We start from the raw sequence: 185,637 nt of genomic DNA, 5'->3' as shown, positions 1-185,637 counted from the left end.
GGTCTGCAACTCGACCCCATGAAGTCGGAATCGCTAGTAATCGCGTAACAGCATGACGCGGTGAATACGTTCCCGGGCCTTGTACACACCGCCCGTCACACCATGGGAGTTGGGTCTACCCGAAGGTGGTGCGCCAACCAGCAATGGAGGCAGCCAACCACGGTAGGCTCAGCGACTGGGGTGAAGTCGTAACAAGGTAGCCGTAGGGGAACCTGCGGCTGGATCACCTCCTTTCTAAGGATGTTCCTGGCTCTCGCGAATGCTTGCATTCGCTGGACGTGGAACACTTAGCAGCTGCAATCAAAGCAGCAAAACGGGCCAGGCCGTCCTCATATCTCTTCAGTTTGTCACAGACCTACCGGTCTGGTCTTGGGTCGGTAGCTCAGGTGGTTAGAGCGCACGCCTGATAAGCGTGAGGTCGGAGGTTCAAGTCCTCCTCGACCCACCACAAATTTTGCATGCAAAATTTGCGTGCGCGAAAGTATTTGCCCTTGCAAATACGCAGCGTCACCCGGCGCCGATCTGGCGCCGTGGCCTGGCAAAGACCTTGAGCGGGTGCCTGCGTATTTTGCGCGCAAAATACTTTCGCACTCGACCTTTTGGCCTTCGGCCAAAAGTCGTGGGGCCTTAGCTCAGCTGGGAGAGCATCTGCTTTGCAAGCAGAGGGTCATCGGTTCGATCCCGATAGGCTCCACCAAAGCACTTTCCCAGAAAGTGCGCATGGCGGCAGAACTTCGGCACGAAGTTCGAGAGCCGAATTCTGTGACACGAGGATCCGATCAACAAGCGCAGCGTGCTGCGTTTGTTCATCCGATCCGTCGGATGACGTTCGAACGCAAGCGTTCGAGCGGCTTGAACGAAGACGTTCGAGCTTTGACATCGTTCAGAGAGAAACATCAGCGCCACTGGCGGCCCCGAGTAAGGGGTGCGGCCGCGGCGGAACTCAGGTTCCGGCCGCAAAGGTGGCGTTGTCCAAGTCTAGTACACTAACCAACGTCCGTTTCCACGAACCAGGGAAACGGATGGGAAGAAGTGCGATGACGCTGGGGAAGGCGAGGCGCCGAGCCTTGCTTTTCCTGGATCAAATCAAGCGCGAAAAGGGCGTTTGGTGGATGCCTAGGCAGTAAGAGGCGATGAAGGACGTGGTACTCTGCGAAAAGCCATGGGGAGCTGAGAACGAGCTTTGATCCATGGATGTCCGAATGGGGAAACCCACCTGACATTCTGCTATTGTTACCTCTGGTATCAATAGTGGGGTGAAACAGGTACTTTTACCCTGAATACATAGGGGTTTAAGAGCGAACCCGGGGAACTGAAACATCTAAGTACCCGGAGGAAAGGAAATCAAGAGAGACTCCGCTAGTAGTGGCGAGCGAACGCGGACCAGCCGAGCCTTGAGAGTGACTGGAATGGCCTGGAAAGGTCAGCCATAGCGGGTGACAGCCCCGTACAGGAAGCTCGATGGGACGTATCAAGTAGGGCGGGACACGTGTAATCCTGTCTGAAGATCGGGGGACCACCCCCGAAGGCTAAGTACTCCTTACTGACCGATAGCGAACAAGTACCGTGAGGGAAAGGTGAAAAGCACCCCGACGAGGGGAGTGAAACAGTTCCTGAAACCGGACGCCTACAAGCAGTCGGAGCCGCAGCAGCGGTGACGGCGTACCTTTTGTATAATGGGTCAACGACTTGGTCTCAGTAGCAAGCTTAAGCCGCTAGGTGTAGGCGCAGGGAAACCGAGTCTTAAAAGGGCGAATGAGTTACTGGGATCAGACCCGAAACCAGATGATCTAGGCATGAGCAGGATGAAGGCACAGTAACATGTGCTGGAGGTCCGAACCCACACCTGTTGAAAAAGGTCGGGATGACTTGTGCCTAGGGGTGAAAGGCCAATCAAATCTGGAGATAGCTGGTTCTCCGCGAAAGCTATTTAGGTAGCGCCTCGGACGAATACCCACGGGGGTAGAGCACTGCATGGGTGATGGGGTCCCACAGACTTACTGAGCCTAAGCAAACTCCGAATACCGTGGAGTACTATCCGGGAGACAGACATCGGGTGCTAACGTCCGGTGTCAAGAGGGAAACAACCCTGACCTACAGCTAAGGCCCCTAATTCATGGCTAAGTGGGAAAGCATGTGGGACGGCCAAAACAACCAGGAGGTTGGCTTAGAAGCAGCCATCCTTTAAAGATAGCGTAACAGCTCACTGGTCTAGATAAGCTGTCCTGCGGCGAAGATGTAACGGGGCTCAAGCCATGAGCCGAAGCTTAGGATGTGGAGAAATCCACGTGGTAGCGGAGCGTTCCGTGATATAACACCTCGCCTTTCCAGCCGTGCAAGCGGTTGCGAAGGCACGGTGTTTTCTGTGAAGCCGGGCTGTAAGGCATCCGGTGGAGAGATCGGAAGTGAGAATGTTGACATGAGTAGCGATAAAGAGGGTGAGAGACCCTCTCGCCGAAAGTCCAAGGGTTCCTGCTTAAAGCTAATCTGAGCAGGGTAAGCCGGCCCCTAAGGCGAGGCCGAAAGGCGTAGTCGATGGGAACCAGGTTAATATTCCTGGGCCAGGAGATGGTGACGGATTGCAGAGGTAGTCAGGTCTTATCGGATTGACCGGGCTGCTGAGTGGTCCCTGGAAATAGCCCTCCGCAAGACCGTACCCTAAACCGACACAGGTGGACTGGTAGAGCATACCAAGGCGCTTGAGAGAACCACATCAAAGGAACTCGGCAAAATACCTCCGTAAGTTCGCGAGAAGGAGGCCCCGTTTGTACGCAAGTATGGGCGGGGGGCACAAACTAGGGGGTGGCGACTGTTTACTAAAAACACAGGGCTGTGCGAAGCCGTAAGGCGACGTATACAGTCTGACGCCTGCCCGGTGCTGGAAGGTTAAAGGGAGGGGTTCACGCTCCGAACTGAAGCCCCAGTAAACGGCGGCCGTAACTATAACGGTCCTAAGGTAGCGAAATTCCTTGTCGGGTAAGTTCCGACCTGCACGAATGGCGTAACGACTTCCCCGCTGTCTCTGATGTGGACTCAGCGAAATTGAACTGTCTGTCAAGATGCAGACTTCCCGCGGTTAGACGGAAAGACCCCATGCACCTTTACTCCAGCTTCGCACTGGCATCAGGCCAGGCATGTGCAGGATAGGTGGTAGGCATCGAAGCGGGGACGCTAGTCCTCGTGGAGCCTCCCTTGAGATACCACCCTTGCCTTGCTTGATGTCTAACCGCGGCCCGTTATCCGGGTCCGGGACCCTGCGTGGTGGGGAGTTTGACTGGGGCGGTCGCCTCCCAAAGTGTAACGGAGGCGCGCGAAGGTAGGCTCAGACCGGTCGGAAATCGGTCGTTGAGTGCAATGGCAGAAGCCTGCCTGACTGCAAGACTGACACGTCGAGCAGAGTCGAAAGACGGTCATAGTGATCCGGTGGTCCCAAGTGGGAGGGCCATCGCTCAACGGATAAAAGGTACGCTGGGGATAACAGGCTGATGGTGCCCAAGAGTCCATATCGACGGCACCGTTTGGCACCTCGATGTCGGCTCATCTCATCCTGGGGCTGGAGCAGGTCCCAAGGGTATGGCTGTTCGCCATTTAAAGAGGTACGTGAGCTGGGTTTAGAACGTCGTGAGACAGTTCGGTCCCTATCTTCCGTGGGTGTAGGATACTTGAGAGGAGTTGACCCTAGTACGAGAGGACCGGGTTGAACGATCCACTGGTGGACCAGTTGTCGTGCCAACGGCAGTGCTGGGTAGCTATGATCGGACAGGATAACCGCTGAAGGCATCTAAGCGGGAAGCCCCCCTCAAAACAAGGTATCCCTGAGGACCGTTGTAGACTACAACGTCGATAGGCCGGAGATGTAAGCGCGGTGACGCGTTCAGTTGACCGGTACTAATTGTCCGATAGGCTTGATTTGATCCAGTAGAAGCAAGACTGAGATCAGAAGCATACACGACCATGACGCGTGTATTTGACTTGGAAACGATGTTTCTTCCTTGGTCTGGTGGTCATAGCACGAGCAATACACCCGACCCCATTCCGAACTCGGCCGTTAAGTGCCGTTGCGCTGATGGTACTGCGTCTCAAGACGTGGGAGAGTAAGTCACTGCCAGACCTAGAAAGAAACATCCTTATCTCTCTTTTTCGATGTACCTCGCTTCTGTCTTACGCGAGGTGCGCATTGGCGCGGGATGGAGCAGCCCGGTAGCTCGTCAGGCTCATAACCTGAAGGTCGTAGGTTCAAATCCTACTCCCGCAACCAAACAAATCGACGGCTTACGGGCACATCGCCGTAGGCCGTTTTTTTGTGCCCGGCTGGTGTCCGCAAAGAGCCTAGCAGGCAATACTCTTGGACCAGTCTGGCTCGCCCCTTGCCACCCCTCAACTGGGGTTTATCTGAAAACGCCTCCGAAAGTTATGGGTGAGTAAATCATCACCGTCGCGGAAAGCTTGCGCTGGAGCCTCCTTCCCCTTCCACTTTACGCGTTAGGGTCAGCGCTGCCGTCGGGTGGCGCGGTAATCTGCGGTCAGAAATTCAACGCCTCGACGACCAGTCCTGCGATCATCCGGCGCGTGATGTCCTTGTCGCGTGCCAACCCCGGCATGGCTTTCATGACATCCCACCATGTTCCACCTGACCAGCGTCCGGTCAGACTTCCGCCAAAATGACCAAAGCAGGCAGATAATTCGGCTATCTGACTATCCGAAGGATATCCGCGACAATGTCCTTCGTTCAGTCGCCCAAAAAGTGACTCGCAGTTACGTTTTTTGGAAGGCTATGCGTTCTGAAAAAAGGCTTGGGACGGGTCCGTTTTACCTCCATCCCCGCTGATTGAGCAGACCGCGCCAATTGCGATTCTCGCGGCAGTTATCTGCGCTTTCCGGTGGGCAGAACGAGCGGTCCGTTCCCTCGCCGTAACCGAGAATGCAAGTGGCGCACTGCAGTGCTGCCGGGACCGGAGTAGCTGTTGATGAACACGACGCGAAAGAAAATCGGCTTCAGACCGTCGCTTGCCCGGCTTTGTCAGATCTGCCACGACACCATCCGCTTCGGCCGTCTGAGTCTCTTGGCTGTGCTTGCGCTTGGTTTGCTGAACGCAGTGGGCGGCCCTGCATGGGCGGCCCCGACGGCCCAATGTGGTGGGCAGGTCGAACTGTGGTTTCTCAACGACGAATCCACCAGCGTGGTCAGCGGCACCTCGGGCACGCCCAATAACGAATTCGAGGATTCCCAAACCTTTATCAGTTCGGTTGCCAATAGCTTTGCCTTCGATGCCACGGCAGGTTTCCGTGGTGCACTGGTGGCCTGGGCGACCAGTCCGACGCTGATCAGTGGCCTGACCGGATCCTTTCCTACCGTCGCCGCTGCCTATACCCGCAATGGTAATGGCTCCACCTATCCGGGCGCGGCGATGAGCTATGCCGCGAATGGCATCACGGCCTACGATACCAGTGCCTACAAGACCGACGGCGGCGCTCCAGTGCGCAGCAGCGTGCCTTCCATCGTGGTGATGCTGACCGACGCCAACGGTCTGACCTCGGGGCTTGGCAAGGTAAGTGACCAGGCAGCGCTGGAGGCCGGGGCCAAGACGCTCCGCGATGCAGGCCACCAGATTGTCATCATGTTGGCCGCCGAGGCGGCCCTGCGATACGACCCGGCCAATACCTACGATCCGCGCAATCCGGACACCACCTACGACGCGGCATTCAAGACGATGATGGATACCGTGGCCGGGGCCGCCTCGAATGTCATCGTCGGTTCGACCTACGCTGATATCGCCAATCCCACCAAGGGGTACATCGCGGCCCTCAGCGACCGTATCTGCGCCGTGGCAAAGCAAATTGCTTCGGCAGCCGAAACCCCGGCGATGACGGTGACAAAGACCGCAAATGCCACCGGCCTGTCGAACCCGCCACAGCCGGGCGACGTGCTGGACTACACGATCACTGTGAAGAACAGCGGCAATGTCTCGCTGACGAACGTCGTGCTGGACGACGCGCTGACGGCGGACGAGGTCTACGTCTCGGGCGACACCAACAGCAATGGCGTGCTCGACGTGGGCGAGACCTGGAGCTACGGGGCGAGCTACACCCTGACCCAGGCCGACCTCGATGCCGGCGGGGTGGAAAACGTGGCCAGCGCAACGGCGACCCCGCCCTCGGGCGCAGCGGACCGCTTCAGCGTCTACTCGGGCGCCGACGCCACTGCCTCCACCGCTACCAGCGCGCCCGCCACCGGAAACGGCGTGGTCACGCCGCTGACCGCCAAGGCCGAGCTGAGCGTGACCAAGACGGTGGACGAAACGGCGCTGGATGACGGGGTGCGGGTAGGCGATGTGCTGATCTACACGATACTCGTGAAAAATACCGGCAACGTCACGCTCTCCGATATCGGCCTGCAGGACGATTTCACCGATGTGAATGGCAAGCCCCTTACGCTGAGCACGGGCCCAGTCCGCATTGCGCCCGCGTCGGGCACCACGATGGCCCCGGGGGACAGCTGGACCTATCGGGCCACCTATGCGCTGGAGGCCGGGGCGATTGCCGCGGGCGGGGTCAAGAACCTTGCCACGATCACCGCATCGCCACCGGTGGGGGACCCGATCAGCGCGCAAAGCGCGGTCGGTGGCAACAGCTCGGCGGCAGGTAATGGCAGCCCCACCGGCACCGGCTTTCCCGGCGAGGTGAGTGGCCAGGTCCGGGCCTATCTTTCGGGCAAGGCGGGGGTGACGGTATGCCTGTTGCAGGCCACGGGTGCCGATTACGTGCCGGTCCTCGATACCGAGAACCAGCCGGTCTGCACCACGACCGACAGCGACGGCCGCTATCGGTTCGTCGGCCTGCCGGCCGGGACCTACGGCCTGCAATTCACCGATCCCGGCGCTGCGATCGACCCGACCGCCGCCAGCGCGGATGCGACCAATGCGGGCAACCGTATCGAGGCAATCCTGGTAGGGGCCGGCGCCGTTAAGGTGAATCAGGACGCCGTTTTCGTCGATCCCAGCGGGGTGGTCTACGACAGCGAAAGCTTTGCGCCGCTTCCCGGGGTGAAGGTGACCCTGACCTTCAACGGCACAGCCGTGCCTGACAGCTGGCTCGACGTGACCCTTGGGCAGGCAAACGGATCGCTGACTGATGCCGATGGCCGCTATACCTACATCCTGAACGCCGCGACCGCGCAATCGGGCACCTACACGCTGGTGGTCGAGAAGGCGGGCTATCAGGTCTCGGCGGCGGTGCCTCCGCAGGCCGGGCCCTATACGCCCGGGCTGGGGGGCGGGCTGGAAAAGATCGTTCCCGACGACACGCCTAACGCCGCGATGAGCCAGACCTATTACCTCGGCTTCGCGCTGACGTTCGATGGCGAGGCCGCGAGCGCGACGTCCAACGGCGTGGTCAACAACCATATCCCGCTTGACGGCAGGCTGCTGCCGCAGATCAAGGATGAGCTGACGCACATCCTCAGCAACGACATGGCCGCGACGATGACCCAGCAGGCGGGCCGGATGCAAAGCTATGCGTCGGGGGCCCTCGACCGGCTGAAATCGCGTCATACGGGGGACTACTGCATGGCGGCGGCAACGGCGCTTCTGGCCGGATCGCCTCTGCAATTCGCCTCGGCCAGTGCGGTGATCCCGGCAGAGAACGGCCCTGTGCTTGACCGTCTGGCTGCGCTGGTGAGTGGATGTCCCGATGTCCGCTTCGAGATTGCGGGCCATACCGACAGCGACGGTACCGCGGAGGCAAACCTCGCACTGAGCCGGGCCCGGGCGGCGGCAGTGGCTGAGGCGCTGGCCCAACGTGGCATCGCGCCTGCGCGGATGGAGCCGCGCGGCTATGGCGAGACCCGTCCGATTGCTGACAATGCAACCGCGGACGGCAAGAGCCGCAACCGCCGGGTGGTCTTTGAGGCGCTGGCCACCGAAACCCCGGCCGATCCCTGCGCACTGCCCAATCCGGGCGCGGGCGAGACTCATGCCTTCGCGGCTCATGCCGATGACACCGGCGCCTCGGTCGCTGGCAGCTTCCGGCACGAGACGCATGATTGCCAGCGCGACAGCTGGACAATCGTCTCGGGCGACCTGAGCTGGACGAAGCCAGCCAACGGGCTGTCGCAAGGCATGGTCGGCTTCAGCGCGCGGCGCGAGCGTTTCGCGACCCCCGACCGCGTCAGCGGCACCTTCTTCGGGCTTTACGGCACACGATCGGCCGTGACGGGGCTGGCAATGGGCCAGATCGACGGCGTGGGCCTCAATGCCGGGCTTTATGGCGCGGCCCGCGTCGATCATGCCCTGTTCGTCGACTGGTACCTTGGCATCGCGGGCGGCAAGCATCGTATCGATCTGACCTTTGACCGGGATGGCGGGACGATCGGCGCGACCGGGTCCTACACCTATGCTGCGGGCTTCGGCGGCGTCGCGGTGTCGGGCGAAACCCGCGCCTTGGGGCTGACTTTCAGCCCGCGTGTGGGGGCCGACCTCGCCTGGTCACCCGGTGGCAAGGCCGCGATCGTGGCCGCGCGCGGTGCACTGCGCGATACCGGCGCCCTGGACCTGCCTGCGCTTTCAGGCGCGCGCCTCTTCGCCGAGCTCAGGATGTCCGACCTGCTTCCGGGCGATGCCGACACACTATCGGTCGCGCCGCGGCTGGCCTATAGCCGGGCGATTGGCGCCGATGCCGCGTCCTTCGGGTTCGGCACCTCGATCGAATATGCCCACCCGCTGGATGCCCATGGCAGGTCGTGGAGCCTTGCCCTCGATGCTGAACAATCCGGCACGGCGACCAGTGGATCAGTCTCGTGGCGCTATGTCACCGAGATGGGACCGGGGCAGTTCGACAGTTCCGTGGGGATGGGTGGAACGGGTGCGGTCACGGTGGGGGGTACCTACTCGATGTCCTTCTAGGACAGGGCTGCCGGCGCTTGGCGACGAACATGTGCCCGAACCGGCACCACCAGAACCGCACCCTCTCGCGGCTGACGCCAACGCCGCTTTCGTGCAACAGGCTGTCGCCGTTCTCAGGCGACAGCGGAAAGCGTGCATACATCATCCCCGCCAGGCGGATGGTTTCGGGCGAATATTGACCTGACGGAAGGGGCTGCGTTGGGGCATAGCAGGACGCCAGCCCTCCGTCTGCCCCGCCACAGCCCGAGTTCGTTTGACGGCGCCCGCCCGCTCCGGCGCAACGCCCGAGTGGTGCCGTCAGTCGGCGGTTTCGGCGCCGCCCTTGTCCTTGTTGATGGTGGCGGTGACCGGGGCAAATCCGGGCGCTTTCAGCACAATCGAAAACGTCTTCGAGGCCGTGCTGGTGACGTAGATCGAGTTGGGGTTGGCGCGGAAATGGCCCGGCATGGTGCCGGCGTCGAAGTGGATGCGCGCCTCGCCCCCGGCCGGCACACTGAAGCCGTCAAGCTTGCGGAACGTGCCTTCAACCTTGCCGCTCTGCCCGTCGGTGATCGTGTAGTAAATCGACATGCCCGTCAGTGGCGAGGTGCCCTTGTTCACGACCAGCAATTCCAGGTGGTCGGGGGCGGTCTTGTTGGCGGCATAGTCGTAGTTGTTTTCCACCAACGCCTCCTTAATCACGAACGGCGCCGGCGCGCCGGTCATGTCGATGGGATTGGCCATGAATGTGGGGTCTTTGTCGGCGAGGTCATTCTGCCCGTCGCCATCGGTATCGGCCACCAGCGGATCGGTGCCCAGCAGCGCCTCGGCCGAGTCCGGAATGCCGTCGCCATCGGTGTCCTTGTTTTGCGCCATCACGCCGGTTGTCATGGTCAGGCCCAGCAGCGAGGCAAGCGCGAGGGTCGAAAGGTTTCTCTTCAGGGTCATGGTCGTCTTTCCTTTGAAATCAGGCTTTTGCAAGCCGGTCGGGGTTAAGAGGGAGGGCCAGTGCCAGCGCGCCAAGGCCGAGAACTGTCATCACGATCCAGATCAGGTTGCTGGTCATCTCGACGAGGACCGGCCAGAGCGCCATGCCGGTATAGGTGGATTTGATGCCCAGAACGGCGAAGGTGAACCGCTCGAAATGCTTGGTGACCGAGGCTTCCTCGATCCCGTTGCGCAGCGCCTCGAAGGTGGCGAACCCCTTCATGATCTGCGTCTGATCGGGCTTGCTGATCTGCAGTTGGGCAAAGACGCCACCGGCCACCTGGTTGTCGGGGTCGAGCGTGTCGCCGACCTGCGGCGCGATCAGCACCAGCGTCAGCCAGACTGCAAAGGCAGCCAGCAGCGCATGTGAGATCTGCCGCATGTGAAGCGTCAGGATGAAGGCCACGAGGAAGAAACAGGCGGAATAGGCGACGGCCACGCCCCAGACGATCGCGATCCGCAGCAGGTCATCGGGCACAAGGCCCACACCGGAACTCAGATGCAGCACCGCCGTGAGCATCCCCAGCACCAGCGCCAGACCACCGGCCAGCAGCGCGATCCCGGCCAGCGCCTTGCCAGCCACGAACTGCCACGGACGCATTGGCCGCGTCAGCATCAGCGCCAGTGTCTGGCGCCCGCGTTCGCTGGCCGCGGCGCGATAGCCGATCAGGATCGAGATGGCGGCACCGATGATCTCGATCTGCTCGATGGCCCCGCGCAGCAGGCGCAGCGGATAGAACTCGGGCGCCTTGATTTCGCCTGCCGATTTGCCCAGTGCCAACAGCGTCGCCTTGGCCGCGTCATAGGTGGCAACGTCATTGCGCAGCGCGATCGCGCCGGTCAGCAGCGCCACCACGGCGGCAATGCCCAGAAAAACGGTAACGATCAGGACAAAGCGGTCGCGCAGGGCATCGCGGATGTCCTTGGCCGCGATGGTGCGTATTGGGCTTGGGGCCACAGCGGCCGGGGTCATGATGGCATCAGACATTGTAGTCTCCTTGCGTCATGGCGAGGCCGGTCAGCGAGCGCCATGCCAGGGCCGTCGCCGCAACGAGGGCAAGCAGCAGATCGAGGAACGGGGGGATGAAAGAGGGTGGGGAAATGTCGGGCGGCAGGTAGTCCAGCAGGCGCGCAGAGGCGAACTTGAACGAATCTGCCAGCGAGAACGGCCCGAGGATTTGCGCGGTCCAGTGGAAGAAACCGATGTCAGGCGGTGCCGCCAGCGCAGAGATCGGGTTGATCGCAGCGGTCGGGTTCAGGTTTGCGGTCAGTTGTGGAAGGATGAAGGTTAGCGCCAGCCATGCGGTCACCGGCAACAGCAACCCCACGGTTTCCGAGCGGGACCACGCCCCCGTGGCCAGCCCTATCAACCCGAAAATGGCCATGTATACCGCCGAAACCACCATGAATCCGACAAGTTGCGCCCATTGCAGAAGGCTCAGCTGAATCGATGGCAAGACCAGAAAGGTGGCCGTCGCCGCGACGGCGGCAACAATGGACAGGCCCGCTATCAGCGCGCCCAATGCCGCGATCTTGCCGATGGCATAGTCGCCTTGGCTCAGCGGGCGGATGCCGATCAGGGGTAGGACGCCCGCCTTGCGATCAAGGCAGACCAACCGGTTACCGATCACGATGGCCGAAAGGGCCCCGATCAGCGCCACATAGACCGACATGTTGCGCATCAGGAACAGCGGCGACATGTCAAAAACCGGGTTGGGCGGCACCGTGCGGCCTGCGGCCTTCAGGAAAACGGTTGCCTGTTGATAGATGCCGTCGACAGTTGCCGTAGCCGACCATCCCAACCATGCCGAGATTAGCACCAGAACAATGAACATTGCCCCCAGCAGGGCCACCGTCCGCTCGCGCAGGACGAATAGGGCCGACTGGCGGGCGACCAACCAGCGCGGGCTCATCGCGGGGCTCATGCCGCGGCCCCGGCCAAGCGACCTACCGGGGTCAGCGACAGGTACAGCTCTTCAAGCGCCGCGTCGTCGCCGTAGCGGGCCGTGACGGCCTCGATGCGGTCATGAAACACCAGCTTGCCATGGCTCAGCACCGCGATGGATGTGCAGGTCTTGGCGATCTCGGAAATCAGGTGGGTGTTCATGAAGATCGTCATGCCGAACTCGATGTTCAGCCGGATGATCAGATCGCGCAGCATCTTGATACCCATCGGGTCAAGGCCCGACGTCGGCTCGTCCAGAAACAGCACGGACGGCCGGTGCAGAATTGCCTGCGCCAGCCCCACCCGCTGCCGCATCCCCTTGGAAAACCCGCCGACGCGCTGATGTGCCAGATAGGTGCAGTCCAGCAGGTCCAGCACCTCGGCCACCCGCGCTTGCGGCGCCTCGACGCCCGACAGCCGGGCAAAGAACAACAGGTTCTCTGTCGCCGTCTGGGTGTCGTAAAGTCGCACGTTTTCAGGGACGTAACCGATGGAGCGTCGCACCGAAAGGGGATCTGTCCGGATGTCATGTCCGGCGACCCGTGCGGTGCCCGAGGCCGGCTTGGCAAGGGTCGTCAGCATCTGGACCGTGGTTGTCTTGCCCGCGCCGTTATGGCCCAGAAAGCCAAAAACCTCGCCCTTGGCGATTTCCAAGGTCAGGCTGTCCACGGCCCTGACGCCGTCGAAGCTTTGGGTCAGTTTATCTGTCATGATGATCGGGTCGCTCATGGCTGGGCTCCTTGCTGTGGTGGCCGGGCATGCCGGGCTTTGCGCGCTGTCTGTCTGCCGCAGACCGCACCGGCCTTGCGGCGGATTTACAGTTTTGTGAGGTGGGGCCGCGGGCCCGAAAAGGCGGCGCCTCGGCCTGTCGGGCGCCGCCTTTGGTGTCAGGGAAGGGCGGCGTCAGTTATTGGCGTTTTCGCCGTCCTGCGCGCCGTTGTCGCCCCCGTTGTCGCTCCCGTCTTCGCCCCCGTTCTCACCGGCGTTTTCCCCCGCGTTTTCGCCGGCCTGCGGGTCGGCAGAGGCCATCTGGACAGACAACACCTTGCCGTCGGCGGGGTTGATCGCGACCATCTTCTCGGTGCCGTCGGACTGGACGACAGTGGCCATGATCATGTCCGGCATGCCGCTTTCGCCGGCCTGGTATTCGATGCTGGCGACCTTGCCGGAGGCAGCGTTTTCGGCCGTGGCAACGGCCTGTCCAAGGCTGGTGGGCGAGGCCAGAAACGGCTGCGCCTCGGCCATCGGCGCCTCGGTCGGGGCGACGGTGCCGGTCTGCGCCAATGCCGCCGTGCCGCCGACGGCCGTCAGCAGCAGGGCCGCGGCGAAAAGGGATGATTGATGTGTCATGTTTTATCTCCGTTTCTTATCCGGCCCGCAGGATGCGCGCCGATGAAACCGAGATGGGGAGCCCGACTTACAGGGTGCTGTCGCCCAGATTACAATGCTTGGCCCGAGCGTGCCGCAGGCGGGATCGCGCCGCCCGTCCGCTGAAACGTTAATGACACGCGCAGCCCCGGCCCGGCATCCGACAGGCGCAGGCAAGCGTCGTGCAGATCGGCCACCGCCTTGACCAGCGCCAGCCCAAGGCCGGACCCTTCGGTCGTGCGGCTTTTTTCCAGACGGTAAAGGCGGCGCAGCACCTTGTCGCGTTCTGCCTCGGGGATGCCCGGGCCAGTATCTGCGACAAAGGCCGTGATCATCGCGCCCTCGCTTCGAACCCCGCAAAGGATCGTTGCGCCGGGCGGGCAATGGCGGATGGCGTTCTCGATCAGGTTGACTACTGACTGGGTCAAGAGTTCCTTGTCGCCCAGCACCCAGGCCGGCGTCATGGCCTCGCAGCGCAGGCTGTGGCCGGCATCTTCGGCGACGTCGGCATAAACCTCGGCGGCGTTCGTCATTAGGGCGGCCAGATCGACGGGGGCGAATTTCTGTCGCCGCGCGCCCGCCTCGATCTGGGCGATCCGCAGGAGCGCTGAGAAGGTGCCGTCGATCGCCTCGCTCTGGGCGAGGGCGGCAGCAAGGTCTTCCGAGCTGTCGCTACCGGCCTCGGACTTGCGTGCGGCCTCTTCGATGTGGATGCGCAGCCGGTTCAGCGGTGTGCGCAAGTCATGCGCAATGTCGGCACTCACCTGCCGCATCGCTTCGACCAGCCCCTCCAGCCGCGCAAGACTGGCATTGATCGCCTGCGACATCCGGTCAAGGTCATCGCCGTGGCCCGAGACAGGCAATCGCGCGGTCAGATCGCCAAGGGCCACGCGGGCCACCGCCGCCTCGGCGCGCGCCAGCCGGCGCTGCACCCGCACCGCCAGCAGGCTGCCCACCACCAGCGTCGCCAGCAAGACGAACAGCGCTGCCCAGCCGAACGCGCTTTGGACAATCTCGCGCAGATCGTCCAGATCGGCATTGGTCAGCCCGATGGTCAGGCTGTAGGGGCCCACCTGGCCGGTGAAGACCCGAAAGGGGTAATCGGTCGGCACGCCCAGCCGGGCGGCCGGCACCGTGATCCAACCCTGCGGCAAGGCAATATCGGCGATGTTTCCCGCCAGCACCTTTCCCGCCCGATCGCGCAGCAGGTAGACGGCAGACCGCGACGGCGTGGCCTTGATGCGGATGCCGATCGCCTCGATCAGGTCGGACTGGCCGCCATTTGCCTGTGTCTGCTGGAAAACGTTGAATATCTCGCGCACGCGGGCGTCTTGCCGCGCGGCAAGTTGCGTTGTCATCGCGCCGAAGCCTGCTGCGCCGACAACGGCCAGCGTGGCAAGAATGAAAAAGGTGACGCCCAGCGCCAGCCGGAACGAGCTATGCCGCCAGAGTTCACCGGGGCGCATGCAGCGAATAGCCCATGTTCTTGACGGTGTGCAGCAGCGCCTCGTCGAACGGCTTGTCGATCTTGGCACGCAGCCGGCTTATGTGAGTTTCCACCACGGACGTCTTCGGGTCGAAGTGGAAATCCCATACCTGCTCGAGCAACATCGTGCGGGTGACAACCCGACCTTCGTTGCGCATCAGAACTTCCAGCAGGGTAAATTCCTTGGGCAGCAGGTCGATCCTCTGGCCCGCACGCGCCGCTTCCCGGCGCAGAAGGTCGAGTTCCAGATCGGAGACCTTCAAGAAGGTCTTGACCTCCTGCACCGGCGGGCGCCGGGCCAACGCATTCAGGCGGGCCAAGAGTTCGGCAAAGGCAAAAGGCTTTGTCAGGTAATCATCCGCGCCCGCCTCCAGCCCCTCGACCCGGTCATCTATGCCGCCCAATGCTGTCAGGAAGATCACCGGCATCTTGCGTCCCGCAGCCCGCAGCGCGCGCACCAGCGACAGACCGTCCAAACCGGGTATCATCCGGTCCACCACGACGGCATCATATTTCTCGCGTGTGGCTTGAAACAGGCCGTCCGTACCATCGGCAAGCACGTCGCAGACATGGCCATTCTCGGCCAGGCCGCGCACAACGTAGGTGGCTGCAGAGTTGTCATCCTCGATTAACAAGATACGCATGGCACGCTTTCGGCTGTCGGACAGGTCTGACGACCGCTAAGCGGACGGTCTGACACAAAGGTCTCTGCCAGCATACAATTCTGTAATCTGGGCGAAAGCCGGCGGCAATCAGGTCCGCTGGTGCATCAGGGGCGCAGTTCAGTCCGGACCCCAATGCCGGCGACGGATCAAGCTCGTTAAAACGAGGACCTGCGGGGGCGTCGGAGTTTGAATCGCGGCGTCAGGAGATGGCGATGACATCCATCAGAAATCTATAAAAATTATAAATGATTCAGCGGGTTGCGAAATCCTTGACGCAGACGAGGAGCTTCTCGCTGATTGGCACCATGTTTGCGAGGTCGCTTGTGGCATCGACCAACCGCCCGGATGGTTGGCTCAAGGATATGCCGAAGGCAGAATTTGCGTGATAACCTTCGGCCATGGACAAGCTTTCCGTCATGCATGCCTTCCGCCGCATCGTCGAGCGCGGCAGCTTCGCGCGGGCGGCGAAGGATTTGGGCGTTTCGCCCGCTCTGCTGAGCCGCGAGATCCGGCTGCTTGAAGAAAGCCTTGGCACCACGCTGCTGACCCGCACGACCCGGTCCATGTCGATTACCGATGCCGGACAGCTTTACTATGACGAGGCGACCGGCATCCTCGATGCCGTGGTCCAGGTCGAAACGCGCATTCGCGATGGGGCCGGCGCGGTGCGAGGCCATCTGAAGATCAACGCGTCGAGCTCGTTCGGGCAGACGGTGATCGCGCCGATCCTGCCGGGGTTTCTGGACAGCTATCCCGATCTGCGGGTCACGCTGTCGCTGGACGACAGGGTGGTCGACATGGTCGAGGGCGGCTTCGACGTTTCGATCCGCATCCGCGCGGCCATGCCGGATTCGGCGCTGGTTGCGCGCAAGATCGGAACGATGCGGCAACGCATCTTCGCAGCACCCGCCTATCTTGAAAGGGCCGGCGTTCCGCAGGTGCCGCAGGACATAGCGCAGCACCGGGTCATTGGCTTCCTGCTGGCTGCGCACCTGACCACCTGGGACCTGCACGGCCCCGCGGGTTCGATCACCATCGACCTCGACCCGCCGGTGCGGGTCGGCAACAGCCTGGTGCTGCGCGATCTTCTGATCGCCGGTCAGGGCATCGGCACCTTGCCGGATTTCGTGTCGAACGGCCCCGAGGCGCGTGGCGAACTGGTCCGCGTCCTGCCCGACTGGGAGCTTCCCGCGCCCGAGATCTTCGCCGTCACCGCCTCGCGGCTGGCCATGGACGCCAAAGTCACGGCTTTCCTCGACCACCTGCGCCGGGCGCTGCGGCCCTGACATTCTTCAACAGGCGTAAAGAATGAAGTGACAGCGGGCCGGTTATTCCGGCCGGCCGCATCCCCGATCTTTTCAGGCATCGAAACGACAGCCCGAGAGGATCCCATGACCCGCGTTCTTGTTCTTTACTATTCCAGCTACGGCCATGTCCGCGCCCTTGCGCAGGCCGAGGCCGAGGGGGCCTGCAGCGTGCCCGGCACCCATGTCGACCTGCGCCGCATTCCCGAGACCGTGCCCGAGGAGATCCGGCAAAAGGCCGGGTTCATCCGCGACGACACGCCCCTTGCCGCGCCGGCCGACCTTGAGGCCTACGACGCCATCATCTTCGGTACGCCGACGCTTTTCGGCATGATGGCCGGGCAGGTGAAGTCGTTCCTCGACCAGGCGGGCGGGCTTTGGGCGCGCAATGCGCTGGTGGGCAAGCTCGCCGCCGTCTTCGCCTCGACCGGCTCGCAGCATGGCGGGCACGAGGCGACGCTCCTGTCCACCCAGATCCCGCTTCAGCACTTCGGGATGCTCATCGTGGGCATGCCCTATACCTTCGCGGGCCAGACGACGGCCGAGGGCATTGTTGGCGGTGCGCCCTATGGGGCAGGCACGATCGCCGGCGCCGACGGGTCCCGCGCGCCCACCGAGACCGACCTTGCCGGTGCGCGTTTCCAGGGCGCGCACGTGGCGCGGCTGGCGGCGCGGCTTGCCGGGGCAGCCTTTGCCGAGGAGGCCGCGTGATGGCCCCGCTGACCATCGATTTCTTCCACGACGTGGTCTGTTGCTGGTGCTTCAACATCTCGTCGCGGATGCGCAGCCTGGTCGAAGAGTTCCGCCTCGACATCCGGCATCGCACGTTCGTGTTGCAGGACAGCCCGGCCGAGATGGCCGCGCGCTGGGGCACGCCCGAACAGGCCCGCGAGGCCATTCTGGGCCATTGGGCCGCCTGCCGGCAGGCCAGCGACCGGCCAGAGCGCGTCGATATCGAAGCCATGCGCACGGCCCCCTTCGATTACCCGCATGGCATGACCGCCGCGCTGGGGTGCAAGGCCGCCGAACGGCTTGGCGGGCAGGCCGCCCATTGGGACATGTTCGACCGCCTCCAGAAGGCGCACCTGACCGAGGCGCGCAACGTCGCCGATCCGGCCACGGTGCTTGACGCCGCGTGCGAGCTCGGCTTCGAGGCGGCCGCCTTCGCCGACCTGTTCGACGATCCGGCCACCGCGCGCGCCGTTCAGGCCGACCGTCGCCACGCCAGCGCGCACCAGGTCCGCTCCATCCCGACCCTCATCATCCGCGAGACAGGCACCCGCCTTGTCAACGGTCCGCGCGACGCCCTGGCCGCGCAACTGCGCGCCGTCCGTCGCCTCGTCACCTGAAAGGAGACCCGCATGATCTTCCCGTTCCCCCGCATCGGTGTCCGGCACCGCCGCCACATTCCCCGCGCCATCCCCCACGACCTGACGCCCCACCTGTTGCGCGATATCGGCCTCGAGCCCTGGCCGAAACACCCGCGCAATCCGTTCGATCCGCTCTGGTGAGCCACGACAGGAGAGCCAGCGATGTCACGCACCACCGATATTCTTCTCACCGCGCTCGCCCCGGCGGTCTGGGGCAGCACCTATCTTGTCACGACCCAGGCGCTGCCCGCGGGCCATCCGATCACGCTGGCGGCTCTCAGGGCGTTGCCGGCGGGGCTGCTGCTGCTGGCCGTCACCCGCATGCTGCCCCCGCGGGAATGGATCGGCCGCGTCTTCCTGCTTGGCGCGCTCAATTTCGCGATCTTCTGGTCGCTGTTGTTCGTCGCGGCCTACCGACTTCCGGGCGGTGTCGCGGCCACGCTGGGCGCGACGCAGACGTTGATGGTGCTGGGCCTGTCGCGGGTCCTGCTGGGGACCGGCATCCGCCCGGCCGCGGTCCTGGCCGCGCTTGCGGGCATCGGCGGGGTGGCGCTGCTGGTCCTTGGCCCCGGCGCAGCGCTTGATCCGGTCGGCATCGCGGCCGGCTTTGGCGGTGCGGTGTCGATGGCGCTGGGCACGGTGCTGTCTCGCAGATGGCAGCCCCCGGTTCCGGCGCTGACCTTTACCGCCTGGCAATTGACGGCAGGGGGCCTGCTGCTGTTGCCCGCGGCCCTCGTCTTCGAACCGGCACTGCCGGCCCTGACCGCTGTCAACCTGGCGGGACTTGCCTGGCTGGGACTGATCGGCGCGGCTGCGACCTACTGGCTCTGGTTTCGCGGTGTCGCCCGGATTGAGCCGGGTGCGGTCTCGATGCTGGGCCTGATGAGCCCGCTGACCGCGGTCCTGCTTGGCTGGCTCTGGCTGGATCAGGCCCTGACGCCACAACAGTCATTCGGCGCAGCCATTCTTCTCGCCTCGGTCTGGCTCGGCCAGGCCGCCAATTTCCCCCAACGTTTCAGAAACAGAAAGGTATTACCATGAAACCGATTTTCCTCCTTGCCGCCGCGGCGCTTTACGCCCTGCCGCTGACCACGCGCGCCGAAGACGGCATCATTGTCTCCGACGGCGTTGCGCTGCATTTCACCGACGAAGGGGCCGGGCCCACGGTCATCCTGCTGCACGCCTTCGCCGGGTCGTCGACGCTGTGGAAAAGCAGCGGGCTGATGCCGCTCGATGGCTTTCGCACCATCAGCTTCGATGCCCGCGGCCACGGTGCCAGCGGCAAGCCGCTGGATGCAGGGGCCTACGGCATGCCGCTGGTCGAGGACGTGATCCGCCTCATGGATGCGCGCGGTGTCGCGGCGGCGCATGTCGTCGGCTACTCGATGGGTGCCGAAACCGCGCTGAAACTGGCCGTGACGCATCCCGAGCGCGTCCGCTCGCTTGTCGTCGGCGGGTCCGGCTGGTCGAGCGAGGCCGAGGTGCAGACCTACGGCGCCATCTCCGCGGCTTTGGGCGATGCCGCGACCTTTGGCGATTTCATGGCGGCGATGGCCCCGGACCCGGCCGGAACAACCGAGGCCGACATGCTGGCTGGTTTCGCCATGTTGACCGATCATGGCATTTCGCCCGGCCAGGATGCCGCCCCGTTGGCGGCGGCAGCAGGCGGGATGCACGCGTTGATCGGGCTGACCGCCGCCGAGCTTTTCGCGATTGATGTTCCTGTGCTGGGGCTTGCGGGGGGCGACGATCCAGAGCGCGAAAACGTCGCGCGGCTGGGCACGGTCCTCGACGATTTCACGTTCGTCCCGATCCCCGGGGCCGATCACCTCGCCGCCCCGCTGACCCCGCTGTTCACCCAAACCGTCATCGCCTTCCTGCGCGACTGACCCGGCATTGCTGAAAGGACCAGGCCCATGCACCTGCAACGCAAGGATACCGAACGCACCGTCGCCCGCGCCGCCGGGCTGCTTTATCTCATCATCATCCTGTGCGGGATCAGCGCCGAAGTGGCGTTGCGCGGCCCGCTGATCAACCTCGGGGATGCCGCCGGCACGGCCGAGGCGATCCTGGCGTCGCTTGGACGGTTCCGGCTGTCCATCGCCTTCGATCTGGTCATGGCGCTGGCCGATGCCGGGCTTGCCGTCCTGCTGTTCGTGCTGTTCCGCCCGGTTGCTCCCACTTTGGCGCTGGCGGCCATGGTCTTTCGGCTTGTCCAGTCGGTGATCATCGCAGCCAGCCTGATTAACCTGCAGGCGGCGGTGCTCTTGCTGACCGGCGGGCAGGATATCGCGGCGTTTGCCTCCGGGCAGGCCGCGGCGATCAGCGCGCTGTTTCTCAACCTGCATGGTCATGGCTACGATCTTGGCCTGGTGTTCTTCGGCCTCAACAGCCTGATGACCGGCGCGCTGATCTGGCGTGCGCCGTTCATCAACAGGGCCTTCGGTGCCGGGATTGCCGCGGCGGGCGTCGTTTACCTTGTCGGCAGCGCGCTGCGGTTCTTCGCCCCGGATCTGCGGCCCGCCTTCGCCCCCGCCTATGGGTTGACTGCGACCACCGAAACCGCCTTTTGCCTGTGGCTGTTGTCCGCAGGTAAGATCGGCGGCGTGTTTGGCAGGTGGCGTCGTCGCCGGGCCTGACGGCACCGGACCCGATCCGACGGAATGCAAACGGGAGAATCATGATGGATCAACGTGGTTTCACTGTCCGCGCCCTTGGCGAAATCGCCATCCGGTGCATCAATCTTGACGCGATGGTCGCCTTCTATCGCGATGTCATCGGGCTTGAACCGCTCAACGATCCGGGTAACGGCCGCATCGTGTTCCTTCGCATCGCCGAGGGCTTTGGCGGCCATACCTCGGTGCTGGCGCTGTTTCGTTACGACATCGAGGCCGCGGGCCGGACGCGGGCAGGCGAGGTGCCGCCCGCGACCGGTCCGGGCTCGTCGTTGCATCACCTCGCGCTCAGCCTGCCCTGGGACGAGCAGGCGGCCGTCATCGCGTGGTATGAGACGCGCGGCCTGGAATACCATGTCGAGACATTCGATTGGGTGGGCTGGCGCGGTGTCTTCACCTTCGATCCCGACGGCAATACCGTCGAACTGGTTGCCAAGGATCCGGGCTGGGTCGCGCCAGCGGGGGTGGCACCTAAGGCGACAAGCGGTTGAGCCGGGGCGCGGCCTGCGTCGGGATGATCTGTCACGGCGCTGCTTGGGATCAGGTCCCGCCAGGCGCAAATCTTGCAAGCCTTCGATCCGCCATGAGGGAGCCAAAACGATGTTGTCCGAAACTCCGACTCAGCACCTGCTGTGCGGAAAGATCGCATAAGGGAAGTCCTCCTTGGCCGCCCGGCTTGGGGCCGGGCCCGGCAGGTCCCAACACGGAGGACGCCCCGCTCACTGCGCGCTTGGCAGATGTTCGAAGTTTCATCGCCGGTGCGTTCTGACATAGCGGTCGCGTCGATCTCAGCAGCCATCCGTTACAGGATGTCATGGCAGGTGACGGCCGGGATCATCTTCTTCCGATCCCGGGTGCGATCCGGCTCGATGTGAAGTCCATGCAGGAGCGCCTTACCCTCCGCGGCCGATCCCGCGGCGGTGTCCATCGAGATATCAGCCTGCCCATCACGCTGCAGGGCATTGACCCGATACCGAAGCCCGGATGGCGGAAATCGAGGGGTCTTTGTCCTAACGGTCAGCGGGCAGATCGGCGTAGTGTCTGACCATGGAACGCAAAACGACATATCGGACAGGGACCCGCGGGCGCAATGTCGTCATGGTCACCTACCCGGATGCCCATATCCTCGACGTGGTCGGCCCACTGGAGGTGCTGACCGGCGCGAAATACTTCCTGGCCGAAGGTCCCGCGCCCTACAACGTCAAGCTGGTTGCCGCAGAGGCCGGACCGGTGCCGACGACCTCCGGCCTTTGCCTGACGGCCAACACCGGTTTTGCCGACGCGATGCGCGACACCTCTCCCATCGACACGCTGATTGTCAGCGGCGGCCATGGAACGATGGCGGCGCTCGAGGACAGGGCCCTTCTGGACTTCGTGCGCGAGGCTGCGGCGCGGGCAGACCGCGTGGTCTCGATTTGTACGGGCGCGATGATCCTGGCCGAGATTGGTCTGCTCGACGGTCGGCGCGCCAGTACACACTGGTGGTGGTGCCCGATCCTCGAGAAGCGCTATCCGAAGGTCCGGGTAGAACGGGACGCCATCTTTGTGCGGGACGGCAACATCTGGACGTCCGCTGGCGTGACGGCGGGCATGGACCTGGCCCTTGCGCTGGTCGAGACAGACTGGGGCCATGACGTGGCGCTGCAGGTGGCGCGTTACAACGTGATGTACATGATGCGTCCGGGCGGGCAGTCGCAGTTCAGCGCGCACCTGGTGGCGCAGGCTGCCGACGACCCGGCGATCAATGCCACGCTCGAATTCATCCTCGCCAACCCGGGCGACGCGCTTACCGTCACAGCACTCGCCGCGCGGGCGGGTCTCTCCGAACGCACCTTCGCCCGCCGCTTCAAGGACGAAACCGGCATGACGCCCGCGTCCTATGTCGAGACCGCTCGGGTTCAGGCCGCACGGGTCGCTCTGGAAACAAGGCCGCAAGGCATCGAACAGGTTGCTCGCGACGCGGGCTTCCAGAACGCCGAGCGCATGCGCCGGGCCTTCCAGCGTCACCTCGGCATATCGGCGTCCGAATATCGCGACCGCTTCCGCGGCATTCATGAGAGGGCCGATCAGATCCGGGACGGCCCCTGCTAGGCCAAGCCCTTTCCTCCTTACCATACCCGCATCCCGTCCGGACCATGTCCGGTCGCTGGCTCTCTTTATTCAGATCGCAAGGAACCAGTGCAATGACTCCCCCGCTTTTCCTGCTCGGCGCGGCCGAAGACCTGACGACCTGCGCCGAGAGCGGCGCCGGCAACATTCCCATTCTCGATTGTGCCCTTGCCGGTGTTCTGGCCGCAGGCATCACCGGCGCCGTGAATGGACGTCAACGGCATGAAATTATCGTCACCGGGTGCCTGCACGAATGCGACCACCCGGTCGTCTGCTGAGAGGGATCGGCCATGAATGACATTCTGCATCAGCGCCGCCATCGCTTCGACGCGCTCTTTGGCCTGCTGACCGGGCGCGGCGCCGCGCCTTTGCCACCGACGGCGCACCTGCACCGCGATGTCGGTTTGCCTGAGGACAGCCCGCAGACACTGCCGTCGCGCATCACGCTTCACGCGCTGGCACATCGGTCATTCCGCTGAGACTGGAGGGAAACAGATGACAGCCGCGACGCTTGCCATTTGCTGTGCTGCCTTTGCTGTTCTGCAGACGGCACGGCAGATCGTGCTGGCCCGCGGCGCGCTGTTGGGGCGTTTCACAATCGGCTCTCCGCGTCACCCGTCAGGCAGACGGGCCGAGCTATTGCGACGTGGACTGCGGAACGCACCACCTTGCAGACCATTGCAAGGGGCTGGTCCGGCAATCGGCGACTTTTTCACAATCCAATGACCTGGGAGACCTCAAATGACCTTTACTCGTATCGGCGGCCTTGCCGCTCTGACTTGTGCCGGCACGTACCTGTTCGGCTTTGCCCTTCTGGTGACGCTGCTTGCCCCGCTGGGCTACGGCACCGCCGGGATCGACCCCGACGCCGTCACCGCGTTCATTGATGCACGCCCTGGGGTGATGATCGTATGGAATACGGTGATCTACGTGGTGAATGCGTTGGCGCTGAGCGTTCTCGTCGTCGTCTTTGCCGCACAATTGGTATCCCTGCCAAGCTGGGCGGCCGTCACCCAAGCAATCGGATTGATCTGGGCGGCATTGGTCCTCGGCGCGGGCATGATCGCCAATGTGGCGGTAGAGCAAGCGGCCCATATCTATCCGACCGATCCACAAGCGGCGGCCGACCTGTGGTTCATGCTGCACCACGTGGAACTGGGCCTCGGCGGCGGCAACGAGATCGCCGGTGGCGTCTGGATCGCTTGCGTCAGCGTTGCTACAGGAATTGCCGGTCGCTTGCCGCGCATCGTCAACGCACTTGGCCTGCTGACGGGCCTTGGCGGTTTGCTCACTGTCGTTCCGGCACTCGGCGAAACTGCGGGCTCTGTGTTCGGCCTAGGTGCGATTGTCTGGTTCCTCGCCGTGGGGGCAATTCTGCTCTTGGCCCGCGCTGAACCCGTGCCAGAAGGCTCTTGATCCGCCCCGTACTCAAGCGCATTCGCTCGGCCTGCCCTGCGCCGTCGGTCTTCGCCTTTTGTGCTTGCGCTGACCTGCTCGGCATCACGGACACAAGCTTTTGCGCCCCGGTGGGGCGCATTTTGCGTTCGTGGTGGCCTTGGCAGTCTCCAGCTTTCTCCATCATGGCCCCGGTCGCCCGCAGAGTCCGCGTTGCGCTTGTCAGTGCCGGGCAGTTGGCGTCTAAGGGGGCCATGTCGCGCGCATTTTCCCAGAACATTGCCTTTCTTGTCGAGAACGCGCGCTGGCTGGTCGCGGGCTTTCTGCTGACGCTGTTTTCGTCCTTCGGGCAGACGTTCTTCATTGGGCTGTCGGGCAATGCGCTGCGCGAGACGTATCACCTCTCGGGCGGCGCGTTCGGGGCGCTTTACATGCTGGCGACGCTGGCCAGCGCGGCCTCGTTGCCGTTCATGGGCCGCACGCTGGACCTGATGCCGGGTTGGAAGGTGGCGAGCTTTACCATGCCGCTGCTGGCAGCTGGCTGCGTGCTGATCACGCAGGCGCCCAATGTCGCGGTGCTTGCACTTGCGCTCTACATTCTGCGGCTGTTCGGGCAGGGCATGATGACCGAGATCGCCTATACAGAGATCGGCCGCTGGTTTGTTGCCAATCGCGGCCGGGCAATGGCGATCATCGTGCCGGGCCAGCCTGCGGGCACCGCCGTGCTGCCGATCATCGTTGTGCTGATCGACGCGGCCAGCGGTGACTGGCACCGGGCCTGGCAGTTGTCGGCGCTGGTGCTGGTCCTCGTGGGTCTGCCGCTGATCGTCACGCTGATGCGGGTCGAACGGTTGCCCAACACCGCTGATGTCACCGCCCGCGCCCGGCCCATGGTGCGAGACTGGACGCGGGCGGAGGTGCTGCGCGACCCGGTTCTCTACCTGTTGCTGGCGGGCCTGCTGGCGCCGCCGTTCATCGGGACCACGATCTTTTTCCACCAAGGCTATCTGACCGAGTTGCGTGGGTATTCGCCGCTGGCCTTCGCGGCCTCGTTCCCGGTTATGTCGGCGGCGACGGTGATATTCGGATTTGTCAGTGGCGGGCTGATCGACCGGTACGGGTCTTTGCGGCTGTTGCCCTTCATCCTGATCCCGCTTGGTCTGGCGGCGCTGACGCTCGCCTTGGTCACGCCGGTCTGGGGGGTCTATGTTTTCATGCTGCTGCTGGGTGTCAGCTCTGGATTCACCGGCACGTTGATGGGCGCGCTCTGGCCCGAGGTCTATGGGTTGGCCAACCTTGGCGGGATCCGGGCGATCATCGTGGCATCAATGGTGCTGTCGACGGCACTGGGGCCGGGAATTACCGGCGTGCTGATAGATCTTGGCATCGGCTTGCCAGTGCAGATGCTGGGGATGGCGGCGTGGTGCGCCATCGCCTCGCTGATCCTTGCCACAGTGGCGCGCCGTATCGCCGCGCGAGCCGGTGAGGGGCTGGCCTAGCCCAGGGCGGGCGGCGGCGCAATTGCCATTTCAGCCGTGACATCGGCGTCGATCGGCGTGTCGTAGGTCATCAGCAGGTAGCCCAGCACCGAGTAGAACCCGACCGTTGCGATGAGGTCGATCACCGCGTGCCGACCGATGGCCGCGGCCAGTTCGGCCTCCAGCGCTTCGGGCAGGCGGCGCAGGTCAAAGAGGGCGTCCACCGCCCCAGCGATCAGCCCGTCCTCGCCCGCCGGGTGCCCGGCCAAAGCGGCGATGCGCGCTTCGGCAAAGCCGAGTTTGCGGGCGCGGCCGACGTGATGGAGCCATTCGTATTCCGATCCCATGCGATAAGCCGCGCGCAGGATCACCACCTCGGACCGTTCAGGGCCGAGCGCGCTGTCCTTTACGATGTGCTGACGCAGCGGTGCCCATGCCCGCAACAGCGCAGGATGGTGCGCCATCGTGCGGTAGACATTCAGCGCCCCGGCAAATCTGTCACGCAGGTCGGCAATCTCGGTGGGCCAGTCGCTGTCGCCAAGCGGCAGGCAGGGGGATGCGGTCATGTTCGTCTCCTTTTGTGCCAGCAACCCGATGGTCCGCCGTGGTGCAAGCGGTTTGCGGCGCTTGTTGAGGTTGGACGCAGGGTTTTCACATTCGGGGGCTTGGCGAAGCGCGTCGTGCGGGCCAAGACTGCACGCGAAGGACTGCAGGGGAGGGCGCGATGCAGACGTTCGGGAAGTGGCTGGGCCGATTGTTGATGCTGATCGTCGTCGGCTTGGCGGCGGGGTATCTGTACCTAGTCATGTCGCCGCCCGAATTGCTGCGGGTCGGTGCCGGATACAGCGCCAAGATCACCTGTTCGGCAGCCCTGATCGCAGGGCGTGACCCGGCGCAGGTGTTGGAGCGTGACGTGCAGGCGCCCGGTAACCCGCTGCTCAAAGGGTATGCCCTGGCAACTGACAGGGCGCAGGGGCTGGTCCATTCAGGCTTTTTGCGGTTCATCGCTCCGGTTGATGCCGTGTTGCGTCCTGGCCTCGGCTGCGCGCTGGCCCCTGATGGCAAGGATGCCCGCGTGCGCGACCAGACCGCGCCGCCCGCGCCCGGCCCTTCGACCAGCACGGCGCTTTGGCCCGCGGGCGAGGGGGTGGACCTGAGCGGGCATGACGCGCTGGCAGCCATACTGGCCGACGACCAGCTGGCCGGGCCGGGGATGCGCGGGATCGTGGTGGTGCAGAACGGCCGGATCGTGGCGGAACGCTATGCACCGGGTTTCGACGCCAGCACGCCGCAGCTTGGCTGGTCGATGACCAAGACCGTCACCGCGGCGCTGGTTGGCACATTGGTCGACTCGGGTAAGCTGCAGATGGATCAGGATCATCTGTTGCCGCAGTGGGCGGCCGATGACAGGGCGAAGATCACCGTCGCAGACCTGATGTCGATGTCATCGGGCCTGCATTTCAACGAGGATTACGGCGACGTCTCGGATGTCACCCGGATGCTGTTTCTGGAACCTGACATGGCAGGCTTCGTGGCCAGTCAGGCGCTCGATCATCCGCCGGGGACGCATTACAGCTATTCGACCGGCACGGCCGTTCTGATGTCGCGGATCTGGCAGAACGCGCTGGGCGACACGGCGACCGCGCTGGCATGGCCGCGCAAGGCGCTGTTTGATCCGCTGGGCATGGGCAGCGCGGTACTGGAGACCGACGAGGCGGGCACCTTTGTGGGCGGGTCATATCTATACGCTACGCCGCGCGACTGGGCGCGTTTCGGCCTGATGCTGTTGCAGGACGGCGCGTGGGACGGGCAGCAGGTGCTGTCGCCGGAATTCGCGCGGCTGATGCACACGCCTTCGAAAGCCGAGCCGGGCTATGGGCAGGGGATGATGTGGATGGACGGCCCATCGAGCGGCTTTACCCCCGGCGCAGACGTGGCGGCGGGTATTCCTGACGATGCCTACTGGATGGAAGGGCATGACGGGCAGACCGTTACCATCATCCCCTCGGCCAACGCGGTGGTGGTGCGAATGGGGCTGACGCCCGGGCGCCTTGATTACAAGCCGCAGCCACTGGTGGCGGCCATCCTCAAGGCGCTAGCCCCTAGCTGACCTCCACGCCTACGCCCGTCTGCACCAGCGTTATCCCTGCGCTGGTGTCAAACCCGCCGCCCGCGTCCATGCGCGCGCCGGTGACCGCGGCAGTCAGCCCGGCCTCGTCCACCTCGAACCAGAGGTAGAGGGCGGTGGTGGTCATCGTCGTGCCGAGGGCCAGCGCGTTGCCGCTCCGGTCGATCGCCTGCGCGGCGACCGGGGTGCCGGGCGCGCCGGGGTCATTGGCGCCGACGAAGACAAGGTCGATCGCCTGACCGGCGCCGCGGGCATGGCCCAGCACCTCGACCCGGTAGACGGCATCCTGCGACAGGTCCAGCCCGTCGAGCCGGACGTTGAACCGCCGCACCCCGCCGCTGCCCGTTGTGGCCAGCGTGCCGATCAGTACCGGCACACCCTGCCGCGCCTCGTTGCGTGGCATCCGCACCAGGCCCGTCGCCGCCTCGATGCGCAACGCCTCGGCAAAACTGGCACCATCGGGCGAGACCTTGATGACATAGTCGTCGTCGGCCAGCAGCCCGGTCAGCGCGCGGGTGGAAAAGCCGCTTTGCAGAACCAGTGCCGCATCGTCGCCCGCCGCCCCCTTGTTGATCTTGAGCTGGTGGCCCCCGCCGAGGTGGTTGAACAGGCTGGCCTCGGCCGCGACGGTCAGGCGGTTGGTGGCGTCGGGCGTGGCGTTCACGCCAAGCTCGGCCGTGCTCAGCCGCCCGGCGTTGTCGGACCAGCCGGCAGCGCCGAAGGTCAGGGTAATCTGCTCGGACAGGACGCGGGCCTGCCAGCCGGGGCGCGGCGCCACGAACTGCCACGCGCCGGTCTCGAACCATGCGATGGCATCGTCCTGCCCCGCCCAGTCGCCCGTCGCGCCGGAGGCCACGATGTAGCGGTCGCCTTCGGTCGGCGTGGCAGGCGGGGTGGCCAGATCGCGCGCGCTGACGGCCATCTGCACAAGGATGTCCAGCAGCCGCAACGCCTCGTTATGCGTGACGTGCTTTTGCGCCTGTGCGGGCTGGATGTAGGGCAGCGAGAGGTTGGCAGAGGTCTGGCTCATTGGGCACTCCGGCGGCTGGGCGTTCGGGGCGGAAAACTAGGCGCGGCGCGTTAACCGGGCGGCAATGCGCCGTGCGGCGGCCCGCGCAACGGGTGATCGGCGGTTGACCGCGCGCGGCGTGGCATGGTCTGAGGAATGCGGTACGCCACCTGCCAAGAGAACGCCGCCGATGACATCGCTTTCCTGTTTTACCGCCTACGATATTCGCGGCCGTCTGGGCCACGACCTTGACGAAGGTATTGCCGGCCGGATCGGGCGGGCCTTCGCGCGCGGGCTGGAGGCGCGGCGCGTGGTTCTGGGTCGCGATTGCCGCGCCTCGTCGGTGGCGCTTAGCGATGCGGTGGCCGAGGGGCTGATGCGCGAAGGTGTCGAGGTGCTGGACCTTGGCCTGTGCGGTACCGAGGAGATGTATTTCGCCACGACCCATTTCGAGGCCGATGGCGGGATCGAGGTGACGGCCTCGCACAACCCAATGGATTACAACGGGATGAAGATGGTGCGGCAGGGGTCGGCCCCGCTGGATCCCGCCACGGGCATGGCGCAGGTGCGCGCGCTGGCCGAGGCGGACGATTTCGGCGCCTCCCGCCCCGGCGGGGTGCGGGCCCCGGCCGTGGGCGCGCGCGAGGCCTACGTCGCGCGGGTGATGTCCTTCGTCGATGTCGCGGCGTTGCGGCCGCTGACCGTGCTGGTCAATGCCGGCAATGGTGCCGCCGGCCCGACGTTCGATGCCATCGCCGAGGCGCTGGCCGCCACCGGTGCGCCGCTAAGCTTCGTGCGGATGCATCACGAGCCTGACGGCAGCTTTCCCAACGGCATTCCCAACCCGCTCTTGCCCGAGAACCAGCCGGCCACGGCCGAGGCGGTGCGCGCCGCCGGGGCGGACATCGGCATCGCCTGGGATGGCGATTTCGACAGGTGCTTCTTCTTCGACGCGGCCGGGCGGTTCATTCCGGGCGAATACGTCGTGGGCCTTCTGGCCGAGGCGTTTCTTGCCAAGGAGCCGGGGGCGAGCATCGTTCACGATCCGCGCATCATCTGGAACACGCAGGACGTGGTGGCGGCCGCCGGGGGCCGGGCCGTGCAGACGCGCACCGGCCATGCCTTCCTGAAACACGCGATGCGCGATACCGGGGCGATCTATGGCGGCGAGATGTCGGCGCATCACTATTTCCGCGATTTCATGGCCTGCGACAGCGGGATGATCCCCTGGCTTCTTATCGTCGAATTGATGGGGCGCAGCGGCGCAGCCCTTGCCGAGCTTGTCGAGGCGCGGATGGCGGCCTTCCCCTCTTCGGGCGAGATCAATTTCCGCCTGCCCGATCCGGGCGCGGCCGTGGACCGGGTGATTGCGGCGCTGGGACCAGAGGCGGTGGCGCGCGACGATACCGACGGCGTGGGGCTGAGCTTTGCCGATTGGCGGTTCAACCTGCGCCGGTCCAACACCGAACCGCTGCTGCGCCTGAACGTCGAGGCGCGGGGCGATGCCGCGCGGGTGGCCGAGGGCGTTGAGCGGATCAAGGCGCTGATCGGGGCCTGATCGGCGGGCCCGCGCCTAAACGCCCTGCGCCCCGTTCCGGGATAGGGCCGGGTTTGCTATCACGGGGGCTGGACATCCTTGCGGAGCTTGCCCGATGACTGCCCTCACCCGTCGAGCCATGCTGGCGCTGGTCCTTTCCGCCACCGCCGCCTGTGCCCGCCGGCCGGTCGAGGCGGCGCCAGATACCACCGCGCTTCATCCCGGCGAGACGCCGCAATTGCGGTTGTTGATCAACAGGTATGCCGATGCTTACGGCGTGCCGCGCAGCCTGTTTCACCGGGTGATCCAGCGCGAAAGCAGCTACAATCCGGCCGCGCGCAACGGGCCCTATTACGGGCTGATGCAGATCTTGCCGCAGACCGCGCGCACGATGGGCTACGAGGGCCCGCCCTCGGGACTGCTCGATGCCGAGACGAATCTGAAATATGCGGGCCGCTACCTTCGCGGTGCGTGGATCGTCGCCAACGGTGACGAATCGGCTGCTGTCGGCTGGTATGCACGTGGCTACTACTACGAAGCAAAGCGGCTTGGCCTGCTGGTTGAAACGGGCCTGCGCGCCGCTTGAAATGCCCCGCGCGCCAGGCCATTGGAATTTCACGAAAGTGTAACGCTTGATTTACACTTTGACTGGAGTAAGCTGAGCGAACCGCCAGAGTCGCGCCAGCATGGCACCCTGGGGTGGACCGGCCGCAAAGAGCCAGGACAGCTTTCGACAGAGCCGCGCCGGAGGGGGACACGGATCATGCCGTCACTGGATCGAAGTTCAGCGCAATTCGATTCCGAGGCTTTCGAGGAAGCCGATAACGGAATTCAGCAACTGCGTCAGAAACTGCCCGAGGATGCCGTTCGTCGCCTCGCTCTCGAGGTGGTCACGCGGCTGATCGAACGCACTGCCGCGCTGCCCGAAACACTGCCTTTGCCGTCCGATGGCGACATCGACCACCTGTGCGATCTGCTGATCGCGGTCGATGCCCGGTCCTCGGCGCGGCATATCGAGGACCTGCTTGACCGTGGTGCGCCGCCGGAACTGATCTATCTTGGCTATCTTGCGCGGTCGGCGCAGCGGCTGGGCACGTGGTGGGAAGAAGACCGGGTGTCCTTTCTCGACGTGACGCTGGCCGCCGGGCGCATCTACGCCATCATGCGCGGGCTGCGGCCGCATTTCGCCCCGGTCGCGGGCATTCGACAGCGGCGGGCCATCTTCTGCTCGGTCCCGGGTGAAGACCATTTGCTGGGTGTCAGCATGGCGGCCGACCTGTTCCGGCGGCAGGGCTGGGACATTTCGCTGAAGGTTGGACTGGGACATAATGCATTGCTGTCGGAACTGGCGGCCGATCCTGATGCCGTGGTGGGCCTGTCATGCAGTGGACAACATTCGGCGGTGCCGCTGGCGCAGCTGATGGTCGCGATGCGGATCGACAATCCGAAACGGCTGATCCTCGTCTCGGGACAAATCATTGAAACGTCACCGGACGTGGTGCGTACGCTGTCGCCCGATGCGCTGGCCCCCGATGTGCCGACCGCCCTTGCAGAACTGGCGCGGCTTGCGCAACTGGCCGCGCCCGACTGAGGCGACCTTTCCGTTCCTGGCCCCGGCCGTTATGCTGCGCAGGCAAAGCCTACGGACCGGAGACCACAATGACCGCTGCCCTTCTCGTCATCGACATGCAGGTGGATTTCTGCCCCGGCGGCGCGCTGGCGGTGGCCGAGGGTGACCAGATCGTGCAGGGGATCAACGCGCTGATGCCCGATTTCGGGGTGGTTCTGCTGACGCAGGATTGGCACCCGGCGCACCATTCCTCTTTCGCGTCCAGCCATCCCGGCGCGGTGCCCTTTTCCGAAATGCAGATGCCCTATGGCCCGCAGACGCTGTGGCCCGACCACTGCGTGCAGGGCAGCCCCGGCGCGGCCTTTCACCCCGGCCTGAACACCACCCGCGCCGATCTGATCATCCGCAAGGGTATGAACCCTGCGATCGACAGCTACTCGGCGTTCTTCGAGAATGATCGCACCACGCCCACCGGGCTGGAGGGCTACCTGCGCACGCGCGGGATCGACGCGCTGACGCTTGTCGGGCTGGCGACCGATTACTGCGTGAACTACTCGGCGCTCGATTCCGCGCGGCTGGGCTTTGCCACCACGCTGCGCACCGATCTGGCCCGCGCGATTGATCTTGACGGGTCGCTGGCCGCGGCGATGAAGGGGATGCAGGCGGCAGGCGTGCAGATGGCCTGAGGCCTTGCCAGCCCGGCGCGACCTTGCTCTAACCGCGGTTCTGGAAGGAGCCCGCCCATGGTCGATATCGCCACCCGCGTCTGGAACCACAAGTGGAAGATCGACCCGATCGTCCGGTCGCTGATCGACACCGATTTCTACAAGCTGCTGATGTGCCAGTCGGTCTTTCGCAACAAGCCCGACACGACCGTCACCTTCAGCCTGATCAACCGCGCCAGCCATGTCCGGCTGGCCGAGCTGATCGACGAGGGCGAACTGCGCGAGCAACTGGACCATATCCGCACCCTGTCGCTGACCCGCGGCGAAAGCACATGGCTGCGCGGCAACACCTTCTATGGCAAGCGGCAGATGTTCCGCCCCGATTTCATGGAGTGGTTCGAAAACCTGCGCCTGCCGCCCTACCAGCTGGAAAAACGCGACGGCCAGTACGAGCTGACGTTCGAGGGCAAGTGGCACGAGGTGATGCTGTGGGAAATCCCGGCGCTCGCCGTGCTGATGGAGCTGCGCAGCCGCGCGGTGCTGCGCGACATGCGGCGGTTCGAGCTGCAGGTCCTTTATGCCCGGGCGATGACGAAGCTATGGGAGAAGGTCGAACGGCTGCGCGCCGTGCCAGAGCTGAAGCTGGCCGATTTCGGCACCCGGCGGCGGCATTCGTTCCTCTGGCAGGACTGGTGCGTGCAGGCCCTGCACGAAGGGCTGGGCGCGGCCTTTACCGGCACCTCGAATTGCCTGATCGCCAAGAACCGCGACATGGAGGCGATCGGCACCAATGCGCATGAACTGCCGATGGTTTATGCCGCGCTGGCCAAGGATGACGCGGCGCTGCGGCAGGCGCCCTACACGGTGCTGCAGGACTGGCAGGAAGAGCATGAGGGCAACCTGCGCATCATCCTGCCCGATACCTACGGCACGCCGGGGTTTCTGGAACACGCGCCCGACTGGCTGGCCGCCTGGACCGGCATCCGCATCGACAGCGGTGACCCGGCCGAGGGCGCGGAAACCGCGATCCGCTGGTGGCGCGACCGGGGCGAGGACCCGCGGCAAAAGCTGGTCATCTTCTCCGACGGGCTGGATGTCGAGAAGATCGCCGAACTTTCGGCCCGCTTCGCCGGTCGGGTGAAGGTCAGCTTCGGCTGGGGCACGCTGCTGACCAACGACTTTACCGGCCTGACGCCGGGCGACACGCTGGCCCCCTTCAGCCTTGTCTGCAAGGCCGTGGCCGCCAACGGCCGCCCCACCGTGAAACTCAGCGACAACCCCAACAAGGCGATGGGACCGGTGGAGGAGATTGCACGTTACAAGCGCGTGTTCGGGGTGGGGCAGCAGGTGGCGCGGGAGGTTGTGGTTTAGTGCGGGCGGCTATTCGAGATAGCCGCCCGCGTGAACCGGCTTATTCGTCGATCAAGATCGGCCACGCACGTTTTCCATACGTGCGTGCGTACAGCCTCTGACCGGTTTTTGGACACGTCCGCCATGGGCGAAAGACGTACCTCTTACCGGGAGGTGCTGGCGGTACGGGGTGTTTACCCATAGGCCATCGCTCCTTTGGAAGGTTTACAGTTGAAGCGAACACCGGATTCTGGCATACGTCAGTTGTTCGGCTGGATTTTGCTATCAACCTAGTGTTCGCGGTTAAATCCTACCACGAAAGCCGATCCCTAAGGGGTCGGCTTTCTTTTTCTCCCTCGTCGGTCCGCACTTGCGGGGCAGGACTACCGAGAGGGCGATGCTATTATCTTCATAACGATCCTTTCTGTCTTCGCGCCGTGAACACGCCATGGTCAGTTATAGCGACGCATCATCATCTGAGTCGATATACCAGAGTCCGTTCCGCTCCGTGTAACGGCCATCTTCGAGGCCTTTGCGCAGTTCGCCCCGAATTGTAGAAACCTTAATCATCCTCTCGTAGTCCGTTTGAGCGGCTTCTAAGATGTCTTGGGGCGACGAGCCAACATCATTTCGTTCGCTAAGCACGCGATCTGTAAGAGCGCGCGGCAAACCTTTCGGCGCCCGTTTACGGCCACCGACGGTCTCGGATGTTTCGTCGTCGTCCTCGTCGTACTCATGCCCAGCAATAGTAGGAGCCGGAGACTCGGGTGACAAATCGTTGTGTGTCGTAGCGAGACCTGAGGTCCTGCCGGAGAGAAGTGCGAGCATCTCCGCCTTCGCATCTGACTGCCCAAGGAGATAGGCCTCCGTTAGGGCGGCTCTAAACTCGGCAACCCGCTTATCAATCATTTTGACCCAAGCCTCACGTTTCATGACAGTCTCCCCGAATCGCCTCGTCAGGATAACAGCGTTTGCGGCGAACGGCAAGGGGTCGCGCCGGATAGCATCGTTAGTGCTGCGGGACGTTCCCAGGCGGGGGCACTGACTTGTGGGTTGGCGCAGGGCAACTGAACCCCTGATCAACAGAGATCTATCGAAGCTGCGACAATAACCCCTTTAACCGTGATCTTTCTGAAGGGCGTTTACAGCCAAGATTATGCCGAAACTTGGCGATATTCCGCGAAGCGCTCGCACCACTCTTCACCACCCGTTAACGAAAAAGCCAAACAAAATCACCGACCCACCACCCTTCCCCACGGGGACGCCCCTCACTCCTCCCCCTCCACCTTCCCCCTCAGCGCCTTCACTTCCCCCCGCACCTTCTTGCCCGCCAGCCGGCGTTTGACCGATCCCCAGGTCGGTTTCGTGGCCACGCGGCGTTTCGGCGCCACGGTCGCCGCCCGCACCAGTTCGGCCAGCCTTTCGCGGGCGATCTCGCGGTTGCGGGCCTGGTGCCTTGTGTCCTGCACGAAGATCACCACCGCCCCGTCGGTGGTCCAGCGGCTGCCGGCCAGCCGTTTCAGCCGCCGCTTGACAGGGTCGGGCAGCGAGGGCGAGCGTTCGGCCTCGAACCGCAGTTCCACCGCCGTTGACACCTTGTTTACGTTCTGCCCGCCCGGCCCGCTGGCGCGCACGAACTGTTCGGTCAGTTCCCAGTCCTGAAGGGTGATATGATCGTTGATGCGCAACATGGCTCGCCTTTTACGCGAAAAGGGCCGCCCGAGAAATGGGCGGCCCTTGACGAGAATGCAGGAGGTGGCGTCGGTTAGATCGCGCCAACCCGGGATTTGAAGTCAGCCAAGGGCTGCCCTAGCTGATCATCCTCCAGGCTGTCCCGACACACTTCTCCAATACCTCTTTAGACACTGGATCACCTCCTTTCATGGGTTTCAGACACCCTGAGCGTCGCACATATCTGGTGCAGGTCAAGACAATTTCTACCAGCCCTCGATTTCACGCCGGGCGTTGCAGCAAACGCCCAACAATGATGCGGAACGGCACCAGCGCAAAGATCGCGATCGCCAGCTTGACCGAGAAGTCGGCCAGCGCCAGCGACAGCCAGAGCGGCGCATCGGGGCCGATGGTCATGAACGGCGCAGGGCCTTGCGCCCAGGCCACCGCGCCATCGGCCTGCGCGCCGAAGATGTTGAACGTGGCCGAGAAGGCGATGGAGAAGAAGGTGACGGTATCGAGTGTGGAGCTGACCAGTGTCGAGACCAGCGGCGCGCGCCACCACGAGCCTGCCCGCAGCCGGTTGAACACCGCCACATCCATCAGTTGTGCCACGAAGAACGCCGTGGCCGAGCCAAGCGCGACGCGCAGCACCACCGCCGGGCCAAAGTCCAGCATCACCTGCGTGCCGATCAGGCTGCAGATGATGCCGGTCAGCGTGCCGGCATAGACCACGCGGCGCGCGGCCTTCGCGCCATAGACGCGGTTCATGATGTCGGTGACGAGGAAGGCGAAGGGATAGGTGAAGGCGCCCCATGTCAGGATCCCGCCGAACAGCAGGAATTGCACGAGGATGTTGGAGGTCACGACGATCACGGCCATCGCGGCCACGCCGGGAAGAAGGGTTTTCATGTCAGTGTCCGTTTTGGCAAGGGTGCGGCGACTTGGCCCCGATAGGGCAGCGCGCCTTACCGCCGGGGCCGGCCCGCGTCAATCGCTGACGCGGTATTCCACCAGTTGCGTCTGTTGCAGGAACAGAAAGTTGTCGTCCGAGACCATCGTCAGCCGGATCGCCCCGGTGCCGTCGCGCCATACCGACAGCCCCTCCAGATTGTCGAACTCTCCCACCGGGGTTTGCAGCAGCGTCTCCTCGCCGCTGCCGTCAAGGTTGAAGCGACGCACGCGGGTACGAAAGCCAAGGCCGGCATAGTCGCGCTCCAGCACGTAAAGCTTGCCGTCGGGGCCGATATCGGCGCCGGAAATCAGGAAGGGCGGGCGGCGCGGGATGGCAAACGGCACGGTCCAGCGGCCATGCGCAAAGCGGTATAGGTTGAACGGTCTGTCCACGCGGCCCGAGCGTTCGGGGAAGGTATAAAGCGTGCCATCGGGCCCGATCGCCAGTCCTTCGAGCGAGGCATTCCTTTCCATCTTTGCGAAGTCGGGGTGATCGGGCAGCGGTGTCGCGGCACCTCCGGCATGGCGGTAATGCCAGACCCGCGCGCCCCCTTCGAAAGAAATGTAGAGGCTGCCATCAGGGGCCAGCGCCAGCCCCTCGCTGTCGGTCATGCCGGGGCCAAGGCGGCGGCCGTTGGCGTCAAGCAACGGGGCCTGGGTGATGTCGGACGCGCCAGTGATCACCCCGTTCGTCCGGATGAGTTTGCCGGCGAACAGCCAGCCCCGGTCACTGAGCGCGTAAAACGCGTTGCCGTCGGCGGTCAGTTCCAGCCCCGAAAGACCCCCGAAATGCACCGACGGTTCGTGCCACGGAAACACACCTACAAGCGTCGCTTGCAGTGCATGCGCTGGGCCGGCCCAGAGGGCCAGGGCTGTCAGCAAGGGTTTCAGCATGGTTCAGTTCGCCTGCGCCACTGCTTCGCATTGTCCGGGCAATTCCGCCATCTGCAGCGGGCCGCGCGGTGGCGGCGGTGGCGGCGCATTGGGGTCGCGCGGGCGCGGCGGCGGCGGATGCAGAATGTCGGCCACCCATTTCTCGGCGTCAGCGCAGCCATCGCCCGGCGGCGGCGGGGCCTGCGGCACGCAGTTGGTCGCGCCGGGGGGACACAGCAAACGGACATGGAAATGCGTGTTGTGCCCGTACCAGGGCCGGATCTTGTTCAGCCAGCTGCGGTCGCCGGTCGCGTCCTTGCACATCTGCACCTTGGCGCCGGGGAAGATGAAGATGCGCGCCACGCGCGGGTCCTCGGCGGCGTGCCGGAGCAGCGCCATCACCTCGGGTGTCCAGTTGGAATTGACGTAGGCGCCGCCCGCGCGTTGCAGGTTGATCGAAGAGATCGCCTCGCGCTCGGCCCGGGTCAGGTTGAGACGGTCCGGCGGCAGCAGCCAGACATCGGCGTCAAGGCCCACCTGGTGGCTGGCGTGGCCCGTCAGCATCGGGCCGCCACGCGGCTGCGACATGTCGCCGATATAAAGGCCGTTCCAGCCGGGCAGGGTGGCGGCATAGGCCGACAGGTCTTCGAGAAAGCTGATGGTTTCGGGCTGCGCCCAGTTGCGGTTGCGGCTTAGCCGCATCGCCTGCCACGTCGGCCCGGTTTCGGGCAGTTGCACGGCGCCGGCCTGACAGCCGCGCGCGTAGCTGCCGATGGGCGAGGGCGTGCCGGCGCTGGGCGTGGCAAGCGCACCGAAAACCTGCTTGGCGATCCGATGATCGTTGGCCGATTGAGTCGAGACGGCGGCGGCAGCAACGCCGCCTTCCTCGTCAGCCGTGGTCGCGGTCCCGTGGCACCCGGCCAGCAGGCCGAATACCGCCAAAACTACTGCAAAGCGCCCCATTCTGCCCGGTCCCCGTCCTTGTTGACCCAGCGTAGCATCCAAAGCCCGATCAGGAAAAGGAAGATGACCGGCAGGAAGCCCAACTGGTTGCTGGCGGTGACCCAGGTGAACAGCGTGATGAAGAAAGGGGCAAGAAAGGCCGTGGCCTTGCCCGTCAGCGCGAAAAGGCCGAACGCCTCGGTCGGACGGTCGGGATGCGTGTGACGCACCATCATCGTGCGGCTGGCGGCATAGACAGATCCGCCCGCCCCGCCGATTGCCGCACCGCAGATGTAGAAGATGATGTCGGGCAGCGATGAGCCCGCGGGCAGCGGCATCACGAAGAGATGGGTACGCGACATGCCGACAATGATGATGCTGACCAGCGTCAGGATCAGCACGCTGGCGGTGATGACCGGCTTGGGCCCCAGACGCTGATCCATCAGCCCGCCGGCCCATGTGAAGATGGCCGCTGCGATGGCCGCGACGATGCCGAAAACGCCGATCTGCACGATGCTCCATCCCAGCACGAGGCCGGCATAGACGCCGCCGAAGGCATAGACCGCGTTAAGCGCGTCGCGGTAAAGCATCGAGGAGATCAGGAACCAGAACAGGCTGCGCCGTTTGGTGACGCCGACCAGCGTCGCCTTCAGATCGCGCCATGCGGTGGCCGCGCCGACGCTGCCGCGCGCCTTGCGCGGGCCGTCCTTCACCCATGCGAAGAACGGCACCATGAAGACCACGTACCAGATCGCGATGAACGGCCCGACAGAGCGGGTGCCTTCGCGCGTCGCAGGGTCAAGGCCGAAGAGGGGTTTGATCCCCAACAGGGTCACGCCCTTGTCGTTCTCGGCCAGAAGCAGCAGCATGATGAAAAGCGACACCACCCCGCCCCAGTACCCGAAGGCCGAGCCCGAGCCGGAGATGCGCCCGATCTCGGTGTCGTCGCCCAGCGATGGCAGGATCGCGTTGGTGAAGTTCAGCGCCGATTCCGAGGCGATGAAGCCCACGTAGAACAGCACCAGCACCAGTGTCAGCGTGGCGCCGTCCGGCGTCAGCCCCCAAAGAAGCGAGGTGCAGATCACGTAGATGATCGAGAAGAAGGCGATCCACGGCATCTTGCGGCCCGAACTGTCGGCCCATGCCCCCAGAAACGGCGCCGACAGCGCGATGACCAGCCCCGCCACCGTCTGGCCCGAGGCCCAGAGGCTTTGCGCATGGGCATCGGCGACGTTCTGCGCGCTGCCATCGGCCACGAATTTCTGCGTGGCGACGGAGGTGAAGTAGGGGCCGAAGATGAAGGTCAGGCCCAGCGTGTAGAAGGGCTGTTGCGCCCAGTCGAAACACATCCAGCCCCAGATCCGCCTGGCCTTGGAAATTGCCATTCCCGTCCCCCCGTTTTGCGGCCGATAAGACAGGCAAGCCGGGCATCTGGCAAGCGATGCTTGCGCTAGTCCTGCATCGGTGGCCACGGCCGTTGCGCCTCTGCCGCCGACCACGCCTGCACGAAGGGCGGCAAGGCGGGAGAAGGGCCGTCATGGCCCATCTCGCGGGCCAGTTCAGCGGGCGGCACCATGCCATTCGGCCCCACGATGGCGGTGCGCAGCACGACGTGATTGGCGCAGACGCCGTCCGGTTCCCACATCGACTGTTCGTTGTAGAGAAACTTGTCATCCCATCCCAACAGGCGGCTTTTCATGGTCAGCCGGTCGAACACCTGAATCCGACGGCGATAGCGGACCGTCGATCCCGCCACGGTCAGCCGATAGCCCAACCGCCGGGTCGCGGCATAAACGCCGTTGCGATAGGCCAGTGGAATGCGCCCGAGGTCATAAAGCGTCAGGGTGAACCCGTTGTTGAGTTCCATCCACACATCCAGGTCCCAAGGCCAGCAGATGTGTTGGCTGACATGGGTGCCGAACGGACCGACCGGCGGGTCATTTCGATGACGAAACAGCTGCCAGAACATGCGAGGCGCTGGATACATGGTTGCCCCCTTTTGCGAGTGCTTTTCCCGTCTTGGGGATTGCCGCGCCGCGTTGCAGCGACTAGTTGCGTTGGTGGCAATAAAGAGGACCCCGCGCGCATGCAATCGCTGTTCCAGATCCTGATGCTGTTACTTGGCGTCGCCCGCTTTTTCATCTTCGCCCATTTCATCATGAGCTGGCTGATCAGCTTTCAGGTGCTTAACGTGCGCCAGCCTTTCGTGTCGCAGGTCTGGTACGGGCTGCAGCGGATGCTGGACCCGATCTACAACCCGATCCGCCGGGTGCTGCCCAACATGGGCGGGATCGACCTTAGCCCCATCGTGGCGCTGCTGGGGATCGAAGTGATCCGCATCGTGCTGATGAATAACATCGCCTTTTTCTACTGAATATGGGGGCTGAGGCCCCTTGTTCCCCAAGCGCTGGTATGGGATCGTCAACCACGATGATCCCCTTCATGCTTGATACCGCCCGATGAGTGCCGCCTCGCTTTTGCGCGATGTCTTTGGCTTTGACGCCTATCGCCCCGGACAGCAGGAGATTGTCGAGGCGGTTGTGGCCGGCCGCAATACGCTGGCGATCATGCCCACGGGCGGCGGCAAATCCCTTTGCTTCCAGCTGCCCGCGCTGGTTCGTGACGGCGTGACGGTGGTGATCTCGCCGCTGATCGCCCTGATGCGCGACCAGGTGCGTGGCCTGCGCGAGGCCGGGGTAGAGGCGGGTGCGCTGACATCGGGCAACACCGCCGAAGAGACGGATGCCGTCTGGGCCGGGCTGGAAGCAGGCACGCTGAAACTCCTCTACATGGCGCCCGAACGGCTGGCCGCGGGCGGTGTGCCGCAGATGCTCAAACGCGTGGGCGTCAGCCTGATCGCGGTGGACGAGGCGCATTGCGTCAGCCAATGGGGCCACGACTTCCGCCCCGATTATCTGCGTATTGGCGAGTTGCGGCGGTTCCTGAACGTGCCGCTGGCCGCCTTCACCGCCACGGCGGATGCCGAGACGCGCGATGAGATCGTGCAGAAGCTGTTCGACGGGGTGCCACCCGCGATCTTCCTGCGCGGCTTTGACCGGCCCAACATCCATCTGGCCTTCGCGGTAAAGGACAGCCCGCGCCAGCAGATCCTGTCCTTCGCCGCCGCCCGCAAGGGCCAGTCCGGCATCGTCTATTGCGGCACGCGCGCCAAGACTGAGACGCTGGCGCAGGCGCTGCGCGAGGCGGGCCATGCCGCGCTGCATTATCATGGTGGGATGGAGGCCGAGGCACGGCGCGAGGCAGAGGCGCGGTTCCAACAGGAAGACGGGCTGATCGTGGCGGCAACGGTCGCGTTCGGCATGGGGATCGACAAGCCCGATATCCGCTGGGTGGCCCATGCGGACCTGCCGAAATCCATCGAGGCCTACTACCAGGAGATTGGCCGCGCGGGGCGTGACGGCGCGCCGGCGGAAACCCTGACGCTCTATGGCCCCGATGACATCCGCTATCGCCGCCAGCAGATCGACGAGGGGCTGGCCCCGCCGGAACGCCGCGGGGCCGATCATGTCCGGCTGAACGCGCTGCTGGGTCTGGCCGAGGCGCTGGAATGCCGCCGGGTGACCTTGTTGCGCTATTTCGGGGAAGAGGCAGCACCTTGCGGCAATTGCGACCTTTGCGACCGCCCGGCCGAGGTGTTTGACGCGACCACGCCGGTGCGGATGGCTCTGTCAGCGGCGCTGCGGACCGAGGAATGGTTTGGTGCGGGCCACCTGACCGATATCCTGCTTGGGTCCATGACCGACAAGGTGCGCGAGCGCGGGCACGACAGCCTGCCGACCTTCGGCGTCGGCAAGGAGTATGACAAGCGGCAATGGGCCGCGATCTTTCGCCAGATGATGGGGCATGACCTGCTGCGCCCCGACCCGGCGCGCCACGGCGCGCTGCGCATGACCGACAAGGCGCTGCCGATCCTGAAGGGCGAGGCGCAGATAACGCTTCGGCGTGATACCGTGCGGCTTGCCAAGGCGGGCCCGGCCGTGCGCGCGATGGTCAGCGACGAGGATGCACCGCTTCTGTCGGCGCTGAAGGCCAAGCGGCGCGCCTTGGCCGAAGCTGCCCGCGTGCCTGCCTACATCATTTTCACCGACCGCACGCTGATCGAGATGGCCGAGGCGCGGCCCCGGAACCTGGACGAGATGGCGCGGATCGGCGGTGTTGGCGCGAAAAAGCTGGAAAGCTATGGCGCGGCGTTTCTCGAGGTCATCGCGGGCGAAGCGGCTGCGCCGATGCATCCCCATCGGCGCAAGCTGGCCGGGCGGGACGAGGGCGCGGTCTATGACCGGCTGCAAGAGGCGCAGGCGCGGCTGGCGCGCGGCCCCGACGGCACCGACAAGCCGATGAGTTGTTCGGCCAGCCAGTTGTCCAAGGTCGCGCAACTGCGTGTGCCCGATGCTGACGCGCTGGCGCGCCTGTTGGGCCCGCGCCATGCCGACCGTTTCGGCGCGGCCTTTCTGGACGTGCTGCGCGAGGGTTGAGGCCGCCGCGCGCGCCGCTAGGTTTGCCGCAAGTCCAAGGGAGCGTTGCCCATGCTGATCGTCATTTCGCCGGCCAAGTCATTGAACCTTGACCCGGTCAACATTGATGCAACCCGGCCCGAATGGCAGGCCGATGCCGCCCGGCTGGCCCGCACGGCGCGCGGGCTGACGCTGACGCAACTGCGCGGGTTGATGGATATTTCACCCGATCTTGCCCGGCTCAACCGCGACCGTTTTCGGGCCTTCGAAGACACCCCTTCGCCCGAGCGGGAAAAGCCGGCCGCGCTGGCCTTTAACGGTGACACCTATCAGGGGCTGGAGGCGCGGACGCTGTCGGCGGATGACATGCGCTGGGCGCAGGACCACCTGCGCATCCTGTCGGGGCTTTACGGGCTATTGCGGCCGCTTGACGCGATCCAGCCCTACCGGCTGGAAATGGGCAGCCGGTTGAAAACCCGGCGCGGGTCCTCGCTTTACGAGTATTGGGGCGACCAGATTGCCAAGGCGCTGCGCGCGCAGGCGGCCAGCCTTGGCACCGATACGCTGGTCAACTGCGCTAGCCAGGAATATTTCGCCGCCGCCGACCGGCCCGCGCTGAAGCTGCGGGTGATCACGCCGCAGTTTTTGGAGCTGAAGGACGGGCGTGCGCGGATGGTCAGCTTCTTTGCCAAGCGGGCGCGTGGCGCGATGGCCCGTTTCATCATCGAGAACCGGTTGACAGATCCTGCCGCGCTGACCGGGTTCCGCAGCGGCGGCTATGCCTATGACCCGGACCAGTCGACGCCCGAGCGTCCGGTTTTCCTGCGGGATTATCCCGCAGGTTGAACGGCGAATCGTTGCGTGCGCGGGTCTGCCCGTGGCACCCTGATCGCATTTCGGTGATCGGGAGGAATAGCCATGCGGTTCTGGATCGGACTTCTCTCGGCATTGATGATCGCGGGTACGGCGATGGCCGATCCGGCCGTCCCCGCCCGGCACATCGCCATTTCGCGCGATGTCGATTTTCCCGGTGGCGACCTGCGGTCGATCTTCGACACGACGCTGGATGCTTGTCAGGCGGCCTGCCTGAACGATAACGCCTGCACCGCGTTCACCTTCAACACCCGGTCCAATTCCTGTTTCCCCAAGGCCGACGCGGGCAAGGTTGCGCCCTACCAGGGGGCGATTTCGGCACGGGTCTACCAGACCGATCCGCGGGTGCTGCGCAACCTTGATGCGCGCACTGCCGACCTTTCGTTTCTTAGCGCGTCCGATCTGGACGCCGCGCGCAGCCTTGCGCTGCGGATGGGGCGGCTGCATTCGACCGATGAAAGCATGCCGGCCGACCTTCTGGCGCAGGCGCATATTCTGGAAGGGCAAGGCGATCTTGTGCGCGCGCTTGCCTATACCGGTGCCGCGCTTGCGGTCAGCGACCGAGCCGAGGTTTGGCTGGACTACGCCCGGCTGGCCCGCACCGCCCAGAATGCGAATGGCGATGCGCTTGACGCGATCCATGCCCGCGCGGTGCCGGCGGCGGTGGCTGGCTACCTTCGTGCGCTTGACCCGGCAACGCAGGTCAGCGCGCTGGCCGAACTTGCACAGGCGCTGGAGGTGGCGCGGCGCGGACATGACATGATTCCGGCGCTGAAACTGGCGCAGCAGATCCGCCCGAGGGCCGATGTGGCCGCGATGCTGGATGACGCGATCGGCAAGTACGGCTTTCGCGTCACCGACACGCAGGTGGAAAGCGACAGTGCCAGCCCGCGCATCTGCGCCGTCTTCAGCGAGACGCTGGTCAAGGCCGGGGTGGACTACGCGCCCTTCGTGCAACTGCCCGATCCGGGCCTGACGGTCGAGGTGAACGACAACCAGCTTTGCATCGACGGGGTCGAGCACGGCACGCGCTACCGCGTGGTGCTGCGGCAGGGCCTGCCCGCCGCCAATGGCGAGACGCTGACAAAGCCCGTCGAGTTGACGCAATACGTGCGCGACCGCAGCCCCTCGGTTCGGTTCACCAGCCGGGCCTACGTTCTGCCGCGCTTGGCCGATATCGCGATTCCGCTGGAAACGGTGAACCTGACCTCGGCCGACCTCGTGCTGCGCCGGATGAGCGACCGCAACCTGATCCGCACGATGCAGGACGGCACCTTTACCGGCCCGCTTTACCCCTGGGACCAGCGCAATTTCGACGATTCGCTGGGCGAGGTGATCTGGAAAGGGTCCGTCGATGTCGCGCGCGACCTCAACCGTGACGTGCTGACGCGGGTGCCGCTGTCGGAGGCGCTGAAAGGGGCCGCGCCGGGGGTCTACGTGCTGACCGCCTCGGTTCCCGGATCGGACGGCGGCGACAACGCGCCGCCCGCCTCGCAATGGTTCATCCTGTCGGATCTGGGCATCGCCACGATGAAAGGCACTGACGGGCTGACCGTGGCGGTCAAGGGGCTGGGCGATGCGCAGCCCGTCGCGGGTGCCGATGTGACGCTGCTGTCGGAGGGCAACGCGGTGCTGGGCACTACCACGACCGATGCCGAGGGTGTGGCCCGTTTCGCCGCGGGCCTTACCCGTGGCACCGGCGCCGCCGCGCCCGCGCTGGTCAGCGTCAAGACGGGCGACGACGCGGCGTTCCTGTCGCTGCGCGGCGCGGCCTTCGACTTGTCGGACCGGGGCGTCACGGGGCGCGAGGCCGCGGGGCCGATCGACATCTTTCTGGCGACCGACCGTGGCGCCTACCGCGCGGGCGAAGACGTGCACCTGACCGCCTTGATGCGCGACCCGCAGGCGCATGCCCTTCCCGGCGTGCCGCTGACGGCCATCCTCACGCGGCCCGATGGCGTGGAATACAGCCGCATCACCTCCACGGCAGATGTCGATGGCGGCCATGTCTTCGACCTGCCCATCGCGGCCAGCGCGCCCCGGGGCACGTGGAGCATTGCCGTCAAGGCCGATGTGAACGCGCCGCCGCTCGCCACGCGGAATGTGCTGGTCGAGGATTTCCTGCCCGAACGCATCGATTTTTCGCTGGCGCTACCGGCAACGATCCGCGCCACGGACCGGCCCGACCTGAAGATCGACGCGCATTATCTTTTCGGCGCCAAGGCGGGCGACCTTGCGATCGAGGGCGAGGCGCTGCTGCGTGCGACGACCTCGGTCGATGCCTTCCCCGGCTATGTCTTCGGCCGCTATGACGACCCGGTCCAGCCGGCCATCACCCCGCTGACCGCCGGGCGCACGGCGGCAGATGGCACCGCCACGGTGCCGGTCACGCTGCCCGACATCACCGCACCGGGCCAGCCGCTGTCCCTGCGGGTGACCGCCCGGCTCTCGGAGGGTGGCCGCCCGGTGGAACGGCAGGTGACGGCGCCCGTCCTGCCCGCGACCGCGATGATCGGCATTCGGCCTGCCAGCACCGACATCCTGCCACAGGGCGCGACGGCGAAGTTCAGCCTGATCGGCCTTGCGCCCGATCTGACGCCCACGCCGATGGCGGTGAAATGGACGCTGAACCGGGTCGAGACGCGCTATACTTGGTACCAGCAATACGGCTCGTGGAACTGGGAGCCGGTGACGACCCGCACCCGCATCGCCACCGGTACCGCGCAACTGGGCAAGGCCCCGGTCGAGGTTTCGGCCCCGGTCGACTGGGGCAAGTATGAACTGGTGGTGGAGCGCACGGACGACATCTACGTTGCCTCGTCCGTGCCGTTCACGGCCGGATGGTATGCCCCCGCCGATGCCGCCACCACGCCTGACCTGCTGGAGGCGGGGCTGGACAAGCCCGCCTACGCGCCCGGCGACACCGCCACGCTGCGGATCGTGCCGCGCTATGCCGGCACCGCGCTGGTCAGCGTGATGTCGGACCATCTTATCGCAATGAAGACGGTGCAGGTCAGCGAGGGCGAGAACCTGATCCAACTGCCGGTGACCGATGACTGGGGTGCGGGGGCCTATGTCACCGCCAGCGTCATCCGCCCGATGGACGTGGCGGCGAAACACAACCCGGCCCGGTCGCTGGGGTTGGCCTATGCGCAGGTGGCACCTGGCGACAAGGCGCTGGGCGTGACGCTGGACTCGCCCGACACCATGCTGCCGCGCGGGCCAATGGACGTGGGCATCCACATTGACGGCATCCGCGCGGGCGAAACGGCGCATTTCACGCTGGCCGCCGTCGACGTGGGCATCCTGAACCTGACAGCGTTCAAGGCGCCCGATCCGCAGGGCTACTACTTCGGCCAGCGCAAGCTGGGCATGGACCTGCGTGACATCTACGGCGACCTGATCGACGGGATGAACGGCGCGATGGGCACGGTCCGGTCGGGCGGTGACGCGATGGCGCAGATGCGGATGCAGGCCCCGCCGCCGACCGAAAAACTGGTCGCCTTCTTTCAAGGACCGGTGACGGTCGATGCCGATGGCAATGCGCGCGTCAGCTTCGACATGCCCGCCTTCAACGGCACGGTGCGGCTGATGGCCGTGGCGTGGTCGGCCACCGGCGTGGGGCAGGCCAGCCGCGACGTGGTGGTGCGCGACCCGGTCGTGGTGACGTCGACGGTGCCGCGTTTCCTCGCGCCGGGCGACCAGAGTCGCATCCTGATCGACGTGGTTCATGCCGACGGACCTGCGGGCACGATGGGCCTCAGCGTGACGGCCGATGGCCTTGCGCTGGCCAGCACGCTGCCGCGTAGCTTCACCCTGACCGAGGGCGGCAAGCAAAGCTTCAGCCTGCCGCTGGCCGCGCTCGACCCCGGCACGCACACGATTACCGTCACGGTCACCACGCCCGACGGCAAGGCGCTGAGCCGCACGGTGACGCTGCCGGTCGAGGTCAACGACCCCGCCATCAGCCGGCAGACCCGCCTCAGCCTTGCGCCGGGCCAGACCTTCAACTTCGACGACGGGGTGTTCACCGGGCTGGTCGCCGGCACCGGATCGGCCACGCTGTCGGTCGGGCCCTTGGCGCGGCTGGATGCGCCGGGGCTGCTGCGAGCGCTGGACCTTTACCCCTACGGCTGCACCGAGCAGCTGACATCGAAGGCGATGCCGCTGCTTTACTTCGATCAGGTCGCGCAGGCGATGGGCGAAGGCGCGCCGGACGACCTGCACAAGCGGGTGCAGGACGCGATCACCGCGGTCTTGGCCAATCAGGACAGCAACGGTGCCTTCGGCCTTTGGGGGCCGGATTCGGGCGATGGCTGGCTGGATGCCTATGTCACCGACTTCCTGTCGCGTGCCCGTGCGGCGGGCTACGACGTGCCCGCGCTCGCCTTTTCCAACGCGCTCGACAACCTGCGCAACGAGGTGAACTACGCCCCCGATTTCGACAGTGGCGGCGAGGCGCTGGCCTATCAACTGATGGTACTGGCGCGCGAAGGTGCCGCGGCGGTCGGCGATCTGCGCTATTACGCCGACCAGAAGGGCGATGCCTTCACCACGCCCACGGGGGCGGCGCAACTGGGTGCGGCGCTGGCCTATTATGGCGACCAGACACGGGCCGACGCGATGTTCGCCCGGGCTGCGTGGCAGATCAAAGGCTGGGGTAACCAGCCCGAAGACGCCTATTGGCGCGACGACTACGGCACCGACCGGCGCGATGCCGCGGCCGTGCTGGCGCTGGCCTCCGAGGCGGGCAGCACCACGGTGGATCGCGCCGCGCTGCTGTCGCGGCTGACGACATCCGCCGCGCCTTCGACGCAGGAAGCGGCGTGGAGCTTGCTGGCAGCGCACGCGATGATCGCTGACATGCGGGCAAGCGGTGTTACCCTGAACGGGCAGGTGCCCGACGGGCCGATGGTGCGATTGCGCGATGCGCAGACGGTGACCGGGCCGGTCGCGGTGGCCAATGGCGGCAGCCAGCCGGTGGACCTGACGGTGACGACCTTCGGCGTGCCGTCATCGCCCGAGCCGGCAGGCGGCAACGGCTACAAGATCGAGCGGCAGTGGTTCACTATGGACGGGCAGCCGGTGGACGTGGCCAGCGTGCCGGTGGGCACGCGGCTGGTCGCGGTGCTGACGGTCACGCCCTTTGGCCGGCAGGAGGCGCGGCTGATGGTGACCGATCCGCTGCCCGCGGGCTTCGAGATCGACAATCCCAACCTGATCCAGGCGGGCGAGATCTCGGCCCTGACATGGCTTGACCCGGCCCGGACGCGGACGGCGGAATTCCTGACTGACCGGTTCCTTGCCGCCGTCGACTGGGAATCGGACCAGTCGTTCCGGTTGGCCTACATCGTGCGGGCAGTGTCGCCGGGCAATTTCCACCTGCCCGCGGCCAGCGTCGAGGACATGTACCGCCCGCGGATGCGCGCGCGGTCTGACGAGGGCCGGGTGACCGTGACCGAATGAGGCACGCGGCCGCCGCGCTGTGGTGCTGCGCCGCGCTGCTCTGGGGTGCCGGGGCCGGGCGGGACGCGGTGGATGCCTGGGTCGATGCCACCGTCCTGCCACCGCTTGTCGCGCAAAGCGGGGCCGAGGTGCTGGACCGGGACGGCACGCTTTTGCGCGCCTACCAGGTGGCCGACGGACGCTGGCGGCTGGCGGTGGGCCTTGATGCCGTCGATCCGCGCTACGTGGCCATGCTGCTGGGCTACGAGGACCGGCGGTTCTACGACCATGGCGGGGTGGACCCTTGGGCGGTGCTGCGCGCGGCGGGGCAGGCGGTGCTGGCCGGGCATGTCGTTTCGGGTGCCTCGACGCTGACGATGCAGGTCGCCCGGATGATCGAGGACAGCGGGACTGGCACATGGGCTGGCAAGCTGCGGCAGGTGCGCGTGGCGCTGGCGCTGGAACGGCGGCTGGGCAAGGACCAGATCCTGACGCTCTACCTCAACCGCGCGCCCTTCGGCGGCAACCTGGAAGGCGTGCGCGCGGCGTCGCTGGCCTATTTCGGCAAGCCGCCGCGCCGCCTGACGCCGGCCGAGGCGGCGCTGCTGGTCGCCCTGCCGCAATCGCCCGAGGCGCGGCGGCCCGACCGCGATGCAGGCGCCGCGCGGGCGGCGCGCGACCGGGTGCTGGCGCGGCTGGCGGGGGCGGGCGTGATCGACCGTGCCACCCTGCACGCCGCGCTGCGCGAGGCGGTGCCGGACACGCGCCGCCCCTTTCCGCAGCTTGCCCCCCACCTGTCGGACCGGCTGGTGGCGGCCGACCCCACCGCCGGGATCTTCCGCACCACGCTGGAGGCCGGCCTTCAGGCCCGGCTGGAGGCGCTGGCGGCGCAATCGGTGGCCGGGCGCAGCGACGGGGTGCAGGTGGCGATCGTCGTGGCCGATCACCGCACCGGCGAAGTGCTGGCCGAGGTCGGATCGGCCGCCTATCGCGCAGACGGGCGGGCGGGATTTGTCGACATGAGCCAAGCCCTGCGCTCGCCCGGGTCCACGCTGAAGCCGCTGATCTACGGGCTGGCCTTCGAGGCCGGGCTGGCGCATCCCGAAACCCTGATCGCCGACCGCCCGACCGATTTCGGCGGCTACGCGCCGCAGAACTTCGACGGGCTTTTCCGCGGCGAAGTACGGGTGCGCACCGCGCTGCAGCTGTCGCTGAACATTCCCGCCGTTGCGGTCACGCAGGCGCTCGGCCCGCAGCGCCTGATTGCCGGGCTGCGCCGCGCGGGGGCGCGGCCGGTCGTGCCGGGGGGCAAGCCGGGGCTGGCCGTGGCGCTGGGCGGGGTGGGCCTGACGCTGGAAGACCTCGTGCGGGTCTATGCCGCGATTGCCGATGGCGGTGTGCAGGCGGACCTGCGGGTCACGCCCGGCCCGACGTCCGGATATGCGCCTGTGCGGGTGATGGGCGATGTCGCGTCATGGGAGGTGGCCGACATCCTGTTGCAGACGCCCCGGCCCATCGGTGTGCAGGGCACCGGCATCGCCTTCAAGACCGGCACCAGCTATGGCAACCGCGATGCCTGGGCCGTGGGGTTTGACGGCGCGCTGGTGGTAGGCGTCTGGATGGGCCGCGCCGATGGCACGCCCATTCCCGGCGCCTTCGGCGTGGACCTGGCCGCCCCGGTGATGTTCGCGGCCTTTGCGCGCGCCGAGGACAAGGTGGTGCCGATCCGCCCGCCGCCGCCCGCGACGCTGCTTCTGCCCACCGCGCAACTGCCGCTGCCCTTGCAGCGGTTCCGCCCGCCCGGCACCTCCGTGGCGCAAACGGGCCCGCGCATCGCCTTTCCGCCCGATGGCGCGGTGCTGGAGGAGGGGCCGCTGGTGGTGAAGGTGGCCGACGGGACGGCGCCCTTCACCTGGCTCGCCAATGGCGCGCCGGTGGCGGTGAGCCATGTGCGCGAGGCGCAACTGCCCGATCCCGGACCGGGGTTTTCCGCGCTGACGGTGATCGACGCCGAGGGCGCCGCGGCGCGGGTGCACATCGAGGTGAAATGATCGCCCTGTCGTGGCCGACAGGGCGAGGCCTCCGGCGGGAGTATTTGGAGCAAGATGAAGCGTCAGAGCCGCTCGATGGCAAGTGCGATGCCCTGTCCGCCGCCGATGCACATGGTGATCAGGGCGCGTTTGGCCATGGTGCGGTCAAGTTCGTACATCGCCTTGACGACGAGAATCGCGCCGGTTGCGCCCACCGGGTGACCCAGCGCGATGGCGCCACCGTTGGGGTTGACGCGCGCGGGATCGAGACCGAGGGCGCGGGTGACCGCGACGGCCTGCGCGGCAAAGGCCTCGTTCGATTCGATGACGTCGAAATCGTCCACTTTCAGCCCGGTCTTGTGCAGAAGCAGCTTGACCGCGGGGATCGGTCCTTCGCCCATCACCTCAGGCGCGACGCCGGCATGGGCATAGCCGAGGATGCGGAAGCGCGCATCAAGGCCCGCGGCCGCGGCCGCGTCGGCGCGGGCCAGAACGAGGGCGGCGGCCCCGTCATTGATGCCGCTGGCATTGCCCGCCGTCACGCTGCCGCCTTTCTGGAAGACCGGCTTCAGCGCGGCCAGCGCCTCGGCCGTGGTGGCCTTGGGGTGTTCGTCGGTGGCAAACGCAACGGTCTGGCGCTTTACCTGCACCTCGACCGGCACGATCTGGTCGGCGAACCGGCCCTCGGCGATGGCGGTGGCGGCGCGTTGCTGGCTGAGCAGGGCGAAGGCGTCCTGATCCTCGCGGCTGACGCCGTGATCGCGCGCGACGTTTTCCGCCGTCACCCCCATGTGCCCCGAGCCGAACGGGCAGTTGAGCGTGCCCAGCATCATGTCGAGCGCCGCGACATCGCCCATTTTCGCGCCCCAGCGCGCGGCGGGTATGATGAAGGGTGAACGGCTCATGCATTCGGCGCCGCCGGCCAGCGCGATATCGGCGTCGCCCAGCATCAGGCTCTGTGCCGCCGAGACGACCGCCTGCGCACCCGAGCCGCAGAGGCGGTTGACGTTCATCGCGGGGACCGTTTCGGGGATGCCGGCCTCGATTGCAGCGATGCGGGACAGGTACATGTCGCGCGGTTCGGTATTGATGACGTTGCCGAAGACGACATGGCCGATCTGGCCGGGATCGACCGCGGCGCGCGCCATCGCCGCGCGGGCGACGAGGGCACCCAGCGCGGTGGGGGGGGTGCCGGCCAGCGCGCCGCCGAAGCTGCCGATGGCGGTGCGGGCGCCGCCGAGGATCACGATGTCGGTCATGGACGTCTTCCTTCGCTGTTTGCCGGGCAGAATAACGGCTAGGCTGGATTTGCACAGGCGGACGTTCCGTCAGGAGAGGACGAGATGAGCGCGTTTCTGGACGACATCACCGCGCGGCTGGACGAGATACGGGCCGAGGGCCTGTGGAAGACCGAGCGCGAGATCACCTCGCCGCAGGGCGGGCATGTTGCAGTGGGCGGGCGCGAGGTGATCAACCTTTGCGCCAACAATTACCTGGGGCTGGCCGATCATCCCGCGCTGGTTCGCGCGGCGCAGGAGGCGCTGGAACGGCAGGGCTACGGCATGGCCTCGGTCCGGTTCATCTGCGGCACGCAAGAGATGCACCGCGTGCTGGAGCGGCGGCTGGCGGCCTACCTGGGGCACGACGATTCGATCCTGTTTGCCGCCTGTTTCGATGCCAATGGCGCCCTGTTCGAGCCGTTGCTGGGCGCCGAGGACGCGGTGATCTCGGACGCGCTGAACCATGCCTCGATCATCGACGGGATTCGCCTGTGCAAGGCGCGGCGCTATCGCTTTGCCAATGCCGACATGGACGATCTGGAGGCGCAGCTGAAACAGGCGCGGGCCGATGGCGCGCGGCACATCATGATCGCCACCGATGGCGTCTTTAGCATGGACGGCTACTTCGCGCCGCTGGCCGAGATCCGGGCGCTGGCCGACCGTTACGACGCGCTGGTGATGGTGGATGATTGCCATGCGACCGGGTTCATCGGGCCGAAGGGCGCGGGCACGCCGGCGCGGGCCGGGGTGCGGGCCGACGTGATGACCGGCACGCTGGGCAAGGCGCTGGGCGGGGCGATCGGCGGGTACATCGCCGGGCCGCAGGCGGTGGTGGACCTGTTGCGGCAACGCGCGCGGCCCTATCTTTTTTCCAACGCGCTGCCACCGGCGGTGGTTGCCGCCAGCCTGACGGCGCTGGATCTTGTCGAGGCGGGCGACGATCTGCGCGCGCGGCTTTTCGATAATGCCGCGCATTGGCGCGCGGGGCTGACGGCGGCGGGGTTCGACCTGTTGCCGGGCGAACATCCGATCATCCCGGTGATGCTTTACGAGGCGACCCGCGCGCAGGCGATGGCGGCGCGGCTGTTCGATCTTGGGGTTTACGTCTCGGGGTTCTTCTTTCCGGTGGTGCCCAAGGGGCGGGCCCGGATCAGGACGCAGATGAACACGGCGCTGACGCGCGCCGATCTGGATCAGGCATTGGCGGCCTTCGCACAGGCGGGCCGCGAAACGGGAGTTCTGGCATGAGCAACCAGATGAAGGCGCTGGAAAAGTCGCGGCCCGAGGAAGGGCTGTGGATGGTGCGCGCGCCGGTGCCCGAGATCGGGCCGGACGACGTGCTGATCAAGGTGCACAAGACCGGCATCTGCGGCACCGACATCCACATCTGGAACTGGGATGCCTGGGCCGCGCACACGGTGCCGGTGCCGATGATCACGGGGCATGAGTTTGCCGGCGAGATCGTGGAGCTGGGCCGCAATGTCGAGGGGCTGGAGATCGGTCAGCGTTGCAGCGGCGAGGGGCATCTGATTGGCCGCAAGAGCCGGCAAAGCCGGGCGGGCAAGTTCCACCTTGACCCCGGCACGCGCGGCATCGGCGTGAACGAGCAGGGGGCCTTTGCCGAATTCCTGCGCCTGCCCGCCTTCAACGTCGTTCCGCTGCCCGATGCCATCGATGACGAGATCGGGGCAATCCTCGATCCGTTGGGCAATGCCGTGCATACCGCGCTGTCGTTCGATCTGGTGGGCGAGGATGTGCTGATCACCGGGGCGGGGCCGATCGGCATCATGGCGGGTGCGGTGGCGCGGCACGTGGGCGCGCGTCATGTGGTGATCACCGACATCAACCAGGACCGGCTGGATTTGGCCGCGCGGGTGGCCGACGTGGTGCCGGTGAACGTGGGCACGCAAGACCTGCGTGAGGTGATGGACGGGCTGAAGATGAAGGAAGGTTTCGACGTGGGGCTGGAAATGTCGGGCAACCAGCGCGCGCTCGACCAGATGGTCGAAAGCCTGGTGATGGGCGGGCGCATCGCGCTTCTTGGTATCCCGCCGGGGCAAAGCCCGGTGGACTGGAGCCGGATCGTGTTCAAGGCGATCACGATCAAGGGCGTCTATGGCCGCGAGATTTTCGAGACCTGGTACAAGATGATCGCGATGCTGGAAAACGGCCTCGACGTGAGAAAGGTCATCACCCATCGGTTCAAGGTGGATGCGTTCCGCGACGGGTTCGCGGCCATGTTGTCGGGGTCCTCGGGCAAGGTGGTGCTGGACTGGACATGAGCGCCGCGCCAAACCCCGCCCGCCTGTTCGTCGCGGGCACGCTGAGCTTTGCCCTGATCGGTGCCGTCCAGCCGCTGTTCGGGCTGGCGCTGCCGGTCTACGGGCGCGCCTTCGGGCTGAGCGCGCCAGAGGCGGGGCAACTGCTAAGCGCCTTTGGCGTGGGGGCCTTCGTGGCGGTGATGCTGGGCGTGCTGGGGCTGTGGCAGTTCACCGCGCGCACGGCATTGGCTTTCCTCGCGGTGGGCGCGGGGGTGCTGGCGCTGCAGGCCAGTTGGCTGGCGAACCTGGCAGGCGGGGTGGCGCTGGGCGCGGGGTTCGGCCTGACCTCGGCCATCATCAACCGCCGTTTTTTGGCCGAGTTCGGGCCGCGCGGCCCCGGTATGGTGGGGCTGGTCAACGCGGTTTTTGGCCTTGGCGCCATCATCGCACCATGGGGCGTGTTGCTGGCCGCGGGGCAGCCCGGCCCGGCCTGGGCGGTGCTGGCGGTGCTGGCGGCGGCGACGATCCCGGTGGTGCAGCCCAACCCGCAGGCGGCGCGGGCCACGGGCGGGTTGCGCGCGCTGATGCGGCCGCGCGCGGCGATGCTGGCGCTGACCTTCCTGTCGGTGCTGATGGAGATCGGGCTGTTCGGTTACGGCCCCTCGGCGCTGATCGCGCGGGGGCATCTGGCCGCGCAGGTGGCGGGCGTGACCTCGGCCTTCTTCGTGGCCTTCCTGCTGTCGCGGGTGGCGATGTACTGGCTGACGCGCTGGGTCGCGCCCGCATGGCTGTTCTTCGCAGGCATCGTGGGCACGGCGGGCTGTGCCGGGCTGGCCGCGCTGGGCTGGGACGTGACAGCCTACATCGCGGCGGGCGGAATGGTCAGCGTGACGTTTCCGGCCTTCTTCATCTGGGCGACCGAACGGCTGGGACCGGGGCCGCAAACCGCCTCGGCGATACAGGCCGCAGCGCTGAGCTGTGCCGCCCTCGGGCCGCTGGCGCTGTCGGCGGTGCTGGTGCCGCTGGGGGTCACGTCGCTTTTCGCGGTGCTGGCCGTACTGGGGGCGGCGACGGCGCTGCTTCTCGTCGCGGTCTTTGCGGCGACGGGCGAAGGGCCGCGCCCGCGCGTGACCGCCTGATGTCACAGGTCCTGCGGTTCGTCCGCGTTGCGGCGATCAGCTATTGCCTTGCCAGTATCGCTCCGATCATCCTGATGATGGTTCTGGGAGGGGCGCGATGAGCGGACAGGCACAAACGCTGATGCTGGTGCAGGTGGTGCTGTTTTTCGGCTGGGCCTTCAGCGCCTTTCGCATTCTTTTTCACCTGCGCCGCCGTGCACAGGACAAGACGGGGCAGTTCCTGAACGGGCCGTTCGCCTTTCGCGATGCGCTGGGCGACTGGCTGGCCGATCCCGCGCAGACGCGGCCACGCCGGCAGTTCTGGGTTCTGACGGCGGCGATGATGGCCGCTTCGGTGGCCTCGGCGGTGATGGCGCCCAACCTCTGAGCGTGACATTCGCGCGCCGCGCCCTTGGCCTTGGACGTCGCGCGGCCTAGGTCCGGGCTGGGGGTGACGATGCTTCTGGACGTCAGCGATCTGCAGAAATCTTTTGCCTCGGCTGAAGGCGCGGTGCCTGTTCTGCGGGGTATCGACCTGCGGCTGGATGCGGGCGAGACATTGGCGCTGACCGGCGAGTCTGGCAGCGGCAAAAGCACGCTGCTGCACCTTGTTGCGGGCCTTGATGTGCCTGATGCGGGTCGCATCGTTCTGAACGGCACCGACGTGGGGCGGCTGGGTGACAAGGGGCGCGCGGCTTTGCGGCGGGGCACGGTGGGCGTCGTGTTCCAGCAGTTCAACCTGGTTCCCTCGCTGAAGGTGGCGGACAACATCGCGTTGCAGGCCCGGCTGGCCGGGAGGCACGATGCCGCCTTTTCCGCGGGGCTGGCCGAACGGCTGGGCCTGACCTCACAACTGGGCAAATACCCCGAACAGCTGTCGGGCGGCCAGCAACAGCGTGTCGCCATCGCGCGCACGCTGGCGGCGCGGCCGCAACTGGTACTGGCCGATGAGCCCACCGGCAACCTTGACGAGGCGACGGCCGACGCGGTGCTGGCGGTGATGCTGGAACTGGTGCGCGATACCGGCGCGGCGCTGCTGATGGTCACCCATTCCGAGCGGTTGGCGGCGCGGTTGGACCGGCGCGCGCATCTCAGCCATGGGCGGATCGAATGAGGCGGGCTGTCCTGCGCGTCTTCTGGTCGACATGGGCGCGCGCGCCCTTGCAATTGTTCACGCTGGTGGCGGGGCTTGCGATGGCCACCGCGCTTTGGTCGGGGGTGCAGGCGATCAACGCGCAGGCCCGCGCCAGTTACGATGCCGCCGCGCGCACGCTGGGCGAGGGGCAATTCTACCAGATCGTCCGCGCTGATGGCACCGGGATCTCCCGCGAGACATATGTCGCGCTGCGCCGTGCGGGCTGGCTGGTCAGCCCGGTGGCAGAAGGCCGGATCGAGGGCGTGCGGATCGTCGGGCTGGACCCGCTGACCGCGCCCGGCGGTCTGGGCCCGGTGCACCTGGGCGGTGGAGACATCGGTGCTTTCCTGACCGGCAAAGGACAGGTCTTTGCCGGGCCCGAGGCCTTGGCGGCGTTGCAGGGCCATGTCGACGCCGCGCTGGTGCCTTCGGCCGATGTGGCGCCCGGCACGGCGGTGACAGACATCGGCGTGGCGCTGCGGCTTCTGGGGCCATCGGGGCGGATCACCCGGCTGATCGTTGCCCCAGTCCAGCCGCTGGGGCAGGTTCCACTGGCCAAGGTCGCGCCGGGGCTGGTGCTGCGCCCGCCGCAGGCCGAATCCGACCTCGCGCGCCTGACCGACAGCTTTCACCTGAACCTGACGGCCTTTGGCCTGCTGGCCTTCGCGGTGGGCATCTTCATCGTGCATGGGGCGATTGGCCTTGCCTTCGAACAGCGCCGTCCGCTGTTGCGCACGCTGCGCGCGCTTGGCCTGCCGCTGGGCACGGCCCTTTGGCTGATCGCGGCGGAAATGGCGGCGCTGGCGCTTGCCGCGGGCGCGCTGGGCGTTGTGCTGGGCTATGTCATCGCCGCGGCGCTGCTGCCTGATGTCGCGGCCACGCTGCGTGGGCTTTACGGGGCCGACGTGCCGGGCAGCCTGCATTTGCAGGCCACCTGGTGGCTGTCGAGCCTTGCCATCGCGCTGGGCGGGGCGGCGCTGGCCGGGGGCGGCGGGTTATGGCGGCTGGCAAGGATGCCGCTGCTCGCCTCGGCCCAGCCGCGAGCCTGGGCGATGGCGGCAGGGCGCGGCCGCGTCTTGCAGGCGGGTGCGGCGCTGCTGTTGCTGGCGGCGGCGGCGGTTCTGGCGCAGGTGGCCAACAGCATTCTGACCGGCTTTGCCCTGCTGGGCGCACTGCTGATCGGCGCGGCGCTGGCGCTGCCGCCGGTGCTGGCAGGGCTGCTGGCGCTGGGCCAGCGCGCCGCGCGCGGGCCGGTGGCGCAATGGTTCTGGGCCGATACGCGGCAGCAGTTGCCGGGCCTGTCGCTGGCGCTGATGGCGCTGCTTCTGGCGATGGCGGCGAATGTCGGCGTCTCGACGATGGTGTCGTCCTTCCGGCTGACCTTCCTCGGTTTTCTCGACCAGCGCCTCGCGTCAGAGCTTTACGTGACGGCCGACACGCCCGATCAGGCCGCCGCGTTGCAGGCTTGGCTGGCCCCCCGCGTGCAGGCAGTGCTGCCGATCCAGTCGGCGCGGGTCACGCTGGCGGGGCAGCCTACGGATGTCTACGGCGCGCGCGACCACGAGACCTATCGGCAGAACTGGCGGTTCCTCGCCTCGGCGCCCGGCGCGTGGGACGCGGTGGCGGCCGGGACGGCGGTGCTGGTGAACGAACAGCTGGCCCGCCGCGCGCACCTGGCCGTCGGACAGGAAGTGACGGTGGCGGGGCGGACGTTCCGCATCGTCGGTATCTACGGCGACTATGGCAACCCCATCGGCCAGGCCATCGTGACCGAGGGCGTCTTTCATACGCTCTTTCCCGCGGTCGTCGCGCAGCGGTTCGGCCTGCGACTGCCGTCGACGGACGTGCCGGCAGTAAGCCGCGCATTGCAGGATGATTTCGGCCTGCCCGCGGCGAACATCATCGACCAGGCGGGGATCAAGGCTTTCTCGCTGGGCGTCTTCGACAGGACCTTCACCGTAACCGGCGCGCTCAACGTGCTGACACTGGCCGTCGCCGGTTTCGCCATGCTGATGAGCCTGCTGACACTGGCGGGCCAGAGGGTGCCGCAACTGGCTCCTCTCTGGGCGCTGGGCCTGACGCGGGCACGACTGGGCGCGCTGGAACTGGCGCGGGCAGTGATGCTGGCCGCTCTTGTGGCGGTCCTCGCGCTGCCGCTAGGGTTGGTGCTGGCATGGGCGCTGCTGGCGGTCGTCAACGTGGCGGCCTTCGGCTGGCGACTGCCAATGTACATGTTCCCGTGGGACTACGCGCGACTGGGACTTTTCGCACTGGGGGCGGCGGTTCTTGCCGCCGCGTGGCCGGCCCAAAAGCTGGGACGGACCCCGCCGACCGACTTGCTAAAGGTGTTTTCCGGTGAAAGGTAAATCTGGCATACTATCAAACGTCCTGACTATCGGATTTATCACGATATCTGCCAATCTTGCCACGGCACAGGGTTTCGCCGGGCTGGGTACAAGCGCAGATGGCTTCGCCCTGCCGCAGCCGGGCCATACCTTCAGCTTTCCGGACGACTACGGTACGCATCCCGATTTCCGAATCGAATGGTGGTATGTCACCGCCAACCTGATCGGTCCCGACGGCACCCCCTACGGCGTGCAATGGACCTTGTTTCGTTCGGCCCTCACGCCGCGACAGACGGATGGCTGGGACAGTCCGCAACTGTGGATGGGCCATGCGGCCATCACCACGCCGGATCACCAGTTCGTCACCGAACGACTGGCGCGCGGCGGCATCGGGCAGGCCGGGGTAACGGCCAGCCCCTTTGCCGCATGGATCGATGACTGGCACCTTTCGGGGGGCATGGATGCGCCCGAAATGGCCGCGAGTGGGCCCGATTTCGCCTATAACTTGCATTTGCAGGCGACGGGGCCATTGGTGCTGCAAGGCGATCACGGCTATTCTGTCAAGTCATCAGAAAATCGTAGCAGCTATTACTATTCACAGCCTTTCTATACCATCTCGGGTAAGCTGACGTTGCCGTCGGGCGACGTGCCTGTCACTGGCAGCGCATGGCTGGATCGAGAGTGGTCCAGCCAGCCGCTGAGTGCCGACCAGACCGGGTGGGACTGGTTCGCTTTGAACTTCGACGATGGTGCAAAGTTGATGGCCTATCGCCTGCGCAACAAGAACGGCAGCACGTTCGGCACCGCGACATGGATCAGCGAAGACGGCACGACGACGCTGCTGCACGGGCCGGATTTCACGGCCACACCGCTCGAAAGTCATGCGGTTGCGGGCCACCACGTGCCGGTTCATTGGCGGCTTCAAGTGCCGCGTTTTGGTGTGGATGTAACGATCGCAGCGATCAACCCGGATGCATGGATGCCCACCTCCGTGCCTTACTGGGAAGGGCCGGTGACAATTGAGGGAAGCCATGCCGGACACGGCTATCTGGAGATGACGGGCCATGACTGACACGCTTGCAGACCTGCTGGACCTTGCGTGGCAGCGGTTGGCGCTGGGCGTGGCTGACAGGAACGCGCCAGCGCGCTACCCGGTTTTGGCAACCTTGGGCGCGGATGGATGGCCCGCTGCGCGTACGGTGGTGTTGCGCGCCGCGCAAAGGATAGCCGGCGTGCTGGAGATCCACACCGATACCCGGTCCGCCAAGGTCGCTTCACTTCATGCCGATCCGCGCGCCGAGATTGTGATCTGGGACCCGGCAGTTGCGCTGCAGATGCGGCTGCGGGCCGAGGTCGCGGTGCTGACCGGCAGCGCGGCCGCCCCGGCCTGGGCAGACGTGCCGGATGTGGCGCGGGGCAATTATGGCAGTTTGCCCGCGCCCGGCACGCCGATACCGACGCCCCTCGCCTATGAAAAGGCGGGCGAGGCCGGGCGCTTTGCCGTGCTGCGCGCGCAGATCGTCGCGATTGACCTGTTGCATATCGGCCCAGCACATCGCCGCGCGCGGTTCCGGCGCGCCGATGGCTGGACCGGAGAATGGCTGGCGCCCTGACGCCCGAACGGCTATCTGCACGACATGCAAAGCCAGCTTCCCCTGACCCGAGACCTCGTGCTGATCGGCGGTGGTCATACCCATGCGCTGGTCCTGCGCATGTGGGGGATGAATCCGCTGCCCGGCGCGCGGCTGACGGTGATCAATCCCGGTCCCACCGCGCCCTATTCCGGCATGTTGCCCGGTTTCGTCGCCGGGCATTACGGGCGCGATGACCTTGATATCGACCTTGTGAAACTGGCGCGGTTCGCGGGCGCACGGGTGGTGCTGGGCGCGGTCAGCGCGCTGGACCCTGTCGCGCGCACCATCACCGTGCCGGGCCGTCCGCCGATCGACTATGACGTCGCCTCGATCGACATCGGCATCACGTCGGACATGCCGGCGCTGCCCGGTTTCGCCGCGCATGGGACGCCGGCGAAACCGTTGGGCCCCTTTGCCGCGCGGTGGGAGGACTATCGCGAAACGGCGACTGACCCGCAGGTCGCGGTGATCGGTGGCGGAGTGGCAGGGGCAGAACTGGCCATGGCGATGGCGCATGCGCTGCGCACGCGCGGCAAACCGGCGCAGGTTTCGCTGATCGACCGGGGCATCGTTCTGGAAGAGTTCAATCTGACCGCGCGGCGAATGCTTCTTCAGTCGCTGGCAGAGCAAGGCGTGGAGGTGGTGGAAAACGCCGGCGTCGCCGAGGTTACTGCCAATGCCGTTGTGCTGGACGACGGCCGGCGCCTGCAAGCCACGTTCGTCACCGGGGCAGCCGGGGCGGTGCCACAGGGCTGGCTGGCCGAGACGGGGCTTGTGCTGCACGAGGGCTTCGTTGCGGTGGACGAGACCCTGCGCAGTTCTGATCCGGCGGTTTTCGCCGCGGGCGATTGCGCGCACCTGGCCCATGCGCCGCGGCCCAAGGCGGGCGTTTTCGCGGTGCGCGAGGCGCCGGTGCTGTTCGACAACCTGCGCGCTGCGCTGTCGGGCGACGCGATGCGTCCCTACCGGCCGCAGCGCGATTACCTCAAGTTGATCTCGCTCGGCGAGCAGCGGGCGCTGGCCGAGAAACTGGGCACGGCGCGGCAGGGCCGGCTGTTGTGGCGGTGGAAGGACCGGATCGACCGGACCTTCATGGCGAAATTCCATGATTTTCCGGTCATGGGCCTGCCCGATGTGCCGCTGACCGTGGCGCAAGGGGTGCGCGAGGCGCTGGGCGACGCGCCGCTATGCGGCGGTTGCGGGGCCAAGGTCGGGCGCGGCGCGCTGCGCGAGGTATTAGCGGACCTTCCCATGGCGTCCCGCGATGATGTGCAGGCGGTGGCGGGCGACGATGCGGCAGTGCTGCTGACCGGTGGTGCGCGGCAGGTCATCAGCACCGATCACCTGCGCGCCTTCACCGCCGATCCGGTGGTTCTGGCCCGCGTCGCGGCAGTTCACGCGCTGGGCGATGTCTGGGCGATGGGGGCGAAACCGCAGGCCGCTACGGCCAGCGTGATCCTGCCGCGTCTCTCGCCGGAATTGCAGCGCCGGACCCTGGCCGAGATCATGCAGGCCGCGACTGAAGTCATGGAGGCGGCGGGTGCGGCCATCGTCGGCGGGCACAGCTCGACCGGCGACGAGGCGACAGTGGGCTTCACCGTGACCGGCCTGTGCGATGGCGCGCCGATCACGCTGCAAGGCGCGCGGCCGGGCGATGCGCTGATCCTGACCAAACCGCTGGGATCGGGCGTGATCATGGCGGCCGAGATGCGCGGAGTGGCGCCGGGCGCGGATGTCGCCACGGCGCTGGGGCTGATGCAGCAGGGTCAGGGCGCTGCCGCCCAGCTGTTGGCCGGAGCCCACGCGATGACAGACGTGACGGGGTTCGGCCTTGCCGGGCACCTGGCGGGCCTTTGCGAGGCGTCGGGCGTGGCTGCCGATTTGGACCTGCACGCAGTGCCGCTCATGCCGGGCGCGCTGGCGCTGGCCGAAGCGGGTGTGCGCTCGACCCTTTTCGCCGAGAACCGCGCCGGGGCAGGCGCCGTGCTGGGCGCGGCGGGCGCACGGGGCGATCTTCTGTTCGATCCGCAGACAGCAGGCGGGTTGCTGGCCGCAGTCCAGTCAGAGGATGCCGAGGCGCTGGTCGCCAATCTGGTCGCGGCAGGCTATGACGCCGCAATCATCGGGCGGATCGTCGCGGGCGATCCGGTGATTACTGTGCGGGCATAAGTTTGGCGATCTGCGAGGCGAGTGACCGCTGGCCTTGCTCATCGAGGCTTTGTGCCGTGGCGGTGCCCAGCACGGTGCGCTCTTCGATCCGCCGCGAATTGGCATAGGCCGGATCGTAGTGCTCGGCCATCAGGGCCGCGGCCAGCCCGTTGAAATGGCCCGCATCAAGCAGTTTCAGCCAGCCATCCACCGTGGCATGGCCGCGAATGTGGCGCAGCGGGGCAAGGCGGCGGGCAAGCTCTTCTCGGTCGGCGATGACATCGGCATAGGCGCGGGTGAGGTAGGCCGCGCGCGCCTCCAGCGGCGCGTCGATCACGATGCGCGGGGCCGCGACCATCGCCTTCCACAGCACCGGCGGCACGATCAGCCGGCCGATCTTGCTGCTTTCGGCCTCGACCAGCACGGGGCGCGACGGGTCAAGCTGCATCAGCGCGACGGCCAGCGCGGTCTCGAACGCCTTCTGCCCCGGCTGCCCGCCGGCAATGCCGCCCAGAAGTGAGCCGCGATGCCGGGCGAGACCTTCGAGGTCCAAAACCTGCACGCCTTCGCCTGCCATCAGGCCCAGCACATCTGTCTTTGCCGTGCCGGTGAAGCCGTCGAGCAGGACCACACGGAACGGCAACTCGGCATCGTAAAGCGCGCCATGGACCAGCCGCCGGAAGCTTTGATAGCCGCCCTTGATCGTGTCGGTGCGCCAGCCGATCTGCGCGAGGATCGACGAGAAACTGCCCGAGCGCTGCCCGCCGCGCCAGCAATAGACCAGCGGCCGCCAGCCGCCATCCTTGTCCTTGAGCGGCCCGTCGAGGTGGTCGGCCACGTTGCGCGCCACCATCGCCGCGCCGACCTTGCGGGCCAGAAAGGGGCTGACCTGCTTGTAGATCGTGCCGACCTCGGCGCGCTGGGCGTTGGTTAGTGCGGGCAGGTTGATGGCGCCAGGGATGTGATCCTCGGCATATTCGGCGGGCGAACGCACGTCGATCAGCGTGTCGAAGCCGTGATCAAGCAGGGCGGCAAGACTGTCGAAGGCGATTGCCATGACGTCAGCCCCAATGTCCCACAACATGCAGCGGGTGATCCGGCGGGACCAGCGGTTGGCGCCCCTCCTCGGTCAGCAGCCAGCAGTCACGCCCTTCGAAGACCGCGGGGATCAGCGGACGACCATAGCCCGCGCCGCCGTCGAGATCGATCCTGTTGCCGAAATGCGCCGGGTAGTAGAGCGCGGTATGGCCATGCACGATCAGCGCGCCGTGGTCTCGGTCATCCTCGAGAAACTCGCCCCGGATCCAGATCAGGTCGTCCTCGGTCTGCTCTTCCAGCGGCACACCGGGGCGGATGCCGGCATGGACGAAGAGAAGCGGCCCCTCGCGGTGCCAGAGCGGCAGGTTCTCGAGAAAGGCCAGATGCGCCTCTGGCACAGCGGCGCGGGCCGCCGCGACAAGGGCCGGCAGATCGTCCGTTTCGGGGTCAACGCCGTAAGAGCGCAGCGTCGCAGGGCCGCCCAGCGCATCGTGCAGCCATCCCTTGCCGGAGAGGATCCGGCCGTCATGCTGGTTGCCGTCGCGCACGAAACGGCAGAACATCCTGTCGTGATTGCCGCGCACGGCGGCCCAGTTGCGCCCTGCCTCAAAGCCATCCACCAGCGTCTGCACCACGTCGCGGCTGTGGGGCCCGCGATCGGTATAGTCGCCAAGAAAGACGACGCGCGAGTCCGGTCCGCCATCGGCGGCGATCAGCGCCAGTGCGTGATCGAGGGCCCCCTTGTGGCCGTGAATGTCGCCAATGGCATAGATGGGTTGCGTCATGAGGCGCGACCTAGCACGTGGCGCAGCGATTGTTGAGGGAGGTTCGCATTTTCCATTTGGCAAAAGGCGATGCGGATGGCCGGAAACTTCGGGCGCAACAGAAGGGGGGCGGCGGAGTGCGCCGCCCCGCCGGTGTCAGTCCACGTCGAAAGCCAGCGGCTTGACCTGCTGGAACATGCCAGTCGCTTCCAGCTTCTTGATGACCTTGGGATCGACGGGATCATCCACGTAAAGCAGCGCAATCGCCTCGCCACCGCGCAGCGACCGGCCAAGAGTGAAGTTGGCGATGTTCACGCCGTTTTCCCCCATCGTGTTGCCCAGGGTGCCGATGATGCCCGGTATGTCCTCGTTGGTGGTGTAGAGCATATGGGCGCCGATCTCGGCATCGATGTTGATGCCCTTGATCTGGATGAAGCGCGGCTTGCCATCAGAGAATACCGTGCCGGCGACCGAACGTTCGCGTTTATCGGTGACGACGGTGGCCTTGATGTAGCCGTCGAAGGCGCCCGACTGGTCCTGCCGGGTTGTCGAGATCTGGATGCCGCGCTCTTTGGCGATGACCGGGGCCGAGACCATGTTCACGTCCGGGTTGACGCGTTTCATGATACCCGCGACCAGCGACGAATTGAGCGCGGCGGTGTTCATCTCGGACACCGAGCCGTCGTAGAGGATGTTGATGGCCTTGATCGGCTCGTCGGTCATCTGGCCGATGAAGTTGCCCAGATGGCCTGCCAGCTTGATCCACGGGCCCATCACCTTGGCCTCTTCGGCGGTGATCGAGGGCATGTTGATGGCATTGGTGACGGCGCCGGTCAGCAGGTAGTCCGACATCTGTTCGGCCACCTGCAGGGCAACGTTTTCCTGCGCCTCGGTGGTGGCGGCGCCAAGATGCGGTGTGCAGACCACGTTGGGCAGGTTGAAAAGCGGGCTTTCCGTTGCGGGCTCCACCGCGAAAACATCAAACGCCGCACCGGCGACGTGCCCCGATTTCAGCGCCTCGGCCAGTGCCGCCTCGTCCACAAGGCCGCCACGCGCGCAGTTGACGATGCGCACGCCGGGCTTGGTCCGGGCGAGGGCTTCGGCCGACAGGATGTTGCGGGTCTGGTCTGTCAGCGGCACGTGGAGGGTGATGAAATCGGCCCGGGCGAGCAACTCGTCCAGTTCCAGCTTTTCCACGCCAAGCTGGTCGGCGCGTTCCTGGCCGAGGAAGGGATCGAAGGCCACGACCTTCATCTTCAGGCCGCGCGCGCGGTCGATCACGATCGAGCCGATGTTGCCTGCGCCGATGACGCCCAGTGTCTTGCCGGTCAGCTCGACGCCCATGAAGCGTGACTTTTCCCATTTGCCGGCATGGGTCGAGGCGTTGGCCTCGGGGATTTGTCGGGCGACCGCCATCATCAGCGAGATCGCGTGTTCGGCGGTGGTGATCGAGTTGCCGAAGGGGGTGTTCATCACGATGATCCCCTTCTTCGAGGCGGCGGGAATGTCGACGTTGTCGACGCCGATCCCGGCGCGGCCGATCACTTTCAGGCGCGTGGCCTTCTCGATCAGCTTTTCTGTCGCCTTGGTGGCCGAGCGAATGGCGAGGCCGTCATACTGGTCGATGATCGCGGCCAGCGCCTCTTTGTCCTTGCCCAGCTTGGGCTGGAAATCGACGTCGATGCCGCGGTCGCGGAAGATCTGCACGGCGGCATCGGAGAGGGCATCGGAAATAAGAACTTTGGGGGCCATGGTGGGCTCCTGTCATGAGGGGAGGGCCGGGACGCACATTGCGCCCCGGTATCTGGGAATGGTGAGGGGTCAGGCGGCCTGCGTCAGTTCCGCAATCTGGGCGTGATAGGCCCAGTCGAGCCATGGCAGCATCGCCTCGATGTCGGCCGTCTCGACGGTGGCGCCGCACCAGATGCGCAGGCCCGGCGGCGCGTCGCGATAGGCGCCCACGTCTAGCGCGATGCCCTCGGCCTCGAGCCGCTTGGCCACGGCCTTGGCAAAGGCCGCGCCATCGGTGATGCGCGGGTCGGTGAACTTCAGGCAGACGCTGGTGTTCGACCGCGTCGCGGGTTCCTCGGCAAGGTTGGAGATCCAGTCGCGGCTGTCGCAGAAATCCCAGACGGCCTGCGCGTTGGCGTTGGCCCGCGCCCTCAGTGCATCAAGCCCGCCGATGGATTTGCCCCATTTCAGCGCGAAAAGATAATCTTCCACACAAAGCATCGAAGGCGTGTTGATCGTCTCGCCGACAAAGATCCCTTCGATCAGCTTGCCGCCCTTGGTCAGGCGAAAGATCTTTGGCAGTGGCCATGCGGGGGCGTAGCGTTCCAGCCGTTCGACGGCGCGGGGGCTGAGGATCAGCATCCCGTGTGCGCCTTCGCCGCCCATCACCTTCTGCCACGAGAAGGTGACGACATCGAGTTTCGGCCAGTCCAGATCCTGCGCGAAGGCGGCGCTGGTGGCGTCGCAGATCGTCAGGCCCTTGCGGTTGGCGGGGATCATGTCAGCATTGGGCACGCGCACGCCCGAGGTGGTGCCGTTCCAGGTGAAGACGACATCATTGTCGTAGTTCAGCGCGGCCATGTCGACGATCTTGCCGTAATCGGCCTTGTGCACTGTCGCGTCGATTTTCAGTTGTTTGACGACATCCGTCACCCAGCCCTCGCCGAAGCTTTCCCAGGCCACCATTTCGGCCGGGCGTTCGCCCAAGAGCGACCACAGCGCCATTTCCACGGCGCCGGTATCAGAGGCGGGCACGATGCCGATGCGGTAGTCTGCCGGCACGCGTAACACCTCGCGTGTCAGGTCGATCGCCTCTTTCAGCTTCGCTTTGCCGATGGCGGCGCGGTGCGAGCGCCCAAGCGGGGCGTCGGCCAGCGCGTTCAATGTCCATGTAGGGGGCTTGGCACAGGGGCCAGAAGAAAACCGCGGATTCGCGGGCCGCAAGGCGGGCTTGGTCGTAACCATTGCTGGTATCCTCTCAGATATGCGCCCTTCGTTGGGGAAGGGTGTCCCGCCGCCGGAGATACGGGGGTGCCCGGCGGCCCACAATGGGCAAAATCGCCCTCGGGCGGCACTTTGACGTGAAATTCCGACGCGCTTGACGCCGATCGGAAACCGCCGGGCTTGCCGGAGGACCGGCGCCCCTATACATTACGAAATATAAATGTATGGAGCATGGCGATGCTGCTGGAGCATGAAGGCGCGTTGCGGCTGGGGGTCTTCCTTGGGCTGCTGGTGGTAATGGCGGCATGGGAAATGGCGGCGCCGCAGCGTCGGGCCACGTTGCCGCGCCTTCTGCGGTGGAGCAACAACCTCGCGTTGGTCGCGCTCGACACGGTCGTATTGCGGCTGGCCCTGCCGGTGCTGGCGGTAGGCTTAGCGGCCTGGGCGCAGGTGCAGGGCTGGGGCCTGTTCAACCTGTTGGCGGTGCCCGGCTGGCTGGCGATCCTGGCAAGCCTCGTGCTGCTGGATCTTGCGATCTGGGCGCAGCACCTCGTCTTTCACAAGGTGCCGGTGCTGTGGCGGCTGCACCGGATGCACCATGCCGATCCCGATTTCGACGTGACCACGGCGCTGCGCTTTCACCCGATCGAGATCTTACTGTCGATGCTCGTCAAGATGGCGGTCGTGCTGGCGCTGGGCGTGCCGCCCGAGGCGGTGCTGCTGTTCGAGGTGATCCTGAACGGCATGGCGATCTTCAACCATGCCAACGTCAGGCTGCCACGGGGCCTTGATGCCGGGCTGCGGCTGGCCGTGGTCACGCCCGACATGCACCGGGTTCACCATTCCGACATCCGGGCCGAGACCGACAGCAACTACGGCTTCAACCTGTCGCTCTGGGACAGGCTGTTCGGCACCTATGTCGCCGCGCCAGCAAAAGGGCAGGTCGGGATGACGATCGGGCTCGACAGGTTTCGCACCGCGCGAGACCAGTGGCTGGACCGGTTGCTGCTGCAGCCCTTCAGCGCCGGCGCCCCCGGTTATGACGCTGGCCAAGACGCGGGCTTTGTGATTTCTGCGCGCCGGAAACCTGCCGGAGCGTTCAATGTTCGCAGCCAGCCTGATTGCCCCGCCAGCCAGCGGAAAACTTGACCCGGCCCTCGTCACCGCGCTGCGCAACGCATGGGGCGGGGACGAGGTGCGCTGGCTATGCCCCGACGAGGCGGCCGAGTTCACCCTGCCCGCGCTGCCCGGCAACCGCTGGGAGGTCTGGCAGGACCTGCAGGCGCAGGGCGTGGACATGGTGCTGCAACCGGCCGCGGGGCGGCGCAAGGCGATGCTGCTGGCCGACATGGACAGCACCATGATCCGGCAGGAATGCATCGACGAATTGGCCGACGAGGCCGGGGTGGGCGCGCATGTCGCCGCCATTACCGCCCGCGCGATGAATGGCGAGCTGGATTTCGAAGGCGCGCTGATCGAACGTGTGGGCCTTCTGAAAGGGCTGGACGAGGCGGTGATTGCCCGCGTGCTGGAACGGCGCATCACGATGATGCCGGGCGGCGCCACGCTGGTCGCCACGATGAAGACGCATGGGGCGCATGCGGTGCTGGTCTCGGGCGGGTTCACCGCCTTTGCCGGGCCGGTGGCGGCGCGGCTGGGCTTTGACGAGATGCGCGCCAATACCCTGCTGGCCGAGGGTGGACGCCTGACCGGCGACGTGGCGCGGCCCATCCTTGGCCGGGCCGCGAAGGTGCAGGCGCTGGACGAAATCACCGCGCGGCTGGGCCTTGCGCCCGCGCAGGTGCTGGCGGTGGGCGACGGCGCGAACGACCTTGGGATGCTGGGCCGCGCGGGCACGGGTGTGGCGCTGCATGCCAAGCCCACGGTGCAGGCCCAGTGCGACGTGCGGATCAACCACGGTGACCTGACCGCGCTGCTTTACCTGCAGGGCTACGCCCGCGACGACTTCGCCGCCTGAGATGATCGAGGTCGCGCCGCAGGTCCTTGCGCTGCTGACGGGGGCCGCTTTCGTCGCGGGCTTCGTCGATTCCATCGCCGGCGGCGGGGGCCTGATCACGCTGCCCGCGCTGATCCTTGCCGGCGCGCCGCCGGTCACGGCGCTGGCCACCAACAAGGTGCAGGGCGTGTTCGGTGCCGCGATGGCGGCGTTCTCCTACGGTCGCGCGGGCCATGTGAACCTGCGCGGGCAGATCACGCCCGCGCTCATCGCCTTCTGGGCGGCGATCTGCGGCGCGGCGCTGGCCAGTCACCTGCCCACCGGGGTGATCCGCGCGGGCCTGCCGGTGCTGCTGATCGGGATTGCGCTGTTCTTTGCCTTCAAGCCGGGGCTGAACGACATCGACCGCGCCCAGCGGCTGCGCCCGGCCGATTTCATGGTGACGGTGGTGCCGCTGGTGGCCTTCTACGACGGGCTGGTGGGGCCCGGCACGGGGTCTTTCTACATGCTTGGTTTCGTGGCGCTGGCGGGTTTCGGCGTGCTGAAGGCCACGGCGCATACCAAGCTGCTGAACTTCGCGTCGAACCTTGGCGGGCTGGTGGCCTTCGCGCTGCTGGCCGGGCCGTGGTGGGTGACCGGGCTTTGCATGGGCGCGGGCCAGCTGGCCGGCGCGGCGCTGGGCAGCCGGCTGGCGATGCACGCGGGCGCGCGCCTGATCAAGCCGCTTCTGGTGGTCACGGCGACGGCGCTGGCGCTGCGCTTGCTGATGGGCTGATCAGACGAAGCCCGGCGCGGTCGCGACCCGGCCCACCGGAATGCGGCGGCGGTTCAGGATCGGTCCGCCCAGGCGGCGCAGCACGGCGGGATGGTCTGCGGCGACCGCGCCCAGGTGCACCAGCAGCGCGGCAATGGCCGATTCCTTGGCCTCCTCGCCCCCGTCGACGATCTTGAGCGCGATGCCCAGCTGCCGCGCCGGCCAGATCGCGACATAGACACCATCGGCCCCGCCCTTGATCGCCACGGCGCCGCCGGTCGCGCGCATCAGCTCGGTACAGGCACGGCCCTCGCCGCTGACCAGTTCAGGATGCTGGGTCATGGCCGCCACGAGGCGGGCCTGCGCCGAGGCGCGCGCGCCGCTGCGGTCGCCGGCGGTGGCGAAGCTGGCCATCGCGCGGGCAAGGCCGTGCACGCTGGTGGCGAAGTTTGGCGCCGAGCAGCCGTCGATGCCGTAGCCGGGGCTGTCCTCGCCCGTGACCTCCTCGAAGGCCGCCCTGACGGCGACCTGCACGGGGTGTGCCGGGTCCACGTATTCGGGCCCGCCGCGCAGGTGGCGGTTGAGTGTCAGAAAGCCCGAATGCTTGCCCGAACAGTTGTTGTGGATCTGGCAGGGAGCCTGCCCGGCGCGGATCAGCGCATCGCGCGCCGCGCGGTCGCTGGGTTCCTGCGTGCCACAGCGGAAGTCGTCGTCGCCAAGGCCGAGGTCGGCCAGCCAGGCCGCCACCCTGTCGGTATGGTAGGCGGCGCCGATATGGCTGGCGCAGGACAGCGCCAGCTGGTCGGTCCGCAGGCCCGCGGAATCGGCGGCGCCGCTTTCGACCAAAGGCAATGCCTGCAGCATCTTGCACGACGATCGCGGATAGATCAGCGTCGTCGGATCGCCCCATGCGGTCACGATCTCGCCCGCGCCATCGCAGATCACCGCATGGCCGCGATGGGTGCACTCCACCATGTCGCCGCGCCAGACCTCTATCATGTTCACTGCGTCGGCCATGGCGTTCCTCCTTTTATACCGGGCAAATTCATGCCCGCCCCGGTCCTTGGGGGTTTCCCCGATGGGCGAAATCTTGCTATTGCTTGGCTTATCGAGTTGAGTTTGTTCCGACCAGTCGAAAAGGTGCCGCAAAGATGCATCTCGGGGTCGGGACGGCCGGGGGCAAGCAAGAGTTGGAGATTGCAGGCATGATTTCATCCTTTTCGCGCGCAGTGGCCTTTTCGGTGATCCTCGCGACGGCGGGGCTGACGGCCGGCATCGCGCAGGCGCAAAGTGGCGACCAGTCGACCGGACAGTCCAGCAACCGCGTTGCCGCCGATACCGATTGGAGCGTTTTCGTCGACCAGAACCCGACCGAATGCTGGGCGGTCTCGGCGCCCAAGCAGACCGTCAACACCAAGGACGGCAAACCGGTTTCGGTCCGACGCGGCGACATTCGGCTCTTCGTCTTCTATCGCCCGTCCGAGAATGTGTCCGGGCAGGTGGCGTTTACCGGTGGCTATCCCTTCGCCAGCGGTTCGACCGTGACGGTTGATGTCGGCGGGACCAAGTTCCAGCTGTTCACGCAAGGTGAATGGGCATGGCCTGCCACGCCGCAAGATGACGCCACAATCGCGACGGCGATGAAATCGGGCGCGACGGCGGTTGTTACGGGTCTCTCCGGGCGCGGCACCCAGACCGAGGATACATTCTCGCTTCTGGGCTTTACCGCGGCGATCGAGGAAGCGGCCAAGCGCTGCGCCAACTGATCCGGGCCTTCCTGCGGAACGCCCGGATGCCTCCGGCGGGAGTATTTGCCTGCCAGAAGAAGCCCGCGTGCGGATGTTGGAAAGCCGCGTGGTCTGGTATATGTGCAGCGCTCTGACCGCGTGAGAGTTGCCGATGCCCACCGATGCCATCACCCCTGATGTCCTGACCGTGCCCCGCAAGCGGCCCGAGGGGCCAGTCAACCTTGTCGGGTTGACGCGCGAGGCGATGCGCCAGGCGCTGATCGCGGCCGGCACGCCCGAACGGCAGGCGCGGATGCGCGTGGGCCAGATCTGGCAGTGGATCTATCATTGGGGTCTGCGCGATTTCGCCGCGATGACCAACCTTGCCAAGGACTATCGTGCCCTTCTGGCCGAAAACTTCGTGATTGCCTTGCCCGAGGTGGTGACGCGGCAGGTCAGCGGCGACGGCACGCGGAAATACCTTGTCCGCATCGCCGGCGGGCACGAGGTGGAGGTGGTCTATATCCCCGAGGAGGACCGCGGTACGCTATGTGTCTCGTCCCAGGTGGGTTGCACGCTGACCTGTTCCTTCTGCCATACCGGCACGCAGAAGCTGGTGCGCAACCTGACCGCGGGCGAGATCATCGGGCAGGTGATGCTGGCGCGCGACGACCTTGGCGAATGGCCGGTTCCCGGCGCGCCCAAGGACGAGACGCGGCTTTTGTCGAACGTCGTGCTGATGGGCATGGGCGAGCCGCTTTACAATTTCGAGAACGTCCGCGACGCGATGAAGATCGCGATGGACCCCGAGGGGATTGCCCTGTCGCGGCGGCGGATCACGCTGTCGACCAGCGGCGTTGTGCCCGAGATCGCGCGGACAGCCGAAGAGATCGGCTGTCAGTTGGCCATCTCATTCCATGCCACGACCGACGAGGTGCGCGACCGGCTGGTGCCGATCAACAAGCGCTGGCCCATCGCAGAGCTGCTTGATGCACTTCGGACCTATCCCAAGGCCAGCAATTCCGAACGGATCACATTTGAATACGTGATGCTGGACGGTGTGAACGACACAGACGCCGACGCGCGGCGGCTGATCAAGCTGATCGAGGGAATCCCGGCCAAGATCAATCTGATTCCGTTCAACGAATGGCCCGGCGCCCCTTACCGCCGCAGTACGCCTGCGCGCATCCGCGCCTTTGCCGACATCATCTACAAGGCCGGCTATGCCAGTCCGATCCGCACCCCGCGGGGCGAAGACATCATGGCGGCCTGCGGGCAATTGAAATCGGCCACCGAACGCGCCCGCAAGAGCCGCGCTCAAATCGCAGCCGAGACCGGAACATCCGGCTGACGCCCGGACGCGAAAGACCATGGCGAAGCGCCGGGCGACCGCGTAAGAGAATGGCCAGGGACCAAGCGGCGACGGGGGAGCGATGACAGGGCGGATCAAGATCAGCGGTGTCGAGTTTCAGCCGGCCGCGGTACCGGGTCGGCTGGCCGAAGCGATCCTGTCGGACCCGACGATCCTGCGTGGCATCTGGCGAGACGTGTACCGCTGGGACGCGCGCGGCGGCACTGGCCAGGTGCTGGTGCCGGTCAAGCCAGACAACGCCGTGCCGCTGGGCAATGCTTTGGCCTTCTTCATTCCCAAGGCGACGCCCACGGGCATTCTCGGCAAGAACGAGGCGGCCTCGCAGCGCATGGCCGAGCGGTTCATGTCGCTAGTCGAGGCACAGGGCCCGGGCGAGGTTGTGCGCGCGCTGGGCGAGATCCTGCGACAGCCCCAAAAGGTTCTGCCGCTGGCGGAGTTCGCGCCGCTTAACCCGATCGCATCTTATGTCGTCAGGATGCATGTGAGCTACGCCATCGTGCAGTTGCGCCATGCCGGGGAGGACCTGTCGGCCTATCTCTGCCTGCCCTCGCGCGTCAGTTTTCATCACGAGGTCGAGGCGATCCCCGACGAGGCGGCCTACCACGCCGCGATCGCTGCGGATCGCGGTCTGCGGGCGGTGTCGGTCAGTTTCGTCGTGCCGGCGAAATCGGCCGCCAATGCCGACCTGCGCAAACTGGCGCTGCGCAAGCGGATTGAAGAATATCGCGCGATGATCGCGGCGCCCGGCCATCTGGGCAGCGCCGCGGCCGGTGCGCAGCTTGACAGTGTGCGCGACCGGCTGGCGCTGGCCGAAGAAGAGTGGGACGCGCTGGCCTAGGCCAGCAGCGCCTTGGCCTCGTCCGGCGACAGGGCCGCGGGACGCTCGCAGGTCGTCGTCATGTTGACCCAGCTTTGCGTCTCGGCCGCCTTGAGGATGCCGGTCAGCACCTCGACCGCATGGACGGCTACGTCGATGTTGCAGCGATGCGCGCGGTTCTCGTCAATGGCGGCGGCCATGTCGGCCAGCCCGGCACAGCGGTAATTCGCCCGCCAGACGCCGTGGCCCTCCTGATTGTTGATGCCAAAGGGATGGCCGCGCCCCGGCAGTTCGGTGACGCTGCCGTCGGGCGCGGCCAGTTCAACGGCGCCGCCGAAGAAGTTGGGATCGGGCACGTAAAGGCTGCCCTCACTGCCGTAAAGTTCCATGTTGGGATGGCGGTTCGCCCAGACATCCCAGCTGGCCCCCAGGGTCACGATGGCGCCATTGGCAAATTCAAGGATGGCGTGGATGTTGGTGGGCGTCTCGACATCCAGAACCTCGCCATCGCGCGGGCCGTTGCCGATCGTGCGGGTAGCAAAGCTGGCCTTGGCCATCGCGGTGACAGCGGTGACCGGGCCGATCAACTGGATCAGGTTGGTGACGTAATAGGGCCCCATGTCGAGGATCGGGCCACCACCGGGCTTGAAGAAGAAATCGGGGTTGGGGTGCCAGGCTTCCATCCCGTGGCCCATGACGTGCGCGGTGCCACCGACGATGCGGCCCACCGCGCCCTCATCAATGGAGGCGCGGGCCAACTGGTGCGCGCCGCCAAGGAAGGTGTCTGGCGCCGAGCCCACGCGCAGGCCCTTGGAGGCCGCGAGATCGCGCAGCGCTTGCCCTTCGTCGAGGCTGAGGACCAGCGGCTTTTCCGAATAGGCGTGCTTGCCGGCCTCAAGGATGCGGCGCGTCACCTCGTAATGCACTGCCGGGACGGTCAGGTTGACGATGACGTCCACATCGGGCGCGGCGAGCAGATCATCAACCGTTTCGGCACGAAGGTTGTATTCGGCGGCGCGGGTGCGCGCGGCCTCCATGTTGATGTCGGCCACCGACTTGAGTTCAAGCGATTTGAACATCGGCGCAAGGCCGAGGTAGGAGGTGGAGATATTACCGCATCCGATGATGCCGACGCGCAGTTTGGTCATTTGGGTCTGTCCTCAGAAGGCTTTGACGGCCGCAAGGCTGCGGGTGGCAAAGCGATGGTGATCGGCGGGCTTGTCGTGTTCCACGACGAAACGGGTGACGTGGGCGGCATCCAGCGCGGCCTTGATCGGTGCCCAGTCGAGGGTGCCATGGCCCACGTCGGCCCAGCCATCCTCGTCCAGCGCCTCGCCCTTGGGCGCGATGTCCTTGACGTGGACGGCGATGATGCGGCCCGCATACTTGTTGATCCAGGCGACAGGATCCTGCCCGGCGCGGGCGGTCCAGCCAAGGTCAAGCTCCAGCTTCAGATCAGGCGCGGCGGCCATGATCAGGTCCAGAGGCAATTCGCCGGTCTCGGTCGGTTTGAATTCGAAATCGTGGTTGTGCCAGCCGAAGGGCAGGCCCGCGGCGATGATCGGTGCACCGGCCTTGGCCAGACGTTGACCGAAGGCAGTCCAGCCCGCGGCATCGGTCGGGCGGTCGGCGGGCATCACGAAGGGCACGATGACCGCGTCCATCCCCATCGTGCGGGCGACGTTCAGCGCCACGTCGGGGCTGCCTTCGACCATGTCGAGGCCGAAATGCCCTGTGGTCATCTTCAGGCCCGCGGCGTCCAGTTGCGCCTTCAGCGCGGCAGGATCGTCGTAAAGGCCGCCGAAGCCTTCGACTTCGGTGAAACCGGCATCGGCCAGCATCGACAGGGTGTCGGCGAGGGGCGGGAAGTTGCGCGAGCAGTAAAGCTGGTAAGAGATCGAGGGCATGGTCTTGGCCTTTCAGGTGGTCATGGTGGCGCTGTGCAGGTCGCGCAGCGTGAAGGTAGGAGCGGGGCCCGGCGCGGCGGGCGTGAAGGTGATTGTCGCCGGCGCACCGGGAAACAGCGCGAAGGCATTGTTCGAGAAACGCCCCGGCCGGTCGGCCTCGACGGCTACGAACAGCGCCAGCGCCTCTGCGGTCAGGGTCAGGCGCCAGCCGTCACCGTCCTGCGCGACCTTTAGCTCGATCCGCGGCGCGCGCAGGTCATAGGCTTTGTAGGGCTTCGGCGCAAAGACATCGCCGCCGCGGGTGCCGTCGGGCGCCTCCCACGTGAAGGCCAGCATTTCCTGCGAGGTCAGGCTGTCGCGCGGGAGGGTCAGGACCGGGGTGGCGCTGTCATCGACGGTGACGGTCGCGCGGCCAAGCTCGCGCACCGTGCCGTCCATTGCTGCGGCGCGCGCGATAACAGTCAGGTCTACCGACTGCGCAGTGTCATTGACGGCGCGAAGCTCGATCACTTCGCCCGTTGGCACCGCCGACACCATTACCGGCGCGTAGAAGTGGCGCGCCATGTGGTGCAGCAGTTTCCAGCCGCCGCCATGATCAAGACTGGCCCAGGAACAGACCGGCCATGTGTCGTTGAGCTGCCAGTAAAGCGTGCCCATGCAATGCGGCCGCAGGCTGCGCCACTGGGTGACGGCGGTCTTGATCGCCAGGCCCTGCTGGACCTGGCTGAGATAGACGAAATCCTCGAATCGGGCCGGGAAGCGGAAAGTCCGGAACATGGTTTCCGCGATCCGCGCATTGCCGCCTGCGTTCTTCTGGTGGCTTTCCAGAACGGGCGAGGCGATGTTCCAGTCGGCCGGATCGGCGAACCGGCGGATCACCTCCATCGACGGGTAAGACTGGAACCCGAATTCGGAACAGAAGCGGGGGCTGACATCGCGGTAATGGTCGAAGTCGCGGCCCTCGTGCCAGACCGACCAGAAATGCATGTCGCCCGATCCGTCGTCATGCCAGGCGTCGCCAAAGTTCATCGGCCCCGGCGAGGGCGAGGAGGGCCACCAGTTTGCGCCCGGATCGGTCCGCTTCAGCGCCGCCTCGACCGCGCGGTTCAGCCGGTCGTAGTTGACGAGGTAGCGGTCGCGGTTGGCGCGCGTCTCGGGATACCAGGTCAGCGCACCGATCAGCTCGTTGTCGCCACACCAGAGGGCGAGGCAGGCATGATGCTGCAACCGGGCGACGTTTTCGGCGACCTCGGCCTCGACCTCGGCCAAAAAGGCCGGGTCAGAGGGGTAGATGTTGCAGGCGAACATGAAGTCTTGCCAGACCATCAGCCCCATCTCGTCGCAGAGGTCGTAGAACCAGTCCGGCTCGTAACGTCCGCCACCCCAGATGCGGATCATGTTCATGTTGGCATCCACCGCCGAGCGCAACAGGTCTGCCACGCCGTCGCGGGTGATCCGGCCCGCCAGCGCGTCGGCAGGAATCCAGTTGGCGCCCTTGGCGAAGATGTCGCGCCCGTTGACGCGGAAGCGGAAGCCAAGGCCGGCCTCGTCCCGCTCGGTCACCAACTCGATCTGGCGCAGGCCGATGCGGCGGGATGCCGTGGTGCCGCCGACGGTCACGCTCAGGTCGTGCAGCGGTTGCGCGCCCTGGCCCGCGGGCCACCACAGGGCGGGATCGGTCACCGTGAAACGGGTAGTCAGGGTGGGACCGGCGACGGTGCCCTCGGCCATCTGCCCGGCGAAGGCGATGGCATAGGGCGCGCCCTCGGCCTGCGCGACATGGGCAGTGACGGTGACATCCACCGCGCCGGCGCGGTGGTCCTGCGTCACCATCACGCCGTCGATGCGCGGCGCGGCAGCGGGCACCAGCGCGATGCGGCCGTAAAGGCCGAAGGGCGCCAGCGCGATGTTCCAGTCCCAGCCAAAATCGCATTGCGGCTTGCGCAGCAGGTTGCCGTTGGGGATCGGGCAGTTGGTGCTGTAGGGCAGGGCAAAGGGCTGTGCCGCCTGCAGCCGGTCGGCCTCGGCCGGGGCGGAGTGAAAGGTAATCTCGATCCGGTTTTCACCCGCCACGGCCACGCCTGTCAGGTCCGCGCGGTAGCTGCGGAAAGCGTTGGCCGTCTTCAGCACCTCCTGCCCGTTCCAGCGGATCGTGGTCAGCGTATCGACCTCGGACAGCTCCAGCGCCACCGCCGGATCGTCCAACATGACGGTGCGCGACAGCACCCAGTCCGCCTGCGAAATCCAGCGCAGGTCATATTCGTTGCGGCCGAAATAGGGGTCGGGGATCAGGCCCGCGGCATGCAGTGCCGAAATGCCGTCGCCGGGCAGGTCCATGTCACAGGCCAGCCCGCCGCCGGCCTGTGCAAGATGCCAGCGCCCCGAAAGGTCGATCAGAGCGCCGGGTGTCACAAACGCAGCTCGGATTTGGCGTCGAAGAGCGAGGCGCGGGCAGGGACGATTCCGATGCGCAGGGGCTCGCCGTGGCGGACCTGCGCATGGCCGTCCATCCGCACGCGGAACCGCTCGCCCGCGACTTCGGTCCAGACCAGCGTGTCCGAGCCCATCGGTTCGACGATGTCGACGGTCACGTCGAGCTGTACCGGCGCATTGCCGACAAGTTCGCCGGTCACGACATGCTCTGGGCGGATACCGATGGTGGCGGGCCCGCCGGGGGGCTGCGGGCTGGCGTAGTTGTAGCCTGCCATCGGGATCGTCAGATCGCCGCGGGCAAAGACACCATCCTGCAACTGACCGTCGATGAAGTTCATCGAAGGGCTGCCGATGAAGTCCGCGACATAGCGGTTCTGCGGCCTGCTGTAGATCTCGTCGGGCGTGCCGAGTTGCATGATGTGCCCGCCCTTCATGATCGCGATGCGGTCGGCCAGCGTCATCGCCTCGACCTGGTCATGGGTGACGTAGATCATGGTGTTGTTAAGCTGCTGGTGCAGACGCTTGATCTCGACCCGCAGGTCGGCGCGCAACTTGGCGTCGAGGTTCGACAGCGGCTCGTCGAAGAGAAACACGTCGACATCGCGCACCAGTGCCCGGCCGATCGCGACGCGCTGGCGCTGGCCACCTGACAGGGCACTTGGCTTGCGGTCGAGCAACGGTTCGATCTGCAGGACTTCCGAGGCGCGGGCGACGCGCTTCTCGATCTCGGCGCGGGGCACGCCTGCGGTCTTCAGGCCGAAGCTGAGATTGCCGCGCACCGACATCTGCGGATAAAGCGCGTAGGACTGGAACACCATGCCGATGCCGCGGTCGGCGGGTTCGGCCCATGTCACGTTCTTGCCCTTGATCCAGATTTCGCCGTCGCTGATGTCCAGCAGGCCGGCGATGCAGTTCAACAGCGTGGACTTGCCGCAACCGGACGACCCCAGAAGCACGATGAATTCGCCCTCCGAGATGTCGAGGGTCAGGTTCTTGAGAACTTTGACCGCGCCGAAGTTCAGCGTGAGATCCTTGACGGAGACGGAGTGATTGGTCACGGGATTATCCTTTCACCGCACCGGCCGCGATACCGCGGACGAACCAACGGCCGGAAATGAAGTAGATGATAAGCGGGACCGCGGCGGTGATGATGGTCGCGGCCATGTCGACGTTGTAGGTGCGGGTGCCGGTTGTGGTGTTGACGATGTTGTTGAGCTGCACCGTCATCGGCCAGTTGTTCCGGCCGGCGAAGATCACGCCGAACAGGAAGTCATTCCAAATGCCGGTGACCTGCAGAATGATGGCGACGATGGTGATCGGCACCGACATCGGCAACATGATGCGGACGAAAATCTGCCAGAACCCCGCGCCATCAATCCGCGCCGCCTTGAACAGTTCCGACGGGATCGCTGCGTAGTAGTTGCGGTAAAGGATCGTCAGGATCGGCATGCCGAAAATGGTGTGGACGATGATGATCCCCCACAGTGTCGAGAACAGGTGCACCTCGCGCAGCGCGATGATCAGCGGGTAGATCACCACCTGGTAGGGCACGAAGGCGCCAAAGACCAACAGGCCGAAAAACAGGTTGGCTCCGCGGTAGCGCCAGAACGACAGCGCGTATCCGTTGATCGAGGCGATCACGATCGAGATGAAGACGCTGGGCACGGTGATCTTGACCGAGTTCCAGAAGCCGGGCGAAAGGCCGTTGCAGTCGCGCCCGGTGCAGGCATGCATCCACGCGTCGATCCAAGGCTGAACGGTCCATGTCTCGGGCAGGCCGAAGAGGTGACCCTGCCGGATCTCGGGCATCGTCTTCAGCGAGGTGACGACCATGATGTAAAGCGGCACGAGAAAGAACAGCGCCGAGATGATGAGAAAGCCGTAAAGACCAATCCGTGCAACCGACAGGCGGCGCGGCTTGGGGCCACGCGGCGCGGCGGCCGCGGCGGGGCCAGATGTTGCTGTCGTGCTCATGCCGTGGCCTCCGCCCTGAGAATCGCCGCGTTCTTGCGACGGGTCGAAACGATGCGGCCCAGTCCGATCAGGGCGATCACCGCGATCACTGGCAGCAGCATGATGGTGGCCGCGGCCATGCCCTGACCGACGTTGTAGCTCTTGGTGATCATGTCGATGACATAGACGGCAGGCATGTTGGTAGAGATGCCCGGCCCGCCCCCGGTCATCGCGACGACAAGGTCATAGACCCGCACCACGCCGACCGCGATCAGAACGAAAGCGGTGCCGATCGAGCCGCGCATCATCGGGATGACGATGAAGATGTAGACGCGCCAGATCGGGATCCCGTCAATGCGCGCGGCCTTCCAGATTTCGGCGTCAATGCCACGCAGGCCGGCCAGAAGGATGGCCATCGTCACCCCCGAGCCCTGCCAGATGCCGGCCACGACAAGGCCATAGATCGCGGTATTTGGATCGACGAGTGGTGAGAATTGGAAATTCGCCCATCCAAGGCTGCGCACGGTGTGTTCGATGCCGAAGTTCGGGTCCAGCATCCATTGCCAGACCAGACCGGTCACGATCAGCGACATGGCGAAGGGGTAAAGGTAAATGGACCGCAGCAGGTCTTCCTGCCGGATCTCCTGGTCCATGAAAACCGCGAGCAGGAACCCGAAGGCCAGCGCGAATACCATCAGCAGAATGCCAAAGATCCAGATGTTCTGAACCGCAACCAGCCAACGGTCATCCTGCCAGAGCCGATGGTACTGCTTGAAGCCGACCAGTGTGCTGTTTGGAAAAAGTTTCGAATCGGTGAACGACCAGAAGACGGTGAATGCGATCCCGATCACGTAGACGCCGATTGCCACGATCATCATTGGCACAGTGCCGATGATGGCGCTCAGGCGCAGTCGTCTTTTGCGCGCTTGTGCCATGTCCTGCCCCCCTTGCCTCGAAGCCGACGCGCCCCGGCGCGGCCCCTTCAGGCGATGGTATCGAAAAACGAAGGGGCGCCGGCTTGCACGGGCGGCGCCCCTTCTTTTTCATGACGCGATCATTAGCTCGCGTTCTTGATGATCTCGACCCATTTGGCCTGGGCTTGCTCGGCCGTCATGTTGTCGTCCGACCAGAACTGGGACACCAGCGCGCCGAGGGCGTTGGAGGTGTCGGCCGTGATGAAGCGACCGGGCGAGTCGGCGATCTGATCGGGGTGCTCGACCGCCATCAGCGCCTTCTGCATGCACGGGTCGGCGGTCGACATGTCGACGTCGCCACGCACCGGCATCGAGCCTTTGGCGTTGTTGAAGGCAACCTGCACCGCGGGGCTGATCAGCAGCGCGGCAAGGCGTTTTTGCGCAGCTTCAGCGGCCGGGTCGGACTGTTTCGGGAACACGATGACGTCGCCGTCGGTGGTCACGATCGGGCTGTCTTCGTTCAGGCCGATCATGCAGCCGTAGTCTTTCACACCGGTCATGCCGGCCGCTGCGAATTCGCCACGGGCCCAGTCGCCCATGATCTGCAGCGCCGCCTTGCCGGTGATCACCATGTTGGTGGTGTCGTTCCAGTTGCGGTTGGCATAGCCATCATCCGCGAATTGCTTGAGCGCCTTGAAGTTGGTCAGGGCTTTCAGCATTTCGGGGCTGGCGGCAATCGTGGTGTCCTTGTCGCGGTACATCTTGTCGCGAGTTTCGATGCCAAGCGCGGCCAGAAGGATCTGGTCAAAGGCGCCGGAGATCTGCCAGCCGCCACCGTCGCCACCGATGGCGAAGGGAATGAAGCCCGCCGCTTTCAGCGCCGGGGCGTCAGCCACGAACTCGTCAAAGTTGGTGGGGTTCGGCAGGCCGGCAGCCTTGAACGGCGCATAGGAATACCACGCCCAGTCCCACGAGTGGATGTTCACCGGCACGCAGTACCAATGGCCATCGACAAGGCAGGCGCTCTGGATCTTGGCAGGGCGGATGACGTCGGCCCAGTGACCGGCCGCAGCCACGTCGTCCAGTTGCAGCAATTGGCCGTTCTTGATCAGCTCTTCATACTGGCGGCCGGGGTTGAACTGCGCCGCGCCCGGAGGGTCGCCACCAAGGATGCGCTGCATGATGGTCTGGCGGGCAACGTCGCCGCCGGCGATGGCGCTGTCGATCCAGTGATCGCCCTGACCGTCATTGTCGAACGCTTTCGCGAACTCTGCCACCGCGCGGGATTCGCCTTTCGACGTCCACCAGTGGATGACCTCAAGGTCGGTCGCGTGGGCCGCTCCGGCAAAGCCCAGCGCCGCCGAAGCCAGCAGCATGGTTGTTAGTTTCACGATTTTCTCCTCCCTGGTTCTAAATCGTTATAGAAAGTCCTATATCGATTTAGATTGACCTTGCAACTATTTTTGAATCACCCTTTGGGTCGGGTGGCGGTGCTTTCAGCAGGCCACCGCCGGGGGAGGAAGACACCATGAGAGGGGCGGCATGACGCAGCGTGACCCGATCCTGGGCCGCAGGAAGGCCGGGGCAGCGCGCGCCAGCACGAAGCCCACGTTGAAGACCATCGCGAAGATGAGTGGGCTGGCCGTGCCTACCGTCAGTCGCGCGCTGTCTGACGCGCCCGACATCGGTGCAGACACAAAGAAACTGGTGCGCCGGATCGCGACCGAGATCGGCTATGTGCCGAATCGGGCCGGTGTCCGCCTGCGCACCGGACGGACCAATGTGATCAGCCTTGTCCTGTCGACCGAGCATGACATGATGAACCACACGGCACGGCTGATCTCGGCCATCGCGGGGCAGTTCCAGTCGACCCAGTTCCACATGATCGTGACGCCGTTCTTTCCAAGCGACGACCCGATGAAGCCGATCCGCTACATCGTCGAATCGGCGTCGGCGGACGGAATCATCTTCAACCAGACCCAGCCCGAGGATCCGCGCGTGGACTTCCTGATGGCCCGGGGCTTTCCATTTGCCACGCACGGGCGCGACATCTGGGCGGACCAGCACCCGTATTTCGACTACGACAATATCGTCTTCGGCCGTCACGGCGTGCGGCGACTGGCGGCACGTGGGCGGCGCCGGCTTTTGGTTGTCGCGCCGCCGATGGCGCAGAATTATGCGCAGAACATTCGTGATGGGGTGATGGCAGAGGCCGCGGCCCAAGGCCTGTCTGTGCGGATTCTGGAGGGTGCAACCAGCGACAGCAGCAGCGACGAGGTGCGCAGTGCCGTGGCCGCCGCACTGACGACGGAGCCGGCGATCGACGGGCTGATCTGCTCGAGTACCGCAGCGACGATGGCGGCCGTAGCCGCGCTGGAATCGCGCGGCCGTGTCGTGGCAGACGATATCGACGTCTTCGCCAAGGAGGCGATCCCCTTTCTCAACCTCTTCCGACCGGGCATCATTGCCGTGCGCGAGGACGTAGCCCGCGCCGGTGAGTTTCTGGCCCGCGCGGTGATGCAGGCCGTGCGCAATCCCGAATTGCCGCCGATGCAGGGGCTGGAAGTGCTGCAGGACGACGACACGAACGAAAGGCAGGACGTATGACATCACAGATCAAGGGGCCGGCGCTGTTTCTGGCACAGTTTGCGGGCGATGCAGCCCCGTTCAACTCGCTGGCCGACATTGTCGGCTGGGCTGCCGGGCTCGGCTACAAGGGGGTGCAGATCCCCACCTTCGACGGGCGGCTCTTCGACCTCGACAAGGCTGCCGAAAGCCAGACCTATTGCGACGAGGTGAAGGGGATCTGCGCCGATGCAGGAGTGGAGATTACCGAGCTTTCGACCCACCTGCAGGGCCAACTGGTGGCGGTGAACCCCGCCTATGACCTCGCCTTCGATGCCTTCGCGCCCGAGGCGATGCGCGGCAATCCCGCCGCGCGGCAGGCCTGGGCCGTGGACCAGGTGAAGAAGGCCGCCGTCGCCTCGCGCCGGTTGGGCCTGAGCACCTCGGTCAGTTTCACCGGCAGCCTTGCCTTTCCGTTCCTTTACCCTTGGCCCGGCCGTCCCGCCGGCCTGATCGAGGAAACCTTTGCCGAGCTTGCCCGCCGCTGGGTGCCGATCCTTGATCATTACGCCGAGAACGGCGTCAGCATCGGCTACGAGATCCATCCCGGCGAGGACGTGTTCGATGGCGCGACGTTCGAGATGTTCCTTGACGCCTGCAAGGGCCACGCCGCGGCGATGATCAACTACGATCCCAGCCACTTCGTGCTGCAACAGCTTGATTATCTTGCCTTCATCGACATCTACCACGAGCGGATCAACGCCTTCCACGTCAAGGATGCCGAGTTCAATCCGGACGGGCGGCAAGGTGTCTATTCGGGCTATCAGCCTTGGATCAGCCGCGCCGGGCGTTTCCGCAGTCTGGGCGACGGTCAGGTTGATTTTCCGGGGATATTTTCCAAGCTCACCCAATATGGTTATGACAGTTGGGCGGTGCTGGAATGGGAATGCTGCATCAAGTCGCCCGAGCAGGGCGCGGCCGAGGGCGCGCCCTTCATCGCGCGTCACCTGATCGAGGTGACGGGCAAGGCGTTTGACGATTTCGCAGCCGGCACGCGCGATGACGCCACGATCAATAGGATGCTGGGCCTGTGACACGACTGAGACTTGGAATGGTGGGCGGCGGACAAGGCGCGTTCATCGGTGCGGTGCATCGCATTGCCGCGCGTATCGACGACCGCTGGGAGCTGGTGGCTGGCGCACTGTCGTCCGATCTGGAACGTGCGATGGCCTCGGCCTCGGATCTGGGTATCGCGCCCGACCGTTCGTATGGCGATTACGCCAAGATGGCGGAGATCGAGGCGGCCCGGTCCGACGGGATCGACGCGGTGGCGATCGTGACGCCGAACCACGTTCACGCGGCTCCTGTCATCGCCTTTCTGAAGGCCGGGATCGCGGTGATTTGCGACAAGCCGCTTTGCGCGACGCAAGACGAAGCGACCGAGATTGCCAAGGCCGTGAAGGCGGCCAAGGTGCCCTTCGTTCTGACGCACAACTACACCGGCTATCCGCTGATCCGGCAGGCCCGCGCGATGGTCGCGGCGGGGGAACTTGGGACGATCCGCGTGGTGCAGGCCGAATATGCGCAGGACTGGTTGACCGAGGCGGTGGAAGAGACGGGAAACAAGCAGGCCGAATGGCGCACCGATCCGGCACGCTCGGGCGGGGGCGGTGCGATTGGCGATATCGGCACCCATGCCTTCAACCTGTTGTCCTTCGTCACTGGCCTGCGGGCCGAGGCGTTGGCCGCCGATCTGCAAAGTTTCGGCCCCGGCCGGCGCGTGGACGACAACGCGCATATCATGCTGCGGATGGAAGGCGGTGCGCGCGGGATGCTTTGGGCCAGCCAGGTCGCCGTCGGCAACGAGAACGGACTGCGCCTGCGCATCTATGGCGACAAGGGCGGGCTGGAATGGGGGCAGGAAAACCCCAACGTCATGACCTTGGCCCGTGTAGGTGAGCCAAAGAAGATCGTCACCCGCGGCGGCGCGGGCCTTGGCGGTGGCGCTGGGCAATGGACGCGCATCCCGCCCGGCCACCCCGAGGGCTATCTTGAAGGCTTCGCCAACATCTATGCCGACGCCGCCGACCTGATCGGGGGCCACGGCGACCGGGCGCTGTTGCCGGGAATCGAGGCGGGGCTGGACGGGATGTGGTTCATCGACGCCTGTATCCGGTCGAGCAAGGCCGATGGTGCCTGGGTGGCGCGCTAGCGCCTGAAACGGGCCAAGCCGGGCAGCCCCGTTGCAGGGGCCGCCCGTCATTGTTCAAGACGAGGCATCTTCCAATCTGGATGCCGCCTTGGTCTCGAAATCGCTGGCGTCGTGCCGCTCGGGCAACTGCTCGTGCGGCTCACCCCAGGTCTTGTTGACCATCCGGCCCCGGATCACCGCCGGGCGCGCGTCGATCATCTGCGCCCAGCGCTGGACGTTCTTGTATGACGCGACATCAAGGAACTCGGCCGCGCCATATTGCCGGCCCAACGCCAGTGCGCCGTACCACGCCCAGATCGCGATATCGGCAATCGTATAGTCCTCTCCGGTCATGTAGGTGCGCTCGGCCAGGTTGCGGTCCAGTACGTCCAGTTGCCGCTTCACCTCCATCGTGTAGCGGTTGATTGGGTATTCCCACTTTTCCGGCGCATAGGCGTAGAAATGGCCGAAACCGCCGCCAAGATAGGGCGCGCTGCCCATCTGCCACATCAGCCAGGACAGCATTTCGGGCTTCAGCGCGGGATCTTTCGGCATCAGCGCGCCGAACTTCTCGGCGAGGTAAAGCAGGATCGCGCCTGATTCGAAGATGCGCGTCGGCGGCGTGGTGGAATGATCCATCAGCGCCGGGATCTTCGAGTTGGGGTTCACCTCGACAAAGCCACTGCCGAACTGGTCGCCGTCGCTGATTTTGATTAGCCAGGCGTCGTATTCCGCGCCCTTGTGGCCCAGCGCCAGAAGCTCTTCCAGCATGATCGTGACCTTCACGCCGTTGGGCGTGGCCAGTGAGTAAAGCTGTAGCGGGTGCTTGCCCACGGGCAGCTTGGCATCATGGGTGGCCCCGGCGATGGGGCGGTTCAGCTTGCCCCATGTGCCGCCGTTTTCCTTGTCCCAGGTCCAGACTTTGGGGGGGGTATAAGTATCGCTCATCTTGGCCTCTTTTCGATTGTCTCGGTCGTCCACATAGGGGCGATCTGCCGTGTTGCCACCCTCAGCGGTCGGGGATCGCGTCGCGCTTGCGGCCCGCCTCGGGCCAGTCCTCGATGGCGGCCAGCGCCTCGTCCGCCGTCTCGACATAACGAAACAGCGTCAGGTCCTGGGCCGAGATCGTGCCCGCCTCGACCAGTGCGTGCCAGTTTATCAGCTTGTCCCAGAAGGCCCGGCCGAACAGCAGGAACGGCACCTGCGCCATCCTGCCGGTCTGGATCAGCGTCAATGCCTCGAACATCTCGTCCAACGTGCCAAAGCCGCCGGGAAAGATGCAGATCGCCCGCGCACGCATCAGGAAATGCATCTTGCGGATGGCGAAATAGTGAAAGTTGAACGCCAGTTCCGGCGTGACGTAGGGGTTGGGCGCCTGTTCGTGCGGCAGCACGATGTTGAGGCCGATCGAGCGGCCCCCCGCCTCGGAGGCTCCCCGGTTCCCCGCCTCCATCACGCCGGGGCCGCCGCCCGTGACGATCACGTCATCCGTCCCGCCGGCAGCGAGCGAGCGTTCTGTCATCGCGCGGGCAAAGGCGCGCGCCTCGTCATAATAGCGCGACAGCTCGGCCAGCATCGGGGTGCGGGCGCTGGCGCTGTGTTCGGGCGCGGGAATGCGCGCGCCCCCGAAAAGCACGATGGTCGAGGTGATGCCGGCCGCATTCAGCGCCGTTTCCGCCTTCAGCAGTTCCAGTTGCAGGCGCACGGGCCGCAGGTCCTCGCGCAGCAGGAAATCGTCATCGGCAAAGGCCAGGCGATAGGTGGGCGAGCGCGTCTGCGGCGTGTCGGGCACCTGTCCCGCGGTGCGCCGGTCCATCAGGCTGTCACGGAACGGGTGGCGGCGGGTTTCGTCCTGCATGGCGCGGTATGTCCTCGTCGATTGCCTAAGGGGCCGGAACCGGTCTATAGCCCGCGCAACCCGTCATTGACAGACAAACCGGAGTGAACCCGATGTCCAACGCCGCGCTTGAGACCGCCATCGAAGCTGCCTGGGAGGCCCGCGACGGCATCAGCCCCGCCACCACCGGCGAAGTGCGCGAGGCGATCGAGGATACGCTGGCGGCGCTGGACAGCGGCCACCTGCGGGTGGCCGAGAAACAGGCCGACGGGCGCTGGCACGTCAACCAGTGGGCCAAGAAGGCCGTACTGCTGTCGTTCCGCCTCAATGACATGGAAGCGATCCCCGGGGGCAATGGCGGCACGACATGGTGGGACAAGGTGCCGTCGAAATTCGCGGGCTGGGGCGACAACCAGTGGCGCGCGGCGGGCTTTCGCGCGGTGCCGGGGTCCATTGTGCGCCGCTCGGCCTTCATCGGAAAGAACGTGGTTCTGATGCCGTCCTTCGTGAATATCGGCGCCTATGTCGACGAAGGTACGATGGTGGACGGCTGGGCGACGGTGGGAAGCTGCGCGCAGATCGGCAAGCATGTGCACCTGTCGGGCGGCGTCGGCATCGGCGGCGTGCTGGAACCGATGCAGGCCGGCCCGACGATCATCGAGGACAACTGCTTCATCGGCGCGCGGTCCGAGGTGGTCGAGGGCTGCATCGTGCGCGAGGGATCGGTGCTGGGGATGGGCGTCTTCATTGGCAAGTCGACCAAGATCGTCGACCGCGAGACCGGCGAAGTGATGTATGGCGAGGTGCCGCCCTACTCGGTCGTCGTGGCCGGGTCGATGCCCTCCAAGGGCGGCGTGAACCTTTACTGTGCGGTGATCGTGAAGCGGGTGGACGCCCAGACGCGGGCCAAGACCGGCATCAACGAGTTGCTGCGCGACTAGGCTGAATGCCGACAGGATCCTCGGGCGGGCCGGTGACAGGGCGGTATCGCTTCCGCAGGGCCAGTGTGCGAGATCTGCCGATGATTGCGGCGTGGCAGGGCCAGCCGCATGTGCGCGCGTGGTGGGATGCGGCCACGCCCTATGACGCCGACGACCTTGCCGACCCGCGCGTGGCCCGGTGGATTGTCGAAACCGGGGGCCGCTCCTTTGCGTTCATGCAGGACTACACGGTTCACGGCTGGGACGAGCATCACTTCGCGCAACTGCCGCCGGGTTCTCGCGGTATCGACCAGTTTATCGGCGAGGCCGAGATGATCGGCCATGGCCATGGAACCGCCTTCATCGCGGCCCGCCTCTGGGCGTTGTTTGAGGCCGGCGCGCCGGTCGTCGCCACTGATCCGCACCCCGATAACGGCCGGGCGATCGCAGCCTATCGCAAGGTGGGCTTTAAGGTGTTCGGGCCGCCGCAAGACACCCGCTGGGGCCTGATCCTTCCGATGCAAGCCACGCGATAGGTGGGCGGGGGGCAAGGTCCCGGCCGTTTTCCTTGTCTGGTGCGACGCCCACGTGTCGTGCCAGACTGTGACTGCGCAATTGAGGGCAGGCAATTCAGGTAGGTCCGATGATGCTGGAGATCGAACCCGTCCGCACCAAAGCACAGGCAGCCGCGGTCGAACGACTGGCATGGGATTTTGTCGACTGGCTGCGCGCGCGCTACCCCGAGCGCAAGGACCAGATCGACAATTACCTTGCCCATCAGAAATTCGCTGAAAACGTCTCGGACGTGCGGGTCAGGTATGGGCCGCCGCAGGGCGAATGCCTGCTGGCCGTGCTGGACGGCATGCCTGTGGGCATCGTGATGCTGACGGATGCCGGTAATGGTATCTGCGAGATGAACCGCATGTTCGTCAGCGAGGCGGCGCGCGGCAGCGGGGCGGGCCGCGCGCTGGTCAGCCGGTTGCAGGACTGTGCGCCCGAGATGGGCTTTCGCCGCATGGAACTGGGCGCGCTGCCGCGCCATCACGAGGCGCTCTCGCTTTACCGCAAGATGGGCTTTGTCGAAGACCCCGGCCTTGACGATCACGGCGGCGGGGATGACGCAATCAAGATGGCGGCCGACCTCTGAAACGCCTATGAGCGAGCCGAACCCGTGATGACGGAGCGCGCGATGCCAGACAAACCCGTGAAACAGAAGCGCCCCCAGCAGGTCTATACCCTTCTGGTCGAGGTTGGCCGTCATCCCGGCGACGGGCTGCCCGAGGGCAGCACGGGGGCGGCGCTGATGTGCTACGCCAGCGGCGTGGACGAGGCCGAGGCGGTGCGCGAGACGGTGGCGATCCTGAAGCAGGCCGATCTCGCGCCGCTCGATGTTTCGGGCTACGGCACGCTGGAGGAACGGCTGGCCGACGGCCATGACATCGACGAAGATGAACGTGCGCTGATGGCCAAGGCGCTGGAGGAAAACAGCGTGATCGTCGCGCAGATGACGCCGTTCTTCGATACCGCCGACTAGGCCGCGTCAGGCCACGCCGGACATCGCCAGTGTGACAGCTTCGGTATTGTTCAGGATGCGCAGCGTCGTGTCCTGGAACCGGCCGCGCGGGCGCCATTCGTTGGGCATTCCGGCCAACAGCGAACTGCCCCACGTGCCCGGATTGGCCAGCAAGGGTGCTGCATCCAGCCCCTCCATCTCGACCCCGGCGAGCATCAGGCTGGCGGGCCGGTCCAGCAGGACCTGGTGCCAGCGTTTCACCAGTACGGGCGGGGCTGGCACGATCGCCCGGTCGTGGCGAAGGTGCCGCGCGGCCGCGCCAACCCGGTCGCGCGCGAAGAGGTATTCGACGCCAGAACCGCGCAGAACCAGCCGCTGACAGGGGGCGATGGTGACGTTCTCGCGCGCGCCGTAATAGGGCGCGCGCAGGACAAGCGGTGCGAAGGGGCCGCGTGCGGGCAGGTCCTGCCATCCGGCCCAGCGGACCTGCGCGATGTCGCCATCCCCGGTCAGAACAACCTCTCCCGGTTGCAGACGGCCCATCGGCACCACGCCGCGCGGCGTGGCGACAGGTGCTGCGCCGTCGATCGTGGCGGTCGGGCCCGCCGGCTCGACCCGGTCCGAGAGCGCAAGAAAGCTGACACCGGGTGCCAGCGGGCAGCCGTCCGGCAGGGTCATCAGCGCGGCGGCCATGCGATAGGACAGCGGCAATGGCCCGATCACGTCAGCCTGGAACAGTTGCCGCCGATCCGGCAGCCAGAGGCTGAGCGTGCCGATCCGCGTCGGGGCATCCCAGCTGTAGCTGATCACGGTGCTTTCGCGGACAGCGCCAAGGTCGGTCGGCAAAGCAGCGGTGACGATCTGGTTTCCCTGCCATTGCGTGAGGTGGACCGATCCGCGCGGGCCGAGGCCCAGCATCAGCCCGCATGGCCATGGCTGGTGCGTGTCAAGGCGGATGAGATCGCCCTGCTGCATCGGATCAACCTCGAAGGCCAGCATAAGCGTGCCGCGCGGCAACAAGGCATCGGGATCGGCCGGGGTGGAGGGGGCCGGTCGGCCCAGCCCTTGCGGGCAGAACTGCCCCCGCGCGCCTTCTCGCAGGCCGACCCAGCTCAACGCCGCACCTGCGCGATGGCAGGCACACGCCATTGGGCGGCGCGCTTTGCGGTCCGGGATCGTCTCATCTGCTCTGCCCTGCCTCGGGTCATCTTATTGATGATGTCCCTAGCGCAAAGTGACGGGCCTTGGGGAGGGGCGATTGTGCCTTGGCGCACGAAACGCTGCCAATTTGTCGCCAAGTGGCCACAGTTATCGGGATGCCCGGCCCGATTGCATCGGGCAGGCCACCGCGATAGCCAAGACCTGAAGGAGACCTCCAATGACTGAACCAACCGATCCCGTTGCCCTGACGGCTGCTCTTGTCCGCTGTCCCTCGGTGACGCCGGCCGAAGGCGGCGCGCTGGTGCTGCTGGAAAAGCTTTTGTCCGATGCCGGGTTCACCTGCTCGCGGGTCGACCGGGGCGGTGTGTCGAACCTCTTTGCGCGCTGGGGCCGCAAGGGCGCCAACCGCAGTTTCGGCTTCAACGGCCACGTCGACGTGGTGCCGGTGGGCGATGCGAAGGCGTGGAGCGTCGATCCGTTCGGCGGAGAGATCCGTGACGGTTTTCTCTGGGGGCGCGGCGCGACCGACATGAAATCTGGCGTCGCGGCCTTTGTCGCGGCGGCGGTGGATTTCGTTCGCGACACGCCGCCCGATGGTGCGGTGATTCTGGCGATCACCGGCGACGAGGAGGGCGACGCGAAGGATGGCACCGTTGCGCTGCTCGACTGGATGGCCGCCGAACATGAGACGATGTCGGTTTGCCTGGTGGGCGAGCCGACCTGCCCCGAGACCTTCGGCGAGGCGATGAAGATCGGTCGGCGCGGCTCGCTTAGCGCCTTCGTGACCGTGACAGGGGTGCAGGGCCATTCGGCCTACCCGGCGCGGGCAAAGAACCCGCTGCCCGCGATGGCACGGCTGATCGACAGGCTTTGTGCGCATGAGCTGGATTCGGGGACAGATCATTTCGACCCTTCCGTGCTGGTGCCGGTGACGATCGACACCGGTAACCCCGCGACCAACGTGATCCCCGCGCAATGCCGCGCCACCATCAATGTCCGTTTCAACGACGCCCATAGCGGTGACAGCCTTACGGCATGGCTACGGGCCGAGGCCGCGCAGGTTGCCGAAGCCTGCGGTGTGAAGATCGCGGTTGAGGTGAAGGTTTCGGGCGAGAGTTTCCTCACCCCACCGGGGCCGCTGTCAGAGATGGTGGCAGGCGCGGTGAAAGCCGAGACCGGGATTGAGCCTGTGCTGTCGACCTCGGGCGGGACCTCGGACGCGCGCTTTGTCAAGGATCACTGCCCGGTGGTGGAATTCGGGCTGGTGGGCAAGACGATGCACGCGGTGGACGAACGGGTGGAGGTGGCGCTGATCACCCGGCTGAAGGCGGTCTATTCCCGGATTCTGCGGGAGTATTTCGCCTGACGGCGATGCCTCCGGCGAGAGTATTTGGGGCAAGATGAAGGCGCGGGTGTTTCCCGGTGACGGGCGACGGGGCGCATGGTAGGGCAGGGGCATGAGCACCCTTCCCTCCAAGGCGCAGATCCTGACCTGGATCGCCGAGAACCCAACGCTGACCGCAAAGCGCGACATCGCGCGCGCCTTCGGCATCAAGGGGGCGGCGCGGGTCGACCTCAAGGCGCTGTTGCGCGAGATGGAGGCGGAGGGCGCCCTGACCAAGCGCCGCCACAGCTACCGCGATGCCGACAAGCTGCCGCCCGTTGCGGTGCTGGAGGTGATGGCGCCCGATGCCGATGGCGACCTGTTCGCCCGCCCGCTGGAATGGCAGGGCGAGGCGCGGCCACCCCGCGTGCTGATGCTGCTGCGCGAAAGCGATCCGGCGCTAGGCGCGGGCGACCGCATTCTGGCGCGGATGACCGAGGTGCGGGGTGAGGACCACGACTATACCGCGCGGCTGATCCGGCGCATCGGGATGAACCCGCAGCGCATCGTTGGTGTTTTCAAGCGCGACTCCGAAGGCGGACGCATTCTGCCTGTCGACAAGGGGCAGGACCGGCAATGGGTGGTGGGCCCGGGTGCGGAGTATGGCGCCAAGGATGGTGAACTGGTCGAGGCCGAGCAGATTGGCCCCAAGGGCCGGCTGGGCCTGCCCAAGGCGCGCATCGTGGCCCGCCTCGGCGACCCCAGCGCGCCGCGTGCGGTATCGCTGATCGCGATCCACCAGCACGGCATCCCCGACCATTTCCCCGACGCGGTGATCGCCGAGGCGGATGCCCAGACCCCCGTCGGGCTGGGCAAGCGCGAGGACTTGCGCCACCTGCCGCTGGTCACCATCGACCCGGCCGATGCGCGCGACCATGACGATGCCTGCCTTGCCATCCCCGACCCCGACCCGGCCAATCCGGGCGGGTTCATCCTGTGGGTGGCGATCGCCGATGTCGCGCATTACGTCCGCCCCGGCTCGGCGCTGGACCACGAGGCGCGAAAGCGCGGCAACTCCACCTATTTCCCCGACCGCGTGGTGCCGATGCTGCCCGACCGCCTGTCGGGCGACCTGTGTTCGCTGCACGAGGGCGTCGACCGGCCCTGCCTTGCGGTGGAGATGCGAATCTCGGCTGAGGGCGACAAGATTTCCCACCGTTTCACCCGCGCGCTGATGCGTTCGGCCGCGTCGCTGAATTACGAAGAGGTGCAGGCGGGGCAGGACGGCCATCCGGGCGAGAAGGTTGCCCCGCTGATGGCCGAGGTCATCGCGCCGCTTTACGGCGCCCATGCCGCGCTGAACCGCGCCCGCGCGGTGCGCCAGCCGCTGGATCTGGACCTGCCGGAGCGGCGGATCGTGCTGGACGAGGCCGGCACCGTCGCTTCGGTCGCCTTCAAGGAGCGGCTGGACGCGCACCGGCTGATCGAGGAATTCATGATCCTCGCCAATGTCGCCGCGGCCGAAACGCTGGTGGCCAAGCGCACGCAGCTGCTGTTCCGCGTGCATGAAGAGCCCAGCCCCGAAAAGCTGGATGCGCTGCGAGAGGTTGCCCATGCCTCGGGGCTGGTGCTGGCCAAGGGGCAGGTGTTGCATACCGCGCAGCTCAACCACCTGCTGGCACAGGCGGCGGGCACCGACCAGGACGAGTTGATCAACCTTGCCACGCTGCGGTCGATGACGCAGGCCTATTACGCGCCCGAGAATTTTGGCCATTTCGGACTGGCGCTGCGGCACTACGCGCATTTCACCTCGCCGATCCGGCGTTATTCGGACCTGATCGTGCATCGCGGCCTGATCACGGCGCATCACTGGGGTGATGACGGGCTTGGGCCCTTCGATGTCGAACATCTCGACGAGACTGCCCAGCAGATCAGCGATACCGAGCGGCGCTCGATGATGGCAGAGCGCGACACGACCGACCGCTACCTTGCCGCCTTCCTGTCGGACAGGGTGGGGGCGGAGTTTGCCGGGCGGATCAGCGGCGTGGCGCGCTTTGGCCTCTTCGTGAAACTGGACGAGACGGGAGCCGATGCGCTGATCCCGATCCGCACGCTGGGGCACGAGTTCTTCCACTTCGACGCCGAGGCGCAGACGCTGATGGGCGCTGACAGCGGCACGATCATCGGGCTGGGCCAGCGGGTGACGGTCAAGCTGGCCGAAGCCTCGGCCGTGACCGGCGGACTGATCGCCGAATTGGTGACGCTGGACGAGCGGTTGATGCCGCGCGGCCCCACCCATCGCGGCCGGGGCAAGGCGGCGCGCCCGCGGCTGGCCAAGGCCAAGCGGGCCGCCGCGGCCAAGGCCCGCAAGGTCAAGCGCAGCCGGCACTAGCGCAGGCCCGGCGGAAAAATGCGCGCGCCGGGGCAGTGCAATGGCGGAACGGCCCGATTCCGGGTAGGCTCGGCCGCAATTATCAAGAACCGTCCAGCAAATGGATCGTGACATGAGAGCAGTCCGGGCCGCGCGGGGCGCGGCCATTCTTGCCGCAGGCGCATTCTTTGCGCCATTGACCACGGTTGCGCAGGCCGCGCCACTGGTGGCCTCGATCGCGCCGCAGGGCCGTCCGGCGGGGCTGGGCGGTGGTGATGCCGCGGTGGCCGCTGCCGTTGCCTCGGCGCGAGATGGCGGTTCGAGTGTCATCCTGTCGGTTTCGCCCCGGCCCTTCGCGCGGCCGGGAGAGCGCGACATGGTCATGAAGGTGGCCGATACCGCCGATCCGGGGTTTGCCCGCTGGATCACGGCCTTCCGGCACCGGGCCGAAGCGCGCGGGATCAGCCGGCGGACGCTGGACGCCGCCTTTGCCGGCGTGCAGTTGGACACCGACGCGTTGCGCCGCGATGCCAACCAGTCGGAATTCACCAAGACCCTGTGGGACTATCTTGACAGTGCCGCGTCGGACAGCCGGGTCAGTTCGGGGCGGGCGGCGCTGCGGCGCTATTCCGGCCTGCTCGATCAGATCGAGGCGCGCTATGGCGTGGACCGGCAATACGTGGTGGCAATCTGGGGGCTGGAAAGCGCCTATGGCACCCATCGCGGGAGTAGTCACATCGTCGCCTCGTTGGCGACGCTGGCCTACGAGGGGCGGCGCGGCCGGTTCTTCGAGAACGAGTTGATGGCGGCGCTGCGTATCCTCGATCATGGCGACGTGCGCGCGGCCGACATGACCGGCAGCTGGGCGGGCGCAATGGGCCATACCCAGTTCATGCCAACCTCGTACCTCGCCTACGCGGTGGATTTCAACGGCGACGGGCGGCGCGACATCTGGTCTGACGACCCGACCGACGCGCTGGCCTCGACGGCGGCCTACCTTGCGCGACACGGCTGGACCCGTGGCCAGCCTTGGGGGGTGGAGGTTAACCTGCCGCGCGGCTTCGACTATGCGCTGGCCGACCGACGCATCACCCGCTCGCCCGCCGAGTGGGCGCGGCTGGGCGTGGTCGGGCTGAACGGGCGGGCAGTGCCGAATTACGGTGCGGGCTCCATCCTGGTACCGGCGGGGGCGCAGGGCGCGGCCTTTATGATCTTCCACAACTTCGACGTGATCGAACGCTACAACACCGCCGATGCCTATATCATTGGCGTTGGCCATCTGGCCGACCGGATCATGGGCGGCGGGCCGATCCATCACTCATGGCCACGCGGCGACCGCGCGCTGAGTTTTGCCGAGCGGGTCGAGTTGCAGCGGCGGCTGACGGCGGCGGGGTATCCGGCGCGGGCTGATGGCCTGATCGGGCCACTGACCATCGACGCGGTGCGCGGGTATCAGCGCGCGCATGGGCTGATCCCGGACGGCTATGCCTCGCTGGCACTGCTGACGCGGCTGCGGGGTTAAAGAAGCGCGCCGAATTCCTGCAGGACGCGGGCATAGACATCGCGCTTGAAGGCGACGATGCCGGGCACCAGTTCGTCCGGCGCGGCCCAGCGCCAGCGCGAGAATTCGGGGTGGTTGCGGGCGATGTCGACCTGATCATCGGTGCCGAGGAATCGCATCAGGAACCACTTCTGCTCTTGCCCACGATAGCGGCCCTTCCAGATGGTCGGCACCACGTCATGCGGCAGGTCGTAGGCGATCCAGCCGGGGGTTTCGGCCTCGATCCGCACCAGCGCGGGCGAGACCCCGGTTTCCTCCTCCAGTTCGCGCAAGGCCGCGCCGCGGGGGTCTTCGCCCGCGTCGATGCCACCTTGCGGCATCTGCCATGCGTCCTGGTCGCGGTCGCGACGTTGGCCGACGAACACGCGCCCGGCCGGGTTGACCAGCATCACGCCGACATTGCGGCGATAGGGAAGGCGGGCGATATCCTCGGGGGTCATGGCGTTGGCGAGGGCGAGCCATTGGCCCGCCCCCTTTCCCGGGGTCAGTTCGCCGGAGCCGGAGCCGGCGCCGGCGCTGCGTCAGACGCGGGCGCGGCATCGGCGGCGGGCGGCGTGGCCGCGCTGTCGCTGGTGGCGCCGCCATTGCCCAGCTTGTTCAGCCCGGTGAGGATGTCGATGGCATAGGCCAACTGGTAGTCCTCGTCGCGCAGTTTCGCGGCGGCCTCGGCCTTGGCTCGGTCCTCCTGAACTTGCTTCATCTCGTCGGGCGTCAGGCTGTCGTTGTTGAGTGCGCCGCGCAGGTCCGCCTCAGAGCGCATCTGCGGCTGCGCCGGCTGATCGCCGGAGCTAACGGCGCCTGCGGGTGGCGGCGGCGGCTGTTCCACGATGATGTCGGGCTGGATGCCAAGGTTCTGGATCGACCGGCCCGATGGCGTGTAGTAGCGCGCCGTGGTCAGCTTCATCGCGGCGTCGCCCTTCAGCGGCATCACGGTCTGGACCGAGCCCTTGCCGAACGACTTCGTGCCGATCACTACCGCGCGGTGGTGGTCCTGCAACGCGCCCGCCACGATTTCCGAGGCCGAGGCGGTGCCGCCGTTGATCAGAACGACAATCGGCTTGCCCATCGCCAGATCGCCCGGCGTGGCGTTGTAGCGTTCGCCATCCGAGGGCAGGCGGCCACGGGTCGACACGATCTCGCCGGCGTTGAGGAAGGCATCGGCCACATAGATCGCCTGGTTCAGCAACCCGCCGGGATCGTTGCGCAGGTCGATGACGAACCCGTTGACCTTGTCCATGCCCCCGGCGGCGGCGACCTGCGCCTTGATGCCGTCCTGCAGGTTCTGGAACGTCTGGTCGTTGAAGGTCGAGATACGCAGAACCACCGTCTGGCCCTCGGTCCGGGCGCGCACGGCAGTCAGCTTGATCGTGTCACGCACCAGTGAAACATCGAACGGGTCGGTCACGCCCTTGCGCACGATGGTAATGGTGACGTCCGATCCGACCGGCCCGCGCATCTTGTCGACCGACTGGTCGAGCGTCAGGCCCATCAGGCTTTCGCCGTTGACGGCGGTGATGTAGTCGCCAGTCTGGATGCCCGCGGCCGCGGCCGGCGTGCCGTCCATCGGCGAGACGACCTTGATCCAGCCTTGGTCCTGCGTCACCTCGATGCCCAGCCCGCCGAACTCGCCCCGCGTCTGCACCCGCATCGCGGCGGCGTCCGTGGCCGACAGATAGCTGGAATGCGGATCGAGCGAGGACAGCATGCCGTTGATCGCGGCCTCGATCAGCTTCTTTTCGTCGACGGGTTCGACGTACTGGTCGCGAATGCGCTGGAACACGTCACCGAACAGGTCAAGCTGTTCGTAGACGCTGCTGTTGCGGTTGGCCTCCTGCGCGATCAGGGGACCGGCGATCTGGGTCGTGGCGAGCAGGCCCAGCACTGTTCCGGTCGTGGCGGCGATCACAAGCTTTTTCATCGAGACTCCTGTTTCAGTCCGGCGCGAACCAGGTCGCGGGGTCAACCGGACCTTGCCCTTCCCGGACCTCAAGATAAAGGGTTTCCGTCCGGGCCTGACCGGCCCCTGCCGCTGTTTCGGTCAAAATCGCGTCAACATCCGGCGTGGCGCCTCCCATCAGGCCCACGGGCGAGCCTGCGGGCAGCACCTGCCCGGCCTCGCCATAGACCTCGCCCAACCCGGCAAGGACGAACAGCACCCCGGGCGCGGGTTCAAGGATGACGACATTGCCGTAATCCAGCAGCGGCCCGCGAAAGCGTACCGTGGCTGCGACCGGCGTGGTGACCAATGCGCGCGGCGCGGTCGCGATGACCCAGCCGGGACGCACGATGCCCGCTGCATCGGCCGCGTTGAAGCCGCGCAGCACCTGTCCCGCAACCGGAAGCGGCAGCGCGCCCTTGGCAGGTGTCGCATCAGGCGCGGTGCCGGTTTCGGGCCCGTCCAGCGTGCCATCAAGACCGCTGGCAAAGGCGGCAAGCGTATCGGTCGAGGCCAGCAGCAGCGCCGTCTGCACCTCGTCTTCGGCAAAGCGTCGCGGCAGGTCGGTGCGATCCGAGATTGCGGCGCTTAACTCGGCGCGGGCCTTCTGCGCGTCGGCAAGGCCGCGTCGCAGCGTATCGGCGGCGCCGTCCTGCACCTTGCGCAGGTCCGCCACTTCCTGCAGCCGCGCGCGCAGTGTTGCAACCTTATCCTGAAGGGCAGGCGTGACATCCGCCAACAGCATGCCCGACCGCGCGGTGCCCAGCGCGCCCGACGGGTGCAGCAACATCACCGGCTCGGGCGTCTTTCCCATCGTCTCCAGCACAGCCAGCAATTGTGCCACCTCGTCGCTTTGTGCGGCCAGTTGCGCCTCGATCGCCTGCTGGCGGATCGTGGCCCTGCGCAGGCCGTCGCGCAGCGCGATCAGCCCCTGTTCATAGGCCTTGACGGTGGCGGTCAGTGCCGCGACCCGGTCACGCGCGCCCTCGGCCTTGGTCAGCTGGTCCTGCGCGGCGACAAGGGCGGCGCGCGCGGCCTCGGCGGTGGCGGCGGCCGATTGCGGCGCGTCGGCCGCCATCGCCGCCGAAAACGGCAGCGTCAGGGCCAGCAGCGCGGCAAGCGGGCGGATCATCGGTCGATGAGGCTTTTACCGGTCATTTCCGGCGGCGCCTCCAGCCCCATCAGGTCCAGCAGCGTCGGCGCAAGGTCGGCCAGCCGCCCGTTGTGTAACCTCGCGCCCTTGGGTCCGCCGAACAGGATCACCGGCACCGGGTTGGTGGTGTGCGCGGTGTGCGGCTTGCCCGTCTCGGGATCGACCATCGTTTCGCAATTGCCGTGATCGGCGGTGACGATCATCGCGCCGCCGGCCTTTTCCAGTGCCGCGACAACGCGGCCCAGACCCCGGTCCACCGCCTCGACGGCCTTGATCGCGGCCTCCAGCACGCCGGTATGGCCCACCATGTCGGGGTTGGCATAGTTGGTGACGATCAGGTCATACCCCTTCTCGATCGCCGCGACGAACGCATCGGTCACTTCGACCGAGGACATCTCGGGTTGCAGGTCGTAGGTCGCGACCTTGGGCGATTTCGGCATGAACCGGTCCTCGCCTTTCTCGGGCGTTTCCTTGCCGCCGTTGAGGAAGAAGGTGACGTGCGGGTATTTCTCGGTTTCGGCAAGGCGGAACTGGGTCAGCCCGTGGCTGGCCACCCAAGCCCCCAACGTGTTGACGATCTTGCGCTTGGGAAAGACGGTCGCATACCACGCGTTATGCGCGTCGGAATATTCGGCCATGCCCAGCCGCGCGGCGAGGTCTGGCATCGCGCCCCGATCGAAACCGTCGAAATCTGGATTGGCGATCGCGGCGAGGATTTCGCGCGCCCGGTCGGAGCGGAAGTTGAGGCAGAACAGGCCATCGCCCTTTGCCATGCCGGAATAGTCGCCGATCACGGTGGCGGGGATGAACTCATCGGTCTTGCCGTCGGCGTAGGCGGCCTCGATGGCGGCCCCGGGCGTGTCTGCATGGCCGCCCTTGCCGTTGACCATCGCGTCATAGGCGGTCTGGACCCGCTCCCACCGGTTGTCGCGGTCCATCGCGTAGTAGCGGCCGATGACCGTTGCCACCTGCGTGCCGTCGGGCAGGCGCGGCAGCAGCGCGGCCATGTAGTCGGCCGCCGAGGAGGGCGGCACGTCACGCCCGTCGGTGATCGCGTGCAGCACAACCGGCACGCCGGCTGCGGCAATGGCATTGGCCGCGGCGACGATATGGTTGACGTGGCCATGCACCCCGCCGTCCGAGACGACGCCCATCAGGTGCGCCCGCCCGCCGCTGGACTTCAGCTTGTCGATGAAGGCGACCAGCGCCTTTTCCTTGGCAAAAGACCCGTCCTCGATCGCCAGGTCGATCTGACCAAGGTCCATCGCCACCACACGGCCCGCGCCGATATTGGTATGGCCCACCTCGGAATTGCCCATCTGCCCGCGGGGCAGGCCCACGTCGGGGCCGTGGGTGACAAGCTGCGCATGCGGGCAGGTCGCCATCAGGTGCCGAAAGGTGGGAATATCGGCCAGCGCGGGGGCATTGGCGGTCTTGTCCGCGCGCAGCCCCCAGCCATCGAGGATGCACAGGACAACGGGTTTGGGTGCGGCCATGGCGGGGCTCCTTCTGCTCAGGCTTCTTCTAGCGCCACGCGGGCCCCGAAGGCAAACCGCCCTTGGGCTTCATCTTGCCGAAAATACTCCAGCGCGGCGCGCGTCGGCCCGGCAGGGCCGATCAGCCAGAGCCGATCAGCGCGCCCGCGGCAAAGACCAGCGCGCCACCCAGCACCACCTGGAACGCCGCGCGCATGAACGGCGTTTCCATGAACCGGTTCTGGATCCAGGCGATCGCCCAAAGCTCGATGAACACCACCACGAAGGCGATGGTGGTGGCGGTCCAGAATTCGGGAATCAGGTAGGGCAATGCGTGGCCCAGCCCGCCTACCGCCGTCATGATCCCCGAGGCCAGCCCCCGCTTGATGGGCGAGCCACGGCCCGAGATGACGCCGTCATCATGCGCAGCCTCGGTAAAGCCCATCGAGATGCCCGCGCCAATGGATGCGGCAAGGCCGACAAGGAACGTCGTCCAGGTGTTGTGGGTGGCGAACGCAGTGGCAAAGATCGGCGCCAGCGTCGAGACCGAACCATCCATCAGCCCCGCCAGCCCCGGTTGCACCCAGGTCAGGATGAATTGCCGGTGCGCGGCACTCTCTTCCTCGGATTTCTCGTCGGGGCCAAGGTGCATCTCGGCCAGATCGCTGGCCTTGTCGACATGCTTGCTTTCGGCGGCGGCCAGATCGCCCAGCAGCTTGCGGGTGTCGGCGTCCTGCGTCGCGGCGGCGGCGGTCAGGTAAAAACGTTCCGCGTCGCGCTCCATCTGCGCGGCCTCGTCGCGGATACGTTCCAGCCCAAGGTTCTCGATCAGCCAGACCGGCCGCCGCGCGTAGAAGCCCGAGACGTGCTCGCGCCGGATCAGCGGGATAGTGTCGCCAAAGCGCTTTGTGTGCAGGTCAATCAGGCGGCGGCGGTGGCCGTCCTCTTCTTCGGCCATGCCGTCGAAGATCTTGGCGGAGGCGGGATAGTCCTTGCGCAGACGCTCGGCATAAGAGCGGTAGATGCGCCCGTCATCCTCTTCCGAGGAGATGGCCAGTGCCAGAACCTCCTGCTCGGACAGGTCGCGGAAACGGCGGCGGGATGTGATGCCGGGGATCATGGGTCGGGCTGCTCCAGTTTAGATTGATTCTAAACTAGAGAGATCAACGGCGGTGGCAAGGCGGAAAGCCCATGAGAGCCCACCCTGCCGCGCCTTCCGTGTCAGTCGATGCGCCGCACCAGCAGCTGGTTGCCCGCCCCGCGCTTGGTCTCGAAGACCTTGAGGTCCTGCACGAGGTCGCTCAGCTTCTTCTTGCCGTAGGTGCGGGTGTCGAAATCGGGGTTGGCGGCGGTGATGTACTGGCCCAGCGGACCCAGCGCGTACCACTCGTCCTCCTGCTCGATCGCGTCCATTGCGCGAAGGATGATGTCACGCGCCTCGATCAGCGCCTTGGACGAGGCGATGGGTTTGGGTGTGCTGCTGGGCTCTTCGGATTTCTCGGTACCGCCGCCGAGGTTTTCAAGGAAGATAAACCGCTTGCACGCCTTGCGGAACGCCTCGGGCGTCTTCTTCTGTCCAATCCCGTAGACGTCGAGGCCCTGTTCGCGGATGCGGCTGGCCAGCCGCGTAAAATCGCTGTCGGACGAGACCAGCACGAAGCCCGCGAAACGGCCCGTATGCAGCAGGTCCATCGCGTCGATCACAAGGCTGATGTCGGACGAGTTCTTGCCGACGGTATTGGCGGGCGAATGCAGCGGCACCAGCCCGTGTTCGGCCTGCACCTTGTTCCAGCCCGCCATCTGGTTGGACGAGAAATCGCCGTAGCAGCGCCGGACCGAGGCTTCGCCAAGGCCGGCGATCTCCTCGAAGATCGCGCCGGCATGTTTGGGCGAGGTGTTGTCGGCGTCGATCAACACCGCGAGGAGGGGGCGCTCATTGGCCATCTGTCATCCGATCTGCGCGGCGAGCGCGCGAAAAATCTGTCGTTCCTGCGGGCGCATCCCGTCGCTGTCGTCGCCATCGGGCAGGCCGTTGAGGGCATAGGCAAAGCCGGTACGCGCCGCCGCATCCCACCAGACCCCGCCAAGAAACCCGTAGGCCCCGCCGAAATGTCCGACCAGAGGGCGCGGGTAGAAATCCGGGTGGCGGTACATCTGCACGCCCCAGCCGTAACTGTCAAACCGGCCCTCGGGATCGTCGATCATGCCATGCGCCGGGGTGAAAAGGGGATCGGTATCCAACCGGGCAAGGCCCGACGCCAGCCGCACCGCCCCGTCCATCGACGTGCGCAGCCCGCCCTGCGGCGAAAGTTGCGCGACATCGGCGTCGATGCGCCAGGGCGTGCCGGTAGGATCTTCGCCATCGACATTGCTGATCGCGCCGTCGCCGACTTTTTCGTCGACCTGTGCTAAGAAATCGTCGCCCTTGCGGCGGAAGGTCGGCAAGCGGTCGGCGCGGGTGCGCAGCGGCACGCCCGACCAGTTGAACCCGCCCGCGACATGCAGCGGATCAAGCACAAGACGCCGCGCGAGATGGTCAAAGCGGTCGGCCCCCAGCATCTCGGCGCAGGCACCAAGCAGGATGTAGCCGAGGTTGCAGTAATGAAACGCCGTGCCCGGCGCCGCGTCCCACTTGCCTGTCTTCGCGATCCAGTCCGACAGTTTCGTGCCGGGGTCGAGCAGGTAACCGCCCCAGTCCGTCAGCCCGCTGGTGTGGGCGGCCAGCATCCCCAGCGTGATCTTTCGGTCAGGGTGACGGGGATGGCGCAGCCGCCAGCCAAGGATGTCTTCGGCCGGGGCATCCGCCGGCGCGTCGAGCCCCGCCGCGCGGGCGGCCTTCAGCGTTGTCTGTGCCGTCACGATCTTCGAGATCGAGGCGACGCGGAACATCGTGCGAGGCGTGGCGGCAAGCCTCGGCACCGTCGCCAGGTGAAATTCGGCCGCCGCGCCCGGGCGCTGCACCGCGATGCCGCAAAAGGCGAACTGGCCCGCAAGGCTGCGGGTCAGCGCGGCAAGGTCGGTTTCGCTCAATACAGCACCACCGACCGGATCGACTTGCCCGCGTGCATCAGGTCGAAGCCTTCGTTGATCTGGTCCAGCCCCATCGTGTGGGTGATCATCGGGTCGATCTCGATCTTGCCGTCCATGTACCAGTCCACGATGCGGGGCACGTCGGTGCGCCCGCGCGCGCCGCCAAAGGCTGTGCCGCGCCAGCTGCGCCCGGTGACCAGCTGGAACGGCCGGGTGGAAATTTCCGCGCCCGCCGGCGCCACGCCGATGATGATCGATTCGCCCCAGCCCTTGTGGGCCGATTCCAGCGCCGTGCGCATCACCTTGACGTTGCCGGTGGCATCGAACGTGTAGTCCGCGCCGCCCTTTGTCAGGCTGACGAGATAGCCCACCAGGTCACCCTCGACCTCGGCCGGGTTGACGAAATCGGTCATGCCGAAGCGGCGGGCCATCGTCTCTTTCGCGGGGTTGAGATCGACGCCGACAATCTGGTCAGCCCCGGCCAGACGCAGGCCCTGGATGACGTTCAGCCCGATGCCGCCCAGACCGAAGACGATGGCGCGGCTGCCGATTTCCACCTTGGCGGTGTTGATCACAGCGCCGATGCCGGTCGTGACGCCGCAGCCGATGTAGCAGATCTTGTCGAAGGGGGCGTCCTTGCGGACCTTGGCCAGCGCGATCTCGGGCAGGACGGTGTGGTTGGAGAAGGTCGAGCAGCCCATGTAATGCAGGATCGGCGTGCCATCGAGCATCGAGAACCGGCTGGTCCCGTCGGGCATCAGGCCCTGGCCTTGGGTGGTGCGGATCGCCTGACAGAGGTTGGTCTTGGGGTTGAGGCAGTATTCACACTCGCGGCATTCCGGCGTGTAAAGCGGGATGACATGGTCGCCCGGTTGCAGAGATGTGACGCCCGGCCCCACCTCCAGCACCACGCCCGCGCCCTCGTGCCCGAGGATCGCCGGGAACAGCCCCTCGGGGTCGGCGCCCGACAAGGTGAATTCGTCGGTATGGCAGATGCCGGTGGCCTTGATCTCGACCAGCACCTCGCCGGCCTTCGGGCCTTCGAGGTTCACGTCCATGATTTCCAGCGGCTTGCCGGCCTGCAGGGCCACGGCGGCACGGGTGCGCATCGGCTTTCCTCCCTTGAGATGTTCGGGGGCGAGGGTGCCGCCAATCTCGGCGGATGACAACCACTTGCCGAGGCCGGGCAGCAAGGCGCAGACTGATGGCATGAGACGGTTTGTTCTTGCCCTTTTGCTGCTGGGTGCCGCCTGTGCGCAGGTCAGCGCCGAGGATGGTCCGCCCGCCTTGCCGCAAGGCGCAGATGACACCTGTGATGCCGCCGCCCATGCTGATTTGATCGGACAGGACGCGGGCGTGCTTTCCGCGCTGCCGGCCTCGCGGATGATGCGGATCATCCGGCCCGACACTGCGGTGACGATGGACTACTTTGCCGGACGTCTGAACATTGATGTCGACGCCGGGGAGCGCATCGTAAGGCTACATTGCGGCTGAAGGGGGAAGTCCCCGACGCCGCGACAGGTGGGGGCTGTTGGTTCGCGGCGCCGGGTTAGCGTATTGCTATGCCGCGCTTTTCGCCTGCAACTGTGGCGGCAATGCGAAGCCTTCGCGGTCATTGCGGGGCAGGGTGCTTGATTTATCCGGGCAACGGCGCAACTCTGTTTGTATGACGGTTCAGCCCCTTCAGCCTTTCGCCCGGCCCGGCGCCGAACAGGTCGCGTTTCACCGTACCGAGCTTAGCCCCATTCTGGCGCTTTACGGACGCATGGTCGCCGCCGGCGAATGGCGCGACTACGGCATTTCCTGCCTGCGCGACGTGGCCGTCTTCTCGGTCTTCCGGCGGACGGCGGAAAACCCGCTTTACCGGATCGAGAAACGGCCGACGCTGCGCAACCGGCAAGGGCAATATGCCGTGATCGGGATGGACGGACAGGTTCTCAAACGTGGCAACGATCTGCGGACGGTCCTGCAGGTGCTGGAGCGCAAGCTGATCCGGGCCGTGGACTGACCATGGCCTCGGCTGGTCCGGTGATCGTGACCGGGTCGGAAGGGCCAGTCGGCCGCCGTCTGAGGGCGCTGCTTCCCGAGATGATAGGTGTGGACGAGGCCGAAGGGGCGGATCTGCGCCTTGACCTTGCCCATGACGATTTCAACGCGACGGGATTACAGGCGGTTCTGGCCAAGGCCGGTGCGGTCCTGCACTTGCATACGTCCGCCGATCCGACCGCCCCGGCCGAAAGCCATGTTTCCGGGATGGAGGGCACGACGCGGTTGGTTCGCGCTTGCGGGGCGCTGCGGGTGCCGCGGCTGGTGTTGGCGGCCAGCCAGTTGGCCGCGCCCGACCACGCCCCCCATGCGCGCGGCGCGGTGGCGCGGATCGGCCATGCGATCGACGCGATCGTTGCGGCCTATGACAGCCTGCCGGGATGCAGCGCGCAGGCACTGTCCTTGGGCTGGGTGCCACACGACCTGTCGCTGCTGGATCATGCGCCGGACTGGCTGCGTGCTGGCTATTGGACCGACGATGTTCTGGGTGCGGCGGTGCAGGGCGCGCTTGGGCTGGCGCGCTAGGGCCGCTTGCGGGCCAGCACCGGCCCGCCGCCCTGCGCCTCGATCCTGAGGATCGCTGCGGCGACGGGTTCATAGGCAACGGCCATGTGATGGGCGTTGGCGTGAACCATCGTCTCGTCATCCACCATCATCCCGACATGGCCCTGCCAGAAAACAAGGTCTGCACGTTGCAAGTCCGCATCGTCGGGCAGGTGGCTGCCAAGGTCGGCGCGCTGCAGGTCGCTGTCGGCGGGGCAGTCCTGCCCGCAGGCGATCAGCGCCGCCTGCACCAGCCCCGAACAGTCGATCCCGCGGGTGGAATTGCCGCCCCAGAGATAGGGCACCCCGAAATGCATCTGCGCAACGGTGGCGGGGTCGGTAAAGGTTTTGGCCAGCGGCCAGAGGTGCGGCTTGGGCACGAAGCCCTGTTCCGTCTCCCAAAACCGCCGTTCTTCGTTCAGCACAACCAGCCGGGCGCCGAAGGGCAGCGCGCAGACATCTGGCGACTTGATGTCGGGGTCGCGGTAGGCATGGGTGCCGAAGGTGGCGACGTGGTGGGTGGCGACCAGCGGGTGCCGCAGCATGGCCGAAAGGACATAGCCGACATAACCATCTCGCCCGGCCTGTACGAAGGCCCAGCCGTTGCGGTCTTCATAGACGGTTACATCCGCGCCCAGCAGCAACTGCCGTTCGCGCGTGCCGTCGGGCTGGCGGCAAAGGTTGGCGACCGGAACAGCCACCTGCCGCGCCTCGCCGGGCACGAAATGGTCGGCTTCAACCTCGCCTTGCAGCGACAGGGCGGCGACGCGGCCATTGGCCGGGGTCAGGCGGCGGTCACGCATCATTTGAGGGCCTTCTCATAGCGCCAGACCCGCACCGGGAACGGGCCATCGCCGGTCTCCACCAGCAGGTCCTCTTCCCCGGCAAGCGTCCAGCCGGATTTCTGATAAAAATGCGCCGCACGGGAATTGCCGACGGTGCAGGCCAGCCAAGCGCGGTCATGGTGTTTGGCAATCAGCCCTTCGCCATGCACGATCAGCGCCCGCGCGGCCCCGGTGCCCCGTGCCGCGGGCGCGACGAAAAGCTGGTAAATCTCGTCATCTTCAACGGTCACGAAACCAACCAGCTCGCCGTCGATCAGCCCGACATGGGTCTGGCCGATATGTGCGGCGGTGCGGTCCTGAAACTCGGCTGGGACGCGCAACGCGACCAGTTCGGGCGGCACGATGGCGGCATGCGCCTCGTGCCAGCCGTCGTGCCAGAGGGCCGCGACCGGGGCGATGTCCGCCGCGCTGGCCGGCACGATCTTCACGCGCCAAGCATCTCCGGCAGGGCGGCGAAAAGCGCCCGCGCGCCCATGCCCACGCCGCCCCTGGGCCGGCCCGGCGCGGCGCTGGGCTGCCAGCCGTAGATGTCGAAATGCATGTAGGGCGCATCGGCAAAGCGGCGCAGGAACAGCGCCGCGGTGATCGAGCCCGCCATACCGCCGCCCGGCGCGTTGTCCAGATCGGCGATGCCGGGTTCGATCAGCGCGTCGTAGGGCGCATGGAAGGGCATCCGCCAGACCGGGTCGCGCACCTGCGTGGCAGACCGCGACAGCGCCGCGGCATGGGCATCGTCATCGGTGTAGAAGGGGGCAAGGTCGGGGCCGACTGCCACCCTTGCCGCGCCGGTCAGCGTCGCCATCGAGATCATCAGGTCAGGCTTGCCCTCGCTGCCCAGCGTCAGCGCGTCGGCCAGCACCAGCCGCCCCTCGGCATCTGTATTGTTGATCTCGACGGTCAGGCCTTTGCGGCTGGTCAGGATGTCCTGCGGGCGGAAGGCGTTGCCGTCGATGCTGTTTTCCACCGCCGGGATCAACACCCGCAGGCGCAGCTTCTGTCCCGTCGCCATGATCGCGTGGGCAAGGCCCAAGACCGTGGCAGCACCACCCATGTCCTTCTTCATCAGGCCCATCGATCCTGGCGGCTTGATGTCGAGGCCTCCAGTATCAAAGCAGACACCCTTGCCCACCAGCGTCAGGCTGGGCCCTTCGCTGCCCCAGCTGATGTCGATCAGTCGCGGGGCGCGGGTCGAGGCGCGCCCGACTGCGTGGATGAGCGGAAAGTTCTGCGTCAGCAGGTCGTCGCCCACGATCACATGTATCGCGGCACCATGGCGTTCGGCCAATTCGCGCGCGGCGGTCTCCAGCTCGGCCGGGCCCATGTCGCCGGCAGGCGTGTTGATGAGGTCGCGCGTCAGGTATTCGCCTTCGGCCAGGGCCAGGATCTGCTTGGCGTCGATACCTTCGGGCGCGGCCAGTTCGGCGCGGGCGGCGTCCTGCTTGCGGTAGCGGTCGAAGCGGTAGCTGTCGAGCAGCCAGCCCAGCACGGCTTCGGCCAGATCATCGCCACCGATCCCTTCAATGCGCCATGTGCCGGCGGGCAGTTTCGAGGCGGCACCGCCGACGACGAACCGGCCGCGCGCGCGCTGCGCGGGCGTGCCAAGGCCTACCATTGCGCCTGCAATCGCGCCGGTGGCGTCAGGCAGGGCCAGCACCGCGCCCGGCCCCGCGGCAAAGCCTTGAGCCTGCGCCCAGCCGCGTGCCGGGGCGGACAGGCCGTTCAGCACCGCCTCCAGCGTGTCGGGCGTGACGACGTGAAGGGGAAGCGCGGTAGCATCGGCGGGGGCGAAACGGGGCAACATGGCGGCTCTTTCGGCAGTTGGGGTTGCGGCGCAGACTAGCCCCTTGGTCCGCACCTGCAAGGCCCGCCACGGCAAGGCCTGCCACGGGTCATCCGCCGCCGGTTTCGGCCGCGTGGTACGTGCCGGTCAGTGCGCCGGAGCAAAGCCGGCCCAACCGCGCCAGCACGGCGCCGAGGGCCACTGGATCGTCTCTTTGGGCGCAGGCCATGGCATCACCCGCGACGCGGGCCAGATCGGCCATCCCAACCTGCGTGGCAATGGCTGCCATCCGCCGCGCCTCGGCGCAGATGCGGTTGAACTGGCAGGCGCGATGGGCTGCCAAGATCGCCTGCTGCCGGCAGGCAAGCTGGACCAGCGCATGGCAGATCATGTCACCGGCGGCATCGAGGCCGCGTGTGGCGACAAGTTGCTGCAACGCCTCGGGATCGGGCACCGACCGCTCGGCGGCAAGGTGCGGCATCAGCGGTTGAACAGGGCCATTGTGGGTGCCGAGCGGCACGAGTGGATCGAACGACATGCGCCGTCCCTGCCATGGGCATGGTTCCTGACAGGTTGAGAACGGCGGCAGAAATCGCTCGAATTTCATGCGAATGCAGCCTAGAAGGCGAAGGCTTGCAAGAAGGACATGGGGCATGAGCGCAATCCGCCCGCTGCCGGAATACCTGATCCGCCGCTACCAGGGCTGGAAGGCCACCACCTACGCCGAGAACCGCGCTTGGTATCGCCGTCTTGCCGAAGAGGGCCAACGCCCGCGGGCGATGGTGATTTCCTGCTGCGACAGCAGGGTCCATGTCACCTCGATCTTCGGGGCCGACCAGGGCGAATTCTTCATTCATCGCAACATCGCCAACCTTGTCCCGCCGCACGAACCCGACGGGCAGGCGCACGGCACCTCGGCGGCGGTGGAATACGCCGTGGCGGCGCTGAAGGTTGCCCATGTCATCGTGCTGGGCCATTCCAACTGCGGCGGTGTGAACGGCTGCCATGACATGTGCGCGGGCCGGGCGCCGGAGCTGGAAGAGAAATCCAGCTTTGTCGGTCGCTGGATGGATATCCTGCGGCCCGGCTACGAGAAGGTAAAGGATCTGGGCGACGAGGCCGCGGTGCGCCGCGCGCTGGAAAAGCAAGCGGTGCTGATCTCGCTGGAAAACCTCATGACCTTTCCTTTCGTGCAGGCGGCCATCGCCGACGAACGGCTGACGCTGCACGGCCTGTGGACCGACGTGGGCGAGGGCGGGCTGTCGCAATACGACCCGGCCACAGGCGACTTCGTTCCGATATAAGACCTAGCGCAGCACCTGTCCCGCGGGCCAGTTGACGCTGTGGTCCAGCCTGATTTGCTGGCTGGCCCCGGCCGCCAGCGGGAAGTCCCAAGCCAGCAGGCCGCGCTGACCGTCCAGATCGGTGTCGGTCGCCGGCGGGGTGGCGGTGTAAGTAATCTTCAGATCGTCCTGTTCGGAATAGGGCACCCTGTCGATCACATGCATCTGCCATGTCTCCTGCGTCAGGTTTTCGACCGTGATCAGGGCCTTTTCGTCGATCTGGTTCGACTTGCTGATCAGGCCACGGTCGCCCTCGCTGCGGCTGGGCACGGTGCGGGTCAGGCGCAGTCCGTCGATGGCGCCGAACCCGGTGCGCAGTTCGCCGCCCGCGGGGATCAGCGGCAGGTCGGTCGCGCCGGTGACCGCGCCGTCGAGGAACAGGACGGCGCGGCCGGGCAGGATCGGCTCGGCGGTGTCGTTGGTGAAACTGGCCATCAGGTAGGCGGCGCTGTCCTGCAGCGGAATCGCCTCGGCCACCAAATCCGGGGTAAAGGCGAGGCTGTCGAGGTTCAGCCGCAGCGCCTCGACCCCGTCGGCAATGTCAACGGCCGGGCCATAATGATAGGTGACGTTGGCGCCTTCGAAATTTGCCACCGCGATAACCGGGGCCGGCTCGGCCATGACCGGAGCGTCATCCATTTTCGCGAGGGCGCCGGAGAAGGCCTCGCTGCCGGCGGGGGCCGGCGCCGGTGGGAGCGGCGGGCCATAGCGCAGCAGCTGGGGATAAATGGCCGAAGGGTCGGCCTGTGCCGAAGGCCGCGCGGTTGAAAGTGTAAGATCCACGCCCTGCCAGTCCTCGCCGGTATATTGGCTGACCAGTGCGCCGCGCTGAAGGGCAAGTGTGGGGCTGTCGCCGCGGGTCAGGCGCAGGTCGTAAACCGGTTGCCAACTGGCATCGCCGGTGAAGGTGGTGATCTGCAGGCGGTGTTCGCCATCGCTGGCAGTGTCGACCGTGACGGTCAGGATCGCTGTCTCCGGCGCGGGCCTTGTCAGCGCGGCCAGCACCTGTCGGGCCTTGTCGAGTGCCTTGGCGTCCTTGTCGCGCGCAAGGCTCGCCTCGGTTGCTTCGGTTTCGGCCTTCAGGGCGTCGGTGCGGGCGGCCAACACCTCGTCGCCGATCATCCGGGACATTGCGCGCAGGTCATCGACGTTCGCGGTGGTCAGGCCGCCATCGGGCCGGACATCGCCCAGCTTTCGCAGGAACGCGATACGCTCGGCCGCGGCATCTGTGCGCAGGCGGACCTCGGCGATGGCGGCGTCACGGCTGCGCAGCGCGGCCTCCAACCGGTCGACCTCGGCCTTGGCGGCCGCAATCTCGGCGCTGTCGGCCGTGTCGCGCGGGGGCAGGCGGCCCTGCCGCAGGGTGACCGCGCCGATCCGCGCATCGGCGGCCGCCACGCGCAGGGTGTCGGCATCGGTCGCAAGGGGCAGGCCGGCTATGACAAGCTCATGCGCGCCGGCGGCGGCAGCAAAGGTAACCTCACGCTCGATGCTGGCGCCGTCGGGATAGAGCGTGACACGGGCGACGTGGCTGGCGGCGGTAACGGTATCGGCCAGCACGGCCTGCGGAGCGAGGATGAACGCGGAGAGGGCGGCAACGGGCAAGAGGCGGGACATCTGCAAACTCCATCACTTGTTGACGGAGCCAGTCTTCGCCGGGCGCGGCGCGAAAGCAAGCGCCGCGCAGGCTGCTCCCCCTCAGACGTCGCGGGGCGGGCGTGGACGGCGCGGCGCGCCGAAGCTGTCACAAAAGAGGTTGGTTTCGCGCGATGTCAGCGAGTCGATGGCGCAGCGGCGGCGATGGCGGGCTTTGACGATGAGGATCATGGGGGTTCTCCGTTCTGGAAAATGAAGTGAGGTTCAGCGCAGGGTCTTGCGGCAGTAGCCAAGTTCGACGGCGAAAAGTGCGGCGATCTCGGCGCGGGTGACGGGCACGCGCGGCGGCCGTGGGCGGCGCGGATACGAAGTGGAGGCGGGCGCGAGGATGGCATGGCGCATGGCGTTGGCAGATGTCATGTCGTTGATCCTTTCGGTCGTATTCTTGTGCCCCACACGACCGGAGCCACGGAGATGGCGGCGCGAGAGTTTCACCTCGCGAAAGGGTTTTTCCCTTTGGCGCAGAGGAATCTTTTAAATATCTGAAAATAAATATAAAAAGGCACTCAACCAAGGGTTGAAATCGGGCAGTGATCGCTGCTTTTCACCACCTCGCGGGTTCACCGCAACGTGCGTCATGGTGAGTGTCGACCGGGTATATCGTCGCTGCACACCTCTCACAGAAGGCGTGCGACGATGATCCATCTGACACTTCTTGCCGTGCTGTTGATGATCCTGCTTTTCGGTCTGATCGCCGAGATCGAGGGGGGGCATGTCCGAACCGGGCAAGAGCCCGAGCGCGAGGATGAACGCCGCTGAGCGCCCATCTTCTGCCGTGATACCGCGCCTCTTGCGCAGCACATGACCGCATGACGGCGGCCTTGGCCGCCGCCGCGATCACATCCGCGCGTAAAGTCGGGTCAGCCCTTCTTCAGGCAACGCTGGCCCAGAACCTCGGCGATCTGGACCGCGTTCAGCGCGGCGCCCTTGCGCAGGTTGTCGCTGACCACCCAGATGTTCAGGCCATTGTCGATGGTCGGGTCCTGCCGGATGCGGCTGATGAACGTGGCATAGTCGCCCACGCATTCGATCGGCGTGACGTAGCCGCCGTTCTCGCGCTTGTCGATCACCATGATACCGGGCGACTCGCGCAGGATGTCGCGCGCCTCGGCCTCGTCGAGATGGCTCTCGAACTCGATATTCACGGCCTCGGAATGGCCGACGAAGACCGGCACGCGCACGCAGGTGGCCGTGACCTTGATGTCCTTGCTCAGGATCTTCTTGGTCTCGGCGACCATCTTCCATTCTTCCTTGGTCTGACCGTCTTCCATGAAGACGTCGATATGGGGAATCACGTTGAAGGCGATCTGCTTGGTGAACTTCTTGGCCGGCACGTCGGCGGTGGGATTGTAGACGGCCTTGGTCTGGTCCCAAAGCTCGTCCATGCCTTCCTTGCCCGCGCCCGAAACGGACTGGTAGGTCGAGACCACCACGCGCTTGATCGTTGCGCGATCATGCAGCGGTTTCAGCGCCACCACCATCTGCGCGGTCGAGCAGTTGGGGTTGGCGATGATGTTCTTCTTGGCATATCCGGTGACCGCGTCGGCGTTCACCTCGGGCACCACGAGCGGCACGTCCGGGTCGTAGCGATAGAGCGACGAGTTGTCGATCACCACGCAGCCGGCCTTGGCGGCCTTGGGCGCGTAGATCTTCGTCGCGTCCGACCCGATGGCGAAAAGCGCGATATCCCAGCCGGTGAAGTCGAAGGTGTCGAGATCCTTGGTCTTGAGGGTCTTGTCGCCAAAGCTCACCTCGGTGCCCAGCGACTTGCGGCTGGCCAGTGCGGCGATCTCGTCGACGGGAAACTCCCGCTCGGCGAGGATGTTGAGCATTTCGCGGCCCACGTTACCTGTGGCGCCCGCGACGACGACTTTGTAGCCCATGATGTGGCTCCTTGCTTCAGACCGGCGGCACATAGCGCGTTGCGCGCTCGCGCGAAAGGGGGCGCTGGCCTATGTCCGTGCGGTCTGGATGAAGCTGTCGGCGTGGTCTTTGCGCAGGGCGGCCTTCTGCACCTTGCCCATCGTGTTGCGCGGCAGCGCGTCCACCACCACGAAGCGGCGCGGATGTTTGAAGCGCGCGAGCCGCCCGTCCAGCGCCGCGGCAATGGCGGCGGTATCCAATGTGGCGCCAGGCCGTGGCACCAGCACCGCCACCACGCCTTCGCCAAGGTCGGGATGCGGCACGCCGATCACCGCGCTTTCCAGCACGCCCGGCAGGTCATCCAGCACCTCTTCCACCTCCTTGGGGTAGATGTTGTAGCCACCCGCGATGATCAGGTCCTTGCCGCGCCCGACGATGGTGACGTAGCCCTCGGCATCCTGCTGGCCCAGATCGCCAGTGATGAAGAATCCATCAGGGCGCAGTTCCTCGGCGGTCTTTTCCGGCATCTGCCAGTAGCCCTGAAAGACGTTCGGCCCGCGCACCTCGATCGTGCCGATTTCGCCCGGCTGAACGGGGGTGCCACGGCTGTCGCAGATGCGCAGTTCCACCCCCGGCAGGGGCAGGCCCACGGTGCCCGGCCGCCGCTCGCCCGTGTAGGGGTTGGAGGTGTTCATGTTGGTCTCGGTCATGCCGTAGCGTTCAAGGATGCGGTGGCCGGTGCGCGCCTCGAATTCGCGGTGCGTTTCGGCCAGAAGCGGGGCCGAGCCCGACACGAAGAGGCGCATGTGCGCCGTCAGCGCCCGGTCGAACCGCGGATCGGCCAGCAGGCGGGTGTAGAAGGTGGGCACGCCCATCAGCGCGGTCGCCTGCGGCATCCAGGCGATCAGCGCGTCGATGTCGAGCTTGGGCAGCAGGATCATCGCGCCGCCGGCGATCAGCGTGACGTTGGTGGCCACGAATAGGCCGTGGGTGTGAAAGATCGGCAGCGCGTGCAGCAGCACGTCCTCGGGGCCAAAGTGCCATTCCCGCGCCAGCGCGTCGGCATTGGAGATCAGGTTGCGCTGGCTCAGCATCGCGCCCTTGGACCGGCCGGTGGTGCCCGAGGTGTAAAGGATCGCCGCCAGATCGGTTTCGGCGCGCGGCACGGTGGGATAGGTGGCGGGCTGCCCCTCGGCCAGGTCGGCCAGCGTGCCGTCGCCCGCGGTGCCCAGCGTCTGGATCTGCGCGCCGTGGCGGGCGGCGACCTCGGCCAGCGCAGCGGCATTGGCGGGGCTGGCCACCAGCAGGGCCGCGCCCGAATTGCCGACGAAATAGTCCAGCTCGGCGGGCGTATAAGCGGTGTTGAGTGGCAGAAAGACCAGCCCAGCCTGCGCGCAGGCCGCCGTCAGCGCCAGCGCGTCTGCGCTTTTGTCGACCTGCACCGCAACCCTGTCGCCGGGGACAAGGCCCAGCCCGGTCAGGGCATGGGCGAACGCCGCAGCACGGCCAAGGAAGGCCGCATAACTGATGCGACGGCCGTCGGGCAGGATCAGGAACGTTCGTTCACTGGCGACGTGCGGCCCGAAGAGCCTGTCGAAAAGCGGGTTTGACATCGGCGCGCCTCCTCTGGCCCGACCGATACCCGCGCCGTCACGGCGCATCAAGCGCCCAGGCTACATCGCGCGGCTGTGGCGTCCTTCCGGGGCGAGGTAGGCATCAACCTCTTGCGCGGCCAGCCGCGCGATAAGGCGCGCACTGTCGGTCAGCCGCAGCACGCCGTTGTCCAGCGTGATGAAATCGGCAAAACGTTCGCGCATCCGTGCGGTCATGTCCATCAACGCGGCCCGCGTCACGCCGAACTGTTGTTCCAGAGCCGGCAGGTCGAGGGCGAAGTCGCACATCAACCCGTCGATCATCGCCGCGCGCAACCGGTCGTCATCGGTCATCGCGTGGCCGCGCTCTGTCGCCAGCGTGCCTCGTTCGATCGCGGCGGCGTAGTGGGACGAGGACGAGATGTTCTGCGCGAAACCCTGCGGATAGCGCGAGATGGCCGAGGCGCCGATACCGATCAGCACCGGGGCGGCATCGTCGGTATAACCTTGGAAATTGCGCTTGAGCGTCCCGGCCTTTGCGGCACGGCCCAACTGGTCGTCGGGGCGCGCGTAATGGTCGATCCCGATCTCGTCGTAGCCGTCCCACATGAAGAGGCGGCGCGCGGTGTCGAAAAGCTCCAGCCGCGCCTCGGCATCGGGCAGCGCCTCGGTCGGGATCATGATCTGCCGCTTGGCCATCCACGGCACGTGTGCGTAGCCGTAAAGCGCCACCCGGTCGGGCGAGAGCGACAGCACCTTCTGCACCGTGTCGGCCATGCGGGCACGGGTCTGGTGCGGCAGGCCGTAAAGGATGTCCATGTTCAGACTGTCGATCCCGGCGGCACGCAGCATGCCGACCACGTCGCGCGTGGTGTCAAAACTCTGGTCGCGGCCGATGGCGTCCTGCACCAGCGGATCGAAATCCTGAACGCCGATGCTGGCCCGCGTCATGCCGATTTCTGCCAACGCGTCGATGCGGGCCTGGTCGACCTCGGTCGGGTCGATCTCGACCGAGAACTGCATGTCCTCGGCCAGCGGGCGGAAAGTGTTCAGCCGCTGACCCAGCTCGCGCAGCATGTGCGGCGGCAGCAGGGTGGGGGTGCCGCCGCCAAGATGGAGCTGGCTGATCTGTACATCTGTCGGCAGAAGTGCCCCGATCATGTCGAGTTCCTTCTGCAACAATGCCAGATAGGGCACCAGCGGCCGGTCCGTGCTGGTGCCTTGGGTGCGGCAAGCGCAGAACCAGCACAAGCGCCGGCAATAGGGAATATGAAGGTAAAGCGATACGCGCGTGCCCGGTTCGATCGCGCTGATCCATGCGCTGGTTTCCGCCGGACCCACGCGATTGGAAAAATGGTTTGCCGGCGGATAACTGGTATAGCGCGGTGCGCGTGCGTCAAACAGGCCGAGGGCCCTCAGCTTTTCAGTTGAAGCCATTGCAAAACCTTCCCGTTCCGGAGTTAATGGGGGGCAAGACAAGCACCGGACCATAGCCAGCCGAGGGAACCGGGAGATAGTGATTATGAGTGAAGCGCTTGCTGATCAGCAGTGCTCTGATTGCCCGATACGGCATAGTGCCGTCTGTGCCCGTTGCGAACCGCACGAGTTCGAAGTCCTCGAGCAGATCAAGTATTACCGCAATTACGAATCCGGCCAGATCATTTCGTGGTCGGGTGATGAAATGCCGTTCGTCGCCTCGGTGGTGCGCGGTGTCGCCACGCTGAGCCAGACGATGGAGGACGGGCGGACGCAGATGGTGGGCCTGCTTCTGCCGTCGGATTTCCTGGGTCGTCCCGGCCGGTCGATTTCGCCCTATGACGTGACGGCGGTCAGCGACGTGACCTTGTGCTGTTTCCGCCGCAAGCCGTTCGAGCAGTTGATGCGGACCACGCCGCACGTCTCTGAACGACTTCTGGACATGACGTTGGACGAGCTGGACGCCGCGCGCGACTGGATGCTGGTGCTGGGTCGCAAGACCGCACGCGAAAAAATCGCCAGCCTGCTGACGATCATCGCACGGCGCGAGGCGGCGCTGGGTATGGCGCTGTCGAAGGGGCCGATCGTGATCGATCTGCCGCTGACGCGCGAAGCGATGGCCAATTACCTTGGCCTGACGCTGGAAACCGTCAGCCGCCAGATATCGGCGCTGAAGGGCGAGAAGATCATCGTGCTGGACGGCAAGCGCCGAATCGTCGTGCCCGACATCCGGCGCCTGATCATGGAGACCGGCGACGATCTCGACGGCGGCATGATCGCCTGAGGCCACTCGGCCGCCGCGGTGATTTGTCGCCGCCCAGCCCATCAGTGCGCCATCAGCAGTGGCAGGTCTGCCATCTGAAGCATGTCCCGCGTGGCCCCGCCCAGCATCGATTCGCGGAATCGGGAATGGCCGTAGCCGCCCATCACCATCAGGTCGGCATCGTGTTCGCGCGAGAAGCGCAGCAGCGTTTCGGAGACGCGCGGCAGCGTCCGCGCAAGCACTGAAACCTCCGTGCGCACGCCGTGACGCGCCAGCATCATCGAGACGGCTCCACCCGGGTCGGCCCTTTCGTTCGAATGTGCGGGCGGATCGACCATGATCAGGTCGACGCGCTCGGCCTTTTGCAGGACCGGCAACGCCGAGCGAATCGCGGCGAATGATTCGCTGCTTTCGTTCCAGGCAACAACGACCCGGCGGAACGGCTTTTCGCCCACCGGCGGCGCCTCGGGCACAATCAGGACGGGAGCGCCGGTGCCGAACAGTTCGGCCTCCAGCACGGTGACAAGCAGCGGCGGCCGCCCCTTGCCATAGGGTTTGGAGGCGACGATGAGGTCGGAATAGCGGGCGAGGCGGGCGACCAGCGTCTCCAGCCCCATTTGCGGCACGGCGACAGGCTCGATCGCGAGCCGCGCCATCTGGTCCGGCAAACGGCCGCGGGCCCATTTTGCCAGCGCCGCGGCGCTGGACTTGGCCTCTTCAAGGCCAGTTTCCAGCAACACCGCGCTCGATCCGGCCGGCATCGCCTCGAATCTGGTCGGGTCGATCCCGATGCAGAAGACGTCGAGATGGGCATCGTTCTGGTCCGCCAGGGCCCGGGCGGCGTGCAGGGCAGCCGCATCGGCGGCGGCGTCGGTGAGTACCACCGTGATGGTCTTGTAGCCCATGTCGTTGGCTCCTTGGTGCTGCGATTGACTGTGACCCCCACGATCCTCGCAAGCTGCCCGTATCGCCTTGATCCGTATCAAATCCCCGGGCTCACCAACTTGACATGGATCAAGCGCAGGTCTGTCACAACCGACGGTGGTCTCACGGAAACTTGACATGGATCAAGGCGGCTGGCCCCGCCCTCCCCGAGAAGGACCCCATCGCCAAAGGACCGCCCTGGAAAGAGGCGGCCAACACGAGGGAATTCAATTCATGTGGGACTGGATCAAGATCGTGGCATTGGGGCTGATTGCCCTATTCGCCGCGCTCGCCGCGAACTTCGCGCGCGACTTAGCCTATCAGGTCCACGCGGTGCTGATCATGCTGGTCGCCGCTGGGCTTTTCATCTGGACCGTGCGCCGCGCGGACGAACCAAGGCCGGCCACGCCGACCGGATACATGGACGGCGTCATCCGCGCCGGCGCGATCGCCACGACGTTCTGGGGCCTTGCAGGGTTTCTGGTCGGCGTGTTCATCGCTTTCCAGTTGGCCTTTCCGGCGCTGAACTTTGCCTGGGCCGAACCGTTCGCAAACTTCGGGCGGCTGCGGCCGCTGCACACCTCGGCCGTGATTTTCGCCTTTGGCGGCAACGCCCTGATCATGACATCGTTCTACGTCGTGCAGCGCACCAGCGCGGCGCGGTTGTGGGGCGGGAACCTCGCGTGGTTCGTTTTCTGGGGCTATAACCTCTTCATCGTGCTGGCTGCGACGGGCTACCTGCTGGGCGCGACCCAGGGCAAGGAATATGCCGAGCCGGAATGGTACATCGACCTGTGGCTGACCATCGTCTGGGTGGCCTACCTGTTGGTGTTCCTCGGCACGATCATCAAGCGCAAGGAACCCCACATCTACGTGGCGAACTGGTTCTACCTGTCCTTCATCGTGACCATCGCGATGTTGCACATCGTCAATAACCTCAGCCTTCCGGTGTCGATCTTCGGGTCGAAATCGGTGCAGGTTTTCTCGGGCGTGCAGGATGCGATGGTGCAGTGGTGGTATGGCCACAACGCAGTGGGCTTCTTCCTGACCGCGGGCTTCCTCGGCATGATGTACTACTTCGTGCCAAAGCAGGCCGAACGCCCGATCTACAGCTACAAGCTGTCGATCATCCACTTCTGGGCGCTGATCTTCCTCTACATCTGGGCTGGTCCGCACCACCTGCACTACACCGCGCTGCCCGACTGGGCCTCGACGCTGGGCATGGTGTTCTCGGTGATCCTGTGGATGCCCTCGTGGGGTGGCATGATCAACGGCCTGATGACGCTGTCGGGCGCCTGGGACAAGATCCGGACCGACCCGATCATGCGGATGATGGTGATCAGCCTTGGCTTCTACGGCATGTCGACCTTCGAGGGCCCGATGATGTCGATCCGCGCGGTCAACTCGCTGAGCCACTACACCGACTGGACCATCGGCCACGTGCACTCGGGCGCGCTGGGCTGGAACGGGATGATCACCTTCTCGGCGCTCTACTTCCTGGTGCCGCGGCTGTGGAACCGTGAACGGCTCTACTCGCTCACGCTGGTCAACTGGCACTTCTGGCTCGCGACCATCGGCATCATCCTCTACGCGGCCTCGATGTGGGTCACGGGGATCATGGAAGGCCTGATGTGGCGCGAAGTCGATGCGCAAGGCTTCCTCGTCAACAGCTTCGCCGACACGGTGGCTGCCAAGCACCCGATGTACATCGTGCGGGGTCTCGGTGGGGCTATGTACCTGACCGGCGCACTGCTGATGGCCTACAACCTCTGGATGACGGCTTTCGGCAAGCACCACGCTGCCACTGTCGCCACCCCGGCCGAATAAGGAGAGACGACCATGGCTTTTATTGATCGTCACGCGATCCTCGAAAAGAACGCGACCCTCCTTCTGGCGGCGAGCCTGTTGGTGGTCATGATCGGCGGTATCGTCGAGATTGCACCGCTGTTCTACCTGCAGAACACCATCGAGACGGTGCAGGGGATGCGTCCCTATTCACCGCTGGAACTGACCGGGCGGGACATCTACATCCGCGAGGGCTGCTACTTGTGCCATAGCCAGATGATCCGGCCCATGCGGGACGAATCCGAGCGCTATGGCCACTACAGCCTTGCCGCCGAGAGCGAGTATGACCACCCGTTCCAGTGGGGCTCGAAGCGGACCGGGCCGGACCTGGCCCGGGTGGGAGGGCGCTATTCGGATGAATGGCACGTTGCCCACCTGACCAACCCGCAATCGGTGGTGCCCGAATCGGTGATGCCGAAATACGGCTTCCTGATGAACAACCTGATCTCGCCGACCTACATCGTCGACCGGCTGAATGCCGATCGCATGGTGGGGGTGCCCTATACCGACGAGATGATCGCCAGCGCCAAGGCCGATTTCATGGCGCAGGCCGATCCCAACGCCGACACCACGGGGCTGCTGGCGCGCTATCCCAAGGCTCAGGTCGCCAACTTTGACGGGCAGCCGGGCATCTCGGAAATGGATGCGCTGATCGCCTACCTGCAAATGCTGGGCACGCTGGTCGATTTCTCGACCTTCACGCCCGATGCAAGCCGGTAAGGGAGGGACCGAATGACTTTCGAAACCTTCCAGGCTTTCGCCCTGAGCTGGGGCATGCTGGGGTTCTTCGCCTTCTTCGTGGGCGCGGTGCTCTGGCTCTGGCGGCCGGGTGGCCGCGCAGCCCAGCAGGACGCGGCCATGGCCCCGTTCCGGCACGAAAACGCGCCTGACGAGGACCAGCCCGCCCCCGCCACGACCGTCCAGACGACGGCCAAACAATCGACCCTGACCCCGCACCGGGAGGCCCGGACATGAGAAGCCCACGCAACGACAAGCAAGAGGTCGAAACGACCGGCCACAGCTGGGACGGCATCCAAGAATACAACAACCCGCTGCCACGCTGGTGGGTCTGGATCCTGCTGGCCACCATCGTTTGGGGTATCGGCTATTCCATCGCCTACCCGGCATGGCCGCTGATCAAGGGCGCAACCCCCGGCCTGCTGGGGTTCTCGACCCGGGCGCAGGTGGCCGCGGATATCGCGGCCGTCGATCAGGCCAACGCGGCGCTGACCACCAAACTGGCCAGTGCCGACCTGACCACGATCAAGGACGATCCCACGCTTTACGGCTACGCGGTGAACATGGGCGCGGCGGTTTTCCGCGCCAACTGTTCGCAATGCCATGGCGCGGGCGCGGCGGGCAACGTCGGCTTTCCCAACCTGCTGGACAATGACTGGCTCTGGGGCGGCAAGATCACCGACATCGCCTATACCGTGCAGCACGGGGTGCGTAACGAACAGGACCCCGACGCGCGATACAGCCAGATGCCGGCATGGGGCGAGATCCTGCAGCCCGAAGAGATCCACCAGGTCGTCAACTACGTCCTGCAGATCTCTGGTCAGCAGTTCGACGCGACGCTGGCCGATGCCGGCAAGCAGATCTTCGCGGATAACTGCGCCGCCTGTCATGGCGACGACGGCAAGGGCAACCGCGACGTCGGCGCGCCGAACCTGACCGACAAGATCTGGCTTTACGGCGGGGACGAGGCCACCTTGACCAAGACGGTCACGTATTCGCGCTTTGGCGTGATGCCGGCATGGGGTCTGCGCCTGAGCCAAGCGCAGGTGAATGCCGCAGCCGTCTATGTCCACCAACTGGGCGGCGGCGAGTAGCACCGCCCATTGCAAGGCCAAGAACCCGCCCCCGGCAGCCGAAAGGCCCGCCGGGGGCGACCGTTTGACGCGGGGCCTGTCGACTGGCACGAAATGTTGATCTGCATCAAGGCAACTGGCCCGCCGCTGCGTCACCAGAAAACCTGTATCCTTTTTCCGTGAAAGACCCCAGATGTCCGACGCCCAGACACCGCCCCCCCTCTACGCCGCCCGCGAGCCCATTTTCCCGCGGCGAGTCAAAGGATGGTTCCGCACCACAAAGTGGCTGATCATGGCGGTCACGCTGGGCATCTACTACATCACGCCGTGGATCCGCTGGGACCGTGGCCCCGGCATGCCCGATCAGGCCGTGCTGATCGACCTTGCCAGCCGGCGTTTCTTCTTCTTCTGGATCGAGATCTGGCCCTACGAGTTCTATTTCGTCGCCGGTCTTCTGATCATGGCGGGACTGGGCCTGTTCCTGTTTACCTCGGCGCTGGGCCGGGTCTGGTGCGGTTATGCCTGCCCGCAGACCGTCTGGACCGATCTGTTCATTCTTGTCGAACGCTGGATCGAAGGCGACCGCAACGCGCGGCTGCGCCTGTGGAATGCCAAGTGGAGCCTGCACAAACTGCGGCTGCGGCTGACCAAGTGGGTGGTCTGGGCGCTGATCGGTCTGGCCACCGGCGGGGCGTGGGTGTTCTATTTCACCGACGCACCAGCACTGTTGCACGCGCTTCTGACCGGCACCGCGCACCCGGTTGCCTACATCACGATGGGCATCCTGACCGCGACGACGTTCTTCTTCGGCGGCGTCGCACGCGAACAGGTCTGCATCTATGCCTGTCCATGGCCGCGCATTCAGGCCGCGATGATGGACGAGGACACCATCACCATCGGCTATCGTGAATGGCGGGGCGAGCCGCGCGGCAAGCTGCGCAAGGGCCAGGTTGATCCAGCGCAGGGCGACTGCATCGACTGCATGGCCTGCGTCAACGTCTGCCCGATGGGCATCGACATCCGCAACGGCCAGCAGATGGAATGCATCACTTGCGGCCTGTGCATTGATGCCTGCGACGACACCATGGCCAAGATCGGCAAGCCGCGTGGTTTGATCGACTACTTTACCCTCAAGGACGAAGCGGTGGAGCGCGCCGGCGGTCGGGCGCAGCATATCTGGCGCCACATCCTGCGGCCGCGCACCCTGCTTTATACAACGCTGTGGTCGCTGGTCGGCCTGGGGCTGGTCTTTGCGCTGTTCATCCGCTCGGATATCGACATGACCGTCGCGCCGGTGCGCAACCCGACCTACATCGTCCAGTCCGACGGCACGATCCGCGACATCTATGACGTGCGTCTGCGCAACAAATACGGGACCGAGCGGGTGTTCAACCTCGCGCTCAGCTCGGGCAGCGTGCTGAGTATGAGCATCGAGGGCCTGCCGGACGGCAACGTGACCGTGCCCGCCGACTCCACCAAGCAGATCCGCGTTTATGTCAGCGCCGCACCGCAGGGCGTGGCCGCGCATCAGGACCGAACCCCATTCCGCTTCTGGGTTCGTGACATGGAATCGGGCGAGCGGGCCTATGTCGATACCGTCTTCAACGGGCAACCGCACTAGAGGAAAGCCATGTTCAGCGCACCGATCACCGGACCGAAATTCTTCGCGATCTTCTCGTCCTTCTTCATCGTCATCATCGCGGTCAATATCGTGATGGCCTATGAGGCGGTCCATACCTTCCCCGGTCTGGAGACAGCAGACAGCTACAGCGCCAGCCAGACCTTCGATCAGGAGCGCGCCGCGCAACTGGCGCTGGGCTGGACGGTGAAGGCCGATGTCCACGAGGGGCACCTTGTCATCGCCATCACCGACCGCAACGGCAACCCGGTCGAGGCGAAGAGCCTGACCGGCATCTTCAGCCGCCCGACCGAGGCGGTGGACGACCAGACGCCGGTCTTCACATTCGACGGCAAGGTCTATCGCGGCGAGGTGCGCAGCGGGCCGGGGCAGTGGAACTTCCGCATGGTGGCCACCGCCGCCGACGGCACCCGCTTCCACCAGCGCGTGGTGGTGCTGGTCGACTAGGATGAGCGCGGTCGAACATCCCGGCGCCGCGGCCTGCCCGGCCTGCCTTGCCTCGCCGCTGGCGGGCCAGGTGGCCGAGCGCCAGCGCAGCGCCGAGGGCGAGGAGGTGCAGCTGTCGCTGCCAACGATCCATTGCGCCGCCTGCATTTCGACCATCGAGCAGGGGCTGCTGGGGCTGCCCGACGTTTCCGATGTCCGCGTCAACCTTACCCGCAAGCGCGCCAGCGTCCGGGTGAGGAACGGGATGGATGCCGAGGCGCTTGTCGCTGCCGTCTCGCGGCTGGGCTACGAGGCGCAGCCGCTGGACGCCGCCACGCTCAGCGCCGGTGCCAGCGACCGCGCCGCGCGCGACCTGACGATGCGGCTGGGCGTCGCGGGCTTCGCGATGATGAACGTGATGCTGCTGTCGGTCGCCGTCTGGGCCGGGGCGGCCAATGCCACGCGCGACATGTTCCACTGGATTTCCGCGGCCATCGCGCTGCCGACCATCGCCTTCGCGGCACAACCCTTCTTCGTCAGCGCATGGCGGCAGTTGCGGGTCGCGCGGCTGAACATGGATGTGCCGATCTCGCTTGCCATCCTGCTGGCCAGCGCGATGTCGGTCTGGGAGACCGCCCATCACGGGCAGCACGCCTATTTCGACGCGGCGCTGTCGCTGACGTTCTTCCTGCTGGCGGGCCGGGTGCTGGACCAGCGGATGCGCACCGTTGCCCGTTCGGCGGCGACGGAACTGGCGGCGCTCGAGGCGCCCACGGCCCTCAAGATCGGCCCCGACGGGCCGCTGACCGTGCGGCTGGAACAGGTCGGCGCGGGCGATCTGCTGCTGGTGCAGCCGGGGGCGCGCATTCCGGTCGATGGCGTTGTGGCCGAGGGCGAAAGCGAGATCGACCGCGCCTTTCTGACCGGCGAGACCGACCCGGTCGCGGTGGCGCCGGGGCTGCAGGTGCGTGCGGGCGAGGTCAACCTGACCGGCGCGTTGCGGATCACCGCGCAGGCGGTAGGGGCCGATACGTTGCTGCACCGGCTGGCCGATCTCGTGTCGGTCGCGGAAGAGGCGAAATCGCGCTACAACAGCCTGGCCGACAGGGCGGCGCGCATCTATGCGCCCGCGGTTCACCTGCTGGCGCTGGCGGCCTTTATTGCGTGGTTCTGGCTGACGGGGGGCGATCTGCGCGTGGCGCTGAACGTGGCCGTCGCGGTGCTGATCATCACCTGCCCCTGCGCGCTGGGCCTTGCCGTGCCGGCCGTCTCGACCGTCGCCTCGGGCCGCCTCTTCAAGCGCGGCCTGCTGGTCAAGCACGCGACCGCGCTGGAGCGGCTGGCCGAGGTCGACGCGGTCGTGCTGGACAAGACCGGCACGCTGACGCGCGGCACGCCGCTGTTGCAGGATGCCGACGCCCTGCCGCCCGAGGCGCTGGCGGTTGGCGCGGCGCTGGCGCAAGCCTCGAACCATCCCCGCTCGCGCGCGGTGGCCGCGGCGGCACAGGGCCGGACGCTGCCGGCCGTGAATGTCAGCGACATCCGCGAGGTGCCGGGCCACGGCGTGCAGGGCAATTGGAACGGCCAGCTGGTGCGGCTGGGCCGGGCCGACTGGGCCGGGGCCGAGGGCAGCGCCACCGTGCTGCGGCTGGGCGATGGCGCGGCGCTGCCGCTGCAATTCACCGACGCGCTGCGCCCCGGTGCCGCCGCGCTGATCGCCGGTCTGAAGGCGCGTGGCCTGCCGGTGACGCTGCTGTCGGGCGACACGCCCGAGGCGGTGGGCCAACTGGCCGGCCAACTGGGGCTGGACGACTGGCGCGCGGGCGTGCACCCCGATGACAAGGTCGCGGCGATTGCCGCGATGAAGGCCGCTGGCCGCCGCGTGCTGATGGTGGGCGACGGGCTGAACGATACCGCCGCAATGGCGCTGGCCCATGTCGCCATCGCCCCCGCCTCGGCGCTGGAGGCCACCCGCGTTGCGGCCGACCTGGTGCTGGTCGCGCCGCAGATCGACCGGATCGACGACGCGCTGCGCATCGCCGGCGCGGCCCGGCGGCGCATCCTTGAAAACTTCGCCCTCGCGGCAATCTACAACGCCATCGCGGTGCCGATCGCGCTGATGGGACTGGCCACGCCGCTGGGGGCGGCGATTGCCATGTCGTCCTCGTCGATCATGGTTTCGCTCAACGCGCTGCGCACAAGGTAAGGTCTCATGCTGATCCTCGGAATCCTCATCCCCGTTTCCCTCGGCCTTGGTGCGCTGGGGCTCGTGGCCTTCCTCTGGACCGTCCGAAGCGACCAGTACGACGACCCCGAAGGCGATGCCGCCCGTATCCTGCGCACCGATTACGACGATGCCCCCGCGCCCGACCGCCCCAAGACTCACGCCAAGGGGCATTGACAGGCGGTCCGGGCATGAAACTCTGGCGCCGTCCCCCGCGCGGAGCCCGGCCATGCCCGACCTGACCCTCGACACGATTCTTGCCGCCGCGCTGGAAGGGCCAGGGCCGGTCGTGCCGCCGATCGTGCAGACCTCGCTCTTCACCTATCCCGATTACGCCGCCTTCGAGGCGCGCATGACCGGCTGCGATTCGGCGCCGATCTATACCCGCGTCGGCAACCCCACCGTCGCCGCCTTCGAGGCGCTGATGGCGCAGGCCGAAGAGGGCGCGGCGGCCGTGGGCTTTGCCAGCGGGATGGCGGCAATCTCGGGCACCGTTCTGGCCTTCGTGCGGCCGGGCGACCGGATTGCCTGCGTCGAGCATGTCTATCCCGACGCCTACCGCTTCTTCGAACAGATGCTGCGGCCCTGGGGAGTGGAGATTACCTATCACCCGGTCGCGGCCTTCGCAGAGGACCCCGAGGTGCTGCGCGGCGCGCGGCTGGCCTACCTTGAAAGCCCCACCTCGGTGATGTTCCAGACGGTGGACCTGGCCCGCGTGGCGGAGCGCGCGCGGGCGCAGGGCGTGCTGACGGTGATCGACAATTCCTGGGCCACGCCGGTGGTCCAGCAGCCGCTGGGGCTGGGCATCGACGTGGTGCTGCATTCGGCGTCCAAATACATCTCGGGCCATTCCGACACTGTGGCGGGGGTGGTGGTGGCCCGTGCCGAGCTGATCGCGCAGATCCGCGCGCTGACGCTGCCGCTTCTGGGCGCCAAGCTCGCCCCGTTCGAGGCGTTCCTGCTGACGCGCGGGTTGCGCACGCTGGCGGTACGCATGCGCGCGCACGAGGCAACGGCGGGGCTGTTCGTGGACCGGCTGGCGGGCGTGAAGGGCGTGCGCGCCGTTCATGCGCCGGGGGCCAATACCGTGCCGGGCCTGACCGGGCGGTCGGGCCTTCTGTCGGTCGAGTTCGACGGCAGCGTCGACATTCCGCGGCTTTGCGACGGGTTGCGGATCTTCCGGCTAGGGGTCAGCTGGGGCGGCTTCGAAAGCCTGTGCTACCCCGCGCGCGCAGGGCTGGCCGCCGGGCCAACAGCGAATGCCGCCCATCGCTTTGGCGTGCCGTCCGGCCTTGTGCGGCTGTCGCTGGGGCTGGAAGGGGCCGAGGATCTATGGGCCGATTTCACGCAGGCAGTCAGCGCGGCAAGAGGCTAGGAATTTGCGGGAAATGGTCGGAGTGAGAGGATTCGAAGTTCTCATAATGCGTCTAATCCCCTATTTTATTGGGTTTGAGGCAAGACCGCTTGCCAAAAAAGGCCATTTCTACCATACATTTAGGCATACTCTACCATACACTCCCCATACATGAGGCTTCCTTGCCCGCCCCCCGACGCGTCAATACAGACCTTCCCCGTCACGTCACGAAGACACCAAAGGGGGCCTACAAGTATCAACGCCGGGTGCCCTTGGAACTGCAGGCCTTCCTTGGTCGGACCGTATGGGATTTGTCGCTCGGGTCAGACCCGACCGTCGCCGTTAGGCGGGGCTTGGCCCTGACCGATGAACACAACGCCTTGATTGACCGATTCAAGACCTCCGAGGCGCGGGTCGATCACAACGATTTTCGGCGGACGGTAGTTGGAACCTTCGAGATGGCTACCCGCGACTATGATGCCCAAGAGTGGCGTCGAACGCCCGAAACGATGAAACAGGTCCGGTCCCTTCCCGCCCGCGCCGAACGCGATAGGCTCGCGGTCTTTGCGGCGCAGGCGTTCGGCGATGGCAGCTATATGCCTGTGGAGGACCCCGGCCTTACGATGATCCTGACACTCGAACCACAGCCGCTACAACGCCCGACAGACCCGACAGACGCTATGATCTGGGATGCTTACCACGCGGCGTTAGCCGCTAGAATTGCTGAATTGGTGCCAGACACCCGCGTCGATACGTCGCTCTGTATCGAAGAGTTGATGTCCGTTTACGCCGCCGCGAAGCAGCCCAAGACGAGAGTCGCCTATGAAGGAAAAATTCGTCGCCTGACCGCCGCGCAAGGAAACCACCCCCCGGACTACTACACGAAGGCCCGCCTTCAAAACCATCGCGACATGCTTGTCGCCGAAGGGGTACAGCCGCAGTCCATCGCAAAACATTTCGAGACATTGAAGACGCTCTGGCGCTGGGCACCGCGCGAAAAGGAAGCCCTCGCCGGTCTGACTTTCCCGGACATAGTTATGCCAGACATTACGACCACGGTGGAAGATACCCGCTGGCAAGCGTTTGACGACGATCAGATCAAGCACGTCTGGAAGCTGTTGAATGAGGCTTGGGGGCCGAACAGTAAGAGCGGCCTGTCACCTTCGCGCCGCGCAGCGTTCCTAATGGGCTTCCGCGTCCTTCTTTACACCGGGATGCGACCTGTCGAACTATTCTACCTTGGACCGGATAGCGTGAAGGGTGATGCGCTGCACATCAAGAAGACCAAGACCAAAGCCGCGCGCCGCATCCCGCTCGCAAAGCATTTGTCGGACCTGCCCGCCTTTCTTGCAGGCGGCGGATTCGTCCGCGAACTGGAAGCAGGCAGAACAGCCATTCGGCAGGGCAAAGTCTATGGTCAGCCCACAAAACCGGACTCCCTCGCGCGGGCGTTTACGTCTCAGTTCACCGACATTATCCGGGCAGGCGGGCTCACCAATGACCGCCACGTATTGTACAGCACCAAAGATACCTTGATTGACCGCCTACAGCGCCAAAGCGCGACTGATGACCTTATGCGCGGGATCATTGGGCACACCGGGGGGCAAGGCAAGCTGCGCCACTACAAGACGCCCCTTGGGCAGACGCCGGATGGCATGGCGCAGATGCGCAAGGCGCTGGAATCGATACGGTACTGGTGAATCCAACCTGCCCCTCGTCCGACACGGCAGCCTCGCAGGCTGACTGCACCTAGCAAGGAGCATTTACCCGAACGGCAAGGCCCCCGTCAGGGGGCCTAAGCGCCTTGCAACTCGCCGGGCGAAGTGGCGGAACGCGGAACGCTTACGCCGCCAGATGACCCCCGAACAGCTTGAGGAAGAGGAACTTCGGCTTGAAGCTGAAAAGTAGACATTCCTCTCCCGGCGGCATGGGGTGCAGGATGTCGCCTAGGGCGGGAAATCCTCCCTATTTTCGCGGTCTTCGTGGATGGCTCCTATGAGATGCGCGGGATGGTTGACGGGCGCTATGTTGTCCGCATCCGCAATCGCAAGAATAACACCGAGGCATATCTTGTCTGGTCCGAGACCGCGCGAACCGAATTCGACCGGGGACAGGCCGTGAAGAAAGAGAAAATGGAGCGGGATGCGCGAATACGGGCAGACAACGCCGATGGCAATGCACTGATTTTCGAGCGGAACCTAGCGGGTGAGACGACAGCGAGCTTGGCGCGTGGATTCAATCTGAGCCCTACCGCCATTGGGAACATTTGCGCGAAACAGGCGCGAATAGAGCGACGATAAAAGTGCCCCACAAGGTCAACCCTCTGAAACGACCACCACCGTGACCTTGTCAACCCGCCAGACAGTTACACCCTTGGGCGTCGCTTTGGCCGGATCAAACACTGCAAGGTTCACACCGTCGCTTACCGAGCTTGAATACAACACGCCGTCCCATCCGGAACGCTTGATGAATTCGCAAAGATATTGACTGGGCACATACTCAACCGCCGCCGCTTGCGGCCTCACCGGGCGGGTCAGTTCGTTTCCCAGCCGTTCTAGGAAATCAATGTCTCCGCGCAGCGCGCCAATCTTGTCTTCATCACCGAGAGAGAACGGCGAAATCAGTTGCTTTGGCGATCTCAGGTCAACCAAGGCCAAGTCTTTCGCGGCAATCGCGAATTCCGCCACTGTCGCTGTCTCACCTGTGTGCGGTCGAATTTCCGCAATCGAAGTCTCTGGCGTCGAGCCAACATAAAGATAAGGAATACCCGGCGGGTTCGCGCGGCCATGCGATGCGACACCAATGGGCGGAGCCCCCATATTCTCAATGGAGTAGGCTGCACTGCCTGCGTTTATTCGCGCGCGATACCATCTGTTAGAAAAATCTGGGGCGCGAAGGAACTTGAGCAATTCTCCAAGGCGTTCGAAGTCGATTTCAACCTCAGGGAAATATCGGTTCCGGCTGCGAAGCTCTTCGGAAAGTTGTTCCCATCGCTCCAAACGGTTGCTCTTGAACCGATCAGAAGGACGGTACTTTCTTCGCAGAGCTTCCGCGTCATTCAGAATCTCCGCGAGCAAATCCTTGGCTCGAAAACCATCCATATGCGCGTGCTGAAACATCGCCCAATCATCACGAAACCATTGGACCAACTCCTGCCCGTCCACAGACTCCTCATAGATATTGGTCACAGTGGAAAATAAATCGAACAATCTGTCAGGCTCCACAAGGTCCATACCTTCCGAACCGCAGTAGTCGCATTTGCCTTGCTTTGAAGAAAGTGAGGGGAGGATGTCGCGAAGCCCCACATCGCCAAAGCAGTTGGCACAGCAGAGCATGATTATTCCTCGAAATAGTCGGCAAGAGTCTCAATATGATGCTGCATGGATAGCTTCTTAACATATCCCAACCCGGGATAATGGCGATCCGCGTGCAGTTGCCGGAATTCTTGAACCGCATTTGTTTCCAGTATTGGGGAGTCACCACGGTCAAGGACTTCAATCATTGCTGCCAACGCTTCCGCAAATTTGCCTGCCGGGTCAGTTGGCGTGTCTTGGCGCACCGACAGGAAGTGTCGGACAAACATCGCATCATCCTGCGCGGGGTCAATGAACGTAAGATGGACAGCGATTGCGTAGGCAGGTCCGCCAGTCTCGGAGAAATCATCACCCACGGTCAAGAAATCACCGAAACCGCTCATTCCCTCTTCGGCAAATGTCACATGTAGATCGGAAAAAAATTCTACCGGTGGATGATCTCGATTGCGTCTGCGTTCAAAGCCATCCCGCAGGAGGACCCTTTCGTCACTCTGAAAATGTCGCCGATACAACCGCCCACAACTGTCTTCGAGAAACACATGACGCAGATCATTTACCCTCGCCCCCAGCGCGTCCGCCAAAGCCGCGCCGTTGGCGAATCCAGCGTGAACTAAGGTCACGGGATCATCCTCGAACTCACCGCAGAGCCGGACCGCCTCATCCACGGTGCACTGTTCCTTGAGAAGAACAGCGGGAGACACATCGACCTCTTCAATGGGGCCATCCTGTAAGAACTCGATTATCCGCTCGCCATCATCCGCATGATCGCCGTGGTGAGGATTAACGATGACGACTGCACTGCCGCCCGCGTCACCAACTGCCGTTAACGCGCGGCCAAGACCGTTGAGGGCTTCTTTGACTGGCTCGATTATCGGAATGAAATCCGCGCCCGCAAGTAAATTGGCGTTCTCCCGGATTGTGATCAGTTCATACTGCTTTCCGCGAAAATAGGGGTGATACATTGTGACTACGCCCAGTGTTCAGCTTCCAATATTGGTGTCTCAACCGCCGCAATAAGTCTAGGCTGATCGCTTCGCCTTATTGGAGTGGAAAGCGCCGCCGCTTGCAAGGAAGAAGGTAGATTGGCCAAAAACTCCCCAAGCCCAATCTGGCTGCGGGATTTCCTCAGAACCGCGACGGCTCTATGATGTAACGCAGCCGGGTCTTGCTCCACAAATAACTCACGAACGACTCCGAACCTTTCAGTATTAGGAACTTGCGGCACATCCACCCCAAGACTGTCAAGAATTCGACATGCTTCTTGTATCCGCAACACGTCAAACAGTGTCGCCGGGTTTACTCTCTCCGGGCGATCTGTGGCCGCTTGTATCTCGGAAATCTGCCCACGGCAGTTTAAGACCAATATCCCTACATCCCGCGGAGCGATGTCACTTACTCTATCCACATGTGCTTCCGAGGTGATCACATTTACAGACGCAAAGGCCCGCCGATATGCCTGAAGTTGGCTAGGAAGTCGGGTTAGGCTGTCGCGCTCAGACTTGATTTCATAAACTGTGGACGTGCCATTAAGGATAACAACATCTGCCTTGTTGCCCTCCACTCGAACCTCGGTCAGCATGGACGCAGTGCGCAGACTGTGACGGCCAAGGAGGACTTTTTCAGCAATAGCAGACTTGTAAACGTATTCGTCGCGAGTCCCGGGCGAGTCGATTGCTTTGAACGCTGAATTGAATACGTCGGAAACTGAGAACGCTTCTGAAAAGCGCTCTCGCCCAATCTCCCGCACCAAGCGAGCGAAAAGCGGAGACTTGCCTTTCTTGGCCAACTGGTGAAACACTGCCGACGAGAAAAGGCGGGTGGTCGCCGCAAGTATTGATTTGTCCACGACCATGGAAATCCGTGTCTACTCCTCTTGTTTTCGTGGCAGTGTGCCAGATGTATGACGGGATGAACACCCGTCATAGCTGCCCAAAACGTGCACGTGGCGGATTTGCCGTAGGGTCAGACCGGCGCAAGGGACCCTAGGCCATTTTGTATCTTCGGGAGGCATTATTCGTTAGTGGTTTCAATGTGTTGAGTCGGCAAAAGTGCGTTTTTCTGGCCCGTGGAGGGATGAGGACAGAACGTGAACTAAAATGGGCGGTTTATGGGCGGTTTACAGGTCGCGTCTCGACGGCGGCTGCGGGCGGTTTTTCGGCGCGCATACGACCATCCCCTTGCGGTAGGGGGCTGCGGATCATAGTGATAGTTGGGTTGGCGCGAGAACTGGCTTAGAAGCGGACACACACGTTGTTGCTGCGATGCCCATCGTTGGTCATTGTTTTCAGGCTAGGATAAGTTTGGGCGGGACGCCGGTCGCTATCTGAGGGACGAGATGCAGATTTACTTTTTGGCTTCAGAGACGGACCGGCCTGACCTCGGAGTCGCAATCGCGGTGAAGTTCGGTGAAAGAAATTGTCGCACGGTAGCCCCGGGGCAGTGGCTGGTGGCTGCAGACGTGACCCCTAAAGAGTTGTCAGACAGGCTGAATGCCTCGGACGGAAACTTCGGTAAGCTGATCATATTGCTGGTGACGTCATACTTCGGTTGGCATGATAAAGACATGTGGGACTGGCTCTCGCTCAAGAAGTCGGAAACATAGCATGACAGACAAGAGAACCACCGGCACGAGCGCGCCCGCGAACCCAAACCCTGCGGGGACACCGAACTCGCCCTTCGATCAAATGACTATTCTTCAAGCTCTGAGCGAGATTCAACGTGATGTTGCTACGTTGAACGAGCGAACCGCAAATCTTTCGACAACCGCGAACGATATGCAAAAAGACATGAAGGAAGTGCGAGACAGACTTCGGGCAGCGGAAGTCAAGATTGACCACCTGCCCGGCAAGGGTTTCATCGTTACTTCGGTCCTCACAGCCCTTTTCTTGCTCGGGGCGCTCATCACGTTTCGGGGAGACATAGTTTCACTGATTACCCACAAGCCGTAGCGAGTATGGACTCAATACATGGAGAGACGTCTGGGATGAGTTGGAAAAATCGAATTGCTAGCTGCTTTGGTGAAAAGGACCTGATCTTTGCAGGGCACCCTAGCGACGAGGAAAGTGCGTATATTTTGCTGGGGCAACTGCGCAAGGAGGGTGTCGGCTGGAGAGAATTGCGCGAGGCTCTTGAAGAACATCTTCGGGCGCAGAGCGCCAGCGATACACATGCCGAAAAACAGCTTGAAAAGGCAAGGGGCTTCATGAAGCCGTGGTTGCTGGACTAAGCGCGAAAGGCGGGCGCTGAGTGCCTGAGCGAATCTTAGTATCTAGGATTCTATGTAGAAAAGGACTCTTTTTCACGCCCACCCCTCACCCCTCGCAAAAAAAGTGTCCTCCCTATGGGCCAGAGGGATGTGGAAGGATTCACTCAGTCACTCAGTCACTCAGCGACTCAGGGGCACTCAGCGCCCAAACGAGCGCCACCACTATGCCGCCTTCTTCCTCGCCGCCTGCAACAGCGTCTTCTTGAGCGTGTAGACCGACGTTTGACTCGAGTCCTTGGTCTCATCGAACTCAAGCCTACAGAGGGCGCCCTCGGCGTCGCGCCCCTCCCGCTCACCCTTCACCTAGTCGCGGAACCTCTTACTGGCGTTGCCGTTGCGCGACGAATAGCCGTCGTCGGTGTAGCCCCACCCCTTGATCGCGATCATGTCGTGATCATAAGGGCTCGACGGGTCAGCATCGCCGTTTAGAAGTTCGCGGATATTCCTACAGGTCGGTGCCAAGGAGGTGGTTCACCACGTCAAAAGGTGCGCTGACGCCGACGCTGTTACCTTCACCGCTAACGCGGACGAACCGGGAGCAGCTATTCAAAAGGTGGGCGAACCGCTTTTCGGACACCTTCTTGATCTGGGGCGCGCCGTCCTTGGTGCGGACCTTTGAAAGCTCGCCCACGTGTTGGAAGAGGAACGGGGACTCGGCGTTCTTGGCGGCAATCTGGCGGACGGCATAATCCGCGATATCGTGGAAGTAGTCTTCATTCACCACGGCGACGCCCGTGCCCATCTTGGCCTTTGCGCGATCCACGCGGCGATTGTCGGCGTCCAGTTCGGTCCACATCTTGTTGACCTTGGGCTTTGCCGGGGTGGTGTTCTTCGCCACCGCCTCAGCGATCTTCCCGCGCTGCGTCAGGTTCACGCCCGCCACGAATGCCCGCCCGATCAGTTCGCGGATTTTGGCTTCGGTGTTGTCACGCGTCAGCGCGAGCGCTTCGGCTTCGAAGTCGTCGCCAGCTTCCTTGCGCAGCACCTCCCGTTCTTCTTCGGGCAGAAGCGGGTCCGGCCCGTCGCCGTCATATCGCAACACGAATTCGTCGCTGACAATCGGGTCTTCGGTGAACTACCCGGCCCGCAGCATTTCCGCGAGGAAGTCGAGCTTGCCCCGACCGCTCACAAGCGGCATGGCGGCAGGTCACCGTCCACGTGTCCTCAACGACGCCCCCCTTGCCCGGATTCAGCCGCAAGTTGCTCCGGCGTCCAATCCTCGCGCATGCGCTGGGCCCGGCGCGACCTCGCGTGCCGCTCAGCCCGGTGCTGTCGCTGGATGGGCGTCAGCACAGCGAAGTCATTCGGCTCCAGCATCAGCGCATCCCCTCCAGCAGCTCCTTAATCTTCTGATTGAGGTAGCCTTCCAGCGTTCCGGCCCGAGCCATGTTCATCCGCTGGGCAGGCCTAAGAGCGGCAAGCGCCTCAGTCTTCCATTCCCGCTTCTGTTCCTCATCAGAAAACGCGAGATTGCGCTGATCTACGCACACTTTAAGAAGCGCACCATGAACTCGCACCTACTCCACGCATTGACAATGCACGACTTAGAGTCGCTCGCTTCAAGCTCTAGGCAGGCTCCCACCGAAGCAAATTTGGCGAAGCAAATTTGGCCCATAAAATGGCGCCTAGATCACCGAGAAAACTCGGTAAGGCTTTGATTTGATGTGTATTTATGAGATATAATGGTGACCGGAGGCGGCACCTCTGCCACAAATCTACCTTACTCTTGTCAGTGACTTAAAGTTGCTCCCCTACAGCGGCTGTCGGCCTGTGCAACTGCAACCCTCAGAAAGTTGCAGTCGTTATGCCCTTCGCCATCCGTTTCCAATTTGGAAACGCTGTGTTCTCTAAGTAAACATTGCTCCGCGAAAACTCCGACTCTATTTGTCAGATATCGAAACTGCCGAACGCTCCGGTACAAGACTTCATGAGCGAATTCAGGAGACGTCACATGACGCATTCAGTTCAAAATCGTTGGAGACCCTTCCTGTAAGTTTCGAGGTCTCCGCATAGAAAGGAGACCTATCATGGCATTAGACCATAATAAGAACAGCCTCGACGAAATTTTCGCTGAGATTGAAGAACAACGCGCCTTCGAATACGACACGGGAGAGTGTCCCGCACTAGTACCCGTGTACCTCAGCTCAACTTCTGGCCTCAGCGGGATGGCAGAAGATGAATGGGCGGACCTAGAAGAACTCTTGCAAGCGCCCTCCAGCGATCCTCGATCAGACTGGGAGCGTGCTGTGGTTTGTCTCACCGACCATGAACTCTTTTCAGAACATGGGTTGCACGTCGATCTGACCTGTCAAAACTGGCAACCGACCAAGAAGCAAGCCGCGATCCTGATCGACTTTGTAGAACAGAGGTTTTCCGATTGGCCTAAGGGCGACGGAACTTTGGCATTCGCATACCGCGACGCACGCTGCATCCTTTTCCAGCAAAAGTTGTGGGTCTATGATCGTCAACGATTGGCTGAAGAGAAATCAGAGCGGCCACAAGCCAAGGTTAAGAAACCGAAGGCCTTCGCACAGATCGACAAAGCCCTTACTGGGGTCAAGGCGCACGTCGACTCTCTGGAACTTGACGCCCTCATCCGCCGCCTGTGCCGGTCGATCAACTTCAAAACCGACCTTCAAGCGCTGAACTACCTCGTGGATCGCTTTGTCGAGAGCAAGCACGTCCACTTAGGGAAGCGCGATGCGCGAAAAGTTGTAAATCGAATTGTGGCCGAACAGGCCTCGGCAAACCGCCCAAAGCGCGGAGCGGATACAATCCCTGTGGTGAACGAATGGTCTGACCATGAAATGGCTGAGTTCGCACAGGATCGGCTTCGGGACGCAGTGGATGCGAATGGGGATCCTGTAATCTATGTTTTCAAGGGCGATGTATGTGATCTGCACGAAGGCAGTCGCAGGATGCTCAGTGAGGCGCAATTCGGCACAATTCTCGACTCAAATACGCTTTGGCTTCGCAGGAAGGGCGAGGACGACAAGAGGATTGAATTCGCCCCCAAGCAGATCGTGAGGCACAACTACAACCGGCTGGACAAGGAATATGCCGTCCTTGCCGAAGTAAAATCTTCGCCCTTCTTTGCTTCAGACGGACGTCGGGTCGACACTGCTGGCTATGACAAGTTATCCGAGACGTTCCTTGACTGTGAGCTGGATGTTCCACCCGTCAGCGCCGAACCCTCACTCACGGAAGTCAACGAGGCAAAGCAGTTGCTGATTGAAGAAATGATGGGCGATTTCCCCTTCGAAGGTGTTGTCGACCGCCAAGAACGTATGAATCGTGGCTTGCACAACGTTTCCGGCAGCGAGCCAATGCCCTCTATTGCCCACGCAGTTTGCATGTGTATCGAACGCTCCGTTCGCGATCTAATCGTTGGCCCAACTCCTGTTTACGCTCCGACAAAGCCTGCACCGGGGACCGGAGCTGGTCGACTGGTAGGCGCTATTACACTCGCAGCGACGGGGAGAAAGGCAGCGGCGGAGCCTATGCCTACGTCAGACGAAGAGTACGCCAAAGTGATGGGCGCACACATCAACCATTCTTCCGAGTTCACCTTCTTCGACAACATGAACGCAGCAATCTCGCTAGGGTCATTCGCGTCAAACGTGTCTGAAGGCAGGGTGCGGACGCGCCTTTTGGGATCCAGTCGCATGGTTGAGGCAGACGTTCGCCATACATGGGTCGCGGCCGCAAATAACATCAAGGGAACTAGCGAAATCCTTCGCCGAATGGTCATGATTGAACTCGATGCGAAGACGCCGAACCCAGAAAACAGGACGGGCTTTCGTCATCCTGATCTGGAAGCTTGGACTCAGGAAAACCGACCCAAACTGGTTTGGGCGATCCTGACATTGGTTCAGAACTGGGTCGCCAAGGGGATGAAGCCGTGGACCGGGAGGCCAAAGGCGAGCTTCGAGGCATGGAGCCGGGTCATGGGGGGAATCCTTCGCGACGCAGAAATCCGAGGGTTCTTGGAAAATGAGGCGCGTCTCCGCTCATATGGAGCGACCGGTGGCGACAATGGGGTTGAGATGTTCATTCAGCATCTTGCATCGACCCATGTCGATGGAACCTTGTTCCGAGCTGGCGGCACTGCTGAGGTACGCGGTCGCAAGGGACTGGCAGTGTTTAGCATTAGGGAAGAGTTGAACGTGGCGGATGACGGCAAGCCTCTCCTGTTAGACGGCTGGGGCTACAATCGTGACGACGGGAGCTACAATCATGCGCGCGGCATCGTCACCGCCTTTCGCGAGACTGCCCGCCGTGCATATGAGGTAACTTCGTTCGAGGGTAATCAGGAAGTGCGGTACGCAATCAGTTTCATGGAGGCTCCCGACCCGCAGTCTCAAAACCAATACTTCTGGGAAATGAGCAAGCATCGGATCGACTGATGCCCCATACTTGCCACCTCCCGCGTTAGCGGGGGGAGGGCAATCATGTGCCGTGTTGCGGACATGAGCTGGCGAATGCGAGGTTCCGCGGGCTTGGAGGTCCGCAGCCCCGCACCCCTGTTTTCCTTGGTTCTGTTGCATCGAAGGACCCCTTTGCGGGCTTGCAGTTCGTTCTAGGTCTTCTTTCGAATTCTGATTTCTTTCGGCGCATCAACAGACCCTAGGATCGCTTCGTTACGCATGAGGAACGAACCGATCAGACGGAAAAGAATTTGCTCACATCTGCCCGTGGGTTCTGGCGGAATATAGCCCGCAGGCCGCAGGATTCGTCCAAGCCCATGAAAGATAGAATTTTTTTGATGCGGGCCTGTGCCCGCACACCCCCGCGACTAGCCCGCGCGTTCGGATAGTTGGGAGTGCGAGGTTGGAGGCCCTCTCTGCTGACGGGCGCTCATCGCATTATGTCCGATTTGAGTATAGTCACACGGGACGGTCAAAAGGCCTCCCGAAGCGTCCGAATAGACTTGCCGAATCCATTTTCGGACAGGTATAATTTAAAGGACAGTCAAATCGGACAGAAAGGGCAGATCATGGGCGAGTTGATCGGTTACGCTCGGGTATCCAGTCGGGGACAGTCGCTTGACGTCCAAGAAGATGCTCTTCGCATGGCGGGGGTTAGCCCTGAACACTTGTATTCAGAGAAAGTGAGCGGACGCAGCCGCGACGGCAGGGCGGCGCTAGCTGAGCTTCTGGGGCGCGGAGTCCGCAAGGGTGACACTGTCGTTTGTACGCGCCTTGACCGTCTGGCTCGTTCAACACGCGACCTTCTGGATATCGCCAAGACCCTTGAAGACAAGGGAGTGCACCTGCGCGTTCTCGAACAGCCCATTGATACCAACACCGCCGCTGGCAAACTGTTTTTCACGATGCTTGGCGCGTTCGGTGAGTTTGAAGCAACGATCAGGGCAGAACGTCAAAGGGAAGGGATCGACGCCGCACTCGCCAAAGGCCCAGAAAGCCCGTTCAAGGGCCGTCCCGCTTCGATAGACGCAGAAAAAATCGTCGCCCTGCGAGCACAAGGGAAAAATCCTACGTCTATCGCCAAAGCCCTTGGAGTGGCACGGTCGTCAGTCTACCGCTACCTGCACGACGCAGACTAACGCCCCTCATCGGCTTGATGCTGATTGTGCCACTCCAAGCTCTCTTGTCGAACGTGTAAATGTTAGCTGCACTAACATGTAAAATATTGATAATAAAATACAATCAGGGACCCACCTAGGGGTACACCCCCGGTCAACATACCTTCACAGTGGCTGTAAACGCGTAATGCAACTAAAGCTTGTAGTTGCTCTACGAACACAAGACTCTTCGTCCAAAGGTCCCATGCCTGCCGCGAGCAGCGCGGGAAGATGGCGTTGCACAAATGGCAGTTTCAGTTGATCTTAAACAAAAAGTTGGGCGGGACATAGCGTGAGGCTTGGTCAGCTAGAAGAGATTTCGCGGAGTCTGGCATCAAGGCCGGGGCATGAGATGGTGCGCAGCGAACTGCACCGGGTGCTTACGGACGGTCTCGGGCACTCTTCTAGCGCTGTTGTATTTGAGTTGCAGATTGCAGGCCGCGACGTACTTGCCGCTGACGCGACCCCGCGCCGTGGTCGGATAGATGCTTTGCTCGGGCGCACAGTCTTTGAAATCAAGTCTGATCTTCGGCGCGAACGCGACGACGCGGAACACCAACTTTTGCGCTACCTTGTGGAACGTCTGGATAGCACCGGTAACGACTACGTCGGTATCGCTACAGACGGCGCGGAGTTTCAGGCCTATGTCTTGCGCGATGAAGCCCTGCAGGAGGTGGGGCAATCATTTCGCCCGGTAGCGTCAGACCCCCGCGCCTTGCCGCGTTGGCTGGAAAGCGTGGTCGCGTTACGCGATGAGCTGGACCCCGACATTGAAACGATCAAGACCGAATTGGGCCGCGATAGCGTCCACTTTGCCCGCGCCATGCGCGAACTTGCCGATATCTGGGAACAGGCACGAAGTCGCAGCGAAGTCCGCACAAAATTGGATATCTGGTCACGCCTGCTGTCACAGGCCTATGGCACAGAAATCGGTTCAAGCGACCTGTTCTTGCAACACACTTACCTGACTATCGTTGCCAAGGCCGCTGCAACACTTGCGTTTTTTGACATAGACCCAAACGGAGACCCGGCTGAAATCCTTGGCGGGAAGCTGTTCTTTGACAACGGTATATCAGGGGCTGTTGAAAGCGATTTTTTTGATTGGGTTCTGACACGTCCAGCGGGTCAGGCACTTGTCATGCGCCTTGTCCGCCACGTTAGCAGATTCAGACTTCGCGACGTGGAAGCGGACATTCTCAAAGGGCTGTATGAAAGCCTGATAGACCCCGAAACGCGGCACGATCTTGGCGAATACTACACCCCCGATTGGCTAGCGCAGCGGGTGGTAGCAGAGGCGGTGACGCGCCCGACAGAACAGCGTGTCATTGATCCGGCTTGTGGGTCTGGCACGTTCCTGTTCCACAGCTTGCGCAGGCTTGTTGCTGCTTCAAACGGAATGCCCGCGACAGACCTTGTCACTTTAGCATCCCAACACATCATGGGCATAGACGTACACCCTGTCGCGGTGATCTTCGCGCGGGCAACATGGTTGCTGGCCTTGGTGGATGTATTCAGCCGGGGACGCCCGCAGAACTTTTCTGTGCCTGTCTATCTTGGCGATGCCTTGCAATGGAACAGGCGCGAATTTCATGGACTGGCGGAACTGGAAATTGAGGTTCCCGCAGGTCCGGACCCTGCCACAGAGCCGCGTGAGCGGCTGATCTTCCCACCGTCCCTTGCTGACAATCCGGCCCTGTTTGACGAATGCATATCCTTCATGGTGGATATCGCAGAACGTGGCGAAGACGGGCGCGCGCTTGCGGCTTGGCTTGATCGCAACGGAATCTCCGGTGAACCTGCCCGGATACTGCGGTCTACCTCTGCGACGCTGACAGCTCTTGCCGCCGCAGGGCGCAATCATATCTGGGGATATGTCGCGCGGAACTTGTCCCGCCCGATATGGCTGGCTAGTGAAGGCCAGAAGGCTGACGTTGTTGTAGGCAACCCGCCGTGGCTGGCATACGGCCGCATGAACGGGCCGACACAAACCCGCTTCAAGGATGAAATGACGAACATGGGCCTTTGGGGCGGTCTGACCTCTGTGTCAGGCTATGACCTGTCCGCCTACTTTTTCGCCCGCGCCGTGCACCTGTATCTGAAAGCGGACGGGCTGATTGCCTTTGTCGTGCCCAATGCTGCGCTGACCCGCAAACCATACCGCAAGTTTCGGGGCGGGGAGTTTGCACCGTTCCGGCCCGAACGAACCCAAGTGCGGATTACGCAGGCGTGGAGTTTCCCGTCTGCCGTTCAACCCCTGTTTCCCGTCCCGTGCTGCGTTTTGTTCGCCCAAGTCGCAACTGGACGGGTGACGTTGCCGCAAGAAATTACGGTTTTTGAAGGAAGATTGCCGCGCCGTGATGCAAGCGTTGCAGAAGCCGCAACAGCACTCAGGCACCGACAACAGGAATGGCCCGCCGAACAGGAAGAGGCATCGCCCTACCTGACACGTTTCCGACAAGGCGCAATCCTTGTGCCGCGCCGTTTCGTCTTTGCCGAACGTATTGCCCAAGGGAGGTTGCAGGCGAATGCGGCCTTACCAAATGTTCGGGGCCGTGTAACCTCGAATGATAAGAAGCCTTGGAAAGAGGTTGAACCTGTCAGCGGTTCGATTGAGGCCCGCTTTCTAAGGCCCACACTGTTGGGCGAAAGCATCGTGCCCTTTGCCGTGATCAATCCTTTTGAGGCGGTGATCCCAGAGGAAAACGGCACAATTCTGGATTCGGACGCCGCAAGGGTCAGGGGGCACCGATATCTTGCCGAGTGGATGCGACAGGCAGAAGCCAAGTTTGATGAACACGGCACCAAGAAGCGGACCTTTGTTGAACAACTGGACTATTCCGCGCAACTGTCTTCCCAGTTTCCCCAGTCCGGTATCCGCGTGGTTTATGCAGCATCAGGCACAAACCCGGCTTGTTGTATCGTCCGCGAAGAGTGTGTCATTGAACACATCCTGTATTGGGGCGCTTTCGACACAGAAGACGAAGCCCACTACCTGACTGCTATCCTGAACAGTGAAACAGTCAGGGCACGGGCCGAACAATGGCAGTCTATGGGGCTGTTTGGGGCACGACACTTTGACAAGGTGGCCTTCAACCTGCCCATCGCACGGTTTGCAGCGGGCAACGACCTGCACCGCGCAATCTCAGACGCCGGGGCAGAGGCTGAAACCCACGTCACCGCACTTGCGGGCCTAGCAGACCAGCACTTTGGCAGCGCGAGGCGTCAAGTCCGGGACAGCCTGACAGAGGCGGGGATATCGGGGCGGATCGATGCGCTTGTGGCGCGGTTACTGGACGGGGTTTGAAGAGTCCGCAACCGAAAGCGGCGCACGTTCATGCATCGGGCAGTGCACAACCCGTGGACCATGCAAAATCATCCTATCACCAGAGACGCGATTGCCAAGAAACTGTGTTGCAGGGACATTAAAGCGGCTTTTCGTACCATACAAAGAACAGCGTTTCTACCATACCGTCTACACCAATCGCTTCCTTAAGTACTTAATTTTGTTCGGGAAGTTATTGGTCGGAGTGAGAGGATTCGAACCTCCGACCCCCTGCTCCCGAAGCAGGTGCGCTACCAGGCTGCGCTACACTCCGACTGGGGCGCGGGGTAAACCGTAATCGGGCCTTTGACAAGGGCGTTTGTCGGCGGCGTTTGTCAGTCCTGAGCGTGGGTCCGGGCGCGACGTTCGCTCATCCTTTGCCACAGGCTGACGATGGCGCTGGTGCCGGTCCCGGCGCGCACCCGGGCCTCCAGAACCGGGCGGTTGGCCGAGGCGTCCGAACGCCCTTCGCGCAGCACGATATAAAGGCCGCTGGCAATGATGATGGCCGCGCCAAGCGCCGTCGCCCGGTCCACGCCTTCGTTGAACAGCAGTGCGCCATAGACCGTGGCCCAGAGGATTTGCGAATACTGCATGGGTGCCACGATCACCGCCTCGCCATGGCGGTAGGCGGCGATCATGATCAGCCCGGCTGTCCACGAAAACGCGGCGATGATACCGGCCATGCCGATATGTTCGATCGGCATCGGGTGATAGACGAAGGGCAGGGCGCAGCCCATCACCACGAAGTTGGCGATCATCGGGTAAATCATGATGGTGACCGGCCGTTCGTCCGGTCCGATCTTGCGCACCACGACAGACGAGAAGGCGCCGCAGGTCGCCGCCCCCAGCGCAGCGAGGTGGCCGAGGCCCAGATGTGCGCTGCCCGGCCGCAGCACCACCAGCACGCCGATCAGCCCCGCCAGCACTGCAAGGCCCCGGCGCAGGCGCACCTTCTCGCCCAGCATCGGGATGGCCAGAAGGGTGATCAGCAACGGCATCGCGAAGAGGATGGTATAGGTCTGCGCCAGCGGCAGCACGCTGAAGGCATAAAACCCCGCCAGCGCGTTCAGCACGACCGAGACTGTGCGCGCCGCCATCCAGCGCGGGTGGACGGGAATCAGGGTGCCCGGCTCGGAATCGCGCATGATCGCAAAGATCGCCAGCGGAAAGCTGAGGATCACGCTGAAGAAGATGATCTGCGGCGGGGCGTAAATTGCGCCGAGCGTCTTGATGACAACGTCGTGGGTCGCGTAAATGCCAAAGGCCGTCAGCGACAACAGCGCCCCTTTTGCGTTGGGTCCCATGCGTCTGGCCCTTCTTTTCAGGATAGGGGGGTTGTGCGACGGGAGGCGGCAATGGTCAATGCACAGTGGTGCAGCCCTGACCCGCCGCAAGGACATACCCCACATGGACGACACACCACTGCCCCGCCCATTTGTCGCGCCCGTTCTGCGGCCTGCCGAACCCCGCCACCTGTGCACCGATTGCGGGCTGTCGCGGATGACCAATGCGCATGACTGCGGCAAGGCATGCCAATTCTTGCAGCCCGACTATGCGACCGAGGAGGCGCGCCTGCATGGCCGGGCGCGCGACCCCGCCATCGGCGAGGAGCGGTTCTTTGGCCATTACCTGGCGATGCACCGGGCCGAAATGGCAGCCCCCGCGCCCGGCGCGCAATGGACGGGCATCACTACCGGCATCGGCGCGCGGCTGCTGGCGGCGGGGCTGGTCGATGCGGTGCTGACGGTCGGGCCCGACCCGGCTGACCGCTGGAAGGGCCAGCCGATTATTGTGACCAAGCCCGAGGGGATGGCGCAGGCGCGCGGCATGCGGATGGGCTTTGCGCCGGTGCTTGCCCTGCTGGAACCCGCGCGCGTGGCGGGATACCGGCGCATCGCCGTGATCGGCATCCCCTGCCAGATCCACGCCCTACGCAAGATCGAGGCGGATCTGGGGTTCGAACGGATCTATGTCATCGGCACGCCCTGTTCGGACAACACCACGACCGAGAATTTCCACGACTTCCTTGCGCGCCTCTCGGACCGGCCCGAGACGATCAGCTATCTGGAGTTTCGCGCCGACTATCACGTCGAGTTGCGGTTTGACGATGGCAGCCGCCGGGCGATTCCGTTCCTGAAGCTGCCGCTGGCGGATCTGCCGCCGGATTTCTTTCCGCTGACCTGCCGCACCTGCGTCGACTACACCAACACGCTGGCCGACATCACCGTCGGCTATATGGCGGGCGAGGGGCAGCAGTGGGTGATCGTGCGCAATGCGCGCGGGCAGGAATTGCTGGACTTGTTGGGTGGTGACGTGCGTCTGTCGCCGCTCCGGTCCAAGGGCAAGCGGGCCGGGCCGGTGAAGGGGTTTCTGGCCAACACGGCGCGGGCGGCGGGCGGGCTGCCGCTTCGGCGGATGCCCGATTTCATGCGCGGGATCATGGCGTGGCTGATGCCGCGCACCGGGCCGCGGGGGCTGGAGTTTGCGCGCACCCGGGTCGAGATGAAGGCGGTCGAGACGGTGCTGTTCCTGCGCCATGCCGCGCCCCGGCGGCTGAAGACGATGGTGCCGGCCCATGTCTGGCGACTGGTCGCGCCCTACGGGCTGACGCCGGAAGAGGGCGAGGCGCCTTTGCCGCAGAAGCGGGCCGAGGATTAGGTCCCGTCCTATGGCAACGCCGGGCCGCGCCTGCCCCGAGGGGGCGCGGCCCTTTGCGCGAATGACTACAGGCTCGCGTCCAGCGCGGCGACGACGGCGTCGCCCATCGCCGAGGTCGAGACGGGCGTGCCGCCTTCGGGGCCCATCAGGTCGGCGGTGCGCAGGCCGTCGGCCAGCACCTTTTCCACCGCCTGCTCCACCCGCGTGGCCTCGTCGCCCATGTCGAAGCTGTAGCGCAGGGCCATGGCGAACGACAGGATGCAGGCGATCGGGTTCGCCTTGCCCTGACCGGCGATATCGGGGGCCGAGCCGTGGACGGGCTCATAAAGCGCCTTGGGCCGGCCATTGGCCATCGGCGCGCCGAGGCTCGCAGAGGGCAACATGCCCAGGCTGCCGGTCAGCATCGCGGCGAGGTCCGACAGCAGGTCGCCGAAGAGGTTGTCTGTCACGATCACGTCGAACTGCTTGGGCCAGCGGGTTAGCTGCATCGCGCCGGCGTCAGCATACATGTGGCTGAGCTCGACATCGGCATATTCCTTGTCATGCACCTCCTGCACGACCTGCCGCCACAGCACGCCCGATTCCATCACATTGGCCTTCTCCATCGAGCAGACCTTGTTGCCGCGCTTGCGGGCCAGCTCGAAGGCCGAGCGGGCGACGCGGGCAATCTCGCTTTCGGTATAGCGCTGGGTATTGATCCCCACCCGTTCGTTGCCCTCGGTGATGATCCCGCGCGGTTCGCCGAAATAGACGCCCGAGGTCAGCTCGCGCACGATCATGATGTCGAGGCCGGCGACCACGTCCTTTTTCAGCGACGAGAAATCGGCGAGCGCGTCAAAGCACTGGGCGGGGCGCAGGTTGGCGTAAAGATCCATCTCCTTGCGCAGGCGCAGCAGGCCACGCTCGGGCTTCACGCTGAAATCGAGGGCGTCGTATTTCGGGCCGCCGACGGCGCCCAGCAGCACCGCGTCCACTTCCTGTGCCTTGGCCATCGTGGCGTCGGCCAGCGGCGTGCCGTGCACGTCGTAGGCGCAGCCGCCGACAAGGTCCTCGGACACGTCGAACTGGACGCCGCGTTTCGCGCCCATCCAGCCGATGATCTTCTTCACCTCGTCCATGACTTCGGGGCCGATGCCGTCGCCGGCGAGGATCAGGAGCGAGGGGTTGGTCATGGGCGGGGTCCTTGGCTGAATGGGGTGGGGCTGAGATGAGGTTGATGCGAGGTAGCCGGTTGGCCCGTCGGGGTCAAGAAAGCGCGGCTTGGCGGGTGCGTCACAGAGGCATAACCTGCCTCAAACAGCCGGGGAGGCGCCAATAAAACTTTACTACTCGCCCAACCTCAATCCGCGGGTCTGCGTTGCGGCAGCCCGACACCTGAACGCGCCGGTGACCTATGTTCTGGGCTACACGATGAGCGCCGAGGAAAAGGCGGCCTTTCCCAGCCTGAACCCGATGGGGCGCTACCCGGTATTGGTCGAAGAAGGGCAGCCGCCGCTGTGGGAGGCAGACGCGATCGTCTGCCGCCTTTCTGCGCTGACAGGGTCCGACTTCTGGCGCACCGATGCATCCCAGCCCGACATGGTCCGTTGGATCAGCTGGGCCACCCATCACCTCAACCGCGCGGCCGACCCGGTCTATTTCAGCAGGGTCGTGATGCCGCAATTCACCCAAGACCGCCTGCCCGAGGCCGAAATCGCGCAGGGGCTGGCGGATTGGGCCGCGTTGCTGCCGATCCTCGATGCGCATCTGGGAGGGCGCGAATGGTTGCTGGGCGACAGGCTGAGCTACGCCGATTTCCGTGCTGCCACTGCACTGCCCTTTGCGTCCGCGGCGGGCCTGCCGCTGGATGATGCGCCGAACGTACGCCGCTGGGCGGCGCAACTGGACAGGATCGACGCGTGGCGCGATCCTTTCGCGGGCATCTAGTCCACGATCTCGCGCAGGCCATTGACCAGCAGGTCCCAGACGCGGCGGATGCGCGGGGTTTGCCGCATAATCTGGTGCGCGGTCAGCCAAACCGGCAAGGTGGGTACCGCAAGGCCGATATCCAGTTCCTCGACGGTGGGGTCAGCCCGGCCCACGCTTGCATGTGCGAAGCCGATGCCACAGCCTGCGCGCACCAGTTCCCAGTAGACAGTCGTGTCATCGCAGCGGGTCTTGAACCATTCGCGGTCCACGTCCAGGCGGCCGGCGCGGAATCCCTCCACGATGCCTCCCTGCCGGTCAAAGCCGACCACGTCATGCTGCATCAGGTCGGCAGGGGTCGTCGGACGGCCGCGCCGGGCAAGATAGCTTTGGGCCGCGAACGCGGCCAGCGTCACCTCGCCCACCTGCCGCGTCACAAGGTCTAGCTGCGTGGGACGATACATCCGGATGGCAATGTCGGCCTCGCGCCAGAGCAGATTGCGCGTATCGTCCGACGGCTCGATCTCGATGGCGATGCGCGGTTCGGCCAGCCGGATCGCGGCGACGATCCGGGGCAGGTGATAAACGCTCATCGCGATGCTGGCAGTGATCCGTACGGTGCCTTCCAACCGTGAGGCGCGCCCCGCAGCGTTCAGTGCGATCTGCCCCGCCGCCTCGCGCATGGCACGCGCGGGGGCCACCAGGGCCGCACCGGTTTCGGTCAGGTCGAGGCCCCGGGGCTGGCGATGAAAGAGATCGGCCTGCAATTGCGCTTCCATCGTGCGCACCTGCCGGCCCAACGTCGGTTGACTGATGCCCAGTTGCCGCGCGGCGGCCGACAAGCTGCCGGTTTTGGCCACCGCGAGGAAGGCCTGCACGAGCGACCAGTCGAGTGAAGTGAGGGTCTTGTCCATTCATATATGAATACAGGAAATGCAAATTCTCGCAATTTCTTTTCGCATGCGAATGGATGATCTTGCTCTCACACCTTGCAAACGGAGAGATGCAATGACCAAGACTGTTCTTATCCTCGGCGCCTCGGGCAAGATCGGCAGCTTTGCCGCCGAGGCATTCTGGAATGCCGGCTGGACCGTGCGCCGCTATGACCGCAGCACCGACATGACCGCTGCGGCGAAGGGCGCCGACGTGATCGTCAACGGCCTGAACCCGCCCGCCTACCATGACTGGGCCCATATCATCCCGGCCATCACCGCGCAGGTGATCGCCGCGGCGAAGGCCAGTGGCGCGACCGTGATCGTGCCCGGCAACGTCTACAACTTCGCCTTCCGCCCGGGCCGCACGACGCAGACCTGGGACGAGACCACGCCGCAGGCGCCCACCACGCGCAAGGGCCGCGTCCGCAAGGAAATGGAGGAAGCCTACGCCGCGTCGGGCGTGCGCACGATCATCCTGCGCGCGGGCAGCTTCATTGCGCCGGGGCGCGAGGATGACACCATGGGCGCGATCCTGTTGCGTGATCTTGCCAAGGGCAAGGTGACCGTGCCGGGACGGCCCGACACGCGCCACGCCTATACCTACCTGCCCGACTGGGCGCGCGCGGCGGTGATGCTGGCCGAGCGGCGCGAAAGCCTGTCCCGGTTCGAGGACATCCCGATGCCGGGGCCGCACTTCACGCCGGTCGAGCTGAAGTCCGCGCTGGAGGCAGAGCTAGGCCGCAAGCTGCGCTTTGGCGGCTTTCCCTGGGCGCTGATGCGGCTGGCCTCGCCGTTCTGGGAACTGGCGCGCGAGATGTCCGAGATGAAGCCGTTGTGGTTCACCAGTCATCGCCTGGGCGGCGCGAAGTTTGCGCGCCTGCTGCCGGAATTCCAGCCGACGCCGGTGGCCAATGTAATGCTGTCCGGCCTAGCGTCGCAGGTCCACCCAGACAAGGCGGTGCGGTCCGGCGGCCAGCCCGTCACGGCCCAGTAGTGCCGCTTCGGGACTGTCGGGGGCGGGCCAGAACACGCCTGCCCCCGTCACCCGCCAGTTAGCGGCGGGCAAAACGTAGCTGACCCGCAGGTTGCCCGGTCCATCCCCCGTCGCCCCACCGGGCCAGTCGACCGTGTCAAGCGCCGGGTTCCCCTGCTGGCCCGGATCTGCGGCAAGGGCAGCCCCTGCGCTGGCAGGGGCCGGATCCTGCAAGCGGGGGTCGGCCAGAAGGGCGGTGATCGCCTCGTGACGGCCGGCGCCATCGATCGGGTCGAGGTTGGCATTGCCCAGAACCACCGGCGCGGGGCCGGGCGGGCCAAAGGCGCCATCCAGATAGAGCAGCCAGAACCGCACCTCGTCCCGATTGCGCAGGCCATTACGGTCTTCGGGGCCGTCAAAGACCGGCGGCGTGGCGTCAAGCGTCAACAAGGTCAGCGACCCGCCCGGCGCCGTGACGGGCACGGCCCAAAGCCCGACCGGGGCCAGCCGCTGGACCTGTTGGGCCGCTGCCGAAGGAAACGGCGCCCCGTCGACCTGCGGCAGCACGGCGCCCGGCAGGTCGCGCCAGGCAAGCGTGGAAAAGTCGCGCACGCGGTCCGTCTCGATCGGCCAGCGCGACAGGATCAGCATACCGCCATCGCCAAAGAAGCGCCCGTAACCCTGCGCATCACCGGCTCCGCCGGTCCGACCGTCGCCATCCATGTCAAGGCGGGTTGCCAGCCCTGCATTGGGCGGCAGCGCGAAACGATAAGGATAGTCGGCCCCGGCACGCGCCAGCAGCTTGGCCAGCGCGCCGGCGGCGGCACCTGCGGCGTCATAGTCGAACTCGGTCAGCAGCAGGATATCTGGGGCGGCATGGGCGATCACCGCGACGGCGGCGGTAATCTGCGGATCTTTGTCCTGCACCAGATCGCGCAGTAACAGGCCCGGTCCGGCGCGACTGAATGGTGCGGCAAAGGTGGCGACGCGCAGCGTGTCGGCCGTCGCGGTGCCGGCCAAGGCAAGGGCCAGTGTCAGACCGGCTGCAGCCCGTGCGCCTCGGCGTAAGAGCGGCGACGCTTGTCCTGGATCATCTGCGCGACGCGGCCCATCGCGATACCGCGCATCAGAAGCGAGGAAGGAAGAAACGCCCATGCCGCCATCGTCCAGATCAGGGTATGTGGATTGGCAAGACTGATCGGATTGAAGATTTCCGAGGTCAGCTTGATGAAGGCGGGAATCACGAAGGGCAGAAGAAACCCCAGGATGATGTTGATCTGCCCGTCGCGGGTCAGCCGCGCCACAACGTCGCCACCGGTTGTGGGGTCGAAGGTGGGCAGGTTCGTCCAGACGTTAAAGCTGCTGTTGCTCCGCGGCCAGCCCTTGATCCGCAGGATCAGAACGAAGGCGGCGAGCGAGATGATCGAAACCAGATAGCTTAGTCCGGCCGCGGTGCGCACGGATTCAACCAGCGCCGGATCGGCGTCGCGCGGCATCATCAGCACCACAAGGCGCACCGGCGAATAGGGGAAATCCAGCATTTCGGCGATGCGCGCGCCCAGCAGATCGAAAAGGCGCGTCATGGTCGAGGGTTCGACCTTGCCGCGCGCGATGACCGTCAGGGCCATGACCGCGGCGAACAGCGCGAAGAACCGGATGCGGTTGAAGGGCGGCGCATCGCGAAACTCGACAAGGCTGGGATAGGTGCTGTTGTATTCAACAAAGGTAAAGGCAGCGGCACACAGCGCGATCAACGCGGCGATCTGGGTCGTGTCGGCGGGCGTGCCCGGCAACAGAGCCGAAGGCATCGCCACCAACGACGCAACCAGAACCGCCCGGGCCAATGCCCCTGTGAGCCGTGAGAACACTGCTATCCCATCCTCAATCAGGTCGGTCGCGATACGGTGCCGCGGCCTTGTCCCATCCTGAACCGCCGGATTTGGCGGACTGCCTCTTTATTGCCATCACTTTGCCCACTTTCACTTCGCCCGACAATCCTTTGATGAAGCTTGGGGAATCCATTAAGGCGCTTTTGCGGCAAAAGTGGTGCGGGAATGCAACCATCGCGCGGCAGGTGGCATGGCTGCCACAACCCATGCACAACATGTGGAAACGGCGCGCGAGCCTTTCCAAGATCGCGCGCCGCACCCGTCATGATGTAGTTTTGGCGCCGCGTGGCACCAATGGTTGAAATCGCGCGCTCAGACCCAGGGACGGGCCGCGGAGGCCTTCGTTTCGAAGGCGTCGATGGCTGCCGATTTCTCCATCGTCAGGCCGATATCGTCGAGGCCGTTGAGCAGGCAGTGCTTCTTGAACGGGTCCACCTCGAAGTGAAAGGCCGTGCCGTCGGCAGCGGTGACGGTCTGGTTTTCAAGGTCGATCTCGATCCGGGCATTGGCGCCCTTCTCGGCGTCCTTCATCAGCACCGCCACCTGTTCGGGGGGCAGGACGATGGGCAGGATGCCGTTCTTGAAGCAGTTGTTGTAGAAGATGTCGGCATAGCTGGTCGAGATCACGGCACGGATGCCGAAATCCAGCAGCGCCCAGGGCGCGTGTTCCCGGCTTGAACCACAGCCGAAGTTGTCGCCCGCGACAAGGATCTGCGCATCGCGATAGGCGGGCTTGTTCAGGACGAAATCCGGGATCTCGTTGCCCTCGCGGTCATAGCGCATCTCGTCGAACAGGTTCACCCCCAGCCCCGACCGCTTGATGGTCTTGAGGAACTGCTTGGGGATGATCATGTCGGTGTCGATGTTGACCAGCGGCAGGGGGGCTGCAATGCCGCTCAGTTTGTCGAACTTGTCCATTACATCATCTCCCTGACATCGGTGAGGTGGCCGGTGATCGCGGCGGCGGCGGCCATCGCGGGGGACACCAGGTGGGTGCGGCCCTTGTAGCCCTGCCGCCCTTCGAAGTTGCGGTTCGAAGTCGAGGCGCAGCGTTCGCCGGGGGCAAGCTGGTCGGGGTTCATGGCAAGGCACATGGAGCATCCCGCCATCCGCCATTCAAAGCCGGCGTCGATGAAGATCTGCGCCAGCCCCTCTTCTTCGGCCTGCGCGCGGACAAGGCCAGAGCCGGGCACGACCATGGCCCGAAGACCATCCTTCTTCTTCTTGCCCTTCAGGATTGCCGCGGCAGCACGCAGGTCCTCGATCCGGCCATTGGTGCAGGAACCGATGAACACCGTGTCTATGGCGATATCGGTCAGTTTCTGGCCCGGCGTCAGGCCCATGTAGTCCAGCGCGCGCTGCGCCGCGTCCACCTTGCCGCCGGTGAAGTCCTGCGGGGCGGGGACGGTCGCGGTGATCGGCAGCACGTCCTCGGGCGAGGTGCCCCAGGTTACGACCGGGGCGATATCCTCGCCCTTCAGCGTCACCACCTTGTCCCACTGCGCGTCGTCGTCGGAGTAGAGGGTTTTCCACCACGCCATCGCCGCTTCCCACTGGGCGCCCTTGGGCGCGTGGGGGCGGCCCATTATGTACGCAAAGGTCTTTTCGTCGGGGGCGATCAGGCCCGCGCGCGCGCCGCCCTCGATCGCCATGTTGCAGACGGTCATGCGGCCTTCCATCGAAAGATCGCGGATCGCCTCGCCGCAATATTCGATGACATAGCCGGTGCCGCCCGCCGTGCCCGTCGCGCCGATCACGGACAGGGTGATGTCCTTGGCCGTGACACCGGGGCGCAGCTTGCCGGTGATCTCGACCTTCATGTTCTTCGATTTCTTCTGGATCAGCGTCTGGGTGGCCAGCACATGCTCCACCTCCGACGTGCCGATGCCATGCGCCAGCGCGCCGAAGGCGCCATGAGTCGCGGTATGGCTGTCACCGCAGACCACGGTCATGCCGGGCAGGGTCCAGCCCTGTTCCGGCCCGACGATATGCACGATCCCCTGCCGGATGTCCGAGACGGGATAGTAGTTGATGCCGAAATCCTTGGCGTTCTTGTCCAGCGCCTCGACCTGGATACGGCTGTCCTCGGTCATGGTCGCGGCATTGGCGCGGTCGGTGGTGGTGGGCACGTTGTGGTCGGGCACGGCAATTGTCTTTTCCGGCGCGCGCACCTTGCGGTTGGCCATGCGCAGCCCTTCAAAGGCCTGCGGGCTGGTCACCTCGTGAACGAGGTGGCGGTCGATATACAGAAGGCAGGTGCCGTCCTCGGCCTCGTGGGCGACGTGGGCATCCCAGATCTTGTCGTAGAGCGTCTTGGGGGACATTGGTCCTCTCCGCTTATGGGGAACGTGATAGGTCGAATGCGGCGCGGCCGCGCCGGGCGCGCAGGATCAGCGGCGCGCAAGGACCGTGCAGGTCGCGCCGAAGAAACGCCAAGGCAGGCGGGCACGGTCTGCGATGTCAAATACCTGGGTCATCCTGGGGCAGATACACCCGTGCCCGGACCCGATCAAGTCCGCACGTCTGGTTGATCGGGGCTTGGCGCTGGACCGTATAGCACCATGTCAGAACAAAAGAGTTTTGATCATGAGTACCACGCTGTCGCGTTTCGCCACCCTTGTCGCCGGTGCCGGCATTGCCGGGCAGGCCGCCGCCGATCCGGGCAAATACAACGGCTACGAGGCGCCCCCATATAGTGTCGAGCGGCAGCTCGACGGGGCCGAGATCCGCGCTTATGCGCCCTATATCGTGGCCGAAGTCACCGTGCGTGGCCCCTCGGGCAGCGCGTTGAACCAAGGCTTTCGGATGCTGGCGGGCTATATCTTCGGCGGCAATCAGGGGCAGGCGAAAGTGGCCATGACCACGCCCGTCACCCAGACGGCTGCGCCGGAAAAGATCGACATGACTGTCCCGGTCACGCAGACCGGCGGCGATGGCGTCTGGACCGTTACCTTCATGATGCCGCGACAATACACCCTCGATACCCTGCCCAAGCCCAACAACGACGCGATCCGTTTTGTGCAGATCCCGGCCGAACGGCAGGTCGTTCTGGGCTTCTCGGGCTGGGCCACGGCTGGGCGCGTGGCCCGCAAGACGGCCGCGCTGGACGCCATCGTGGCGCGCGAGGGGCTGGATGTTACCGGGCCAGTGCGCACCTATTACTACGATGCGCCGTTCACCCTGCCGTGGAAGCGGCGCAACGAGGTGGCCTACCTGCTGAAATAACGCCCGCGCGGCGCGCTTGCGCGGGGGACGGGCCGCCGTCAGTATGGGTGGACCGGAAAAAAGGCGAACCCGTCGATGGAGCAGACCGTCGCCAGTCAGGCTGACGAACTCGTGCAGGCCAGCCAAGGGCTGGCGGATCAGGCGCTTGTCTTTCTCAATTCGCTGGTGCGCCCGTGGAACGCCTATCAGGTGGCGATTGCCATCGGCCTTTTCATCGTCGCGCACCTGCTGCGGCGGGTGCTGGGTCCGCGTCTTTATGCGTGGATGCGCGCCCGCGAAGGCTGGCCGAAATGGCGGATGCGCTACCTTGTCGTCACGCACAAACGACTGCGCGCGATCTTCTTCGTCCTGCTGATCTGGCTCGCCGTCTACGTGATGCGGCAAGTCACATGGCCCAGTCGGTCCTACCTGCTGGCGATCATCGCCAACCTGTCTACCGCTTGGCTGGTCGTCGCTTTCGCCACCCGGCTGATCAACAACAGCCTGCTGCGCCAGACGGTGCGCTACGGCGCGTGGATCTGGATCACGCTGACCATCCTCAACCTGACCGACGAGACCGAGCGGCTGCTTGACAGCATGTCTGTGACGCTGGGCGGCATGCGGCTGTCTGTCTGGCTGGTGCTGCAGGCGACGCTGAGCCTTGGCATCCTGTTTTTCGCCGCGCGGTTCCTGTCGCGGGCGACCTCGGCCCGGATCGAGAAGAACGAGGAACTCAGCCCCTCGATGCGGGTTCTCTCGATCAAGATGCTGCAACTGCTGCTTTACGGTGCGGCCTTCTTCATCGGGCTAAAGACGGTGGGGGTGGACCTGACAGGGCTTGCGGTGTTGTCGGGTGCGATCGGTGTCGGCCTTGGCTTCGGCCTGCAGAAGGTGGTCTCGAACCTCGTCTCCGGCGTCATCATCCTGCTCGACAAGTCGATCAAACCGGGCGACGTGATCAGCCTGGGCGAGACCTTTGGCTGGATCAACAGCCTTGGTGCGCGCTACGTCTCGATCACCACGCGCGACGGCAAGGAATACCTGATTCCGAACGAGGACCTGATCACCGGGCAGGTGGTGAACTGGTCGCATTCAAACGACTTCGTCCGGCTCGATATCTTTTTCGGGACCGCCTACAAGGACGACCCGCACAAGGTGCGCAAGATCGCCATAGAGGCCGCGATGGGGGTGGAAAGGGTGCTGAGTTTTCGCCCTGCGGTCTGCCATATCGTGGGGTTTGGCGACAGCAGCGTCGACTACATCCTGCGGTTCTGGATCCGTGATCCGACGGGCGGGCTGACCAATATCAAGGGCGCGGTCTACCTCGCGCTTTGGGATGCGTTCAAGGAACACGGCATCTCGATTCCCTTCCCGCAGCGAGAGGTGAGGATGCTTGGTGATCACGCCGCGCCTCACGAAACCCTGTCCGACTAGGGCCCGCGCCCTATGTTATCCTTCATGGATAAGGTCGGCACTGCGCGACCCTACTGTCGCCGGGCCTGACCGCAAGTCAGGAGGAAGACATGCCCAAGACCATCGGAAATCCGCTGACATGGGGCGCGCAGGCCCTCTTCGGGACGGCCCAGATCGCAGGCGAGGCCATTGACGGCATCGGCGGGCAAGAGGCCGCGCCGCCGCAGGTGCACCGTCTTGCCATGTCAGACATCGGCACGGCACTGCGCAAAGGCATGGCCGATGCCATGGCCAGCCGCAGCGACGTCATCTTCATCGTGCTGGTCTATCCGTTGATCGGCGGATTGCTTGCCTATATGGCCCTTCACCGGGGTGCGCTGCACCTCGTCTTTCCGCTGACGGCGGGCTTTGCCCTGCTGGGCCCGGTCAGCGGCATCGCCCTGTATGACATGAGCCGCCGGCGCGAAAGCGAGAGCGACCCCGGATGGGGTGAGGTGCTGTCGGACATGCGGACCCGTCTGATCGGGCCGGAACTGCTGCTGGGGCTGGTTCTGGCGGCGCTTTTCGTTTTCTGGATGCTGGCCGCCAATGCCATTTACGCCGCCACGCTGGGCCCGGAGGCGCCTGCGTCTCTTGCGTCCTTCGTCAGCGATGTGCTGACCACGTCGGCGGGCTGGGCGATGATTCTGGCCGGCTGTGGCGTGGGACTAGGCTTTGCCGCGGTGGCATTGGTGATCAGCGTGGTGTCATTCCCGATGCTGGTCGACCGGCGGGTTGGCCTGTTCGGCGCGGTCGTGACCTCGGCCCGCGTTGCGGCGAGCAATCCCGGGGTTGTCGCCGCATGGGGGCTGATCATCGCGGCGCTACTGGCGCTCGGCTCGATCCCGGCGTTCCTTGGGTTGATCGTGGTCTTGCCGGTGCTGGGTCACGCCTCGTGGCACTTCTACCGCGCGGCGGTGAGTTAACCTGCGGGCTTTGTCGGGTGGAACAGACCGCCCGGCGACAGCGTGAAGATTTCACAGCCGTCGGCGGTGATGCCGATGGAATGTTCGAACTGGGCCGATAGCGACTTGTCCCGCGTCACCGCGGTCCAGTCATCGGCCAGAACCTTGGTCTCGGGACGGCCAAGGTTCACCATCGGCTCGATGGTGAAGAACATGCCCTCTTCCAGCTTCGGCCCCGTCCCCGGGCGGCCATAGTGCAGCACGTTTGGCGGGGCGTGGAACACCTGACCAAGGCCATGTCCGCAGAAATCGCGCACGACGGACATGCGCTGCGCCTCGACATAGGTCTGGATCGCGTGGCCGATGTCGCCAAAGGTGTTGCCGGGCCGCGCGGCCTCGATGCCAAGCATCAGCGCATCATGGGTGACCTGCACCAGCCGCTCCGCCTTGATCGAAGGTTTTCCGGCCACGTACATCCGGCTGGTATCTCCGAACCATCCATCGACGATCACCGTCACGTCGATATTCAGGATATCGCCGTCCTTGAGGACCTTGTCACCGGGAATGCCATGGCAGACGACATGGTTGACCGAGATGCACGAAGCATGACGGTATCCCTTGTAGCCGATCGTGGCCGAGGTGGCCCCGGCATCGTCCACCATCTGCGTGATCAGCCGGTCGATCTCGCCGGTGGTCTGGCCCACGTCCACATGGGGCGCGATATCGTCGAGGATCTGTGCGGCCAGACGCCCGGCCTTGTGCATGCCCGCGAAATCGGCCGCCTCGTAGATGCGAATGCCGTCCTTGGTCAGGCGGCCACGGTGCGTGTCCGAATGCGTTTCCACGGGGCAGAGATCCTTTTTGCTTCGCATTCCAGATAGGACATCTGGCCGCGATGATCCAGACCCGGGCGCCTGCCAGTGGCAAAGCCCCGCGGCCGCGCCTATACCTCGGGAAAACGCACGAGGAGAGCGCCATGCCCAACCCCACCGCCGCCATGCTTGTCATCGGGGATGAAATCCTGTCGGGCCGGACCCGCGACAGCAACATGCATCACCTCTCGGGCGAGTTGACGCGGGTGGGCATCGACCTGCGCGAGGTGCGCGTGGTCAGTGATACGCGCGACGACATCATCGCAGCGGTGCAGGCGCTGGCGGCCCGCTTTACCCATGTCTTCACCTCGGGCGGGATCGGGCCCACGCATGACGACATCACCGCCGATTGCATCGCGGCGGCCTTCGGCGTGCCCATCGACGTGCGTGCGGATGCGCGCGGGTTGCTGGAGGCGCATTACGCCCGCACCGGGGGCGAGTTGAACGCCGCGCGGCTGCGGATGGCGCGCATCCCCGATGGCGCGACGCTGATCGACAACCCGGTCAGCACCGCGCCGGGCTTTTCCCTGCGCAACGTGCACGTCATGGCGGGTGTGCCGTCGGTCTTTCAGGCGATGGTGGCGGGGCTTTTGCCGCGGCTGACCGGGGGCGCGCCCCTTTTGTCGCAAAGCTGGCGGATCGAGCGGGGCGAGGGGGATGTCGCTGGGCCGCTGTCGGAACTGGCCACCGCCTTTCCTGACCTCTCGATCGGCTCGTACCCGTTCCAGCAGAACGGCCTTTATGGCACCAACATCGTCGTGCGCGGGTCCGATGCGGCCCGCGTTGACGCGGCGATGGTGCAACTGGCGGCGCTTTTCCCCGCATGATCGAGATGGATGCGTTCCTCGCCGCACTTGAGGCGACATGGCCATCCGCTGGCCGGGTGCGCGGGCCACGGTGGCAAGTGCGCATCGGGCAAGGCGGCGGCAGCCGTGTCAGCGCCGCGACGGCCGAGGGCGTGCTGCGGCCGAGCGATATCGGGCTGGTGGCGGCCGCGCAGGCCGCGCTAGGCCAGCCGGCCCTGTGGATGATCCGCCCCGGCGACGAGGCGCTGGATGCCGCACTGGCAGCGCGGGGTTATGCAGTAAAGGACCCGGTCACGGCCTATGCCGGCAACGTGGCCGCGATGGCCGCCACGCCGCCACCGCCCGTCACCGCGTTCGAGGTCTGGCCGCCGCTGGCCGTGCAGGCAGAGATCTGGGGTACTGGTGGCATCGGGCCCGAGCGGCTGGCCGTCATGACGCGCGTGGCGGGGCCGAAAACCACATTCCTCGGCCGTGTGGACGACCGCCCGGCGGGGACCGCCTTTGTCGCCGCGGCGGGTGACGTGGCCATGGTCCATGCGCTGGAGGTCGCGCCGGCGTTCCGCCGCAAGGGACTGGCCCGGCACCTGATGGCCGCGGCGGCGCGCTGGGCCGCGGGGCAGGGCGCCACGCATCTGGCGCTGGCGGTGACCCGCGCCAATGACGGCGCCAACGCCCTCTACACTTCCCTCGGCATGGGGCCTGTGGGACAGTATCATTACCGCATCTTGCCGGAGTAAGCGCATGGCATGGCCCGCCCGTCCGTTTCGCCTCTGCGGCCCGCTGCTGTGGCGGGTGGCGGTGGTGCTGGCGGCGGCCTCGCCCGTGGCGGCAGACGCGCTGAAGATGCCGGCGACCGCCAGCCTTCAGGCACAGCGCGTGACGCCCTCCGACAGCTATGACATGCCCGTCGGACCATGGATGGCCGGCACGATCCCGACTGTCACCTTGCGTGGCGCGGTCAGCCGGCAGGCCTGGCGCATCGCCGCGCCGGGACTGACGACCGAACAGGTCATCGCACCCCTGCGTGCGCAATTGCAGGCCAAGGGATACGAGGTTGTCTTCGAATGTCGCGATGATGCCTGCGGCGGTTTCGATTTCCGCTTTGGGACCGAGGTGTTGGCCGCGCCCGCGATGCAGGTGGATTTTATGAACTATCGCTTTCTTGCAGCGCGCCGGACTGACGACCCGGAACAGGCGGTCAGCGTGATTGCCAGCACCACCGCGCGCGAGGCCTATGTCCAGATCGTAACCGTGGGCGCGGCGGCCGATACTGCGGCCACAGCGGCCGCGCCTGCCACCGACAGCGGCGCTGCGCCGCCCGTTCCTGTCGGCGTGCCCGCCAGCGCGCCGACCGATCTTGCAACCCGGCTGGAGCGTGAGGGGCATGTGGTGCTGGCCGGGCTCAGCTTCGATGCCGGCGCGGCCAGCCTCGGGCCGGGGCAATTCCCGGTTTTGCAGGAACTGGCCGATTATCTTGTCGCCCATCCGGGCCGCGATGTGGTGCTGGTGGGCCATACCGACGCCTCCGGCAGCCTGACCGCCAACGTGGCGCTTTCGCAGAAACGCGCGGCAGCGGTGATGGCGCGGCTGGTTTCCGATTACGGGGTTTCGCCGGGGCAACTGGACGCGCAGGGCGTGGGGTATCTTGCGCCGCTGGCCTCGAACCTGACGCAGGCCGGGCGCGATGCCAATCGCCGGGTCGAGGCGGTGTTGATCTCAACCAACTGAGGCGCGGGGCGTGGCAACGGCGTCCGGGCTTGCCGCCTCTGTCAGGATCAGCTTGTCCCACAACACGAACCTTGCGCGCCCGGTTTCCTTGGCGTGGTAAAGCGCGACGTCGGCACGTGCCAGCATCCGGTCAAGGCTGTCATGCGTCGAGATGGTCACCGCGCCGGCCGACAGTGTGATTGACAGGTGTTCCTTGCCGGGCCCGGCGTTGAAAGGGATCAGCCGGCACAGCCGCTCTCCAACGGCACGGGCCTGGCCGGCGTTGACATCGTGCATATAGACGGCAAATTCTTCGCCCCCCAGCCGCCCGATAATGTCGCCCGGCCGCAGGTTGCGCCGCAGTACGTAGGCAATGGCGCGCAGGGCCACATCGCCCACGGCATGGCCGTGTTCGTCGTTCACCCGCTTGAAATGGTCGGCGTCCAGAAGCATCAGCACGCCCGGCACCCCCTCGGCCCGCCGGCGCGCGGCCAGCTCAAGAAAGCTGCGGCGGTTTTCCAGTCCGGTCAGGGCGTCGGTGCGCGATAGCAGCTTCAGCCGGCGCTGCAGCCGCACCTGGTAGCTGGCGATGCCGAAGAAGAACAAGACGAACGGCCCGCCAACGGCCAGCCCGTTGAGCACGTAGAACCACCACGGAGCCTGCGGCCCGGGCGCAAAGGCCCAGTTGAACGTGATGTTCATACTGCCGATCAGCAGGCAGAAGGCCAGAAATTTCAACGCTGTATCCGGCCAGCGGCGCGGTGCAAGGTAGTTGAACAGCCGATCCATCACATCCCCTTGGCCCCGCGCGCAATCCTCGCGCGAAAGTCTTGATGCGCGGTGAACGGCCCCCCTCGAAATGCACGCGAGTGGACAAAAAAAGGGCGCGACCCTAGTGGGCCGCGCCAGGCAGGCAAAGGCAGGGAATGAACAGGAAAGGACTACCAGGTGTCAGGGCCTTTTTCCGCGAAGGCATTGACAAGGAAATCGATGAAGGCGCGCACCTTGGGCTGGGTGAAGCGGCCGGGCGGATAGACGGCGTAGATGCTTTGCACTTCGACCGGCAGATCGGGAATTGCCTCTTCGACAAGGCCCTTGGCGAGCGCATCGGCGTAGAGATAGCTGGGCAGATAGGCGATGCCGAGGCCCGAGATGCAGGCGTTCAGCAGCGACTGGCCATCATTCACCGTCAGCCAACCAGCGGTGCGCACTTGCCGCTTCTCGCCCGAGGGCGCGGTCAGTTTCCAGACGGCGGCGTTGGACTGGGTGGAATAGTGCAACAGTTTGTGCTCGTTCAGATCGTCGATCTTGGTCGGGCGGCCATGCTGGGCAAAATAAGACGGCGCGGCGATCATCCGTTTGCTGGTTTCCGTCAGCTTGCGTGCGCGCAGGGTGCTGTCGTCCAGCTCGCCAATGCGAATCGCCATGTCGAAGCCTTCCGAGATCAGTTCGACGAAGCGGTTGTTCAGCACCATGTTGACGGTGATCTCGGGGAATTCCTGCAGGAATTCACCCAGCACGGGCGAGAGGTGATTGACGCCAAAATCGGTGGCCACGCTGATGCGCAACAGGCCCGAGGGTGCGGTCTGCATCGAGGTAACAAGCGCGTCAGCCTCGCCTGCATCGTTCAGCACGCGGCGGGCGCGGTCGTAATAGGCCAGGCCGATCTCGGTCGGGCTGACGCGGCGGGTCGTGCGATTGAGAAGGCGCGCGCCAAGGCGGGCCTCAAGCGCGGAAACATGCTTTGAAACAGCGGATTTGGAAATGCCCATCTTCTTGGCGGCATCGGTGAAGCCGCCTTGGTCCACAACGGTGGCGAAAGCTTCCATTTCGGTGAGACGGTCCATGTGGGCGGTCCTCTGCGGTTCGTTCAATTCCGCAGTCATCGCCTTGAATTCGGGCATCATTGGGTCCACGCCCGGACAATATCGGGGTTTTGTCGCGCATAGGTGAAGGCAGGGAAACAGCCGAGTCCGGCCAGATATGCCTTTTATGACGATAGGTTAGAGCGTCGCAGCCAGCCGTGTGCCCTGATCGATGGCGCGCTTGGCATCAAGTTCTGACGCAACGTCAGCTCCGCCAATCACATGCGCGTTCCGGCCCGCCGCGATCAGCGCATCGGCAAGACTGCGCTGCGGCAATTGGCCCGCGCAAAGCACCACCGTGTCGGCCTCGATCAGCGTCGGACGCTCGCGGCCTTCACCGAAGCTGACATGCAAGCCGGTGTCGTCGATCCGTTCGTAATTCACGCCGCCAATCATCTTGACGCCCTTCATCTGCAGGCTGGCGCGGTGAATCCAGCCGGTCGTCTTGCCAAGGTTGCGTCCCGGTCTTTCTGCCTTGCGCTGCAGCAACGTAACCTGCCGCGTCGGTGCCTCGGGGCGGGGCCCCTCGGGTGACAGGCCGCTCCGCGCCGATTCGGGGTCTGTCACGCCCCATTCGGCCAGCCATGCCTGCAGGTCGATCGTTGGGCTGTGGCCCGTCGTCAGAAACTCGGCTACGTCAAAGCCGATGCCACCCGCGCCGACGATTGCCACGCGCGCACCGACCGGTACCTTGCCCGCCAACACGTCGATGTAGCTGAGAACGTTGGGGCCGTCCTGACCGGCGATGGCAGGATCGCGCGGGGTGACGCCGGTGGCGACGATCACCTCGTCAAAGCCGTCCAGATCGGCGGGCGTGGCGGGCTGACCCAGCCGCAGGGTAATGCCCGCACGCGCGACGGCTTTCGCGTAATAGTCCACCAGCCCGATGAATTCTTCCTTGCCGGGGATCACCTTGGCCATGTTCAGCTGACCGCCTATTTCTGCCGCCTTGTCGAAGAGGGTCACGTTATGTCCGCGCTCCGCAGCCGTCAGCGCGGCTGCCAGACCCGCCGGCCCGGCCCCCACCACCGCCACTGTTTTCACCCCGTCCGCGGGCGCGATGAGCAGTTCTGTTTCATGGCAAGCGCGCGGGTTGACAAGGCAGGACGTCAGCTTGCCGCCGAAGGTGTGGTCAAGACAGGCCTGGTTGCAGGCGATGCAGGGGGCAATCTCGGCCGCCCGGCCGGCCGCGGCCTTGGCCACGAAGGCTGCATCGGCAAGGAAGGGGCGCGCCATACTGACCATGTCGGCGCAGCCTTGTGCCAGCACCTCCTCGGCCACCTCGGGTGTGTTGATGCGGTTGGAGGTGATGATGGGGATGCCCACCTTGCCCATCAGCTTCTTGGTGACCCATGCGAAGGCGCGGCGGGGCACCGATGTGGCGATGGTGGGAATGCGGGCCTCGTGCCAGCCGATGCCGGTGTTCAGGATGGTTGCGCCCGCTTTCTCGATCTCCTGCGCCAATTGCACCACTTCGGCGAAGGTCGAGCCATCGGGGACAAGATCGATCATCGACAGCCGGTAGATGATGATGAAGTCCGGCCCCACCGCGGCACGGGCGCGGCGCACCACCTCGATCGGCAAGCGGATACGGTTTTCATAGCTTCCGCCCCAGCGGTCGGTGCGGTGGTTGGTATGTGCCGCGATGAACTGATTGAGGAAATAGCCCTCGGACCCCATGATCTCGATACCGTCATAGCCGGCCTCGCGGGCACGCGCAGCGGCGGTGGCGATGTCGGCGATCTGCTTTTCAATGCCGGCCTCGTCCAGCTCGCGCGGCGGGAATGGCGAAATGGGCGACTTGATTGCCGACGGGGCGACGCATTCGGGCGAATAGGCATAGCGGCCCGCATGCAGGATCTGCATCGCGATGCGCCCGCCGGCCGCATGGACCCGGTCGGTCACAATCCGGTGATTGGCGATGTCTGCCGCGTTGAACAGGCCCGCCGCCCCGGGAAAAACCCCGCCTTCGCGGTTGGGTGACATGCCGCCCGTCACGATCAGCCCGGCCCCGCCCGCCGCCCGTTCGCCATAGAAGGTGGCCACACGGTTCCAGTCGCGAGTCTCTTCCAGCCCTGTATGCATGGAGCCCATCAGCACACGGTTGGGCAGCGTGACAAAGCCCAGGTCCAGCGGTGCAAGAAGGTGCGGATAATCGGTCATGGCGGGTTCCCTCGTCTGGCCGCAACCTTGACGCGACTGGCGTCAAACGTCACCCCCTACGCTGCGTCATCGAAACGCCCCCGCGTCGCGTCAGCCCGGCACGGCTGGCGGGGCGGTTTCAACGCAATGGCGGCGGAAGGCGCGCTTGAGCAGGTCCAGTTCAGCGCGCAGCAGGTCGACCTCGGCGCGCAGGTCTTCGGCCAGCGCATCGCCCGCCAGAACGGCGAAGCTGGCCAGCACCTCGCCGCTGTCTGCGGCGGCGATCAGGTAGGTCTGCATCCCGTCGGCGATGGTTTCGGGTGGGATCGGAACGCGCACGCGCCAACCGCTCTCGGCGGGGACCGCTTCGACGGTGACACCAGGCAGCACCGTTTCATGATGCGTGACGCGCAACAGCGGCGCGGGCCCGTCAGTGCCCGGCCCGGTCAACAGGCCTTCCCACGCGCCGTCGATCAGCCGGGTCTTGGTCAGCGTCATCGTCGTCATGGCGTCTCCTTCGGCAGTTGCGGTCAAAGTGCCGCGCGCGGATGGCGGCAGAAGGTGATGTCGCGGATCGTCACCTGGTTCATCTCGGGGTTCTCGAAGATCAGGTCCAGCCAAGCCGCCTCGACCCGCTTTTCGTTCAACGCGGTATAGGCCATGTCGAACTCGACCATGACCTCGCTGGAATAAAGCGGCACTTCGCGCACGATCTGCTCGGTATTGGGGCCGTGGCGCACGTTGAGGCGGGCGAAGATTTCCAGCGGCTTCTCTGTCTCGACGATCATGTCCACGCGGACAATGTGGCGGCGTTTCAGGCCTTCGCAGGCCTCGGTCGGCAGGTCGAGGACAAGGCTGAGGAACGACCCGTCGAAGCGGAACACGTCAAGGCGCAGACCAAACGGGGCCAGGTCACTTTCGCGGGTGTTGCGCAGTTGGCGCATCGTCAATTCGCTGATCTTGCAGTCGTGAAACAGCGTGACCTGCCCGCCCAGCGACGTGCGGCTGTCCACCGCCGTGCGCCCCTTCTCGGCCAGCGGCGTACGCCACATCTCGGGGCGCCACGCCCAGTCTGTGCCGGGCGGCTGGGGAAATCCATCGGCGCCGATCCGGGGCAGCACCAGACGGTGGTCGGCGCGCGCGATGAAGGTATCAAGCGGCACGCGCAACGTGCCGGCCTGTTGGCGCAGGCGGCGCAGGGTGGCGATTGGCATTTTCGTGGCGCGCCGGGCGGCCGACCGCCACCGGCGGAGTGCGGCGCGGAACAAAAGCCCCTCGATCAGACCGATCCGATTGCCTGCCATCCTCAGTCCTGCACTCGTTGCCATGCCGGTCGGGTTGCGGGTCCGGCCGGTCTATCGTGGGCTTATCACTGTCAAAGCGTTGATCAAAAGGAAACAGTGCTCAGCCCGTGGAGGCGGGATTTCCGGCATTGGCGGCGCGTAAGGCCGCGACCGCGCCCAGAAGCAGGCGCTGGCCCTCTCCGGCGCTGAGCGGCGCGCGCGCCAGTCCGCGCAGGCTGACCGTCACCATTCGCCCCCCGAGGTCGAGGAACGCACGCCATTCACCGGGCTGTACGCCTTGCGGATCGGCCGCGGTACCATCGGTGAAACGTACCCGCACGAGGCCTGCCGTATGGGCGTGGCTATGGACCCGCACGCTGCCCGGCTGGCCTCCGGCGCTGAGCAGCGCCGTGCCCTGCGGCGAGGTCAGAAGACGATCAAGCGCAGCCTCGTTGCCTGTCACGGCGGCACTTCCGGCGCCGCCGACCTGAACGGTGATCAGGCCAGCAGGGTCAGGCATGGGGCCGTCGCCGGCCACCACCGCACAACCGCCCAACACGACAAAGCCCATCGCAGGGCGGCTTGCGGCGGTATCGACGCAGAAGCCACGCGGACCGGCCACGGTCAGAGCGCCGTCCATCACCGCCACTTGGGTCACCTGTGGTCCGTGCAGCCCGTCGCATCCGGCCAGCGCCAGCACCAGAGCTGTCAGCGCGGCCCAAATGACCGCGCCGCGCCCGCCGATGCGGTTACTGCACGCCAAGGAAATCCTTGACGGCCGCGTTGAAGGCTGCCGGCTGCTGCCAGACGATGAAATGCGCAGCATCCGGGATGATCTTCAGCGTCGCGTTCGGAATGCTGTCGGCGATCATCTTGGTGTGCTCGGGCTTGATCAGGTCGTGGTCGCCCACCATCACCAGCACCGGCGCGGTGATCTGGCCCAACTGGCCGGTGATGTGCGGCTCGTTCTCCCACATCGTATTGATCGCGGTGTTGAACGCATCCCACTGGTCGGGCGTGGGCGACAGAGCCTTGTAGGTGTCTTCGTCGCGGGTGCTGGGGATGTTGTAGGGCACGCTGTCGAAGACCGAGCCATCCACCCCGTCGGGATCGGTATTGGCGCCGTCCGCGACAATCTTGTTCACGCGCGAGGGGTCATGGATGCCCATGATCAGGCCGACGATGCCGCCATCGCTCCAGCCGACGACATCGGCCTTGTCGATCTTGAGCGCGTCCATCACCCCGATGACATCGCTTTCCATCGCCTCGTAGGTGATCGGCTTGCCGTCCCAGGTCGAGCGGCCATGGCCGCGAAGCTCGATCAGCAGCACGCGGTTGTGCTGGTCGAAGGCGGGCACCTGGTTGCCCCAGGCCAGCGCGCTGCCCTCGCCGCCATGCAGGAAGATGATCCACGGGCCGGAGGTGCCGTGCACCTCGTAGTAGATCTGCAGCCCGTTGACCGGCACGTTGCCGCTGGAATCAGGCGGCGGCAGCGGCGCGGGGTCGGGCACGGTCTGCCAGGCCTCCTGCGCAAAGGCAGGCGCGGGGGTCAGCCCCAGCGCCGCGGACCCGGCCAAAACCGATGCAACGATCAGACCACGCAGACCCATTTTCCTGTCCTCCCCTTGGGCAACAAATTGCCCCGAGGCTGGTCCCGTTCGGCGAACCGGTCAAGCCGATTCGCCGGGTACCAGTTCAGAGATCCATGTAGATATGGGTCTCGGCGCGCGCGCCCGGATGGGTCACGGCACCCTGACGGGTCGGGCCGACCAGCTTGGCGTATTTCCACAGGGCACCAGAGGCGTAATTGGTCGGGCGCGGGCCCTTCCAGTCGGCCTTGCGCGCGGCCAGTTCCTCGTCGCTGAGCGCGACGCTGAGCTCGCCCGTGGTGGCGTTCAGCGTGATCATGTCGCCGTCCTTCAAGAGCGCGATCGGCCCGCCATGCGCCGCCTCGGGGCCGACATGGCCCACGCAGAAGCCGCGCGTCGCGCCGGAGAAGCGGCCGTCGGTGATCAGCGCCACCTTCTTGCCCATGCCCTGCCCGCTGATCGCGGCGGTGGTCGCCAGCATCTCGCGCATGCCGGGGCCACCGGCCGGGCCCTCGTTGCGGATGACGATGACTTCGCCTTCCTGATAATCGCGCGCCTTTACGGCCTCGAAGGCATCTTCTTCGCACTCAAAGACGCGGGCCGGGCCGGTGAACACGCGCTGGTCGGCGGTCATGCCGGCGACTTTCACGATGGCACCATCGGGGGCAAGGTTGCCCTTTAGGCCCACGACACCACCGGTGGGCGAGATCGGCGCCGAAACGGGGTAGATCACCCGCCCGTCAGCCTCGCCCGCGATCCGGTCGAGCGACTCGCCAATGGTTTCGCCCGAGGCGGTGATGCAGTCTTCGTGCAGCAGGCCCGCCTTGCGCAGTTCCTTCATCACCACCGGCACGCCGCCCGCCTCGTAAAGGTCCTTGGCCACATATTGGCCGCCCGGCTTGAGGTCGACGAAATAGGGCGTGTCCTTGAAGATGTCGCAGACGTCGAAGAGGTCAAAGTCGATCCCCGCCTCGTGCGCGATAGCGGGCAGGTGCAGGCCGGCATTGGTGCTGCCGCCGGTGCAGGCCACCACGCGCGCGGCGTTTTCCAGGCTCTTGCGGGTGACGATGTCACGCGCGCGGATGTTCTTCTCCAGAAGCAGCATCACCGCCTGCCCCGACGCCTCGCCATATTGGTCGCGGCTTTCGTAAGGCGCGGGCATGCCGGAGGAGTTGAGCAGGGCAAGGCCAATCGCCTCGGACACGCAGGCCATCGTGTTGGCGGTGAACTGGCCGCCGCAGGCGCCCGCGCTGGGACAGGCCACGCGCTCCAGAATGGCAAGCTCGGCATCGCTCATGTTACCGGCCTGGTGCTGGCCGACGGCCTCGAACACGTCCTGCACGGTCAGATCGCGGCCATTCAGCCGGCCCGGCAGAATCGACCCTCCGTAGATGAAGACGGACGGCACGTTCAGCCGCACCATCGCCATCATCATCCCCGGAAGCGACTTGTCACATCCGGCAAGACCCACCAGCGCGTCATAGCAATGGCCGCGCATCGTCAACTCGACCGTGTCGGCAATCGCCTCGCGGCTGGCCAGCGACGACCGCATGCCCTCGTGGCCCATCGCGATGCCGTCGGTCACGGTGATCGTGGTGAACTCACGCGGGGTGCCGCTGGCGGCCTTGACGCCCAGTTTCACCGCCTGCGCCTGCCGGTTCAGCGCGATGTTGCAGGGCGCGGCCTCGTTCCAGCAGGTCGCGACGCCGACGAAGGGCTGCGCGATATCGTCCTCATCCATGCCCATCGCGTAATAATAGGAGCGGTGCGGTGCGCGGGCGGGCCCGACCGACACATGGCGGCTGGGCAGCTTGGACTTGTCGAAATGGCGGGTCATCGGTGGCTCCTGTCGTGCTGTCTTGTCGGGGTTTGGTCTAAAACGGCCACCCCGGCCTTACAAGCGGCTTTGACGTTCCCCGTCGGCCTGCCTAGGGTCCGGCCATGCTGTCCGATCCCTATGCACCGCACCGCCGGCTTGCCGCGGCTTCCCGTCCCGGCGCCTCGCCCGGACGGATCGCGCTGGGTGCTTTCCTTGTTGTCGTGGCCTTCGTCGCGGTGCCTGATGTCGCCGCTCTTCTGGGCCTGAGCGATAGCCAGATCGCCGATCTTCAGGGTGGCACGACCGCGCCGGGCATGTTGGCGCAACTCTCGGGATACCTCGTGCCGCTGGCGATGCTGGGTGGCGTGATGCGGCGCCTGCACGGCCTGCCGCTTCGAACGCTGCTGGGCCCACCCGAACTGGCATGGCGGCAGGGCGTGGCGGTGGCGCTGATGGTGTTCGCCGTGCTGGCTGCGCAGGATCTGCTGCCGCCATGGCCCGCACTGGGCAACGTCGCCGCAATCCGCCCCTTGGGCCAATGGTTGCTTTGGCTGCTGCCGGGGCTGGTGCTGCTGCTGATCCAGACCGGCGCGGAAGAGGCGTTCTTTCGCGGCTACCTGCAACAGCAGCTTGCCGCGCTCAGCGACCGGCCGCTGGTCTGGATGGGCCTGCCCAGCCTGATCTTCGGCATCGTGCATTTCTGGAATGCGCCGGGGCCGGCTGAAGGTGTGCTATGGGCCGTGTGGGCGGGCCTGCTGGGGCTGGCCTGTGCCGATCTTGCCGCGCGGGGCGGCACGCTTGGCCCGGCAATCGGGCTGCACTTTGCCAACAACGTGGCCTCGATCATCGTCTTCGGGGGCCTGGGCGCGCCGGGATCGGGCCTTGCCCTGATCCTGCTGGACGTCGCGCCGCAGGGCATGGCCAGCCGATCGGTCGCCGAGGTCTTCACGCCAGAGGCGCTGCTGGGCCTCGTCTTCATCGCGCTCGGCAACCTCGTGGTCTGGCTGGCCGGCAGGCTTGCCTTGCGGCGCTGATTGCAATTCGCCCCGCCGCGGCATATTTCCAACCCCGCAACGTCAGAAGGCCGCCGGCATGAACTGGATCACCAACTACGTCCGCCCGACCATCAACTCGCTGTTTTCCCGGCGCGAATTGCCCGAGAATCTGTGGACCAAGTGTGACGAGTGCGGAACGATGTTGTTCCACCGCGAGCTGGCTGCACATCTCAACGTCTGCACAAGTTGCGGCCATCACATGCCGATCACGCCGCGCGCGCGTTTCAACGCGCTGTTTGACGGTGGCGTCTTCACCGAGGTGAAGGTACCCGAGCCCATCGCCGATCCGCTGCAGTTCCGCGACCAGAAGAAATACACCGACCGCCTGAAAGCCGCGCAAAAGCAGACCGGCGAGAAAGAGGCGATGCTTGTCGCCACCGGCGAGATCGGGCGCACGCCCATCGTCGCCGCCGCGCAGGATTTCAGCTTCATGGCAGGCTCCATGGGCATGTACGTGGGCAACGCCATCATCGCCGCTGCCGAAGAGGCGGTGAAGCTGAAGCGCCCGCTGATCCTCTTTTCCGCGGCCGGTGGCGCGCGGATGCAGGAGGGCATCCTCAGCCTGATGCAGATGCCGCGCACCACCGTCGCGGTCGAGATGCTGAAAGAGGCGGGCCTGCCCTACATCGTGGTGCTGACCCATCCCACGACCGGCGGCGTCACCGCCTCCTACGCGATGCTGGGCGATGTGCAGCTGGCCGAACCGGGTGCCCTGATCTGCTTTGCCGGCCCCCGCGTGATCGAACAGACGATCCACGAAAAGCTGCCCGAGGGCTTCCAGCGGGCCGAATACCTGCTGGACCACGGGATGCTGGACCGGGTGACGCCGCGGGCAAAGCTGCGCGACGAGCTGATCGGGCTGGTGCGCCTGTTGCTTGGCCTGCCGCCCGCCATCGCCGCCGACCTGCCCGCGCCCGCCGCCGCCGATGACAGCGCGCCGGATGACGCGGCCACGCCCGAAGCAGCCGCGCCCAAGGCCGAACCCGCCGCCGCATCGGCCAAACCTGCCGCGAAGGCTACAAAGACGTGACATCCACATCCGACGTCATCCTGCAACGGATGATGGGACTGCACCCCAAGGTTATTGACCTTACGCTCGACCGTGTCTGGCGCTTGCTGAACAGGCTCGGCAACCCGCAGGACCGGCTGCCGCCGGTCATCCACATCGCCGGCACCAACGGCAAGGGGTCGACCCAGGCAATGATCCGCGCCGGGCTGGAGCGCGCCGGGCAGCGCGTCCATGCCTATACCTCGCCGCACCTCGCGCGGTTCCACGAACGCATCCGGCTCGACGGCACGCTGATCTCCGAGCCTGCGCTAACCGCCGTGCTCGACCGCTGCTACGAGGCCAACGGCCCCGACCCGATCACCTTTTTCGAGATCACCACCGCCGCGGCCTTTCTCGCCTTTGCCGAAACGCCGGCGGATTACGTGTTGCTGGAGGTCGGCCTGGGCGGGCGGCTCGACGCGACCAACGTGATTGCCCAGCCGCGGTTGACTGTCATCACCCCGGTCGATCTCGATCATCAGTCCTTCCTTGGCGATACGCTGCCACTGATCGCGGGTGAAAAGGCCGGGATCATCAAGCGGGGCGTGCCCTGCATCGTCGGCCCACAGCACCCCGAAGCACTCGACGTGATCGAGCAGGTTGCCGAGCGCGTTGGCGCGCCGTTGCTGGCGCATGGCCAGCACTGGCACGTTTCCACCGAACGCGGGCGGCTGATCTACCAGGACGAGACCGGACTGCTGGACCTGCCGATGCCCAACCTTCCGGGCCCGCACCAGGTGATCAACGCCGGCGCGGCACTGGCCAGCTTGCGCGCGCTGGGCATGGACGAGGCCGCCTGCGAGGCCGCGGTGACCCAGGCGCACTGGCCCGCGCGGATGCAACACCTGACAGAGGGCCACCTGGCCGATCTCGCCCGCCCGGCCGAACTCTGGCTTGACGGCGGGCACAACCCCGCCGCGGGGCTGGTCCTGGCCGAGACGCTGCGCCAGATGCGCGGGCGCGAGGTGCACCTGATCTGCGGCATGCTCAACACCAAGGATATCGCGGGCTACCTGCGCCCGCTGGCAGAGGCGGCGCAAAGCCTGACCGCCGTCTCGATCCCGGGCGAGACCAACACGATCCCCGCCGAGGCGACGATGGCGCAGGCCCAGGCGGTGGGCCTGCCCGCCACCACCGCGCCCTCGGTGCAAGCGGCGATCAGCACGATCTCTGCCGCGCATCCGACCGCGCGCATCCTGATCTGCGGCTCGCTCTACCTCGCGGGCCACGTCCTGCGCGAGAACGGCTAGCCTCTTCTTCTGGCGGCAAATACTCTCGGGGGGAGGCTCCGCAGGAGCCCGGGGGGCAGACAGCCCCCCGCCACCGCCAACGGCAGGGCCGCCCTCAGGCGGCCTTCGCAGCCTCGACCGAGGCTTCCAGGATGTCCATCGCTTCGGCGAAATGCGCGTCGGGAATGGTGATCGGCGCAAGGAAGCGGATCACGTTGCCATAAACGCCGCAGGTCAGCAGGATCAGCCCCCGCGCCAGCGCCTCGGCCTTCACCCGGTTGGTGAAATCGGCGTCCGGCGTCGCCTCGCCTGGCACGTTGAACTCTACCGCCACCATGAAGCCGGGGCCGCGCACCTCGGCGATCTGCGGCGTCGTGGCGCGCAGCGCTTCCAGCCGCTGGCGCAGCTTCGAGCCCAGCACGTTGGCGCGGTCGCAGAGGTCCTCCTCCTCGATCACGTCGAGCACGGCATTGGCCGCGGCGATGCCCAGCGGGTTGCCGCCATAGGTGCCGCCCAGCCCACCGGGATTGGCCGCATCCATGATCTCGGCGCGCCCGGTCACCGCCGCCAGCGGCAGGCCCCCGGCCAGACCCTTGGCCATCGTGGTGATGTCGGCGGCGACATCGTAATGCTCCATCGCGAAAAGCTTGCCGGTGCGGGCGAAACCGGTCTGCACCTCGTCGGCGATCAGCACGATGCCGTGGTCATCGCAAAGCTTGCGCAGCGCACGCATCAACTCGGCCGGCGCCTGGTAAAAGCCGCCTTCGCCCTGCACCGGTTCGATGATCACGGCGGCCACGCGGCCGGGGTCCAGATCGGCCTTGAAGAGCTGCGTGATCGCCTTCATCGCGGTGTCGGTCGAGGTGCCATGCAGGTCCACGGGGAAGGGCACGTGGTAGATGTCGGGCATCATCGTGCCAAAGCCCGCCTTGTAGGGCTGCACCTTGCCGGTCAGGCTCATCCCCATGAAGGTGCGGCCGTGAAAGCCGCCGCCGAAGGCGATGACGGCCTGCCGCCCGGTTGCAAAGCGGGCAACCTTCACCGCGTTCTCCACCGCCTCGGCGCCGGTCGTCACGAACACCGTGCGCTTCTCGAAATCGCCGGGGACCAGAGCGTTCAGCCGCTCGCCCAGACGGATGTAGTTTTCATAGGGCAACACCTGGTGGCAGGTGTGGGTGAAGCTTTCCAGTTGCTTCTGCACTGCCGCCATCACTTTGGGGTGGCGGTGGCCGGTGTTGACCACGGCAATGCCCGCGGCAAAGTCGATGTAGCGGCGCCCTTCGACATCCCAGACCTCGGCATTCTCGGCGCGCTCGACATAGACCTGCGTCATCATGCCCACGCCCCGGGCGATGGCGGTCTTGCGCCGTTCGGCGATCTCGGCGTTCTTCATCTCTCGTATCCTTCCGCGATGCGGTTCTCGAACCGCGCGCCAGTCTAGCCATCCGAACGCGCGCCGCCAGCGCGAAATCGCGCCGTTGCGTCAGTCGCGCGGCGGGTCCGGCTGGCCCCAGTCCGCGCCCTGCATCTCGACCAGCCGGCTGGCGGTGCGGGCAAATTCGAAACTGCCCTCGCCCTCGACATAAAGCATGTCCGGTGCTGCGGCAGCCGAACAGATCAGCCGCACCTTGCCCTCGTAAAGCGCGTCGATCAGCGTGACGAAACGCTTGGCCTCGTTGTAGTTCGACCGGCTCAGCCGCGGGATATCCTCGAGGATCAGCACCCGCGCGGCCTCGGCCAGCGCGAGGTAATCGGCCGCGCCCAGCGGCCGCCCGCAAAGGTCATAGAAACTCGCCCGCGCCACGCCGTTGTGAAAGGCCGGAATCTCCACCTCGCGGCCTTTCACTCGCAGGTGCATCGGGTGGGCGCGCGCGCCGCCGAAATCCTCCCAGATGGCGGCGATAGCCCGCCGCGCGGCGGTGTCGACAGGGGTGAAATAGGTCTGGCTGCCGGCCAGCCGGTTCTGCCGGTGATCGGTGGCGCTGGCCAGTTCGCGCACCTCCAGCCGCTCCTGCAGGAGCGCGATGAAGGGCAGGAACACCTCGCGGTTCAGACCGTTGAGATACAGGTCCTCGGGCGGCCGGTTCGAGGTGGTCACCACCGTGACGCCCGCCGCGAACAGCGCCTGAAACAGCCGGCCCACGATCATCGCGTCGGTGATGTCGCTGATCTGCATCTCGTCGAAGGCGAGAAAGCGGATCTCTGCGGCGATGCTGGCCGCGACCGGGGCGATCGGGTCCTCGACGCCGCGTGCGCGGGCCTTGGCGATGCCGGTGTGCACCTCCTGCATGAAGGCGTGGAAATGGCGGCGCATCTTCGCCGCGCCGACCTGTGCATAAAGCAGGTCCATCAGCATCGACTTGCCGCGCCCGACCCCGCCCCAGAGGTAGAGGCCGCGCACCGGTTCGGGCGCGCGGCGGAGAAAGCCGCGCTTGACCGGGGCTGCCAGCCCCGCGCGCACCCGCTCCAGGGCCTCCAGAACGCCCTGCTGCGCCGGGTCCGGCCTTAACCGTCCCGCTGCCACCTCGGCTGCGTATGCTTCGCGTATGTCCATTCCGTTCGCTTAGCGGGGCGGGCCTCGCTTGAAAAGCGCCCGCGATACACCGGTGGCATGACGGGCGCACCGATTTGTGCGGGATTGACGGCGTGCCGCGGTTCGACAATCTGGCGTTCATGCAGACGCGCGCGCCGCTTTTTACCCCCGTCCTTGTCACCGGTTGCCTGGTGATCCTGACGGGCTTTGCCATCCGCGCATCGTTCGGCATCTTCCAGATTCCCATCGCCAGCGAATTTCACTGGCCGCGCAGCGATTTCAGCCTGGCCATCGCGATCCAGAACCTGGCCTGGGGCATCGGTCAGCCGATCTTCGGCGCACTGGCCGAACGGATCGGCGACCGCAGGGCGATCTTCCTCGGCGCGCTGTTCTATGCCGCGGGGCTGGTCCTGTCGGCGGGCGCGACCACGCCGCTGGCCCACCAGGCCTACGAGGTGCTGGTGGGTTTCGGCATTGCCGGCACCGGCTTTGGCGTGATCCTGGCCGTGGTGGGCCGGGCCGCGGCGGCCGAACATCGCAGCATGGCGCTGGCCATCGCGACGGCCGCAGGCTCTGCCGGGCAGGTCTTTGGCCCGCCGCTGGCCGAGGGACTGCTGGCGGTGATGGACTGGCAGATGGTCTTCCTCGTCTTCGCGGCGCTGATCCTTGCCGCGATGCTGGTTCTGCCCTTCATGCGCGGCCCCGCGCCCGCCAGCCGGCTGGAGCTGGAGGAAAGCATGGGCCAGCTTCTGCGCCGCGCCTTTGCCGACCCGTCTTACATGATGATCTTCATCGGCTTTTTCTCTTGCGGCTACCAGCTGGGCTTCATCACCGCGCATTTCCCCGCCTTCGTGACCGAGATGTGCGGCCCCATAGCGGCGGGCGGTGTGCTGGCCGCGCTCGGCGTCACCTCGACCAGCGCGCTGGGCGCGATCGCGATCTCGCTGATCGGGGTGGCCAATATCGGCGGGACGCTGATGGCCGGCTGGGCGGGCAAGCATTACCCGCGCAAATACGTGCTGTCCTCGATCTATCTTGGCCGCACAGTGATTGCCGTGGCGTTCATCATGACGCCGATGACACCGGCCACGGTGGTCCTGTTCTCATTGGGCATGGGCAGCCTGTGGCTGGCCACCGTGCCGCTGACCTCGGGCCTTGTCGCGCATCTTTACGGGCTGCGCTACATGGGCACGCTTTACGGCATCGTCTTCTTCAGCCACCAGCTGGGCGCGTTCCTCGGCGTCTGGCTGGGCGGGCGGATGTACGACATCACCGGCAATTACACCGCCGTCTGGTGGGTGGGGATCGGGGTGGGCCTGCTCTCGGCGCTGATCCACCTGCCGATCCGGGAAGAGGCTCAGCCGCTGGTGGCCTGACGTGCCTGCCAGACATCGAGGATGTAGCGACTGGTCATCAGGTCCAGATGCGCGCCGCCGCCGTTCTTGAACAGCGTGATCTCGTCGGGGCTGGTTCGCGTGAATTTGTCCAGCGCATAGTAATCGGCCAGGACGTGGCTGGCGGGGATCACGCCGGTTTCCACCGGGATCTTCAACTCGCCGATATGGCCCACGGTCGTGTGCATGTTGTCCACGAACACGCGCGACCGTTTCAGCGCGGTATCGTCGGTTTCGCGCATGTCGGGGCGGTAGGCGCCGATCAGGTCGATGTGCTGGCCGGGTTGCAGCCACTCGCCCTTGATCACCGGGTTGGTCGACATCGTCGCGCTGGTCACGATGTCGGCGCGCCGCACGGCTGCCTCCAGATCCTCGGCGATGGCCACTTCCGGATGCTCGGCCTGAAACCGCTTTGCGCCTTCCGGCGAACGGTTCCAGACGGTGAAATGCGCGTCGGGAAAGGCCGCGCCATAGGCCGCGCGCAAGGAACGCCCCACCGTCCCCGCGCCGACGATCAGGATCTCGCGGCTGTCGGGCCGGGCAAGGCGGGTCGCGGCCAGCAGGCTGTCGCCGGCCGTCTTCCACTTGGTCACAAGGTGAAAGTCGAGGATCGCCTCCAGCGCACCGTCCTCGTCGGAAAAGAGGCTGACCGCGCCGCCAATCATGGCCTTGCCCTGCGCGGCGTTGCCCGGAAAGATCGTGGCGCATTTCACCGCGATCCCCATCCCGTCGATCCATGCCGAGCGGTTCAGCAGCGTGTCCGCCCCCCGGTAAAGGAACACATCCTCGACCTTGGCCGGCGGCTTGTCGTGCCCTACGGCCAAGGCGCGCGTCAGCCCCAGCCAGTCCAGCCCCTTTTCGCCCTCGGCGAAGTCGATGGTCGCAGTCATGTTATGTCCCCTCTAGCGTTGCAGTTGCGGCGCCTCGGCCACGGGGGCGGGCCGCGCACGCGATTCGCGCCAGAGCGTATAGAGACCCGAGGCGATGATCAGCCCTATACCGACAAATGCCACTGCATCGGGCCATTCGCCGAACACGAGAAGGCCCCAGAAGATCGCCAGCACCAGCGACAGGTATTCGAACGGCGCAACGAAGGCCGCCTCGGCCATGCGATACGCCTTCGAAATGAAATAGCCGCCCATTGCCGAACACAGGCCAATGGCGGCAAGGATCAGGTAGTCGGCCTGGCCCGGCCATGTCCAGGCGCGCAGCAGGAAGGCGAGCGAGGCGTTGTCCTGCGCGGCAAAGTGGCCGTCGCCCACGGTTACCCCGAAACCGATGCAGACAATCAGGAACGTCAGCTGGATGTAGAATGACAGCGTCGCCGCGCCGTCAGTGCGCCCGATAGTGCGGGTCAGCATGTGCATCGCCGAATAGGCCACCGCCGAGCCCATGGGCAGTAGCGAGGCGGGCTGAAACGCCGCCGTGCCGGGACGGATCATCACCAGCACCCCGATGAACCCCACGGCCGTGGCGGCCCAGCGATGCGGGCCGACCGTTTCGCGCAGGAAGATCACCGAGAATAGCGTCACGATCACCGGGCAGATGAAGAAGATCGCAACCGCCTCGGCCAGCGGCAGCGCCGCAAGGCCCAGAAAAAACAACATGTTGGAAGTGACGACGAGAAGCCCGCGCACGATGTGCAACAGTGGCCGGCGCGTGCGCACGATGCGCAGACCACCGGCTCCGGGTGCGATCAGCGCAAAAAGCACCCCCAGCGCGACGACCGAACGGATCAGCACCACCTCGTGCAGCGCGTAGCCCCCCGAGAGAAACTTGATCGCCATGTCGTTGACCGAAAAGAACGTTACCGAGACCATCGCGCTGAAGGCGGCGACGGCGGCAGTGCCGAAGGGGACGGGGCGGAGGGCGGTCATTGGGCGGGCCTTTCCCACCCAGATGGCAGCAGCGTGGCGCGACACGTCGCGCCGGTTTCCGACATCTGCGCGGCGGGTCTGGCCTCAGGCCGCCTCGGCCTCGCTCAGCAGGCCCTCGGCCACCAGCCGCGCGGCCCAGCCCGCGGGCCCGTCGAAATGGTGGGTCTGCCAGCCGCGCGCGGCCGCGGCGGCGATGTTGTCGGCGCGGTCGTCGGTGAAGAGCAGCCGTTCGGGGGCCACCCCGCAATCGGCCTCGACCATGGCATAGATCGCCGGGTCGGGCTTGATCACGCCCATGTGGCCCGAGATGTAGGCGCGGTCGAAACTGGCCAGGAAGGGGTAGTGCGGCACTGCGAAGGCATGGGTCTGGATGCCGAAATTCGTCAGCGAAAAGACCGGCACGCCTTTCGCCTGCAGCGCCGCCAGCAGCCGCACGGAGCGGTCGATGGCCGGGCGCGCCATCTCGATCCAGTGGGAATGCCACATCCCGATCTCGTCGGCCCAGTCCGGGAACCGCGCGGCGCAGGCCGCGACCTCGGTCTGCCAGTCGGCGCCGCGGTCGATCGCGTCGTTCATGCCATGCAAGTCCACGGCGTCGAACATCGCGCGGCGGCGCGCCTCGCCGATGGCGCTGTCGTAGAACCGCTCGGGGTTCCATTCGATCAGCACGTTGCCGATGTCGAATATCACGGCGTCAACGCTCATCCTGTCCTCCGTTTCGCGGCCTGCACGGCCCGTTCCAGCCCGTCGAGAAAGCGCGCGCGCTCGGCCTTGCCAAAGCTCTTGCCGCCGCCCTGGCGGAACGGATCGGCCGCGCGCAGGTCGGCCATCAGGTCGCGCGTGGCCAGAACGCTGCCGATATTGGCCTCGGTCAAGGCGCTGCCGTCGTGGCGGATTACCTGCGCGCCGGCAGCCACGCATTTCGCGGCCAGCGGGATATCGGCGGTCACCACAACGTCGCCCGCGCCGGCGCGTTCGGCGATCCACTTGTCGGCCACGTCAGGCCCCTCGGGCACGATGACCAGCTCGACCAGCGGGTTGGCGGATGGCCGGATGCCGCCGTTGCACACCAGCGCCATGCGCAGCCCGTGGCGCGTCGCCACGCGCTCGGCCTCGGCCTTGACCGGGCAGGCGTCGGCATCGACGTAGATCACGCGCGCAGCGCCTCGGCATGCAGCGCGATATGGTCGCGCATGAAGCTGGCCACGAAGAAATAGCTGTGGTCGTAGCCGCCCTGCAGCCGCAACTGCCCCGGTTGGCCGCGGGTCGCCATCGCCTCGGCCATTGCCGGCGTGCCCAAAAGGCTGGCGAAGGGATCGCGCGTGCCGGTGTCGATCAGCAGCGGCCCCTCGAACCCGTAATGGGTCATCAGCAGCGAGGCGTCATGGCTTTCACCCGCCTGGACCGAGCCGAGATAGGCCTCGAATTGCGGGCGGCCCCAGTCGCTTTGCGTGGGGTTGCAGATCGGCGAGAAGGCCGAGACAGAGCGGAACCGCCCCGGCATCCCCATCGCCATCGTCAGCGCGCCGTGCCCGCCCATCGAATGGCCCGTCACCGACTGGCGCTCTTCGTCCACCGCGAAAGCGGCGGTGATGATCCGCGGCAATTCGTCGGTGACATAGTCCCACATGTTATAGTTGGGCGCCCAAGGCGCCTGCGTGGCGTTGAGGTAGAACCCCGCGCCTTGGCCCAGTGCGAAATCCTCTGCATTGGCGATGCCCGCCCCGCGCGGCGAGGTATCGGGAAAGACCAGCGCGATGCCCGCCTCGGCGGCCCAGCCCTGCGCCCCGGCCTTGAGCATGGCATTCTCATGCGTGCAGGTCAGCCCGGCGAGGAACCACAAGAGCGGCACGGCGCGATGTTCGGCCGCGGGGGGCAGGAACAGGCCGAACGTCATGTCGCAGCCGCAGGCATCGGAGGCGTGCGAATAGACGCCCTGTACACCGCCGAAACACCGGTTTTCCGAGATCGTTTTCATGGGCTTATCCTTCGGCTGATGCAGGCGCGCGGCAAATGGTCATGACCTCGGCCAGCGGTTTCTTGATCTTGGCGGCGGCGGGCACGGTGGCATCCCCGGCCGGGTGGCCGACGACAAGGATCATCACGGGCTTTTCCGCCGCCGGTCTTGCGCAAAGATCATTGAGGAACTTCATCGGGTTGGGGGTGTGCGTCAGGCAGACCAGCCCGGCCATGTGCAGCGCGGTGATCAGGAAACCGGTGGCGATGCCCACGCTTTCGGGCACGTAATAATTCTTGCGCCGCGTGCCGCTGGCGGTGGTGCCCCAGCGTTCGGCGAAGACCACGATAAGCCAAGGCGCGGTGGTCAGGTGCGGCTTGGACGCGCCGGTGCCGATCGGTTCCAGCGCGGCCAGCCATTCGTCACCACCGCCGCCGGCGTAGAACGCCTCTTCCTCGGCCTCCGCGGCTTCCCTGATGCGCGCCTTCATCGCCGGGTCGGCGATGGCGACGAAATGCCAAGGCTGGTGGTTGGCGCCGCTGGGCGCGCTGGCGGCGGCGGCGATGCAATCGGCGATCACCGCCTCGTCGACGGGCCGGTCGGTGAAGTCGCGCACCGAATGGCGCTTGCGCATGGTGGAAAGAAACGCCTGCGCCGCCGCGGCGCGTTCCGCGTCGGTCAGGTCTGCGCGGTCGGGCAGGGGGATGGGCTGGTAGGCCCCGGTCATCACAGCACCCCTTGCGCGATCCAGCCGATCACCAGCGAAACGGTGACGACGCTGACCGCGGTCGAGACGAGGATGGAGGCCGACACACGGTGCGGCGCCACGCCGTAATGCTGGGCCAGGATATAGACGTTGCCCGCCACCGGCAGCGAGGCCGCGGCGATCATCACCGAGGCCTGGTCGCGCGGCACGTCGAAGACGACAAGCGAGGTGAAGGCGACCGCGGCCGGGTGCAGCGCCAGCTTGCAAGTGCTGAGCCAGCCCGCCACAGCCAGCCGCTCGGCCGACTTGGTGGCGAGTGACGCGCCGATGGCGAATAGCGCGCCGGGCGTGGCCGCCGCCCCAAGCAGCGTCAGGAAATCCGTCACAGGCACCGGCAGCGGCACCTTGGCGGCCGAGACGGCGAGGCCCAGCACGATCGAGACGATCATCGGGTTCTTCAACAGGCCAATGCCCACGGTGCGCAGGATTGCGGGCGACATGCGGCCATCGCGTGAACCTGTCACGAGGATCACGATGAGCGAGCCGAAGACGATCAGGTCACAGGCCAGCACCAGCATGACCGGGCCCACCGCCGTGGGCCCGAGCAGCATCGCCAGCATCGGGATGCCCAGAAAGCCCACGTTGCCGATCACCGCGCATTGCGCCTCTACCGCGGCCTCGGCCACGCCGCGCCGGCGCAGCATCGCCACGGCGGTGGCCAGCAGGTAGATGGTGCCGGTCCCGGTCAGGTAGGCCAGCACGAAGGGCCAGCCGAAGATCTGCCCGATCGACAGCGTCGCGGCAAAGCGAAACAGCATCGCCGACAGCGCGAAGTAGAACACGAACTTCGTCAGGTAGGCCGTCGCCTCGGGCGTGAAGAACTGCCGCCGGCCCGCGCCGTAGCCCAGACCGATCAGCGCGAAGAACGGCAGTGTCTTGAGGAAGATGTCCCACATGCAATGCGGCGTAGCACGGGCGCGGGGCGGGGAAAACGGCTCGCGCGCGGGCGCGCGCGATTTTCCGGCGCTTCAACTGCGGTGATAGGGCAATCCGGCAAGGATCGTGACCGCGCGGTAAAGCTGTTCGGCCAGCATCACCCGGATCAGCATGTGCGGCCAGACCATCGGCCCGAACGACAGCGCGGCATCGGCGCGGGCGCGTAGTGCGGGGTCGATCCCGTCGGCGCCACCAATGACAAAGGCCGCCTCGGACCGGCCCGCGTCGCGCCATCCCGCAAGCATTTGCGCGAAATCGGGGGAGGACATCAGCTTGCCGCGTTCGTCCAGAATGCACACCACAGCGCCGGCGGGGATGGCGCGCTCCAGCAGCGTGGCCTCGGCGGCCATGCCGCCGCCCTTGCGGTCCTCAACCTCGGCCACCCGGGCAGGGCCAAGGCCCAGCGAACGACCCGACCGTTCGGCGCGTGTCAGGTAATCATCGATCAGCGTGCGTTCAGGGCCAGCCCGCAGCCGGCCCACGGCACAGATCGTCAGCCGCATCTCAGCGGGCTTTGGCCACCGCCTCGGCGGGCATCCAGAGTTTTTCCAGCTGGTAGAACTCGCGCACCTCGGGCCGGAAGAGGTGAACGATCACGTCGCCGGAATCGATCAGCACCCAGTCGCCGGTTTCCTTGCCTTCGATCTTGCAGTTGGTGCCGAAAGCCTCTTTGAGGCGTTCAGTCAGCTTCTCGGCGATGGCGCCGACCTGCCGGCTGGACCGGCCGGTCGCGATGACCATGAAATCGCCCATCTCGGACCGGCCGCGCAACGGAATCGTCACGACGTCTTCGGCCTTGTCATCGTCGAGGGAGGCGAGGATCACGGCGAGCAGCGCATCGCTTGCCGCAGGGTTCGTTCCGGTCATGATGCCGGAACGCGCAGGGGCGGGCATGTCCGCCGTTGTGTTGAGAGACAGGTCATTGTCCTCCTGATGCGCGCCGTCCTTGGCCACGGCGCCGGGCCTGATCCCAAAGGTAACGCTGGATTCGTGACATTTCAACAAATCCGGCCCTGTCGGGTCCAAGGGGCGGCGGATACAGGCCATTGGCTGTGGCCGCAAGAGCGCACCTTCATCCCTGCAAAACCGTGACCCAAGTGTCGCCATAGCGCCGCCGGTCAGCAAGGGTGAAGCCCGGCGGCGGTATCTGGGGGGCGTTTTCCTCCCACACCACCAAGGCGCCCGGGGCCAACCAGCCGCCCGCACCTGCGGCCGCCAGCGCGGGCGCACCAAGGCCCTTTGCATAGGGCGGATCGAGAAAGACCAGGCTTGCCGGTGCGGGTGCGGGCGGCAGCCGGGTGGCATCGACCGCCAGCAACGTCGCGTGATCGGTCCGGCCCGCCCGGCGCAGGTTATCGCGGATCAGGCGGCCCGCCACCTTCCCGTCATCGACGAAGGTCACATGTGTCGCGCCGCGTGACAGCGCCTCCAGCCCCAGCGCGCCGGTGCCGGCAAAGAGGTCGAGCACGCGCGCGCCCGTCACCGGATCGCCGAAACGGCCGCCTGCAAGCATGTTGAACAGGCTTTCGCGCACCCGGTCGGCGGTGGGGCGCAAGTGCGCGTCCGTGTCGCCTTCGCCGACGTCGGCCAGTTTCAGGCCCCGGTGCCGTCCGGCGATGATCCTCACGCGCGCAACAGCGCCTTGAGGTCGGCCTCGGGGTTGCAGATGACCTCTGGGGCAGGGGACTTGCCACCCTCGATCAGCCGCTTGCCGATCATGTAGGCGCGCGGATCGTTCATCGCATCGACGGCCACCAACGCACCCGCGCGGTAATACCAGTGGCTACGCCCTTCGCCCGCCTGCCGCACATGCACCGCGTCATAGCCGTGGTTCAGCCCCGCGATCTGCAGCTTGCAATCGTACTGGTCTGACCAGAACCAGGGCGCCGGATCGTAATTCACCTCCTGCCCAAGGATGTTCAGCGCCACAGCCTCGGCCATGTCGATGGCGTTGCCCACGCTTTCCAGCCGAATTCGCTGCCCGTGGAAAAGGCACGAGGCGCAATCGCCCGCGGCCCAGATCGCCGGGTCCGAGGTGCGGCCGTGGATATCGGTCAAGATGCCATTGTCGATGGTCAGGCCGGCGCTTTCTGCCAGTTCCGTGGCGGGCGAGATGCCGACACCGACGATGACGAAATCAACATCCATCTCGGTATCGTCAGACAGCATCGCACCCGACACCCGGGCCTCGCCGATCAGGTGCTTCAGTCCCGTGCTTTCGCGGATATCGACGCCATGCGCACGGTGCAATTCGCGGAAATAGTCCGAGGTTTCGGGGCAGGCCACGCGCTGAAGGATGCGCGGCGCCATTTCCAGCAGCGTCACCTCCAGCCCTTTCTTGGCGGCCACCGCTGCTGCCTCCAGCCCGATATAGCCGCCACCGACGATCAGCACCTTTCGCCCCGGCTGAAACTGGTGCGCCATCGCGTCGGCATCGGCGAGGTCGCGCATCGTATGGACGCCGTCCAGATCGCCGCCAATCGCGGCA

171 protein-coding genes, 4 tRNA genes, 3 rRNA genes and 1 pseudogene (1 of these 179 running past the window's edge) are annotated in these 185,637 nt (G+C 65.3%); 92 read left to right on the top strand and 87 right to left on the bottom strand.

Annotated features, from left to right (window positions below):
• From GC146_RS17060 to GC146_RS17030, 7 genes are all read left to right on the top strand, one after another.
• Positions 1–234: ribosomal RNA gene (locus GC146_RS17060) — 16S ribosomal RNA — on the top strand; the annotation flags it as partial.
• Positions 235–371: 137 nt separating this feature from the next.
• Positions 372–448: transfer RNA gene (locus tag GC146_RS17055), tRNA-Ile, on the top strand.
• Positions 449–621: 173 nt separating this feature from the next.
• A tRNA-Ala gene (locus tag GC146_RS17050) sits at positions 622–697 on the top strand.
• Positions 698–1,084: 387 nt separating this feature from the next.
• Positions 1,085–3,913, top strand: a 23S ribosomal RNA gene (locus GC146_RS17045).
• An 83-nt stretch (positions 3,914–3,996) separates the two neighbouring features.
• Positions 3,997–4,111, top strand: a 5S ribosomal RNA gene (gene rrf / locus GC146_RS17040).
• A gap of 70 nt (positions 4,112–4,181) precedes the next feature.
• Positions 4,182–4,258: transfer RNA gene (locus GC146_RS17035), tRNA-Met, on the top strand.
• A gap of 811 nt (positions 4,259–5,069) precedes the next feature.
• Positions 5,070–8,900, top strand: a complete 3,831-nt coding sequence (locus GC146_RS17030) for an OmpA family protein (protein WP_291841304.1) — start codon at positions 5,070–5,072, stop codon at positions 8,898–8,900.
• A gap of 19 nt (positions 8,901–8,919) precedes the next feature.
• Here the strand turns inward: GC146_RS17030 and GC146_RS17025 are convergent.
• The 8 genes and pseudogenes from GC146_RS17025 to GC146_RS16990 form a co-directional block, all read right to left on the bottom strand.
• Positions 8,920–9,107, bottom strand: a pseudogene (locus GC146_RS17025) (IS6 family transposase); the annotation flags it as partial.
• 90 nt (positions 9,108–9,197) lie between these two features.
• Entirely contained in the window at positions 9,198–9,827 is a 630-nt protein-coding gene (locus GC146_RS17020) for a hypothetical protein (protein ID WP_291841295.1), read from the bottom strand.
• A gap of 19 nt (positions 9,828–9,846) precedes the next feature.
• Positions 9,847–10,854, bottom strand: a complete 1,008-nt coding sequence (locus GC146_RS17015) for an ABC transporter permease subunit (protein WP_291841294.1) — start codon at positions 10,852–10,854, stop codon at positions 9,847–9,849.
• Entirely contained in the window at positions 10,847–11,791 is a 945-nt protein-coding gene (locus GC146_RS17010) for a hypothetical protein (protein ID WP_291841293.1), read from the bottom strand. Before GC146_RS17010 ends, GC146_RS17015 begins: the two co-directional genes overlap by 8 nt.
• Positions 11,788–12,540 carry an ABC transporter ATP-binding protein gene (locus tag GC146_RS17005; protein ID WP_291841292.1) on the bottom strand — a complete coding sequence of 251 codons (753 nt, stop codon included), beginning with the start codon at positions 12,538–12,540 and terminating at the stop codon, positions 11,788–11,790. Before GC146_RS17005 ends, GC146_RS17010 begins: the two co-directional genes overlap by 4 nt.
• Before the next feature lie 174 nt (positions 12,541–12,714).
• Complete coding sequence (locus tag GC146_RS17000) at positions 12,715–13,161, bottom strand: hypothetical protein (protein ID WP_291841291.1); 447 nt, start codon at positions 13,159–13,161, stop codon at positions 12,715–12,717.
• Between the two features lie 89 nt (positions 13,162–13,250).
• Positions 13,251–14,645: a HAMP domain-containing sensor histidine kinase gene (locus tag GC146_RS16995; protein ID WP_291841290.1), complete on the bottom strand. Its 1,395-nt coding sequence runs from the start codon at positions 14,643–14,645 to the stop codon at positions 13,251–13,253.
• Positions 14,632–15,309 carry a response regulator transcription factor gene (locus tag GC146_RS16990; protein ID WP_291841289.1) on the bottom strand — a complete coding sequence of 226 codons (678 nt, stop codon included), beginning with the start codon at positions 15,307–15,309 and terminating at the stop codon, positions 14,632–14,634. Before GC146_RS16990 ends, GC146_RS16995 begins: the two co-directional genes overlap by 14 nt.
• 419 nt (positions 15,310–15,728) lie before the next feature.
• Between GC146_RS16990 and GC146_RS16985 the strand changes: the two genes are divergently transcribed.
• The 8 genes from GC146_RS16985 to GC146_RS16950 all read left to right on the top strand — a co-directional run bounded on the left by GC146_RS16985 (position 15,729) and on the right by GC146_RS16950 (position 21,170).
• The gene (locus GC146_RS16985; RefSeq protein ID WP_291841288.1) at positions 15,729–16,616 is read left to right on the top strand and encodes a LysR family transcriptional regulator; all 888 of its coding nucleotides are present in this window, start codon (positions 15,729–15,731) and stop codon (positions 16,614–16,616) included.
• Between the two features lie 105 nt (positions 16,617–16,721).
• Positions 16,722–17,345: an NAD(P)H:quinone oxidoreductase gene (gene wrbA, locus GC146_RS16980; protein ID WP_291841287.1), complete on the top strand. Its 624-nt coding sequence runs from the start codon at positions 16,722–16,724 to the stop codon at positions 17,343–17,345.
• Positions 17,345–17,983, top strand: a complete 639-nt coding sequence (locus GC146_RS16975; RefSeq protein WP_291841286.1) for a DsbA family protein — start codon at positions 17,345–17,347, stop codon at positions 17,981–17,983. Before wrbA ends, GC146_RS16975 begins: the two co-directional genes overlap by 1 nt.
• Before the next feature lie 12 nt (positions 17,984–17,995).
• Entirely contained in the window at positions 17,996–18,145 is a 150-nt protein-coding gene (locus GC146_RS16970) for a hypothetical protein (RefSeq protein WP_291841285.1), read from the top strand.
• A 21-nt stretch (positions 18,146–18,166) separates the two neighbouring features.
• On the top strand, positions 18,167–19,045 hold the full coding sequence (locus GC146_RS16965) for an EamA family transporter (protein ID WP_291841284.1): 879 nt from the start codon (positions 18,167–18,169) through the stop codon (positions 19,043–19,045).
• Positions 19,042–19,893: an alpha/beta hydrolase gene (locus GC146_RS16960; RefSeq protein ID WP_291841283.1), complete on the top strand. Its 852-nt coding sequence runs from the start codon at positions 19,042–19,044 to the stop codon at positions 19,891–19,893. Before GC146_RS16965 ends, GC146_RS16960 begins: the two co-directional genes overlap by 4 nt.
• Positions 19,894–19,920: 27 nt before the next feature.
• Positions 19,921–20,643 (top strand): DUF4386 domain-containing protein, encoded by a 723-nt coding sequence (locus GC146_RS16955; RefSeq protein WP_291841282.1) that lies wholly within the window; start codon positions 19,921–19,923, stop codon positions 20,641–20,643.
• A 41-nt stretch (positions 20,644–20,684) separates the two neighbouring features.
• Positions 20,685–21,170 carry a VOC family protein gene (locus tag GC146_RS16950; RefSeq protein ID WP_291841281.1) on the top strand — a complete coding sequence of 162 codons (486 nt, stop codon included), beginning with the start codon at positions 20,685–20,687 and terminating at the stop codon, positions 21,168–21,170.
• A gap of 311 nt (positions 21,171–21,481) precedes the next feature.
• Here the strand turns inward: GC146_RS16950 and GC146_RS16945 are convergent, their stop codons facing one another.
• Entirely contained in the window at positions 21,482–21,607 is a 126-nt protein-coding gene (locus GC146_RS16945) for a hypothetical protein (protein ID WP_291841280.1), read from the bottom strand.
• 119 nt (positions 21,608–21,726) lie between these two features.
• Here GC146_RS16945 and GC146_RS16940 point away from each other — a divergent pair, with 119 nt between their 5' ends.
• From GC146_RS16940 to GC146_RS16920, 5 genes are all read left to right on the top strand, one after another.
• A complete protein-coding gene (locus tag GC146_RS16940) occupies positions 21,727–22,770 on the top strand; it encodes a GlxA family transcriptional regulator (protein WP_291841279.1) in 1,044 nt (347 codons plus the stop codon).
• A gap of 92 nt (positions 22,771–22,862) precedes the next feature.
• Positions 22,863–23,066: a hypothetical protein gene (locus tag GC146_RS16935; protein ID WP_291841278.1), complete on the top strand. Its 204-nt coding sequence runs from the start codon at positions 22,863–22,865 to the stop codon at positions 23,064–23,066.
• Positions 23,067–23,078: 12 nt separating this feature from the next.
• On the top strand, positions 23,079–23,267 hold the full coding sequence (locus GC146_RS16930) for a hypothetical protein (RefSeq protein WP_291841277.1): 189 nt from the start codon (positions 23,079–23,081) through the stop codon (positions 23,265–23,267).
• 262 nt (positions 23,268–23,529) lie between these two features.
• Positions 23,530–24,204: a hypothetical protein gene (locus tag GC146_RS16925; protein WP_291841276.1), complete on the top strand. Its 675-nt coding sequence runs from the start codon at positions 23,530–23,532 to the stop codon at positions 24,202–24,204.
• A 233-nt stretch (positions 24,205–24,437) separates the two neighbouring features.
• Positions 24,438–25,682 (top strand): MFS transporter, encoded by a 1,245-nt coding sequence (locus GC146_RS16920; RefSeq protein ID WP_291841275.1) that lies wholly within the window; start codon positions 24,438–24,440, stop codon positions 25,680–25,682.
• Here the strand turns inward: GC146_RS16920 and GC146_RS16915 are convergent.
• Positions 25,679–26,227, bottom strand: a complete 549-nt coding sequence (locus tag GC146_RS16915) for a carboxymuconolactone decarboxylase family protein (protein ID WP_291841274.1) — start codon at positions 26,225–26,227, stop codon at positions 25,679–25,681. The genes GC146_RS16920 and GC146_RS16915 overlap by 4 nt on opposite strands.
• Before the next feature lie 158 nt (positions 26,228–26,385).
• Here GC146_RS16915 and GC146_RS16910 point away from each other — a divergent pair, with 158 nt between their 5' ends.
• Positions 26,386–27,771 carry a serine hydrolase gene (locus GC146_RS16910; RefSeq protein ID WP_291841273.1) on the top strand — a complete coding sequence of 462 codons (1,386 nt, stop codon included), beginning with the start codon at positions 26,386–26,388 and terminating at the stop codon, positions 27,769–27,771.
• Here the strand turns inward: GC146_RS16910 and GC146_RS16905 are convergent.
• Positions 27,764–28,819 (bottom strand): DUF2793 domain-containing protein, encoded by a 1,056-nt coding sequence (locus GC146_RS16905; protein ID WP_291841272.1) that lies wholly within the window; start codon positions 28,817–28,819, stop codon positions 27,764–27,766. The two genes, GC146_RS16910 and GC146_RS16905, sit on opposite strands and share 8 nt — an antisense overlap.
• 169 nt (positions 28,820–28,988) lie before the next feature.
• Between GC146_RS16905 and GC146_RS16900 the strand changes: the two genes are divergently transcribed.
• The 5 genes from GC146_RS16900 (at position 28,989) to pncB (ending at position 33,941) form a co-directional block, all read left to right on the top strand.
• Positions 28,989–30,356, top strand: a complete 1,368-nt coding sequence (locus tag GC146_RS16900) for a phosphomannomutase (RefSeq protein ID WP_291841271.1) — start codon at positions 28,989–28,991, stop codon at positions 30,354–30,356.
• 94 nt (positions 30,357–30,450) lie between these two features.
• Positions 30,451–30,921, top strand: a complete 471-nt coding sequence (locus GC146_RS16895) for a lytic transglycosylase domain-containing protein (RefSeq protein ID WP_291841270.1) — start codon at positions 30,451–30,453, stop codon at positions 30,919–30,921.
• A gap of 177 nt (positions 30,922–31,098) precedes the next feature.
• On the top strand, positions 31,099–31,926 hold the full coding sequence (locus tag GC146_RS16890) for a B12-binding domain-containing protein (RefSeq protein ID WP_291841269.1): 828 nt from the start codon (positions 31,099–31,101) through the stop codon (positions 31,924–31,926).
• A gap of 68 nt (positions 31,927–31,994) precedes the next feature.
• A complete protein-coding gene (gene pncA, locus GC146_RS16885; RefSeq protein ID WP_291841268.1) occupies positions 31,995–32,591 on the top strand; it encodes a bifunctional nicotinamidase/pyrazinamidase in 597 nt (198 codons plus the stop codon).
• Positions 32,592–32,648: 57 nt separating this feature from the next.
• Positions 32,649–33,941 carry a nicotinate phosphoribosyltransferase gene (gene pncB, locus GC146_RS16880; protein WP_291841267.1) on the top strand — a complete coding sequence of 431 codons (1,293 nt, stop codon included), beginning with the start codon at positions 32,649–32,651 and terminating at the stop codon, positions 33,939–33,941.
• 435 nt (positions 33,942–34,376) lie between these two features.
• Here the strand turns inward: pncB and GC146_RS16875 are convergent, their stop codons facing one another.
• The 7 genes from GC146_RS16875 to GC146_RS16845 all read right to left on the bottom strand — a co-directional run bounded on the left by GC146_RS16875 (position 34,377) and on the right by GC146_RS16845 (position 40,347).
• Positions 34,377–34,853: a hypothetical protein gene (locus GC146_RS16875; RefSeq protein WP_291841266.1), complete on the bottom strand. Its 477-nt coding sequence runs from the start codon at positions 34,851–34,853 to the stop codon at positions 34,377–34,379.
• 335 nt (positions 34,854–35,188) lie between these two features.
• Positions 35,189–35,611 carry an alternative ribosome rescue aminoacyl-tRNA hydrolase ArfB gene (arfB, locus tag GC146_RS16870; RefSeq protein WP_291841265.1) on the bottom strand — a complete coding sequence of 141 codons (423 nt, stop codon included), beginning with the start codon at positions 35,609–35,611 and terminating at the stop codon, positions 35,189–35,191.
• 262 nt (positions 35,612–35,873) lie between these two features.
• Positions 35,874–36,503, bottom strand: coding sequence for a queuosine precursor transporter (locus GC146_RS16865; RefSeq protein WP_291841264.1), 630 nt, complete (start codon positions 36,501–36,503; stop codon positions 35,874–35,876).
• 78 nt (positions 36,504–36,581) lie between these two features.
• On the bottom strand, positions 36,582–37,439 hold the full coding sequence (locus tag GC146_RS16860) for an esterase-like activity of phytase family protein (RefSeq protein WP_291841263.1): 858 nt from the start codon (positions 37,437–37,439) through the stop codon (positions 36,582–36,584).
• Positions 37,440–37,442: 3 nt separating this feature from the next.
• On the bottom strand, positions 37,443–38,381 hold the full coding sequence (mepA, locus tag GC146_RS16855; protein ID WP_291841262.1) for a penicillin-insensitive murein endopeptidase: 939 nt from the start codon (positions 38,379–38,381) through the stop codon (positions 37,443–37,445).
• Positions 38,363–39,745 carry an MFS transporter gene (locus GC146_RS16850; protein ID WP_291841261.1) on the bottom strand — a complete coding sequence of 461 codons (1,383 nt, stop codon included), beginning with the start codon at positions 39,743–39,745 and terminating at the stop codon, positions 38,363–38,365. The genes mepA and GC146_RS16850 overlap by 19 nt, the downstream gene beginning before the upstream one ends.
• A 65-nt stretch (positions 39,746–39,810) precedes the next feature.
• The gene (locus tag GC146_RS16845) at positions 39,811–40,347 is read right to left on the bottom strand and encodes an acyl-CoA thioesterase (RefSeq protein ID WP_291841260.1); all 537 of its coding nucleotides are present in this window, start codon (positions 40,345–40,347) and stop codon (positions 39,811–39,813) included.
• 99 nt (positions 40,348–40,446) lie between these two features.
• Here GC146_RS16845 and GC146_RS16840 point away from each other — a divergent pair, with 99 nt between their 5' ends.
• The 5 genes from GC146_RS16840 to pbpC all read left to right on the top strand — a co-directional run bounded on the left by GC146_RS16840 (position 40,447) and on the right by pbpC (position 51,204).
• A complete protein-coding gene (locus tag GC146_RS16840; RefSeq protein ID WP_291841259.1) occupies positions 40,447–40,734 on the top strand; it encodes a YggT family protein in 288 nt (95 codons plus the stop codon).
• Positions 40,735–40,819: 85 nt separating this feature from the next.
• The gene (recQ, locus tag GC146_RS16835; protein WP_291841258.1) at positions 40,820–42,856 is read left to right on the top strand and encodes a DNA helicase RecQ; all 2,037 of its coding nucleotides are present in this window, start codon (positions 40,820–40,822) and stop codon (positions 42,854–42,856) included.
• A gap of 51 nt (positions 42,857–42,907) precedes the next feature.
• On the top strand, positions 42,908–43,681 hold the full coding sequence (gene yaaA / locus GC146_RS16830) for a peroxide stress protein YaaA (RefSeq protein ID WP_291841257.1): 774 nt from the start codon (positions 42,908–42,910) through the stop codon (positions 43,679–43,681).
• A gap of 72 nt (positions 43,682–43,753) precedes the next feature.
• Complete coding sequence (locus GC146_RS16825) at positions 43,754–49,174, top strand: alpha-2-macroglobulin family protein (RefSeq protein WP_291841256.1); 5,421 nt, start codon at positions 43,754–43,756, stop codon at positions 49,172–49,174.
• Positions 49,171–51,204, top strand: coding sequence for a penicillin-binding protein 1C (pbpC, locus tag GC146_RS16820; RefSeq protein WP_291841255.1), 2,034 nt, complete (start codon positions 49,171–49,173; stop codon positions 51,202–51,204). Before GC146_RS16825 ends, pbpC begins: the two co-directional genes overlap by 4 nt.
• Positions 51,205–51,266: 62 nt before the next feature.
• On the opposite strand, the gene bktB is transcribed toward pbpC, so the two are convergent.
• The gene (gene bktB / locus GC146_RS16815) at positions 51,267–52,442 is read right to left on the bottom strand and encodes a beta-ketothiolase BktB (RefSeq protein ID WP_291841254.1); all 1,176 of its coding nucleotides are present in this window, start codon (positions 52,440–52,442) and stop codon (positions 51,267–51,269) included.
• Positions 52,443–52,526: 84 nt separating this feature from the next.
• Between bktB and GC146_RS16810 the strand changes: the two genes are divergently transcribed.
• The 9 genes from GC146_RS16810 to selD all read left to right on the top strand — a co-directional run bounded on the left by GC146_RS16810 (position 52,527) and on the right by selD (position 63,125).
• Positions 52,527–53,711, top strand: a complete 1,185-nt coding sequence (locus GC146_RS16810; RefSeq protein ID WP_291841253.1) for a glycine C-acetyltransferase — start codon at positions 52,527–52,529, stop codon at positions 53,709–53,711.
• Complete coding sequence (gene tdh, locus GC146_RS16805; RefSeq protein WP_291841251.1) at positions 53,708–54,745, top strand: L-threonine 3-dehydrogenase; 1,038 nt, start codon at positions 53,708–53,710, stop codon at positions 54,743–54,745. Before GC146_RS16810 ends, tdh begins: the two co-directional genes overlap by 4 nt.
• On the top strand, positions 54,742–55,863 hold the full coding sequence (locus GC146_RS16800; RefSeq protein ID WP_291841249.1) for a hypothetical protein: 1,122 nt from the start codon (positions 54,742–54,744) through the stop codon (positions 55,861–55,863). The genes tdh and GC146_RS16800 overlap by 4 nt, the downstream gene beginning before the upstream one ends.
• 97 nt (positions 55,864–55,960) lie before the next feature.
• Positions 55,961–56,230: a hypothetical protein gene (locus tag GC146_RS16795; protein WP_291841247.1), complete on the top strand. Its 270-nt coding sequence runs from the start codon at positions 55,961–55,963 to the stop codon at positions 56,228–56,230.
• A 69-nt stretch (positions 56,231–56,299) separates the two neighbouring features.
• Entirely contained in the window at positions 56,300–56,956 is a 657-nt protein-coding gene (locus GC146_RS16790; protein WP_291841245.1) for an ABC transporter ATP-binding protein, read from the top strand.
• Positions 56,953–59,343 (top strand): ABC transporter permease, encoded by a 2,391-nt coding sequence (locus GC146_RS16785; protein ID WP_291841244.1) that lies wholly within the window; start codon positions 56,953–56,955, stop codon positions 59,341–59,343. The genes GC146_RS16790 and GC146_RS16785 overlap by 4 nt, the downstream gene beginning before the upstream one ends.
• A gap of 22 nt (positions 59,344–59,365) precedes the next feature.
• On the top strand, positions 59,366–60,394 hold the full coding sequence (locus GC146_RS16780) for a lipocalin-like domain-containing protein (RefSeq protein WP_291841303.1): 1,029 nt from the start codon (positions 59,366–59,368) through the stop codon (positions 60,392–60,394).
• Positions 60,387–60,935 (top strand): pyridoxamine 5'-phosphate oxidase family protein, encoded by a 549-nt coding sequence (locus GC146_RS16775; RefSeq protein ID WP_291841242.1) that lies wholly within the window; start codon positions 60,387–60,389, stop codon positions 60,933–60,935. Before GC146_RS16780 ends, GC146_RS16775 begins: the two co-directional genes overlap by 8 nt.
• 24 nt (positions 60,936–60,959) lie before the next feature.
• Positions 60,960–63,125: a selenide, water dikinase SelD gene (gene selD, locus GC146_RS16770; protein WP_291841240.1), complete on the top strand. Its 2,166-nt coding sequence runs from the start codon at positions 60,960–60,962 to the stop codon at positions 63,123–63,125.
• Here the strand turns inward: selD and mnmH are convergent.
• From mnmH to GC146_RS16750, 4 genes are all read right to left on the bottom strand, one after another.
• Entirely contained in the window at positions 63,109–64,161 is a 1,053-nt protein-coding gene (mnmH, locus tag GC146_RS16765; RefSeq protein WP_291841238.1) for a tRNA 2-selenouridine(34) synthase MnmH, read from the bottom strand. The genes selD and mnmH overlap by 17 nt on opposite strands.
• Before the next feature lie 4 nt (positions 64,162–64,165).
• On the bottom strand, positions 64,166–64,927 hold the full coding sequence (locus tag GC146_RS16760; protein ID WP_291841236.1) for a metallophosphoesterase: 762 nt from the start codon (positions 64,925–64,927) through the stop codon (positions 64,166–64,168).
• A gap of 135 nt (positions 64,928–65,062) precedes the next feature.
• Positions 65,063–66,658, bottom strand: a complete 1,596-nt coding sequence (serA, locus tag GC146_RS16755) for a phosphoglycerate dehydrogenase (RefSeq protein ID WP_291841234.1) — start codon at positions 66,656–66,658, stop codon at positions 65,063–65,065.
• A gap of 69 nt (positions 66,659–66,727) precedes the next feature.
• A complete protein-coding gene (locus tag GC146_RS16750) occupies positions 66,728–67,882 on the bottom strand; it encodes a phosphoserine transaminase (protein ID WP_291841233.1) in 1,155 nt (384 codons plus the stop codon).
• Between the two features lie 210 nt (positions 67,883–68,092).
• Here GC146_RS16750 and GC146_RS16745 point away from each other — a divergent pair, with 210 nt between their 5' ends.
• The 3 genes from GC146_RS16745 to GC146_RS16735 are packed head-to-tail and all read left to right on the top strand — an operon-like array spanning position 68,093 to position 70,593.
• Complete coding sequence (locus GC146_RS16745; protein ID WP_291841232.1) at positions 68,093–69,010, top strand: sterol desaturase family protein; 918 nt, start codon at positions 68,093–68,095, stop codon at positions 69,008–69,010.
• Positions 68,964–69,839, top strand: coding sequence for a phosphoserine phosphatase SerB (serB, locus tag GC146_RS16740; RefSeq protein WP_291841231.1), 876 nt, complete (start codon positions 68,964–68,966; stop codon positions 69,837–69,839). The genes GC146_RS16745 and serB overlap by 47 nt, the downstream gene beginning before the upstream one ends.
• A gap of 1 nt (position 69,840) precedes the next feature.
• On the top strand, positions 69,841–70,593 hold the full coding sequence (locus GC146_RS16735; RefSeq protein ID WP_291841229.1) for a TSUP family transporter: 753 nt from the start codon (positions 69,841–69,843) through the stop codon (positions 70,591–70,593).
• Here GC146_RS16735 and GC146_RS16730 read toward each other — a convergent pair whose 3' ends face one another.
• The gene (locus GC146_RS16730) at positions 70,594–71,589 is read right to left on the bottom strand and encodes an asparaginase (RefSeq protein ID WP_291841227.1); all 996 of its coding nucleotides are present in this window, start codon (positions 71,587–71,589) and stop codon (positions 70,594–70,596) included.
• Between the two features lie 188 nt (positions 71,590–71,777).
• On the opposite strand from GC146_RS16730, the gene GC146_RS16725 reads away from it, so the two are divergent.
• The 3 genes from GC146_RS16725 to GC146_RS16715 all read left to right on the top strand — a co-directional run bounded on the left by GC146_RS16725 (position 71,778) and on the right by GC146_RS16715 (position 74,509).
• A complete protein-coding gene (locus tag GC146_RS16725) occupies positions 71,778–72,338 on the top strand; it encodes an invasion associated locus B family protein (protein ID WP_291841224.1) in 561 nt (186 codons plus the stop codon).
• Positions 72,339–72,471: 133 nt separating this feature from the next.
• On the top strand, positions 72,472–73,650 hold the full coding sequence (gene rlmN / locus GC146_RS16720; protein ID WP_291841223.1) for a 23S rRNA (adenine(2503)-C(2))-methyltransferase RlmN: 1,179 nt from the start codon (positions 72,472–72,474) through the stop codon (positions 73,648–73,650).
• Positions 73,651–73,732: 82 nt separating this feature from the next.
• Complete coding sequence (locus GC146_RS16715) at positions 73,733–74,509, top strand: hypothetical protein (RefSeq protein WP_291841221.1); 777 nt, start codon at positions 73,733–73,735, stop codon at positions 74,507–74,509.
• Here GC146_RS16715 and GC146_RS16710 read toward each other — a convergent pair.
• The 7 genes from GC146_RS16710 to GC146_RS16680 all read right to left on the bottom strand — a co-directional run bounded on the left by GC146_RS16710 (position 74,506) and on the right by GC146_RS16680 (position 83,086).
• On the bottom strand, positions 74,506–75,636 hold the full coding sequence (locus tag GC146_RS16710) for a Gfo/Idh/MocA family oxidoreductase (protein ID WP_291841219.1): 1,131 nt from the start codon (positions 75,634–75,636) through the stop codon (positions 74,506–74,508). The genes GC146_RS16715 and GC146_RS16710 overlap by 4 nt on opposite strands.
• Positions 75,637–75,648: 12 nt before the next feature.
• Positions 75,649–76,395 (bottom strand): sugar phosphate isomerase/epimerase, encoded by a 747-nt coding sequence (locus tag GC146_RS16705; protein ID WP_291841217.1) that lies wholly within the window; start codon positions 76,393–76,395, stop codon positions 75,649–75,651.
• 12 nt (positions 76,396–76,407) lie between these two features.
• The gene (locus GC146_RS16700) at positions 76,408–78,807 is read right to left on the bottom strand and encodes a glycoside hydrolase family 2 protein (RefSeq protein ID WP_291841215.1); all 2,400 of its coding nucleotides are present in this window, start codon (positions 78,805–78,807) and stop codon (positions 76,408–76,410) included.
• Positions 78,804–79,886 (bottom strand): sn-glycerol-3-phosphate ABC transporter ATP-binding protein UgpC, encoded by a 1,083-nt coding sequence (gene ugpC, locus GC146_RS16695; RefSeq protein WP_291841213.1) that lies wholly within the window; start codon positions 79,884–79,886, stop codon positions 78,804–78,806. Before ugpC ends, GC146_RS16700 begins: the two co-directional genes overlap by 4 nt.
• Positions 79,887–79,890: 4 nt before the next feature.
• Entirely contained in the window at positions 79,891–80,802 is a 912-nt protein-coding gene (locus GC146_RS16690; protein WP_291841211.1) for a carbohydrate ABC transporter permease, read from the bottom strand.
• The gene (locus tag GC146_RS16685; RefSeq protein ID WP_291841208.1) at positions 80,799–81,716 is read right to left on the bottom strand and encodes a sugar ABC transporter permease; all 918 of its coding nucleotides are present in this window, start codon (positions 81,714–81,716) and stop codon (positions 80,799–80,801) included. The genes GC146_RS16690 and GC146_RS16685 overlap by 4 nt, the downstream gene beginning before the upstream one ends.
• A 122-nt stretch (positions 81,717–81,838) precedes the next feature.
• Complete coding sequence (locus tag GC146_RS16680) at positions 81,839–83,086, bottom strand: ABC transporter substrate-binding protein (protein WP_291841206.1); 1,248 nt, start codon at positions 83,084–83,086, stop codon at positions 81,839–81,841.
• Positions 83,087–83,237: 151 nt separating this feature from the next.
• On the opposite strand from GC146_RS16680, the gene GC146_RS16675 reads away from it, so the two are divergent.
• The 3 genes from GC146_RS16675 to GC146_RS16665 are packed head-to-tail and all read left to right on the top strand — an operon-like array spanning position 83,238 to position 86,472.
• On the top strand, positions 83,238–84,302 hold the full coding sequence (locus tag GC146_RS16675) for a LacI family transcriptional regulator (RefSeq protein ID WP_291841205.1): 1,065 nt from the start codon (positions 83,238–83,240) through the stop codon (positions 84,300–84,302).
• On the top strand, positions 84,299–85,354 hold the full coding sequence (locus tag GC146_RS16670; protein WP_291841202.1) for a sugar phosphate isomerase/epimerase: 1,056 nt from the start codon (positions 84,299–84,301) through the stop codon (positions 85,352–85,354). The genes GC146_RS16675 and GC146_RS16670 overlap by 4 nt, the downstream gene beginning before the upstream one ends.
• A 17-nt stretch (positions 85,355–85,371) precedes the next feature.
• Positions 85,372–86,472, top strand: coding sequence for a Gfo/Idh/MocA family oxidoreductase (locus GC146_RS16665; protein WP_291841302.1), 1,101 nt, complete (start codon positions 85,372–85,374; stop codon positions 86,470–86,472).
• Positions 86,473–86,526: 54 nt separating this feature from the next.
• Here GC146_RS16665 and yghU read toward each other — a convergent pair whose 3' ends face one another.
• Together yghU and GC146_RS16655 are read right to left on the bottom strand one after the other, a co-directional pair.
• Positions 86,527–87,399, bottom strand: a complete 873-nt coding sequence (gene yghU / locus GC146_RS16660; RefSeq protein ID WP_291841201.1) for a glutathione-dependent disulfide-bond oxidoreductase — start codon at positions 87,397–87,399, stop codon at positions 86,527–86,529.
• A gap of 61 nt (positions 87,400–87,460) precedes the next feature.
• Complete coding sequence (locus GC146_RS16655; RefSeq protein WP_291841199.1) at positions 87,461–88,309, bottom strand: TIGR00730 family Rossman fold protein; 849 nt, start codon at positions 88,307–88,309, stop codon at positions 87,461–87,463.
• A 92-nt stretch (positions 88,310–88,401) separates the two neighbouring features.
• Between GC146_RS16655 and dapD the strand changes: the two genes are divergently transcribed.
• From dapD to GC146_RS16635, 4 genes are all read left to right on the top strand, one after another.
• Complete coding sequence (dapD, locus tag GC146_RS16650; protein WP_291841301.1) at positions 88,402–89,229, top strand: 2,3,4,5-tetrahydropyridine-2,6-dicarboxylate N-succinyltransferase; 828 nt, start codon at positions 88,402–88,404, stop codon at positions 89,227–89,229.
• A gap of 5 nt (positions 89,230–89,234) precedes the next feature.
• Positions 89,235–89,744, top strand: a complete 510-nt coding sequence (locus GC146_RS16645) for a GNAT family N-acetyltransferase (RefSeq protein ID WP_291841198.1) — start codon at positions 89,235–89,237, stop codon at positions 89,742–89,744.
• A 107-nt stretch (positions 89,745–89,851) separates the two neighbouring features.
• Positions 89,852–90,355 carry a GNAT family N-acetyltransferase gene (locus GC146_RS16640; RefSeq protein ID WP_291841196.1) on the top strand — a complete coding sequence of 168 codons (504 nt, stop codon included), beginning with the start codon at positions 89,852–89,854 and terminating at the stop codon, positions 90,353–90,355.
• 42 nt (positions 90,356–90,397) lie between these two features.
• Positions 90,398–90,742 (top strand): hypothetical protein, encoded by a 345-nt coding sequence (locus GC146_RS16635; protein WP_291841194.1) that lies wholly within the window; start codon positions 90,398–90,400, stop codon positions 90,740–90,742.
• Positions 90,743–90,748: 6 nt separating this feature from the next.
• Here the strand turns inward: GC146_RS16635 and GC146_RS16630 are convergent, their stop codons facing one another.
• Positions 90,749–91,837 (bottom strand): Hint domain-containing protein, encoded by a 1,089-nt coding sequence (locus GC146_RS16630; protein ID WP_291841192.1) that lies wholly within the window; start codon positions 91,835–91,837, stop codon positions 90,749–90,751.
• A gap of 262 nt (positions 91,838–92,099) precedes the next feature.
• Here GC146_RS16630 and dapE point away from each other — a divergent pair, with 262 nt between their 5' ends.
• From dapE to GC146_RS16615, 3 genes are all read left to right on the top strand, one after another.
• A complete protein-coding gene (gene dapE, locus GC146_RS16625) occupies positions 92,100–93,248 on the top strand; it encodes a succinyl-diaminopimelate desuccinylase (RefSeq protein WP_291841190.1) in 1,149 nt (382 codons plus the stop codon).
• A 91-nt stretch (positions 93,249–93,339) separates the two neighbouring features.
• Complete coding sequence (gene rnr / locus GC146_RS16620; protein WP_291841188.1) at positions 93,340–95,598, top strand: ribonuclease R; 2,259 nt, start codon at positions 93,340–93,342, stop codon at positions 95,596–95,598.
• Between the two features lie 112 nt (positions 95,599–95,710).
• Entirely contained in the window at positions 95,711–97,099 is a 1,389-nt protein-coding gene (locus tag GC146_RS16615; RefSeq protein WP_291841186.1) for a lytic murein transglycosylase, read from the top strand.
• On the opposite strand, the gene GC146_RS16610 is transcribed toward GC146_RS16615, so the two are convergent.
• From GC146_RS16610 to GC146_RS16575, 8 genes are all read right to left on the bottom strand, one after another.
• Positions 97,096–97,578 carry an RNA pyrophosphohydrolase gene (locus GC146_RS16610; protein ID WP_291841185.1) on the bottom strand — a complete coding sequence of 161 codons (483 nt, stop codon included), beginning with the start codon at positions 97,576–97,578 and terminating at the stop codon, positions 97,096–97,098. The two genes, GC146_RS16615 and GC146_RS16610, sit on opposite strands and share 4 nt — an antisense overlap.
• Before the next feature lie 44 nt (positions 97,579–97,622).
• Entirely contained in the window at positions 97,623–99,056 is a 1,434-nt protein-coding gene (locus GC146_RS16605; RefSeq protein WP_291841184.1) for a S41 family peptidase, read from the bottom strand.
• A 13-nt stretch (positions 99,057–99,069) separates the two neighbouring features.
• Positions 99,070–100,206 carry a peptidoglycan DD-metalloendopeptidase family protein gene (locus GC146_RS16600; RefSeq protein ID WP_291841183.1) on the bottom strand — a complete coding sequence of 379 codons (1,137 nt, stop codon included), beginning with the start codon at positions 100,204–100,206 and terminating at the stop codon, positions 99,070–99,072.
• Positions 100,203–101,723 carry a 2,3-bisphosphoglycerate-independent phosphoglycerate mutase gene (gene gpmI / locus GC146_RS16595; RefSeq protein ID WP_291841181.1) on the bottom strand — a complete coding sequence of 507 codons (1,521 nt, stop codon included), beginning with the start codon at positions 101,721–101,723 and terminating at the stop codon, positions 100,203–100,205. The genes GC146_RS16600 and gpmI overlap by 4 nt, the downstream gene beginning before the upstream one ends.
• Positions 101,724–101,844: 121 nt before the next feature.
• Positions 101,845–102,822 (bottom strand): iron exporter MbfA, encoded by a 978-nt coding sequence (gene mbfA, locus GC146_RS16590; RefSeq protein ID WP_291841179.1) that lies wholly within the window; start codon positions 102,820–102,822, stop codon positions 101,845–101,847.
• A 101-nt stretch (positions 102,823–102,923) separates the two neighbouring features.
• Complete coding sequence (locus GC146_RS16585) at positions 102,924–103,646, bottom strand: NYN domain-containing protein (protein ID WP_291841177.1); 723 nt, start codon at positions 103,644–103,646, stop codon at positions 102,924–102,926.
• 3 nt (positions 103,647–103,649) lie between these two features.
• A complete protein-coding gene (locus GC146_RS16580; RefSeq protein ID WP_291841175.1) occupies positions 103,650–104,732 on the bottom strand; it encodes a serine hydrolase in 1,083 nt (360 codons plus the stop codon).
• On the bottom strand, positions 104,729–105,841 hold the full coding sequence (locus tag GC146_RS16575) for an S-(hydroxymethyl)glutathione dehydrogenase/class III alcohol dehydrogenase (RefSeq protein ID WP_291841173.1): 1,113 nt from the start codon (positions 105,839–105,841) through the stop codon (positions 104,729–104,731). Before GC146_RS16575 ends, GC146_RS16580 begins: the two co-directional genes overlap by 4 nt.
• A 100-nt stretch (positions 105,842–105,941) precedes the next feature.
• Between GC146_RS16575 and GC146_RS16570 the strand changes: the two genes are divergently transcribed.
• The 3 genes from GC146_RS16570 (at position 105,942) to GC146_RS16560 (ending at position 107,303) form a co-directional block, all read left to right on the top strand.
• Positions 105,942–106,226, top strand: coding sequence for an I78 family peptidase inhibitor (locus tag GC146_RS16570; protein WP_291841171.1), 285 nt, complete (start codon positions 105,942–105,944; stop codon positions 106,224–106,226).
• Positions 106,227–106,398: 172 nt separating this feature from the next.
• On the top strand, positions 106,399–106,740 hold the full coding sequence (locus GC146_RS16565; protein WP_291841169.1) for a DUF2794 domain-containing protein: 342 nt from the start codon (positions 106,399–106,401) through the stop codon (positions 106,738–106,740).
• A gap of 2 nt (positions 106,741–106,742) precedes the next feature.
• Complete coding sequence (locus tag GC146_RS16560; protein ID WP_291841167.1) at positions 106,743–107,303, top strand: NAD-dependent epimerase/dehydratase family protein; 561 nt, start codon at positions 106,743–106,745, stop codon at positions 107,301–107,303.
• Here the strand turns inward: GC146_RS16560 and GC146_RS16555 are convergent.
• The 4 genes from GC146_RS16555 to GC146_RS16540 form a co-directional block, all read right to left on the bottom strand.
• Complete coding sequence (locus GC146_RS16555) at positions 107,300–108,124, bottom strand: NlpC/P60 family protein (protein WP_291841166.1); 825 nt, start codon at positions 108,122–108,124, stop codon at positions 107,300–107,302. The two genes, GC146_RS16560 and GC146_RS16555, sit on opposite strands and share 4 nt — an antisense overlap.
• Positions 108,124–108,594: a GNAT family N-acetyltransferase gene (locus tag GC146_RS16550; protein ID WP_291841165.1), complete on the bottom strand. Its 471-nt coding sequence runs from the start codon at positions 108,592–108,594 to the stop codon at positions 108,124–108,126. The genes GC146_RS16555 and GC146_RS16550 overlap by 1 nt, the downstream gene beginning before the upstream one ends.
• On the bottom strand, positions 108,591–109,967 hold the full coding sequence (locus GC146_RS16545; protein WP_291841164.1) for a leucyl aminopeptidase family protein: 1,377 nt from the start codon (positions 109,965–109,967) through the stop codon (positions 108,591–108,593). Before GC146_RS16545 ends, GC146_RS16550 begins: the two co-directional genes overlap by 4 nt.
• An 88-nt stretch (positions 109,968–110,055) precedes the next feature.
• Complete coding sequence (locus GC146_RS16540) at positions 110,056–110,484, bottom strand: hypothetical protein (protein ID WP_291841163.1); 429 nt, start codon at positions 110,482–110,484, stop codon at positions 110,056–110,058.
• Between the two features lie 115 nt (positions 110,485–110,599).
• Between GC146_RS16540 and GC146_RS16535 the strand changes: the two genes are divergently transcribed.
• Positions 110,600–111,250 carry a carbonic anhydrase gene (locus GC146_RS16535; RefSeq protein WP_291841161.1) on the top strand — a complete coding sequence of 217 codons (651 nt, stop codon included), beginning with the start codon at positions 110,600–110,602 and terminating at the stop codon, positions 111,248–111,250.
• A 3-nt stretch (positions 111,251–111,253) separates the two neighbouring features.
• Here the strand turns inward: GC146_RS16535 and GC146_RS16530 are convergent, their stop codons facing one another.
• From GC146_RS16530 to GC146_RS16520, 3 genes are all read right to left on the bottom strand, one after another.
• The gene (locus GC146_RS16530) at positions 111,254–112,906 is read right to left on the bottom strand and encodes a DUF4139 domain-containing protein (RefSeq protein ID WP_291841159.1); all 1,653 of its coding nucleotides are present in this window, start codon (positions 112,904–112,906) and stop codon (positions 111,254–111,256) included.
• Between the two features lie 81 nt (positions 112,907–112,987).
• Positions 112,988–113,116 carry a hypothetical protein gene (locus GC146_RS16525; RefSeq protein WP_291841157.1) on the bottom strand — a complete coding sequence of 43 codons (129 nt, stop codon included), beginning with the start codon at positions 113,114–113,116 and terminating at the stop codon, positions 112,988–112,990.
• A 33-nt stretch (positions 113,117–113,149) separates the two neighbouring features.
• The gene (locus tag GC146_RS16520; protein ID WP_291841155.1) at positions 113,150–113,305 is read right to left on the bottom strand and encodes a hypothetical protein; all 156 of its coding nucleotides are present in this window, start codon (positions 113,303–113,305) and stop codon (positions 113,150–113,152) included.
• Between the two features lie 276 nt (positions 113,306–113,581).
• Here GC146_RS16520 and GC146_RS16515 point away from each other — a divergent pair, with 276 nt between their 5' ends.
• Positions 113,582–113,704 (top strand): hypothetical protein, encoded by a 123-nt coding sequence (locus GC146_RS16515; RefSeq protein ID WP_291841153.1) that lies wholly within the window; start codon positions 113,582–113,584, stop codon positions 113,702–113,704.
• A gap of 101 nt (positions 113,705–113,805) precedes the next feature.
• Here GC146_RS16515 and GC146_RS16510 read toward each other — a convergent pair whose 3' ends face one another.
• The 3 genes from GC146_RS16510 to hemN form a co-directional block, all read right to left on the bottom strand.
• Positions 113,806–114,828, bottom strand: a complete 1,023-nt coding sequence (locus GC146_RS16510; RefSeq protein ID WP_291841151.1) for an aspartate-semialdehyde dehydrogenase — start codon at positions 114,826–114,828, stop codon at positions 113,806–113,808.
• Positions 114,829–114,897: 69 nt separating this feature from the next.
• A complete protein-coding gene (locus GC146_RS16505) occupies positions 114,898–116,421 on the bottom strand; it encodes a malonyl-CoA synthase (RefSeq protein ID WP_291841149.1) in 1,524 nt (507 codons plus the stop codon).
• A gap of 60 nt (positions 116,422–116,481) precedes the next feature.
• Positions 116,482–117,837, bottom strand: a complete 1,356-nt coding sequence (gene hemN / locus GC146_RS16500; RefSeq protein WP_291841147.1) for an oxygen-independent coproporphyrinogen III oxidase — start codon at positions 117,835–117,837, stop codon at positions 116,482–116,484.
• 85 nt (positions 117,838–117,922) lie between these two features.
• On the opposite strand from hemN, the gene fnrL reads away from it, so the two are divergent.
• Positions 117,923–118,660, top strand: coding sequence for a transcriptional regulator FnrL (gene fnrL / locus GC146_RS16495; protein ID WP_291841145.1), 738 nt, complete (start codon positions 117,923–117,925; stop codon positions 118,658–118,660).
• 41 nt (positions 118,661–118,701) lie between these two features.
• Here the strand turns inward: fnrL and GC146_RS16490 are convergent, their stop codons facing one another.
• On the bottom strand, positions 118,702–119,544 hold the full coding sequence (locus tag GC146_RS16490) for a universal stress protein (RefSeq protein WP_291841143.1): 843 nt from the start codon (positions 119,542–119,544) through the stop codon (positions 118,702–118,704).
• Positions 119,545–119,797: 253 nt separating this feature from the next.
• Here GC146_RS16490 and ccoN point away from each other — a divergent pair, with 253 nt between their 5' ends.
• The 10 genes from ccoN to GC146_RS16440 all read left to right on the top strand — a co-directional run bounded on the left by ccoN (position 119,798) and on the right by GC146_RS16440 (position 130,562).
• Positions 119,798–121,390 (top strand): cytochrome-c oxidase, cbb3-type subunit I, encoded by a 1,593-nt coding sequence (gene ccoN, locus GC146_RS16485; RefSeq protein WP_291841141.1) that lies wholly within the window; start codon positions 119,798–119,800, stop codon positions 121,388–121,390.
• Between the two features lie 12 nt (positions 121,391–121,402).
• On the top strand, positions 121,403–122,128 hold the full coding sequence (ccoO, locus tag GC146_RS16480; protein WP_291841139.1) for a cytochrome-c oxidase, cbb3-type subunit II: 726 nt from the start codon (positions 121,403–121,405) through the stop codon (positions 122,126–122,128).
• A gap of 12 nt (positions 122,129–122,140) precedes the next feature.
• Positions 122,141–122,383: a cbb3-type cytochrome c oxidase subunit 3 gene (locus tag GC146_RS16475; RefSeq protein WP_291841137.1), complete on the top strand. Its 243-nt coding sequence runs from the start codon at positions 122,141–122,143 to the stop codon at positions 122,381–122,383.
• The gene (gene ccoP / locus GC146_RS16470) at positions 122,380–123,240 is read left to right on the top strand and encodes a cytochrome-c oxidase, cbb3-type subunit III (protein WP_291841135.1); all 861 of its coding nucleotides are present in this window, start codon (positions 122,380–122,382) and stop codon (positions 123,238–123,240) included. Before GC146_RS16475 ends, ccoP begins: the two co-directional genes overlap by 4 nt.
• Positions 123,241–123,412: 172 nt before the next feature.
• Positions 123,413–124,840, top strand: a complete 1,428-nt coding sequence (gene ccoG / locus GC146_RS16465; protein WP_291841133.1) for a cytochrome c oxidase accessory protein CcoG — start codon at positions 123,413–123,415, stop codon at positions 124,838–124,840.
• Between the two features lie 9 nt (positions 124,841–124,849).
• On the top strand, positions 124,850–125,305 hold the full coding sequence (locus GC146_RS16460; protein WP_291841131.1) for a FixH family protein: 456 nt from the start codon (positions 124,850–124,852) through the stop codon (positions 125,303–125,305).
• A 1-nt stretch (position 125,306) separates the two neighbouring features.
• Positions 125,307–127,490 carry a heavy metal translocating P-type ATPase gene (locus GC146_RS16455; protein WP_291841130.1) on the top strand — a complete coding sequence of 728 codons (2,184 nt, stop codon included), beginning with the start codon at positions 125,307–125,309 and terminating at the stop codon, positions 127,488–127,490.
• 6 nt (positions 127,491–127,496) lie between these two features.
• Positions 127,497–127,685 carry a cbb3-type cytochrome oxidase assembly protein CcoS gene (gene ccoS / locus GC146_RS16450; RefSeq protein ID WP_291841129.1) on the top strand — a complete coding sequence of 63 codons (189 nt, stop codon included), beginning with the start codon at positions 127,497–127,499 and terminating at the stop codon, positions 127,683–127,685.
• Positions 127,686–127,737: 52 nt separating this feature from the next.
• Positions 127,738–128,883, top strand: a complete 1,146-nt coding sequence (locus GC146_RS16445; RefSeq protein WP_291841127.1) for a PLP-dependent transferase — start codon at positions 127,738–127,740, stop codon at positions 128,881–128,883.
• Positions 128,884–128,951: 68 nt separating this feature from the next.
• Entirely contained in the window at positions 128,952–130,562 is a 1,611-nt protein-coding gene (locus GC146_RS16440; RefSeq protein WP_363241764.1) for a DUF6538 domain-containing protein, read from the top strand.
• 615 nt (positions 130,563–131,177) lie between these two features.
• Here GC146_RS16440 and GC146_RS16435 read toward each other — a convergent pair.
• From GC146_RS16435 to GC146_RS16425, 3 genes are read right to left on the bottom strand one after another with little or no spacing between them, the layout of a single operon-like run.
• Positions 131,178–132,197, bottom strand: coding sequence for an RES domain-containing protein (locus GC146_RS16435; protein WP_291841123.1), 1,020 nt, complete (start codon positions 132,195–132,197; stop codon positions 131,178–131,180).
• 2 nt (positions 132,198–132,199) lie between these two features.
• On the bottom strand, positions 132,200–133,138 hold the full coding sequence (locus GC146_RS16430) for a sce7725 family protein (protein ID WP_291841121.1): 939 nt from the start codon (positions 133,136–133,138) through the stop codon (positions 132,200–132,202).
• A gap of 5 nt (positions 133,139–133,143) precedes the next feature.
• Complete coding sequence (locus GC146_RS16425; RefSeq protein WP_291841120.1) at positions 133,144–134,028, bottom strand: sce7726 family protein; 885 nt, start codon at positions 134,026–134,028, stop codon at positions 133,144–133,146.
• 483 nt (positions 134,029–134,511) lie between these two features.
• Here GC146_RS16425 and GC146_RS16420 point away from each other — a divergent pair, with 483 nt between their 5' ends.
• Genes GC146_RS16420 through GC146_RS16410 form a run of 3 tightly spaced genes read left to right on the top strand, consistent with a single transcriptional unit; the run spans position 134,512 to position 135,402 of the window.
• On the top strand, positions 134,512–134,778 hold the full coding sequence (locus GC146_RS16420; RefSeq protein ID WP_291841118.1) for a hypothetical protein: 267 nt from the start codon (positions 134,512–134,514) through the stop codon (positions 134,776–134,778).
• 1 nt (position 134,779) lies between these two features.
• Positions 134,780–135,124, top strand: a complete 345-nt coding sequence (locus GC146_RS16415) for a hypothetical protein (RefSeq protein ID WP_291841116.1) — start codon at positions 134,780–134,782, stop codon at positions 135,122–135,124.
• Positions 135,125–135,159: 35 nt separating this feature from the next.
• Complete coding sequence (locus GC146_RS16410; RefSeq protein ID WP_291841114.1) at positions 135,160–135,402, top strand: hypothetical protein; 243 nt, start codon at positions 135,160–135,162, stop codon at positions 135,400–135,402.
• 484 nt (positions 135,403–135,886) lie between these two features.
• On the opposite strand, the gene GC146_RS16405 is transcribed toward GC146_RS16410, so the two are convergent.
• Positions 135,887–136,483 carry a hypothetical protein gene (locus GC146_RS16405; protein WP_291841112.1) on the bottom strand — a complete coding sequence of 199 codons (597 nt, stop codon included), beginning with the start codon at positions 136,481–136,483 and terminating at the stop codon, positions 135,887–135,889.
• 985 nt (positions 136,484–137,468) lie between these two features.
• Between GC146_RS16405 and GC146_RS16400 the strand changes: the two genes are divergently transcribed.
• The 3 genes from GC146_RS16400 to GC146_RS16390 all read left to right on the top strand — a co-directional run bounded on the left by GC146_RS16400 (position 137,469) and on the right by GC146_RS16390 (position 144,329).
• Entirely contained in the window at positions 137,469–139,847 is a 2,379-nt protein-coding gene (locus GC146_RS16400; protein WP_291841110.1) for a hypothetical protein, read from the top strand.
• 590 nt (positions 139,848–140,437) lie between these two features.
• Positions 140,438–141,007 (top strand): recombinase family protein, encoded by a 570-nt coding sequence (locus GC146_RS16395; protein WP_291841108.1) that lies wholly within the window; start codon positions 140,438–140,440, stop codon positions 141,005–141,007.
• 370 nt (positions 141,008–141,377) lie between these two features.
• Positions 141,378–144,329, top strand: a complete 2,952-nt coding sequence (locus GC146_RS16390; protein WP_291841106.1) for an N-6 DNA methylase — start codon at positions 141,378–141,380, stop codon at positions 144,327–144,329.
• Between the two features lie 215 nt (positions 144,330–144,544).
• Here the strand turns inward: GC146_RS16390 and GC146_RS16385 are convergent.
• Positions 144,545–144,621, bottom strand: a tRNA-Pro gene (locus GC146_RS16385).
• Positions 144,622–144,682: 61 nt separating this feature from the next.
• Positions 144,683–145,654: a DMT family transporter gene (locus GC146_RS16380; RefSeq protein WP_291841104.1), complete on the bottom strand. Its 972-nt coding sequence runs from the start codon at positions 145,652–145,654 to the stop codon at positions 144,683–144,685.
• A gap of 103 nt (positions 145,655–145,757) precedes the next feature.
• On the opposite strand from GC146_RS16380, the gene GC146_RS16375 reads away from it, so the two are divergent.
• The gene (locus GC146_RS16375) at positions 145,758–147,008 is read left to right on the top strand and encodes a Coenzyme F420 hydrogenase/dehydrogenase, beta subunit C-terminal domain (RefSeq protein WP_291841102.1); all 1,251 of its coding nucleotides are present in this window, start codon (positions 145,758–145,760) and stop codon (positions 147,006–147,008) included.
• A gap of 65 nt (positions 147,009–147,073) precedes the next feature.
• Here the strand turns inward: GC146_RS16375 and leuB are convergent, their stop codons facing one another.
• Positions 147,074–148,180: a 3-isopropylmalate dehydrogenase gene (gene leuB / locus GC146_RS16370; protein ID WP_291841100.1), complete on the bottom strand. Its 1,107-nt coding sequence runs from the start codon at positions 148,178–148,180 to the stop codon at positions 147,074–147,076.
• 214 nt (positions 148,181–148,394) lie between these two features.
• Between leuB and GC146_RS16365 the strand changes: the two genes are divergently transcribed.
• Positions 148,395–148,934 carry a glutathione S-transferase family protein gene (locus tag GC146_RS16365; protein ID WP_291841098.1) on the top strand — a complete coding sequence of 180 codons (540 nt, stop codon included), beginning with the start codon at positions 148,395–148,397 and terminating at the stop codon, positions 148,932–148,934.
• On the opposite strand, the gene GC146_RS16360 is transcribed toward GC146_RS16365, so the two are convergent.
• Positions 148,931–149,827, bottom strand: coding sequence for a LysR family transcriptional regulator (locus tag GC146_RS16360; RefSeq protein WP_291841096.1), 897 nt, complete (start codon positions 149,825–149,827; stop codon positions 148,931–148,933). The genes GC146_RS16365 and GC146_RS16360 overlap by 4 nt on opposite strands.
• A gap of 94 nt (positions 149,828–149,921) precedes the next feature.
• Between GC146_RS16360 and GC146_RS16355 the strand changes: the two genes are divergently transcribed.
• Positions 149,922–150,842, top strand: coding sequence for a sugar nucleotide-binding protein (locus tag GC146_RS16355; protein WP_291841094.1), 921 nt, complete (start codon positions 149,922–149,924; stop codon positions 150,840–150,842).
• On the opposite strand, the gene GC146_RS16350 is transcribed toward GC146_RS16355, so the two are convergent.
• Entirely contained in the window at positions 150,777–151,841 is a 1,065-nt protein-coding gene (locus GC146_RS16350; RefSeq protein ID WP_291841092.1) for an endonuclease/exonuclease/phosphatase family protein, read from the bottom strand. The genes GC146_RS16355 and GC146_RS16350 overlap by 66 nt on opposite strands.
• 14 nt (positions 151,842–151,855) lie before the next feature.
• Positions 151,856–152,629, bottom strand: a complete 774-nt coding sequence (locus GC146_RS16345) for a hypothetical protein (RefSeq protein ID WP_291841090.1) — start codon at positions 152,627–152,629, stop codon at positions 151,856–151,858.
• A 107-nt stretch (positions 152,630–152,736) separates the two neighbouring features.
• On the opposite strand from GC146_RS16345, the gene GC146_RS16340 reads away from it, so the two are divergent.
• Positions 152,737–153,012: a hypothetical protein gene (locus tag GC146_RS16340; protein WP_291841088.1), complete on the top strand. Its 276-nt coding sequence runs from the start codon at positions 152,737–152,739 to the stop codon at positions 153,010–153,012.
• A gap of 10 nt (positions 153,013–153,022) precedes the next feature.
• On the opposite strand, the gene leuD is transcribed toward GC146_RS16340, so the two are convergent.
• Together leuD and leuC are read right to left on the bottom strand one after the other, a co-directional pair.
• The gene (gene leuD / locus GC146_RS16335; protein ID WP_291841086.1) at positions 153,023–153,628 is read right to left on the bottom strand and encodes a 3-isopropylmalate dehydratase small subunit; all 606 of its coding nucleotides are present in this window, start codon (positions 153,626–153,628) and stop codon (positions 153,023–153,025) included.
• Positions 153,628–155,034 (bottom strand): 3-isopropylmalate dehydratase large subunit, encoded by a 1,407-nt coding sequence (gene leuC / locus GC146_RS16330; RefSeq protein WP_291841084.1) that lies wholly within the window; start codon positions 155,032–155,034, stop codon positions 153,628–153,630. Before leuC ends, leuD begins: the two co-directional genes overlap by 1 nt.
• 262 nt (positions 155,035–155,296) lie before the next feature.
• Here leuC and GC146_RS16325 point away from each other — a divergent pair, with 262 nt between their 5' ends.
• From GC146_RS16325 to GC146_RS16315, 3 genes are all read left to right on the top strand, one after another.
• A complete protein-coding gene (locus GC146_RS16325; protein WP_291841082.1) occupies positions 155,297–155,935 on the top strand; it encodes a heme-binding protein in 639 nt (212 codons plus the stop codon).
• Between the two features lie 75 nt (positions 155,936–156,010).
• Positions 156,011–157,348 carry a mechanosensitive ion channel domain-containing protein gene (locus GC146_RS16320; protein ID WP_291841080.1) on the top strand — a complete coding sequence of 446 codons (1,338 nt, stop codon included), beginning with the start codon at positions 156,011–156,013 and terminating at the stop codon, positions 157,346–157,348.
• A gap of 89 nt (positions 157,349–157,437) precedes the next feature.
• Complete coding sequence (locus GC146_RS16315; protein ID WP_291841078.1) at positions 157,438–158,292, top strand: DUF2189 domain-containing protein; 855 nt, start codon at positions 157,438–157,440, stop codon at positions 158,290–158,292.
• Here GC146_RS16315 and map read toward each other — a convergent pair.
• Positions 158,289–159,116, bottom strand: a complete 828-nt coding sequence (gene map / locus GC146_RS16310; RefSeq protein ID WP_291841076.1) for a type I methionyl aminopeptidase — start codon at positions 159,114–159,116, stop codon at positions 158,289–158,291. The two genes, GC146_RS16315 and map, sit on opposite strands and share 4 nt — an antisense overlap.
• Before the next feature lie 131 nt (positions 159,117–159,247).
• Here map and GC146_RS16305 point away from each other — a divergent pair, with 131 nt between their 5' ends.
• The 3 genes from GC146_RS16305 to GC146_RS16295 are packed head-to-tail and all read left to right on the top strand — an operon-like array spanning position 159,248 to position 161,677.
• A complete protein-coding gene (locus tag GC146_RS16305) occupies positions 159,248–159,970 on the top strand; it encodes a molybdopterin-binding protein (RefSeq protein WP_291841074.1) in 723 nt (240 codons plus the stop codon).
• A complete protein-coding gene (locus GC146_RS16300) occupies positions 159,967–160,686 on the top strand; it encodes a GNAT family N-acetyltransferase (protein ID WP_291841071.1) in 720 nt (239 codons plus the stop codon). The genes GC146_RS16305 and GC146_RS16300 overlap by 4 nt, the downstream gene beginning before the upstream one ends.
• 4 nt (positions 160,687–160,690) lie before the next feature.
• A complete protein-coding gene (locus GC146_RS16295; RefSeq protein ID WP_291841069.1) occupies positions 160,691–161,677 on the top strand; it encodes an OmpA family protein in 987 nt (328 codons plus the stop codon).
• Here the strand turns inward: GC146_RS16295 and GC146_RS16290 are convergent.
• The 8 genes from GC146_RS16290 to ilvD form a co-directional block, all read right to left on the bottom strand.
• Positions 161,666–162,445 (bottom strand): GGDEF domain-containing protein, encoded by a 780-nt coding sequence (locus GC146_RS16290; RefSeq protein WP_291841067.1) that lies wholly within the window; start codon positions 162,443–162,445, stop codon positions 161,666–161,668. The two genes, GC146_RS16295 and GC146_RS16290, sit on opposite strands and share 12 nt — an antisense overlap.
• 152 nt (positions 162,446–162,597) lie before the next feature.
• Complete coding sequence (locus GC146_RS16285) at positions 162,598–163,503, bottom strand: LysR family transcriptional regulator (protein ID WP_291841065.1); 906 nt, start codon at positions 163,501–163,503, stop codon at positions 162,598–162,600.
• 156 nt (positions 163,504–163,659) lie between these two features.
• Entirely contained in the window at positions 163,660–165,684 is a 2,025-nt protein-coding gene (locus GC146_RS16280; RefSeq protein ID WP_291841063.1) for an NADPH-dependent 2,4-dienoyl-CoA reductase, read from the bottom strand.
• 90 nt (positions 165,685–165,774) lie between these two features.
• A complete protein-coding gene (locus tag GC146_RS16275; RefSeq protein WP_291841061.1) occupies positions 165,775–166,170 on the bottom strand; it encodes a hypothetical protein in 396 nt (131 codons plus the stop codon).
• 23 nt (positions 166,171–166,193) lie between these two features.
• Complete coding sequence (locus tag GC146_RS16270; RefSeq protein WP_291841059.1) at positions 166,194–166,967, bottom strand: DUF6478 family protein; 774 nt, start codon at positions 166,965–166,967, stop codon at positions 166,194–166,196.
• A gap of 100 nt (positions 166,968–167,067) precedes the next feature.
• Positions 167,068–167,709, bottom strand: coding sequence for a dihydroxy-acid dehydratase (locus tag GC146_RS16265; RefSeq protein ID WP_291841057.1), 642 nt, complete (start codon positions 167,707–167,709; stop codon positions 167,068–167,070).
• Positions 167,696–168,556, bottom strand: a complete 861-nt coding sequence (locus GC146_RS16260; protein WP_291841055.1) for an alpha/beta hydrolase — start codon at positions 168,554–168,556, stop codon at positions 167,696–167,698. The genes GC146_RS16265 and GC146_RS16260 overlap by 14 nt, the downstream gene beginning before the upstream one ends.
• 85 nt (positions 168,557–168,641) lie before the next feature.
• Positions 168,642–170,372, bottom strand: a complete 1,731-nt coding sequence (gene ilvD / locus GC146_RS16255) for a dihydroxy-acid dehydratase (RefSeq protein ID WP_291841053.1) — start codon at positions 170,370–170,372, stop codon at positions 168,642–168,644.
• Between the two features lie 104 nt (positions 170,373–170,476).
• Between ilvD and GC146_RS16250 the strand changes: the two genes are divergently transcribed.
• From GC146_RS16250 to GC146_RS16240, 3 genes are read left to right on the top strand one after another with little or no spacing between them, the layout of a single operon-like run.
• The gene (locus GC146_RS16250; RefSeq protein WP_291841051.1) at positions 170,477–171,388 is read left to right on the top strand and encodes a type II CAAX endopeptidase family protein; all 912 of its coding nucleotides are present in this window, start codon (positions 170,477–170,479) and stop codon (positions 171,386–171,388) included.
• Between the two features lie 58 nt (positions 171,389–171,446).
• Positions 171,447–172,439 carry an acetyl-CoA carboxylase, carboxyltransferase subunit beta gene (gene accD / locus GC146_RS16245; protein WP_291841049.1) on the top strand — a complete coding sequence of 331 codons (993 nt, stop codon included), beginning with the start codon at positions 171,447–171,449 and terminating at the stop codon, positions 172,437–172,439.
• The gene (locus tag GC146_RS16240; RefSeq protein WP_291841047.1) at positions 172,436–173,707 is read left to right on the top strand and encodes a folylpolyglutamate synthase/dihydrofolate synthase family protein; all 1,272 of its coding nucleotides are present in this window, start codon (positions 172,436–172,438) and stop codon (positions 173,705–173,707) included. The genes accD and GC146_RS16240 overlap by 4 nt, the downstream gene beginning before the upstream one ends.
• Before the next feature lie 94 nt (positions 173,708–173,801).
• Here the strand turns inward: GC146_RS16240 and GC146_RS16235 are convergent, their stop codons facing one another.
• Both GC146_RS16235 and zapE read right to left on the bottom strand, forming a co-directional pair.
• Positions 173,802–175,079 (bottom strand): 4-aminobutyrate--2-oxoglutarate transaminase, encoded by a 1,278-nt coding sequence (locus tag GC146_RS16235; protein WP_291841045.1) that lies wholly within the window; start codon positions 175,077–175,079, stop codon positions 173,802–173,804.
• Positions 175,080–175,169: 90 nt separating this feature from the next.
• Positions 175,170–176,240, bottom strand: coding sequence for a cell division protein ZapE (zapE, locus tag GC146_RS16230; protein WP_291841043.1), 1,071 nt, complete (start codon positions 176,238–176,240; stop codon positions 175,170–175,172).
• A gap of 119 nt (positions 176,241–176,359) precedes the next feature.
• Here zapE and GC146_RS16225 point away from each other — a divergent pair, with 119 nt between their 5' ends.
• Entirely contained in the window at positions 176,360–177,595 is a 1,236-nt protein-coding gene (locus tag GC146_RS16225) for an MFS transporter (RefSeq protein WP_291841041.1), read from the top strand.
• On the opposite strand, the gene GC146_RS16220 is transcribed toward GC146_RS16225, so the two are convergent.
• From GC146_RS16220 to GC146_RS16170, 11 genes are all read right to left on the bottom strand, one after another.
• Positions 177,577–178,503, bottom strand: coding sequence for an ornithine cyclodeaminase (locus GC146_RS16220; RefSeq protein WP_291841040.1), 927 nt, complete (start codon positions 178,501–178,503; stop codon positions 177,577–177,579). The genes GC146_RS16225 and GC146_RS16220 overlap by 19 nt on opposite strands.
• Before the next feature lie 12 nt (positions 178,504–178,515).
• Positions 178,516–179,490, bottom strand: coding sequence for a DMT family transporter (locus tag GC146_RS16215; RefSeq protein WP_291841038.1), 975 nt, complete (start codon positions 179,488–179,490; stop codon positions 178,516–178,518).
• Positions 179,491–179,574: 84 nt separating this feature from the next.
• The gene (locus tag GC146_RS16210; protein WP_291841036.1) at positions 179,575–180,195 is read right to left on the bottom strand and encodes an HAD family phosphatase; all 621 of its coding nucleotides are present in this window, start codon (positions 180,193–180,195) and stop codon (positions 179,575–179,577) included.
• Complete coding sequence (locus tag GC146_RS16205) at positions 180,192–180,644, bottom strand: YaiI/YqxD family protein (protein WP_291841034.1); 453 nt, start codon at positions 180,642–180,644, stop codon at positions 180,192–180,194. Before GC146_RS16205 ends, GC146_RS16210 begins: the two co-directional genes overlap by 4 nt.
• Entirely contained in the window at positions 180,641–181,468 is an 828-nt protein-coding gene (gene fghA / locus GC146_RS16200; protein WP_291841032.1) for an S-formylglutathione hydrolase, read from the bottom strand. The genes GC146_RS16205 and fghA overlap by 4 nt, the downstream gene beginning before the upstream one ends.
• A 4-nt stretch (positions 181,469–181,472) precedes the next feature.
• Positions 181,473–182,174 (bottom strand): nitroreductase family protein, encoded by a 702-nt coding sequence (locus GC146_RS16195; RefSeq protein WP_291841030.1) that lies wholly within the window; start codon positions 182,172–182,174, stop codon positions 181,473–181,475.
• Positions 182,174–183,109 (bottom strand): AEC family transporter, encoded by a 936-nt coding sequence (locus GC146_RS16190; RefSeq protein ID WP_291841028.1) that lies wholly within the window; start codon positions 183,107–183,109, stop codon positions 182,174–182,176. Before GC146_RS16190 ends, GC146_RS16195 begins: the two co-directional genes overlap by 1 nt.
• Before the next feature lie 72 nt (positions 183,110–183,181).
• Positions 183,182–183,652 (bottom strand): 23S rRNA (pseudouridine(1915)-N(3))-methyltransferase RlmH, encoded by a 471-nt coding sequence (gene rlmH, locus GC146_RS16185; RefSeq protein ID WP_291841026.1) that lies wholly within the window; start codon positions 183,650–183,652, stop codon positions 183,182–183,184.
• A gap of 1 nt (position 183,653) precedes the next feature.
• Positions 183,654–184,043 carry a ribosome silencing factor gene (rsfS, locus tag GC146_RS16180; protein WP_291841024.1) on the bottom strand — a complete coding sequence of 130 codons (390 nt, stop codon included), beginning with the start codon at positions 184,041–184,043 and terminating at the stop codon, positions 183,654–183,656.
• A gap of 178 nt (positions 184,044–184,221) precedes the next feature.
• Positions 184,222–184,776 carry a 16S rRNA (guanine(966)-N(2))-methyltransferase RsmD gene (gene rsmD / locus GC146_RS16175; RefSeq protein ID WP_291841022.1) on the bottom strand — a complete coding sequence of 185 codons (555 nt, stop codon included), beginning with the start codon at positions 184,774–184,776 and terminating at the stop codon, positions 184,222–184,224.
• Positions 184,773–185,637 carry the 3' portion of an FAD/NAD(P)-binding oxidoreductase gene (locus GC146_RS16170; protein WP_291841020.1) on the bottom strand. The gene runs 344 nt beyond the window's last position, so the window shows 865 of its 1,209 coding nt (coding positions 345–1,209); its start codon lies off the right edge, out of view; the stop codon is at positions 184,773–184,775. The genes rsmD and GC146_RS16170 overlap by 4 nt, the downstream gene beginning before the upstream one ends.

The sequence above is a fragment of the Limimaricola sp. genome (assembly GCF_016125575.1).
Classification (GTDB): domain Bacteria; phylum Pseudomonadota; class Alphaproteobacteria; order Rhodobacterales; family Rhodobacteraceae; genus WGLM01.
The sequence above is the reverse complement of the archived record's forward strand: the minus strand, read 5'-3'. Positions and strand labels throughout refer to the sequence as shown.

Coding starts and splice junctions, on each gene's coding strand:
- GC146_RS16560 (WP_291841167.1), top strand. CDS start 106,743: ATGGCCTCGGCTGGTCCGGTGATCGTGACCGGGTCGGAAGGGCCAGTC.
- GC146_RS16270 (WP_291841059.1), bottom strand. CDS start 166,967: ATGGCAGGCAATCGGATCGGTCTGATCGAGGGGCTTTTGTTCCGCGCC.
- GC146_RS16585 (WP_291841177.1), bottom strand. CDS start 103,646: ATGGCCAATGAGCGCCCCCTCCTCGCGGTGTTGATCGACGCCGACAAC.
- GC146_RS16735 (WP_291841229.1), top strand. CDS start 69,841: ATGATCGAGGTCGCGCCGCAGGTCCTTGCGCTGCTGACGGGGGCCGCT.
- recQ (WP_291841258.1), top strand. CDS start 40,820: ATGAGTGCCGCCTCGCTTTTGCGCGATGTCTTTGGCTTTGACGCCTAT.
- GC146_RS16640 (WP_291841196.1), top strand. CDS start 89,852: ATGATGCTGGAGATCGAACCCGTCCGCACCAAAGCACAGGCAGCCGCG.
- leuB (WP_291841100.1), bottom strand. CDS start 148,180: ATGACCAACCCCTCGCTCCTGATCCTCGCCGGCGACGGCATCGGCCCC.
- GC146_RS16930 (WP_291841277.1), top strand. CDS start 23,079: ATGAATGACATTCTGCATCAGCGCCGCCATCGCTTCGACGCGCTCTTT.
- dapD (WP_291841301.1), top strand. CDS start 88,402: ATGTCCAACGCCGCGCTTGAGACCGCCATCGAAGCTGCCTGGGAGGCC.
- GC146_RS16865 (WP_291841264.1), bottom strand. CDS start 36,503: ATGAAAACCCTTCTTCCCGGCGTGGCCGCGATGGCCGTGATCGTCGTG.
- GC146_RS16225 (WP_291841041.1), top strand. CDS start 176,360: ATGCAGACGCGCGCGCCGCTTTTTACCCCCGTCCTTGTCACCGGTTGC.
- GC146_RS16965 (WP_291841284.1), top strand. CDS start 18,167: ATGTCACGCACCACCGATATTCTTCTCACCGCGCTCGCCCCGGCGGTC.
- GC146_RS16300 (WP_291841071.1), top strand. CDS start 159,967: ATGATCGAGATGGATGCGTTCCTCGCCGCACTTGAGGCGACATGGCCA.
- GC146_RS16825 (WP_291841256.1), top strand. CDS start 43,754: ATGCGGTTCTGGATCGGACTTCTCTCGGCATTGATGATCGCGGGTACG.
- GC146_RS16535 (WP_291841161.1), top strand. CDS start 110,600: ATGAGCGCAATCCGCCCGCTGCCGGAATACCTGATCCGCCGCTACCAG.
- tdh (WP_291841251.1), top strand. CDS start 53,708: ATGAGCAACCAGATGAAGGCGCTGGAAAAGTCGCGGCCCGAGGAAGGG.
- GC146_RS16610 (WP_291841185.1), bottom strand. CDS start 97,578: ATGACCCCCGAGGATATCGCCCGCCTTCCCTATCGCCGCAATGTCGGC.
- GC146_RS16710 (WP_291841219.1), bottom strand. CDS start 75,636: ATGACCAAACTGCGCGTCGGCATCATCGGATGCGGTAATATCTCCACC.
- GC146_RS16860 (WP_291841263.1), bottom strand. CDS start 37,439: ATGCTGAAACCCTTGCTGACAGCCCTGGCCCTCTGGGCCGGCCCAGCG.
- pbpC (WP_291841255.1), top strand. CDS start 49,171: ATGAGGCACGCGGCCGCCGCGCTGTGGTGCTGCGCCGCGCTGCTCTGG.
- GC146_RS16460 (WP_291841131.1), top strand. CDS start 124,850: ATGTTCAGCGCACCGATCACCGGACCGAAATTCTTCGCGATCTTCTCG.
- GC146_RS16400 (WP_291841110.1), top strand. CDS start 137,469: ATGGCATTAGACCATAATAAGAACAGCCTCGACGAAATTTTCGCTGAG.
- GC146_RS16320 (WP_291841080.1), top strand. CDS start 156,011: ATGGAGCAGACCGTCGCCAGTCAGGCTGACGAACTCGTGCAGGCCAGC.
- GC146_RS16215 (WP_291841038.1), bottom strand. CDS start 179,490: ATGACCGCCCTCCGCCCCGTCCCCTTCGGCACTGCCGCCGTCGCCGCC.
- GC146_RS16935 (WP_291841278.1), top strand. CDS start 22,863: ATGACTCCCCCGCTTTTCCTGCTCGGCGCGGCCGAAGACCTGACGACC.
- GC146_RS16305 (WP_291841074.1), top strand. CDS start 159,248: ATGCCCAACCCCACCGCCGCCATGCTTGTCATCGGGGATGAAATCCTG.
- GC146_RS16785 (WP_291841244.1), top strand. CDS start 56,953: ATGAGGCGGGCTGTCCTGCGCGTCTTCTGGTCGACATGGGCGCGCGCG.
- GC146_RS16945 (WP_291841280.1), bottom strand. CDS start 21,607: ATGGACACCGCCGCGGGATCGGCCGCGGAGGGTAAGGCGCTCCTGCAT.
- mepA (WP_291841262.1), bottom strand. CDS start 38,381: ATGGGGCGCTTTGCAGTAGTTTTGGCGGTATTCGGCCTGCTGGCCGGG.
- GC146_RS16375 (WP_291841102.1), top strand. CDS start 145,758: ATGGACGACACACCACTGCCCCGCCCATTTGTCGCGCCCGTTCTGCGG.
- GC146_RS16925 (WP_291841276.1), top strand. CDS start 23,530: ATGACCTTTACTCGTATCGGCGGCCTTGCCGCTCTGACTTGTGCCGGC.
- ccoN (WP_291841141.1), top strand. CDS start 119,798: ATGTGGGACTGGATCAAGATCGTGGCATTGGGGCTGATTGCCCTATTC.
- GC146_RS16295 (WP_291841069.1), top strand. CDS start 160,691: ATGGCATGGCCCGCCCGTCCGTTTCGCCTCTGCGGCCCGCTGCTGTGG.
- GC146_RS16990 (WP_291841289.1), bottom strand. CDS start 15,309: ATGCGTATCTTGTTAATCGAGGATGACAACTCTGCAGCCACCTACGTT.
- GC146_RS16490 (WP_291841143.1), bottom strand. CDS start 119,544: ATGGGCTACAAGACCATCACGGTGGTACTCACCGACGCCGCCGCCGAT.
- GC146_RS16275 (WP_291841061.1), bottom strand. CDS start 166,170: ATGACGACGATGACGCTGACCAAGACCCGGCTGATCGACGGCGCGTGG.
- GC146_RS16800 (WP_291841249.1), top strand. CDS start 54,742: ATGAGCGCCGCGCCAAACCCCGCCCGCCTGTTCGTCGCGGGCACGCTG.
- GC146_RS17015 (WP_291841294.1), bottom strand. CDS start 10,854: ATGTCTGATGCCATCATGACCCCGGCCGCTGTGGCCCCAAGCCCAATA.
- GC146_RS16260 (WP_291841055.1), bottom strand. CDS start 168,556: ATGGGTCTGCGTGGTCTGATCGTTGCATCGGTTTTGGCCGGGTCCGCG.
- zapE (WP_291841043.1), bottom strand. CDS start 176,240: ATGGACATACGCGAAGCATACGCAGCCGAGGTGGCAGCGGGACGGTTA.
- fghA (WP_291841032.1), bottom strand. CDS start 181,468: ATGAAAACGATCTCGGAAAACCGGTGTTTCGGCGGTGTACAGGGCGTC.
- GC146_RS16280 (WP_291841063.1), bottom strand. CDS start 165,684: ATGACCGATTATCCGCACCTTCTTGCACCGCTGGACCTGGGCTTTGTC.
- serB (WP_291841231.1), top strand. CDS start 68,964: ATGTTCGCAGCCAGCCTGATTGCCCCGCCAGCCAGCGGAAAACTTGAC.
- ccoP (WP_291841135.1), top strand. CDS start 122,380: ATGAGAAGCCCACGCAACGACAAGCAAGAGGTCGAAACGACCGGCCAC.
- GC146_RS16875 (WP_291841266.1), bottom strand. CDS start 34,853: ATGAAACGTGAGGCTTGGGTCAAAATGATTGATAAGCGGGTTGCCGAG.
- GC146_RS16565 (WP_291841169.1), top strand. CDS start 106,399: ATGACGGTTCAGCCCCTTCAGCCTTTCGCCCGGCCCGGCGCCGAACAG.
- pncA (WP_291841268.1), top strand. CDS start 31,995: ATGACCGCTGCCCTTCTCGTCATCGACATGCAGGTGGATTTCTGCCCC.
- GC146_RS16575 (WP_291841173.1), bottom strand. CDS start 105,841: ATGCGCACCCGTGCCGCCGTGGCCCTGCAGGCCGGCAAGCCGCTGGAA.
- ccoO (WP_291841139.1), top strand. CDS start 121,403: ATGGCTTTTATTGATCGTCACGCGATCCTCGAAAAGAACGCGACCCTC.
- GC146_RS16355 (WP_291841094.1), top strand. CDS start 149,922: ATGACCAAGACTGTTCTTATCCTCGGCGCCTCGGGCAAGATCGGCAGC.
- GC146_RS16760 (WP_291841236.1), bottom strand. CDS start 64,927: ATGACGCAACCCATCTATGCCATTGGCGACATTCACGGCCACAAGGGG.
- GC146_RS16615 (WP_291841186.1), top strand. CDS start 95,711: ATGAGAGCAGTCCGGGCCGCGCGGGGCGCGGCCATTCTTGCCGCAGGC.
- GC146_RS16545 (WP_291841164.1), bottom strand. CDS start 109,967: ATGTTGCCCCGTTTCGCCCCCGCCGATGCTACCGCGCTTCCCCTTCAC.
- GC146_RS16950 (WP_291841281.1), top strand. CDS start 20,685: ATGATGGATCAACGTGGTTTCACTGTCCGCGCCCTTGGCGAAATCGCC.
- GC146_RS16600 (WP_291841183.1), bottom strand. CDS start 100,206: ATGATCCGCCCGCTTGCCGCGCTGCTGGCCCTGACGCTGCCGTTTTCG.
- GC146_RS16520 (WP_291841155.1), bottom strand. CDS start 113,305: ATGACATCTGCCAACGCCATGCGCCATGCCATCCTCGCGCCCGCCTCC.
- ccoG (WP_291841133.1), top strand. CDS start 123,413: ATGTCCGACGCCCAGACACCGCCCCCCCTCTACGCCGCCCGCGAGCCC.
- GC146_RS16190 (WP_291841028.1), bottom strand. CDS start 183,109: ATGTGGGACATCTTCCTCAAGACACTGCCGTTCTTCGCGCTGATCGGT.
- GC146_RS16730 (WP_291841227.1), bottom strand. CDS start 71,589: ATGGCCGACGCAGTGAACATGATAGAGGTCTGGCGCGGCGACATGGTG.
- GC146_RS16920 (WP_291841275.1), top strand. CDS start 24,438: ATGTCGCGCGCATTTTCCCAGAACATTGCCTTTCTTGTCGAGAACGCG.
- GC146_RS16970 (WP_291841285.1), top strand. CDS start 17,996: ATGATCTTCCCGTTCCCCCGCATCGGTGTCCGGCACCGCCGCCACATT.
- GC146_RS16345 (WP_291841090.1), bottom strand. CDS start 152,629: ATGCCTTCGGCTCTGTTGCCGGGCACGCCCGCCGACACGACCCAGATC.
- leuC (WP_291841084.1), bottom strand. CDS start 155,034: ATGTCCCCCAAGACGCTCTACGACAAGATCTGGGATGCCCACGTCGCC.
- GC146_RS16665 (WP_291841302.1), top strand. CDS start 85,372: ATGGTGGGCGGCGGACAAGGCGCGTTCATCGGTGCGGTGCATCGCATT.
- GC146_RS17005 (WP_291841292.1), bottom strand. CDS start 12,540: ATGAGCGACCCGATCATCATGACAGATAAACTGACCCAAAGCTTCGAC.
- GC146_RS16315 (WP_291841078.1), top strand. CDS start 157,438: ATGCCCAAGACCATCGGAAATCCGCTGACATGGGGCGCGCAGGCCCTC.
- GC146_RS16985 (WP_291841288.1), top strand. CDS start 15,729: ATGGACAAGCTTTCCGTCATGCATGCCTTCCGCCGCATCGTCGAGCGC.
- GC146_RS16775 (WP_291841242.1), top strand. CDS start 60,387: ATGACTGACACGCTTGCAGACCTGCTGGACCTTGCGTGGCAGCGGTTG.
- GC146_RS16955 (WP_291841282.1), top strand. CDS start 19,921: ATGCACCTGCAACGCAAGGATACCGAACGCACCGTCGCCCGCGCCGCC.
- arfB (WP_291841265.1), bottom strand. CDS start 35,611: ATGTTGCGCATCAACGATCATATCACCCTTCAGGACTGGGAACTGACC.
- GC146_RS16795 (WP_291841247.1), top strand. CDS start 55,961: ATGAGCGGACAGGCACAAACGCTGATGCTGGTGCAGGTGGTGCTGTTT.
- GC146_RS16605 (WP_291841184.1), bottom strand. CDS start 99,056: ATGAAAAAGCTTGTGATCGCCGCCACGACCGGAACAGTGCTGGGCCTG.
- selD (WP_291841240.1), top strand. CDS start 60,960: ATGCAAAGCCAGCTTCCCCTGACCCGAGACCTCGTGCTGATCGGCGGT.
- GC146_RS16645 (WP_291841198.1), top strand. CDS start 89,235: ATGCCGACAGGATCCTCGGGCGGGCCGGTGACAGGGCGGTATCGCTTC.
- GC146_RS16540 (WP_291841163.1), bottom strand. CDS start 110,484: ATGTCGTTCGATCCACTCGTGCCGCTCGGCACCCACAATGGCCCTGTT.
- GC146_RS16220 (WP_291841040.1), bottom strand. CDS start 178,503: ATGACTGCGACCATCGACTTCGCCGAGGGCGAAAAGGGGCTGGACTGG.
- GC146_RS16235 (WP_291841045.1), bottom strand. CDS start 175,079: ATGAAGAACGCCGAGATCGCCGAACGGCGCAAGACCGCCATCGCCCGG.
- bktB (WP_291841254.1), bottom strand. CDS start 52,442: ATGACCGACATCGTGATCCTCGGCGGCGCCCGCACCGCCATCGGCAGC.
- mnmH (WP_291841238.1), bottom strand. CDS start 64,161: ATGGCAATCGCCTTCGACAGTCTTGCCGCCCTGCTTGATCACGGCTTC.
- ilvD (WP_291841053.1), bottom strand. CDS start 170,372: ATGACCCGCCATTTCGACAAGTCCAAGCTGCCCAGCCGCCATGTGTCG.
- serA (WP_291841234.1), bottom strand. CDS start 66,658: ATGGCCCCCAAAGTTCTTATTTCCGATGCCCTCTCCGATGCCGCCGTG.
- fnrL (WP_291841145.1), top strand. CDS start 117,923: ATGAGTGAAGCGCTTGCTGATCAGCAGTGCTCTGATTGCCCGATACGG.
- GC146_RS16455 (WP_291841130.1), top strand. CDS start 125,307: ATGAGCGCGGTCGAACATCCCGGCGCCGCGGCCTGCCCGGCCTGCCTT.
- GC146_RS16675 (WP_291841205.1), top strand. CDS start 83,238: ATGACGCAGCGTGACCCGATCCTGGGCCGCAGGAAGGCCGGGGCAGCG.
- GC146_RS16685 (WP_291841208.1), bottom strand. CDS start 81,716: ATGGCACAAGCGCGCAAAAGACGACTGCGCCTGAGCGCCATCATCGGC.
- GC146_RS16250 (WP_291841051.1), top strand. CDS start 170,477: ATGCTGTCCGATCCCTATGCACCGCACCGCCGGCTTGCCGCGGCTTCC.
- GC146_RS16840 (WP_291841259.1), top strand. CDS start 40,447: ATGCAATCGCTGTTCCAGATCCTGATGCTGTTACTTGGCGTCGCCCGC.
- GC146_RS16995 (WP_291841290.1), bottom strand. CDS start 14,645: ATGCGCCCCGGTGAACTCTGGCGGCATAGCTCGTTCCGGCTGGCGCTG.
- GC146_RS16380 (WP_291841104.1), bottom strand. CDS start 145,654: ATGGGACCCAACGCAAAAGGGGCGCTGTTGTCGCTGACGGCCTTTGGC.
- GC146_RS16475 (WP_291841137.1), top strand. CDS start 122,141: ATGACTTTCGAAACCTTCCAGGCTTTCGCCCTGAGCTGGGGCATGCTG.
- GC146_RS16915 (WP_291841274.1), bottom strand. CDS start 26,227: ATGACCGCATCCCCCTGCCTGCCGCTTGGCGACAGCGACTGGCCCACC.
- GC146_RS16960 (WP_291841283.1), top strand. CDS start 19,042: ATGAAACCGATTTTCCTCCTTGCCGCCGCGGCGCTTTACGCCCTGCCG.
- accD (WP_291841049.1), top strand. CDS start 171,447: ATGAACTGGATCACCAACTACGTCCGCCCGACCATCAACTCGCTGTTT.
- GC146_RS16425 (WP_291841120.1), bottom strand. CDS start 134,028: ATGGTCGTGGACAAATCAATACTTGCGGCGACCACCCGCCTTTTCTCG.
- GC146_RS16940 (WP_291841279.1), top strand. CDS start 21,727: ATGGAACGCAAAACGACATATCGGACAGGGACCCGCGGGCGCAATGTC.
- GC146_RS16890 (WP_291841269.1), top strand. CDS start 31,099: ATGCCGTCACTGGATCGAAGTTCAGCGCAATTCGATTCCGAGGCTTTC.
- GC146_RS16195 (WP_291841030.1), bottom strand. CDS start 182,174: ATGACCGGGGCCTACCAGCCCATCCCCCTGCCCGACCGCGCAGACCTG.
- GC146_RS16635 (WP_291841194.1), top strand. CDS start 90,398: ATGCCAGACAAACCCGTGAAACAGAAGCGCCCCCAGCAGGTCTATACC.
- GC146_RS16525 (WP_291841157.1), bottom strand. CDS start 113,116: ATGATCCTCATCGTCAAAGCCCGCCATCGCCGCCGCTGCGCCATCGAC.
- GC146_RS16395 (WP_291841108.1), top strand. CDS start 140,438: ATGGGCGAGTTGATCGGTTACGCTCGGGTATCCAGTCGGGGACAGTCG.
- GC146_RS16410 (WP_291841114.1), top strand. CDS start 135,160: ATGAGTTGGAAAAATCGAATTGCTAGCTGCTTTGGTGAAAAGGACCTG.
- GC146_RS16390 (WP_291841106.1), top strand. CDS start 141,378: ATGGTGCGCAGCGAACTGCACCGGGTGCTTACGGACGGTCTCGGGCAC.
- leuD (WP_291841086.1), bottom strand. CDS start 153,628: ATGGACAAGTTCGACAAACTGAGCGGCATTGCAGCCCCCCTGCCGCTG.
- GC146_RS16910 (WP_291841273.1), top strand. CDS start 26,386: ATGCAGACGTTCGGGAAGTGGCTGGGCCGATTGTTGATGCTGATCGTC.
- GC146_RS16360 (WP_291841096.1), bottom strand. CDS start 149,827: ATGGACAAGACCCTCACTTCACTCGACTGGTCGCTCGTGCAGGCCTTC.
- yghU (WP_291841201.1), bottom strand. CDS start 87,399: ATGAGCGATACTTATACCCCCCCCAAAGTCTGGACCTGGGACAAGGAA.
- GC146_RS16505 (WP_291841149.1), bottom strand. CDS start 116,421: ATGTCAAACCCGCTTTTCGACAGGCTCTTCGGGCCGCACGTCGCCAGT.
- GC146_RS16510 (WP_291841151.1), bottom strand. CDS start 114,828: ATGGGCTACAAAGTCGTCGTCGCGGGCGCCACAGGTAACGTGGGCCGC.
- GC146_RS16570 (WP_291841171.1), top strand. CDS start 105,942: ATGAGACGGTTTGTTCTTGCCCTTTTGCTGCTGGGTGCCGCCTGTGCG.
- mbfA (WP_291841179.1), bottom strand. CDS start 102,822: ATGATCCCCGGCATCACATCCCGCCGCCGTTTCCGCGACCTGTCCGAG.
- GC146_RS16790 (WP_291841245.1), top strand. CDS start 56,300: ATGCTTCTGGACGTCAGCGATCTGCAGAAATCTTTTGCCTCGGCTGAA.
- rlmH (WP_291841026.1), bottom strand. CDS start 183,652: ATGCGGCTGACGATCTGTGCCGTGGGCCGGCTGCGGGCTGGCCCTGAA.
- ccoS (WP_291841129.1), top strand. CDS start 127,497: ATGCTGATCCTCGGAATCCTCATCCCCGTTTCCCTCGGCCTTGGTGCG.
- GC146_RS16705 (WP_291841217.1), bottom strand. CDS start 76,395: ATGCCCTCGATCTCTTACCAGCTTTACTGCTCGCGCAACTTCCCGCCC.
- GC146_RS16845 (WP_291841260.1), bottom strand. CDS start 40,347: ATGTATCCAGCGCCTCGCATGTTCTGGCAGCTGTTTCGTCATCGAAAT.
- GC146_RS17000 (WP_291841291.1), bottom strand. CDS start 13,161: ATGACACATCAATCATCCCTTTTCGCCGCGGCCCTGCTGCTGACGGCC.
- GC146_RS16750 (WP_291841233.1), bottom strand. CDS start 67,882: ATGGTTACGACCAAGCCCGCCTTGCGGCCCGCGAATCCGCGGTTTTCT.
- pncB (WP_291841267.1), top strand. CDS start 32,649: ATGGTCGATATCGCCACCCGCGTCTGGAACCACAAGTGGAAGATCGAC.
- GC146_RS16715 (WP_291841221.1), top strand. CDS start 73,733: ATGACAGGGCGGATCAAGATCAGCGGTGTCGAGTTTCAGCCGGCCGCG.
- GC146_RS16670 (WP_291841202.1), top strand. CDS start 84,299: ATGACATCACAGATCAAGGGGCCGGCGCTGTTTCTGGCACAGTTTGCG.
- GC146_RS16445 (WP_291841127.1), top strand. CDS start 127,738: ATGCCCGACCTGACCCTCGACACGATTCTTGCCGCCGCGCTGGAAGGG.
- rlmN (WP_291841223.1), top strand. CDS start 72,472: ATGCCCACCGATGCCATCACCCCTGATGTCCTGACCGTGCCCCGCAAG.
- GC146_RS16850 (WP_291841261.1), bottom strand. CDS start 39,745: ATGGCAATTTCCAAGGCCAGGCGGATCTGGGGCTGGATGTGTTTCGAC.
- GC146_RS16435 (WP_291841123.1), bottom strand. CDS start 132,197: ATGCTCTGCTGTGCCAACTGCTTTGGCGATGTGGGGCTTCGCGACATC.
- GC146_RS16430 (WP_291841121.1), bottom strand. CDS start 133,138: ATGTATCACCCCTATTTTCGCGGAAAGCAGTATGAACTGATCACAATC.
- GC146_RS16975 (WP_291841286.1), top strand. CDS start 17,345: ATGGCCCCGCTGACCATCGATTTCTTCCACGACGTGGTCTGTTGCTGG.
- dapE (WP_291841190.1), top strand. CDS start 92,100: ATGACTGAACCAACCGATCCCGTTGCCCTGACGGCTGCTCTTGTCCGC.
- GC146_RS17010 (WP_291841293.1), bottom strand. CDS start 11,791: ATGAGCCCCGCGATGAGCCCGCGCTGGTTGGTCGCCCGCCAGTCGGCC.
- GC146_RS16420 (WP_291841118.1), top strand. CDS start 134,512: ATGCAGATTTACTTTTTGGCTTCAGAGACGGACCGGCCTGACCTCGGA.
- rsfS (WP_291841024.1), bottom strand. CDS start 184,043: ATGCCCGCCCCTGCGCGTTCCGGCATCATGACCGGAACGAACCCTGCG.
- wrbA (WP_291841287.1), top strand. CDS start 16,722: ATGACCCGCGTTCTTGTTCTTTACTATTCCAGCTACGGCCATGTCCGC.
- GC146_RS16285 (WP_291841065.1), bottom strand. CDS start 163,503: ATGGACCGTCTCACCGAAATGGAAGCTTTCGCCACCGTTGTGGACCAA.
- hemN (WP_291841147.1), bottom strand. CDS start 117,837: ATGGCTTCAACTGAAAAGCTGAGGGCCCTCGGCCTGTTTGACGCACGC.
- GC146_RS16415 (WP_291841116.1), top strand. CDS start 134,780: ATGACAGACAAGAGAACCACCGGCACGAGCGCGCCCGCGAACCCAAAC.
- GC146_RS16725 (WP_291841224.1), top strand. CDS start 71,778: ATGATTTCATCCTTTTCGCGCGCAGTGGCCTTTTCGGTGATCCTCGCG.
- GC146_RS16210 (WP_291841036.1), bottom strand. CDS start 180,195: ATGAGCGTTGACGCCGTGATATTCGACATCGGCAACGTGCTGATCGAA.
- GC146_RS16810 (WP_291841253.1), top strand. CDS start 52,527: ATGAGCGCGTTTCTGGACGACATCACCGCGCGGCTGGACGAGATACGG.
- GC146_RS16905 (WP_291841272.1), bottom strand. CDS start 28,819: ATGAGCCAGACCTCTGCCAACCTCTCGCTGCCCTACATCCAGCCCGCA.
- rnr (WP_291841188.1), top strand. CDS start 93,340: ATGAGCACCCTTCCCTCCAAGGCGCAGATCCTGACCTGGATCGCCGAG.
- GC146_RS16325 (WP_291841082.1), top strand. CDS start 155,297: ATGAGTACCACGCTGTCGCGTTTCGCCACCCTTGTCGCCGGTGCCGGC.
- GC146_RS16895 (WP_291841270.1), top strand. CDS start 30,451: ATGACTGCCCTCACCCGTCGAGCCATGCTGGCGCTGGTCCTTTCCGCC.
- GC146_RS16745 (WP_291841232.1), top strand. CDS start 68,093: ATGGCGATGCTGCTGGAGCATGAAGGCGCGTTGCGGCTGGGGGTCTTC.
- GC146_RS16690 (WP_291841211.1), bottom strand. CDS start 80,802: ATGAGCACGACAGCAACATCTGGCCCCGCCGCGGCCGCCGCGCCGCGT.
- yaaA (WP_291841257.1), top strand. CDS start 42,908: ATGCTGATCGTCATTTCGCCGGCCAAGTCATTGAACCTTGACCCGGTC.
- GC146_RS16515 (WP_291841153.1), top strand. CDS start 113,582: ATGATCCATCTGACACTTCTTGCCGTGCTGTTGATGATCCTGCTTTTC.
- GC146_RS16530 (WP_291841159.1), bottom strand. CDS start 112,906: ATGTCCCGCCTCTTGCCCGTTGCCGCCCTCTCCGCGTTCATCCTCGCT.
- GC146_RS16655 (WP_291841199.1), bottom strand. CDS start 88,309: ATGCAGGACGAAACCCGCCGCCACCCGTTCCGTGACAGCCTGATGGAC.
- GC146_RS16555 (WP_291841166.1), bottom strand. CDS start 108,124: ATGCGTGACCGCCGCCTGACCCCGGCCAATGGCCGCGTCGCCGCCCTG.
- gpmI (WP_291841181.1), bottom strand. CDS start 101,723: ATGGCCGCACCCAAACCCGTTGTCCTGTGCATCCTCGATGGCTGGGGG.
- GC146_RS16900 (WP_291841271.1), top strand. CDS start 28,989: ATGACATCGCTTTCCTGTTTTACCGCCTACGATATTCGCGGCCGTCTG.
- GC146_RS17020 (WP_291841295.1), bottom strand. CDS start 9,827: ATGACCCTGAAGAGAAACCTTTCGACCCTCGCGCTTGCCTCGCTGCTG.
- GC146_RS16290 (WP_291841067.1), bottom strand. CDS start 162,445: ATGGATCGGCTGTTCAACTACCTTGCACCGCGCCGCTGGCCGGATACA.